Source organism: Mesorhizobium sp. M0898, assembly GCF_040319695.1.
GTDB lineage: Bacteria > Pseudomonadota > Alphaproteobacteria > Rhizobiales > Rhizobiaceae > Mesorhizobium.
In genome coordinates, this window is the sequence record NZ_JAMYOE010000004.1 from 114,303 (window position 1) to 292,593 (window position 178,291).

The 178,291-nt window shown below is 63.2% G+C and carries 147 protein-coding genes, 1 tRNA gene and 3 pseudogenes (1 of these 151 running past the window's edge); 68 read left to right on the forward strand and 83 right to left on the reverse strand.

The features are described from left to right. Positions 1–396 carry the end of a dihydroxyacetone kinase subunit DhaK gene (dhaK, locus tag NKH90_RS07885; RefSeq protein WP_352769094.1) on the forward strand. 591 nt of this gene lie to the left of the window's left edge, so 396 of the gene's 987 nt are visible here — the last part of the coding sequence; its start codon lies beyond the left edge, outside the window; the stop codon is at positions 394–396. 284 nt (positions 397–680) lie between these two features. On the opposite strand, the gene NKH90_RS07890 is transcribed toward dhaK, so the two are convergent. Continuing rightward, positions 681–1,472, reverse strand: coding sequence for a DUF2259 domain-containing protein (locus NKH90_RS07890; RefSeq protein WP_352454688.1), 792 nt, complete (start codon positions 1,470–1,472; stop codon positions 681–683). A gap of 172 nt (positions 1,473–1,644) precedes the next feature. On the opposite strand from NKH90_RS07890, the gene NKH90_RS07895 reads away from it, so the two are divergent. Together NKH90_RS07895 and NKH90_RS07900 are read left to right on the forward strand one after the other, a co-directional pair. Beyond that, positions 1,645–3,552 (forward strand): propionyl-CoA synthetase, encoded by a 1,908-nt coding sequence (locus NKH90_RS07895; protein ID WP_352769091.1) that lies wholly within the window; start codon positions 1,645–1,647, stop codon positions 3,550–3,552. 130 nt (positions 3,553–3,682) lie between these two features. Further along, a complete protein-coding gene (locus NKH90_RS07900) occupies positions 3,683–4,447 on the forward strand; it encodes a metallophosphoesterase family protein (RefSeq protein WP_352818573.1) in 765 nt (254 codons plus the stop codon). Between the two features lie 15 nt (positions 4,448–4,462). Here NKH90_RS07900 and NKH90_RS07905 read toward each other — a convergent pair whose 3' ends face one another. From NKH90_RS07905 to NKH90_RS07930, 6 genes are all read right to left on the reverse strand, one after another. Then, positions 4,463–6,883, reverse strand: coding sequence for a polysaccharide biosynthesis tyrosine autokinase (locus tag NKH90_RS07905; protein ID WP_352818576.1), 2,421 nt, complete (start codon positions 6,881–6,883; stop codon positions 4,463–4,465). Positions 6,884–7,032: 149 nt separating this feature from the next. Beyond that, positions 7,033–7,929: a UTP--glucose-1-phosphate uridylyltransferase gene (locus tag NKH90_RS07910; RefSeq protein ID WP_352540412.1), complete on the reverse strand. Its 897-nt coding sequence runs from the start codon at positions 7,927–7,929 to the stop codon at positions 7,033–7,035. 75 nt (positions 7,930–8,004) lie between these two features. Then, the gene (locus NKH90_RS07915; protein WP_352818579.1) at positions 8,005–8,955 is read right to left on the reverse strand and encodes a glycosyltransferase family 2 protein; all 951 of its coding nucleotides are present in this window, start codon (positions 8,953–8,955) and stop codon (positions 8,005–8,007) included. After that, positions 8,945–9,895: a glycosyltransferase family 2 protein gene (locus NKH90_RS07920; protein ID WP_352540410.1), complete on the reverse strand. Its 951-nt coding sequence runs from the start codon at positions 9,893–9,895 to the stop codon at positions 8,945–8,947. Before NKH90_RS07920 ends, NKH90_RS07915 begins: the two co-directional genes overlap by 11 nt. After that, positions 9,895–10,887: a glycosyltransferase family 2 protein gene (locus NKH90_RS07925; protein WP_352818584.1), complete on the reverse strand. Its 993-nt coding sequence runs from the start codon at positions 10,885–10,887 to the stop codon at positions 9,895–9,897. Before NKH90_RS07925 ends, NKH90_RS07920 begins: the two co-directional genes overlap by 1 nt. Before the next feature lie 11 nt (positions 10,888–10,898). Next, positions 10,899–12,071 carry a glycosyltransferase family protein gene (locus NKH90_RS07930; protein ID WP_352540408.1) on the reverse strand — a complete coding sequence of 391 codons (1,173 nt, stop codon included), beginning with the start codon at positions 12,069–12,071 and terminating at the stop codon, positions 10,899–10,901. Positions 12,072–12,373: 302 nt separating this feature from the next. On the opposite strand from NKH90_RS07930, the pseudogene NKH90_RS07935 reads away from it, so the two are divergent. Further along, positions 12,374–13,426, forward strand: a pseudogene (locus NKH90_RS07935) (polysaccharide pyruvyl transferase family protein); the annotation flags it as partial. 222 nt (positions 13,427–13,648) lie between these two features. Here NKH90_RS07935 and NKH90_RS07940 read toward each other — a convergent pair. The 8 genes from NKH90_RS07940 to NKH90_RS07975 form a co-directional block, all read right to left on the reverse strand. After that, positions 13,649–15,112, reverse strand: a complete 1,464-nt coding sequence (locus tag NKH90_RS07940) for a lipopolysaccharide biosynthesis protein (protein ID WP_352769074.1) — start codon at positions 15,110–15,112, stop codon at positions 13,649–13,651. Further along, positions 15,109–16,395, reverse strand: a complete 1,287-nt coding sequence (locus NKH90_RS07945) for a glycosyltransferase (protein ID WP_352769071.1) — start codon at positions 16,393–16,395, stop codon at positions 15,109–15,111. Before NKH90_RS07945 ends, NKH90_RS07940 begins: the two co-directional genes overlap by 4 nt. Positions 16,396–16,465: 70 nt before the next feature. Then, positions 16,466–17,545: a glycosyltransferase gene (locus NKH90_RS07950; RefSeq protein ID WP_352769069.1), complete on the reverse strand. Its 1,080-nt coding sequence runs from the start codon at positions 17,543–17,545 to the stop codon at positions 16,466–16,468. Positions 17,546–17,576: 31 nt separating this feature from the next. Then, positions 17,577–18,908: a UDP-glucose dehydrogenase family protein gene (locus tag NKH90_RS07955; protein ID WP_352469923.1), complete on the reverse strand. Its 1,332-nt coding sequence runs from the start codon at positions 18,906–18,908 to the stop codon at positions 17,577–17,579. 85 nt (positions 18,909–18,993) lie between these two features. Next, positions 18,994–19,860 (reverse strand): endo-1,3-1,4-beta-glycanase ExoK, encoded by an 867-nt coding sequence (exoK, locus tag NKH90_RS07960; RefSeq protein ID WP_352769067.1) that lies wholly within the window; start codon positions 19,858–19,860, stop codon positions 18,994–18,996. Positions 19,861–19,991: 131 nt separating this feature from the next. Further along, on the reverse strand, positions 19,992–20,393 hold the full coding sequence (locus NKH90_RS07965; RefSeq protein ID WP_352469921.1) for a hypothetical protein: 402 nt from the start codon (positions 20,391–20,393) through the stop codon (positions 19,992–19,994). A 269-nt stretch (positions 20,394–20,662) separates the two neighbouring features. Further along, positions 20,663–21,685: a glycosyltransferase family 2 protein gene (locus NKH90_RS07970; protein WP_352818589.1), complete on the reverse strand. Its 1,023-nt coding sequence runs from the start codon at positions 21,683–21,685 to the stop codon at positions 20,663–20,665. A gap of 455 nt (positions 21,686–22,140) precedes the next feature. Then, positions 22,141–22,461, reverse strand: a complete 321-nt coding sequence (locus NKH90_RS07975) for an exopolysaccharide production repressor protein (RefSeq protein WP_352469919.1) — start codon at positions 22,459–22,461, stop codon at positions 22,141–22,143. A gap of 558 nt (positions 22,462–23,019) precedes the next feature. Between NKH90_RS07975 and NKH90_RS07980 the strand changes: the two genes are divergently transcribed. Together NKH90_RS07980 and NKH90_RS07985 are read left to right on the forward strand one after the other, a co-directional pair. Further along, positions 23,020–23,697: a sugar transferase gene (locus NKH90_RS07980; protein ID WP_352448447.1), complete on the forward strand. Its 678-nt coding sequence runs from the start codon at positions 23,020–23,022 to the stop codon at positions 23,695–23,697. 207 nt (positions 23,698–23,904) lie between these two features. Beyond that, a complete protein-coding gene (locus NKH90_RS07985) occupies positions 23,905–25,116 on the forward strand; it encodes a polysaccharide biosynthesis/export family protein (protein ID WP_352448673.1) in 1,212 nt (403 codons plus the stop codon). A 125-nt stretch (positions 25,117–25,241) separates the two neighbouring features. Here NKH90_RS07985 and NKH90_RS07990 read toward each other — a convergent pair whose 3' ends face one another. Further along, complete coding sequence (locus NKH90_RS07990; RefSeq protein ID WP_352448446.1) at positions 25,242–26,513, reverse strand: O-antigen ligase family protein; 1,272 nt, start codon at positions 26,511–26,513, stop codon at positions 25,242–25,244. A 328-nt stretch (positions 26,514–26,841) separates the two neighbouring features. Between NKH90_RS07990 and NKH90_RS07995 the strand changes: the two genes are divergently transcribed. Next, positions 26,842–27,594, forward strand: a complete 753-nt coding sequence (locus tag NKH90_RS07995) for an SDR family NAD(P)-dependent oxidoreductase (protein ID WP_352448445.1) — start codon at positions 26,842–26,844, stop codon at positions 27,592–27,594. 41 nt (positions 27,595–27,635) lie between these two features. Here NKH90_RS07995 and NKH90_RS08000 read toward each other — a convergent pair whose 3' ends face one another. Continuing rightward, on the reverse strand, positions 27,636–28,217 hold the full coding sequence (locus tag NKH90_RS08000) for a DUF1349 domain-containing protein (RefSeq protein WP_352448444.1): 582 nt from the start codon (positions 28,215–28,217) through the stop codon (positions 27,636–27,638). 37 nt (positions 28,218–28,254) lie between these two features. Beyond that, entirely contained in the window at positions 28,255–29,691 is a 1,437-nt protein-coding gene (locus NKH90_RS08005; RefSeq protein ID WP_352448672.1) for an aldehyde dehydrogenase family protein, read from the reverse strand. 175 nt (positions 29,692–29,866) lie between these two features. Between NKH90_RS08005 and NKH90_RS08010 the strand changes: the two genes are divergently transcribed. Continuing rightward, a complete protein-coding gene (locus tag NKH90_RS08010; protein WP_352448443.1) occupies positions 29,867–30,898 on the forward strand; it encodes a hydroxyacid dehydrogenase in 1,032 nt (343 codons plus the stop codon). Positions 30,899–30,923: 25 nt separating this feature from the next. Here NKH90_RS08010 and NKH90_RS08015 read toward each other — a convergent pair whose 3' ends face one another. The 16 genes from NKH90_RS08015 to NKH90_RS08090 form a co-directional block, all read right to left on the reverse strand. Then, a complete protein-coding gene (locus tag NKH90_RS08015; protein WP_352448442.1) occupies positions 30,924–31,409 on the reverse strand; it encodes a hypothetical protein in 486 nt (161 codons plus the stop codon). 104 nt (positions 31,410–31,513) lie between these two features. Continuing rightward, positions 31,514–34,468, reverse strand: a complete 2,955-nt coding sequence (locus NKH90_RS08020; RefSeq protein ID WP_352818593.1) for a nitrate reductase — start codon at positions 34,466–34,468, stop codon at positions 31,514–31,516. 3 nt (positions 34,469–34,471) lie between these two features. Continuing rightward, a complete protein-coding gene (nirD, locus tag NKH90_RS08025) occupies positions 34,472–34,801 on the reverse strand; it encodes a nitrite reductase small subunit NirD (protein WP_352448440.1) in 330 nt (109 codons plus the stop codon). 66 nt (positions 34,802–34,867) lie between these two features. Beyond that, positions 34,868–37,318 (reverse strand): nitrite reductase large subunit NirB, encoded by a 2,451-nt coding sequence (nirB, locus tag NKH90_RS08030; protein WP_352818596.1) that lies wholly within the window; start codon positions 37,316–37,318, stop codon positions 34,868–34,870. Between the two features lie 19 nt (positions 37,319–37,337). Further along, a complete protein-coding gene (locus NKH90_RS08035) occupies positions 37,338–38,639 on the reverse strand; it encodes an MFS transporter (RefSeq protein WP_352818599.1) in 1,302 nt (433 codons plus the stop codon). Positions 38,640–38,697: 58 nt separating this feature from the next. Next, complete coding sequence (locus NKH90_RS08040) at positions 38,698–38,895, reverse strand: twin-arginine translocation signal domain-containing protein (RefSeq protein ID WP_352469909.1); 198 nt, start codon at positions 38,893–38,895, stop codon at positions 38,698–38,700. 391 nt (positions 38,896–39,286) lie between these two features. Then, on the reverse strand, positions 39,287–40,084 hold the full coding sequence (locus NKH90_RS08045; RefSeq protein WP_352681456.1) for an ABC transporter ATP-binding protein: 798 nt from the start codon (positions 40,082–40,084) through the stop codon (positions 39,287–39,289). 11 nt (positions 40,085–40,095) lie between these two features. Further along, positions 40,096–40,992, reverse strand: a complete 897-nt coding sequence (gene ntrB / locus NKH90_RS08050) for a nitrate ABC transporter permease (RefSeq protein ID WP_352818604.1) — start codon at positions 40,990–40,992, stop codon at positions 40,096–40,098. A 75-nt stretch (positions 40,993–41,067) separates the two neighbouring features. Next, positions 41,068–42,384: a CmpA/NrtA family ABC transporter substrate-binding protein gene (locus tag NKH90_RS08055; RefSeq protein WP_352767269.1), complete on the reverse strand. Its 1,317-nt coding sequence runs from the start codon at positions 42,382–42,384 to the stop codon at positions 41,068–41,070. 359 nt (positions 42,385–42,743) lie between these two features. Then, the gene (locus tag NKH90_RS08060; protein WP_352818607.1) at positions 42,744–43,982 is read right to left on the reverse strand and encodes a CmpA/NrtA family ABC transporter substrate-binding protein; all 1,239 of its coding nucleotides are present in this window, start codon (positions 43,980–43,982) and stop codon (positions 42,744–42,746) included. A gap of 2 nt (positions 43,983–43,984) precedes the next feature. After that, positions 43,985–44,584, reverse strand: a complete 600-nt coding sequence (locus tag NKH90_RS08065; RefSeq protein ID WP_023676288.1) for an ANTAR domain-containing response regulator — start codon at positions 44,582–44,584, stop codon at positions 43,985–43,987. Between the two features lie 443 nt (positions 44,585–45,027). Beyond that, positions 45,028–48,231, reverse strand: coding sequence for an efflux RND transporter permease subunit (locus NKH90_RS08070; RefSeq protein ID WP_352818610.1), 3,204 nt, complete (start codon positions 48,229–48,231; stop codon positions 45,028–45,030). After that, complete coding sequence (locus tag NKH90_RS08075; protein WP_352470181.1) at positions 48,228–49,334, reverse strand: efflux RND transporter periplasmic adaptor subunit; 1,107 nt, start codon at positions 49,332–49,334, stop codon at positions 48,228–48,230. The genes NKH90_RS08070 and NKH90_RS08075 overlap by 4 nt, the downstream gene beginning before the upstream one ends. 412 nt (positions 49,335–49,746) lie before the next feature. Then, positions 49,747–51,246, reverse strand: a complete 1,500-nt coding sequence (locus NKH90_RS08080; protein ID WP_352501119.1) for a helicase HerA domain-containing protein — start codon at positions 51,244–51,246, stop codon at positions 49,747–49,749. Between the two features lie 150 nt (positions 51,247–51,396). Continuing rightward, complete coding sequence (locus NKH90_RS08085; protein WP_352681465.1) at positions 51,397–53,463, reverse strand: PAS domain-containing hybrid sensor histidine kinase/response regulator; 2,067 nt, start codon at positions 53,461–53,463, stop codon at positions 51,397–51,399. Between the two features lie 52 nt (positions 53,464–53,515). Continuing rightward, on the reverse strand, positions 53,516–59,227 hold the full coding sequence (locus NKH90_RS08090) for a HAMP domain-containing protein (RefSeq protein WP_352818793.1): 5,712 nt from the start codon (positions 59,225–59,227) through the stop codon (positions 53,516–53,518). Positions 59,228–59,271: 44 nt separating this feature from the next. Here NKH90_RS08090 and NKH90_RS08095 point away from each other — a divergent pair, with 44 nt between their 5' ends. Further along, entirely contained in the window at positions 59,272–59,820 is a 549-nt protein-coding gene (locus NKH90_RS08095; RefSeq protein ID WP_352469899.1) for a hypothetical protein, read from the forward strand. 228 nt (positions 59,821–60,048) lie between these two features. Here the strand turns inward: NKH90_RS08095 and NKH90_RS08100 are convergent. Further along, a tRNA-Ala gene (locus NKH90_RS08100) sits at positions 60,049–60,124 on the reverse strand. 163 nt (positions 60,125–60,287) lie between these two features. After that, entirely contained in the window at positions 60,288–60,677 is a 390-nt protein-coding gene (locus NKH90_RS08105; protein WP_023676282.1) for a TIGR02300 family protein, read from the reverse strand. 194 nt (positions 60,678–60,871) lie between these two features. Between NKH90_RS08105 and aroA the strand changes: the two genes are divergently transcribed. The 3 genes from aroA to rpsA all read left to right on the forward strand — a co-directional run bounded on the left by aroA (position 60,872) and on the right by rpsA (position 65,056). Next, positions 60,872–62,230: a 3-phosphoshikimate 1-carboxyvinyltransferase gene (aroA, locus tag NKH90_RS08110; protein ID WP_352818616.1), complete on the forward strand. Its 1,359-nt coding sequence runs from the start codon at positions 60,872–60,874 to the stop codon at positions 62,228–62,230. 273 nt (positions 62,231–62,503) lie between these two features. Further along, complete coding sequence (gene cmk, locus NKH90_RS08115) at positions 62,504–63,154, forward strand: (d)CMP kinase (RefSeq protein WP_352818619.1); 651 nt, start codon at positions 62,504–62,506, stop codon at positions 63,152–63,154. 204 nt (positions 63,155–63,358) lie between these two features. Then, entirely contained in the window at positions 63,359–65,056 is a 1,698-nt protein-coding gene (rpsA, locus tag NKH90_RS08120) for a 30S ribosomal protein S1 (protein WP_023676278.1), read from the forward strand. A 107-nt stretch (positions 65,057–65,163) separates the two neighbouring features. On the opposite strand, the gene NKH90_RS08125 is transcribed toward rpsA, so the two are convergent. The 3 genes from NKH90_RS08125 to NKH90_RS08135 are packed head-to-tail and all read right to left on the reverse strand — an operon-like array spanning position 65,164 to position 68,354. Beyond that, positions 65,164–65,871: an SDR family NAD(P)-dependent oxidoreductase gene (locus NKH90_RS08125; protein ID WP_352818622.1), complete on the reverse strand. Its 708-nt coding sequence runs from the start codon at positions 65,869–65,871 to the stop codon at positions 65,164–65,166. A gap of 57 nt (positions 65,872–65,928) precedes the next feature. Continuing rightward, positions 65,929–67,509 carry a 5-guanidino-2-oxopentanoate decarboxylase gene (locus NKH90_RS08130; RefSeq protein ID WP_352818625.1) on the reverse strand — a complete coding sequence of 527 codons (1,581 nt, stop codon included), beginning with the start codon at positions 67,507–67,509 and terminating at the stop codon, positions 65,929–65,931. Continuing rightward, positions 67,506–68,354, reverse strand: coding sequence for a dimethylarginine dimethylaminohydrolase family protein (locus tag NKH90_RS08135; RefSeq protein ID WP_352818796.1), 849 nt, complete (start codon positions 68,352–68,354; stop codon positions 67,506–67,508). The genes NKH90_RS08130 and NKH90_RS08135 overlap by 4 nt, the downstream gene beginning before the upstream one ends. Positions 68,355–68,572: 218 nt before the next feature. Between NKH90_RS08135 and NKH90_RS08140 the strand changes: the two genes are divergently transcribed. The 5 genes from NKH90_RS08140 (at position 68,573) to NKH90_RS08160 (ending at position 73,053) form a co-directional block, all read left to right on the forward strand. Next, positions 68,573–69,382 carry an ABC transporter ATP-binding protein gene (locus NKH90_RS08140; RefSeq protein WP_023676274.1) on the forward strand — a complete coding sequence of 270 codons (810 nt, stop codon included), beginning with the start codon at positions 68,573–68,575 and terminating at the stop codon, positions 69,380–69,382. A 50-nt stretch (positions 69,383–69,432) separates the two neighbouring features. After that, positions 69,433–70,227 carry a transporter substrate-binding domain-containing protein gene (locus NKH90_RS08145; protein ID WP_352540383.1) on the forward strand — a complete coding sequence of 265 codons (795 nt, stop codon included), beginning with the start codon at positions 69,433–69,435 and terminating at the stop codon, positions 70,225–70,227. 212 nt (positions 70,228–70,439) lie between these two features. Then, the gene (locus NKH90_RS08150; RefSeq protein ID WP_352470177.1) at positions 70,440–71,105 is read left to right on the forward strand and encodes an ABC transporter permease; all 666 of its coding nucleotides are present in this window, start codon (positions 70,440–70,442) and stop codon (positions 71,103–71,105) included. A 14-nt stretch (positions 71,106–71,119) separates the two neighbouring features. Continuing rightward, positions 71,120–71,926: an ABC transporter permease gene (locus NKH90_RS08155; RefSeq protein ID WP_352818799.1), complete on the forward strand. Its 807-nt coding sequence runs from the start codon at positions 71,120–71,122 to the stop codon at positions 71,924–71,926. A 125-nt stretch (positions 71,927–72,051) separates the two neighbouring features. Beyond that, positions 72,052–73,053 (forward strand): Ldh family oxidoreductase, encoded by a 1,002-nt coding sequence (locus NKH90_RS08160; RefSeq protein ID WP_352818629.1) that lies wholly within the window; start codon positions 72,052–72,054, stop codon positions 73,051–73,053. Positions 73,054–73,110: 57 nt separating this feature from the next. Here NKH90_RS08160 and NKH90_RS08165 read toward each other — a convergent pair whose 3' ends face one another. Next, entirely contained in the window at positions 73,111–73,383 is a 273-nt protein-coding gene (locus tag NKH90_RS08165; RefSeq protein WP_352454720.1) for a hypothetical protein, read from the reverse strand. 245 nt (positions 73,384–73,628) lie between these two features. On the opposite strand from NKH90_RS08165, the gene NKH90_RS08170 reads away from it, so the two are divergent. Further along, a complete protein-coding gene (locus NKH90_RS08170) occupies positions 73,629–74,603 on the forward strand; it encodes a complex I NDUFA9 subunit family protein (RefSeq protein ID WP_352681475.1) in 975 nt (324 codons plus the stop codon). 6 nt (positions 74,604–74,609) lie between these two features. On the opposite strand, the gene NKH90_RS08175 is transcribed toward NKH90_RS08170, so the two are convergent. Further along, on the reverse strand, positions 74,610–75,983 hold the full coding sequence (locus tag NKH90_RS08175; protein WP_352818634.1) for a cytochrome P450: 1,374 nt from the start codon (positions 75,981–75,983) through the stop codon (positions 74,610–74,612). 183 nt (positions 75,984–76,166) lie between these two features. On the opposite strand from NKH90_RS08175, the gene NKH90_RS08180 reads away from it, so the two are divergent. The 4 genes from NKH90_RS08180 (at position 76,167) to NKH90_RS08195 (ending at position 83,242) form a co-directional block, all read left to right on the forward strand. Continuing rightward, positions 76,167–76,736: an NADPH-dependent FMN reductase gene (locus NKH90_RS08180; protein WP_352681479.1), complete on the forward strand. Its 570-nt coding sequence runs from the start codon at positions 76,167–76,169 to the stop codon at positions 76,734–76,736. Between the two features lie 58 nt (positions 76,737–76,794). Continuing rightward, entirely contained in the window at positions 76,795–79,461 is a 2,667-nt protein-coding gene (locus NKH90_RS08185) for a caspase family protein (protein WP_352818638.1), read from the forward strand. Between the two features lie 146 nt (positions 79,462–79,607). Continuing rightward, the gene (gyrB, locus tag NKH90_RS08190) at positions 79,608–82,079 is read left to right on the forward strand and encodes a DNA topoisomerase (ATP-hydrolyzing) subunit B (protein ID WP_352453677.1); all 2,472 of its coding nucleotides are present in this window, start codon (positions 79,608–79,610) and stop codon (positions 82,077–82,079) included. A gap of 245 nt (positions 82,080–82,324) precedes the next feature. Then, complete coding sequence (locus NKH90_RS08195; RefSeq protein ID WP_352454725.1) at positions 82,325–83,242, forward strand: hypothetical protein; 918 nt, start codon at positions 82,325–82,327, stop codon at positions 83,240–83,242. An 88-nt stretch (positions 83,243–83,330) separates the two neighbouring features. On the opposite strand, the gene NKH90_RS08200 is transcribed toward NKH90_RS08195, so the two are convergent. The 11 genes from NKH90_RS08200 to NKH90_RS08250 all read right to left on the reverse strand — a co-directional run bounded on the left by NKH90_RS08200 (position 83,331) and on the right by NKH90_RS08250 (position 97,038). Continuing rightward, the gene (locus tag NKH90_RS08200) at positions 83,331–84,851 is read right to left on the reverse strand and encodes a hypothetical protein (protein WP_352818641.1); all 1,521 of its coding nucleotides are present in this window, start codon (positions 84,849–84,851) and stop codon (positions 83,331–83,333) included. A 92-nt stretch (positions 84,852–84,943) separates the two neighbouring features. Then, positions 84,944–86,341: an NAD(P)(+) transhydrogenase (Re/Si-specific) subunit beta gene (locus NKH90_RS08205; RefSeq protein WP_352469888.1), complete on the reverse strand. Its 1,398-nt coding sequence runs from the start codon at positions 86,339–86,341 to the stop codon at positions 84,944–84,946. A 6-nt stretch (positions 86,342–86,347) separates the two neighbouring features. Further along, positions 86,348–86,770, reverse strand: coding sequence for an NAD(P) transhydrogenase subunit alpha part 2 (locus tag NKH90_RS08210; protein WP_036238371.1), 423 nt, complete (start codon positions 86,768–86,770; stop codon positions 86,348–86,350). Further along, entirely contained in the window at positions 86,770–88,044 is a 1,275-nt protein-coding gene (locus NKH90_RS08215) for a Re/Si-specific NAD(P)(+) transhydrogenase subunit alpha (RefSeq protein ID WP_352767303.1), read from the reverse strand. Before NKH90_RS08215 ends, NKH90_RS08210 begins: the two co-directional genes overlap by 1 nt. An 81-nt stretch (positions 88,045–88,125) precedes the next feature. Continuing rightward, positions 88,126–88,350 (reverse strand): aa3-type cytochrome c oxidase subunit IV, encoded by a 225-nt coding sequence (locus NKH90_RS08220; protein WP_023676259.1) that lies wholly within the window; start codon positions 88,348–88,350, stop codon positions 88,126–88,128. A gap of 173 nt (positions 88,351–88,523) precedes the next feature. Further along, the gene (locus NKH90_RS08225; RefSeq protein WP_352469885.1) at positions 88,524–88,673 is read right to left on the reverse strand and encodes a DUF3096 domain-containing protein; all 150 of its coding nucleotides are present in this window, start codon (positions 88,671–88,673) and stop codon (positions 88,524–88,526) included. 119 nt (positions 88,674–88,792) lie between these two features. Further along, positions 88,793–89,575 carry an N-acyl amino acid synthase FeeM domain-containing protein gene (locus tag NKH90_RS08230; protein WP_352469883.1) on the reverse strand — a complete coding sequence of 261 codons (783 nt, stop codon included), beginning with the start codon at positions 89,573–89,575 and terminating at the stop codon, positions 88,793–88,795. Between the two features lie 150 nt (positions 89,576–89,725). Continuing rightward, positions 89,726–92,047: a putative bifunctional diguanylate cyclase/phosphodiesterase gene (locus tag NKH90_RS08235; protein WP_352452207.1), complete on the reverse strand. Its 2,322-nt coding sequence runs from the start codon at positions 92,045–92,047 to the stop codon at positions 89,726–89,728. A 152-nt stretch (positions 92,048–92,199) separates the two neighbouring features. Next, on the reverse strand, positions 92,200–95,679 hold the full coding sequence (locus tag NKH90_RS08240) for an indolepyruvate ferredoxin oxidoreductase family protein (protein WP_352818646.1): 3,480 nt from the start codon (positions 95,677–95,679) through the stop codon (positions 92,200–92,202). Between the two features lie 227 nt (positions 95,680–95,906). Continuing rightward, entirely contained in the window at positions 95,907–96,437 is a 531-nt protein-coding gene (locus tag NKH90_RS08245; RefSeq protein ID WP_352452209.1) for a hypothetical protein, read from the reverse strand. Further along, positions 96,430–97,038, reverse strand: coding sequence for a CGNR zinc finger domain-containing protein (locus tag NKH90_RS08250; protein ID WP_352469881.1), 609 nt, complete (start codon positions 97,036–97,038; stop codon positions 96,430–96,432). Before NKH90_RS08250 ends, NKH90_RS08245 begins: the two co-directional genes overlap by 8 nt. A 140-nt stretch (positions 97,039–97,178) precedes the next feature. Between NKH90_RS08250 and NKH90_RS08255 the strand changes: the two genes are divergently transcribed. From NKH90_RS08255 to NKH90_RS08270, 4 genes are all read left to right on the forward strand, one after another. Then, the gene (locus tag NKH90_RS08255; protein ID WP_352469880.1) at positions 97,179–98,084 is read left to right on the forward strand and encodes a branched-chain amino acid ABC transporter permease; all 906 of its coding nucleotides are present in this window, start codon (positions 97,179–97,181) and stop codon (positions 98,082–98,084) included. Positions 98,085–98,289: 205 nt separating this feature from the next. Then, positions 98,290–98,874 (forward strand): TRAP transporter small permease subunit, encoded by a 585-nt coding sequence (locus tag NKH90_RS08260; RefSeq protein ID WP_352452211.1) that lies wholly within the window; start codon positions 98,290–98,292, stop codon positions 98,872–98,874. After that, positions 98,874–100,652, forward strand: coding sequence for a TRAP transporter large permease (locus NKH90_RS08265; RefSeq protein ID WP_352568565.1), 1,779 nt, complete (start codon positions 98,874–98,876; stop codon positions 100,650–100,652). Before NKH90_RS08260 ends, NKH90_RS08265 begins: the two co-directional genes overlap by 1 nt. Before the next feature lie 16 nt (positions 100,653–100,668). Next, positions 100,669–101,691, forward strand: coding sequence for a zinc-dependent alcohol dehydrogenase family protein (locus NKH90_RS08270; protein WP_352818649.1), 1,023 nt, complete (start codon positions 100,669–100,671; stop codon positions 101,689–101,691). Between the two features lie 65 nt (positions 101,692–101,756). Here the strand turns inward: NKH90_RS08270 and NKH90_RS08275 are convergent, their stop codons facing one another. Then, positions 101,757–102,866, reverse strand: a complete 1,110-nt coding sequence (locus tag NKH90_RS08275) for a TRAP transporter substrate-binding protein (protein ID WP_352540376.1) — start codon at positions 102,864–102,866, stop codon at positions 101,757–101,759. A 284-nt stretch (positions 102,867–103,150) separates the two neighbouring features. Between NKH90_RS08275 and NKH90_RS08280 the strand changes: the two genes are divergently transcribed. Then, positions 103,151–103,924 carry a gamma-glutamyl-gamma-aminobutyrate hydrolase family protein gene (locus NKH90_RS08280; RefSeq protein ID WP_352540375.1) on the forward strand — a complete coding sequence of 258 codons (774 nt, stop codon included), beginning with the start codon at positions 103,151–103,153 and terminating at the stop codon, positions 103,922–103,924. A gap of 14 nt (positions 103,925–103,938) precedes the next feature. Here the strand turns inward: NKH90_RS08280 and NKH90_RS08285 are convergent, their stop codons facing one another. The 5 genes from NKH90_RS08285 to NKH90_RS08305 form a co-directional block, all read right to left on the reverse strand. Beyond that, a complete protein-coding gene (locus NKH90_RS08285) occupies positions 103,939–104,334 on the reverse strand; it encodes a hypothetical protein (RefSeq protein ID WP_352469876.1) in 396 nt (131 codons plus the stop codon). 154 nt (positions 104,335–104,488) lie between these two features. After that, positions 104,489–105,469, reverse strand: a complete 981-nt coding sequence (locus tag NKH90_RS08290; RefSeq protein ID WP_352818653.1) for a 2-hydroxyacid dehydrogenase — start codon at positions 105,467–105,469, stop codon at positions 104,489–104,491. Then, positions 105,466–106,488, reverse strand: a complete 1,023-nt coding sequence (locus NKH90_RS08295) for a LacI family DNA-binding transcriptional regulator (RefSeq protein ID WP_352470174.1) — start codon at positions 106,486–106,488, stop codon at positions 105,466–105,468. Before NKH90_RS08295 ends, NKH90_RS08290 begins: the two co-directional genes overlap by 4 nt. 68 nt (positions 106,489–106,556) lie before the next feature. Further along, the gene (locus tag NKH90_RS08300; protein WP_352818656.1) at positions 106,557–107,441 is read right to left on the reverse strand and encodes a DMT family transporter; all 885 of its coding nucleotides are present in this window, start codon (positions 107,439–107,441) and stop codon (positions 106,557–106,559) included. A gap of 197 nt (positions 107,442–107,638) precedes the next feature. Beyond that, positions 107,639–108,046 carry a DUF2000 family protein gene (locus tag NKH90_RS08305; protein ID WP_352818660.1) on the reverse strand — a complete coding sequence of 136 codons (408 nt, stop codon included), beginning with the start codon at positions 108,044–108,046 and terminating at the stop codon, positions 107,639–107,641. Positions 108,047–108,097: 51 nt separating this feature from the next. Here NKH90_RS08305 and NKH90_RS08310 point away from each other — a divergent pair, with 51 nt between their 5' ends. After that, positions 108,098–108,970, forward strand: coding sequence for an AraC family transcriptional regulator (locus tag NKH90_RS08310; RefSeq protein ID WP_352818804.1), 873 nt, complete (start codon positions 108,098–108,100; stop codon positions 108,968–108,970). A gap of 1 nt (position 108,971) precedes the next feature. Here the strand turns inward: NKH90_RS08310 and NKH90_RS08315 are convergent, their stop codons facing one another. Together NKH90_RS08315 and NKH90_RS08320 are read right to left on the reverse strand one after the other, a co-directional pair. Then, the gene (locus NKH90_RS08315; protein ID WP_352818663.1) at positions 108,972–109,454 is read right to left on the reverse strand and encodes a MarR family winged helix-turn-helix transcriptional regulator; all 483 of its coding nucleotides are present in this window, start codon (positions 109,452–109,454) and stop codon (positions 108,972–108,974) included. 202 nt (positions 109,455–109,656) lie between these two features. Beyond that, complete coding sequence (locus NKH90_RS08320; RefSeq protein WP_352818666.1) at positions 109,657–110,379, reverse strand: intradiol ring-cleavage dioxygenase; 723 nt, start codon at positions 110,377–110,379, stop codon at positions 109,657–109,659. A gap of 197 nt (positions 110,380–110,576) precedes the next feature. On the opposite strand from NKH90_RS08320, the gene NKH90_RS08325 reads away from it, so the two are divergent. Together NKH90_RS08325 and NKH90_RS08330 are read left to right on the forward strand one after the other, a co-directional pair. Next, positions 110,577–111,650: a CobW family GTP-binding protein gene (locus NKH90_RS08325; protein ID WP_352818669.1), complete on the forward strand. Its 1,074-nt coding sequence runs from the start codon at positions 110,577–110,579 to the stop codon at positions 111,648–111,650. Positions 111,651–111,794: 144 nt separating this feature from the next. After that, positions 111,795–112,769, forward strand: a complete 975-nt coding sequence (locus NKH90_RS08330; protein WP_352818672.1) for a WD40 repeat domain-containing protein — start codon at positions 111,795–111,797, stop codon at positions 112,767–112,769. 8 nt (positions 112,770–112,777) lie between these two features. Here the strand turns inward: NKH90_RS08330 and NKH90_RS08335 are convergent, their stop codons facing one another. Continuing rightward, on the reverse strand, positions 112,778–113,233 hold the full coding sequence (locus NKH90_RS08335) for a hypothetical protein (protein ID WP_352818675.1): 456 nt from the start codon (positions 113,231–113,233) through the stop codon (positions 112,778–112,780). Between the two features lie 157 nt (positions 113,234–113,390). Here NKH90_RS08335 and NKH90_RS08340 point away from each other — a divergent pair, with 157 nt between their 5' ends. From NKH90_RS08340 to NKH90_RS08350, 3 genes are all read left to right on the forward strand, one after another. Next, positions 113,391–114,773, forward strand: a complete 1,383-nt coding sequence (locus tag NKH90_RS08340; RefSeq protein ID WP_352540366.1) for an aspartate aminotransferase family protein — start codon at positions 113,391–113,393, stop codon at positions 114,771–114,773. A 14-nt stretch (positions 114,774–114,787) separates the two neighbouring features. Next, positions 114,788–116,209 (forward strand): glutamine synthetase family protein, encoded by a 1,422-nt coding sequence (locus NKH90_RS08345; RefSeq protein ID WP_352540365.1) that lies wholly within the window; start codon positions 114,788–114,790, stop codon positions 116,207–116,209. Between the two features lie 86 nt (positions 116,210–116,295). Beyond that, positions 116,296–117,018: a UdgX family uracil-DNA binding protein gene (locus NKH90_RS08350; protein ID WP_352470171.1), complete on the forward strand. Its 723-nt coding sequence runs from the start codon at positions 116,296–116,298 to the stop codon at positions 117,016–117,018. 1 nt (position 117,019) lies between these two features. Here the strand turns inward: NKH90_RS08350 and NKH90_RS08355 are convergent, their stop codons facing one another. From NKH90_RS08355 to NKH90_RS08370, 4 genes are all read right to left on the reverse strand, one after another. Next, positions 117,020–118,285, reverse strand: coding sequence for a glycerate kinase type-2 family protein (locus NKH90_RS08355; RefSeq protein ID WP_352818680.1), 1,266 nt, complete (start codon positions 118,283–118,285; stop codon positions 117,020–117,022). 175 nt (positions 118,286–118,460) lie between these two features. After that, on the reverse strand, positions 118,461–118,967 hold the full coding sequence (locus NKH90_RS08360; RefSeq protein WP_352697149.1) for a heme-degrading domain-containing protein: 507 nt from the start codon (positions 118,965–118,967) through the stop codon (positions 118,461–118,463). Between the two features lie 74 nt (positions 118,968–119,041). Then, positions 119,042–120,355 carry a guanine deaminase gene (gene guaD, locus NKH90_RS08365; RefSeq protein ID WP_352818683.1) on the reverse strand — a complete coding sequence of 438 codons (1,314 nt, stop codon included), beginning with the start codon at positions 120,353–120,355 and terminating at the stop codon, positions 119,042–119,044. A 1-nt stretch (position 120,356) separates the two neighbouring features. Next, the gene (locus NKH90_RS08370) at positions 120,357–121,574 is read right to left on the reverse strand and encodes a urate hydroxylase PuuD (RefSeq protein ID WP_352818686.1); all 1,218 of its coding nucleotides are present in this window, start codon (positions 121,572–121,574) and stop codon (positions 120,357–120,359) included. Between the two features lie 140 nt (positions 121,575–121,714). On the opposite strand from NKH90_RS08370, the gene NKH90_RS08375 reads away from it, so the two are divergent. From NKH90_RS08375 to dps, 4 genes are all read left to right on the forward strand, one after another. Beyond that, positions 121,715–122,635 (forward strand): LysR family transcriptional regulator, encoded by a 921-nt coding sequence (locus NKH90_RS08375; protein ID WP_352452229.1) that lies wholly within the window; start codon positions 121,715–121,717, stop codon positions 122,633–122,635. 75 nt (positions 122,636–122,710) lie between these two features. Then, positions 122,711–123,724, forward strand: coding sequence for an LLM class flavin-dependent oxidoreductase (locus NKH90_RS08380; protein ID WP_352818689.1), 1,014 nt, complete (start codon positions 122,711–122,713; stop codon positions 123,722–123,724). Then, positions 123,721–124,974 (forward strand): LLM class flavin-dependent oxidoreductase, encoded by a 1,254-nt coding sequence (locus NKH90_RS08385; RefSeq protein ID WP_352818692.1) that lies wholly within the window; start codon positions 123,721–123,723, stop codon positions 124,972–124,974. The genes NKH90_RS08380 and NKH90_RS08385 overlap by 4 nt, the downstream gene beginning before the upstream one ends. Before the next feature lie 146 nt (positions 124,975–125,120). Then, positions 125,121–125,609 carry a DNA starvation/stationary phase protection protein Dps gene (gene dps, locus NKH90_RS08390; protein WP_352818695.1) on the forward strand — a complete coding sequence of 163 codons (489 nt, stop codon included), beginning with the start codon at positions 125,121–125,123 and terminating at the stop codon, positions 125,607–125,609. Between the two features lie 8 nt (positions 125,610–125,617). Here the strand turns inward: dps and xdhC are convergent, their stop codons facing one another. The 4 genes from xdhC to uraH all read right to left on the reverse strand — a co-directional run bounded on the left by xdhC (position 125,618) and on the right by uraH (position 130,878). Further along, positions 125,618–126,607 (reverse strand): xanthine dehydrogenase accessory protein XdhC, encoded by a 990-nt coding sequence (gene xdhC / locus NKH90_RS08395; RefSeq protein ID WP_352818806.1) that lies wholly within the window; start codon positions 126,605–126,607, stop codon positions 125,618–125,620. Between the two features lie 62 nt (positions 126,608–126,669). Further along, positions 126,670–129,021, reverse strand: coding sequence for a xanthine dehydrogenase molybdopterin binding subunit (gene xdhB, locus NKH90_RS08400; RefSeq protein WP_352814115.1), 2,352 nt, complete (start codon positions 129,019–129,021; stop codon positions 126,670–126,672). Beyond that, entirely contained in the window at positions 129,021–130,502 is a 1,482-nt protein-coding gene (xdhA, locus tag NKH90_RS08405) for a xanthine dehydrogenase small subunit (RefSeq protein ID WP_352469858.1), read from the reverse strand. The genes xdhB and xdhA overlap by 1 nt, the downstream gene beginning before the upstream one ends. A 1-nt stretch (position 130,503) precedes the next feature. Then, positions 130,504–130,878 (reverse strand): hydroxyisourate hydrolase, encoded by a 375-nt coding sequence (gene uraH, locus NKH90_RS08410; protein ID WP_352469857.1) that lies wholly within the window; start codon positions 130,876–130,878, stop codon positions 130,504–130,506. Positions 130,879–131,051: 173 nt separating this feature from the next. On the opposite strand from uraH, the gene puuE reads away from it, so the two are divergent. The 13 genes from puuE (at position 131,052) to NKH90_RS08475 (ending at position 145,524) form a co-directional block, all read left to right on the forward strand. Then, positions 131,052–132,485, forward strand: a complete 1,434-nt coding sequence (puuE, locus tag NKH90_RS08415; protein ID WP_352818699.1) for an allantoinase PuuE — start codon at positions 131,052–131,054, stop codon at positions 132,483–132,485. Between the two features lie 63 nt (positions 132,486–132,548). After that, positions 132,549–133,397 carry a bifunctional allantoicase/(S)-ureidoglycine aminohydrolase gene (locus NKH90_RS08420; RefSeq protein ID WP_502896444.1) on the forward strand — a complete coding sequence of 283 codons (849 nt, stop codon included), beginning with the start codon at positions 132,549–132,551 and terminating at the stop codon, positions 133,395–133,397. Continuing rightward, a complete protein-coding gene (locus NKH90_RS08425) occupies positions 133,394–133,897 on the forward strand; it encodes an ureidoglycolate lyase (RefSeq protein ID WP_352818701.1) in 504 nt (167 codons plus the stop codon). The genes NKH90_RS08420 and NKH90_RS08425 overlap by 4 nt, the downstream gene beginning before the upstream one ends. After that, a complete protein-coding gene (locus NKH90_RS08430; protein WP_352540356.1) occupies positions 133,897–134,490 on the forward strand; it encodes a nucleoside deaminase in 594 nt (197 codons plus the stop codon). Before NKH90_RS08425 ends, NKH90_RS08430 begins: the two co-directional genes overlap by 1 nt. Before the next feature lie 85 nt (positions 134,491–134,575). Then, the gene (locus tag NKH90_RS08435) at positions 134,576–136,558 is read left to right on the forward strand and encodes a CocE/NonD family hydrolase (RefSeq protein ID WP_352818703.1); all 1,983 of its coding nucleotides are present in this window, start codon (positions 134,576–134,578) and stop codon (positions 136,556–136,558) included. 155 nt (positions 136,559–136,713) lie between these two features. Continuing rightward, a complete protein-coding gene (locus NKH90_RS08440) occupies positions 136,714–138,300 on the forward strand; it encodes an ABC transporter substrate-binding protein (RefSeq protein WP_352818707.1) in 1,587 nt (528 codons plus the stop codon). Between the two features lie 16 nt (positions 138,301–138,316). After that, positions 138,317–139,276 carry an ABC transporter permease gene (locus NKH90_RS08445; RefSeq protein ID WP_352818709.1) on the forward strand — a complete coding sequence of 320 codons (960 nt, stop codon included), beginning with the start codon at positions 138,317–138,319 and terminating at the stop codon, positions 139,274–139,276. An 11-nt stretch (positions 139,277–139,287) separates the two neighbouring features. Next, positions 139,288–140,115 carry an ABC transporter permease gene (locus NKH90_RS08450; protein ID WP_352469848.1) on the forward strand — a complete coding sequence of 276 codons (828 nt, stop codon included), beginning with the start codon at positions 139,288–139,290 and terminating at the stop codon, positions 140,113–140,115. Beyond that, a complete protein-coding gene (locus tag NKH90_RS08455) occupies positions 140,115–141,800 on the forward strand; it encodes an ABC transporter ATP-binding protein (RefSeq protein ID WP_352681493.1) in 1,686 nt (561 codons plus the stop codon). Before NKH90_RS08450 ends, NKH90_RS08455 begins: the two co-directional genes overlap by 1 nt. Before the next feature lie 93 nt (positions 141,801–141,893). After that, positions 141,894–142,733 (forward strand): alkaline phosphatase family protein, encoded by an 840-nt coding sequence (locus tag NKH90_RS08460; protein WP_352818712.1) that lies wholly within the window; start codon positions 141,894–141,896, stop codon positions 142,731–142,733. A gap of 133 nt (positions 142,734–142,866) precedes the next feature. Continuing rightward, on the forward strand, positions 142,867–143,430 hold the full coding sequence (locus tag NKH90_RS08465; protein WP_352818714.1) for a sigma-70 family RNA polymerase sigma factor: 564 nt from the start codon (positions 142,867–142,869) through the stop codon (positions 143,428–143,430). Beyond that, positions 143,427–144,095, forward strand: a complete 669-nt coding sequence (locus NKH90_RS08470) for an anti-sigma factor (protein WP_352469844.1) — start codon at positions 143,427–143,429, stop codon at positions 144,093–144,095. The genes NKH90_RS08465 and NKH90_RS08470 overlap by 4 nt, the downstream gene beginning before the upstream one ends. After that, positions 144,085–145,524, forward strand: coding sequence for a S8 family serine peptidase (locus NKH90_RS08475; protein WP_352818718.1), 1,440 nt, complete (start codon positions 144,085–144,087; stop codon positions 145,522–145,524). The genes NKH90_RS08470 and NKH90_RS08475 overlap by 11 nt, the downstream gene beginning before the upstream one ends. A gap of 5 nt (positions 145,525–145,529) precedes the next feature. On the opposite strand, the gene NKH90_RS08480 is transcribed toward NKH90_RS08475, so the two are convergent. Beyond that, complete coding sequence (locus NKH90_RS08480; RefSeq protein ID WP_352818721.1) at positions 145,530–146,024, reverse strand: DUF8737 domain-containing protein; 495 nt, start codon at positions 146,022–146,024, stop codon at positions 145,530–145,532. An 81-nt stretch (positions 146,025–146,105) separates the two neighbouring features. Between NKH90_RS08480 and NKH90_RS08485 the strand changes: the two genes are divergently transcribed. After that, positions 146,106–147,014, forward strand: coding sequence for a LysR family transcriptional regulator (locus NKH90_RS08485; RefSeq protein WP_352818724.1), 909 nt, complete (start codon positions 146,106–146,108; stop codon positions 147,012–147,014). Between the two features lie 72 nt (positions 147,015–147,086). On the opposite strand, the gene NKH90_RS08490 is transcribed toward NKH90_RS08485, so the two are convergent. Continuing rightward, positions 147,087–148,109, reverse strand: coding sequence for a substrate-binding domain-containing protein (locus NKH90_RS08490; protein WP_352818727.1), 1,023 nt, complete (start codon positions 148,107–148,109; stop codon positions 147,087–147,089). Between the two features lie 361 nt (positions 148,110–148,470). Here NKH90_RS08490 and NKH90_RS08495 point away from each other — a divergent pair, with 361 nt between their 5' ends. From NKH90_RS08495 to NKH90_RS08515, 5 genes and pseudogenes are all read left to right on the forward strand, one after another. Further along, positions 148,471–149,826, forward strand: coding sequence for an ABC transporter substrate-binding protein (locus NKH90_RS08495; protein ID WP_352681550.1), 1,356 nt, complete (start codon positions 148,471–148,473; stop codon positions 149,824–149,826). 227 nt (positions 149,827–150,053) lie between these two features. Continuing rightward, on the forward strand, positions 150,054–151,067 hold the full coding sequence (locus NKH90_RS08500) for a carbohydrate ABC transporter permease (RefSeq protein ID WP_352540346.1): 1,014 nt from the start codon (positions 150,054–150,056) through the stop codon (positions 151,065–151,067). A 1-nt stretch (position 151,068) separates the two neighbouring features. After that, entirely contained in the window at positions 151,069–152,223 is a 1,155-nt protein-coding gene (locus NKH90_RS08505; protein ID WP_352767362.1) for a carbohydrate ABC transporter permease, read from the forward strand. Between the two features lie 4 nt (positions 152,224–152,227). Continuing rightward, on the forward strand, positions 152,228–153,892 hold the full coding sequence (gene bglA, locus NKH90_RS08510; protein WP_352818732.1) for a beta-galactosidase BglA: 1,665 nt from the start codon (positions 152,228–152,230) through the stop codon (positions 153,890–153,892). 25 nt (positions 153,893–153,917) lie between these two features. Next, positions 153,918–155,027 (forward strand): annotated as a pseudogene (locus tag NKH90_RS08515) (ABC transporter ATP-binding protein); the annotation flags it as partial. A 208-nt stretch (positions 155,028–155,235) separates the two neighbouring features. On the opposite strand, the gene NKH90_RS08520 reads toward NKH90_RS08515, so the two are convergent. The 9 genes and pseudogenes from NKH90_RS08520 to NKH90_RS08560 form a co-directional block, all read right to left on the reverse strand. Next, positions 155,236–155,475: a DUF680 domain-containing protein gene (locus tag NKH90_RS08520; protein ID WP_023680225.1), complete on the reverse strand. Its 240-nt coding sequence runs from the start codon at positions 155,473–155,475 to the stop codon at positions 155,236–155,238. Between the two features lie 67 nt (positions 155,476–155,542). Further along, the gene (locus tag NKH90_RS08525) at positions 155,543–155,749 is read right to left on the reverse strand and encodes a DUF680 domain-containing protein (protein ID WP_352743858.1); all 207 of its coding nucleotides are present in this window, start codon (positions 155,747–155,749) and stop codon (positions 155,543–155,545) included. A gap of 71 nt (positions 155,750–155,820) precedes the next feature. Continuing rightward, positions 155,821–156,024: a DUF680 domain-containing protein gene (locus tag NKH90_RS08530; RefSeq protein WP_352472527.1), complete on the reverse strand. Its 204-nt coding sequence runs from the start codon at positions 156,022–156,024 to the stop codon at positions 155,821–155,823. A gap of 443 nt (positions 156,025–156,467) precedes the next feature. Further along, positions 156,468–157,214 (reverse strand): FAD-binding oxidoreductase, encoded by a 747-nt coding sequence (locus tag NKH90_RS08535; protein ID WP_352818738.1) that lies wholly within the window; start codon positions 157,212–157,214, stop codon positions 156,468–156,470. Then, positions 157,211–157,821 (reverse strand): annotated as a pseudogene (locus NKH90_RS08540) (molybdopterin-dependent oxidoreductase). Before NKH90_RS08540 ends, NKH90_RS08535 begins: the two are co-directional and overlap by 4 nt. A gap of 133 nt (positions 157,822–157,954) precedes the next feature. Continuing rightward, a complete protein-coding gene (locus NKH90_RS08545; RefSeq protein ID WP_352818741.1) occupies positions 157,955–159,508 on the reverse strand; it encodes a DegQ family serine endoprotease in 1,554 nt (517 codons plus the stop codon). Between the two features lie 370 nt (positions 159,509–159,878). Beyond that, positions 159,879–160,604, reverse strand: coding sequence for an MBL fold metallo-hydrolase (locus NKH90_RS08550; RefSeq protein ID WP_352818744.1), 726 nt, complete (start codon positions 160,602–160,604; stop codon positions 159,879–159,881). A 16-nt stretch (positions 160,605–160,620) separates the two neighbouring features. Then, a complete protein-coding gene (locus NKH90_RS08555; RefSeq protein ID WP_352818747.1) occupies positions 160,621–161,787 on the reverse strand; it encodes a diphosphate--fructose-6-phosphate 1-phosphotransferase in 1,167 nt (388 codons plus the stop codon). Positions 161,788–161,882: 95 nt separating this feature from the next. After that, entirely contained in the window at positions 161,883–162,647 is a 765-nt protein-coding gene (locus NKH90_RS08560) for a L,D-transpeptidase (RefSeq protein ID WP_352743868.1), read from the reverse strand. Positions 162,648–162,834: 187 nt separating this feature from the next. On the opposite strand from NKH90_RS08560, the gene NKH90_RS08565 reads away from it, so the two are divergent. The 3 genes from NKH90_RS08565 to xylB all read left to right on the forward strand — a co-directional run bounded on the left by NKH90_RS08565 (position 162,835) and on the right by xylB (position 166,439). Then, positions 162,835–163,458, forward strand: a complete 624-nt coding sequence (locus NKH90_RS08565) for a LysE family translocator (protein WP_352818749.1) — start codon at positions 162,835–162,837, stop codon at positions 163,456–163,458. A 9-nt stretch (positions 163,459–163,467) separates the two neighbouring features. Then, a complete protein-coding gene (locus NKH90_RS08570) occupies positions 163,468–164,793 on the forward strand; it encodes a tetratricopeptide repeat protein (RefSeq protein ID WP_352818752.1) in 1,326 nt (441 codons plus the stop codon). A gap of 191 nt (positions 164,794–164,984) precedes the next feature. Next, on the forward strand, positions 164,985–166,439 hold the full coding sequence (gene xylB, locus NKH90_RS08575; protein ID WP_352818809.1) for a xylulokinase: 1,455 nt from the start codon (positions 164,985–164,987) through the stop codon (positions 166,437–166,439). Between the two features lie 38 nt (positions 166,440–166,477). On the opposite strand, the gene NKH90_RS08580 is transcribed toward xylB, so the two are convergent. After that, positions 166,478–166,840 carry a nuclear transport factor 2 family protein gene (locus NKH90_RS08580; RefSeq protein WP_352767383.1) on the reverse strand — a complete coding sequence of 121 codons (363 nt, stop codon included), beginning with the start codon at positions 166,838–166,840 and terminating at the stop codon, positions 166,478–166,480. Between the two features lie 110 nt (positions 166,841–166,950). Between NKH90_RS08580 and xylA the strand changes: the two genes are divergently transcribed. Continuing rightward, positions 166,951–168,276 carry a xylose isomerase gene (gene xylA, locus NKH90_RS08585; protein ID WP_352818754.1) on the forward strand — a complete coding sequence of 442 codons (1,326 nt, stop codon included), beginning with the start codon at positions 166,951–166,953 and terminating at the stop codon, positions 168,274–168,276. A gap of 132 nt (positions 168,277–168,408) precedes the next feature. Here xylA and NKH90_RS08590 read toward each other — a convergent pair whose 3' ends face one another. Further along, positions 168,409–169,041, reverse strand: coding sequence for a TetR/AcrR family transcriptional regulator (locus NKH90_RS08590; RefSeq protein WP_352818757.1), 633 nt, complete (start codon positions 169,039–169,041; stop codon positions 168,409–168,411). Between the two features lie 93 nt (positions 169,042–169,134). Between NKH90_RS08590 and NKH90_RS08595 the strand changes: the two genes are divergently transcribed. Further along, complete coding sequence (locus NKH90_RS08595; protein WP_352818759.1) at positions 169,135–169,791, forward strand: O-methyltransferase; 657 nt, start codon at positions 169,135–169,137, stop codon at positions 169,789–169,791. A gap of 165 nt (positions 169,792–169,956) precedes the next feature. Next, complete coding sequence (locus NKH90_RS08600; RefSeq protein ID WP_352818762.1) at positions 169,957–170,166, forward strand: hypothetical protein; 210 nt, start codon at positions 169,957–169,959, stop codon at positions 170,164–170,166. Positions 170,167–170,251: 85 nt separating this feature from the next. Here the strand turns inward: NKH90_RS08600 and NKH90_RS08605 are convergent, their stop codons facing one another. After that, on the reverse strand, positions 170,252–171,232 hold the full coding sequence (locus tag NKH90_RS08605; RefSeq protein WP_352818764.1) for a GlxA family transcriptional regulator: 981 nt from the start codon (positions 171,230–171,232) through the stop codon (positions 170,252–170,254). Between the two features lie 76 nt (positions 171,233–171,308). On the opposite strand from NKH90_RS08605, the gene bcoG reads away from it, so the two are divergent. The 6 genes from bcoG to NKH90_RS08635 all read left to right on the forward strand — a co-directional run bounded on the left by bcoG (position 171,309) and on the right by NKH90_RS08635 (position 178,174). Then, positions 171,309–172,220 carry a 3-dehydrocarnitine:acetyl-CoA trimethylamine transferase BcoG gene (gene bcoG / locus NKH90_RS08610; RefSeq protein ID WP_352472538.1) on the forward strand — a complete coding sequence of 304 codons (912 nt, stop codon included), beginning with the start codon at positions 171,309–171,311 and terminating at the stop codon, positions 172,218–172,220. 31 nt (positions 172,221–172,251) lie between these two features. Further along, complete coding sequence (locus tag NKH90_RS08615) at positions 172,252–172,881, forward strand: HD domain-containing protein (protein ID WP_352818768.1); 630 nt, start codon at positions 172,252–172,254, stop codon at positions 172,879–172,881. Continuing rightward, positions 172,878–173,951 carry a 3-hydroxyacyl-CoA dehydrogenase NAD-binding domain-containing protein gene (locus NKH90_RS08620; protein WP_352818771.1) on the forward strand — a complete coding sequence of 358 codons (1,074 nt, stop codon included), beginning with the start codon at positions 172,878–172,880 and terminating at the stop codon, positions 173,949–173,951. Before NKH90_RS08615 ends, NKH90_RS08620 begins: the two co-directional genes overlap by 4 nt. Positions 173,952–173,955: 4 nt before the next feature. Then, positions 173,956–175,119, forward strand: a complete 1,164-nt coding sequence (locus NKH90_RS08625; protein WP_352818774.1) for an acyl-CoA dehydrogenase family protein — start codon at positions 173,956–173,958, stop codon at positions 175,117–175,119. Positions 175,120–175,320: 201 nt separating this feature from the next. Beyond that, the gene (locus NKH90_RS08630) at positions 175,321–177,399 is read left to right on the forward strand and encodes an acetate--CoA ligase family protein (protein WP_352818777.1); all 2,079 of its coding nucleotides are present in this window, start codon (positions 175,321–175,323) and stop codon (positions 177,397–177,399) included. Continuing rightward, positions 177,392–178,174: a carnitinyl-CoA dehydratase gene (locus NKH90_RS08635; RefSeq protein ID WP_352818780.1), complete on the forward strand. Its 783-nt coding sequence runs from the start codon at positions 177,392–177,394 to the stop codon at positions 178,172–178,174. Before NKH90_RS08630 ends, NKH90_RS08635 begins: the two co-directional genes overlap by 8 nt. The last annotated feature ends 117 nt before the right edge of the window (positions 178,175–178,291 follow it).

Here is a 178,291-nt window from a genome sequence, read left to right on the forward strand (position 1 = left end):
CCGACCTTCGATATCGGCGACGGCGAGATGGAGTTCGGGGTCGGCATCCACGGCGAGCCTGGGAGGCGGCGCGACACATTGAAAAGCGCCGATGCTATCGCCGAGGAGATCTGTACCGCAATCCTGGGTGACCTGGGCGACGGTGCCAGAGGCCAGGCGCTACTCTTCGTCAACGGCTTTGGCGGCACACCGTTGATGGAGCTTTATCTGATGTACAACAGCGCCCGCAAAATCTTCGAGAAGCACGGCGTGACGGTGATCCGGTCGCTGGTCGGGTCCTATGTGACCTCGATCGATATGGCCGGCTGTTCGATCACGCTGAGCATGCTCGACGACGAGGCGGCTGTTTGGTGGGATGCACCGGTACATACGGCCGCGCTGCGCTGGGGCATGTAGCGGCGGAGAATGCCCCAGAAATAGTCGGTGACAAGACCGGTATCGGCAACGCCGCGCATCGCCAGACAGTTGCCCTCCTCACCCTGCGTAAGATAAAGAATCTGCGGGTTTGGGGAGTTCGAGCATGCGTTACAATTGGGATCGGGCGCCGACGGGTTTCGAGCGCCATGGAAAGGTGCTGGCAGCCGCCTTGCTGATCGTCGGCGGGGTCGGACTTATGCTCGCTGCCCTCCCGCTTTAGGGACAACAAACTCGGGTAGCGGACTACGTCTCAGCGCGTTGCCTCAGTGCGCCTGGCCAGTCACGGCGATGAAACGGCGGTCGCGCCCTTCAAATCCCTGGCTGAAGCGCTGCACGAGCACCGCAAGCACGCCCGGTTTTCCATCCGGGGTGAATGCGTAAGATTCCGACAGGCTGTAGGAAGTCGGGCAATTCCTCGAACCGGGCACCGCCTTGTCCTCATGCAGCAGCTTGATCGGCTTGCCGTCCTGACCCTGCAGCGTCAGGCGAAAGCCGAGCGCCTTGCCGGTCGTTTCGCCTTGCAGCGTCGCGTCGAAACTCGCTGAACAATCCGCCGTGCTGTCGGCACGGATCTGCTCGAGCTGGATGGTGCCAAGCTCGTCATAGGCCGGCGAAAGCCATTTTTGCGAAACCTGCTCGAGGCGCGCAATGTCATTGTAGGCGACCATGTCGTCGGGAAAGGTGAACCTGTCCAAGGCAGTCCGCTCGCCGCGCGGCGCGATGGCATATTTGGCCAGCAAGGGCGCCGCCAGTTCGGCGGCCTGTGCCCTCGCCTGCGCAAGCGTCAATGTCGAATCCTCCGTCTCGTCGGCGATGACGATCGGCTTGCCGCCGACGAACTCATCGGTCCGCGTGTCGATGATGTCGATCTCCGACCAGCCCGAATCCGAAGCACCGGCATCGAGCGTGCCGTACTGTTCGAAGGCGAAGTAGTTGCCGTCTGGCGAAAAGCCGATGACGCGCCGAGCCGCCGCGTCGCCTGCCTGAGCAGCTGAAGCGAGCACCACCGCCAGCGTCGCAACCGCGGCAAACCCAAGCTCATATCGCAATTTCATCGCGCCCTGCCCCCTAATGCCGAAAATTCGAACGACACCGGCCCCCAGACCATTCATGACCCGCACTTGCGGCCAAGTTAGAACGACAGCAAACGAAACGCACAAATACATGGTTACACAAACCAGCATACGCTATTTCAAGGACAGCAAACATTCCTGGGGAGGAAGCTGGATGGCGTCACGCTACCACGAGGTCTACGACGGCTGGAAACGCGACCCGGAAAAATTCTGGGCCGATGCCGCGGGCGCAATCGACTGGTTCTCGCCCTTCGAGACGGTGTTCGACGCCAATGCCGGCGTCTATGGCAGGTGGTTCATTGGCGCCTCGTGCAACACCTGCTTCAATGCCGTCGATCGTCATGTGGCGGGCGGCCGTGCCGACCAGATCGCGTTGATCCATGACAGCGCGATTTCCGGCACAATCAGGAGATTCACGTATGCCGAGTTGAAGCGCGAGGTGGTCGCGCTGACCTCGGTGCTCAAGAATCGTGGCATCCAAAAAGGCGATCGCGTCATCATCTACATGCCGATGGTGCCGGAAGCAGCCTTCGCCATGCTTGCCTGTGCGCGGATCGGCGCCGTGCATTCGGTGGTCTTCGGCGGCTTTGCCTCGCATGAGCTCGCCACCCGTATCGACGACGCCAAGCCGAAGCTGATCATCTCCGCTTCCTGCGGCCTGGAGCCAGGGCGCGTCGTTGCCTATAAGCCGCTGCTCGACAAGGCGATCGAGATGTCGCGGCACAAGCCGGAAAGCTGCCTTATCCTGCAGCGCGACCAACTGCGCTGCGAACTCAGGGAAAACCACGATATCGACTATGCCGACGCCGTGGCGCGGGAGCGGGCCGCGGGTGCCAATGTCGACTGTGTTCCGGTGCTTGCCACCGATCCGCTCTACATCATCTACACGTCGGGCACGACCGGCCAGCCGAAGGGAATCGTGCGTGACAATGGCGGCCATATGGTCGCGCTGAAATGGTCGATGGAAAACGAGTTCGGCGTCAAACCGGGCGAAGTGTTCTGGGCGGCTTCCGATGTCGGCTGGGTGGTCGGCCATTCCTATATCGTCTACGGCCCGCTGCTGCATGGCTGCACAACGATCCTGTTCGAGGGCAAGCCGGTCGGCACGCCCGATGCCGGCACCTATTGGCGTGTGATCGCCGAGCATGGCGTCGTCGCGCTGTTCACCGCGCCAACCGCCTTTCGCGCCATCAAAGGACAGGACCCGAAGGGCGAATTCGTCCCGAAATACGACCTGTCCAAATTCCGGACGCTGTTCCTCGCCGGCGAGCGCGCCGATCCCGAAACCATCAAATGGGCGGAGCAGAAATTGACCTTGCCGGTGATCGACCATTGGTGGCAGACCGAGACCGGCTCGCCGATGACCATCAACCCCGCCGGACTGGGCCTGTTGCCGGTCAAATACGGCTCGCCCGGCGTGCCGATGCCCGGTTATGACATCCGCGTGCTCGACGATGCCGGGCATGAGGTCAAGCGTGGTACGCTTGGCAATGTCGTGGTGAGATTGCCGTTGCCCCCCGGCTGCCTGCCGACGCTGTGGAATGCCGACGAGCGGTTTCGCCAAGCCTATCTCGACGAGTTCCCCGGCTTCTACAAAACCGCGGATGCCGGCATGATGGACGAGGACGGCTATCTCTATGTCATGGCTCGCACCGACGACATCATCAATGTCGCCGGCCACCGGCTATCGACCGGCGCCATGGAGGAGATTCTGGCCGCGCATCCCGACGTCGCCGAATGCGCCGTCGTCGGTATTGCCGATGCTATGAAAGGCCAGGTTCCACTCGGCTTCGTCGTGCTGAATGCCGGCGTCGACCGCGACGCCGGCATCATCGAAAACGAGGTTGTCACCCTAGTGCGCGAACGGATCGGCCCGGTCGCTGCCTTCAAGACGGTGGTGACGATCAAGCGCCTGCCGAAGACGCGCTCCGGCAAGATCCTGCGCGGCACCATGCAGAAGATCGCCGACAAGGAGGAATGGGCCATGCCGGCAACGATCGACGACCCGGCCATCCTCGACGAGATCACCGCCGCGCTGAACCGCCGCGGCATCGGCCTGTAATGGGCGCCGAAGCCGAGTTGCGTCCGAAGCTCCGGTATGGAACGACCGGCGCCGGACGTGGTATCCACGCGCGGTGTCGTCATGTTGTTTCGGAATCGAGACGCACCCACAGCCATGCGAGACGCCATACGTGACCCTGTTCCAGCGATCGAGAAAGCCCCAGGCCGCGGCACGCCAGCGGCTGGAGATCGATATGCGGGGCGCAGTCGTCTATGCGATCGGCGACGTGCATGGCTGCTACAAGGAACTCCGCGCCCTGGAGCAGAAGATCGTGCTCGATTCGGCGCCCTTCGAAGGGCGCAAGCTCATAATCATGCTTGGCGACTATGTCGATCGTGGACCCCAGTCGGCGCGTGTGCTCGATCATCTGCTGGCGCCACCGCTCCGTGATTTCCAGCGCATCTGCCTTGCCGGCAACCACGAAGTCGTGATGCTGAACTACGTCGACGGGGTCATTTCGAGAGAGTCGTGGCTGGCGATAGGCGGCCTGCAAACGCTGTTTTCCTACGGCGTCGACCCGTCGCGCATGGCCGATCTCTATGGGTCAAGCGAGGAGGTCGACAAGCGCATTCGGGAAGTCATTCCAGCCGACCACATTAGCTTCATGCGCGCGCTGCCGGTCATGGTCTGTTCGGCGAAATTCGTGTTCGTCCATGCCGGCATCAGGCCCGGCATCGACCTCGCCGCGCAGGACGAGGACGACCTGCTGAATATCCGTTCGGACTTCTTCGACGCTGCGCATCTTCTCGACCGCTATGTCGTGCACGGACATACGCCGGTCGACACTCCGAAGCTCGAGGGACGCCGGCTTGGCATAGACACCGGCGCCTTCCAAACCGGCCAGCTGACCGCCCTCAGGATCGTCGACAACCGCGCCAGGTTGATATTTTCCTGAGCGCGATGTCGTCGCTCAGGCGGCTGCCTTGGTGCGCGCTTCCGATTTTTCCAGATAGTAGCTCGAATATTTGTCGAAGAATTTTTCCGAGCCGCCGATCGCGCCATATTTGGCCAGCTTCTTCAGTTCGACCTTGTTCAGCACCGCGCCAATGATCTTCTTGGCGATGTAGGGCTCCGAGCTGAGCATGGATTGCACCATCGCACGCGGCGTGCGTCCCCATTCGGTGACCAGCACGAAGCCGTCGACAAGCGGAGCGAAGGCCTTGGCGTCGACGACAGGCCCGAGCGGCGGCAGATCGACGATGATGTATTCGAAGGTTTCCTTGGCGTTATCGATGAAACGCCGCATGCCGGCTGAAGACAGAAGCTCGCTGGTATGCGAAAACTGGCCACGCAGGACGGCCGGGATGATAGCCAGCTTGGTCTGCCGGTCGATCTTGCCGATCGACTGCCATGTCTGCCCGCTCACCACAGCTTCCATCAGGCCCTGCTCGGCCTCCATACCGAGGCTGCGGCTGAGGCCGGGATTGCGCAGGTCGCCGTCGATCAGCAGCGTTTTCGATCCGTTGACGGCAAGCAGCCCGGCAAGATTGGCCGCCACCGTCGACTTGCCCTCGCCGGGAAGCACCGAGACCACGCCGATGACCCGGCTGCCCTGGCCTTCCATGACGACATCGAAGGCGATCTTGGCGTTGCGCAGCGTCTCGGAGAACATCGATGCCGGGGCATCGACGGTTACCCGCATCCGCGCACGTTTTTCGGCTGCCGACAATGTTTTGGAGGGCTGGGACTTGGAGGACTTGGCGGTCTTGGATTCAACGACTTTGACGTCAGGCTGACCGCCATTGCGCTGGTCATCCTTGCCAGCCTTGCCGATGACCGGCAGGTAGCCGAGGAATTTGAGGCCGACCCGGTCGCGCACATCCTCGCCGGTCCTGAAGAAGCGTTCCCTGAATTCATTCAGGCCACCAACCCCTGCCCCCAGCATCATGCCAAGCGCCAGCGAAAGCCCCAGCACGATGGCTGTGCGGGGGGTTGCGGCCGACTGCGGCATCGTCGCGTCCGAGATGACCCGGATCTTGCCGACCGGGAAGGATTGCTGCTGGGCGGCCTCCTCATAGCGGTTCAGGAACGTCTGGTAGAGCGTCGACAGCGCCGTCGCCTTTTGGTCCAGCTCACGCAGCTTGACCTGCGACTGGTTGTCGATGGAGCTCTTGCCAGCCGCCAAGGCGACATTTGCGCGGAGCGCGGTTTCGCGCGCCAGAGCGACCTCGTATTCGTTGCGGTAGCTTTCGGTCAGTTGCTTCAGCTCGCCGAAAATCTGCGCCGATATGTCGGCCTTCTCCTTGGCGAGCGCGACGGCCTGCGGATGTTGCGGGCCGAAATTGGCTTCGACATCCTGCTGTCGCTTGGATACGGTGAGATAGCGGTTCTTCAGCGTCGTGATGACCGAGCTGCTCGGCTGGTCGTTCGATATCGCAGCGTCCTTGAACGCGTTGTCCGAGCCGCTTTCGACGATCGACTTGTACTGCTGATAGCGGGCGCCGGCACGTGCTGTATCGGCCTGCGCGACGATCAACTGGGTGTTGAGATCGGACAATTGCTTGTCGCTGATCAGCTGGCCGTCATTGACGGCCAATCCGTGTTCGGCCCTGAACTTTTCGACCGCCAGTGCAGCCGCCTGGGAGCTCTCACGAAGCTCGGTCAGCCGGCCTTGCAGCCAGACCGCCGCCCGCTCGGTCGCGTCGAAGCTGGCATCGAGTTGATCGGCTAGATAGGCATCGGCATAGGCCTTGGTGATGGCGGTCGCAAGCGCCGGATCCGTCGCCTGGAAGGAGATGCTGATGACAAAGCTCCGGCCGATCCGCTCGGCATCGAGTTGGGTCTGCAGTTTGAAGATTGCGTAGTCACGGGGCGATGAGGATGCGGTGATCGCGTCACGCGTCGCAGCATCAAGCTGAGTGACATCGGTTGTGCTAGCGGCGCGCTTGGGGCGGACAGACTGGACGATACCGCGCACAAAGCCAGCAACCTTCGACAGGGCCGACGTCGGAGGGTTCATGAAAGCGTCGTTCTGATCGAGCTTCAGCTTGTCGACGACCACCCCAGCCAGCCTGGCCGACTGTAGTATTTCGATCTGGCTCAGAACGGCGGAGTCGGTCTGCATGCTGACCGACGCCGCCGAAATGTCGTCGACGACCTTGTTCAATCCTTCGTCGATCAGCACGCTGCTCGTCGCCACATAGGTAGGAGGCGTCGTCTGCAAATAGAGCACGCCGAGAAAGAGACCGATGACGGCGCAGGCGGCAACCACTTTCGCCTGCCGCGCGGCCATGCCAAGCAGGCGCTCGATGTCGATGAAGTCTTCGGCGTTTGCCGCATTAGAAGCCGGCAATGGCGTCCTCTTGTCGACAGGAAAATTGGCATAGTTCATCTTCGGTCCAATTCTAGTTTGCAGGCGCTACCGCCTCGAAGGTCGGGACATAGGGTGCAAACCTTGCGCCGGACAGTGCGCGTTACGCGCGGCGCAACGGCCTGTCCTGCGTCATCAGCCGCACCCACAATGCCTCGAAAAAATGGACATTATGCGGCTTCTTCCCGACGCTGATGCGACCGGACGAATTCCTGCAGCATCTCGAAGATCGGGCCCTTCATGTCCTCCCGCGCCAGCGCGAAAGCGATATTGGCCTGGATGAACCCCTCCTTCGAACCGCAGTCGAACATGCGGCCGTCGAAAGGCTGGGCGAAGAAGGCCTGGGTCTGTGCGAGACGCACCATTGCGTCGGTCAGCTGGATCTCGTTTCCGGCGCCGCGTTGCTGGCTGGCAAGCAACGAGAATATCTCGGGCTGCAGGATGTAGCGGCCGTTGATGTAGAAGTTCGACGGCGCGTTGGCAGGAGCCGGCTTTTCGACCATGGCCGTTACCTCGAAGCCCGTGCCGACATCAGCGCCGCGCCCGACAATGCCGTATTTGCTGGTCTCGGTCGGATCGCAACGCTCGACGGCGATGACGTTTGCGCCAGTCCGTGCGTAAAGATCAGCGACTTCGGCGAGACAGCCACGCCCGCCGAAGGACACCATGTCCGGCAAAAGCAATGCGAAGGGCTCGTCACCGATGACTTCGCGCGCGCACCAGACGGCATGGCCGAGGCCTTGCGGCGACTGCTGGCGGATGAAGCTCGTCGCGCCGGCGACGGGAAGCAGGCTTTCAAGCGATTCGAGTTGCGCCTTCTTGCCGCTCTGCTCCAGGGTTCCGATCAGTTCAGGATGCAGGTCGAAATAGTCCTCGATCACCGCCTTGTTGCGGCCGGTGACGAAGACGATGTGCTCGATGCCGGCCTCGAACGCCTCGTCAACCGCATATTGCACGACAGGCCTGTCGACCACCGGCAGCATTTCCTTCGGCATGGACTTGGTCGCCGGCAGGAACCGCGTTCCGAGCCCCGCCACCGGTATGACTGCCTTCCTGACTTTTTTCATTGCATGTTCCTTCTGAGGAGATCGATTTCAACCCTGTCGCAGGCGGCGAAACTGTCTTCATTCACCTGCAGCCCTTCACCTCCCCGCCACTACGGCAAACTGTGCCGCTACCCTTCGCAGCCGGACGGCGATCGGCATGCTCATATGCCGAACCGCCGCCGGATCGCTGAGCGCCGTCCATATCGCCTTGAGCGGCGACCGCGCCTTGATGTGCTGAACCAGCGACAGGAATGATGCCGCCCGCCGCAGGCTGCGAGCGCGCCTGGCGAACGCCGCCTCGGCCGCAGCATCCATGGAATGGGTCGCGGCGAAGGTGGCATCGGCCCTGCGCATCGCCTCGACGTGATGAAGTTCGAGCACCCGGGAGATGGAACCGGTGCGAATGTGGTAGATATAGCCCGTCGTCGGCTCGACCATGCATTTGCCGCCTTTAGCCAGAGCACTGGCCAGGAGGATATAGTCTTCGCCAATGATCAGGCTTTCATCGTAACGAAGCCCGTTCTCGTTCAGGAACCGGCGCTGGAAGATCGGCTTGAGGTAGCCGAGATTGAACCTCGATTCGAAGAGGACATTACCGCTGATGAAATCTACCAGCGAGATTTCACCGAGGCCTTCCAGATAGTCAGCCGGGAACATCGTCTCTTCGGCAACGCCATCCTCGCGAACGACCTGCAGATTATCGACCGCGATCTCGGCGCCCGCTTTCTCCGCGCGCTCGATCATGGTGCAGAGTCGCCCGGGATAGACCGCGTCGTCGGAATCGAGGACCGCGACCCACCTGCCGCGTGCAAGCTCAAGGCCGGCATTCCTGGCGCCGCCGGGGCCACGGTTTTGCTCAAGCGCGACAACGCGTACGATGTCTTCGGGGTAGGATCTTGCCAGGTCGAGCGTCCGGTCGCCCGACTTGTCGTCGACGACGATGACCTCGACGCTGATATTGCGCTGGGCGACGGCGCTGGCAATCGCCCGATCGATGGTCGCCTCGGCATTGTAGGCGGCAATCACGAAGCTCACGTCAGGCTGCACGCTTGCCCCCTTGCTGCGGCGAAGACAGGCCGTATTGGCGGATTTCACGAACCCCGACGAGGCCGCTGACGACGCCGACATGCATAATGCCGCGAAGCACGCTGCGGTTCCGACGTACGGGGTCGATGGCGACCGGAATTGCCGACAGGAAACTGTAGGCGGCCTTTGCCGCGGCAATGCCGACCTGCTTGAGCCGGGCAAGGCCGTGTGCGTTGCGCCCCAGAAGATGACCATGCGTCTGCCCAACGCGGAACCGGCGGCGGCCGAGCCAGTCGAATGCCGCCCTGGCAGGTGGCACCGCTTCGTCGACCCAAGCCTCCGGCGAAAAGGCGATGCGGCCGCCGGCCTTGACCATCTGGTCGAAGAATTCCGTATCTTCGCCGCCGGTCTGGCCACGCGCCAGGCTGAAGCGCCGGCCGCGCAGGCTCTCAGCGCCAATCCTGAGCAGGACGTTGCAGGTGTAGCCGGTGCGGATTTCGCCGCTCACCCAGACCGGCAAGGTCGAGTGGAAATCGCCTTTGCGCATCCAGGCGGGCGCATCCGGCAGGTAACGGGCTTGCACCGGCCCAAGCACCGTCGCAGCACCTGTTGCTTCCGCCGTCGCCACCAGTTCGGCAAGCCAGCCAGCGGTGGCCGTCTCGTCATCGTCGATAAAGGCGACGAAATCCGCCGCACTGGTATCGAGGCAAGCGTTGCGCGCGATCGAGATGTTTCGGGCCGGGGCGTGCCGGTAGGTCACCGGCAGCTTCAACTCCGCAGCCAGCGTCGTCACCATCTGTTCGGCCGTCGGCGTATCGTCGTTGTCCGCGATGATAACACCGACGTCGAATCCCGCGGGCATATCCATGGCCGCTATGGAGCGAAGCGTGTCGGCAAGCTCCGGCCGGCGAAATGTGCAGACGCAGATATCGATGCTTCGATTTTTCCTGACCGGGTCCATCACGCTACCCCGCGCTGCGGTCGCGGTGCGAGCAGTTGCAGCCAGAAACCGACCGACCAGCCGAAATGCATGACCATTGCCGAGACCCCGGCCAGCGCAATGTCGGCTTTGCGCTGGCTGACGGCGGTCCAAAAGCCGTAGCCGAGGCAGACCGACGCCCATAGCAAAAGCGGTACGGCCGCCAGCCAGTGGACGAAGGAAAAGGCGGCGAGAAGAACCACGGGGAACACCAGAAGCGGCACCATCTGCCGGATCTTCGGGATCATGCGGTGCTTGAGAACGTTCTTCGCCCGGCCACGGCCATAGCCGAGATATTGAAAATAGAGGCCCTTCAGCGAGGAGCGCGGGTAGTAGACCATTTGCGTCTTGCCGGTCATCCAGATGCGGTAGCCGGCCTGGCGGAGCCGATAGTCGAGTTCGGCATCCTCATTGTGGCTGAAGGTTTCGTCATAGCCGCCGACCGCGGTGAACGCCGATATCCGTATCAGTGCGTGGTGGCCATGATCGACCCATTCCCCCGCCGAAAGATGCCGGTGCTTGGAACCGCCGGTGCCGAGCCTGGAGTTCTGCGCCGCTGCCGCTGCTTTCTGAACCATGCCGCTGCCACTGGTCAGCATCGAGACGACGACCGAATCCGCACCGGTGACCTGCGCTTCTTCGACCAGCCGGTCGCAATAATCCGCGGGATAGCCGCCATGCGCGTCGATGCGAATGAGATAGTCGACGCCTTCCCCGAACCTGGCGACGGCGAGATTGATTGCCGCGCTCTGCAAGCGCTTTTCATTGTGCAGCAGGATCACCCGCTGATCTTTTGCGGCGATGTCCGCGACGATCGTCCTGGTGCCGTCCGTGCTGCCGCCATCGGCAACGATGATCACGGCGCCCAGCCTCTCGGCCGCAGGGCGGAGCTCTCGAAGCAACGCGCCGATATGGGCCGCCTCGTTCAGGCACGGAACCACGATCGTGCAGGATGGAATTTCGGTTTGCGTCATCGGCAGTCCTTCTATGCCAATGCTTCGGCAGCATATGGACCGGGAGCCGCAGTCAGCCCGCGGAGCTTTTCGACGAGCGCCCGACAATCGGCGCGGTCGTAGCTCCAGGTGCGCGGATTGCGGGCGAGAACACGCGCCCTCAATGTCCCGAACCGATGCTGCTCCATCGTGCCGACGGCGACTTCGAGCGCCTCGGGCGTGGCTTCTGGCAAAAGAACCCCTATGCCTTGCCGGTCGAGGAACCGGCCGGTTTCGGTGGCTCCCATCGAAATCGGCACGGCTCCGAAGCGGCAGCCCTCATAGAGCCGGTTGGGCAGCAGCCATTCGGAGTTCAGGCCCTGCTCAAAAAAGTCGATGGCCCAAGAAAAGTGGACCTCGCGGTAGATCGCCGCCATATCCTCGGGATTGCGGTAGGGCCCGCCAAACGAGAGCCAGGGTTCCGATTCGACGAAACCGTGGAAATCGGGAAATTCGGACAGCGCCGGGCGGCCCCTGAGGACGATTTCAAAGCGGCCGTCGAGGCGGCGCGAAAATTCGGCCAGAAGCTCCAGGGAACGGCGGCAGCGGAGCGCCCCGAACCAGCCGATCCGCCAAGGCGGCGCTACGGGGTTCTCCGGCGCCGCGCGGTCATCCAGCGAGGCCGCGGCTGGCTCGAAATACTTGTTTTCGAGCAGTTCGACTGGGGCGGCAATCTGCCCGAACGGCTTGAAATAGTTGGCGATGAAGGCCGGAGAGCTGGTCACCAGAAGCTTCACATCCCTAGCCAGGAAGCGTTCTGCGCCGCGCATCGCCCATCCCAGCGGATCGTCGCGAAGCAGCAGGCGATGGATATCCAGGCACTCGTAGACGATCGGCACCGTTGCCTGGAAAGCCGATCTGGCGCGGCGGGCAAGCGCCAGCATTTCCAGATTGCGCGCGACAATGAGGTCGGGCCGTGGCATTGAGCCCAGCTTCGAGCCGGTCGAGACAACTGCCTTCATGATCGCGGCCAGACGTTGGGCGAATCGGCCATCACGAGTCGGGCCGAGATCGATCGGCTGCAAGCCCTCGACATCAGCAACTGCGCTTGCCGTACGACGAAAGCCCGCCAGCGTAACCTGGGCGCCGCCTGCCTTGAGCATTATGATCCGCCGGCGCACTGCCGGGTCGGAGACGTCGTGTACCAAGTACAAGACATGCAGCATGAAAACTCGACCGCTGTTGGCCCGCCCGCGACAATGCTAGTACAGCTCTTGCTGCATCGCAACATTTTTGGTTGCAGCGTAGCAAAGATCCCCGTTTTTTGTTGCACTGCAAAATCGATGGGTTAATCTCGCTCTGCTTGGGCCACATGGACCGCGCGTTGGCCTGCCATCGGGCTGCGCGCCAATAATCACGACGCGAGGACCATCCTTGGCGTGCAGCATTTTCGGCCAACCCGCCTGCAATCCGCCCCTTCGCACCCGTCGATGGAAGCACGGGACTACTCACGAAATGAGGTCATTCCATGAAGATCGCGGTTGAAAACACCGTCTGCCTGAATACCGGGGATGCAGCGATTCTCCTGGCGATCCGCCATGTTTTCAAGACGATCGTGCAAGACGATATCCAGTTCTATGTCTTCGACAGCCAGCCGGAGGTGGCGGCGAGGCTCTACACCAAGAAAGAGTATCCTGATCTCGAATTCCACAAGCTGCTGTCGGAATCGCTGTTCCGCTACAAATACGGCAGCGGGCTGAAGAACCTGTTCAAGCCGATCTACAATCGGCTCATCCTCAATGCCCTGCGGCGGTTCGGCAACCGCGGCGTTCTCGGGCGTTTGTTCAACTCAAGCAATCGCCGTGGTCTCGAGATCTACAAAGACGCCGACCTCGTGGTCACGACAGGCGGAACCTATCTTGTCGAGACTTACAATCTGGAACGGCGACTCAATCAATTCCGGATCGACGCGATTCTGGGGAAGGACCCCGTCTTCTTCACGCAATCGCTCGGCCCGTTCAACAAAAGTTACAATCGCCAGGAGTTGAGCCCAATCTTCGATCGGAGCCCGCTCATCCTGCTGCGCGACGAACGTTCGCGAGGTCACATTGTGGACATGGTGAAAGACCCCGGCAAATGCCACGTCGTGGCCGACGCCGTCTTTGCCTTGGCCGACACCGACAGGATCGGAAAAATTCTGGCCTCCGGCCAGTCGGCGACCGTCACCGGCCGCGTCGCCATTTCCGTCCGTCACTGGAACTATGTCAGCGACGGCGAGGGCGGCATGCGCCGCTACATCGACTCGATCCGCGCGATCGCGACCATCCTGGTCAGGGACCACGCCAAGGAGGTCACCTTCGTCTCCACCTGCCAGGGCGTGCCGGAATACGCCCATGACGATTCCAAGACGGCGCGGGCTATCGTTGCCGAACTCGATCCGGAGATCGCCAAGCATGTCAGCGTGGACGCTTCGTTCCACACGCCGGAGCAACTGATGGCACTGGTGAAAGGCTTCGACTTCGTTGTCGCAACGCGCATGCACATGATGATCATGTCGCTCTGCGTCGGCACGCCGGTGCTGCCGATCGCGTATGAATTCAAGACCAAGGAACTTGCCAAGCGGATCGGCGTCGCCGACCTGCTGCTCGACATCGACACGGTGACGCCCGAGGAAGCGAGCGAGAAGCTCGGCAGACTTACCGCCAATCTCGACCTCTATCGCAGGACGAGCCTTCAGGCAGTGCTTGAGGAGCATGCGTCGGCGATGTCGGCAGGTGAGCTTTTGAGGCCGGTGATTGCCGGCCTAGCGGGCGTTGCGCATGGCGCTGGAAAGCGTGGTGAACAGGGCGCTGCGCGACTGGCGAAGGGCGAGCATGAGGACCAGGCCGATCGAATAATTGAGGGCACCCGCCAGGACCACCGCGAGCAGGTCTGACTGGCTGGTCAGCGATGCCGGCAACTCCCGGTACACGGACCAGGCAAGCAGCGATGACGCGATGAAAAGCCCCTGCATGACCAGGAAGTCGGCTGCGGTCACCGGGCCGACCCGGTGGACAAGAACGGCAAGCACCGGGACGCGCAGCACATAGCCGCTGATCGCGTAGGCCGCCGCGACACCGACGGCGCCCCAGTGCAGGCCGATGATGAAGGCGGCGACCGTCGTCAGCGACGAGTAGATGCCCCAGTGGAACATGGTCTTGGTCTTGCCCTGGCAGATGAAGATCCAGCCGGTGGTGCTCGAGACGGACTGGATCAGGCTGGCGATGCCCAGCCAGGCGAAGATCGGCGCCACCGCTGTCCAGCGCTCGCCGAAGAGAAGCCCGACGACCTGGTCCGACGTCAGCGTCAGCGCCGCGATGCCGGGCATAGTGATGGCCGCCAGCATCCAATTGGTTCGCACATAGATGTCGCGAAACCGCGCCTTGTCCTCATGGATGCGGCTCAGCAGCGGCACCATCACGCGTGTCAGCGGCTGGTTGATGTTCTGCAGCGGAAACAGCAGGAGCTTGTAGGCGCGGTCATAATAGCCGAGCTCGATCGCGCCCGAATATTTTCCGATCAGGATGTTGTCGAGATTGCGCGAGAAGAAGTTGGCCAGATTGAAGCCGGTCAGATTGGCGCCGAAAGACAATATGTCGGTATCGACCTTCAGGTCCGGCCGCGACGGCGTCCAGCGCGCCACCTGCCATGCCGCGGCCAGCGCGACAACAGCCGATACCGCAGGGCCGATGACCAGCGACCAGTAGCCCAGCCCCGCATAGGCGGCGATTGCGGTAGTCGCAAGTCCGGCAGCAGCGGTTATCACGTCGTTCAGCGCGAGTTGGCCAAAGCGCAAGTGACGGTTCATCAGCGCCAGCGGCACCGCGGCGAGGCTGCCAAGCAGCAGCGGCAAGGCAGAGCCGATGGTAATCCCGACCATGCGTTGATCGCCATAGAAGGCAGCGATGGCGGGCGCCAGGCATGCAACCACCACGGCACTGCCCAACCCCACCAGCGCACTGATCCAGAATACCTGGTTGAGCTGCTCGGTGCTTATGTCCTTGCGCTGGACCACGGCCTGCTGGAGGCCAAGGTTTTGAAGCAGTCCGACAAAGGCCACAATCGGCCCGACGGAAGCCACCAGGCCAAAATCCTCGGGGACGAGCAGACGCGCAAGCACGATCACCGAGAGAAACTGGATCGCCATCTTGAAGCCTTGCGCGCCGATCGTTACCATGCCGCCGCGCAGGGCGACGCGACCGAACTGGGGGGGCGGGTTGGCGTTCATGCCGGCTGCCTGGCTTCGGCCAGCTGGGCAACGATCTGCGCAAAACGTTCGTTGAGTACGTCCGCGTTGAAATCCTGCTCGATCTTGCGGCGCGCCGCACGTGCGATGCGCTCGCATTTGTCCGGGTTCTCGGCCACCCAGACAAGCTTGCGGGCCAACGCCGCAACGTCTCGCTCCGGTGCGAGGAAGCCTGTCTCCTGATCCTCGATCAGTTCGGGAATGCCCGAGTGATAGGTGCTGACGACGATCAGCCCGGCGGCCATAGCCTCCATCAGCGCCACCGGAATACCCTCGAGATCGCCGTCTCGCGCGGCAACGCTAGGCAGCAGGAATACGTGGGCATTGCGCAGGCGCTGCTTGACCTCGGCGTGCGGACGCGGCCCGAGGAAAGTCACCCGGTCGGCAATGCCGAGATTTGCGGCGAGCTTCTTCAACTCTTCCAGCAATTCGCCGCCGCCAATCACCGAATAGACCCAGTCGCGCCGCGGCAGGCTGGCGAGCGCCCGAAGGGCGAATTCGATGCCCTTCTTTTCGGTCAGCCGGCAGACCGAGATGAAGGACAGCGTGTCCCGGTCCCAGGAACGCCAATGGTAGCCGATCTCACCGGGCCGCACGCCCATATGGTGAACCATGACTTGCGCCGGGGGTGCGCCGACGCCGATCAGGGCATCGCGGAAAAACGCGTTCACCGGGAGCTGGAGAACGCCCTTGTCGAAGACAACCTTGTAGCGCGTGAGCGTGTTGTCATGCAGCGGTTCGCCGACATCGCGGCCGTGGAATATGGTCACCAAAGGAGCGGAAATCCGGCCTCGTTTCATGGCGCGGGCGACGCGCATGCCGTTATTGCCGAAATGCGCGACGATCACATCGGCGTTCTGCAATTTGCGCGCAAAAGCGATGTCGACAGCGGTCGAGAGCTTATCCCAGAACCTGCCCGACCATTTCCTGAGCGTCGGGCGAAAGCGCCCCAGCCCGCCCCACCAGCAGACGACCTTGCCAGGGAGAGCCTGCCAGCGGCGATCGTCGATGTTGCTGTCCTTGCCGAAGGACGTCTCGTTGCAGACGACGCCGACTTGCATGCCGCGCTCGAGGCACCCTTCTATCTGGTCGAGGACGAAGGTCTCCGACAAAGAGGGGAACTTATCAACTACGAAGCAAATCTTCATTGGATGGACGATCTTTCGAGGCCGGTCGGCGATCTGCTCGCGCGGATGAGGGCTGACGCCCGTCGCCACCGTGCGAGGCGCCTCAAGCGTCTGGTGTTGTGCGTGTCTTTGTCCCAAGGCAGCTCCCACCCCGGTCAGGCGCGAGAGCCGGCTTTTGGGCAACGTGCATGGTTTTGGACGAAATGCATCAGGCGGCACGCTCCAGCGCGCCTTGCCTGGCGTTGTCGAGAACGCGGAGGAAGGTCGCGAACTGGCTGTCGGGGTTCATTTGTGGCCGCTCCGAAAACAGCTGCGCCGCCGCCGACAGACGGTCGTACTCGGCCTTGTCGCTCCATAGTCGCCTGACCGCGGCGACCCAGTCGTCGAGCGGTGCATCATAGTCGAGCACCACGCCGCCGGCGCCAATCGCTTCCGGCAGGCCGCCGCGACGGGACCCGACGACTGGAATGCCGCTGCAATGGGCCTCGGATGCCACCCGCCCCCAAGCTTCTTCCCATTTGCTGGGCGCCAGCAGGATCTTGGTGCGGCCATAGACGGTCTTCATGTCGCTGGTGCGGCTTTCCAGCCTGACGTTGCGCAGCGGCGCGATGATCCGTTCGATCTGCGCCCGATGGTCGTCGTCGAGCTTCCAGCTTTCGACGAACAGGAACGGAATTTCGGGGCATTGGCCGGCGATGCGCACGGCGAGTTCGAACCCTTTTTCGTTGTAAGGATTGATCAGCGTGACGAATTCACCGGTGGTCGGCGTGCTGTAGAGCCCGGGATTGATGGTCGGCGGGATCACGGTCGAGTCGATGCCGAACCTTTCCTTATAGGTGCGCGCAGTGAATTCGGAATTGGCGATATAAAGCGCCGAATGCAATTCGCGCAGGTCGCCGGCCAATTCGTGGAATTCGACGTTCCGCAGATAGACCACCAGCGGTATTCCGAGCGCCTGCAGCGCCTTTCCGATCGGCACCGATTTGTGGCACTGCACGACGGCGACATCGGGATCGAGCCGTTCGACCGCGAAGCGCGCCGCCTCCCAGGGAAACCATGCCCGCACGACCGGATAGCCGGGATAGCTGTCGATGACCGCTCGCTGGCGAAGCAGCTTCATCTTGGCGCGCGCCTTCAAGCCGAACATGCCGTCACCGAACAGCGCCGCCAGAACCGAGGCGTCATGACCGTGCTCGCGCAGCTGCTCGACCAGATGATGCGTGCTCGACTGAACGCCACCGCTGAACTGCGGCGTGTAGCCGTTGCCGCCCGCAAACAGAACTTTCATGGACCTGGCTCCTTGCTGGACCGCCCTTGCGTCACGCCGCCATTCTGCCGATGCTGTGGTATTCGATGCCGTGGCGGGCGATGACCTTGGGGTCGTAGAGATTGCGTCCGTCGAAGATAACGGGCGTGGTCAGCGCGTTCTTCAGCGCATCGAAAGACGGCGCGCTGAAGCTTTTCCACTCGGTCACGATCAAGAGCGCATCGGCGCCTCGCAGCGCGGCCTCCTTGGTGCCGCATAGTTGCAGGTCGTCGCGCAGCCCGTAGATCGCCTGGCATTCCTGCATCGCCTCGGGATCGTAGGCCTGGACATTGGCACCGGCGGCCCAGAGCGCTTCCATCAGCGTGCGGGCCGGGGCCTCGCGCATGTCGTCGGTATTGGGTTTGAAGGCCAAGCCCCACAGCGCAAATGTCTTGCCTTTGAGATTGCCCTTGAAATAGCGGTCCACCTTCTCGAACAGGACCGACTTCTGCTGGTTGTTGCGCTCCTCGACGGCACGCAGCAGCTTGGCGTCGAACTTGACGGCCTCGGCGGTCTTGATCAGGGCACGCACATCCTTCGGGAAACACGAGCCGCCATAGCCGAGGCCCGGATAGATGAAGTGGTAGCCGATCCGCGGGTCGCTGCCGATGCCCTTGCGGACTTCCTCGATGTCGGCGCCCAGTTGCTCGGCCAGGTTGGCCATTTCATTCATGAAGCTGATCTTGGTCGCCAGCATGCAATTGGCCGCGTATTTGGTGAACTCGGCACTGCGCACATCCATGACGATCATCTTTTCGTGGTTGCGGTTGAACGGCGCGTAGAGCTCGCGCATCACCGCCTCGGTGTCCTCGTTGCTGGTGCCGACGATGATGCGGTCGGGCTTCATACAGTCGCTCACAGCGGACCCTTCCTTGAGGAATTCCGGATTGGAGGCGACGTCGAAAGCCAGATCCTCGCGCCCGCGCGCCTTCAGCGTTGCGGCGATCCTGGCCTTTATCCTTTCGCAGGTGCCGACGGGCACGGTCGACTTGCCGACGACGATCTTGGGCTCGTCCATCTCACGACCGATGGCCTCGGCGACGGCCAGCACATATTTGAGGTCGGCCGAACCATCCTCGCCCGGCGGCGTGCCGACGGCGATCATCTGGATCTGGCCATGCTTGATCGCCGCGGCGGCGTCGGTGGTGAACTTGATGCGGCCGGCGGCATGGTTCTCCTTGACGATGTTTTCGAGCCCAGGCTCGAAGATCGGGACATGACCCTGGTTGAGCCGCTCGACCTTTTTTGCATCGATGTCGACGCAGACCACCTGATGGCCGACTTCGGCAAGCACCGCCGCCTGTACAAGACCGACATAGCCGATTCCAAAGACAGTCAAATTCATTCGGTTTCATCCCTGTTCAAGGCTTCGGGCCTGTTCGAGCTTCGGTTTTCCGACCACCTTCGGCCCGGCCGGTTCAGATGCGCTTCTAGTTTGTGTTGCATGCCAGCGATTCGGGGAATTGGCAGGGCTGGCCAAGTGCGGTGAATGCAACACGATCCACCTGCATGGTGAGCTTGCGGCCCGGATCCGAGAACGGCCCCATCCACCCCTTCATCGTATCGCTGCCCCACAGGCTGAAATAGATCCTTTGCGAATGGGTGGGCAGCTTCGCCGGATCGGTGATCTCGTGGACAAGCTTGCCGTTGACGTACCAGCGCAGCCGGTCCTTTTCCCAGACGAAGGCGTAGTCGTTGAAGGCCTTGTCGGTGCCGCCGGCGACGTCGACCAGTTTCTCGTTCTTGCCTTTGCCGGCTATGTAGGCATTGACCTGGACCTTGGACGTGTCCTTGGTCAGCACCTCGAAGTCGATTTCATCATGCGGCTGCTTGTCGGCATCGCCGACGAAGCTGAAGAATGCCGCGTTGACGCCAGAGCCCGTGTCGGTCTTCATCCGCGCCTCGTAGGTGCCGTAGCCGAAGCGCTGCTTGGTCTGGATCTCGGCGCAGGCGAATTCGCGATCCTTCAGCTTGCGCTTCTCGAAACCGAGCGTCAGCATGCCGTCGGAAAGCCCGATCAGGCTTTTGGACCAGGTGCAGTTCTGATGCTTGCCGTTCGTCCAGCCGTCGGAAATGTACCAGCGCGCGCGACTGAGGCTGGTGAAATCATCGACAAAGGACGGCGCGGTTGGGAGATCCTGCGCGCCGGCGGGCACCAGGCCCGCAACCAGACTGCCGAGAACGACCAGCAGAAACGCACCGTCTGAACGGAGCCGCCGCAGCTTGCCTGGGATCGGGCGCGTGAACGGGGTGCCTCCGGTTGCCGGGGCGGGCGTGCTTTTAAGACCTGCGTTCATATCAAACTCACCTTGTGCTGTGCGCCCCCAAAGCGATCGTTCGAACCGTGACGAAACAACCTGATCTTGACCTCTGTCGCTCCCAAGCTCCGTGTTGTGCCTAAAACCATTGCGCCGACCCGGGTGTTCGCTCAGCCTGTGCCGGAATCGGCGGGCTTCACAAAATCGGTCCTTATGTCGGGACCGTTCTGCCGCTTCTCTTCGAAGATTTCATCCAGCGAATGACGGAGATCCTTCATCTTCTGCATCTGGCGCGACAGCGCTGCGATGCGCCGCTCGCAATTCAGGATCGACCTGGTCAGTTCGCCGACTTCGGAAGACCTGCGAGAGGAGACCGTTCCGTTCTCCATCGCCTCAACCAGAAAGGCGGCATTGGTAGCCGTTGTCCTGTAGCGGTTCTCAAGGCCGCTCTTCTCCGCCTCGACTTCGGCCGAGATCTGGTCCAGCAGCTTTGCCAACCGATCAAGGCGCGAGGTGTCGGTCTGCGTGTCGCGCGCCGGATCTCTCGACCGGAAGCGAAAGATCGAGGCCATGCAGTCAGCGCCCCATCATCGTCGAGCTGGTGAACGGCCTTAGTGCCCGTCCACATTCAAAAGACATTTCTTGCATCGTCCAGCTCCTCCGACAGGGTATGTCTCGGGCCAGTTCGGTTGGCCGTCCAAAATTGCTGCACCGCAACATAGATTGCCATTCCCTGCGCGCATAGGCAACCACCTAGATCGTAAACTCATGAATCTCGTTGAAATGGTGCGAGCCGACCGAAGGGTAAGGGAGTGGCTACCGCCATCGCACGTTGACGTGCCTAGCTTTCGTTGGCCGTGCTGGTTCCGGCCATGAGGAAGCGCAGCGGCGGCACATGCTGACGCTTCGCGGCGAGGCCGGCGCGGCGAAACAGCGCATCCAGCTTATCGGAGGCGACGCCGCGGACGACGGCTGTGAGGTTGGACGAGCCGGCCAAGGCGTAGGCCGCGGCCGGTGCCAACCCGCGCTCAGCCTTCACGTCTAAAAACTTCCGCAACCGGTATTTGTCGCGGATGTGCCGCTCGTGCCTTCTCAGCGCAGCCTTCGATGCCTCCGGCAAACTGTCGATCGCAAGCAGTGCCAGGTCGGCATCGGCCAGATGCTTCAGGTCCTGGGTCTTGTGCCGTCCGCTCAGCGAATCGGCGCGCACGATCGCGCCGTAGCCACAGGATTTGATGACCTTGAAGCGCGCGCCAAGGGCAACCGCGCGCGCATAGAGTTCATAGTCTTCACCCAGGCGCAGCTTCTCGTCGTAGCGCAGCCCATGCCGATCGAGGAAGGCGCGGCTGATCACGGGTTTGAGGAACCCCAGTTCCCCTCGTTGCACACGGCGCCTGGAGATGTTGGCGTCGATGAAACCCTCGAAATCGAGGAATTCCGGCTCGGGCGAGAACGGTGGAGCCACGATTTTCGAAACGTCGGTTGCCGCGTCATCCCTGACAAGCATGATGTTGTCTGCGGCGAAATCCCAATCGGTGCTGGCGAACAGTCTGTGAAACCTGCCTTCGAAAAAGAAATCATCAGCGTCCAGAATGCTGATGAACGGCGACCTGGAACCGGCTATCGCGGCGTTGCGTGCAAACGATGGGCCGCGATTGACGTCGAAGCGGATGACGGAAAGGCGGCCCGTGCCGTCGCCGGCCGCGTGGGCGACTTTCGCGGTATCGTCGGTAGACGCGTCGTCGACGACGACAACTTCCGCAACCTCAGGCTCGCGTAATGCCGATGCAATGGCAGCCGGGATTGTCCGCGCCGCATTGCGGGCGGCGATGATCACGCAGACCTGGAATGATGTCATGAACATGCCTCTCGATTGCAGAAGTCGTTGCGGATTTCCTCGCCCCGTCCGCTCAATGCCCCACCGCCCATTCTGAAATGCATCGGCCCAAACGCCTATGCTGCAAGTGCGAAGCAAGCATCGCCAAAATCATCGGCGCCGTCCAGTTTTTCATTTTGCTGGGTGTCATGGCCCGGTTGGGCAGGCGGCGAGCCTCAATCGGGATGGCTCCAGAAATGCGCCGCTTGGCAGAGCCGTTCCTACACGCTCCATCAGAGCGCTCAACTGGCAGAAACCAGTTGCTGATCCTCGCCGACCGGACGGCGGCGGGGCGGAGCGAGCGCGTCGAGGCCCGCAGTGTCAAGGAATTGAAAGAGCAGGAATGCCGACTGCCGGTGTCGTTGAGGCGAGCAATTCGTCAGGGGACCGGCGAGCTTAACCACAGGTCACATGGACATCGCAGACCGCGGCCAGGCCCGAAATCAGTGAAGGCCTCTCCTGGCGCTGAGTTTCTCGGCTTCGGCCGCTTCGTTCGAACTCAGCTTTCGTTCAGCGTCGCGGATTTTGTCGGCCGGGGTCGGGGCATTTCTGGCAACCATGGCAAAGACCAGCAGAAAATAACCCAGTTGGATGACTATAGCGCAGCCGATGACACGAAACAGCGTCGTACCGAGCGAGGCGCCGCCTAAATAGGACCAGACGATCACGATCGCCAGCGCAAAACACATTCCGATAATGAACTTTGGCAGTGACATACCCGATAGCCCATCAACCGGCTCGGGAAAAAATGTCGACAAGCCCACCCCGAGCACCTCCCTTAAACTCTGCGAGCTTATTTAGGTTGCCCGCTTCTGGCCGGTTGCTTCCGGCCTAGCCCAATCTGTCCATAGTCCGACAGAAACAATTTGCAACTCTATTGAGCCGCGCAATAGGCGGCAAGGGCAGCTGCGGAATAAATTTTAAACGAATCCTCGGGATCGACTCCGCCATGGTGCAACGCACACGTCGGCATCACCACTGATTGCCGGATATCGACTCGCTCCAGTATGATTCATAATATTGAATAGTATTTTATCATAACATCAGTCATTATCTTGAAATTCTAAATGACGGCAAAGCTCCACAGGAGGGTATAAAGAGCGATTCGCCTAAAATCAGCCCAAAAATTGGACTAGCTTTTCCAAAATTGCCCATAATCTGTCTCTTTTGCGACATAAATGGGAAATTTTGTGCAGGACGAGTTTATTATTTAGTCAGTTCATGACGCGACTATTACAGCCGTCTGAGAAATTGTGTGTTGCGCTGCAACATTTTTTTGGTATCGTGCGGTAAACCATCCGTTCAACGTATGGAGTTTACGCATGAGGGACGTAGCCAAGCCGGCCGATGCGGATTTTTCGCAGGCCGGCGTCGATTTTCCGCCACCGATTGGCGGCCTGCTCAAACGCAGCTTCGATATTGTCGGTTCGCTGATCGGCCTGGTCGCTCTCAGCCCGCTGTTCGTAATGATAGCGCTGCTTGTCAGGTTTTCCGATGGCGGGCCGATTTTCTATGGTCACAGCCGAATCGGCCGCGGAGGACGGATTTTTCCGTGCCTCAAGTTCCGCACCATGGTTGCAGACGGCGAGCGGGTGCTTGCTGCCTATCTCGCCGCGAATCCGGAGGCCAACGCCGAATGGATAGCGACCCGCAAGTTGAAGAACGACCCGCGGATCACGCGCGTCGGAGCGGTGCTGAGGAAGCTCAGCCTCGATGAGTTGCCGCAGATCATCAACATCCTGCAGGGGGATATGAGCCTGGTCGGGCCTCGTCCCGTGGTGCGCGATGAGCTGGAGATATATGGCAATTCGGCCGTCTATTACCTGAAATCGCGCCCCGGCCTCACCGGGCTCTGGCAGGTCAGCGGACGCAACGATGTTTCGTATGACAGCCGCGTCGCATTCGACAGGCACTATGTCGAGAACTGGTCGATGTTCGAAGACATTCGCATCATCATCAAGACCGTACCTGCGGTCTGGATGTCGCGAGGCTGCTACTGACGGCCGCTTGCTGGCCGTGCATCGAGGAGCGGCTGTCCAGAATTCGGGCCCGGAACTCAGGCCCCTAACTCAGGCATCGGCAGCTCATCGGGCGGGGCAAACCAGATCGGAAACGCTCAGTTGAAAGCAGATATAATCGATATCTTTTGCACCGGCATTCTCTCCAGACGCATGCGGCGAGTACGGCTTTTGACGACTTGCCTTACAATGGCGACCGGCCTGACCCTGTCGCTAGCCTTGCCACAGTTTGCCTTCGCCGACGACTATCGGCTTGGAGCACAGGACAAGCTGACCATCCGCGTGGCGGAATGGCAGACCGTCGAAGGCACGTTTCGTGACTGGTCGGCCATCAATGGAGAATACACGGTCGGCCCCGCTGGAACCTTGTCGGTTCCCTTCGTCGGCGAGATGCCCGCATCCGGCAAGACGACTTCGGAGATCGCCGCATCGCTCGGCGAGGCGCTGCAGCGCAAGCTCGCTCTGGCCGACAAGCCGGAGGCTTCCGTCGAAATGGCGCAGTACCGGCCATTCTACATCTCTGGCGAGGTGCAATCGCCCGGCCAGTATCCTTGTGTGCCTGGGTTGTCCGTGCTGAAAGCGATGAGCATTGCCGGCGGAGCCCGGCGGAACCCGGAGAGCGGACAGCGCTACGACCGCGACCTGATCAATGCCAAGGGCAATTTCGACGTACTACAAGACCAATTGGTCAGGCTGACCGTCAAGCGCGCCCGCATCGAAGCGGAACTGGCGGACAAGCCGACATTCGCGGTGCCGAAAGAGGTGGCCGACGATCCGAAGCTGCCCAGCATCGTTGCCGATGAGACGGCGATCCTGGCGGCCGACCAGAAGAAACTCAAGCTGCGCTTGCAGGCGCTCGACGATTTGAAGGCGCTGCTGCAGAGCGAGATCGATTCGCTGCAGAAAAAGATCGTCAACCAGCAGAAGCAGGTTGATCTGGCGAAGGAGCAGCTCAACGGCATCGGCTCGCTGGCGCAAAAGGGCCTGGTCGTCAACACGCGGGTTTTGAACTCGCAGCAAACCATCGCCGACCTCGAGGGCCAGATCCTGGATTACGAAACGGCGATTCTCACGGCCAAGCAGTCGATCAGCAAGGCCACCCAGGACGCCATCGATCTCGAGAACACCCAGAACTCCAGCCTCGCGACCGACCGGCAACAGACGGAAGCCGATCTCAACGAGGCGACGCTGAAGCTGAATATGGAAAAGGCCTTGATGTCCGAAGCCTTGTCGGGCAGCCCCATGCCGCAATTCTACGGCAACAACGAACCAGCGGCCTTGTCATTTTCCCTGGTGCGGGTGGTCGACGGCAAGACCAGCGAAATCACCGCCGATGAAGACACGCCGGTGCTGCCAGGGGACGTGATCAAGGTCAAACCGGCGCCCATGGCCATCCAGTAGCTTCTTTCCACCGGAGCAAAGCACCAACCCCGCAGGCAGCGGTCTGCGGGGTTTTTGCGTTTGGGATCTTATGGATCAGAAAACAAGGCGGCCTTCGGGCAACGAACCGCCTGGATCCGCCCGCTCTAGCCTCGCACGGCGTCCGGTTCCTCGAGATGGTTCACGGCGCTCCACCGGGAAGGAGCGACGGCCGGCACCCTCACCAGCTTGAAGTAGCTGTAGTACAGCAGGAACGATCCCATGATGTAGGGATTGAGGGTCTCGACCTCGACGAAGGATCGGATGAACAGAAGCACCATGACGCCGGCAAGAATCACGGAGTCGGCTTGCCATGTCCTGAATATCAGCGCCGAGACGTGACCCCAGAGCGTGCGCAGGATGATCAGCGAAAGCAGTGTCGCGCCGACGAAGCCGAGTTCCACCAAGGTCTCGATGTAGGTGTTGTGGAAGTGGAAGCCGCTTCGCGCGGCGATATAGAATTCGTTCCACAGCCGCTCGGCCTCGGAGAAGCCCTGCACCCAATAAGCCGCGTAGCCGACGCCGAGGATGGGCGATTGCTGCGCGGCATTCCAGCCCTGTTGCCAGAGGTAGGTTCGTCCGGTGAGCGTCGAATCCTTGCCGAAAAGGCCAAGGACAAAGTCCATCAGCCCGAGATTCAGCGCAATCACGGTGCAGGCGACCAGCCCGCCCGCACCGATTATGAAAATTACCCGGCGATGGCGGAGCGAAAGCAGCTTGCCGATGGAAAGCAGGGCGACCAGAGCGAGAACCGCGGGGGTAGATGCCATCGAAGTGGCGGAATGCGACACCACCAGCAGATAGCCCGATAGAAGGACAATCGGTACGATCAACAAACAGCTTATCCGGCCGCGCCTGAGAAAGGCCAGGTAGACAACGCAGAAATAGATGCCAAGCGATGCGACAAAGCCGATCTGGTTCTTGGAGCTGAACGCGCCGACGAAATTATACGTCCCATCGAGAACGTCGTAGGAATAGCTCGCGACCTTGAGCGAGTAGAGCAGGACGACGAAAATCCCGATCAGGGCGCCTATGGTCAAGGTCCGGACGCTGACGGTGCGCGCGGCAATGTAGGCGCAGGCGATATGGGAGCAATATTGGACGGCCGTTCTTGCCGTGGTGCCGGGAGCCGCCGACCAGAACACCGAGAAGCAGACATAGGTTGCAAAGGCCAGCGGAAGCCAGGCGCTGGAAGCGTGCCTTAATATCTTGCGGTAGTCGACCAGGATGAGCGGTAGCCAGACTGCATAGTAGGCCAGGATCATGGCCTGGCCGAAAATGGTCGAGTAGGAAAACGCCCAGATCGAGACGGCAACGGCAAAGCTGCCATAGACCGTGTTCTTGTCCGGATCGATCAACAGAGATTTTGGAATCTTCATCTCGATAGCGGTTTTCCGTCCTTGCAGCTCAATGCCGATTTCATGGGCCGCTCGTGGGCCGATTCGTCGGATCGATGGGAGCCTCGCCTGCAGGCGCTCGCATTGTGCAGTGCAATATAACCCATCCGGCGCCGCCTGTCACCCGGATGCCAACCGGGCGCGTCGTTCCAGCCGTTCTCTCCATACCGGGCGAGACGATTTGGCCAGAAGGCAGTGCCGTACAATTGACCGGTGCTGGCCCATCATAAGCTGTTCTGAGGTTGCAAGTCCGCGCTTGAACTTGTCCGCCGTTGACTTCACATTCGCCGCCAATTGGGAGGAAGACCACATGCCGATGAGTTTCGCGGGACGATTTGCCGGACGATCTGCTGTTATCACCGGCGGCGCCTCAGGCATCGGCCTGGCCGTCGCGCAAAGGATCACTGGCGAAGGCGGGCGTGTTTCGGTCTGGGATCGCGATGCCGCCCAGATCGAGCAGGCCAAGGCCATTGTTCCAGGCCTGCACAGCGTCACCTTAGACGTCGCCGACCCCATAGCGGTCGAAGCCGCCGCCGGAGAGACGATCGAAGCGCTTGGCGCGGTCGATGTCCTTGTCACCAGTGCTGCCATCACCGGGCCGAACATGACGACCTGGGAGTATTCGGTGGAGGATTGGCGCCGGGTCACCGACATCAACATCAACGGCGTCTTCTTCTGCAACAAGGCGCTGGTCCCGCATATGCTCGAACGCAATTACGGCAGGATCATCAACATCGCCTCGATTGCCGGCAAGGAAGGTAACCCGAACGCCTCGGCCTACAGCACCTCCAAGGCGGCGGTGATCGGCATGACCAAATCGCTCGGCAAGGAACTGGCCAAGACCAAAGTAACGGTGAACTGCGTCACGCCGGCGGCCGTGCGCACCGCGATCTTCCAGCAGATGAGCCAGCAACACATCGACTTCATGCTGTCCAAAATACCGATGGCGCGGTTCGGCGAGGTCGAGGAGGTGGCGGCGCTGATCTGCTGGATCGCGTCCGAGGAATGCTCGTTCACAACGGCGGCCGTCTTCGACGTCTCCGGCGGCCGGGCGACCTACTGAGGCGGGGCCGGACGCAAACCGCCCGACCGGATCGCGGCGCCTCAGTCGTGAAGCTCCCGCGAGATCGGCGGGCCGATCGAAAAGTCGCTGAATGTCACTTCGAAGCCCTCGCGCTGCGGCGAACAGCACATCATGCCGACATCGACCGTTTTCGACGGGGGGAAATAGGCAAGCCGCACCGGTTTCCAGTGCTTGTCAGATGGGTCGCGATACTGGACGCGGATCGTCTCGGCATGGCGGGTCATGCGGATCCTGACCCCGTCCGGATCGGCCGGAATGCTGGCCAGCGACCAGTCGGAGGCATCGTTGGTGACGACGACGGAAAAATACATCAGCCCGTCGGTGTATTCGATGCCGGCCTTGATCCAGTGCGTCTCGCTCAGGCGGACCATAAGCCCGGCCTGATCGTAAAGCACCTCATAGTGCCCCTTGACGGTGACTTCGGCGCTGAAATCGCCCTCGACCTCACGATAGAGGAAATGGCCATTGTCGCGCCAGAAGCCGTAGAACGTCTCGCGCCAGAAGTCGGTCTCCTCACCGGTCCGTACATGCACCGTATTGTTGCCGAAGGCGTGGTGCGGCGGCGGATTGAGCCAGGTCAGGTCCGTATTCTCAGATGCCATCGACTTGCTCGCTGCCTGGCTGGTCTGCCGCCTTTTCTTAGCCGGCAAACGTGTAAGCGGTCTTCACCGTGGTGTAGAACTCTGCGGCATAGCGGCCCTGCTCGCGCGGGCCGTAGCTCGATCCCTTGCGCCCGCCGAAAGGCACGTGGAAGTCGACGCCGGCCGTCGGCAGATTGACCATGACCATGCCGGCTTCCGAATTGCGCTTGAAGTGCGTGGCATGCTTGAGGCTCGAGGTGCAGATGCCGGACGTCAGCCCGAACGGCGTGTCGTTGGCCACCGCCAGCGCCTCGTCATAATCCTTGACGCGGATGACGTTGGCGACCGGGCCGAAAATCTCCTCGCGCGAGATGCGCATGGCGTTGGTGGTTTCGGTGAACAGCGCAGGCTGCAAATAGAAGCCGCGGGTTTCGCGATCGAGCCGCTCGCCGCCGAAGGCGAGATCGGCACCTTCCTGACGTCCGATGGCGATATAGTCCTCGTCCTGTTTGAGCTGGCTCTGGTCGACAACCGGCCCGATCTGCGTCTTGGCATCGAGAGCGTCGCCGACGACCAACTTGGCCATGCGGTCCTTGAGCGCCTCGACGAAGCGGTCGTGGATGCCGTCCGTCACCACCAGGCGGGACGACGCCGTGCAGCGCTGGCCGGTCGAGAAGTAGGCACCGTTGATGGCGCAGTCGACGGCGACGGCAAGGTCGGCATCGTCGAGCACCACAAGCGGGTTCTTGCCGCCCATTTCGAGCTGGAACTTGCGCATGTGCTCGACGCTGGCGGCGGCGACGCGCTTGCCGGTGCCGACCGAGCCGGTGAAGGTGATGGCGTTGAGGTCAGGACTGTCGAGCATCGCCTGGCCGACCACCGAACCTTTGCCCATCACCAGGTTGAGCACACCCTTGGGCAGCCCGGCGCGGTGCAGGATGTCGACAATGGTCCAGGCGCTCTCCGGAACGAGTTCCGCCGGCTTGAAGACGATGGTGTTGCCGTAGGCCAGCGCCGGAGCGATTTTCCAAGCCGGAATGGCGATCGGGAAATTCCACGGCGTGATGATGCCGACGACGCCGACCGCTTCGCGGGTGATCTCGACGCCGACGCCGGGCCGCACGCTCGGCACCAGCTCGCCCGACAGGCGCAACGCCTCGCCGGCGAAAAAATCGAATATCTGGGCGGCCCGCACAGTCTCGCCGATGCCCTCGACCAGCGTCTTGCCTTCTTCGCGCGCCAACGCCCGGCCTATTTCATCTTTCCGCGCGGTGATCTCGTCCGACGCCTTCCTCAGCACCGCATGGCGTGCCAGCAGGCCCGATCGAGACCATGCCGGAAATGCCGCTTTCGCCGCCGCGATGGCCTGCCGGGCGTGCTCGGCGCCTCCCGATGCATATTCGCCGACCACGTCGTCGAGATTGGACGGGTTGATGTTACGGGAGCCGGCATCGCCTACCCACTCTCCATCGATGAGGTTCTTTCGAAACGGGATCATGTCGCTGTCTTCCTTGTCGTCCTTCGATCGCCGTCTATCTGGACCACCGACCGCCGCACCGCAAGGCCGAAGGCAGGCAAACTTCTCCTCCTCGACAGGCATGTGATAGGTGTCGGGGCGGGGAAGACGATTCTAGTGTGGTGCGACGCGGATCGCACGGGAGGAAATCATCATGTCCGACAGCGCCTTGCCGCTGGTGATCAGCGCACCCGAACCGCGCACGCTCGACCTGATCTTCACGCCGGCTGCGCTGGCGAAATTTCGATCGAAATACCGCATCGTCGAAATATCGCCCGAAGCGGTGGCGGCGCTGCCGGCCGATATCCTTGCCGAGGCGCGCTACATCGTCGGCCAGCCACCTATCGCGCCGGAGACGCTGGAAAGAATGAAGGCGCTGCGCTGCATCTTCAATGTCGAGAGCAACCTCATCAACAACATGCCCTACGAGACGCTGTTTTCGCGCGGCATCCATGTCGTCACCACCGGGCTGGTGTTTGCCGAACCGGTGGCCGAGCTCGGCCTTGCCATGGCGCTCAACCTCGCCCGCGGCATCGTCGACGCCGATCTCGCATTTCGTCATGGCAAGGAGCTGTGGGGCGGCGACGGCAACCGGACGGCACGGCTTCTTTCCGGCGCGGATGTCGGCATTATCGGCTTCGGCGATCTTGGCCGTGCGCTCAACCGGCTGCTGTCAGGCTTTCGCACGCGGACAAAAGTCTTCGACCCGTGGCTGCCGCCGTCGATCCTGATCGAAAACGGCGTCGAGCCGGCCTCTCTCGACGACGTTCTGTCGAACAGCGATTTCATCTTCGTCGTCGCTTCGGTGACCAGCGAAAACCAGGGTTTCCTTGGTGCCGAGGCGTTTGCCAGGATGCGCAAGGGAGCCGCTTTCATCCTGCTCAGCCGAGCCGGCGTGGTCGATTTCCCGGCACTGATGGACGCCGTCCGCAGCGGCCATATCGTCGCCGCCAGCGATGTTTTTCCTGAGGAGCCTCTGGCCCAGGATCACCCGGTCCGTACATTGCCGGGGTTCCTGCGCTCCGCCCACCGGGCCGGCGCGCTTGACATCGCCTTCAAGCGGATGGGCGACATGGTGCTGGAAGACATGGACCTGATCGACCGCGGCCTGCCGCCGATGCGTTCGAAGCGGGCCGAGCGTGAGACCGTTTCGCGAATGCGTTCGAAGCCGGTCGACAAGAATTAAGCCGCCTGCCGACGGTCGCACATGCTCAGACGGTGAAGGACCAAAACAGGCAGGCCAGTGTCGCTGCGGCGAAGACGACGAAGAACAGGCTTCTCAACAAGATGTTGCGGCGCAGCTCGTTGATGAACAGATGACACCCGACGACGGCTGCGACAAACAGGAAGCGCCAGTTCAGCAGTGCGGAGAGCACATCGCGCTGACCGAAAGCAAATCTCGCGGCGAGACATCCAACGATGACCGCAAACAACACGATGACCGTCCAGAAGATCGCATCGGCGGCATGTGTCAGGACGATGCCAGCGAGCCTGATCGGCAGAACCATCATCAGCAGTGCGCTGAAAAAATAGATCGCCGCGAGCGGAATGAACGTCCCCGCATCGGCGACGTCGCTCAAGCGCTTGGCGCCGATCGCGCCATAGGGATAGCCATGCCTGGCCACCGCCAGGCTGAGCGCCATCAGCAAGGCCGTCAGCATGGTGGCAAGCGCGAATGAGGTCAGGGCTTTGCTCATGGGGCTCCCGTTCCGAGCGAATCGAAGTCAGGACGTTGGTAGCCCATGGTTTGTAAATTGCTAGTAAGCATCATGCAGCGGCACGGCAGAGTTTCTCGGTGCATTCACTCCGCAGCTTGCAGACGCCGCCCGTCGATAATGGTCTTGATCTCGGCGCGGCAAGAGCCGCAATTGGTGCCGGCGTGAAGGGCGGCGCCGATTGCCGCGACGCTGGTACAGCCGCCGCGTACCGCTTCCGCGATCTGGTTGGCACCGACCCCGAAACAGGCGCAGACGGTGGCACCGCGGTCGACGCTGTTGCCGCCCGGCCGCCCGGCGACAATCGCCAACCGCGCCTGCCGATCGGCATGGTCAGCACCAAGTTGTTCGACTGCCCACCCGCGCGACACCGCTACCGGGGTAGGCGCAAGATAGAGCGCGCCGACCAGCCGATTGCCTGCGAAACGGGCGAAGCGATGGTGCCCGCCGGCGATGTCGTGATAGGCGAGCGTCTCGCCTTCCATGCCTAACAGGGAGGCGGCAAACCCGGTCCAGTCACGGCTGTCCTGCAGCGCAATTTCAAGCCGCCAGCCGGCGGGGCAGCGGGCGAGGCTCCAGTAATCGGCGTCGATCGAGGCGGGCCGTTCGGCAAACACCGCGAAACCGAAGGCTGCGGCAGCGAAGCGTTCGAGGCGGGCGGCAACGTTCTTCGAGGCCGGCTGACCTGAAATCGCATCGGTCGTCGGCGGGACCAGTGCATCGACACGCGCGCGGGCGGAGATCTGATCGGTCCAGTGCATCGGAACGAATACAGAGCCTTGGCGTTGGCGCACCGTCACCAGGGCGCGGACCAGCACCTCGCCATGGCCAGTCGAGACGCGCACGATGTCGGCATCGCCGATACCGAAGTGCTGCGCATCCGCCGGGTGGATTTCGACGAACGGTTCGGCCATGTGCTGCGACAGGCGCGGGCTCTTGCCGGTCCGCGTCATGGTGTGCCAATGGTCGCGGACGCGCCCGGTGTTGAGGACGAGCGGGTAGTCCAGGCTGGTGCGGGTTTGTGCGGCTGGGCGGATGGCAATGAAGCGTGCCTTGCCGTCGGGTGTGTAGAAATTGCCGTTGGCGAAGAAGCGGGTGCTTTTGTCCTCCGGCTGGCGCCGCGCGCGCCGCTCTGGCCTGCCGGCCACCTCCCCCTCAAGGGGGGAGATTGGCAGTTTTGCCGGCTGCGCCCACTCATCAACCTGGGAGACTGGCGATAGCCGAGCAGCAGGCTGATCTCCCCCCTTGAGGGGGAGATGGCCGGCAGGCCAGAGGGGGTCATCTGCGACGGCCTCCACCTCGGTGGGGCGACCCGGAGAGGTCGAGACTTCACCACCGACCCCACCCCGTCCCGCTTGTTTCGCTTTGCTCAACGCGCGTGCCGACCCTCCCCTCAAGGGGGAGGGTGGGGCCGGCGCTGGCCATTGGAACGGCAGAAGATCCTCATAGGCCTCTGCACCGATATCGCCATACGCGCCTATATCAAAATCGCGCGCGCCGTCATTCTCGAAGCCCGACAGCGCCGCGTGCTCGGCGAAGATGTCGGCCGGCGACACATGCGAAAAAGCCTCGCCGAAGCCCATCCGCTTGGCGACTTCAGTGATGATCCACCAATCTGGCCTTGCCTCGCCGGGCCTGGCCAAAAAAGCCCGCTGGCGCGAGATGCGGCGCTCCGAATTGGTGACGGTGCCATCCTTTTCGCCCCATGCGGTGGCCGGCAGCCGGACATGGGCGTGGCGGACCGTGTCGGTCTCGCCCAGCACGTCCGAGACCACAACAAACGGGCAGGCCCTGATCGCCGCTTCGACGGCATCGGCATCCGGCATCGAATCGACCGGGTTGGTGGCCATGATCCACAGCGCCTTGATGCGTCCGTCGGCCACCGCTCGGAACATCTCGACCGCTTTCAGGCCGGGTTTTTCGGCGACGGTTGGGGCATTCCAGAAGCGCTGCACGCGTTCGCGGTGCTCGGGGTTTTCGATCTCCATGTGGGCGGCCAGCATGTTGGCCATGCCGCCGACCTCACGGCCGCCCATGGCGTTGGGCTGGCCGGTCACCGAGAACGGCCCGGCGCCGGGCTTGCCTATGCGGCCGGTGGCCAGATGGCAGTTGATGATGGCGTTGACCTTGTCGGTGCCCGAAGACGACTGGTTCACGCCTTGGCTGTAGACGGTCACCGTCTTCGCCGTCGCGGCAAACAGGCTGTAGAAGCGGGCCAGTTCGTCCTCACTGAGACCCGTGGCAGCCGCGATGCCGGCAAGATCGAGCGCCGAGGCGGCGAAAAGCGCTTGCCCGAAGCCGGTCGTGTGCGCCGTGATATAGGTGCGGTCCAGCGCGTTGTGCTGGCCGAGATAGGCGAGCAGCCCGGTGAACAAAGCGACGTCGCCATCGGGCGCGATCGCCAGATGCATGTCCGCGATGTCTGAGGTCATGGTGCGGCGAGGGTCGATCAGCACCACCTTCATCTCGGGCCGCTTTTCCCGGGCGGCGGCAATGCGCTGGTAGAGTACCGGATGGCACCAGGCGAGATTGGAGCCGACCAGCACGATCAGGTCGGCAAGTTCCAGGTCCTCGTAATTTCCCGGAACGGTGTCCGAGCCAAAGGCGCGGCGGTGGCCGGCGACCGACGAGGCCATGCACAGGCGCGAATTGGTGTCGATATTGGCCGAGCCGATAAAGCCTTTCATCAGCTTGTTGGCGACGTAATAGTCCTCGGTCAGCAACTGGCCGGAAACATAAAAGGCGACCGAACCGGGGCCGTGTTCGGCAATGGTTTGCGAGAAGGTCGAAGCGACAAGGTCGAGCGCTTCGTCCCAGTCGGTGCGGCGACCGTGGATCTCCGGGTATAGCAACCTGCCGTCGAGGTCGATGGTCTCAGCCAGCGCCGAGCCTTTGGAGCAGAGCCGGCCGAAATTCGCCGGGTGGTCCGGGTCGCCGCGAACGGTTATTTCACCGTCCGCGGCGACCTTCGCCAGCACGCCGCAACCCACCCCGCAATAGGGGCAGGTGGTCCTCACCTCGCGCGCTTCATCAATCTGCATGGTTCACGCCGCGCGGCTGGCCAGCGCTTCCAGCGCAATGAACAGCCGCTCGCCGTCGACCCGCACGGCAATGGTGCGCACCGCGCCCTCGTCCGCGCCGAGCGCCTTGCCTGTCTCCAGCGAGATCACCCAATTGTGCAAGGGACAGGTCACCGCCGTGCCATGGACGATGCCCTGGCTGAGCGGCCCACCTTTGTGCGGGCAATGGTCGTCGATGGCAAAGACCTGATCGTCGGCCGTGCGAAAGACGGCGATCTTTCCTTCCGGCGTGGCGACGCAGCGCGCGCCGCGACGCGGAATGTCCGAGAGCGTGCCGATCGATACCCAGTTCATGTGGCCATTCCTCTTTTGCGCGTGTTCTTGTCCGAAAACCGCATTCCACTTTTCGGGAACACGCGCCTACTCCGCCGCCTGGGCAAAGCCGACCGAAGCCATCGGCCGGAATTCATGCTTGTCCTTGCCGGAAGCACGTTCCGACCATGGGTCGACCTGGGCGAATTTCTGCGAAAAGACGAAGCGGTCGAAATAGGCTTTGCGCTTCTCGCCATCGTCCATGATCTGACGCTTGATCTCAGCTATGCCGACGCGCTTGGCCCATTTGTAGATACGCTCGAGATAGCGACCCTGCTCGCGATACATCTGCGTCAACGCCACGATATGCTCCAGCGCCTCGTCCTCGGTCTTGACCTGGCCGAGCACTTCGGTGCCCTTGATGTCGAGACCGGCGGCGCCGGCGAAATGGATCTCGTAGCCGCTATCGACGCAGATCACGCCGACATCCTTGCAGGTCGCCTCGGCACAGTTTCGCGGACAGCCCGACACCGCCATCTTGACCTTGGCCGGGGTCCACGAGCCCCACATGAATTTTTCGATACGGATGCCCAAGCCGGTCGAATCCTGCGTGCCGAAGCGGCACCAGTCCGAGCCGACACAGGTCTTCACCGTGCGCAGTCCTTTGGCATAGGCGTGGCCGGAGACGAAGCCGGCCTGGCCGAGATCGGCCCATACCGCCGGCAGGTCTTCCTTGCGGATGCCGAGCATGTCAATGCGCTGGCCGCCGGTGACCTTGACCATCGGGATCTCGAACTTGTCGACGACGTCGGCGATGGCGCGCAATTCGGCCGCGTTGGTGACGCCGCCCCACATGCGCGGCACTACCGAATAGGTGCCGTCCTTTTGGATGTTGGCGTGGACGCGCTCGTTGATGAAGCGCGACTGGTAATCGTCGGCGTATTCGTCGGGCCAGTCGCAGACGAGATAATAGTTGAGCGCCGGCCGGCATTTGGCGCAGCCGCAGGAGGTCTTCCACTCCAGTTCCTGCATGACGGCGGGAATGGTCTTCAGGCCCTTGGCCTTGATCAGCCGGCGGACCTCGTCATGGCCAAGCGCGGTGCAGCTGCACATCGGCTGGACCGCCGCGGGGTTGTATTTGTCGCCGATGGTCAGCACCATCAGCTTTTCGACCAGCCCGGTGCAGGAGCCGCAGGAGGCCGACGCCTTGGTGTGGGCGCGCACATCGTCGAGCGAGGTCAAGCCCCTGGCCGTGATCGCGCCGGTGATCTTTCCCTTGCATACGCCGTTGCAACCGCAGATTTCCGCATCATCCGGCAAGGCTGCAACGGCCGCCATAGGGTCCAGGGGGGCACCTCCCTGGTAGGACTGGCCGAAGATGAGCCTATCGCGCATCTCGGATATGTCGGTCTGCTTCTTCTTGAGGTCGTTGAACCAGGCGCCGTCCGCCGTCTCGCCATAGAGCACAGTGCCGATGATGCGGTCGTCCTTGAGTACGAGGCGCTTGTAGACGCCGGCCGCGGCATCGCGCAGCACGATCTCCTGACGGTCATCGCCCTCGGCGAAGTCGCCGAGAGAGAACAGCTCGATGCCGGTGACCTTGAGCTTAGTCGGCGTGTCCATGTGGACGAAAGCCGCCGCCTCATTGCCGGCCAGATGGCTGGCGGCGACGCGCGCCATCTCGTAGAGCGGCGCGACCAGCCCGTAGACCTGGCCGTTGACCTCGGCGCATTCGCCGATTGCGTAGATATCGGGATCGTTGCTGCGCATGCCGGCGTCGACGACGATGCCGCGATTGACCGCAATGCCGGTTTCCTTCGCCAGCGCCGCATTCGGCCTGATGCCCACCGCCATGACGACGAGCGTTGCGGGAATGACTGTGCCGTCGGCAAGCTCCACCCGCTCGACCTTGCCGTTGCCGGTGATCGCCTGGGTGTTGGCTTTGGTGATGACCTTGATGCCGCGCTGCTCGACGGCGCGCTGCAGGAGATATCCGGCGGCCGGATCGAGCTGACGCTCCATCAGCGTCGGCATGACGTGCAGCACGGTGACGTCCATGCCCTGCGCGTTCAGACCCGCAGCCGCTTCCAGGCCGAGCAGGCCGCCGCCGATGACGACAGCCTTGGCCCGCGACTGGGCGGCAAGCATCATCGCCCGGACGTCGTCGAGATCGCGATAGGTGAGCACGCCCGGCAGGTCATGGCCTGGCACCGGAATGATAAACGGCACCGAGCCGGTGGCGATGACGAGCTTGTCGTAGGGCTCGGTCACGCCATGATCGGAGGTGACGGTCTTTGCCTGCCGGTCGATGGCGACGATCTTGTGGCCCTTGTAGAGGGTGATGCCGTGCTTGATGTACCAGCCGTCGCCATGGATGATGATCTCCTCATAGGCCTTTTCGCCCGACAGAACCGGCGACAGCATGATGCGGTCGTAGTTCACGCGCGGCTCGGCGTTGAAGATGGTGACCTGGTAGCGCCCAGGCGCCTTTTCCAGGAGATGCTCCAGCATGCGCCCGGGGGCCATGCCGTTGCCGATGATGACGAGTTTCTCGGTCATGTCCTGATCCACTCCGCTCTCACTCAGCCGCGTAGGAAAGGCCTGAAGCTTCGGCAGGCGCCGTGCGCTCCATCCGCCGGATGGAAAGATGCATCCAGGCAAAGCAGGTGGCGACGATGACGAAGAGCAGCATGAAGCAGCTCGACCAGACGCCGGTGAGGTCGTTGAGCACGCCGAAGGCGATTGGCAGGACAAAGCCGCCGAGCCCGCCAATCATGCCGACAACGCCGCCGACCGCGCCGACACTCTGCGGATAGTAGGCCGGGATGTGCTTGTAGACGGCGGCCTTGCCGAGGCTCATGAAGAAGCCGAGCACACAGGCAACGGCTATGAAGGCGAGCGGGCCGATCTCGAAATGGAAGGCGATCGGCCCGCTGATACCGCGCACGACGTAGTCTGCCGAGGGGAGAGACAGAACGAGAGTCGCGACGGCACTGACAGCGAAGGTGCAGTAGAGCACGGTGCGGGCGCCGATCCGGTCGGAAAGCACGCCGCCATAGGCGCGGAAAATACTTGCCGGTATTGAATAGGCCGCGCCGATCATGCCGGCGGTCGCAAGCCCGAAGCCATAGACGCCGATCAGGTAGCGGGGCAGCCACAGCGAGAGCGCCACGAACGCACCGAAGGCGAAGAAATAATAGAAGGCGAAGCGCCAGACCTGCAGGTTCTTGAGCGGCGCGAATTCCTGCAAGAAGCTTCTCTTGGGCGCTGCCTTGCCGGCGCGGCGCTCGCGGATGACCGGATCGTCGCCAGTCGTGAACCAGAAGACGGCGGCCATGACGACGAGTGCTGCCGCCCAGATCAGCGCGACCGACTGCCAGCCCCAGGAGAGAAGCACGAACGGTGCCAGGAACTTGGTGACGGCGGCGCCGACATTACCGACACCGAAAATGCCAAGCGCCGTACCCTGCTTGCCGGCCGGGAAGAAGCGCGAGACATAGGCGACACCGACGGCGAAGGAACCGCCGGCGAGCCCAACGCCTAGTGCGGCGACCAGCATCTGCCCGTAGGTGTGCGCAAAAGCGAGCAGAAAGGTCGCGACCGCCGCCGCAAGCATGGTCGCGGTGTATACCAGCCGTCCGCCAAAACGGTCGGTCCAGACACCGAGCACCATACGCACGAGCGAGCCGGTGAGGATCGGCGTGCCGACGAGCAGGCCGAACTCCGTCTCGTTCAGCCCCAGCTCTTGCTTTATGCGCACGCCGATGATTGAAAAGATCGTCCACACCGCGAAGCAGACGGTGAAGGCGATGGTGGACATGGCAAGCGCCTGCCGGGGAGCGCTGTCCTGGCTGGGCGCGGGTGGGAGATTTGCGGTCATTTTCTGGCTCCGGTTTGCGGCGTGGGAGGCACCGCCCTTGTCTGTTCGTTCGCGACTGTCAGCGGCGCAGCATCGGCGAACTGGTTGAAACCGACCTTTGCGCGGTCACTTCAAGACCCTTGCCGTCAGTCTTGGCGCCGGCGGGAAAGAGGAGGAGCGCGGCGGTGAACAGCGCCGCCGTCAGCGCGCTGGCGGCCAGAAAATCGCGGCGCGTGAAGTCCGCGAGGGACGCGCCAGTTCCGATCCGTTTCGTCATCGTCGTCTCCTGTTGGCGCCGCTTGGGACCAGCGTGTCGATTGCGTCAAAACAAAAAAGCCGCCGGCCAGGTCTTCGCGTCCGGGATTTCGGGAGCGCGTGTGGACCTGAGCGGCAGCTTTGCCTGTGGCGCCCGCCATTGGACGCCGTGTCACTTGGCCCTTGCGGACCCTACATTTTGGAAAGCAGGAAGCGTGCCAATTCGACAGCGCTCTTAATTATAGAATGAAATCAATATGAACCGCAGCCGCGCGACTTTTGACCAAGCTCGGCAGCGGATCAAAGATTAGTCAAAATGCCTTGCACAGCAGCATAATATTTGTGCAATGCGGTAGATTGCCCATTGCCGATGCAGATTTGCCAATGATGATGACGAGTTTCCAATTATGGCCTTACTCCGCGGCTTCGACGAAGCGGTGGCGTTCGTAGAGGAATTTCAGCACCGCCTCGCGGCAGCGCAGGAAGGTGCGGTCGGAGGAAAGCTCAATGCGCCGACGCGGCCGGGCCAGCGGCACGGGAAGAACCTCGCCGATGGTGGCCGCCGGCCCGTTGGTCATCATGACGATGCGGTCGGACAGCAGCACCGCCTCGTCGACATCGTGAGTGATCATGATCGTCGTCGAGCCGAGCCTCGAATGGATATCCATCACCGCGTCCTGAAGATGCGCGCGGGTCAGCGCGTCGAGCGCGCCGAAGGGCTCGTCGAGCAGCAGGATCTTCGGCTCCATGGCCAGCGCCCGGGCGATGCCGACGCGCTGCTTCATGCCGCCCGAAATCTCGGCCGGACGTTTGTCCTTGGCATGCGCCATCTGCACGAGATCGAGATTGCGCATGATCCATTCATGCCGCTCGGCCCGGCTCTTTTTGCCGCCGAAGACCTTGGATACCGCGAGGTTGATGTTTTCGTAGACGGTGAGCCAAGGCAGCAGGCTGTGGTTCTGGAACACCACGGCGCGTTCCGGGCCGGGGCTGTCGACCTCCTTGTCTTCGAGCAGGACGGCGCCGGCCGAGACCTTGGTCAGGCCGGCGATCAGGTTGAGCAAGGTCGACTTGCCGCAGCCGGAATGGCCGATGATCGAGACGAATTCGCCCTTGTCGATAGTCAGCCGGATGTCCTTCAGCACGTCGCTGACCTGGCTGCCGCGGGCGAAGGATTTGTTGATGTGGTCGAGTTTCAGATAGGCCGTCATCGTCCCTCTCCTCACTTTGCCGTTGTGCCGCGGGTGACGAAGACGCCGACCGCCGCGACCAGGCGGTCGAGGCAAAAGCCGGTGATGCCGATATAGGCGAGCGCGACAATGATGTCGGGCAGGCGCGACGAGTTCCACGCGTCCCAGATGAAGAAGCCGATGCCGACGCCGCCGGTCAGCATTTCGGCGGCGACGATGGCGAGCCAGGACAGGCCGATGCCGATCCGCAAGCCGGTGAAGATGTAGGGCGCGGCCGCCGGCACCATGATCTTCACAAAGAACTCGAACTGGTTGAGCCGGAGGATACGGGCGACGTTGCGGTAGTCCTCGGGGATGTTGCGGACACCGACCGCGGTGTTGATGATGATGGGCCAGATCGAGGTGATGAAGATGACGAAGATCGCCGACGGGCTGGAATCTCGGAACGCCGCCAGCGACAGCGGCAGCCACGCGAGCGGCGGCACCGTGCGCAGGATCTGGAAGACCGGATCGAGACCGCGCATCGCCCAGATCGACTGGCCGACGAGCGCGCCGAGCGCGACGCCGACGATTGCTGCCAGGCCGAAGCCCATGGCGACGCGCTGCAGCGACATCAGCACCCGCCAGGCGAGTCCGATGTCCTGCGGGCCATTGTCGAAGAACGGGTGGGCGATCAGGTCATAGGCCTCGTTCCACACCTGGCTCGGCGGTGGCAGGCTGGCCGTGGGCGACGAACAGGCGACCTGCCAGACGACGAGCATAATGGTGATGACGATGACCGGCGGCACCAGCGTGCTGGCCAGCTTGGCGGCGACCGCGGCCGGGTCGAAGCGGCGCCGCGCCCTGGCGGTCAAGGCGATGACCTCGGGGGGCTTGGCCGGTGCGGGGAACGGCTTCACCTTGCGGTCCTCGATGGCTTGGATAGACATTTCTCGAAAAAACTCCTTGGCGGCAGGTGCAAGGCAGGCGGCGCTGCCACCGCCTGCCGCGCATCCCTGTCAGGCTCAGGCCGACACCTTGATTTTCAGGCTGTCGAGATAGGCCGACGGGTTCTCCGGATCGAATATCTTGCCGTCGAAGAAGGTTTCAGTGCCTCGCGACGTAGACGCCGGAATATCGGCCGCGGCGACACCAAGATCCTTGGCCGCCTCGCGCCACAGATCCTCACGGTTTACTTGGCCGACCAGTGCTTTGATGTCGGTGGTCGGCGCGAACTTGCCCCAGCGGATATTTTCAGCGAGGAACCAGCTGTCGTGGCTCTTGAAGGGATAGGACACGCCGCCCTTCCAGAACTTCATATAGAGGTCGGTGCCGTTGGCGACGCGGCCATTGCCGTAGTTGATGTCGCCCTTGAGGCGGCCGATGATGTCGGCAGTCGGCACGTTCATCCACTGCCGCTTGCCGATGATGGCGGCCATCTCGTCCTTGTTTTCTTTTGCCTCGCACCATTGCTGGGCTTCCATGACGGCCATCAGGATCGCCTTGGTGGCGTTCGGGTACTTGTCGATAAAGGCGGCGCGCAGGCCGAGCGCCTTTTCCGGATGGCCCTTCCACAGTTCGCCGGTGGTGGCGGCGGTGAAGCCGACGCTCTGGTGGACGAGTTGCTCGTTCCACGGCTCGCCGACACAGAACACGTCCATGTTGCCGACCTTCATGTTGGCGACCATCTGCGGCGGCGGCACGACGATGGTCGAGACGTCCTTGTCGGGATCGATGCCGCCGGCAGCCAGCCAGTAGCGCAGCCAAAGATCGTGCGTGCCGCCCGGGAAGGTCATGGCGGCCTTCACCTCCTTGCCTGCGGCCTTTTTCGCAGCGAAGGCGTCCTTCAGCTTGGAGGCGTCGAGGCCGACGCCGGTGCTGGCATATTCCTGGGCGACGGAAATGCCCTGGCAGTCGTAGTTGAGCCGCGCCACGATCGCCATCGGCAGTGGCTGCTTGTTTTGCGTCACCTTGCCGGTGTGCATCAGATAAGGCATCGGCGTCAGGATATGGGCGCCGTCAATGCCGTTGGCTTCGCCGCCGAGCACCAGATTATCGCGCGTCGCCCCCCAGGAGGCCTGCTTGAGCACCTCGACATCGGGGATGCCGAATTTCTCGAACAGGCCTTTCTCCTTGGCGATCATCAACGGTGCTGCATCAGTCAATGCGATGAAGCCGAGCTTGGCGCCGGTGACTTCCGGCGCGGCGGGCGCCGCATAGGCGCCGGAGGGCAGCAGCGCACGCGCCGCGGCCAGCGTTGCCGCGGTGGCCGCGCTGATCCTCAGGAAATCCCGGCGGCTGATCGCCGTTTGGGCGGAATGGCTATTGGTGCTTTTCGTCATCGTCATCTCCGGTTGGGCGCGGCTTGGGATCGGCGCCGTCGATTGCGTGTTCGACCAAAACAAAAAAAGCCGCCGGCCAGGCCGCGCGCGTCCGTCCATCCGGGATCGCGTGTTGACCTGAGCGGCAGCTTTGCCTGTAGCGCCCGCCATTGGACGCCTATTCCGTGACCCGAGAAGAGTCTGCCTATTACAAAGCAGGAACCGTGCCAGTTTCGGAATGGGTGACAAACATCAATGAGATCAACGGCATGCCACAATCTTCGGCGCGCCGGCCCGCTGGGCGAGCAAGCCAAGGATTGTTCATTAGCGCAGTTGCACGCACATTTTTTGTGCAGCGCACAAGAATGCCGGAGAAATGATCAGGCCTCAGCGCGCGCCAATTTCTGGCCGGCAATGTAGGCGTCGATCTCGTCGGGATCGAATATCTGGCCATCGAAGAAGCCATCGGGACCGAGCACCAGGCTTGCCCCCGCCGAACCGACCGGAGTCGCGGCCTTCAGCGCGCCCTCGACCTTGGCATTGGCACCGGGAAGCGCCACGCCAAGCGGCTTCAACGCCGAGCGGTAGAGATCGGGGCGGTAGCAGTCGCGGGCAATAGCGAGGTTTTCCGGCGTGTGCGGGACATGCCCCCAGCGCACCATCTGCGTGTAGAACCACAGCGCATGGCTCTTCCACGGGAAGTTCGCCGCCTTGTTGAAGGGCAGAAAGAAGTCACCGACGGTGAGTTCGGCGCCGCCGCCGAGCGCCAGATGCCCGCTGAGAATCGGCATCTGCAGCGCCGGCGCAAGCCCGAGGAAGGCCGGCTGCGCCATCAGGGCCGCGAGTTCGTCACGGTTTGCCGGATCCTGGCACCAGCGCGCCGCGTGATGAATCGCACGCAGCAGGGCTGAAAGCGCGTCCGGCTCTCTTTCCGCCCATGCCTTGCGCACGCCAACGACTTTCTCCGGGCTGGTCTTCCAGATGGCCGCCTTGACCGTGGCGATGCGGCCGGTGCCGGCGACGACCGCGGCACTGTTCCAGGGTTCGCCGACGCAGTAGCCGTCGATCCTGCCGGCGGCGAGCGCGTCGGCCATGAAGGGGGGCGGCACGATGACGATCTCGATTTCACGCGACGGGTCGATGCCGCAGGCGGCGAGCCAGTAGCGCAATTCGTAATTGTGCCCGGAATGCGGATGGACGACGGCGAAGCGCAGCGGATCGCCGCCGCCATTCGCCTGTTCGCGAATCAGCGCTCGCAATGCCTTGCCGGCCCGCGCCGGATCGAGATCGGGTTGGGCGCCGTGCGCGGCCATGCCGGCCCAGACCGCGTTTGAAACCGTCACGCAATTGCCGCCGAGGCCGAGCGAGAACGGCACGACGGTATCGGAGGCGAGCGGCGTCAGCCCCAGATTGCAGGCGATCGGCATCGGCCCCAGCATGTGCGCCAGATCGAAGTGGCCGATGGCGATGCGGTCGCGGATGTTGGCCCAGGACGTTTCCCGGTTGAGGGTGAGGTCGATGCCTTCGCGCATAGCAAAGCCGATTTCCTTCGCTGCGACAAGGATGGCGCTGTCGAAGAGCGGCATGAAGCCAGCATTGATCCGGTGCTCGGCCGCCATTCTCAACTCTCCTCGGGATCCAGAAGCCCTGCCGCCGTCACCAGGCTCTGCGCGATTTCGGCGATCTTGCGGTTCTGGTTCATGGCTGTCTTGCGCAGCAGCGTGTAGGCCGCGTCCTCCGACAGGCCGCGCGATTTCATCAGGATGCCCTTGGCGCGATCGATCACCTTGCGGCTCTCCAACTCGCTGCGGGCTTCTTCCAGTTCGCGCGCCATGCGCGAGAAGGCGTTGAAGCGGCTGATCGCCATGTCGAGGATCGGCTTGACCCGCTCCTGGCGCAGGCCGTCGACGACATAGGCCGATACCCCCGCTTCCACCGCAGCTTCGATCGAAGCCTGATCCGAGCGGTCGACGAACATGGCGATCGGCCGCTTCACCACGCGCGAAAGCTGGAACATGTTTTCGAGCATGTCGCGGTTGGGATTTTCGAGATCGATGACGATCACGTCGGGTTCGATCTCGGCGATCCGCCGCGCGATGCCGGCGACGTCGTGGATGACCGTGACCTGCTGATGCCCGGCCTCCCGCAATCCCGCTTCGATTATCGAAGCGCGGATGTGGTTTTCATCGATCACCAGAACAGTGAGGGATTTGCGGATCATGCCGCATTTTGCGCAGGCGAGACGATTGTGCAATGCGGCATGGCGAGATTCACGGAAACAAAGCCGGCGTCCAGGCGCCGCCTGAGGAATTGGACGACGGCCGGCGCCACGAAGTTGACGCCGCGGGCGCCGCACCCGCCTGATCGGCTGCCTGCAGGTCTGTCGGCGCACGGTGATCGCGACGGGCGGAAGCAGACATCGCAAGCGAGGACTCCGGAGGTCGCGGTTGCGCCCTCAAGCCCCGCCTGGTCGACCAGATAGAAGATCGCATTGGCCTCTCCGCCCGGCATCGTCTCGCTGAACTGGATGCGGCTGTCAGGCTGGATCAGACCGAGCAGGGTCTCCGCGGCACCTCGACGCCGAGGTTGCGCAGATCGTAGCTGTTGCCGCGCCGCGCCGATTTTCTGGAGTGATAACCGCGCTCGCGCGGCGAATTCGTAACCCTACTCGGCGGCCGTCTCCGATGGCGCCTCTGCCGGCCCCGAAGGTTCGGCCTCGGCACGGGGCTTGCGCCGTGAAAACAGCGACCTGAGCGTGACGTAGAACACCGGCGTCAGGAACAGGCCGACGAAGGTGACGCCGAGCATGCCGGAGAATACCGCGGTGCCGAGCGACTGGCGCATTTCTGCGCCCGGGCCCGTTGCGATCATCAGCGGCACGACGCCGAGGATGAACGAGAAGGCGGTCATCAGGATCGGCCGCAGCCTGAGCCGGCAGGCTTCGACGGCAGCCTCGGCGGCCGACAGGCCGCGTTCCTGCGCCTGCCGCGCGAATTCGACGATCAGGATCGCGTTCTTGGCGGCAAGCCCGATCAGCACGATGAGGCCGATCTGCACGAGGATGTTGTTGTCCAGCCCTCGGAGCGACACGCCGAGCAACGCCGCGAGCACGCCGAGCGGCACCACCAGCACAATGGCGAACGGCAGCACCCAGCTTTCATATTGCGCCGCCAGCGCCAGGAACACGAACAGCACCGACAGTCCGAAGATATAGACAGCGGCATTGCCGGTGTTGCGCTCCTGATAGGCGAGCTCGGTCCATTCATAGGAGGTACCGGCCGGCAGCGTCTTTGCCGTGATCCCTTCCATCAATGCCAGCGCGTCGCCCGTGGAAACGCCGGGCGCGGCGTTGCCCTGCAGCGGCACTGAGACGTACATGTTGTAGCGCTGGACCAGCGCTGGGCCGGTGACGTCGCGGATCTCGATCAACGTGCCGAGCGGAACCAGCGCGCCGGTCGCCGAGCGCACCTTCAGTTTCAAGATGTCGGCGCGATCGAGGCGGAACGCCTGGTCGGCCTGCGCCCGCACCTGGTAGACGCGCCCGAACGCGTTGAAGTCGTTGACGTAGGCGGTGCCCAAATTGATCGACAGCGTCTCGAAGATGTTGGGGATCGGCACGTTCAGGATGCGCGCCTTGTCGCGATCGATCTCCAGGAAGAATTGCGGGCTCGACGCGGAGAAGGTGGTGAACACGCCCGTCAGCCCCGGCGTCTTGTTGGCCTTGCCGGCGATTTCGTAGGCAAGCGCCAGGATCTGCCGCATGTCGGCGCTGTTGCGCTCCTGGATCTGCAGCTTGAAGCCGCCGGCATTGCCGACGCCGCGGATCGGCGGCGGTGGCAGTGCGATAATGAAGGCTTCCTTGATGCTTTGCAGGCTGCCGAACAGATTGCCGATGACCTGGGTCGCCGACTGGCCGGCTTTCAGTCGCTCGTCAAACGGCTTGAACCTGGCGAAGATCACGCCCGCGTTGCTGGCGTTGGTGAAGGTCGCGCCGGAGAAGCCGGCGAAGGCGACAGCGTAATCGACGCCTGGCGTTTTCTGGATGATCTGCGACGCCTGCTGGATGACCGAATCGGTCCTCGACAGCGAAGCGCCGTCCGGCAACTGGACGACGACGATCGCATAGCCCTGGTCAAGCGACGGAATGAAACCGCGCGGCACCGCCTGCACCATGTAGACCGTGGCGTAGATGAGGGCCGCGAAAACGGCCAGCATGGCGGCCATCGTTATCCACGAGCCGACCAGCACGCGGATAATGCTCGAATACCAATGGGCGACCCTGTCGAAGCCGCGATTGAAGCCGTCGGCGAGCGCCCGTCCGAACCGCGCCAGGAAAAAGCGCGGCGGCGCCGCCGCGGCGTGATGCGGCTTGAACAGCAGTGCGGCCAGCGCCGGCGAAAGCGTCAGCGAATTGAATGCCGAGATCGCCGTCGACACCGCGATGGTGATAGCAAACTGCAGATAGAACTGCCCAGAAATGCCGGGGATGAAGGCTGTCGGCACGAACACGGCTATCAGCACCAGCGAGATCGCGATGACGGCCGTTCCGACTTCGTCCATGGTCAGGTGCGACGCCGGACTGGGCGCCAGCCCTCTGGCGATATTGCGCTCGACGTTTTCGACCACGACGATCGCATCGTCGACGACGATGCCGATCGCCAGAACGAGGCCGAACAGCGTCAGCATGTTGAGCGAGAAGCCGGCGGCGTAAAGTACCGCCAGCGTGCCGATCAGCGACACGGGAATCGCCACGATCGGCACGATCGCCATGCGCCACGATTGCAGGAAGACGATGATGACGATGATGACCAGCAGCATCGCCTCGAGGATCGTCTTGTAGACCTCCTGGATCGACTCGGCGACGAACTCGGTCGGATTGTAGACGATGTCGTAGCTCAACCCCTTCGGGAAGTCGCGGGAAAGCTCCTTCATCTTGTCCTGGATCTCCGCGGCTGCGGCGAGCGCATTGGTGCCCGGCCGCTGGAAGATGGCGAGCGCCACCGCCGGTTTGCCGTTGAGATAGGAGTTGGTGACGTAATCCTTGGCGCCGAGCTCGATGCGCGCCACGTCCTGGAGCGAGATCAGGCGGCCGTCGTCGGTCGATTTGACGATCACGTATCGGAAGTCGCGTGCGTCGTTGAAGCGGCCTTGCGTTGTGACCGTGTACTGGAACGCCGTGCCGGTGCTGGTCGGCGGCGCGCCGATCGAGCCGCCCGACACCTGGACATTCTGGTCGCGCAGCGCCTGCACCACATCGCCCGAGGTCATCCCCAGGGCGGACAGTTTTTCCGGATCGAGCCAGATGCGCAGCGAATATTCGCGTTCGCCGAAGATGATGAGGTCGCCGACGCCGTCTAGTCTGAGCAGTATGTCGCGCACCCGCGAGCGGGCGTAGTTCGAGACGTAGAGTTGGTCGTAGGTATTGTCGGGCGACAGCATGTGCACGACCATCATCAGGTCGGGCGAGGTCTTGGTGGTGGTGATGCCGAGGCGGCGGACTTCTTCGGGCAGGCGCGGCTCGGCGACCGACACGCGGTTCTGCACCAGCACCTGCGCCTGGTCGAGATCGGTGCCCAGTTTGAAGGTGATGGTCAGCGCCATCGCCCCGTCGCCCGACGAATAGGACGACATGTAGAGCATGCCCTCGACGCCGTTGATCTCCTGCTCGATCGGCGTTGCCACCGTCGCTGCGACCGTCTCGGCGTCTGCGCCCGGATACTGGGCGCGAACGACGATGGTCGGCGGCGCGATCTCGGGATATTGCGCGACCGGCAGCTGGGTATAAGCAATCCCGCCGAGGATCAGCAGGACGATCGAAACGACCGATGCGAAGATCGGACGGTCGACGAAGAAATGTGCGAACCTCATTGCTGCAACTCGGCGGTCTCGGCCCTGGGCGGCAACGTCACCATCTCGACCTTGACCTTGGTGCCGGGCCTGGCGTGCATCAGCCCGTTGACGATGATCGTCTCATCGCCGGTCAGGCCCTGGCGGATCACCCGGTAGCCGTCGAGAAGCGGGCCGGTGCGCACGGGCTTCGCCGACACCATCCCGGCCTCATCCACCAGGAACACGATGCGGCGATCCTGATCGGCGCCGATCGCCTCGTCGGGCACCAGCACGCCGCTATGCGGCAGCGACCCCGGCACGTTGATGCGCCCGAACATGCCTGGCTGGAGAATGCCGTCGGCGTTGGGAAACCTTGCACGCACCCGCATGGTGCCGGTCGCGTTGTCGATCCGGTTCTCGGCAAAATCGAGCTTGCCTTTGAATACCGCCTCCGCGCGGTCGGCGACGCGAACCACCACCTCAAGCCCGCCGGCGCCTTCCTGCATGCTGCCGCCGCGCTCCTTCGCGTCGCGGGCGTAGCTGAAATACAGGCGCTCATCGACGTCGAAATAGAAGTCGATCGGATCGCGCGTAACGATGGTCGTCAGCAAGGTGGAATCCGGCTGCACGAGGTTGCCGACCGACACCAGCCGGCGGTCGATGCGGCCGGACAAGGGCGCCTTGATCTCGGTGAATTCCATGTTCAGTCTGGCCGTCGTCAGCGCAGCCGTCGCGCCCTGCATCTGCGCCTGCGCCGAAAGGTATTCCCGCCGGCGGTCGTCGACCGTCGCGGTTGAGATATTGCCGGTCTTGGCGAGTTCGTCGGCGCGATCCAGCTGCATCTTGGAGAATTCGAGCAGACTCTTGGCGACGTCCACTTGCGACTTGGCGGCATCATAAGCCGCCTGGTACGGACGCTGATCGATGGTGAAGAGCAGGTCGCCCTTGTTGACCAGTGCGCCGTCCTGGAAGCTGACCTTGTCCAGATAGCCGCTGACGCGCGAACGGATGGCGACCTGGTCGAGGGCTTCGAAGCGCCCGACGAACTCGTCGTCTTCGACGATTTCACGGACCACCGGCTTGGCCGCCGTCACCACGGGTAACTGCTGGTCCTGCGCAAACGCAGTGCTGCTGAAAGCCATGCCGAGCACGAATGCCGCCAACACGGCGGCGCGGGTAAGCCAGCCGGCCGATCGACAGGGTCGCCCGCCCGCGTCGCGATGCAATTGCCCATTCTCTTGGGTGTCCATTTGCGTCCTCGCTCGCTGGACCCGGAGGTCGGTTGATCCGCTTCTACGCTCAGGCTTTTCGTCGAAATCAGAGCACTACAGTGTGTGCATGGCAACATGATCATTTTCGATGTGGGCTGAAATGTCCACCCTGTGGCTGCCCCGCCACCCGCCACTTGCGATGCAGATCCACCGGGCGGTCCGGGGATGCCATTGAGAGGGGCGGCTAGACCTGGGAACAGACCCTGGTCCCGTCGGGCTGAACGTCCGCAATCCTTCTTCAAACGTTAAAGCCGCCATTTCGCTATCGGAACCGCATCAGCCCTTACACCGCCAAACTCCCCTGCTCCGCGTCCTCTGCATTGGGATCGCCCGGCGCGGTCGCCCAGGCGAGCTCCACCAGCGTCACCGTCCGCCTTCCAACCCCGTCGAGCTGGCAGACGATCAGCCCCTGCTCCTCGATATATATCAGCAGGCGCCGGGCGCGGCGTAGCGAGTGCGAGCCGTAGGCGCGGGCGATCGCCGCGTCGCTCGGGCAGGGCCAGCCTTCCTTGGCGGCGCGGGCGATCATCATGAACACGCCTTGCATGTCCTCGGGGAGCAGCGAGGCGCGCGCCGAGACGTCCTGCCAAGCGTCATCGCCTGCCATGTCGGAGCCGAGGCCGGCGCGGGCGCGGGTCAGCATGCGGCGGAACTCCGGCAGGTCCGGCACGACCGAGGCGAGGCCCTCGATGCGGCAGCGGACCACGAACTCCTGATAAAGCACGCCGATGACCCGGAAGCCGGCATCGGGTTGCGCCAGCACGGCGCGCAGCACCCGGTCGACGCGCTCGCGGCGCTCCGCCAAATCCTCGGCGCTGATCGGCGGCTCCACCGCTTGGGGGCGGATTTCCAGCGCCGCCGATTTCGCCGCCATCAGCTGGTCGAGCAGGTCCGGCGACGACCGGCGCTGCGGCCGGACGGTTTCGGGCGGCGGGGCCGCCAGGATGATCGCGCGCGCGTCCTCCAACGCCGATTCCGGCAGCGGCATCAGGCGCGGGGTCGCGTTGCGCGGACTTGTATCGGTCGGGCCGATCCGCAAGCCCAGCGGACGGCGCGACAGCGCCGGGCCGAGCGCCATGAATTGCCCGCGCTCGAGGTCGCGAAAAGCCTCCGCCTGGCGCCGCTCCATGCCGAGCAGGTCGGCGGCGCGCGCCATGTCGATATCGAGAAAGGTCCGGCCCATGAGGAAATTGGAAGCCTCGGCGGCGACGTTCTTGGCAAGCTTGGCCAGCCGCTGGGTGGCGATGATGCCGGCCAGCCCGCGTTTGCGGCCGCGGCACATCAAATTGGTCATGGCGCCGAGCGAGAGCTTGCGCGCCTCGTCGGAAACCTCGCCGGCGACAGCCGGCGCGAACAGCTGCGCTTCGTCAACCACCACCAGCATCGGGTACCAGTGGTCGCGGGCGACCTCGAAAAGCCCGCCGAGAAAGGCGGCGGCGCGCCGCATCTGGTTCTCGGCGTCGAGCCCCTCGAGATTGAGCACCGTGGAGACGCGGTGGATGCGCGCCCGCTCGCCGGCGCTCTGCAGGCCGCGCTCGGTATGCTCCTCGGCGTCGATCACCAGGTGGCCGAAACGGTCGCCCAGCGTCACGAAGTCGCCTTCGGGGTCGATGATGGTCTGCTGCACCCAGGGCGCGCTCTGCTCCAAGAGCCGGCGCAGCAGGTGGGACTTGCCGGAGCCCGAATTGCCCTGCACCAAAAGGCGGGTCGCCAGCAGCTCCTCGAGATCCAGCGCCGCCGGGGCGCCTGCGCTCGTCTGGCCCATCTCGATCGCAACGGTCATGTCTCGACTCTCCTTGCGGAGAGGGCTTATCAATCGCATCACAGCCCGTCGAGCGCGGCATGGCCGGCGCTCCGTGTTGCGCACAGGCTGGATGTCGCGGACGATCGAGGATACGGAACGTACCGTTTCGATTCGATGAGGCTTGTCTCCTCAGGTCGAAAACCGGTACCCGCCTTTCACCGGCTGGGCCTGCCTGGCTTTCTGCGAGCCGGCGCGCGCGGCCGCTGCAAGAATGCTCTCCACAAGATCCTTGTCGCGCAGCGGTTTGCCGAGCAGCGGCACGTCGGGGGGCCGGCCGGCGATCGCGTCGGCATCGGCATATCCGGTTATCATCACCGCCGGCCAATCGGCCCGCAGATTGCGGGCGAACCGAATGACCTCCAGGCCCGAGACGAGCGGCATGGCAAAATCGGTGACGATGACATCGAAATCGTACGGCGCGCGCTCGATCATCGCCAGCGCTTCGGCACCGCCCGCGGCACAGGTAACCGCAAAGCCGTGTTGGCGAAGCGATTGCGCCGTCAGTTCCCGCAGTACGTTGCTGTCGTCGATCAGCAGGACCGATGGATAGTCCTCGCCGGCATTCACGACGCTGTCGTCGGCATCGGATTTCTCGGGGATTTCGACCGGACGCTCGATTGAACGCGGCAGCCAGAGCTGGACGGATGTTCCACTGCCGACGGTGCTTTCCATGCGAAGCGTGCCGCCCGATTGCTTGACGAAACCATGCACCGTGCTCAGACCGAGGCCAGTGCCCTTGCCGACCGGTTTTGTGGTGAAGAACGGTTCGACGACCTTGGCGAGAATGTCAGCCGGTATGCCCGACCCGGTGTCCTTGACGGTGACCACGACATAGTCGCCCGCCGAAATATCCTCGGCTGCACGGCCTAGCGTTCGATTTTGCGCCTCCACGATTATCGTGCCGCCGGACGGCATGGCATCGCGCGCGTTGAAGACCAGGTTCATCAGCGCGAGCTCCAGCTGGCTGGCATCGACATGCGCCGGCCACACAGTGTCGTCGACAAGCCAATCGAAACGGATCAGGCCGCCCAGGACCGGGGCCACCAACCCGTTCATTGTATCGCCGAGCGCGGCGAGGCGCACGGCCTGCGGCCTCAGCGTCTGGCGGCGCGAGAACGCAAGCATGCGGTTGACGAGCTCGGCGCCTTGTTTTGCCGACCGGCGTGTCAGTTCCAGAACCTGCCTGGTCTGTCCATCGAACTCGGCGTGGCGCTCGAGCAATCCCAATCCGCTGAGAATTGCGGCAAGCAGATTGTTGAAATCATGCGCCAGCCCGCCGGTAAGCTTGCCGATCGCGTCGAGGCGCTGCGATTGCAGCAGCTGGTTCTCAAGCTCGCGCCGCTCGGTAACGTCCAGCAACGTGCCGAGGATCTCAGGCTCTTTGCCGTCGGAGCCATTCGACAGGACGCCCTGGTCGAGAAAAATCCGGTAATTGCCGTCGGCGCATTGCCAGCGGAATTCGCAGGTGTAGGAGCCGGCGGCCTTGGCTGCGAGCAGGACCTCCCTCACTCTCGGCAGATCGTCGGGATGAACCCGGCTCAGGCCGAAGCCTGGATCGGATGTCAGGCGTTCGGGAGGAAAGCCGGTCAGGCGTTCGACCCCTTCGGTGACAAAGCTGGCGCCGAACGGCGGCTCCGCCGCCCTTGCGTGGAAGCAGACCGGAAGAGAGCTCAAAATGGCATGCTGCCGCTCCTGGGCGCTGCGCAGGGCTCGCTCGGCCTCGAGCTTTTCCTTCTGCGCCTGCAGTGCCTGGGCCAGCAGCCGTTGCTCGGCAGCCGCCTTTTGCTGGATTTCCAGCGTCTTCTCATGAAGTTCGACGAACACGGCGACCTTGGAACGCAGCATGGCCGGGTCGAAAGGCTTGAACACGTAATCGACCGCGCCGGCGTCGTAGCCGCGCAGCATGTGCGCGTCTTCCTTGTTGATGGCGGTGAGAAAAATTATCGGCGTTCGCCTGGATTGCTCGCGCTGGCGGATCAATCCCGCGGTCTCGTAGCCATCCAGCCGGGGCATCAGCACATCCAGCAGGATGACTGCGAAATCCTCCTTCAGCAGTGCGCGCAACGCCTCTTCGCCCGACTGCACGCAGACGACTTCACCGATAGGGGCCAGAACCTCGCCGATCGCCAGCAGATTGCGCTCGTCGTCATCCACGGCCAGGATGCGCGCCTTTGCCGGCCCTGCTGCCGGCGCCATAACCTCCAGCTTCCTTGCTCCGTTTCTCGACAGTTTCTGCATCGAGCGGCCGTCAGTTCACTGCCATGAGCGTCTTTTCCGGACCATGAACACGGGATCGCGAACGGCCGATCCAGACACGCAGCAATGCCAGCAGCAGATCAAGGTCGACAGGCTTGGCGATGTAGTCGGAGGCGCCGGCGTCGAGGCACTTCTGCCGGTCGCCCTTCATTGCCTTGGCTGTGACCGAGATCAACGGGATATGGGCGATCGCCGGCATGCTGCGGATCTGCCGCATCGTCTCGTAGCCATCCATTTCCGGCATCATGATATCGATCAGTGCCGCATCGATGTCCGGGCTCTGCTCCAGAAGCGCGATACCTTCCCGGCCACGCTCCGCATGCAGCACCTGGATGTCATAGGTCTCGAGAACGCTGGTGAGTGAATAGATGTTGCGGATGTCGTCGTCGACGATGAGGACCTTTGCGCCGGCGAGGTCGAACTTGTCCGGCTGTTCGGCTGCCGCACTATTGTTGTCGTGGCCTCGCCCCGGGAGCGTCGCGGATATCAGGAGAGCCAGCTGCGCGAAATTCTCCGCCCGCGGAACGTCCGCCAATGCCGGATGCAAGGCGAGCGACTGTTGCAGCGCTTCCGGATGAGGCGCAAAGAACAGCAGCCGCGACACCGACTGTCCGAACAGGACGGCAATCTCATCCAGCATCTGGGCGTTGTCCTTGGCCGAGCGGCCAAAGCCGAGCACAACGGCATCATAGTTGGCGATGCCGATATCGTCCGCATTCGCGGCGACGCGGCCGATCGCGGTGACCGAGGTGACGCCGTCGCGGATCGCCTCGATCAGCGAAAGGCGGCGCTCGGGATCGGGATCGGCAATCAGGACGCGGCTCTGGACGCGGAGCTTTCTGGAATGAATATCCTGGAAGACCTTCATCAGTTCGTCCGACGATACGGGCTTGGTTGAAATGCTGGATGCACCCTTGCGGGCAAGCACCTCGATGTCTTCGGCGCCCGAGATGACATGAACGGGAATGTCCTTGGTTTTCGGGTCATGGCGAAGCAGATCGAACAGCACCCAGCCGTCGATATCCGACAGTCCGAGATCGAGCGTAATCGCGTCGGGAACCAGCTTGCGTGCCAAAGCCAGCGTGCCGGAGCCCGCGGTCGACAGGACGCCTTTCAGCCCGGCCGAACGTGCAAGGCCGAGCAGCAAACCGCCGAAGGTCGGGTCGTCCTCGACGATCAGCACGACCCGATCTTCCGACGAGATCGTGTCGCGGTCATCGAGCAATTCGGAGGACGGCGGGCTCGGCTGCACCGTCGTCGCGGCCACCTCCATCGCCGGCAGCAACGCCGCTTGCGGGGCCAAGGCCATCCGGGGTCCGTCGAATGGAATGACCAGAGTGAACGTCGAACCCTTGCCCGGCGTGCTCTCGACCCTCAATTCGCCGCCAAGCAGCCGGGCAATCTCCCGGCTGATCGAAAGCCCAAGCCCAGTGCCGCCATATTTGCGGCTTGTGGTGCCGTCGGCCTGCTGGAAGGCTTCGAAGATCAGCTTCTGCTTGTCCTGCGGAATACCGATGCCGGTATCGCTGACGACGATCGCGAGCGCCTCCATGGGTTGCGCCGAACCGTTGTGACGGCCCGCCTTTTCGGCCCGGAAATTCAAGCGGACCTCGCCTTGCGAGGTGAACTTGAACGCGTTCGACAAAAGGTTGAGCACGATTTGCTGCAATCGCTTCTCGTCGGTGCGGACGGTCTCCGGAAGCTCGGGATCGACGTTGATGGTGAAGCCAAGTCCCTTGTCGGTCGCCAGTTGCCGGAAGGTTCGCTCCATGTGCTGGCGAAGATGCACCACCGGCATGTCGTTGATGTCGATCGAGACGGTGCCCGATTCGATCTTCGACAGGTCGAGGATGTCGTTGATCAGGCTCAAAAGGTCGGTGCCGGCCGAATTGATGGTGCGCGCGAACTCGACCTGCTTGTCGTTGAGATTGCCCTGCTGATTGGTTGCGAGCAGGTTTGAAAGGATGAGCAGCGAGTTCAGCGGCGTGCGCAGTTCGTGGCTCATATTGGCGAGGAATTCCGACTTGTATTTCGAGGTAAGCGCCAGCTGCTCGGCCTTCTCCTCCAGCGCCCGCCGCGCCATCTCGATTTCCAGGTTCTTGTTCTCCACCTGCTTCTTTTCGTTCTCGAGCAGCTGCGCCTTTTCCTGCAGCTCCTCGTTGGTGGCGTGCAGCTCCTCCTGCTTCTTGGTCAGTTCGGTCTGACGCGCCTGCAATTCCGAGGTCAGCAGCTGCGACTGCTTGAGCAGGCCTTCGGTACGCATGGTGGCGGCGATGGTGTTGAGAACGATGCCGACGGATTCCATCAGCTGGTTGAGGAAGGACTGGTGCGTGTCGCGGAATTCGCTGAACGAGGCGAGTTCGATGACGGCCTTCACCTCGTCCTCGAACAGAGCCGGAAGAATGATCACGTTCGCCGGCGCGGCATTGCCAAGGCCGGAGGTAACGCGCAGGAAATTCGGCGGCACATTGTCCAGCATGATGGCGCGCTTGTCGGCGGCACTCTGCCCGACAAGCCCTTCACGCAGATCGAGGCGTTGCTTGATTTCCGCCTTGCTTTCGGCGCCATAGGAGGCGGCGAGCTCCAGATAGAATTCATCCTCGTCGCGGTTGGTCACATAGAACACGCCATATTGCGCATTCACCAGCGGGGCGAGTTCGGACATGATGAGGCGCGAGACCGTGGCCAGGTCACGCTCGCCCTGCAGCATGCGCGAGAAGCGGGCGAGATTGGTCTTCAGCCAGTCCTGCTCGGCATTCTTCAGCGTCTGGTCCTTCAGATTGCGGATCATCTCGTTGATGTTGTCTTTCAGCGCCGCCACCTCGCCGGAGGCCTGGACGCTGATCGAGCGGGTCAGATCGCCCTTGGTCACCGCCGTCGACACCTCGGCGATGGCGCGCACCTGGGTGGTCAGGTTGGCCGCGAGCTGATTGACGTTGTCGGTCAGGTCGCGCCAAAGGCCGGCAGCGCCGGGCACCCGGGCCTGGCCGCCGAGCTTGCCTTCGATGCCCACTTCGCGGGCGACGTTGGTCACCTGGTCGGCGAAGGTCGCCAGCGTCTCGATCATGCCGTTGATGGTGTCGGCGAGCGAGGCGATCTCGCCCTTGGCATCGACCGTCAGCTTGCGCTTGAGATTGCCTTGCGCGACCGCGGTCACGACATCGGCGATGCCGCGCACCTGGTTGGTCAGGTTCGTCGCCATCAGATTGACGTTGTCGGTCAGGTCCTTCCAGGTGCCGGCGACGCCCTCGACCCGCGCCTGGCCGCCGAGCTTGCCCTCGGTGCCGACCTCGCGGGCGACACGCGTCACTTCGCCGGCAAAGGAGTTCAGCTGGTCGACCATGGTGTTGATCGTCGATTTCAGCTCCAGGATCTCGCCCTTGACGTCGACGGTGATCTTCTTCGACAGGTCGCCGCGCGCCACAGCGGTGGTCACCTCGGCGATGTTGCGGACCTGGCCGGTCAGGTTCTCGGCCATCGAATTCACATTGTCGGTCAGATCCTTCCAGGTGCCGGCAACGCCGCGCACCTGCGCCTGGCCGCCGAGCTTGCCTTCGGTGCCGACCTCGCGCGCCACGCGCGTCACCTCCGAGGCAAAGGAATTCAGCTGGTCGACCATCGTATTGATGGTGTCCTTCAGCTCGAGGATCTCGCCGCGCACATCGACGGTGATCTTCTTCGACAGGTCGCCCAGCGCCACTGCCGTCGTCACCTCGGCGATGTTGCGCACCTGGCCGGTCAGATTGGCGGCCATCGCATTGACGTTGTCGGTCAGGTCTTTCCAGGTGCCGGCGACGCCGCGCACCTGCGCCTGGCCGCCGAGCTTGCCGTCCGAACCGACTTCGCGCGCCACGCGCGTCACCTCGGAGGCGAAGGAATTCAGCTGGTCGACCATCGTATTGATGACGTCCTTGATCTGCAGGATCTCGCCCAATGCATCGACGGTGATCTTCTGGGTCAGGTCGCCGGTCGCAATCGCGGTTGCTACCTTGGAGACGTCGCGTAATTGCACGGTCAGATTGCCGGCCATGGCATTGACGTTGTCGGTCAAATCTTTCCAGGTGCCGCCGACGCCCTCGACATGCGCCTGACCGCCGAGCTTGCCCTCCGACCCCACTTCGCGCGCCACACGCGTCACTTCCGAGGCGAAGGAATTGAGCTGATCGACCATCGTGTTGACGGTGTCCTTGAGCTCGAGGATTTCGCCCTTGACGTCGACGGTGATCTTCTTCGACAGGTCGCCGCGGGCAACGGCGGTCGTCACCTCGGCGATGTTGCGGACCTGGCCGGTCAGGTTGGCGGCCATCAGGTTGACGTTATCGGTCAGGTCCTTCCAGGTGCCGCCGACGCCCTTCACCTCGGCCTGGCCGCCGAGCTTGCCTTCGGTTCCGACCTCGCGCGCCACACGCGTCACTTCCGAGGCGAAGGAATTGAGCTGGTCGACCATCGTGTTGATGGTGTCCTTGAGCTCGAGGATTTCGCCCTGCACGGCGACGGTGATCTTCTTCGACAAGTCGCCCGAAGCGACCGCAGTCGTCACCTCGGCGATGTTGCGGACCTGGCCGGTCAGGTTCTCGGCCATCGAATTGACGTTGTCGGTCAAGTCCTTCCAGGTGCCGGCGACGCCGCGCACCTGAGCCTGGCCGCCGAGCTTGCCCTCGGTGCCGACCTCGCGGGCGACACGCGTCACTTCGCCGGCAAATGAGTTCAGCTGGTCGACCATGGTGTTGATGGTCGATTTCAGTTCGAGGATCTCGCCCTTGACGTCGACCGTGATTTTCTTCGACAGGTCGCCAAGCGCCACGGCCGTGGTCACCTCGGCGATATTGCGCACCTGGCCTGTCAGATTTTCGGCCATCAGGTTCACGTTGTCGGTCAGGTCCTTCCAGGTGCCGCCGACACCTTCGACGCGCGCCTGACCGCCGAGCTTGCCTTCTGTACCGACTTCGCGCGCGACGCGCGTCACTTCCGAGGCGAAGGAATTGAGCTGGTCGACCATCGTGTTGATGGTGTTCTTGAGTTCGAGGATTTCGCCTTTCACGTCGACGGTAATCTTCTTCGACAGGTCGCCGGAAGCGACGGCGGTCGTCACCTCGGCGATGTTGCGCACCTGCCCGGTCAGGTTCGTCGCCATGGCGTTGACGTTGTCGGTCAGGTCCTTCCAGGTTCCGGCCACACCTTTCACGCGAGCCTGGCCGCCCAGCTTGCCTTCGGTGCCGACCTCGCGCGCCACGCGCGTCACTTCCGAGGCGAAGGAGGCCAGTTGCCCGACCATGGTGTTGACGATCTTGCCGATGCGCAGAAACTCGCCGCGCAGCTGCCGGCCGTCGATTTCGACCATCATCGTCTGCGACAGGTCACCCTTGGCCACCGCGCCGATGACGCGCGCCACTTCGGCCGTCGGCTGAACCATGTCCTCGATCAGATCGTTGACGGAACGGACGCTCGATTCCCAACTGCCGGTGGCGTTGCGGACACGGCCGCGTTCGCCGATCCGGCCATCCTTGCCGACGACCTTGCTGAGGCGTTCGAACTCGCGCGTGACCTGATCGTTGAGTTCTACGATTTCGTTGAAGGTGTCGGCGATCTCGGAATCAAGGCCGGCGTAGACATTGTCGATACGAACGGAGAAATCACCGCTCCGAAAAACCTTCAGCGCGTTCAGTATTTGACGACGGTCCAATTGCCTTGTGGATGCAAGCACGCTCACAGCGCCCCTCCCAGCTCACGGATTTCTTGAATGTCCTGGTGAAACTGTCCCCTGCGGCCGACACAACTCCCCGCAAGCGCAAGAACGCGGCATGCTCGATTTGGTTCCAGACGAAATTGCCGCTATGCGGCAGGAATTTCGCAGCCGCATTCACGAAACGACGAGCAACAAAGATCCATAATGATTGTATCGATCAATATTTCTGCCCAACGGAACATCTCGAAAAAACTCTCGTTGGTATAGATCGCGATCCAGCGATGCAACTCGATGGAGACACTAAGATGATGAAAATTCTCTCTGCATCCCTACTTGCTATCGGCCTGGCCACATCTGCCATGGCACAATCCATGGGCTCCGGGACCGGTAGCGCCGATGGCAATACCGGCGTCAACACAGGCACTTCCGGCGGCAACACCGGGACCGGCAGCGCAACTACCCCGAACACAATCGATCCGAACGCAACGAACGCTACCACGCCGCAGACAAACGGTATGGAGGATCGCTGCAAGGATACGGCGGGCAGCGATACCGACAACAACACACCCAGCGGCGCTATGACGTCGGATATGCAGAACTGCAACAAGTAACGGAGTTTTGCGCAGCGGTCATTCAGCCCGCGGCCTGGTCCAGACCGGTGCTCGCGGTTCAAACCACAGCCAGAAATATGCAGAGACCGGGCACGGGCTCATTACTTCTGAATGGATCGGCGAGCCCAAGCCGGGCGGCCGATTAACTAGTCTCAGCTAGGTTCTGCGATAGGCGGCGGCCAGCCCGGCGGGCGGGGCGGCCGTTCTGCTGATTTTCGCGGAGAGAACTGGTGGAGCCAATCGGAATCGAACCGACGACCTCTTGAATGCCATTCAAGCGCTCTCCCAACTGAGCTATGGCCCCACTCCGGCAGTTCACCGGCGCCGTTTCCGGCGAAGACATCCGGCGCGGGTTCTAGACCGCGCCGTTAGTGAAGGCGGCTTCTAACCCCGCCTTCAGTCAATATCAAGCCTTCAAGAACCGCTTTTTCTAAGCAGCGCCGCGAAAGCCGGCGAATGCGGTTCGCTCAGACTTCGTCGTCGTCTTCGCCGACGCCGATCATGTCGGCAACGTCGTCGTCTTCTTCCTCCTCGTCGGCGAGGAACGTGTCATCCTCGTCATCGCCAAGGTCAACGTCGTCTTCGTCATCGCCGAGATCGGGAAGCTCGTCGGCCTTCGCGTCCTCGTCCGCCTCTTCGAGCGAGACGACCTCGACGCCCTCTTCCTCCTCGGCGTCCACTTCCTTCTCGGCAACTTCCTCTTCCTCCTCGAGGGCGGCGATCTTGCCTTCTTCGAAATAGGAGCGCGGATAGCTCTTGCCCGTGTAAGGCGAGACGATCGGGTCCTTGTTCAAGTCATAGAATTTTCGACCTGTCTCCGGGTCGATGCGTTTGGTGCCAAGTTCGGGTTTTGCCACAGCAAGCCTCGTCGATGAAAGTTTGGTCCCCTTAACCAGAGTTTACGGCGCTGTCAAAGCGAAAAGCCGGCGTCCCAAAAAGCTTGAATTCGAAGGCCTTCATACCAAGGGGATGACCATTTCGGTACGCCATGATAGGAGACCCCGCAAACCAGCAGAAAATGGCCGGCCGCCGGCGTTTCCAGGAAAGAACCATGTCGCACACTGCCGCCCCGAAGCAGGCCACCGCCCGCAAATCATCTGGCCTTTCAGGCGCGGCACGGGTGCCGGGCGACAAGTCGATCTCGCACCGCTCGTTCATGTTCGGTGGCCTGGCCTCCGGCGAAACCCGCATCACCGGGCTGCTGGAAGGCGAGGATGTGATGCGTACGGGCGCTGCCATGAAGGCCATGGGCGCCCATATCGAGAAGCATGGCGCTGAGTGGGTGATCCGCGGTACCGGCAACGGCGCGCTGCTGCAGCCGGAAGGCCCGCTCGATTTCGGCAATGCCGGCACCGGCTCACGCCTCACCATGGGCCTGGTCGGCACCTATGACATGGAAACCACCTTCATCGGCGACGCCTCGCTGTCCGGCCGGCCGATGGGCCGGGTGCTCGAGCCGCTCCGCCAGATGGGCGTGCAGGTGCTGAAGGCGACGCCCGGCGACCGCATGCCGATCACGCTGCATGGGCCCAAGCACGCCGCGCCGATCACCTACCGCGTGCCGATGGCATCGGCACAGGTCAAGTCGGCGGTGCTGCTGGCTGGGCTGAACACGCCGGGCATCACCACCGTCATCGAGCCGGTTATGACGCGCGACCACACCGAAAAGATGCTCAAGGGGTTCGGCGCCAATCTGTCGGTCGAGACCGACGAGCGCGGCGTGCGCCACATTTTCCTCGAAGGCCAGGGCAAGCTCACGGGGCAGACGATCGCGGTGCCTGGCGACCCCTCCTCGGCCGGCTTTCCGCTGGTGGCGGCGCTGATCGTGCCGGGTTCGGACATTACAATCGAAAGCGTGCTGATGAACCCGACCCGCACAGGCCTTCTGCTGACGCTGCAGGAAATGGGCGCCCGGATCGACATTCTCGAGCGTCGCAATGAAGGCGGCGAAGACGTCGCCGACCTGCGCGTGCGTTACTCCGAGCTGAAAGGCGTCACCGTACCGCCGGAACGGGCCCCGACGATGATCGACGAGTATCCGGTGCTTGCCGTGGCGGCGAGCTTCGCCGAGGGCGAAACGCTGATGCTGGGGCTTGAAGAGCTGCGCGTGAAGGAATCCGACCGGCTGTCGGCGGTCGCCAACGGGCTGAAGCTCAACGGCGTCGATTGCAGCGAAGGCGAGGCCTCGCTTGTCGTGCGCGGAAAACCCGGCGGCAAGGGCCTCGGCCAGCATCCCAACGGACAGGGCACCATCGTCCAGACCCATCTCGACCACCGCATCGCCATGAGCTTTCTGGTGATGGGGCTGGCAACGGAAAAGCCGGTGACCATCGACGATCAGGCGATGATCGCAACGAGCTTTCCGGAATTTATGGGGCTGATGAAGGGGCTTGGGGCGGAGATCGAGTAGCTTGATGGCAATCAATAGCCTTGGGGGTTGGGGCCAAACTGGAACGTCGGCGGGACAGCGCCCCCCTCTGTCCTGCCGGACATCTCCCCCACAAGGAGGGAGATTGGCAGCTTCGGCGCTCCGCTCAATCCTGCGACGTAGACAATTGGCGAAAGCCGCGATGGCCGCCGATCTCCCCCTAAGTGGGGGAGATGTCCGACAGGACAGAGGGGGGCGCGAAGGATCGCCACGCCTATCTGGATCATTGCGCTTTTCGATTCCGGTGGGCGTCCAATGACCCCAACCTTCACCATCGCCATCGACGGCCCTGCCGGCGCCGGCAAAGGCACCCTCGCCCGACGGCTCGCCGACCATTACCGGCTGAACCTGCTCGATACCGGCCTTACCTACCGCGCAGTGGCGCATGCGCTGCTTCGGCTTGGCCTGCCGCTTGACAATGTCTCGGCCGCCGAAACCGCCGCGCGCCAGGTCGACCTGGCAAAGCTCGACCGGGCGGTGCTGTCGGCGCATGCGGTCGGCGAGGCCGCCTCGAAAGTTGCCGTCATCCCGTCGGTGCGGCGCATCCTGGTCGAGAAACAGCGCGAGTTTGCAAAAACACCGCCTGGCGCGGTGCTCGACGGCCGCGACATCGGCACCGTCGTCTGTCCCGATGCCGACGTAAAACTCTATGTCACGGCCAGTGCCGAGGTGCGGGCAAAGCGGCGGCTGGATGAAATCGAGAGCATCGGCGGCACTGCCAATTTCGACGAAATCCTTGCCGATATCGTGCGCCGCGACGAGCGCGACATGGGCCGCATGGACTCGCCCTTGAAGCCGGCCGCAGACGCGCACTTGCTCGACACGTCGGAAATGGCTATAGAAGCCGCGTTTCTGGCAGCTCGGGCGATCATCGACGACGTCCTGGCCAAGAGAAACAAAGCCTGAGCCGGGTTTTCCTGCCGCCGCCGATTGCCGGCGACAAAAAGAATTCCATATCGGGCATGAACCAGCCTGTCAGCATTCTTCATGCGCCGGAATTGCCGCTCAAGGGCGGCCAAGGGCTTTTTGCCCGGAACGCCGGCAGGCCAACGCAACGCTAACCCACGGCGCCCGCCCCGCGACAGATTGCGGGGCATTCCAGGAGAAACTATGTCAGTTGCAAATCCCACTCGCGATGATTTCGCGAGCCTGCTCGAAGAATCATTTTCCGCCGGCCATTCCGGCGAAGGCCAGGTCGTCAAGGGCATCATCACTGCCATTGAAAAGGACATGGCCATCATCGACGTTGGCCTCAAGGTCGAAGGCCGCGTGCCGCTGAAGGAATTCGGCGTCAAGGGCAAGGACACGACGCTCAAGGTCGGCGACACGGTCGAGGTCTATGTCGAGCGTATCGAGAACGCGCTTGGCGAAGCCATGCTGTCGCGCGAAAAGGCCCGCCGCGAAGAGAGCTGGGTCCGTCTCGAAGAGAAGTTCACCAAGGGCGAACGCGTCGAAGGCGTCATCTTCAACCAGGTCAAGGGCGGCTTCACCGTCGACCTCGACGGTGCCGTGGCCTTCCTGCCGCGCAGCCAGGTCGATATCCGCCCGATCCGCGACGTCTCGCCGCTGATGCACAACCCGCAGCCCTTCGAGATCCTCAAGATGGATCGCCGCCGCGGCAACATCGTGGTGTCGCGCCGCACCGTGCTCGAGGAGAGCCGCGCCGAACAGCGTTCGGAAATCGTGCAGAATCTCGAAGAAGGCCAGGTGGTCGAAGGCGTCGTCAAGAACATCACCGACTATGGTGCGTTCGTCGACCTCGGCGGCATCGACGGCCTGCTGCACGTCACCGACATGGCATGGCGCCGCGTCAATCATCCGACCGAAATCCTCAATATCGGCCAGACGGTCAAGGTGCAGATCATCCGCATCAACCAGGAAACCCACCGCATCTCGCTCGGCATGAAGCAGCTCGAGAGCGATCCGTGGTCCGAGATCGGCACCAAGTTCCCGATCGGCAAGAAGATCAAGGGTACCGTCACCAACATCACCGACTACGGCGCGTTCGTCGAGCTGGAGCCGGGCATCGAAGGCCTCATCCACGTTTCGGAAATGTCGTGGACCAAGAAGAACGTGCATCCCGGCAAGATCCTGTCGACGACGCAGGAAGTCGACGTGGTGGTGCTCGAAGTCGATCCGGCCAAGCGCCGCATCTCGCTCGGCCTCAAGCAGACGCTGGAGAACCCGTGGGAGGCCTTCGCGCGCAGCCATCCGGTCGGAAGCCAGGTTGAGGGCGAGGTTAAGAACAAGACCGAGTTCGGCCTGTTCATCGGCCTCGAAGGCGACGTCGACGGCATGGTCCACCTTTCCGACCTCGACTGGACCCGTCCGGGCGAGCAGGTGATCGAGGAGTACAATCGCGGCGACATGGTCAAGGCGCAGGTGCTCGACGTCGACATAGACAAGGAACGCATCTCGCTCGGCATCAAGCAGCTGGCCAAGGATACGGTCGGCGAAGCAGCGACGTCAGGCGAACTGCGCAAGAACGCAGTCGTCACCTGCGAGGTTATCGGCGTGAAGGACGGCGGTCTGGAAGTGCGGCTGGTCGACAGCGGCATCGAGACCTTCATCAAGCGCTCCGATCTCAGCCGTGACCGCGACGAGCAGCGCCCCGAGCGCTTCACCGTCGGCCAGAAAGTCGACGCCCGCGTCATCGCCTTCGACAAGAAGACCCGCAAGCTGCAGGTCTCGATCAAGGCGCTGGAAATCGCCGAAGAGAAGGAAGCGGTCGCTCAGTACGGCTCAACCGATTCCGGCGCTTCGCTGGGCGATATTTTGGGTGCCGCGCTGAAGAAGCAGGGCAGCTAAGCCAACACCGCGCCTCGCGCGGGTTATAAAACAAAACAAAAAGCCCCGCCGGAACGATCCGGCGGGGCTTTTGCTTGTGACCCTTTGCTTGCGAACGGACCGCAGGCTCAGGCCCGGCCGTAGAGTGGCACCAGCGTGCCGCTGATCGCCATGTTGGCCGGCGAGGCAAGGTAGGCAATGGCCTCCGCCGCCGCTTCAAGGCTGACCCATCTGCTGAAATCTGCGTTCGGCATGTCAGCCCGGTTGGCCGGCGTGTCGAGCGTCGAAGGCGCCACGGCATTGACCAGAATGCCGTTGCCCTTCAGCTCTTCGGCCATCGCCACGGTCATCGCGGCGACTGCCGCCTTGGCGGCGGCGTAGGCCACCTTGCCGGAGCCGCGCCGCGGATCGAGCCCGGCTCGCGCGGTGACATTGACGATGCGGCCCGGCACGGAAGATCCCAGCATCGAGCGTATCGCCGCGCGGCAGCACAGGAAGGTGGTGCGGGCATTGGTGTCCATCATCTCGGCGAAGGAGGCGGGTTCGATCTTCTCGACCGGCGCCGCGGTGAAGCCGCCGGCAAGATGCACCGATGCCCATAAATCTGGAACGCTGGCATAGAAGGCGTCGACCTTGGCAGGGTCGGCAAGATCGACATTGTGCGCCAGCCTGACGCGGTCATGCGCCGGAAAGGGAAAATGCGCAGGCGCGGCAGCGTGGGCATTGGGCACATGGCAGACCGCGCCCTGCTCCAGCAGTTTTCCTACGACCGCGCCGCCAAGGGCACCGGTGCCGCCGGTTACCACGATATGTCTGCCGTCCAGTGTTTCCGTCATATTCGACCGCTCCGTCATTGCGCGCCGCCGATGCGGAAGGTCGCGCCTTTCGCGCGATCACTCAACCGAAATCTCGATGACGTAAGGTCGTCCAGTCGCCCGCGCGCGCCCAAGCGCGTCCGCCAAGCCGCCAGTGCCGGAAATCCGCTCGGCGGCAATGCCGTAGGCTTCGGCCAATTTGCAGAAATCCGGCGGTGCCGGGGAGACGCCGACCGGCTCGACGCCGACGTCAAGCATCGAGGTTTCGATCTCGCGGTAGCCACGATTGTTCCAGACGGCGAAGATCACCGGCGCCGCCGCGTCGAGCGCGGCGCCGAGTTCCGGCAGGGTGAACTGGAAGCCGCCGTCGCCGGTGAGGCAAACGACCGGCGCCTCAGGCCTGGCAAGGACGGCACCGATCGCCGCCGGCGGGCCATAGCCGAGCGCGCCGAAGCCGGTGGCCGCGTTGAACCAGCCGCCCGGTCGGTCATGATCGTAATAAAGGTTGGCGGCGTAGACCGGCTGGGTCGAATCGCCGACGATGATCGCGCCAGGCAGCGCATCGCGGATCGTCTCGACGGCGTGCAGTTGCGCCTGCATAGCCGGGCCGATCTCGGCAAAGGCCGCTTGCCGCGTCGCGGCGGCGCGAGCGGCGCCGTCGACCGATTGCGCCTGGCCCGTGCCGAGTTCGGCACGCAGCGCCTTGAGCGCTGCACCGCAATCGGCCTGGATCGAAATCCGGGCCGGCCGGCGGGCAAGCTGGTCGGCGCCGATGTCGATGCGGATCAGATTGGCAGGCAGGACAAAACCGCCGTCGCCATAGCCATCATAGTCGGTCGGACCGAATTCGGTGCCAGCGGCAATGACCAGGTCGGCATCGGCGATCAGCGCACGCAACGCCTTCAGGCTGGGGCTGGCCGGCACGCCAAGTGGATGACGATAGAGCAGGCCGCGCGCATTAGCGGTCTGGACGACCGGCGCTCCCAGCCTCTCGGCCAGGTGCTGCAACGGCGCTTCGGCGGCCTTGGCGCCGCCTCCGGCGAGGATAAGCGGCCGGCGGGCAGACGCGCACAGCCTTGCCGCCTCTGCAATCGCCACTACATCCGGCTCGGGCGGCGCTGAATTCCGCAGCAGCGGCACGATGCCGTTGGCCGGCATGGTCATGACATCGGTCGGGATCTCAATATGCACCGGACCCGGACGCGCGGATGAGAACAGCGCAAAGGCGCGGGCGAGCACGCCGGGCAGTTCGCCGGCCTCGGTGACACGGTGCGAAAACAGCGCCACCTTCTCCATCATGCCGCGCTGGTCCGGCAGTTCATGCAGATGGCCAAGGCCTTTGCCCAGCGTCGGTGTGGCGTTGACGCCCGAGATTACCAGCATCGGCACCGAATCGGCGCGCGCCTGACCCATGGCGGTGATGGTGTTGGTCAGCCCCGGCCCGGTGATGACGAAGACGATACCCGGCCTGCCGCTGGCGCGCGCATAGCCGTCAGCCATGAAGCCGGCGCCCTGCTCGTGGCGCGGCGTGACGTGACGGATCTTCGATCGCGCAAGCCCGCGATAGAGCTCGACCGTGTGTACGCCGGGAATGCCGAAGACGGTGTCGACGCCGTGCGCTTCGAGCAAGGTGATGAGCGCTTCGCCGATGGTCGTCATTGTCTTAGCACCGGGCGTGTGAGGCAGGTCGGGCCGCCCTCGCAGGCAATGCACAGCGCATCGGCCTCGAATGTCGAGACCGTACAGCCAGCGCCCTGCATGGCAGCCCCCGTCTTCGGAAAACCGGCAACGGCGATAACCTGGCGCGGCGCGGTCGGCAGGACATTGAGGCTGAGCCCATTCGAGGCGAAGAATTCGTCGGCATCGCCGTCGACCAGCCGAATGCCACGTTCGCGCAGCATCTGATGGAAGGCGACCGGCAGGAGGGGCGCATAGACCAGCGCCAGATCGTCGGCGAGCGGGCTGATCACCGACATCAGGTGCAGGCAGGCCTCCTCGCCTTGCCAGAGCGGCAGGTCGAAGCCATAGACCTGGATGCCCTTGGGCGAAAGCAGGTTGGAGAGCTGCTGGATGCCGTGCTGATTGGTGCGCACGCCGCGGCCGATGGCCAGCGTGTTTGCATCCACCCACACGCAGTCGCCGCCCTCGACCTGGCCGGGAGCCTCGATACGGCCGAGGATGGGGATGCCCATGCGCCCATAGGCTGCCTCGTGGAGGCTGGGCTCGGGCCGGCGCAGCGCCTTGCCCATGGCAAGGATGACCGCGCCATGATCGGTCATCAGCGAGGGATCGTGGGTAAAAACCGAATCGGCAAGCCCGTCGTCGGCGTCACTCAGCCATTCGATCTCAGCGCCTGAGGCCGAAATCAGCCTGGCCAGCGCATCATGCTGGACCGCCGCTTTTTGCGGATCGAAGCCTGGGCCATAGTGCCACTCCAGCGCTTCGGCCCGACGCATGGCGCCGGCAGCGGAGCGCATCAGCACGCGCTGCAGCGTCCCGGCCATCGACTGCGACCCGTATGCTTTGCCCACTAAATTCTCCTGAAACGCGCCCCTCCTGCCAATAGCCACTCGGCAGGCGGTGATCAATGGTCCAAAAAACTGCGGTTGACGGAGACAAGCGGAACGGTCCATCTTGAGAATCGGAACGCTGTCCAGTGACGGGTAATGGGTAAAAAATTCCAGCAAGGACTGCCTCGGCTGCTCCGCGGGGCACCGCGACGATGACAGCGCCGGCCACCGCCCTGAAGCATACGGCGCAGAACGGCGCCGCCGAAGCCATCCACGTCGAGAACCTGCACAAGAATTTCGGCAAGCTGCATGTATTGAAGGGCGTTTCGCTGTCGGCGCGCGATGGCGAGGTGATCGCCATCATTGGCGGCAGCGGCTCGGGCAAATCGACGCTGCTGCGCTGCATCAACTGCCTGGAGAACCCGACCAGCGGCATTATCCGGGTCAATGGCGAAGAGATAAAGCTGAAGGCCGACAGCTACGGCCACACCGTGCCCGCAGACCGCAAGCAGATCGAACGCATCCGCTCCAAGCTTGGCATGGTCTTCCAGAACTTCAATCTGTGGAGCCACATGACGTTGATCGAGAACGTCATCGAGGTTCCCGTACATGTGCTCGGCGTCAAGCGCGATGTGGCGATCGGCGAGGCGGAAAAATTGCTCGCCCGCGTTGGCCTGGCCGAAAAACGCGACGTCTATCCTGCCTATCTGTCGGGCGGCCAACAGCAGCGCGCCGCGATCGCCAGGGCGCTGGCCATCAATCCGCGCGTCATGCTGTTCGATGAGCCGACTTCGGCGCTCGACCCGGAACTCGTCGGCGAGGTGCTGAAGGTGATCGGCGACCTGGCGCGCGAAGGCCGCACCATGGTGCTGGTCACCCATGAGATGAAGTTTGCCCGCGAGGTCGCGACGCATGTCGTCTACCTCCACAACGGGCTGGTCGAGGAAGAAGGGCCGCCGGAACAGATCTTCGGCGCACCAAAATCCGAAAGGCTGAAGCAGTTCATCCGCAACATCAGTTAAACCGTGGGCGGACGAAAACCGGGAACAACAACAAACTGGGAGTCATGACGATGAAGATTATTCTCAAGACCTTTGCGGCAGCGCTGCTGCTTGGCGTTGCCGCCGTGGGCGTGGCCAAGGCCGATCCGGTCAAGATCGGTGTCGCTGCCGAGCCCTATCCGCCGTTCACCTCGCCGGATGCTTCCGGCAAATGGGTCGGTTGGGAAATCGAATTCATCGACGCTGTCTGCACCGAAGAGAAGCTCGACTGCGTCATCACGCCGGTCGCCTGGGACGGCATCATCCCGGCGTTGACGACCAAGAAGATCGACGTCATCGCCAGCTCGATGTCGATCACCGACGAACGCAAGAAGACGATCGACTTCTCCGACAAATATTACAACACCCCGACTGCGATCATCGGGCCGAAGGACCAGAAGTTCGGCTCGACACCGGAGGACCTCAAGGGCAAGATCATCGGCGTCCAGGTCTCGACCGTACACGCCGACTACGCCAAGAAGCACTTCGCTGACGCGGCGGAAATCAAGGAATACCAGACCCAGGACGAGGCCAACCAGGATCTTGCCGCCGGCCGGGTCGACGCGGTGCAGGCCGATTCCATCGCCCTCGACGCCTTCCTGAAATCGGACCAGGGCAAGCAATGCTGCGATCTGAAAGGCATGGTCGCGCCGGATCTGGCCATTCTCGGACCCGGCGTCGGCGCCGGCGTCCGCAAGGAAGACACCGAGTTGAAGGAAAAGATCAACGCCGGTATCAAGGCCATCCGCGCCAACGGCAAATATGACGAGATTTCGAAGAAGTACTTCGACTTTGATATTTACGGCTCCGACACGCAGTCGAACTGACGGCCTCATCCATGAGCGATTAACCACGCGGCCCCGATAGAGCCGCGTGGTTGGTCGAAATCCATCGACGCGAGCTTCCGCGGGCGGAAATCGCCGGCGGTTTTAGCGCCAGCAATTCGAGGGCGACGCTGATCGACGCATTTGTTCCGGCTTGGGCCGCCTCTGCCATCGCGCTTCTCTCGCCCGTGCCGCCGGGCTGGGGTGGAACGCTCATCGTCGGGCTGCTCCATACGATCGAGATTGCGGTCGGCGCCACCTGTCTCGGCCTTTTGATCGGCATCGGCGGCGCCTCCGGCAAGCTGTATGGTGGTCCGGTGGTGCGCGATCTCCTGGCAGTCTATACGACCGTCGTGCGCGCCGTGCCGGAGCTGGTGCTGATCCTTCTGCTCTATTACGCCGGCACCGACCTGATCAATCAGATGCTGACGGCAACGGGCTATCAGCGTATGGACATTAGCGGGCTGGCGGCCGGCATTGCCGTGCTCGGCTTCGTCCAGGGCGCCTATTCGACCGAGGTGATCCGCGGCGCGATCCTCGCCATTCCGCAGGGCCAGATCGAAGCCGCGCGCGCCTATGGCATGTCTCCCGGCCTGCTGCTGCGGCGCATCACGCTGCCGGCGATGCTGCCGTTCGCCATACCCGGCCTTGCCAATCTCTGGCTGATCGCCACCAAGGACACAGCCCTGCTGGCGGTCGTCGGCTTTTTCGAGCTGACATTGGCGACACGGCAGGCGGCCGGCGTGACCAAAGCCTATCTGACATTCTTTATCGCCGCCGGCGCGATCTACCTTCTGTTGACGCTGGTTTCGAATCTGATCATCGGCCGCATCGAGACATGGGCCCGCCGCGGCATGCCGTCGCTCAAGGAGGCCCGGTGATGGCTGACCCGGCGATGACTGGCGAAGCGGCCGTCGAGATAGCCGCACGCGCTTCGCTGTGGCTGAAGCCGCATCGTACCGCGCTGATCCTGATCGCGCTGGGGCTGGTTTTGGCGGCGGCCGTCTTCATGCGCTGGGACTGGCTGCCGAAATATTACGGGATGGGATTGCTCGGCATCTGGCGCGCGCTGTGGATTCTTGCCGTCACCTGCACGCTGGGCTTCCTGCTCGCCATGCCGCTCGGACTGGCACAAGCCGCAGGCTCTTTCTGGTTCGCGGCGCCCGCCAAGGCCTTCTGCACGGTCATCAGGGGAACGCCGCTGCTGCTGCAGCTCTGGTTGCTCTATTACGGGCTGGGCTCGCTGTTTCCACAATATCCATGGATTCGCGAGTCCTGGATGTGGCCCTATCTGAGGCAGGCATGGCCCTATGGCGTGCTCGGGCTGACGCTGTCCTTCGCCGGCTATGAGGGCGAGGTGATGCGAGGCGCTTTTGCCGGCGTACCGAAAGGCCAATTGGAAGCCGCCCGCGCCTTCGGCATGAGCCGCTGGAGGATTTTCCGGCGAATCTGGCTGCCGCAGGCCTTCTACCGCGCGCTGCCGACACTGACGGGCGAAATCGTGCTGCAGCTGAAATCGACGCCGCTGGTGGCGACCATCAGCGTGATCGACATATTCGCCGTCTCTTCAAAGGTGCGTCAGGATACCTACCTCACCTATGAACCCTTGCTGCTCCTGGCGTTGATCTATATGGCGATCACCGGCATCCTCGTCTTCACCCTGGGCAAGATCGAGGCGCGGATTCCGAACAAGGTTGGTTAGGTGAATAGTGAATAGTGAATGGTGAATAGTCAGTAGTGCGTAGCCCCTATGTTACCGGCTAAGTCCCCACTCACCATTCACTATTCACCATTCACCCATTCCCTCAGATATCCATGGCAATCACAATGCAACTCAGTCTCGACCAGGCGACAGGGCTGTGCCGGATGGCCGCACTTGGCGCTGGCGCCAACGAAGAGGCGGCGCAGTCGCTGGCTGCCTCGATCGTCGCGGCCGAGGCGGAAGGACTGTCGACCGTTGGGCTGTCGCACTTCATCGATTATCTCGAAGCGCTGGAAGCCGGCCGCATCGACGGCAACGCCGATCCGGTGATCACCAGGCCGGCGCTCGCGGTCTATCTCTCCGATGCGCGCGGCGGACTGGCGCATACCGGTTTCGACCGCACGATCGATGAACTCGCCAAGGCGGCGCGGCTGTTCGGCGTCGCGATTTTTTCGCAGAAGAATGCCTATACGTGCGGCGCGCTCGGCTATTTCACCGGAAGGCTGGCCGCGCAGGGATTGGTGTCGTTCGCCGCCACCAACGGCCCGGCCGTGCTTGCCGGCTCGGGCTCGGTCAAGCCGGTCTACTGCACCAACCCGATGTCCTTTGCGGCACCCGCCGCGGACGCGGCGGCGCTGGTCATCGACCAATCGTCGAGCGCCACCGCCTTCGTCAACATCCGCAAGGCGGCCGAGGACGGCAAGAAGATACCCGAAGGCTGGGCACTGGATGCGAGCGGCAATCCGACCACGGACCCGGCAGCTGCAATGAAGGGCGCCATGCTTGCCTTCGGCGGCCAGCGCGGCGCCAACATCGCGCTGATGGTCGAGGTGCTGGCTGCGGGCCTGTCGGGCGCCAACTGGTCGCTCGATGCGCCATGGTTCAGCGGCGGGCCGGACAGTCCGGGGACCGGCCTGTTCGTGCTTGCCGTCGAGCCCAAGCTGCTCGATCCGGACTTCGAAAAGCGGATGAAGGATCAACTCGACCGGCTGCGGCGGCGCTATGGCGTGCATGTGCCGGGGCGTGCCCGGACCGAGGCCGCGGAGAAGGCGGCGGCGCGCGGCATAAGCGCGCCGAAAGCCGTGGTGCAGCGCATTTCCGAATTCGCCGCCCGCTATTCGTCCTGAAGAAATTCGTTTGTCCGATGAGCGGCTGAGAACGCCTGCCGATCCGGCAGCGCGAGCCTACTTCCCGCAATAATGATCGTTGATGACGTTCGCCGCATTCGCGTCCGGCCCTACCCTGTTGTAGGAGCAGGGTTCGGCGGCCGTCGTGAACAGGTGGTTGTCATAGTAGCGCGGGCCACCGAACAGAATGTCGATGATGTTGCCGTTGGCCGGAACGTAGCGTTCGGGTTGAGCTTGGTGGTGATGCCGGTTTGCCGCGAATGCCGAGGCACCAATGCTGCAGCCTGTTGCGAAAGCCAGAGCGAAGATCGCAACGCGTTTTGTCGTCATCGCCAATATCCTCCATTCGGAATCAAACCATACATCCTAAAATCGCCGGCCGGAACAAAGGTTCCTGTCCCGAATGGAGTTACCCTAAAGCCCGGCGTCGGCGGGTTTTCTGCCGTTTCCAACGGATACTGGAAATCATGCTTCAACAATGCCGGCCGACCGATGGTCACCCTTTGCCTTTGGCGCGAAACCGACTATGAAACGGCTTCAAACCAAACCATCTGGATAGCCCGCCGGAGCCAGCCATGACCGAAATCCTGCAGACCCCAAAGCTCGTCGTCGTGTTCGGCGGCTCCGGCTTTGTCGGTCGTCATGTCGTGCGGGCGCTGGCCAAGCGCGGCTACCGCATCCGGGTTGCCTGCCGTCGGCCCGATCTCGCCGGCCACCTGCAGCCGCTCGGCAATGTCGGGCAGATCCAGCCGGTGCAGGCCAATGTCCGGGTGCGCTGGTCGGTCGACCGCGCCGTGCAAGGCGCGGACCATGTCGTCAATCTGGTTGCGATCGCGCATGAGGCCGGCCGGCAGAAATTCACTGCCGTCCACGAATTCGGCGCGCGCGCCGTCGCTGAAGCGGCGCGCGCCGTCGGCGCCGGCCTCACCCACATCTCGGCTCTGGGAGCGGATCTCCACGCGCAATCGGACTACGCGCGTACCAAGGCGCTCGGCGAAAAGGCCGTTCTGGAGACGGTCCAAGACGCCGTGATCTTGCGGCCATCGATCAATTTCGGGCCGGAGGACGGTTTCTTCAACCGCTTTGCCAACATGGCCCGCTTTTCCCCGGTGCTGCCGCTGATCGGCGGCGGGCAGACGAGATTCCAGCCGGTCTATGTCGGCGACGTCGCCGAAGCGGTGGCGCATTCGGTCGACGGCAAGGTCCAGGGCGGCCGGATATATGAACTCGGCGGGCCGCAAGTGCTTACCTTCAAGGAATGCATGCAACAGCTGCTTATCATCATCGAACGCAAGCGGTTTTTGCTGCCCGTGCCATGGTGGCTGGCGAACCTCCAGGCATCAATTCTCGGGCTGTTGCCCAATCCGTTGTTGACCAAGGACCAGGTCCTGCTGTTGCGCCAGCACAATGTCGTGTCGGAAGCCGCCGTCAAGGACAACAGGACGCTCGCCGGCCTCGGGATCCAGCCACGGTCGATCGGAACCATCCTGCCCAGCTATCTCTGGCGCTACCGCGCCGCCGGCCAGTTCCAACGCAAGTCCGCCGCATAATACGCCCTACGAGGCGCGCCGGGTGACCTGCATCGGCAGGCCGCCTTGCGGCTGCGTCGTCAGCTTCTGCACCGGCCAGGGGCGGGTTTCCGCGGTGGCGTCGAAACGGTAGCGCGACAGCATGATCGCCAACGCGATGATTGCCTCCTGCATGGCGAAGCTGGCGCCGATGCAGACGCGGGGGCCGGCGCCGAACGGCAAATACTGGAAACGATCGATCTTTTCGCGGTTTCCCGGATGGAAGCGTTCCGGCATGAAAGCGTCCGGCCGGTCCCACAATTTCCGATGGCGGTGGACGACCCACGGCATCACCAGCACCGCGGCACGTCGCGGTATGTAGAGGCCGTTCCAGGTTTCGGGCTCGATCGGTTCGCGGTTGATCGACGGCGCCGGCGGATAGAGCCTGAGCGCCTCGTCGAAGGCGGCGTGGGTGAGCGGCATGGCGTCGAGCCATTTCGTCGGATCGGGCTCACGCGCCAACACCGCATCGATCTCGTGCTCGATCTTTTCGCGCTCCCACGGCGCTTCGGCAAGGCAGTAGAGCGTCCAGCCGAGCGCCCTGGCCGTAGTCTCGTGGCCGGCACCGATGAAGGTGATGATGTTGTCCTCGACCTCGGCCCGGGTCAGCCCGCCCGGTCCCTCCGCCTTCAACAGCAGCGTGAGAAAATCCTGCGGCACGGTGTCCGGAGCGCGCCTCAGCCGCGCCTCGCGCATCTGCACCGTGTCGGTGACGATCTTGCGGAAGTAGGCCATGGTCTTGCGGCCGCGGATGCGGGTCAGGCGCGGCAGCCAGTCGGGCGCACGCAAAAGGTCGAGCGGATCGACCCGGCCCATCGTCTCGAACAGGCGGTCGATCTCCTTGGCGAAGCTGCCGGGCTCGCCCGATATCTCGCCCGAAAACAGTGTCTCGGCCAGGATGTCGAAGGTGAGCAGCGTCATGTCGTGGGCGATATCCGACGTGCCACCTTGCTCGTAACGGGTGACGAATTCGAGCGTGCGTTTCAGCATCGGCTCGGCGAAGCCGAAGATGTGGCGCGGCGTGAACACCGGCGCCATCGCCTTGCGCGAACGCCGCCACACTTCGCCCTCGGCGGTCAGCAGCCCGTCGCGCAAGATCGGCCGCAGGATCAACTGGCGCACCGTGGCCATCTTGTAGTTCTTGGCGTTGTCGACAAGCACATGGCGGATGAGGCCGGGATCGTTGGCGATGACCAGCGGTCCCCCGACGCCGTTCACCGAAATCCAGGGCTCGTTGTAGGTCGCCTCACCCCACAGTTCGAGCGGATTGCGGTAGACGATGCGGATCATCTCCAGCGTTGAAGGCGGCGCGGTGCGCGGCTTCGGCGCCGGCGGGACGAAGGGGACGGGCTGACTGTCCATGGCTTGCTCCGCTGACACCTCAATGTAGTGGCGGGCAAGGCAGGCGTCCATGTGACCGGACGACAAGGTGATGCATCCGCTCTCTGGAATGTGACCCGGGCACCGGAAAGTGCCTGCTTGCTGTGTCCGGCTGCGTGTCTTAGGTGGCAGCACCACAGATGTCAGAACCGGCGGGAGCCTGCCTTGAAGCACCAGTTGAACGTCATCATCGGCAGCACGCGGCCGGGCCGCGCCGGACCCGCTTTCGCAAAGTGGCTGGAGAGCTTTGCGCGCGAGCATGGCAAATTCGAGCCGGTGCTCACTGACATCGCCGCATTCAACCTGCCGGTGCTGGACGAGCCGCATCATCCGAGACTCGGCAAATACGAAAACAGCCACACGAAAGCCTGGTCGAAAGCAATCGACGCAGCCGACGCATTCGTCTTCGTGGCGCCGGAGTACAATTATTTCACCGCTCCCGCGATCGTCAACGCGGTCGACTACCTGCTCAGGGAATGGCGATACAAGCCGGCCGCCATCCTCAGCTACGGCGGTGTCTCCGGCGGTTTGCGAGCGGCGCAGGCGGTCAAACCGTTGCTGACCGCCGTCGGTGTCATGCCGATTCCGGAAGGCGTGGCGCTGCCGATGTACCAGAAGCTGCTCGACGAGACCGGCGCCTTCCTGCCCAGCGAGCAGGTGCTCGGCGGGGCCAGGACCATGCTGGACGAGCTGTTCCGCTGGAGCGAAGCGCTGAGGCCGATGCGCGCCAGCTAACAACGCGAACGGCCGAACTGGCCGATGCCATAACTTGCTCATGCCATAAAGAGATGGAATGCTCCGGCAAATGACCGGGCCGGGGCGGTTCGATTTGCGTTTTCTGTTTGCCTTGCTGCTGATCCTCTCGACGGCCTCCGCTGCAATGGCGGAGCGGCGCGCTGCGCTGGTCATCGCCGAGAACGACTACCGGCTGATCCGGCCGCTCGCCAATCCCGTCAATGACGGCGAGATCATGGAAACTGTGCTGAGGAAGCTCGGTTTCGAGGTCTTCCTCGAAACCAACCGCGACCTGCGGCGCATGCGCCGGGCGCTTGACGATTTCCGCGAGGATGCCAAAGGCGCCGACGTGGCGCTGGTGTTCTTCTCCGGCCACGGCGTCGAGATAGCCGGCGAGAATCGGCTCCTGCCGGTCGATGCAGACGCGTCGTCGCTCGCTACGCTGGAACGGACCAGCCTGCCGCTGGAGGAGATCCGCGCGACCGTCGCCGCCACCAGCAAGGTCGGACTGATCGTGCTCGATGCCTGCCGCAGCGATCCGTTTGCGGCTACGGGCGGCGAAGGCCGCGGCGCAACGGCGCTGGTAAAAGAGGTCAGCGACAAGGTCCGGCCGGGTCTTGGCCGCATCGGGCGGGCAGAAAACATCCTGTTTGCCTTCTCGGCGGCGCCCGGCGAGACCGCCGCGGATGGGACGGACCAGAATTCGCCGTTTACCGCGGCGCTGACGAAATACCTCGGCACCGAAGGTCTCGAGATCCGCTCCGTGCTGACGCTCGTGCAGCAGGAGGTTTACGACCTCTCGCGCGGCAAGCAATTGCCCTATGTCGAGAGCGGCCTGCCGCAGCTGTTCTTTGCCGCCTCGGCCAAGGAGAAATTGCCGGAACGCGAACGCCTGTTGCTGGCCATGGCCGAGGTGACGCCTCAGATGCGCGGCGAAGTGGAGAAGATCGCCAGCGACGCCGACATGCCGCTGGCACCGCTCTATGGCGCGTTGATCAGTTCCGATGCCGGCCACCTCTCCGCGGACAGTCTGAACGCCAGGCTGCGTGAGGCAGCCGACGCCTTCGTCAAGGTGCGGAGCGAAATGCAGACGCTTGGATCCGACGATCTCAGAGTGTCGGCGTTGCGCCGGCAGGCCGAAGAGCAGCTTTCGCTGGGAGCGTTCGATGCGGCGCGGAAAAAGCTCGCCGAGGCAGCCGAGATCGACAGTGTCTCTCGCAACGCTTTGAAGGCCAATTTCGTCAGCCGCACGCTCTCCGAGGCCGCAACGCGCTATTTGTCCGGCGGGGCGGCGCGCGCCGACCTCGACTACGCCACAGCCATCAAGGACTATGAGTCCGTGCTCGCGCTTTATGACGAAGCCGGACAGGTGGTGCTGTCGCTCGACGACGCCGACCGCTTGATCCGCACGCTGGACGAGCTCGGCAAGCTGTATACCACGGTCGGCAATATCGATGCGGCTGGCCGTGCCTTCGAGGCGCTGCAAGCCGATCTCGAGCGGCGGTCGCATCATGAAACCGATCTCAACGTGAAGCGCGACTTCGCCGTCAGCCACGTCAAGCTCGGCAACGTGCGGATGGCGCAAGGCAATCTGCCGTCAGCGCTGCAGAATTATGAGACCGCCAAGACCATTCTGCAGGGCCTGACCGAGGCAGAACCGGACAATCTGGAGTGGTTCGGCGACCTCGCCATGGCCGACGACAAGATCGGCAACGTATTGGCGACGCAAGGCGATCTGGCCGGCGCCGCAGAGGTCTACCAGGAAAGCCTGTCGATCAAGAAACAGCTCGCCGCCGGAGAGCCGGACCGTGCCGAACTGCAGCGCGACCTGACCATCACCTACGATGAGATCGGTCACCTTGCCCATATCGCAGGCCAACTGGACAACGCACAGGCGGCCTATGAAGAGAGCCTGAAGGTGCGGCTGGCGCTGGCGGCGGACAAACCGGGAGACGCCGACCGGCAGCGTGACGTCTCGGTCAGCCACGATACGATAGGCGACCTGCTGCGCGAACGCGGCGACGCCGCCGGGGCGCTGGCGGCCTACAAGGAAGGTCTGGCGATCGTCAAGCAACTGGCGAAACGCGATCCGGACGACACCGAGTTGAAGCGCGACCTGTCGGTCGGCAACGCCAAGATCGGCAATGCGCTGAGCGACCAGCAGAATTGGCCGGCGGCACTTTCGGCTTATCGTGAGGCACTTTCGCAGGCCAGCGTGCTCGCCGCCGGCGACCCGAACAACACCGAATGGCAGCGCGACCTGTCCGTGTGCATCGAGAAAGTCGCCGGCATCCTGGCGATACAGGGCGACCACAAAGGCGCGCTGAAAGCCTATCTGGACAGCTACGCGATTGCGCAGAGGCTGGCCAAGCTCGATCCCGCCAATTCCGACTGGCAGCGGGACTTGTCGATAACGCTGTCCGAAGTCGCCACGCTGCGCCTCAGGCAGCGCGACGTCAGGGGCGCCCGGCAAGCCCTTCAGGACAGCCTGGCCATTCGCGAGAAACTTGCCCGGTCCGATCCGGACAACGCCACCTGGCAGCGCGACCTGGTGGTCGCCTATATCGACTACGCCCAAGTCGCAAAGGACCCGAAGGCTGTGCTTTCCAAGGCGCTCGACATGACGCTCGAGCTCGACCGGAGCGGGCGGTTGGCACCGCGCCACAAGTTCATGATCAAGTTTTTACGTGAGCGGCTGGCCAGGATCGAAGCCAGGCGCCGATAGCCTGCTCACGCGATGGTCATTCCGTTCCGAAATGCCTGCAAACCTTGGAAAAACCGCCTTTTGCGCCTATATCTACGACATTAGGAATGCGCGATTCGAAGCCGATTTTTCGCGCTCTGCACACGGCATCAATCAGACAGGTTTTCATGAGCGACCAGACCGACATCGCCAACGGCGTTGAAGCCGAATACGGCGCCGATTCCATCAAGGTTTTGAAGGGCTTGGATGCCGTTCGCAAGCGGCCGGGCATGTATATCGGCGATACCGACGACGGCTCGGGCCTGCACCACATGGTCTATGAGGTGGTCGACAACGCCATCGACGAAGCACTGGCCGGCCATGCCGACCTGGTGACAGTGACGCTCAATCCGGACGGATCGGTGACGGTCATCGACAATGGCCGCGGCATTCCGACCGATATCCACACCGGCGAAGGCATTTCAGCGGCCGAAGTGATCATGACGCAGCTGCATGCCGGCGGCAAGTTCGACCAGAACTCCTACAAGGTCTCAGGCGGCCTGCACGGCGTCGGCGTGTCGGTCGTCAACGCCCTGTCGGCCTGGCTGAAACTGAAGATCCGCCGCAACGGCCAGATCTACGAGATGAGTTTCACGCATGGCAATGCCGACGCGCCGCTGCGCATCACCGGCAGTTATGAACAAGACAAGGTCCCCGGCACCTATGAAGGGCGCAGCGGCAGCGAAATCACGTTTTTGCCGTCGTCCGAGACTTTCACCATGGTCGAATTCGACTACGGTACGCTGGAGCATCGGCTGCGCGAGCTCGCCTTCCTGAACTCCGGCGTGCGCATCGTTTTGACCGATGCCCGCCATGCCGACATCGTGCGCCATGAACTGCACTACGATGGCGGGCTGGAAGAGTTCGTCCGATATCTCGACCGGACGAAGAAGCCGTTGCTCGACAAGCCGATCTCGATCCGCGCCGAGCGCGACGGCATCACGGTTGAAGTCGCCATGTGGTGGAATGACAGCTACCACGAGAACGTGCTGGCCTTCACCAACAACATCCCGCAACGCGACGGCGGCACGCATCTGGCAGGCTTCCGCGGTGCGCTGACGCGCCAGATAACCGGCTATGGCGACTCCTCGGGCCTGACCAAGAAGGAAAAAGTGGCGCTGATCGGCGATGATTGCCGCGAAGGGCTGACCGCGGTGCTGTCGGTCAAGGTTCCCGACCCGAAATTCTCCTCGCAGACCAAGGACAAGCTGGTGTCGTCCGAGGTCCGCCCGGTGGTCGAAGGGCTTGTCAACGAAGCGCTCGGCACCTGGCTCGAGGAGCACCCGACCGAGGGCAAGGCGGTCATCGAGAAGGTCATCCAGGCCGCTGCCGCGCGCGAAGCCGCGCGCAAGGCACGCGACATCACCCGCAAGAGTTCGCTCGGCGTCACCTCGCTGCCCGGCAAGCTGGCCGATTGCCAGGAGCGCGATCCGGCGAAATCCGAGATCTTTATCGTCGAGGGCGACAGCGCCGGCGGCTCGGCCAAGGGCGGCCGTTCGCGCCAGAACCAGGCCATTCTTCCGCTGCGCGGCAAGATCCTCAATGTCGAGCGCGCCCGCTTCGACCGCATGCTCGGCTCCGACATGATCGGCACGCTGATCACCGCGCTCGGCACCTCGATCGGCAAGGACGAGTTCAACGCCGACAAGCTGCGCTACCACAAGATCATCCTGATGACCGACGCCGATGTCGACGGCGCCCACATCCGCACCTTGCTGCTGACCTTCTTCTTCCGGCAGATGCCGGAACTGATCGAACGCGGGCATCTCTACATCGCGCAGCCGCCGCTCTACAAGGTGACGCGCGGGAAGAGCTCGCAATACATCAAGGACGAAGCCGCCTTCGAGGAATTCCTGATCGGCTCCGGGCTGGAAGAAGCGTCGCTTGCGCTCAGCACAGGCGAGGTGCGGGCTGGACAGGACCTGCGCAGCGCCATCGACGACGCCTTGGCTGTCCGCCAGCTCATCAACGGATTGCACACGCGCTATAACAGAGGCGTGGTCGAGCAGGCAGCGATTGCCGGCGCGCTCAACCCGGAGATCTTCACCGACCTCCGCCGCGCCAACGAAACGGCCGAGCGTGTTGCCCGTCGTCTCGACATTATCGCCGAGGACACCGAGCGCGGCTGGATCGGCCGCATGTCGACCTCGAACGAGGGCATTGGCGGCTATGTCTTCGAGCGAACGGTGCGCAGCGTCAAGGAGTTCGCGCATCTCGACCTGGCATTGATCAATTCCGCCGACGCACGCCAGCTCGACCGCTATGCGCCGCGCCTGGCGGAAATCTACGGCGAGCCGCCGGTGCTGCGCCGCAAGGATGTCTCGGAAACCATTTCGGGGCCGCTGGCACTGCTCAATGCCGTGTTTGCCACCGGCCGCAAGGGCCTGACCATGCAGCGCTACAAGGGCCTTGGCGAAATGAACGCCGAGCAGCTCTGGGAAACGACGCTCGACCCGAATGTGCGCTCGCTGTTACAGGTCAAGGTCAATGACGCGACTGATGCGGACAGCTTGTTTTCACGGCTGATGGGCGACGAGGTCGAGCCAAGGCGCGAATTCATCCAGGAAAACGCGCTGTCGGTTGCCAATCTGGACATCTGAGCCGCCATCCAGATACCCAGCCAGCAGGCATGAAGTGTATTGGTGCGCCTTGGCGCACCAATACGACTGCTGCAACGCAACAAAGATCACCAGGACCGCCGGAACGGAAAGGCTTTCAAGGCATTGTAGTTGATCACAATCGCCGCAGGAGGCATCCATGGGACGTGGCATTTTGCTCTGGCTTCTCGGAGTCCCAATTCCGATCATTATTCTGATCATGCTGTTCGCACGGTAGGGAGGCTTCGATGCAGTCCACCGTAACAGCTGTCGACGTTTCCGCCCCGACGGAATCCGCTTCCACTGCTGTCAGCTGGGGGCCAATCGTCGCCGGCGCCTTTGCTGCGTCAACGCTTACCTTCATCTTGATGCTGCTCGGCTCCGGGCTTGGGCTGAGCATGGTGTCGCCATGGTCCGGCTCGGGTGCGTCAGTCACCACTTTCGCCGTTTCCACCGCCGTCTGGCTGATCGTCGTGCAGTGGCTGTCGTCGGCCCTGGGTGGCTACCTCGCCGGACGCCTGCGCACCAAATGGGTCGGCATCCACACCGATGAAGTCTTCTTCCGCGATACCGCTCACGGCTTCCTGGCCTGGGCGCTGGCGACGCTGCTCGTCGCCGGCGTGCTCGGCACGGCGCTTTCGGCCGCGATAGGTACCGGTGTCCAGGCTGCTTCGACTGTGGCATCGGGCGCGGCAATGGGCGCTTCGGCAGGTGCTGCTGCAAACGCGGGTAGCGCCTCGACCGACAACGCCACATGGTATTTCGTCGATACGCTGTTCCGCCCGGCCGATCCGGCAAGGCTCGCTGCCGCCAACCCGGAGAGCGACGCCGCGGCAACGGCGCAGGCATCGCGCATTCTAGTCGCGAGTGCCGCAGCAGGCGAAATATCGGCCGACGACAAGACCTATCTGTCGCGGCTGGTGGCCGCCCGCACAGGCCTGTCCGAAGCGGATGCCACCGCTCGCGTCGATACGGTAATCGCCAGAGCGCAGGACGCCAAGGTCAAGGCCCAGCAGGCGGCCGACACCGCCAGAAAGGCAGGCGCCACCTTCTCGCTGATTGGCGCGCTGTCGCTGGTCGTCGGGGCCTTCATTGCCAGCGCGGCTGCAGCACTTGGCGGCAGGCAGCGCGACGACGAGGAAGCGATTTTCCTGACCAATCGTTGATCGGTGACTAAGCGAACTCGGTCCGCTTCGGGAAGATTACGCCCGAAGGGGACCTTGCTTTGAACTGCCGCCGCGCATTGCTTGCCGCCTACAGCTCAGCTTCCAGTTTGCGGCCGAGATCGACCGCATCGCGCAGCACGGCAAGGTGCGAGCGCGGCTGTACGCCGGCCAGCGCGTCGACCTCGACGCCGCTCGCCGTCAGCGACCAGTAGAGCCTGTGCGTGAAGACGCGGCCGCCCGAGCCGCGCAGCTCGACCTGGATGTTTTCCACGCCGGGACCAAAATTTTCCGTCATCCGCCCTGAAATCGGGTCGCCGGTCAGCCAGCCATTGCCCCTGTCGAAAATATTGGTCCAGCGTGTCGCGGCAAACACCGCGCCATGATGCACTGCCCGCTGCGGCTTGCCGGAATGGCTGCGCCCTTCCTGGTAGAGCATGGTCCCGCCCGCCGCTCTGTCGGCGATCGGCGGGCATGCTGAAAACAGGCGCTCGGCGATGCCGCGCCTGAATTCGGCGAGGTTGTAGGTCACCAGAAACTCGCTGTGGGTCAGCGGACTGCCGAGCGTGACGAAATCGCTGATCTTCCACGGCAGCGGATGATCGGCGTCGCCGACGCGAAGCTGCCGGTAGAGCTCCCATTGGCTGCGCCGGAATGCGGGGAGGTCATCGAGGCTGTCGGGCCAAGCGGAGGCATCGGCGGCGAGCGTCGCCTTGTCGACGGCGTGGATCGCCTTCAGCCTCGCTTTGTCGCGAATGGCTTCCAACTTTCTAGGCCTGAAATCGGCCCACAATATCTGCAAGAGATCATAGGCGATGATCGACCCGAGGCTGTGCGAGACCAGCACGATGCGGTCATAGGCATCGTCCATCATGAGACGCTTCAGCAGCTTGAGGCCACGCTCGCGGACCAGCGCCCGCTTCTCGACCGTTGCCGCTTCGGCGCGCACATAGGCGGCGACGTCGCCGAAATAAGGCAAGCCAAACTGGTCCACCGACCAGATGACGAACGACGCCAGAACCGTGACAAGCACACCGGTCGTCCAGGAGATGTAGCCTTGCCAGGTCGACGTTGCGAGCGCCAGCGCCGCGCCGAGGACGACGATGGTGGCCAAAAGCGTGACGACATAGAGTTTGAGCACATCGCGCGGAATATCGGCCGGCTTGCGCCAGAGCAGGGTCGTCACCCAGGCAGCAAGGCGGCTTCGGGTCGTGCCCTGGGTGATGTCGGCCCAGTAAAGCTCGTAGAAATCGGTGCGGCGGCCATCGACATCATAGGGCGTGGTGATCCGGCGGAGTTCGTGCGAATTGGTCCGACTGTCGGGCGTGATCCAGCTCTGGTTGATCTTCGCACCCATCGGGTCGGCCGGATCGGGGATATGGGCATAGAACGGTGCACGGGCCGGATCGTGGCTCCATACGGCCTGGACAAACTCCCTCAACGTGTCCATGGGACGCTGCTCGCCCATGCCGTGCACGACCACTACCGCCTGGCTGCGCTTGCGTGGCGCCTTCTCTGCTGCGGTCAGATCGGCGGCCGGCAATGCAGCAGAACCAGGGTCGGGCACCAGCACCTCCACGATGACGCCGTTAGCAAGACGACGGGTCGGCATCGTAGCTTCAGAACCGGTAGCAGCCAAGAAAAAGCCCGGTGCGGAGCCGGGCTGTATTCGACGATCGGCAGTGAGTTGGCAGCGACGCCGTTTCAGTGATCTATCGCTTTGACGATCTCCTCGGTCATCTTCTTGGCGTCGCCGAGCAGCATCATGGTGCCGTCCTTGTAGAACAGCGTGTTGTCGATGCCGGCATAGCCGGAGCCGAGCGAGCGCTTGACGAACAGGCAGGTGCGGGCCTTGTCGACATCGAGGATCGGCATGCCGTAGATCGGTGACGACTTGTCGTCACGGGCCGAGGGATTGGTGACGTCGTTGGCGCCGATGACATAGGCGACGTCGGCCTGCGCGAACTCAGAGTTGACGTCCTCCAGCTCGAACACTTCGTCATAAGGCACGTTGGCTTCGGCCAAGAGCACGTTCATGTGGCCGGGCATGCGGCCGGCAACCGGGTGGATGGCGTATTTGACGTCGACGCCGTTGGCCTTGAGCTTGTCGGCCATCTCGCGCAGCGCGTGCTGCGCCTGGGCGACGGCCATGCCGTAGCCCGGCACGATGATGACCTTTTGCGCATTCATCATCAGATAGGCGGCGTCCTCGGCCGAGCCCTGCTTGACCGTGCGCTCGATGCCGTCGTTGGCAATGGCTGATGTCTCGCCGCCGAAGCCGCCGAGGATGACCGAGATGAAGCTCCGGTTCATGCCTTTGCACATGATGTAAGACAGGATGGCGCCCGACGAGCCGACCAGCGCGCCGGTGATGATCAGCGCCAGATTGCCGAGCGTGAAGCCCAGGGCGGCCGCGGCCCAGCCCGAATAGGAATTCAGCATCGACACGACCACCGGCATATCGGCGCCACCGATCGGGATGATGAGAAGCACACCCAGCGCCAGCGAGGCGGCAACGATCAGCCAGAACACCACCTTGGACTCGGTGGTGACGAGCAGCACGATCAGCACGATCAGCGCAATGCCCAGGGCCGCGTTGATGAAGTGGCGGCCACCGATCATGATCGGCTTGCCCGACATGCGGCCGTCAAGCTTCAAGAAGGCGATGACCGAGCCGGTGAAGGTGATGGCACCTATGGCAACGCCGAGGCTCATCTCGATCAGTGCCTGGGCATGAATATCGGCGACGGTGCCGATGCCGAAGCTTTCCGGTGCATAGATGGCGGCGGCCGCCACCATGACCGCGGCAAGACCGACCAGCGAGTGGAAGGCGGCGACCAGCTGCGGCATCGAGGTCATGGCAATGCGCCGTGCCGTGACCGCACCGGCCGAGCCGCCTATCAGCAGCCCGAGCACTATGAGGCCGAAGCGCCCGGCCGAAGGGGTCGCCAGCGCCAGCGTCGTGGCGATGGCGATGCCCATGCCGATCATACCGTACATGTTGCCCTGGCGGCTGGTGGTCGGATGCGACAGGCCGCGCAATGCGAGGATGAACAGGATGCCGGAGACCAGATAGAGAAAGGAGGCGAAGTTGGCGTTCATAGCGGCCTACTTTTCCTTCTTCTTGTACATGGCCAGCATGCGCTGGGTGACGAGGAAGCCGCCGAAGATGTTGACCGATACCAGCATCAGAGCAACGAAGCCGAAGCCGGTGGCAAGCCCTGAGGCCGAGATGCCGACGGCCAGCAGCGCGCCGACGACGATGACCGAGGAAATGGCGTTGGTGACCGCCATCAGCGGCGTGTGCAGTGCCGGCGTGACGGACCACACGACGTAGTAGCCGACGAAGATCGCCAGGACAAAGATGGCGAAGCGAAAGACGAAGGGATCGATGGCACCGCCGGACAGCGCGTGAGCGGCGTCACCCGCCGCCTCGGTGCCGGGCGCGGCCGCCAGGTTCTGCACCGCGAGCCGCACGGCAGCTGTCGCCTGGTCGAGCTGGTCGAGGGCTTTCTGCAGGGTCTGGTCCATCACGCGATCCCTCCGGTGGTCTTGGGCTTCCTCGAAGCGGCCGTTTTCTTCGCAGCCGGCTTCGCCGAAGCCTCGGCAACCATCGTCCTGGCCGGAATGGCCGGTGGCTCGACATATTGGCCCTTTGGCGGCTCCTGCTCAGCCTTTGCGAAAGCCGGATGCACGATCTTGCCAGCATCGGTCAGCATCGTCGCCTTGACCAGTTCGTCATCGTGATTGATGGCAAGCGTCTTCGCCGCCTTGTCGACCAGCGTCTCGAGGAAGGCATAGAGGTTCCTGGCATAGAGAAGCGAAGCGGAGGCGGCGACGCGACCGGGAACATTGAGATGGCCGACGATCTTTACCCCGTTGGCGGTGGTCACCACCTTGCCGGCTTCGGCGCCCTCGACATTGCCGCCGCGCTCGACCGCGAGGTCGACGATCACAGAGCCGGGTTTCATCGAGGCGACCATCGCCGCCGAGACCAGCTTCGGCGCCGGACGGCCGGGGATCAGCGCCGTGGTGATGACGATGTCCTGCTTGGCGATGTGCTCGGCGGTCAGCGCCGCCTGCTTGGCCTGGTATTCCTTCGACATTTCCTTGGCGTAGCCGCCGGCCGTCTCGGCCGCCTTGAACTCCTCGTCCTCGACGGCCAGGAATTTTGCGCCGAGCGAGGCGACCTGCTCCTTGGCGGCCGGGCGCACGTCGGTGGCGGTGACCACGGCGCCGAGGCGGCGCGCGGTGGCGATGGCCTGCAGACCGGCGACGCCGACGCCCATGACGAACGCCTTCGCTGCCGGTACGGTGCCGGCCGCCGTCATCATCATCGGTAACGCCCGGTCATATTCGGCAGCCGCGTCGATCACCGCCTGATAGCCGGCGAGGTTGGCCTGGCTGGATAGAACGTCCATCGACTGGGCGCGGGTGATGCGCGGCATGAACTCCATGGAGAAGGCAGTAACACCGGCCCTGGCAAGGGCTGCGACGGCAGCGTCGTTGCCGTAGGGATCCATGATCGCGATGACAGCGGCGCCGGACTTATAGCCCTTCAGCTCGGCGTCCGTGGGGCGGCGCACCTTCAGCACCACATCGGCCCTGGCTGCATCGCCGGCCTTGCCGATCGCGGCGCCCACCCGGGCGAACTCCTCGTCGGGAATGCGCGACGCTGTGCCGGCGCCGGTTTCGACAATCACGTCGAAACCCAGTGCCGCCAGCCGCTTCACCGTGTCGGGGGAGGCCCCGACGCGCGGCTCGTTTGCGTCGAGCTCACGAGGGATGAAAACCGTCTGTCCCACCGCATGATCCTTTCGGCCGGAACCCTGTTACCGCAAGACATCGACCGACCCCGGCGGCGCCTTCGACAAAGGTTGGAGGAGTTATCGGAGAATAAAGGCGCCGATGGCCAGGATCAGCACGAATAGGATAGTCCCCGAGAAGAAGCCGCCCACAAAGAAGCCGAACGCCATGGCAAGAAGCACGGCGGCGCAAAATAGCGACCCATATTTGGCCAGCATCACAAAGCCGGCATAGGTGCGGTCGTGCTCGGCATAGTCCATCTTCGCGCCTAGTTCGACAGGACCGGTCGGCGTGTGTTCAGCCATTGGAATACCCCTTCGAAGACATCTTTCAGGCACATAGCGAAAAGCCGCGTTAAGGGCAATGGCGCTATTGCCGCATCGCCGCAGCCAACAATCTCAAGTAAAACTTGAAATCGCTGCGCGGAGCGCGGCGATACCAATCACAATGGATGGCAGGTCCGCTATTGCCGATGCCGTTAGCCGGCGAGATGCGGGAACAGCCCGAGCAGGCCGACAACGATCAGATAAAGGGCGACGATATAATTGAGCAGCCGCGGCATCACCAGGATCAGCACGCCTGCGATCAGGGCGATGAGCGGGGTGAGGGCGAGCGTGGAAATGGTCATGTCGGTTCCTTTGATCGGATGGCTATCGAAGCGATGCTTGGTGGATGCCGGCCATGCCGACCTACCACCAGCACCCTTGCCCAGAACGCCGAAGCGACCGGAAGGCTCCATGGGCTCGTTCAGGCGGCTTCGCGAAAATACTTGGCGGTGGGCAGGATGGTCAGCGGGGCGAGTTCGCCGGCACCGGGCGTATCGAACAACATGCGCTGCTCCATTGGCGTCGAACGGAAGAACGGAAAGCGAGCGTAGGTTTCATTCTTGATCGCCAGGACATCGGCTTGATAAAGCAGCGCGAAACAGTTGATCACGCCGGCATAGGGCCGCGCATCGCCAATCGGTCGCGCCCGATAGATGCGCTTGTAGAAAGCCGCATGGTCCTCGCGGATCATGGATATGCAATAAGGCGCGCCGAAATGGAAGCAAGCCATGCCCGCAAGGCGCAGCGTCACATACGGGATCTGCGGGTAAAGCCGTGACCATTCGGCGTCCACGGCAAAACGGCTCGGGTCGATAAAGACTTCGCCGGCCGCCAGACGCGGCATCAACAAGTCCTTGTAGACGCTGAGCGCTGGTGATGTGGCGTTATCAGCAGACACGTTATGCAGGCGCATTGTGCTGACCAGCCGCCCCTCGATATAGATTCCGAACGTATGGCAATTGGGCAGTTCGTCAAACTCGTCATGGACCTGACGAGACGCATTCTCGGGCACCAGATCGTTCATCCGATAGGAATTGTAGCGCAGCCTGTAAATGTTTTCGAAGTCCTCGCCGCTTTCACAGCGTCGGTACTCCGTCCGGTCAAGCAGCGCATAAACATGTTGCGCGAAGCTGGACATGGTCTCGGACGCATCTTTCCCACCAGCGCCCGCCGCATGGCCGAGCGAACTCAACTGGGCACACATGAACTCTATTCCCCGCGATTACCGCCACCAGCCGACACTACGGACGGGTCATGAGATGTAAAGATGAAAATAAGTAGGAGCTCGTTTACCGCTCGTTAAGGTTAACAATTAATAAAATTATACTAAAATACGCGGGTTTTCAGCGCGAAGTCAGCGCCGCGGCGCCTTCCTTGCCGTCTGGATGTCCTTGGCAAAGGGCCAGACGGTGCTCGACATCGTCTCGATGCCGGACGCGCTGAGTGCCGACCCGAACAGAAAGCCCTGGACCAGGTCCGGCTTGACCTGCAATGCCAGGATCTTGAGCTGTTCGAAGGTCTCGACACCTTCGACGGTAACCGAAAGTCCCAGCGGCCGTGACAGGTTGACGATGCCCTTGAGCAATTCGAGCGACCGGCTGTTCTGAGTGACATCCATCAGGAACGAGCGGTCGATCTTGATTTTGTCGAGCGGCAGTTTGTGGAGATAGCTGAGGCTCGAATACCCGGTACCGAAATCGTCGAGCGCAATGCGCACGCCGAGCCGCTTCAACTCCTCGATATATTGGCGTGTCAGCGACTTGTCGTCGAGCAGCGCCGTCTCGGTGACCTCAATCTCCAGACGTCCGGCGGAGAGACCGGATTCAGCCAGCGCGTCGCGAACCTTCTGGATGACATCACGGTTGCGGAAATCCTTGGCCGAGAGATTGACCGACACGCTGGTCTGGGCCGGCCATTTGGCGCATTCCGTGCAGGCCGCATGCAGGACGAAGGTGCTGATGTCGGAAATAATCCCCATTTCCTCCGCCAGCGGAATAAAGATACCGGGGGAAATCGGCCCGAGATCGGGATGATCCCAGCGGCACAGCGCTTCGCAACTGGCGATACGCATCGTGCTCATCGCGACGATCGGCTGATAGACCACCCGCAATTCGTTGTTTTCCACGGCGCTGCGCAGGTCCGCCTTCATCAGCTGACGGCTGCGGAAGGCAGCATCCATGGAGGCCTCGAACAGCCGCCAACCGTTCTTGCCAAGCTCCTTGGCCTTGTAGAGTGCAAGGTCGGCTTTGACGATCATGGCGTCAACGTCGGTATCCTTGACCCGCGACAGCACCGCGCCGCCGGAGGCCTGGATGCGTAATCCGTGGCCGGCGACATCGACCTCGCCCTGTAGATTGACAAAGATCTCGTCAACCTGGCCGGTCAGGTGGCTTTCATCCTCGATGCGCTCGAAGAAGATCATGAACTCGTCGCCGCCGAAGCGGCTGACGGTGATGCCTGGCCCAGCGACTGCCGCCAGCCGCTCGGCAACGGCGTAGATCAATCCGTCGCCGACCGGATGGCCGAGCGTGTCGTTGACGCTCTTGAAATCATCGAGATCGAGCACCACCAGCCCGCAGAGACGCTCGGGATCCCCTGAGGCCATGGCTTCCACCACCAACTCGTGGAAGTAGGCGCGGTTGGGCAGGCCGGTGAGACTGTCGTAGCGCGCCATGAAGCGGATCTTGTCTTCCGCCTCGACCCGGGCGGTCACATCCTCGAAAGTGACGACGCCCAGTTCCTGGCTGCCTTCGCGCGCCGAAAATTCATAGTGCTGGCCGTTGGTGAGCGAGACCAGGACCTTGCGGTCGCGGCCCTCGCGCAACGCACGCGTCAGCTGGGCTTCGATGTAACGGCAATCTTTCGGCGCCAGCATGCCGCCTGCAGCGCCGCGCATCAGCAGACCGTGGATCGAGCGGCCTAGCAGCGCATCGGCCGATTTGAGCGACATCAGGTGCGCGGCTTCGGCATTGGCCACCGCCACCCGGCCGTCGGGACCAAGCATGACAAGGCCATGCGACATGGTGTTGAGCGCGCGGTTGAAACGCTGCGCGATGCGGTTCGCCTTCTTTTCCTCCGACAGGGCGGTAAACAGGACTTCGCGGACGATGTCGGCGAACCGTTTGATCGCAAACAGAAAAGGGGCCGACATCAGACCGAGGATGATGTGGTAGATATCGCCGCGCAGGATAAAGCCAAGCGATATGGGCCATGTGGTGGTTATGATAAAAATCATGACCATCCGCGGCGACCCATAATTGCGGCCGGCAATCGACGTGACCGATGCCAGAGTGACGCAGACAGAGGCTATTTCGGCATAGTTGTCGTGGCTGTCATTTGCCAGATAGATACTGACGAAACAGAACGCGCCAAGCATGAAACCATGCATCGAACCGAAAATTATGTAATCGTTTTCGCGATCATGGGCTTCTTCCCACGTCGTCGGGGAAGGAAGTCGCCCGTATTTTCGGATGTTGCGAAGGCGCAGAGTACCGACAATGATGAGCCCAGCGGCAACTAGAAGATACGCCAAGTCCATGGTCTTCCAATAGACCAGAATGACGAGGAGTGTCTGCGCAACAAGGCCGATCGACAGCGTGAACCCGTCGCGAAACAGCGTTTCCACGAACGGAATGTAAACGTCGACCGGAATCTCGTTTTTTCGTCTCAGATTCACGCCTGGATCCCAACCCTGGGGAACCCAGCAGTGTCACATTGGCCTTAAGAAAGGTTTAGAGCGGCGTTTCGAGCCCTGCCAACATCCATTGGTGACGCGGCGGAAGCAGGGAAACTACCGTTCAGGTAAACAAGGCGTATCACAGCGCTGAATTATTCGGCGGCTTGAAGTTGCGGCCGCAGCGGCGCCGTCGAGAGGCGGTCGAGCAGACGCTGGCGTTCGCCGGCGGCTTTTTCGGCACTGGCCTGCTTGACGTGGCCAAAGCCGCGGATGAGCGCCGGTACCGAAACAAGCGCGGCAGCAACCTCGATCTTGCCCGGCGCCAGCGCGCCGGCGACAAGTTCCAGGTCGGCTTCATAGAGGGCAAGAAGCTGCCGCTCCATACGCCTCTCGGCGCTGTAGCCGAACAGGTCGAAAACGGTGCCGCGCAGGCCCTTCATTGCCGCCAGCAGGCGGAACGCGTTCATCATCCACGGGCCAAAGCTCGATTTCTTCGGCTTCCCGTCACTGCCGCGCCTGCCCATGATCGGCGGTGCGAGATGGAATTCAAGCTTGCCGTAGCTCTGGAACTGCTTTGCGAGCTCTGCGGCAAAGGAGCCGTCCGTATAAAGCCGCGCCACCTCGTATTCGTCCTTGATCGCCATCAGCTTGAACAGGTTCTTTGCGGCAGCCTCGGTCACCACGGTCGACCCGGGCACAGCATTGGTTTCGGCCTTGCGCAGCGCCGCCAGTCTGTCGGCATAGCGCTTGCCATAGGCGGCGTTCTGGTAGGCGGTCAGGAAGCCGACGCGGCGAGCAATGATATCGTCCAGCGTCTCGGCAATGGCGGCATGCTGCGTGGCCTTGCCCGGCTGGGCGAGAAGGCTGCGGACGAAATCCGGCTGGTCGGCGGCGCGGCGGCCCCAGCGAAATGCCGCGACATTCATCGCTACCGCCTCGCCGTTGAGCTCGATCGCCTTCTCGACCGCCTCCGTCGACAGCGGCAAGCCGCCATGCTGGAAGGCGAATCCGAGCATGAACATGTTGGCACCAAGCGAGCTGCCGAACAGGGCAGTGGCGGTGCGGGTAGCGTCGAAGAAATGCGTCCTGTCGTCGCCCGCGGCCGTTCTTATCGCCTTCTTCAGCCGCTCGACGGGCAGCGAGAAATCGGCCGAACGGGCGAACTCGCCCGGCATGATCTCGGCAGTGTTGGCGAGGAAGATGGTATGGCCTTCGCGCACCGCGGCCAACACCTTCTTGGCACCTGAAACGACGAGATCGCAGCCGAGCACGAGATCGGCCTTGCCGGCCGATACCCGAATGGCGTGGATGTCGTCCGGCGTGCGGGCGATGCGGACATGGGTGAACACCGAGCCGCCCTTCTGGGCGAGGCCGGCCATGTCGATCATGCCGCAGCCCTTGCCTTCCAGGTGCGCGGCCATACCCAGCACCGCGCCTATGGTGACGACGCCGGTGCCGCCGACACCGTCGATGATCGCCGCCCAGCCTTGTTCACCGAGCGCAAATTGCGCCGGCGCCGGCACCCCCGCGAGCGGGTCGGCCGCGCCGGCTATGCCTTCGGCTTTCCTGATTTTGGCGCCGTGAACGGTGACGAAGGAGGGGCAGAAACCGTTGACGCAAGAGAAGTCCTTGTTGCAGCTCGACTGGTCGATCTTGCGCTTGCGGCCGAATTCGGTCTCGACCGGCTGGATCGAGACGCAATTCGACTGCACGCCGCAATCGCCGCAGCCTTCGCAGACCAGCTCGTTGATGAAGATACGCTTGTCCGGATCGGGGAAGGTGCCGCGCTTGCGGCGGCGACGCTTCTCGGCGGCGCAGGTCTGGTCGTAGAGCAGCACCGAGACGCCTTTGACCGAACGCAACTCGCGCTGGACGAGATCGAGGTCGTCGCGGTGATGGATGGTGGCGCCGGCGGGAAATTCCACCTTGCCGGTATATTTGTCCGGCTCGTCGGTGACGATGGCGATGCGCTCCACGCCCTCGGCGCGCACCTGCCTTGCGATCATGTCTACCGTCAGGCCGCCCTCGTGCGGCTGCCCACCGGTCATCGCGACGGCGTCATTGTAGAGGATCTTGTAGGTGATGTTGGCGTCGGTCGACAGCGCGAAGCGTATCGCCAGCACACCCGAGTGGTTGTAAGTGCCATCGCCCAGATTCTGGAAGATGTGCTCGCGCTTCGAGAACGGCGCCTGGCCGACCCACTGCGCGCCCTCGCCGCCCATGGCGGTGAAGCCGACGGTGTTGCGGTCCATCCACAGCGCCATGAAATGACAGCCGATTCCGGCGGCGGCGAGCGAGCCGTCCGGCACCTTGGTCGAGGAATTGTGTGGGCAGCCGGAGCAGAAGAAGGGCGTGCGCGAGGCGATGTCTGACGTGTCGGCCAGCATCGCCTGGAACTGGCGCAATTTCGCAACCCGCGCGGCGATTTCTTCCGACGGGCCGATCGTTCGCAAAATCCTCTCGCCGAGCGCGATGGCAATATCGTTGGGGTCGAGCGCGCCCTTGGCCGGGAACAGCCAGTCGCCGGTCTCGTCCTTCTTGCCGACGATGACCGGCTGCGTCGCGGTGCCGTAAAGGTTCTCGCGCAGTTGCACCTCGATCAGCGAGCGTTTCTCCTCGACGACGACGATGGTATCGAGGCCGCGAGCAAAGTCGGCGATGTGTTGCAGGTCGAGCGGCCACGGGCAGCCGACCTTGAACAGCCTGATACCGATACGACTGGCGGCCGCTTCGTCGACGCCGATATCCTCCAGCGCCTGGCGAACATCGAGATAACTCTTGCCGATGGTGACGATGCCAAGCTTGGCGCTGGTGCCGCCCGAATAGACGATCCGATTCAGCCCATTGGCGTGGATGAACGCAGAAGCGGCGGCGCGCTTGTATTCATGCAACCGCTCCTCCTGGCCGAGCATGTCGATCTCGTTACGGATGTTGAGGCCGCCGGGCGGCATGTCGAAGTCCGGAATGACGATATCTAGCCGGTCAAGCGCGGCATCGACCGAGGCTGTCGATTCGATGTTGTCCTTGACGCATTTGATCGCCGCCCAGGTGCCGGCAAAACGCGACATGGCAAAGCCGTAAAGGCCGTAGTCGATGATCTCCTGGACGCCGGCCGGATTAAGGATCGGCACCATGGTGTCGACGAACAGGAACTCGGTGGCATGCGCGTTGGTCGAGGATTCGGCCATGTGGTCGTCGCCCATCAGAGCCAGCACGCCGCCATGTTTCGACGACCCGGCGAGATTGGCGTGGCGGAACACGTCGCCGGAGCGGTCGACGCCCGGACCCTTGCCGTACCAGACCGAAAAAACGCCGTCATGGGTACCCTCGCCCAGCAATTCGGCCTGCTGCGAGCCCCAGCAGGCGGTGGCGGCGAGCTCCTCGTTGAGACCGGGCTGGAAGACGATGTCCGACTGCGCGAGCTGGTTCCTGGCCTTCCACAGCTGCATGTCGAGGCCGCCGAGCGGCGAGCCGCGATAGCCGGAGACGAAACCGGCGGTGTTCAGGCCAGCCCGGCGGTCGCGCTCGCGCTGCATCAGAAGCATGCGGATGACTGCCTGGGCACCCGACAGGAAGATGCGCTCCTTTGCCAGGTCGAACTTGTCGTCGAGCGCGACATTGTGCAGCGTCATCAGGCATTTCCTGTGCGGAGGCCGCGCGCCTGGAGGTGCGCGGCCAACGTCGGAGTCGAGTGCCCACAGTCTTTCTTCCCTTGCCGGGGAGGTCAAACAAAATCGAAGGTGCCAGGCGGTCCGCAACAAACGATCCGTGCGCGGCCGTGTGGCGCCACGAAACGCCTGTCGGGGAGGATGGCCGAGCATGAAAAATTCCGGCGGCGGTCAGTGCCGCTGGTGAGGCATCATGCAGCCTTTGGGCAACTGGGCTTCGGTTCACCGGGCAGCTTGCCGTCGACATGGCCGGCCAGGTCCTTGTTGAGCTCGTAGACTGGCCCGACCACCAGAGGCCGGTCGGGCAGGACCGACTGGTCGAGTGAGGACGTCAGAGTGGTCGCGAAACTCTGCAGCAACTTGCCGCTGGAATCCTCGATGCGGATCGACACCGCATAGGGCTTGTCCTTGACAACGCAGGTAAGCGGCGGGCTGGTGAGCGTCACATGCGGCAGCTTCGGCCATATTTTCTGGGTGACGATGATCGGATCACCGCCGGCCGGGTTCTGGAAGGAGACCACAGCGACCTGCCCCTCACCCACCGGCCGCAGCGGATTGAGAGTGATGACATAGGTGGCGATACCCAGCCGGTAGTTGAACTCGAACAGCTTCCCGGAAATGGCGAACAACTGGTCCTTGCCGGAATCACGGCAGGCGCCGAGCGCGGCCGCCGCGAACAACGCCGCGACGACAATCATCGCGCGTGAGAATCTTCTAGACATTGGTGACCTCCCTGGCCGCGGTCCGGCGGCGATAGTGTCGGTTTGCCTTCTGGCGGTTGCCGCACACCGCCATGTCGCACCAGAGGCGGCTGGAATTCCGGCTTTTGTCGACAAACAGCCAGCTGCAGTTCGGACATATCCTCAGCCTGGCAATGGTGTCGCTACGCAGCAGCGACAACGCCGAGACCGCAAGCGCGGCCTCGAAGGCAATCGGCGTCGCCGGATCACCGAACGGTTTTCCAGGCGTGCCGATTTCGGTGCGGCTATGAGCGAGGCCATCGGCGCAGGCTTCCAAGAATTTCGGCATATCGCCGGTCGCGATCGCACCTTTCGATACCGCGCCGCGAAACAGCCGATCGGTCGTCTCCCGGATCGACAGCACCACCGGTGCGATCTTTTCAGGCGCCGGCGCTACGAGCCGCCTGCCACCGAGCTCGGCGGCGCGAAAGGCACTCGCGGCTTCGGCAAAGCGGGCGATCTCGGCCGGATCGTCGAAACGGTCGAAAGTTTTCTCCGGATCGTTCCGCAAAACGACGGTGTTCGCCGTATCGAGCGCCAGCATGCCACCGGTAAAGCGGTGCGGAGTCCAGGATACTGTCATATGGCGAATCTAACTGATAACTTGCGTTTGACAAGTTAGATTCCGGGTGCAACGCTCGTCACTGAGGCGATCGCCGTACTGAGAATATCGTTCGTCCCAAACCTCTGCCCCGATTGCGGGGCATGCATAGAGGGTCTTGCATGCTCTATTTCTTCCAGCAGGTTCTGAACGGGCTGCATTCGGGCGCGCTCTACGCATTGCTTGCATTCGGCTACGTGCTGACCAACGGCATCCTGCACCGTACCAATCTTGCCTATGGCGCGCTGTTCGCCTTTTGCGGGCATACGATGATCCTCACTGCGGCGTTCGGCTATCAGGCCCTGTGGTTAACGCTGTTTGCATCGGTCGCGCTCGGCGTAGCTGCGGCATTCCTTTATGCGGCGCTGCTCAGCCATGTCCTGTCGCGAAGTATCTTCGAACCGCTGGCCGACCGCTCGCCCAACGCCATCGTGGTGACGACGCTCGGCATATTGCTGGTCTTGTCGGAAGCCAGCCGCATCGCCGCCGATACCCATGACCTATGGTTGCCGCCAATGCTGGCCCAGACCATCGTCTTCGCGCAGAATGCCAGCTTCAAGGCGACGTTGACGCTGATCCAATTGCTCGATTGCGCCGCCGTACTGGCGGCCATAGCGCTGGCTGCCTGGGGCTTCGCATATTCGAGCTTCGGCCGGAGCTGGCGCGCCGTATCCGACGATCCCAAGGCGGCTGCGATGTGCGGCGTCGATGTTCGTGCGGTGTTTCGGCACGCGGTGCTTTTCGGCGGCCTTTGCGCGGCACTGGCCGGCGTGCTCGCCGCCTTCTACTACGGTAACATCAGCTTCGGCACAGGGTTGGTCTACGGGTTGAAGATCCTGTTCGTGACCGCAGTGGGCGGCTATCTCTCGCCTTTGCGGGCGGCACTGGGTGCCGCCGCTTTCGGCATGGCCGAATCGCTATGGGCCGGCTATTTCCCGCTCGAATGGCGGGACGGCTGGATGTACCTGTTCCTCGTCGCCATGCTTGTGCTGATCGGCGCCGGCCGCGACCAACAGAAGATCGCCTGAGCCGCACCCGACTTTGCTTGGATGAAAGCGCCGCATGTCCTTGGACATGCAAAGGACGCGGCAGCATTTTGCCGCCCGTCATCTCCACAACTGTGTTTATGCGGGCTATCCCGTGTTGACCCGCCGGACCACGCACTGCATACCGTTGGTCCACAGCGACGCGACGGACAGGGAACCGCCGCGCTCTGACACAAGGGAGGAATGCATGGCAGGGCTTCTCGCTCTTTCCAGAACCATTGACCGTTTGAACGAATTCATCGGCAAATGGGTTTCGTGGCTGATCCTGCTGGCGATCCTGGTAAGCGCCGCAAACGCCGTCATCCGCAAGGTGTTCGACATGTCCTCGAACGCCTGGCTGGAATTGCAATGGTATCTGTTCGGCGCCGCCTTCATGCTGGCCGCCGCCTACACGCTGAAGCAGAACGACCATATCCGCATCGATATCGTCTACGGCATGTTCTCGCGCCGCGTGCAGCACTGGATCGACCTTTTCGGTCACGTCTTCTTCCTGATGCCGTTCGTGACGTTGATGGTGGTCTATTTCGTTCCCTATGTGTCGCTGTCGTATCGCAGCGGGGAGATGTCGAACAATTCCGGCGGGCTGATCATCTGGCCGGCGAAGGCGATCCTGCTGGTCGGCTTTTTTCTGCTCGCACTGCAGGGCATTTCCGAAATCATCAAGAAAATCGCCATCATGCGCGGTCAGATGGACGATCCCACTCCGTTCATATCGGCGCATGAGCAGGCCGAACTCGAAGCCAAGGCGCTCGCCGAAGAGGTGCGCTCGTGATCGAGTTCATCGCCCAGAACATGGCGCCGATCATGTTCGCCTCGCTGGTCGTCTTCCTGCTGATCGGCTATCCCGTCGCCTTCTCGCTCGCCGCCAACGGCCTGATGTTCTTCTTCATCGGCGTGCTTCTGTCGCCCTATTCGGGCGGCTCGATCAATCTCGCCTGGCCGTTGCTGCACGCGTTGCCGGATAATTTCTATGGCAGTCGGGTGATGTCGAACGATACGCTGCTGGCGATCCCGTTCTTCACCTTCATGGGCATCGTGCTCGAACGATCCGGCATGGCCGAAGACCTGCTCGACACGATCGGCCAGTTGTTCGGACCGGTCCGTGGTGGCCTCGCCTATGCCGTGATTTTCGTCGGGGCGCTGCTCGCCGCGACGACCGGCGTGGTGGCGGCCTCCGTCATTGCCATGGGTCTGATTTCGCTGCCGATCATGCTGCGCTACGGCTACGACCGGCGGCTGGCATCCGGCGTCATTGCCGCGTCCGGGACGCTCGCCCAGATCATCCCGCCGTCACTGGTGCTGATCGTCCTGGCCGACCAGCTCGGCCGCTCGGTCGGCGATATGTATAAGGGAGCGCTGATCCCCGGGCTCATTTTGACCGGCATCTACATGCTCTACATCCTGCTCATGTCGATCTTCCGGCCGAAGTCGATGCCGGCCCTGCCGCTGGAGGCCCGCACGCTCGGCCACGGCGTGCTGTCGCTGCTGGCAGCGCTGCTGGCGGCGGTGGTGGTTTCCTATGCGGCGTATCGCTACCTTGCGCCGAACCACGGCGGCAACGCCGATATCCTCGGCGCCACCATCGGCGTCATCTTCATCTATGTCGTCGCGATCGTCGACCAGCGCCTGAAGATCAACCTGATGTCCAGACTGGCACAGCAGGTGATCATCGTGCTGATCCCGCCGCTGGCGCTGATCTTCCTGGTGCTGGGCACCATCTTCCTTGGCATCGCCACGCCGACGGAAGGCGGCGCCATGGGCGCCGTCGGCGCGCTGGCAATGGCGGCGATGAAGGGGCGGCTGTCGCTCGACGTGGTCAAGCAGGCGCTGGCTTCTACGACCAGGCTGTCGTCCTTCGTTCTGTTCATCCTGATCGGCGCGCGGGTGTTCTCGCTGACCTTCTACGGCGTCAATGGCCACATCTGGGTCGAGCACCTGTTGACGTCGCTGCCGGGCGGTGAAGTCGGTTTCCTGATTGGCGTCAACATCCTCGTCTTCGTGCTCGCCTTCTTCCTCGACTTTTTCGAGCTTGCCTTCATCATCGTGCCGCTTTTGGCGCCAGCGGCTGACAAACTCGGCATCGACCTGATCTGGTTTGGCGTGCTTTTGGGCGTCAACATGCAGACCTCCTTCATGCATCCGCCCTTCGGCTTCGCGCTGTTTTATCTGCGCTCGGTCGCCGCGCGCGTGCCCTATCTCGACCGACTCACCGGCAAGCAGATCGCGCCGGTCACCACAGGGCAGATCTATTGGGGCGCAGTGCCCTTCGTCTGCATCCAGGTGATCATGATCGGCCTGACCATCGCCTTCCCGCAGATGGTGATGCACTACAAAGGCACTGTCGTCGATCCTGGCACCATCAACTACCAGGTGCCGGAAACGCCTGGCATCGGCTTGTCGCCGCTTGGCACGCCGCCGGCCAACGGCGGCACTGCCCCGGCCTCACCTTCCACACCCGATTTGTCGCAGCCGCCGAGCTTCGACGAAAAGCCGCCCGCGAAACCGGCGGCGCCGGCAATCGATTTGTCGCAACCACCGAGTTTCAATTGAGGAAGGCCCGGCAGCCATGAAGGCGGTTCGGTTGGAGCGAGTGGGCAGCCTCGCCGCGTGCGAGGTCGAGAAACCGACCGCCGGGCCGAACGATCTGCTGGTGCGCATCGAGGCGTGCGGCGTCTGTGGCACCGACAGGCATCTTTCCCATGGTGAATTCCCGTGCACGCCGCCGGTGACGCTCGGGCATGAATTCTCCGGCATCGTCGAGGCGGTCGGACCTGCCGTATCCGGCTTTTCCGTCGGCGACCGCGTCACCGGCGATCCCAACATTGCCTGTGGCCGATGCGAGCATTGTCAGGCCGGCCGGGTCAATCTCTGCGGCAATCTACGCGCCATCGGCATCCATCGCGATGGCGGCTTTGCCGAATATCTTGTCCTGCCACAGAAACAGGCCTTCGTCTTGCCAGGCGATCTGAAGCCTACGCATGGTGCTTTCTGCGAGCCGCTCGGCTGCTGCCTGCATCGCGTGGACCTTGCCGCGATCAAACCAGGCTCGTCGGTCGCGGTGCTCGGCGGCGGCGTGATCGGCCTGCTCACCGTTCAACTGGCAAAGCTCGCCGGTGCGACGACCATTATCTTGTCGACCCGTCAGGCCTCGCGGCGGGCTCTTGCCGAGCAATTTGGCGCAACGGCGACGCTCGATCCCAGCGCCTTCGATGTCATCGATGCGATCGTCGGCCGGTCGGGTTTGATGCCGGGCGGCGTCGACGTGGTGTTCGAATGCGCCGGCGTGAAAGACACTGTTGAGCAGGCGATGCGGCTGGCCAAAGCGGGCGGCACCGTCGTCGTCGTCGGCGTGATGCCGCAAGGCATGAAAGTGGCGTTCGAACCGTTCGATCTGCTGTTCCGTGAGTTGAAGGTCCTGGGTTCCTTCCTCAACCCCTTTACCCATCGCCGGGCCGCCAATCTTATCGCCTCGGGGACGATCGAAGTAGATCGGCTGATATCACGACAGGTCAGCCTCGACGAGGCGGTGGCGATCATTGCCAACCCGCCGGCGCCAGGCGAGGTCAAGGTCGTGGTGGTGCCCGACTGATCGCAAATGAATGCGCTACGGCGCCAGTGTTCCGAAAGGAACACTGGCGCCGCGAAGCAACAGGATCAGAGCTTGGCATTGCGCTGCTGGACCATCATGAAGGTGTCATAGTTGTACTCGGCCACCTGCGCCCAGAGATAATGCTCCTTGCGGAACGCCTTGATCGAATCCCAGATCTTCTTGAACGGCGCATTCGAGGCTTCCATCTCGGCATAGACTTCGTTGGCCTTTTCGAAACAGGCGGCCATGATCTCCTGGCTGAACGGGCTCAACTTGGCACCGCCGGCAACCAGCCGCTTAACCGCCGCCGGATTGAGATAGTCGTATTTCTGCAGCATGTTGGCGTCGGCCGCTTGAGCGGCAGTATGCACCAGCGACTTGTAAGCCGGCGAAAGTTCGTCGTATTTCGCCTTGTTGAACATCAGATGGACGGTCGGTCCACCTTCCCACCAGCCGGGATAGTAGTAATAGGGCGCAACCTTATAGAAGCCGAGCTTCTCGTCGTCGTAAGGGCCGACCCATTCGGCGGCGTCGATCGTGCCTTTTTCCAACGCCGGATAAATGTCGCCACCGGCGATCTGCTGCGGAACCACCCCGAGCCTTTGCACCACTTTGCCGGCAAAACCACCGATACGCATCTTGAGGCCGGAAAGGTCGGCGACCGTTTTGATCTCCTTGCGGAACCAGCCACCCATCTGCACGCCGGTATTGCCGCCCGGCAGCCCGAACAGACCTTGCGTCGCCAGGAACTCGTTGAACAGATCGATGCCGCCGCCATGATAGTGCCAGGCGTTGATGCCGCGCGCGTTGAGCGAAAACGGAACCGCCGCTCCCAGCGCCCACGTCGGGTCCTTGCCCCAGTAATAGTATGCCACGGTATGGCAGGCCTCGACCGTGCCGGCTGTGGTGGCATCGGCGGCCTGCAGGCCGGGAACGAGTTCGCCGGAGGCGAAGACCTGGACCTGGAAGTTGCCGTCGGTCGCCTCCGACAGCATCTTGGAAAACACTTCGGCGCCGCCATAGATCGTATCGAGCGACTTCGGGAAGGACGACGCCAGTCGCCAGGTCACTTTCGGATTGGACTGGGCGATGGCCGGCGCAGCAAGTGTCGCGGCAGCGGCCGCAGCGCCGAAACCGGTGGTGCCGGCCTTGCGGATGAACGAACGACGATCCATGAAGTTCCTCCCTTTTGGATCCACTGACCGACATTCGGGACACTTCGGCGCCCGGATCGGCTTCGAGCCGACAATACACAGGCAAGGAGTCGAGTCCAGCACGGCAGCCCGGTTTGAGTGGCGCATTTCGGGGAAATTCACGGCGTTGGGGCAGATCTTGCAACTATAGTCTAAGGTCGATTAACTGGCCTACGCGACACGCCGAAACTTGCCATGGAAATGCGCCTTCGGATCGCCTATTTTGCAGGCAGATAATTCGTTGCACCCGATGGGATCCGGACCAAATGCACCAGCCGCTCGTCGCCGTATCGACCGATGTCCGCCAGTTCGACAATTACACCTGGCATGCCGCGCCACAGCAATATCTCGAAGCGGCGCTTTCGGGTGCAGGCGTGTTCCCGCTGCTGGTACCGTCCTTCGGCGACCGGCTCGACTTCGACGAACTGCTTTCCGCCGTCGACGGCGTCATGGTCACCGGCTCCAAATCGAACGTTCATCCCTCGCTCTATGGCGGTGACGCCAGCGAAGCCAATGGTCCTTACGACTCCGCCCGCGACGCGACGACGTTGCCGCTGATCCGCCGGGCGGTGGAGCGCGGGGTGCCATTGCTCGCCATCTGCCGCGGCATCCAGGAGATGAATGTGGCGCTGGGTGGCACGTTGGCCACCGAAATCCAGGAACGCGCCGGTTCGCTCGATCATCGTGCGCCGGCAAGCGACAATCAGGACGAACGCTTCGCCATCCGCCAGAGCGTGGCGATAAAACCCGGCAGCTGCCTGGCCGGGGTCTTCGGCGCCGGCGATATCATGGTCAATTCGGTGCATCGCCAGGCCATCGACCGGCTTGGCCCAAAGCTGCAGGTCGAAGCGGTCGCCGCCGACGGCACTGTCGAGGCGGTTTCGGTGCGCGATGCACGGGCTTTCGCTGTCGGCGTCCAGTGGCATCCCGAATACTGGGTCAAATCGGACAGTATCTCGGTAAAGATATTTCGCGCATTCGGCGATGCGGTGCGCCTGCATCAGGCGGCGAAATCGGGTGTGCGCGCAGCCGCGGAATAGTCCTGCCGCGCTCGCTAGTTGCCGGCTGACGCCAGCGTCAGCAGCGGCAGCGCCGGCGCGTAGGATTCGTAACCATCGCCGTCGGCGACTGAGAACATGACGATCGGATCGGTGCCGTTGGCGCTGAAGGTGACCGTGCCGTCATCCTGCTCTCGCCAGAACTTCGCCTGCTCGACGCCGGGCAACACCCGGCGGCAATTTGCTGCGACCGTCAACAGCGACAGGCCTTGCGAAATCTCGGCGCCGCGGCTGACCGCACAAGACCCCTCGTTGCCATGGGCTACCAGCCTGTAGTTGCCGGATGAAAGCGGTGACTCACTGGCCGCACGGCTTTCACCGCTACCGGCGTAAAACAGCTGGGCGCTGCCGAACAGCACAGCGACTGCCATCAATGCAGGAAGCGTCTTCATCCTGGTTCTCCGCGCATTTCAAGCGCGCCGGTTCGAAGAGATCAGGGAGGCGCGCTTCATCTTGCTGTCATGTCCTGTCAGGCGGACATACACTGCGAGGGGACCAGAATGATTCCGAAGGGTTAAGCTGAAGTTAATAGATATGGCAGCCCGCTTACGGCCTTGCCTTGACATTTGCCGTCTCCGGCACCGGCGTCAGCGCCTTGCGCTGCGAAAACCACGAGACCAGATTGTCGACGCAAAGGTTGGCCATGGCGCGGCGCGTATGCTCGGACGCCGAGCCGACATGCGGCAAAAGCGAGGTGTTGGGCGCGGCAAGCAACGCCGCTGGCACATTCGGCTCGTCGGCAAAGACGTCTAGCCCGGCAGCGGCGATGCTGCCGCTGGCAAGTGCGGCGGCAAGGGCTGGTTCGTCGACCGTGCTGCCCCGGCCGATATTGACGAAGACGCCGTTCGGCCCCAGAGCCGAGAGGATTTCGGCATTGACGGCCTTTTCCGTCGAGGCCCCGCCGGGCGCCACCGAGATCAGTGTGTCGACCGCCTCGGCGAGACCTTTCAGCGTCGGGTGATAGTCATAGGACAGGCCTTCGACGCGGCGCCGGTTGTGATAGGCGATGGGCAGTCCGAAAGCATCGAGCCGCCGGGCAATGGCGAGGCCGATGCGGCCCATGCCGAAGATGCCGACATGGCGACCGCGCAAAGTCAGCCGGCTCAGCGGATAGTTGCCGTTGCGCAGCCAGCTTCCGTCGCGCAGCCAGGCCTCGGCGCGCGGCAGTTCGCGGACGGCATTGATCAACAGGCCGAGCGCCGTATCGGCGACCTCTTCGGTCAGCACATCCGGCGTGTTGGTGACCATGATGCCGCGCCGTGCGGCGTGGCGGATATCGACCGAATCATAGCCGACGCCGAAATTGGCGATAATCTCGAGCTTTGGCAGCGCGTCCATCAACGCGGCGCTTATGCCGCCAAAGGCGGCTATGCCGCGCACCGTATGACGCATCTCGTCGGTGACCAGCGACGGATCGGCGCGTTCGATCCGGACGCGGCTGAACGCCCCGTCGATGCGGCCGACCGCATGGTCGTTGAACTGGCCCGGCACCAGAATGGTAACAGCTTGCTGTTCGGTTTTTGTCATGCACGTTCCACCGGTTTGCCGGTCGACTGGCGCACATGCAGTTCCGGCTTGATCAGTTCCTGCGACGGCCGCACCGTCTGTCCGTTGAGTTTGTCGAGCAGCGCGCTGGCGGCGCGGCGGCCAACCTCGCGCTGGCCGTTCCACACGGTAGTCAGCGCCGGCGTGGCGATCGCCGCTTCCTCGAGGTCGTCATAGCCGGTAACCGAGATGTCGATGCCCGGCACCAGCCCGGCGCGGGCAATGCCATTCATCAGACCGATGGCGACGAGGTCGTTCCAGCAGCAGGCCGCGGTCGGCCTGTCCTTCAGCGCCAGGAACTGCCCGGCAGCCTCGAAGCCGGCCTGCTTCGTGCGCGGGCCGGCAATGCGCCAGGACGGCCTGACCTCAAGCCCTGCCGCCTCCATGGCGTTGACATATCCCTGATAGCGGTCGCGGCCGGTCGACGTCTGGTCGGTACCGCCGATCATGGCGATGCGCTTGTGGCCAAGCGAGATCAGATGGTTGGTGGCAAGCCCGGTGCCATAGGCATCGTCGCCGCGAAACACCGGCACGTCGGCACCTTCGACGGTGCGTGCAATCAGCACTGCCGGGAGACCGTTCTCCTCGGCCAAGATTATGTCTTCGGGCGGCGTGCCGATGGCCGGCGACATGATGACCCCGTCAGCGCCAAGCTGCAGAAGCGTGTCGATGAAAGTGCGTTGTTTCTCGAGCTGGTCGTAGTGGTTCGACAGGATGAAGGTTTGCCGGCTGCGGTCGAGCTCGCTCTCTATCGAACGCAATATCTCGGCAAAGAACGGGTTCATGATGTCGTGGACGACGACGCCGACTATGCCCGAGCGCGAGGTGCGCAGGCTGGCGGCGCGGCGGTTGTAGATATAGCCGATGGCGCGTGCATGTTCCTTGATGCGATCGCGGGTGCCGCCGGCGACCAGCGGGCTGTCGCGCAAGGCCAGCGAGACCGTGGCCGTGGACACGCCGAGCGCATCCGCGATGGTCGAAAGCTTGATCTTCTGTGCCAGCGCCCTGCGCTCCCGAAGCAATTTAAACTGTTTAAAGGCCGGCTCTTATGCCATCGATTCCGAGCAAATCAAAGTTTTTTTGCCAGCGCTTCCGCGTCCGCGCCCAGCGTTGCGCGGTTGCGCAAGCGGAGCCGGTGCTCGCGGTGAACGATGTAGAGGCCGCTGGCGACGATGACTGTGGCACCGACCAGCGTCCAGCGATCGGGAAACTGGTTGAAGACGATCAGGCCGGAGATGATCATCCAGATCATCTGCGAATAGGGATAGGGAGCCAGGGCCGTGGTGGTGGCAAGGCGATAGGCCTGCACAATAAGCCAATGACCGATGGCGCCGAAGACGCCAAGCATCAGCAATATGAACCAGTGCCAGCCATCCTGCGGCAGCGAAGGCGAAAACGGCAGTGTCGGCAGCAGCAGCACGGCCGGCGCCAGCGCCGAAAACAGGATCAGGCTTTCCGAGGTTTCCGTCGCCGACATGCGGCGCGTCATGATGACGTAGAAACTGTTCGATAGCATCGAGCCGAGCGCAAAGAGATGGCCGACGCCAAAAACGCCGACGCCCGGCCGGGTGATGATGAGGACGCCGACAAAGCCGCTCATGATGGCCAGCCAGCGCCGCCAGCCAGCCCATTCGCCGAGCAACGGACCGGCAAGCGCGGTGATCACCATCGGGCCGAAGAAGTAGATCGAGGTGGTTTCCACCAGTTGCAGCGTCCGCAGCGCCAGAATGTTGAACATCGTCGATCCGAACAGGAGCAGACCGCGCGTGATGTGCGCCGGCAGGTTGGCGGGACGAAAGCGCAGCGGCTCGCGCCATCCGCGCAGAAAGACGCCGACGATCAGCACATGGACCGCGAAGCGGGTCCAGGCGACGATCAGCGCCGAGACGCCGGCCAGCACAAGGTACTTGCTGCTGGTGTCGAGGAAGGTGAAAAACACATAGACGGAAAGCATGCACAGGATCGCCGCCGGCGATGTCGCGCTTTCGTCTTGTCTTGGGGGAGCATTCAATTTCAGGCCGGACGGGAAGCAAGGCAGTCCCTCACCAATGCGGCAATTGTCGCCTGCGGGCAAGCCAAAACAGGCTGGCACAACGACAGCCGCCGGCAGGCTCAGTTTGTTTCCCAGTGGCCGACCTAGTGGCCGACGACTCAGGCGTGCATGCGGGCGCCCTTGGTGATCTTGTCGACGAGCTTCTTTTCGGCGCGAAGCGCGATGCCGACCACCTTGGCATGCTCCGGCGCAAATTCGGCAAAGACGGCGCGGTTGGCCAGATCATACCCGGTCGAAAACATTTCCTCGACATAGAGCGAAACCGTCACACCACGCTCCAGCGCCCGCCGCTGGATCGCGCCGAGCGTCTGGCCGTCCGCCGAAAGCACGATGACCGGCTGGATCGACAGCGGGTTGTAGATATTGCCGGCGCGATCACGGTAGGGGTCGCCGATAATGTCGGGAAATTGCGCGACGATGCCGCTGGTCAGAAAGGCGGTGACATTGAGCTTTTGCCAGACGGGAAGATCATCCTTGAGCACGATTGCAAATTTCGTATCGAACATGCGACAGTTTCCATCCGAAAAGGGGGCCAATCCGAGGCTGCGAGTGAAGCGATGGCGCACGATCTGGACCGGGAAGCCTTTCAGGGTCTTGGACGTTTGTGCGTGGATGCAGCCGAGAACTGCATCGTACCGGCACCCGGTGCTGCCGGGATGGAACGCATCGAGGCCCGGTTCCACGGCAATGCCTTCGATCTCCATCGCCACGACACCTATGCGATCGGGGTGACGCTTTATGGCGTGCAGCGCTTCCGCTATCGCGGCCAAACGCATCAGAGCCTGCCTGGCCAGATCATTATCCTTCATCCCGACGAACTGCACGATGGCGGTGCCGGCACCGAAGACGGCTTGCGATACAGAATGCTCTATTTGGAGCCGTCCCTGATGCTCGATTGTCTCGGCGGCGGATCACTGCCATTCGTCGGGAATGCCGTGGTGACAGACCGCGATCTCCGGGCGACGCTGCTTTCCGCGCTCGGGCCGTTGAATCAGGAACTGGACGAGCTGTTTGTCGTCGATTTCATGACGCAGCTTATGCAAAGCCTAGCGCGGCACGCCGGTCAGCGGGCGAAACCGGTAGCGAAAACTGCGTGGCGCGCCGCCAGCCTGGCGCGCGACTATCTGGAGGAAAATGTTGCGCGGATTGTACGTTCGCATGAATTGGAGGCGATAACCGGATTGGACCGTTATGCCCTTTCGCGGCATTTCCGCGCCACCTTCTCCACCAGCCCGCACCGGTTCCTGGTGATGCGCCGGCTTCAGCGGGTCCGTCGGATGATCGAAGCCGACGAGCCGCTGGCGCAAATCGCCATCGCAGCCGGCTTCAGTGATCAAAGCCATTTCAATCGGCATTTCAAGAAGGCGTTCGGTGTCACACCGGGACGTTGGTCGGCACTGACGCGGCGGCCGTCAGCGGCGAACGCGTGAGCTATTCAAGCATCTTGTCTTCGATATCCAGTTCGTCATCCGGGAGCACCATTTCGCCGTTCGACAGGTTCGCCTCGACGCGGGCAAGCAGCTTGAACAGCGCTTTCTGGTCCTTCTTGTCGAGACCCTTCAATGCCTGCTTTTCGGTCTTCTTCACCGACTTCTCGATGGCGTGGATGATTTCGCGGCCGGTGTCGGTGAGGAAAATATGCGCCTGGCGGGCATCGGCGGACGAGGCCCGCTTCTCCAGAAAGCCCTGCGCCTGCAGCCGGTTGATGGTCTTGGTGATGGTTGGCGGCCGCACGCCGAGGCGGCCGGCAAGGTTGCCGGGCGTCTGCCCATCCTCGCGGTCGAGCGCCAGCATGATCTGGTCCTGGCCGGCATAGAAACCATGCGCCAGAAGCCGGGCGGCGAGCGCCGTGCGCGCCAGCCGCGCCGCCGAATGCAGCCGGCTCATTGTTCCAGTCTTGTCCGCCTTGGCCATGCTCATCCCTCCTCGGCCGAACCGGAACGGCCAGCATAGAAGCAGGCCGCCGATTGGCAATGACGATCGAAACATTCCGGCTCGGAAAATAGCTTTGCCGGCAAGCTTCGCGGTGTTCGCCGTGGCTAATGCCAGATGTTTATTTCAGTTAGATGACAAACGACTTTCCGCAATGGCTGGATGGGGACGTGACGAGGTGTTCTCAACCAGGTTTCACCGCGACCACCATCAACGCCTGATAGGCGTCCGCCATTTCCCGCAGCGCTGCCTGCGACAGCGGCCCGGCCTGCCGCGCAATGCCGTCCCGCGCGTTCGATGTATCGCGTTTGCCGGGGCGATCTTTATAGGGCGCGACGGTGGCGAATATCTGCTCGCTGAGGCTGTCGGGGAAGAACATCTGGCCGGTCATCACCGAGCGGTCGTCGGGGAAGATCTTGAAATGGATGTGGGTGGTGCGGCCACGATACCAGCCGGGATAGATGGTGGCGAAAGAAGCGATGCCGCTTTCATCGGTTCTCTGCCAGCCGCGGAGAAAGCTCTGGCCGGACGTGTCGATATCCTGCCCGTCGCCCTGTCCGGGATATCCGGAATAGGCGCCCTGGGCATCGCAATGCCAGATATCGACGCGTGCGCCGGGAAGCGGGCGGCAGGCGGCGTCGACGATTTGCAGCCGCACATTGAGGGCGATGCCCTTCTTGCCCTCGGTGATGTCGGCGCGTTCGAGCTTCGGGTCGAAATAGAACGGCCCTTCGGTGACCTCGGGCGTGATGGCGCAGACGCCGGCACCGGCCTCGAACAAAGCAAGCCCGGCATAGGGCGAAACCTGCCCGGCCCTTGCACCGGCGGGCAGGAATATGCCGCCAGCGGTAACCGCAACGAGACCGAGCGCCTGCCGACGGCTTAGTGGCAAGGACTTGTCGGACATCTGGCGCCTCTTCAACGCGAACAGCTCCGTAAATGACCCCGCCTATCTAGGGCCCGCTGTCAGGCGGCGCCAATGAAAGTTCGGTAATGTGAGGAAAGTTCGGCAATACCAGCCCCTCTTTGGCCCACCGGTTTGCCTCGTGCAAAAGCCGAGCACACATCCTATATGGAGCCGACAATCCCTATTCGAGGCACAATATGAGCGACGCACAGACGCAGATCCCCGTAACCGTCCTCACCGGCTATCTCGGCGCCGGCAAGACGACACTGCTCAACCGCATCCTTTCGGAAAACCATGGCAAGCGCTACGCCGTCATCGTCAATGAATTCGGCGAGATCGGCATCGACAACGAGCTGATCGTGGAATCCGACGAGGAAATCTACGAGATGAACAATGGCTGCGTCTGCTGCACCGTGCGCGGCGACCTGATCCGCGTCGTCGAAGGCCTGATGCGCAGGCCTGGCCGCTTCGACGCCATCCTCGTCGAGACCACAGGCCTCGCCGATCCCGTGCCGGTGGCGCAGACCTTCTTCATGGACGACGACGTGCGTTCGAAGACCAGGCTCGATGCGGTGGTGGCGCTGGTCGACGCCAAGCACTTGCCGCTGCGCCTCAAGGATTCCCGCGAGGCCGAGGACCAGATCGCCTTTGCCGATGTCGTCGTGCTCAACAAGACCGATCTGGTCACCCCCGAAGAGCTGAGCAAGGTGGAGGCGACGATCCGCGCCATCAACCCGGCGGCACGAATCCATCGCACCACGCGCGCCAGCGTGGCGCTGTCCGAGGTGCTCGATCGCGGTGCGTTCGACCTGTCCCGGGCGCTGGAGAACGATCCGCACTTCCTCGAGGCGCATGACGATCACGACCATCATGATCATGATCATGATCATGACCACCATCACCATGATCACGACGGCCATGATCACCACGATCATGACGGGCATCATCATGCGCACCCTTCCGACATCCATGACGTGACTGTGCAGTCGGTGTCGCTGCGCGGCGGCGAGATGGACCCGAAAAAGTTCTTCCCGTGGATCGAGAAGGTCACCCAAATGGAAGGCCCGAACATCCTGCGGCTGAAAGGGATCATTGCGCTGAAAGGCGATGACGAGCGCTATGTCATCCAGGGTGTGCACATGATCATCGAGGGCGACCACCAGCGCGCCTGGAAGGACAACGAGAAGCACGAGAGCCGGCTGGTGTTCATCGGCCGCGAACTCGACGCCGAGCGACTGAAGACAAGCTTCGAGGCCTGCCAGGCCGCTTGATTTAGCTGCCCTTTCTTCCTTCTGGGAGAAGTGCAGCCTAAACGCTGGCGGTCTCTCCTCACCACGATCCGAAGCACGGGTTGAGACCCGCAGCTCAACCCCTTAAGGGTGAGGCAGCAGAAATCTCGAACGGAATGATCTCTCATGCCGACAGTCGCCCCGCTCGATCTCGAAGGCCACTGCCTCGCCGCCGTGTTTCTCGGCGACGTGCCGCATTTTGCGCTGGCCGACGGCACAATCCATCGGCTCGACCACGGCCACAAGACGGTGCAGGCCAATGACGGAATGCTCGCCGCCTTCCATGATGCGGCAAACGACCGACTGATCACCGGTGGTGAGGACGGCAGGATCTTTGCCGTGACCCCAGGCGGCAATACAACGGAATTGGCGACCGCAGGCAAAAAATGGATAACCAGCGTCGCCGCCGGGCCGCAAGGCGCTGTTGCCTATGCTTCGGGCAAGATTGCCTATGTGCGCTTTGCCGACGGTAAAACCAGGGAATTCTCGCATCCGCGCTCAGTCGAGGGGCTTGCCTTCTCGCCCAAGGGCATGCGCTTCGGCGTTGCCCGCTACAATGGCGCGACGCTGCACTTCCCGGCTGCCGACGGCAGGCCGGTCGAGCTCGAATGGGCCGGCGCCCACACCGGCATCACCTTCTCGCCGGACGGCGGCTTCCTCGTCACCACCATGCAGGAAAACGCGCTACATGGCTGGAAGCTCGCCGACGGCAAGCACATGCGCATGTCCGGCTACCCCGGCAAGGTCAAAAGCCTGTCGTGGAGCGCCAAGGGCAAATGGCTGGCGAGTTCCGGCGCGCCGGCGGCGATCGTCTGGCCGTTTTCGGGCAAGGACGGGCCGATGGGCAAGGCGCCGCTGGAACTCGGCACGCGCGGCAATGCGATGGTCACCTCCGTCGCCTGTCACCCGAGCCAGGACGTCGTTGCTATCGGCTATGATGACGGGATGGTGATGGCGGTGCGCTTCGCCGACGCCAAGGAAGTGCTGTTGCGCCGGCCCGGCAAGGGCGCCGTCACTTCGATGATGTGGGACAAGGAAGAGCGCCGCGTCGCCTTTGGCAGCGCTGCTGGCGACTGCGGCGTCATCGATATTTCGGCGTAGCCTGTTACTTACTCGGCTCCGCAAGATACTTTGCCGGTCAATTCAGCCTGCTTGCCGTCCTTTTCGGCCTCGGCCGTTCCATCATAGATTGAGAGCAAATAGCGGCCGTCATAGACGCCTTCGTCGCTGACCTTGGTCAGGATCGCCAGTTCGACGTAGCCGTAGGCGTTTTCGACCTGCCGTTCGTGGTAGACGAGCAGCCGCAATTCCTTGTTGTCGAGCCAATATTGCGTGAGGTTCTGATCCTCGAACACCGTCTTGCGCAGACTGTCGGCAGCCGGCCTGCCCAGAATCTCGAGCTCGCCGCTAAAATTGAAGGTCGGCCCGCCCATGCCTCTGGTGACCCCGGCACCGATCTGAAATTTGACGGCTGCATCCTCGGCGGAACACCAGATGCCGCCGGACGCCAGAGCCGCACCAACCGACGACAGCAGCGTTGTTGCGCAGACGGTCGCCCGCACCATCTTATGCCCTCCAGCCGAAGTACCATTGGCGCCCGAAGGCGGCTCGCGGTCAAGCGCCTGTTTTCATTCAAATGACCGCTGACCCAACACAGGGCAGCCGCCCGGCCAATTGCGGTAGCGGCCGCCGATTGTCTAATGTGCGACTGAGAGGGCCGCCATGAACGTCATGAACCATGCAAAGACTTCCATCGGCGGCATCGGCCCGGCCCGGATCGCCGAGTTGCGCGCGACCGAGGCAGAAGTCTTCTGCCGGGCGCGGCCGAAATCGATGGCGAAAATCGGCAATGGCCTGCCCGGCTTCTTCGGCGGCGTGCCGATGCATTGGATGAACGACTGGCCGACGCCGTTCCCGATCCTTGTCGATAGTGCCAGGGGCGCCATCATCAGAGATATCGACGGCAACCGGCTCGACGATTTCTGCCTTGGCGACACCGGCTCGATGTTCGGTCATTCGCCGCCGCCGGTCGCACGCGCCATCCGCAGGCAGGCCGGACGCGGCCTGACCTACATGCTGCCTGCCGAGAACGCCCTCGCCATCGGGCCGCTGCTGCAGCAGCGTTTCGGCTTGCCATTCTGGCAGATCGCGACGACGGCGACCGATGCCAACCGCTTCGCGCTGCGGGTTGCCCGCGCCGTTACCGGCCGGGAGAAGATACTGGTCTTCAACGGCTGCTATCATGGCTCGGTCGACGAGACGATGGTGCGGCTGGTCGCCGGGAAAGCGGTGAATCGACCGGGACTGGCCGGCGAGTTCCGCGACCTGACGCGGGCGACTGATGTCGTCGAATTCAACGATCTGCCGGCGCTCGACGCGGCACTCCGGGGCAACGATGTCGCCTGCGTCATCGCCGAGCCGGTGCTGACCAATTCCTGCATGGTGCTGCCCGAAGCCGGCTTTCATGATGGCTTGCGGCGTCTCACCCGTGCGACCGGCACGCTGCTTCTAATCGACGAGACGCATACAATCTCGACCGGTCCCGGCGGCTATACAAGCAAATACGGGCTGGAGCCGGACCTGTTCGTGCTAGGCAAGCCGATTGCCGGCGGCGTACCGGCGAGCGTCTGGGGCATGAGCGAAGACGTTGCGGCCCGCTATGCCGCTTATATCAGCCGGAAAGAGCCCGGCTACTCCGGCATGGGGACAACGCTGTCGGCCAATCCGCTGCAATTCGCAGCGATGCGCGCCACGCTCGAATATGTCATGACCGACGAGAACTACAGCCATATGGACAATCTGGCGCGGCGGCTCGACGCCGGGCTGACCGCCGTCATCGATCGCTATCGTCTGCCCTGGCATGTTGCTCGCGTCGGTGCCCGTGTCGAGTTCATCTGCGCGCCGGGCCCGCTGAGGAACGGCGGCGAAGCGGAGGCTGCGCACGTGCCGGAGCTCGAGGCGGCAATCCATGTCGCGCTGGTCAATCGCGGCGTGCTGATCGCACCCTTCCACAACATGATGCTGATCTCTCCTGCGACCAGCGCCGCCCAGGTGAACCGGCTGATCACTGCCTTCGGCGCGGTTGCGGCAAAGCTTACGGCGTGAGACAAGCTTGCGGCATGAAACAAGCGCCCAAGCAAAGTTTGAACCTGGTCACGGCATCCCCTTCGGGCTCGACGCCCGCCGAGGCGCTGGCCTTTCTCGACGCTCATCCCGAGATCGAAGCGTTCGACATCGTGCTGACCGACGCCAATGGCGTCGGGCGCGGCAAGATCGTGCGCCGGCATGAGTTGATGAGCATCTTCGAGGGGGGCCGGCACATGCCGATCTCGATCCTCGGCCTCGACATCACCGGCGAGGATGTTCACGAGACCGGGCTGATCTGGACGACGGGCGACGGCGACCTGCGGGCGTGGCCGATCCCCGGCACACTGGTGCCGCTGTTCGGCACCCAGCCGCCGCGCGGTCAGGTGCTGATGGCGATGTACCATCTCGATGGCCAGCCGATGTCGTCCGACCCGCGGCTGGCACTCGCCCGCCAGGTAGACATCCTCGCGGCCCAGGGCCTGCATCCGGCCGGCGCCTTCGAGCTCGAATTCTTCCTGCTCGCCAACGAGCGCGACGCCGAAGGCAAGGTGCAGCCGGCGCACGCGGTGCTTGACGGACGCCGCTCGGCCAAGACTGAGGTCTATTCCGTCGACCATCTGCACGGCATGGAGCCGCTGTTTTCCGACATCTACGCCGCAGCCAAGGTGCAAGGCATCCCGGCCGAGACGGTCATCTCGGAATATGCGCCCGGCCAGTACGAGCTGACGCTCAACTACCGCAAGGATGTGATGCGGGCGGCCGACGATCTCGTCATGCTCAAGCGACTGGTGCGGGCGCAGGCGCGCCGTCATGGTGTCACCGCTTGCTTCATGGCCAAGCCGATCGAGAAATATGCCGGCTCGGGCATGCATTTTCACGTCTCGCTGCTAGACGATGCCGGCAAGAATGTCTTTGCCGAAACCGGCGGCGAAAGCTGGTCGCTGCCGCTGCTGCGCGGCCTCGGCGGACTGATCCAGACGATGGCGGAATCGATGCTGGTCTTCGCGCCGCACGCCAATTCATGGCGGCGCTTCGTCTCGCAATCCTATGCGCCGGTGGCGCCGACCTGGGGCGTCAACAACCGTTCGGTGGCACTGCGTGTGCCGGCCGGCGATGCCAGGAACCGCCGCATCGAGCACCGGCCATCGGGCGTCGACGCGAATCCTTACCTGGTGGCGGCAACGGTGCTGGCCGGTGTCGTCAAAGGCCTCGACGAAGGCCTCGATCCCGGTCCCGAAACCACCGGCAATGGCTACGAATCAGCCGTCACGCGCACGACGATGCCGGTCGACTGGCGTGCCGCGATCGAGGCGGCAAGGGCGTCGACCTTCCTCAAGGGCGCATTGGGCGAAGACCTGCACCGGACGTTCGTGGCGATCAAGCAGTCGGAATATCTGCGCGTGGCGCGCACGGTCAGCGAACTGGATTATCACCTCTATCTGCACGAGGTGTAGGGCATCACATCGTCGGCCATCCGCCGGTGAAGGCCCATGCGGAATAATTTCAGCGGAACCTTCGGCGGGCTTTGCTCATTGCGTGTCTGATTGCAGGAGCGAGCAAGGCCGCCTTAGTCATGATCGCCAGGATGCAGACAACCCCGACGCCGCACCATGCCAAAGTGCAGGCAAGACGCTTGCCTGCAAGCAAGTCTCCGGAAACGACAGAAATCGACGCCAGGACGATTCCTGAACTGCGCGAAACGGCCAAGATCTGCCGCCGCTGTCCGCTATGGCACGACGCCACGCAGACCGTGTTCGGTGAAGGCCCTGATAAAGCCAAGGTGATCTTCGTCGGCGAACAGCCGGGCGACCAGGAGGACCTGGCGGGCAAGCCCTTCGTCGGTCCGGCGGGCAAGGTGTTCGACGCGATCCTGGACGATGCCGGCGTCGATCGGCTGAAAGTCTACGTCACCAACGCAGTCAAGCATTTCAAGTTCGAGCCGCGCGGCAAGCGGCGCATCCACTCCAAGCCGAACGCCGGCGAGGTGCAGGCTTGTCGCTGGTGGCTCGACAAGGAAATCGATCTGATCAAGCCCAATCTGGCGGTGGCGCTCGGCGCAACGGCGGCGCAGGCGCTGCTCGGCAAGGTGGTGCCGATCATGAAGATGCGCGGGGCCGTCGTGGAGCGTGACGATGGCTTGCGTGTCTTCGTCACCATCCACCCGTCCTTCATCCTGCGCATTCGCGAGCCGGCGGACAGGCAGGCAGAACGCGACCGGTTCCTGCAGGATATGAGAGCGGTGAAAAAGCTGATGGCCGCCTGAGCTATTTGATCAATATCGCCCTGAGATCGTTGACGTTTGTGCCGGTCGGACCGGGTACGAAAAGGTCATCTACGGCATTGAATGCCGTCCAGGCGTTGTTGCCGGCAAGCATGGCCTTGGCATCGATGCCCGCCTTATGCATCCGCGACACTGTCGAGCCGTCGGCGAAGGCGCCGGCATTGTCTTCCGAACCGTCTATGCCGTCGGTGTCGGCGGCCAGTGCGTGGACGCCCGCCAGGCCGCTGATCCCAATGGCGAAGGCGAGCAGGAATTCCGAGTTGCGGCCGCCTTTGCCTTTCGCGCGCAAGGTCACGGTCGTCTCGCCGCCCGACAGGATCAGCACCGGTTTTGCGAATGGCCGGTTGCGCGTCGCCACTTCGCGCGCGATTGCAGCGTGGACGCCGCCGACCTCACGCGCCTCGCCCTCGATGGAATCGGAGAGAATGACCGCTTCGATACCTTGGTACCTGGCTTCGGCCGCAGCCGCTTCCAGCGATACGCCGGCCGAGGCGATCAGATGTACCTCGTTGCGCGAAAAACGCGGATCATCGACGCGCGGTGCATCGGCGGCCGGCGAATTGATGTGCGCCATCACTGAAGCCGGTAGTTTCATGTCATGGGCGGCGATCGACGCTAATGCATCTTCGCGGCTGCCGGAATCGGGAACGGTCGGGCCGGAAGCGACCAGCGCCGGGTTATCGCCCGGAATGTCGGAGACCACCAGCGACACCACCTTGGCTGGATAGGCAGCGGCTGCCAGCCTGCCGCCCTTGATCGTGGAAAGGTGTTTGCGGATGGTGTTCATCGCGGCGATCGGCGCGCTGGAGGCGAGCAGCGCCTGGTTGACGGCGATCTCATCGGCCAGCGTCAGACCTTCGGCAGGTGACGGCAGCAGCGCCGAGCCGCCGCCCGAAATGAGCGCCACGACGAGGTCGTCCGCAGTCAGTCCCTGGACCTTTTCGAGCAGCCGCCGGGAAGCTTCTAGCCCCGCGGCATCCGGCACCGGATGCGCCGCCTCGATGATCTCGATGCGCCGGCAGGCCGCGCCATAGCCGTAGCGGGTGACGACCAGCCCTTCGATCGGCCGGTCCCACACTTTCTCGAAAGCCGCCGCCATCTGCGCCGAGCCTTTTCCTGCACCGATGACGATGGTCCGTCCCTTCGGCCTTGCGGGCAAATGATCCTTGATCGTCCTCTGGGGATCGGCGGCGGCAACGGCGGCGTTGAAGATCGAAATGAGAAAGGACTTGGGATCGAGCGCGGTCATACTGAGCTACCACGGACGCTGTGCGAGCTTCTGCGGCGTTTGCGCTGCCCCTCACCCTTACCCTCTCCCCGTATAGAGACGGGGAGAGGGGATCGCCAGCGTTGGAGCGTTTCCCTTCTCCCCGTCACTACGCGGGGAGAAGGTGCCGGCAGGCGGATGAGGGGCAGCGCCAACGTCACGATGTTGCTTCCGGCGGCAGGACCAACTCCTGGCTATCGACGCCCAAGTAGCTACACAGCGTATCGACGACCACTCCGTGGTCCTCGCGCTCCGGTAGACCGGAGACGGCGATCACGCCGATCACGCCAGCGCCCTTGACAGTGATGGGAAAGCCGCCACCGGCCAGCACATAGTCGGCAACGTCCAGCCCTTCGCCGGGCTTGAAGCTGCGGTCGGGGCGCTGCTGCTCCAGCACAATGCGGTAGGTGCTTTTCAGGAACCGCCGCACGACGTTGATCTTGCGCCGCGCCCAGTCCGGATTGGAGGCGTTCGAGCCGGGCATTGCCGCATAGAACAGCGGCCGGTCGAAAGTTCTGATATCGACGATGATCGGCAGGTTTTCCTTGAGAGCCCGGTCGCGGATCGCCGAGCCGATCTCGAAAGCGACGGCTTCGTCGAAGGCCGAAAAGACAAGCGTGGCTTCCTGTTTCTTGATCAGAGCGATGTCGTCCGCAACGGCCATGTCGTTCCCCTGTCGATCTCGCCTGTTGCTTTGGCGGATGGCTGCCGCCCGGTCAAGCCGGCCGCATACGACGGCTAAACCGCTATATCCGCCTTGGCCGCCCGGCCGGCGACATAGACCTCGCGCACGGCGCGGTCATCGCCGAGCGTCTGCAGCAGAAACAATTCCTCGGCGAGCGTGTCCGCCGTCTCCACCCGCAGCCGCATCGCCGGCGTGGCGCGGGCGTCGAGCACGATGATATCGGCGTCGCTGCCTTCCTCCAGGGTGCCGATCCTTTCCGCAAGCGACAGCGCCTCGGCATTGCCGCGGGTCAGCTGCCAGAAGGACTGGAACGGATTGAGCTTCTCGCCGTTCAGCGCGATCACCTTGTAGCCCTCGTCCATGGTGCGCAGCATCGAATAGTTGGTGCCACCGCCGACATCGGTGGCGGCGGCGATGCGAAGCGGCTTCTCGCGGCGGCTATAGCGCTGATAATCGAACAGGCCCGAGCCGAGAAACAGGTTGGAGGTCGGGCAGAACACCGCCACCGAGCCGCTATCCGAAAGCGCATCCGCCTCGCGCTCCGACAGGTGGATGCAATGGCCGAACAGGCTTCTGCGCCCGAGCAGCCCATAGTGTTCGTAGATGTCGGTGTAGTCCCGCGTCTGCGGGTATAATTGCTGCGTGAAGGCGATCTCGGCGTGGTTTTCCGACAGATGCGTCTGCATGTGCAGATCAGGATATTCGCGGCAGAGCGCGCCCGCCATCTCCAATTGCTCGGGCGACGAGGTGATGGCGAAGCGCGGCGTGATGGCATAGTGCTGGCGCCCCTTGCCGTGCCACTCATCGATCAACGCCTTGCTGTCGTCATAGCCCGATTGCGGCGTGTCGAGCACGCCGTCCGGCGCGTTGCGGTCCATCATCACCTTGCCGGCGATGTTGAGCATGTTGCGGTCGTGCGACTCTGCAAAGAACGCTTCGGCAGATTCCTTGTGTACCGAGCAATAGGCCGCGACTGTCGTGGTGCCGTGGCGCAACACTTCATCCAGGAACAGCCTGGCGATACGGCGGCCATGCTGGGCGTTCTGGAATTTGGTCTCTTCCGGAAAAGTGTAGGTGTTCAGCCAGTCGAGCAGTTCGGCGCCGAAGGAAGCGATGACCTGCATCTGCGGAAAATGTGCATGCGCATCGATGAACCCGGGCAGCAGCAGATGTGGCCTGTGGTCGATCTTTTTTGTTCCCTCGCCCGCCTTTTTCTCGACCTCGGCATAGGCGCCAGCGGCAACGATCCTTCCGTCGCGCATCAGCAGGCCGCCATCTTGCTCGTAGCGCCAGGCGGAATGGTCGTCGATGGTTTCTGGCCAGCGCAAAAACGACAGCGTGCGGCCGCGCAGCAGCGTGCTGGTCATGCTATTTCCCCGCGCCTTCGAACCAGGCTACCAGCAGTGCCCGTTCCTTGTCGGTGATCTGGGTGACGTTGGCGGGCGGCATGGCGTGGCTGCGTCCGGCCTGCAGGTAGATCTCGCCGGCGTGCTCGGCGATGCCGGCATCGGTATCGAGCATCACGCCCTTAGGCGCGTGGTAAATGCCCTCGTAGGACGGCTCCGCCGCATGGCACATCGAACAGCGGCCAAGCACTGTATCACGCACGGCGGGAAAATGCGCCGAGGCGACGTAGACCTGTGCCGCCGAGGACGTTTTGACCTCGCCGGTCAGCAGCTTCGGTGCCGTCGACAGCCAGATGATGACGACGAACAGGACGGCGGCGGCCAGCCAGGTCCAGGTCGGATTGCCTTTGCGCGCGTGCCTGGTATTGAAATAGTGCCGGATCAGCACGCCGATGATGAACACCAGCGAGGCAATGACCCAGTTGAACTCTGTGCCGAACGCCAGCGGATAATGGTTCGACAGCATCAGGAACAAAACCGGCAGCGTCAGGTAATTGTTGTGCAGCGAGCGCTGCTTGGCGATCTTGCCGTATTTCGGATTGGGCTTACGGCCAGCGATCAGGTCGGCGACGACGATCTTCTGGTTGGGGATGATGACCATGAAAACGTTGGCCGACATGATCGTCGCGGTGATGGCGCCGAGATGCAGGAAGGCGGCGCGGCCGGTGAACAGGTGGGTCAGTCCCCAGGCCATGAATACCAGCACCCCATACAGCACCAGCATCAGGCCGGTGTCGCTGTTGCCGAGCGGCGAACGGCACAAGAGATCGTAGACCACCCAGCCGACGCCGATCGTCGCCAGCGACAGCAAGATGCCTGTAGGCACCGACATGGCAAGGACATTCGGATCGATCAGGAACAGGTCCGCCCCGGCATAGTAGACGACGCACAGCATGGCGAAGCCCGACAGCCAGGTGGCGTAGGATTCCCACTTGAACCAGGTCAGATGCTCGGGCATCTCAGCCGGCGCCACCAGATATTTCTGCACATGGTAGAAGCCGCCGCCATGCACCTGCCATTCCTCGCCGAAGGCTCCGGCAGGCATGCCCGGACGCTGGCGCAGCCCGAGATCGAGCGCGACGAAATAAAAGGACGATCCAATCCAGGCGATACCGGTGACGACGTGCAGCCAGCGCACGGCGAAACTCACCCAATCCCAGAATATCGCGAAATCCATCATGAAAAAATCGTCCCTGCCGATCCACTGACTTTACGGACTGGAGCGCAAACGGAAAGGGCCGAGCTGCACGATGACTTTCAAAAAAAATTGGAAAATACTAGGCTGATCATACGCAGCCACACGAGAGCCACGGAAGCCGCATGGCCTATCTCGACAACATCGCCGTTTTCGTCCGCGTCGTCGAGCTCGGCAATTTGTCGGCGGCTGGGCGCGACATGCGCATTTCGCCGGCGGTCGCTTCCAACCGGATCAAGGAGCTCGAGAAGCACCTGGGCGTAAGGCTGTTCAACCGTACGACGCGGCAGTTGATGCCGACCGAGCACGGGACGGTGTTCTACTCCGGCGCCAAGCAGGTGCTGGAGGCGGTCACCGAGGCGGAAGCGGCGGTCAGCGCGTTATCCGGGCAGCCGCGCGGCACCATAAAGGTGACAGCGCCGCTCGGCCTCGGGCGGCGGCTGGTGGCATCCGGCATCCCGGATTTCCACGACAGATACCCCGATATCGAGGTGCGGCTCCGGTTATCCGACCACAATGTCGATATCATGAAGGAAGGCATCGACGTTGCCTTCCGGCTGGGCATCATCGAGGATTCCAGCCTCAGGATGCGCGGCATCATGGACTGCGAACGCGTGCTGGTAGCGGCTCCGCAATATCTGGACGTGCGCGGCGAGCCGACCGAGCCGCAGGAGTTGATCGGCAAGAAACACGATTGCCTGATGCTGCGCTATTCCGGCGCGCGCGAATATGTCTGGACGCTGCAGACGCCGAATGGGCCGCAAAAGTTCGAGGTGCACGGCCCCTACGATACCGATGATGGCGACGTGCTGACCGGCTGGGCGCTGTCCGGCCGCGGCATCATCAACAAGCCGCGCTTCGAGGTCGAGCCGTTTATCCGCGACCAGCGGCTGAAGGTGATCCTGAGCAACACGCCGCCGACGCCGGTGCAGTTCGCCGCCGTCTACCCTCATAAGAAGCTGCAGGATCCGAAGGTGCGGCTGCTGCTCGATTTCATGGCCGAGCGCTGCCAGCGGCTGATCAGGGATATTCTGGCCGGCAAATGATCGCCGGCTGGCCGGTTGCTTTCCGTCCAGCCGGCGAGATAATTCTCAAGGAATCTCGCTCAACAGGGAAAAGCGATGGCCAACGGCGCCACAATGTGTCTCGCCGTTTCACTGTCTCCGGAAGCCGCCCCTTCCCATCCGCCCGACGCCGGCTCGGACTTCAGTCTGCTGACGCGGTTCGTGCAAGAAGCCGAAGCGGCCGGTCTGGATATGGTGTTGCTCGCCGATTCCGCGCCGGTTGCAGGCGGGCCGAACCGGCAAATGCGCTTCGAAGCAACGACCTTGGTGGCAGCGCTGGCTACGGTGACAAGCAGGATCGGCCTTGCCGCCGCGGCGTCGACGGTCGCCCACCAGCCCTACAACCTCGCACGCCGTTTCGCCTCGCTCGATATTATCAGCCATGGCCGCGCCGGCTGGAACGCGAGCATGTTTCCCGATCCGCGCGAGGCGGCCAATTTCAGCCGGCCGGAAGGGTTTTCCGGCGACGATTTCCGCCTGCGCGTCGAGGAATTCATCGGCATCGTGCAAGGCTTGTGGAAAGGCTGGGACGCAGACGCGCTGCTGTTCGACAAAAGTGGCGGCCGCTTCTTCGATCCTGAAAAGATGCATTTGCTCGACCACAAGGGCGAATATTTTTCCGTGCGCGGACCGCTCAACGTGGCGCGGTCGCCGCAGGACACGCCGGTGCTGGTCATGTCCGGCCTGTTCGGGCCCGACACGGATATCGCCGCCCGTACCGCCGATGTCGTCCTGCTGGATGAGGCATCGATCGAGCTGGCGAAGGCTGCCGATCTGAAGCGTCGTGCGCTTGCCTTCGGGCGCAGTCCGGAGGCGCTGAAAGTGCTGATGAACGTTACCGTCAGCGCCGAAATAACCGCCGCGCCGGACCTGTTTGCGGACAGGCTCGAAGAGTGCTTTCGCTCGAAAGCCTGCGACGGTTTCATCATCGCCATGCCGTTCACATCGGCGCTCGACGATTTCGTCGGTCTCGTGCTGCCGGAGCTTCGCCGCCGCGGCCTTGTCCGGTCCGGCTACAGCGCGGCGACACTGCGCGCCCATCTCGGGCTTGCAGGGGAGGATCGGCAATGAGCGCCGGTCGAGGCCAGATGAAGCTCGGCGCCTTCCTGTGGGCGACAGGCCACCACATCGCCGCCTGGCGCCATCGGCAGGCGCATGTCACGGCCGGCATCGACATCGATCACTACATCCAGCTGGCGCGGACGGCGGAAGCGGCGAAGTTCGACATGATCTTCTGCGAGGACGCCGCCGGCGTGCGTGAGGCCAATGTCGATATCGCCAGCCAGACCTCACGCTCGATCGGCTTCGAGCCGATCAGCCTGCTTGCGGCGCTCGCGGTGCAGACGGAGCGCATCGGCCTCGTCTCAACGGCGTCGACGAGCTATAACGAGCCTTACGGGCTGGCGCGAACCTTCCTGTCGCTCGACCACCTGAGCGGCGGCCGTGCCGGCTGGAACCTTGTCACTTCCGCCAGCCAGATCGAGGCCGCCAATTTCGGCTCGACCGGTCTGCGCCCGCATGCCGACCGCTACGAACGGGCGCGCGAATTCGCTGCCGTGGTTGCTGGCCTTTGGCAAGGCCAGGGCGGACACGAAGGCAGAAGCTTTTCGGTGCGCGACCCGCTCGATCTGCCGCGCTCGCCACAAGGTGCGCCGGTCATGGTTCAGGCGGGAGCGTCGGACGAAGGCCGCGATCTCGCCGCCCGGACCGCCGATGTGGTGTTCACTGCGGCGCAGACATTCGAGGAGGGGAAGGCCTTCTACGACGACCTCAGGGGACGGCTGACGGCCTATGGGCGCGAGCCGGACGACCTCAAGATCATGCCTGGCGTCGCGCCGGTCGTCGCGGCAAGCGAAGCGGAAGCCCGGGCAAAACATGATGAACTGCAGGAGCTGATACCGGACGATGTCGGTGTCGCGCTGCTTTCCAGCTATCTCAGCATATCCGATCTCGCGCGCTATCCCATCGACGGACCGCTGCCCGAGCTGCCGGCCAGCGAAGGCATGCAGAGCCGGCAGGCGCTCGTCATCGAGCAATCACGCCGCGATAAGCTGTCCATTCGCCAGCTTGCCCGTCATTTCGCCGGCGCGCGCGGCCATTGGCGCGTCGTCGGAACGCCCGCCCAGATCGCCGACGAGCTCGAGGCACGCTTCGAGGGCGGCGCCGCAGACGGTTTCAACGTCATGCCATCCTATTTTCCCGGCCAACTCGATGCCTTTGCCACACTAGTCGTGCCGGAGCTACAGCGGCGCGGGCTGTTCCGTACGGATTATGAAGGCCGCACGCTGCGCGACCATCTGGGCTTGAAAAGGCCGGCATAAACGACGCGCGGAACGAAAGTCGGAGATCGCCGTTTTGGGATGCTGTGCCGCGCGGCGATGAGGGCGTCTGCGCGCATGTTCGATTGACCTTCCACAAACTTCGCCCTCTTCAAACCAAGCGGACGCAACCGCCACAGGAGCCGATCATGGATGCCATCGCCACCCGCAACGACCTGCAATCCAATGCCAAGAAAGAGTGTATCGATCTTCTCAATGCCCGCCTCGCCGACGCCATCGATCTGGCCTTGATCACCAAGCAGGCGCACTGGAACGTCAAGGGACCGCAATTCATCGCCATCCACGAGATGCTCGACACGTTCCGCGAGGAGCTCGACGGCCATGTCGACACCATTGCCGAGCGCGCCGTACAGCTCGGCGGGACGGCGCTCGGCACATCGCAAGAGGTGTCGAAGGCGACTATGCTCGAGGCCTATCCGACCGACATCCACAAGACCCGGGATCATCTGGCGGCGCTGATCGACCGCTATGCCGCAACCGCCAAGCGGGCACGCGCGGCGATCGACGAGGCGGCCGGCGCGGGCGATGCCGACACCGCCGACATCTTCACAGCCTATTCACGCTCGCTCGACAAATTGCTGTGGTTCCTTGAGGCGCACACGCAGGAGAACGAATAGCCAAAACGTCAGCCGGCCATCGCCTTGCGGTGAGGGGCTTTGGACTGAGCGGACGGTGCCGCCGCATGGCCGGCCAACGCCGTCATAATCTCGGCCGCGGCGAGCGCTGCAATGACTTGCGGGCGCTTGTCTTTCACCGCATCGCCGCCGATCGGCGAGACGAGGCGGGCAAATTCCGCCTCGCTTCCGTCCGCCGATTTCAGGAACCAGTTCCGGAACGTCGCCTTCTTGGTTCTGGAGCCGATCATGCCGACATAGGCGGCATCCCGGCGTTTCAGAGCCTCGGCGACGATCAGGAAGTCCAGCGCGTGGTCATGTGTAAGGACGACGAAGGCGGATCCAGCCGGGGCTTCGCGCACCATCGCCTCAGGCATCGGCGTCAGCTTGGTTTCGACCGCTTCCGGCATGCCTTTGAGCGCCTCGGCTCGCGTCTCGACAACGACGACATGCACCGGCAGCAAGGCCATCGCGGAGGCCAGCGCCTGGCCGACATGGCCGCCGCCGAGGATGTAGACATGCGGTCGCTGCGCTTCCTCGGTTTCCGCCGCCGCAACCAGCTTGGCTTCAAGCGTGGGGTCGACTAGCTGGATCAGCAGCTCGACCCTGCCGCCGCAGCACTGCCCGATGTCCGGGCCGAGCGCGATGTCGAGGGTGGCGCGGATATCCCTCCCCCTTGAGGGGAGGGTGGCGGCGAAGCCGCCGGGTGGGGTCGCCGCGGCAGTGCTCGACGCGCTGGCGGTACCTTCTGAGACGACCCCCTCTGGCCGCTCCGCGGCCATCTCCCCCTCAAGGGGGGAGAAAAGCATCTGTCGCGCTTTGTCGATCGCCATGTATTCGAGCTGGCCGCCGCCGATCGTACCGAAAGTGGCCGATCCTGAGACGAGCATGAAGGCACCCGTCTCGCGCGGCGTCGAACCTTTTGTCCGGGCCACCTCAACGAAGGCGACCCGGCCGGCGCCGGCAAGAAAGGCTTTCAGGCTCTGCACTTTCGCGTTCATCATTTGCGTTCCCTATCGGGAAATATAGAGTTTTTCGGCCTGAATTGCACGTTTTCCGGGATTCAAGTGCCGGTTTTGGCTTCCCGCTTCAGCCGTTCGATCGCCATCAGCACACGCTCCGGCGTGGCCGGCGGGTCGAGGCGCGGGCAGATCTTGTGGCTGGCAACGCTCGCCACTGCGTCCGACAGCGCATGCAGCACCGACATTGCGAGCGGAAAGGGCGGCTCGCCGACCGCCTTGGAGCGGTACACCGTCGGCTCGCCTGCTTGCGCCCAGTCGGCCAAAGTCACATTAAAAATCTTCGGCCGGTCCGACGCGAGCGGGATCTTGTAGGTCGATGGCGCATGGGTGCGCAGCCGCCCCTTGTCGTCCCACCACAGTTCCTCCGTTGTCAGCCAGCCCATGCCCTGGATGAAGCCGCCCTCGATCTGGCCGAGGTCGATGGCGCGGTTCAGCGAGCGGCCGGTTTCGTGCAGGATGTCGGTGCGCTCGACGATATATTCGCCGGTCAGCGTGTCGACAGACACTTCCGAGCACGCGGCGCCGTAAGCGAAATAGTAGAAGGGATGGCCCTCGCCCTTGTCGCGGTCCCAATGGATTTTCGGCGTCTTGTAGAAACCCGCCGCCGAAAGCTGGATGCGCGCCATATAAGCCTGCCTGACGAGATCGGCGAAGGCGATCTCCTGGTTGCCGATGCGCACGCGGTTGGGCAGGAACAGCACCTGGTCGCGCGGCACCTGGTATCTCTCGACGGCAAAATTGGTCAACCGGTCCTTGATCTGGCGGGCGGCATTCTGCGCCGCCATGCCGTTGAGATCGGAGCCGGAAGACGCGGCGGTGGCCGAGGTATTCGGCACCTTGCCGGTCGTCGTCGCGGTGATCTTGACCTGATCGAGGTCGATCTGGAACTCTTCCGCCACAACCTGCGCCACCTTGACATAGAGGCCCTGCCCCATCTCGGTGCCGCCGTGGTTCAGATGCACCGAACCGTCGGTATAGACATGCACCAGCGCGCCGGCCTGGTTGTAGTGGGTGGCGGTGAACGAGATGCCGAACTTGACCGGCGTCAGCGCCAGTCCGCGCTTGATGAAGCGGCTGTTGGCATTGAAAGCATCGATGGTGCGGCGGCGCCTCGCATAGTCGGAACTCGCCTCCAGCTCGGCGACGATGCGGTGGATGATGTTGTCCTCGACTATCTGGTGATAGGGCGTGATGTTGCGGTCGCTGGTGCCGTAGAAATTCTTCTTGCGGATTTCGAGCGGGTCCTTGCCGACGGCAAACGCGACTTCGTCGATGACGCGCTCGGCGCCGACCATGCCTTGCGGGCCGCCGAAGCCGCGAAAGGCAGTGTTCGATACCGTGTTGGTGTAGAGCGGCGCCGATTGCGCGTGCACCGCCGGCCAGAAATAGGTGTTGTCGCAATGGAACAGCGCGCGGTCAGTGACCGGGCCGGAGAGGTCGGCCGAGAAGCCGCAGCGCGCCGCGAACATGAAATCTACGCCCAGAATATTGCCCTGGTCGTCGAAGCCGACCTCGTAGTCGACGAGGAAATCGTGGCGTTTGCCGGTGGCGATCATGTCGTCGTCGCGGTCAGGCCGGATTTTCACGGCCCGATGATGTTTCTTCGCGGCGATAGCGGCCAATGCCGCAAACTGATTGCCTTGCGTTTCCTTACCGCCGAAAGCGCCGCCCATCCGGCGGATTTCCACCGTCACCGCATGGCTCGGAACACCGAGCGCGTGGCTGACCATGTGCTGGATTTCGCTCGGGTGCTGGGTCGAGGAATAGATGGTGACGTCGTGGTCCTCGCCAGGGATGGCCAAGGCGATATGACCTTCGAGATAGAAATGCTCCTGGCCGCCTATGCGCATTTTTCCCTTCAGCCGGCGCGGCGCCGCATTGATCGCAGCCGCTGCATCACCGCGCTTCAGCGTCAGCGGCGGCGTGACCAGCTTATCTTTCCGGGGATCGAGCTCACCGACATCGGCGACGAACGGCAATTCCTTGTATTCGACCTTGGCCAGCCTCGTTGCACGGCGCGCCTGCTCGCGGGTTTCGGCAATGACGCAGAAGATCGGTTGGCCAAAGAATTGCACCTTGCCGTCGGCCAGCACCGGCTCGTCGTGACGGCCGGTCGGCGAAATGTCGTTCTCGCCTGGCACGTCGCTCGCCGTCAGCACGTCGATGACGCCGGGTGCGGCGCGCACCGCCGACAGGTCCATGCTGGTGATGGTGGCATGCGTCGCCGTCGAAAGCCCAAGGCAGCCGTGCAGCGTGCCGGCCGGTTCCGGCATGTCGTCGATATAGACGGCCGTGCCACTGACATGCTTGTGCGCGGAATCATGGCGCTGGTCGGTGGCGACGCCGCCGGCGATTTTTTGCGCCTTCAGGTTTGGCGTGGCGTGCTTGTTCATCATGCCGCCTCGTGCCGTGATACCTGGATCGGCGCCCGGGTGCCGGTGGTTTCGGCAAAGAAGCGCAGCAGCAGGTTGCGCGCCGCCAGCGCCCGGTATTCGGCGCTTGCCCGCATGTCGGTTAGCGGCGTGAAATCGCCGGCATACGCGGCCATCGCCGCCTCGACCGTCGCTTCCGTCCAGGGCTTGCCAAGCAATGCCTTTTCGACGCCAAAGGCTCGCTTCGGCGTTGCCGCCATGCCGCCATAGGCGATGCGCACATCCGCCACCGTGCCATGCTCGGCGAGCTTCAGGAAAAACGCGCCTAGCGCTGCTGTGATATCTTCGTCGCGGCGCTTGGTGATCTTGTAGACGGCAAATTTCGTCTCGCTGCCCGGCACCGGAACATGCACGGCCTCGACGAATTCGCCGGGCTGCCGGTCCTGCTTGCCATAGGCGATGAAAAACTCCTCGAGCGGGATCGTCCGCCGCTTGTCGCCGCGGCGCAGCGTCAGGCGGGCACCGAGTGCGATCAGCGGCGGCGGCGTGTCGCCGATCGGCGAACCGTTGGCGATATTGCCGCCGATGGTGCCCATGTTGCGCACCTGATCGCCGCCGATGCGGTCGAACAGCGGGCCGAGCGCCGGGATGCGTTTCGCCAGCGTCGAGAAGGCTTCGCTATAGGTGACACCGGCGCCGATCGAGATGACGCCCTTGTCCTCGGAAATCCCGCACAGACCATCGAGATTGCCGATGAAAACCGCCGGCGCAATATCGCGCATGTGCTTGGTCACCCAAAGGCCGACATCGGTCGAACCCGCGACGATAGTGGCGCCCGGCTCCTTGACGAGTACGCTGGCCAGATCGTCGGCATTGGCCGGCACGATCAGCCGCTTGTTGCCGGAGCCGATCTCGATGCGCGAACCGTCCTTCATCGCTTCGAGCTTGGCCGTGACTGCCTTGCGCTCCGCCGCCAACGGATCCTTTGCCGCCGTGCCGTAGCTGGAGATGGCACGCGCCGCGCGCATGATCGCCTCGTAGCCGGTGCAGCGGCAGAGATTGCCTTGCAGCGCCTTTTCGATGGCGGCGTCCGACGGCTCCGGCGCCCGCATCCACAGAGCATAAAGCGACATGACGAAACCCGGTGTACAGAAGCCGCATTGCGAGCCGTGGAAATCGACCATGGCCTGCTGCACGGGATGCAGTTTTCCTGCGTCGCCGCGCAGATGCTCGACGGTCACGATATGCGTGCCGTCTAGCGAGCCAAGGAAGCGGATGCAGGCATTGACGCTTTCATAGACCAGTGTTCCACCGGAGAGCCTGCCGACCAGCACCGTGCAGGCGCCACAGTCGCCCTCGGCGCAACCTTCCTTGGTGCCGCGCAGCGAGCGGTCGAGCCGCAGCCAGTCGAGCAGGGTCTGGTCCGGTGCAACCGTGCCGAGCGCGACGTCCTCGCCATTGAGGATGAAGCGGATTTCGTTGCGTGTCTTGATCCCTGCCATCTCAGCTTCCCCGGTAGGTCGAATAGCCGTACGGCGACAGAAGCAGCGGCACATGATAGTGCATCGGCTCGGCCATACCGAAGCGGATCGGCACATGGTCGAGGAAGGCCGGTTCCGCCAGTTTTGTCCCTTGCCCGCGCAGATAATCGCCGGCCGCAAAGACCAGCTCGTATTCGCCGGTGCGGAATTCAGCGCCGGCAAGCAGCGGAGCATCGCAACGGCCGTCGTGATTGGTGACGACCGTTTTCAGATGCGTCCGGGCCTGACCGTCAAGATGATAGAGCTCGATCGACAGACCGGCCGCCGGTTTGCCGGCCGCAGTGTCGAGGACGTGGGTCGTCAGGCGCCCGCCTTCGGCTTTCGACGTTTCCGCCACTGGCTGCTCCATTCCCTGAACGGTCGAACACTATTCATGAATTGTGCGCCAATTAAAGGCGATGCATAAGTCCCGGTCGAGCGGAGCGCGACAAAAACACTTTCAAAAATTTCGGGGGAATGCGCAGGCACTCCTTTCGACTATCCTGATTACAATTTCCGGCAGGAGCGAGAATGCGTTACGAACGAGACATGCGCGGCTACGGAGCCAATCCGCCGGATCCGAAATGGCCCGGCGGGGCGCATGTCGCGGTGCAGTTCGTCGTCAATTACGAAGAGGGCGGCGAGAATTGCGTCCTGCACGGCGACAAGGCTTCGGAGGCTTTCCTGTCGGAGATCGTCGGCGCCGCGCCCTGGCCCGGCCAGCGCCACTGGAACATGGAATCGATCTACGAATACGGCGCCCGAGCCGGCTTCTGGCGATTGCTGCGCCTGTTCAGCGAGGCACAGGTGCCGATCACCTGCTATGGCGTCGCCACGGCCCTGGCGCGTTCGCCCGACCAGGTTGCGGCGATGCAGGAGGCCGGCTGGGAGATCGCTTCGCACGGGCTGAAATGGATCGACTACCGCGACCATCCCCCGGAAGACGAGCGCCACGACATGGAGGCGGCGATCCGGCTGCATTATGAGGTGACAGGAGCGCGGCCGACCGGCTGGTACACCGGCCGCACCTCGATCAACACGGTGCGGCTGGCGGCGGAAGAGGGCGGCTTCGACTATGTGTCGGACACCTATGACGACGAACTGCCCTACTGGTTCAAGCATGCGGCACCGGACGGGTCGGCGAAGCCGCAGCTGGTCATCCCCTACACGCTCGACGCCAACGATATGCGCTTTGCCACGCCGCAGGGCTTCAACTCGGGCGACCAGTTCTTTGCCTATCTCAGGGATAGTTTCGATATGCTCTATGCCGAGGGCAAGGCAGGGCGGCCGCGCATGATGAATATCGGCCTGCACTGCCGCCTGGTTGGGCGGCCGGGCCGGGTCGCGGCACTGAAGCGCTTCATCGACTACGTCAAATCGCATGACAAGGTCTGGCTGGCACGACGCATCGACATTGCAAAACACTGGCAGGAGACGCATCCGTTCCGGTTGCCGGCGCTGCGCCCGTCGAAAATGGAATTCGAGGCCTTCGTCCACACATTCGGCGGCGTCTTCGAGCATTCGCCGTGGGTTGCCGAGCGCGCTTATGAGCTGGAGCTCGGCCCGGCCCATGACAGTGCCGGCGGCCTGCACAACGCGCTCTGCCGCGTGTTTCGCGCGGCCAGCGAGGCCGAGCGGTTTGCCGTGCTCAATGCCCACCCCGATCTTGCCGGAAAACTGGCACAGGCCAAGCGGCTGACGGCGGAATCGTCGAGGGAACAGGCTTCGGCAGGGCTCGACGCGCTGACCGAGAAGGAGCGCGAGCTGTTCGCAAAACTCAATGCCGCCTACGTCACCAGTTTCGGTTTCCCCTTCATTATTGCGGTGAAAGGAAAGACCAAGGCGGAGATCCTGGCCGAGTTCGAGGCGCGTATCGGCAACAGCCACGACGTCGAATTCGAAACCGCCTGCAGACAGGTCGAGCGCATCGCGCTGCTTCGTCTCAAGGACATGCTTCCGCAATAGGCTTTGGCTGCCGCCATGGGCCCTGGCTTCCGCAACAGGCTTGAATTTATGGATATGATGAAAATGGCCGAGCGAACCTATTATGCGCCGCAGGGCGGACATCCCGGCCAGAGTGAATTGCTGACCGGCCGCGCTGTGTTCACACAGGCCTATGCGGTCATCCCCAAGGGTGTGATGCAGGACATCGTCACCAGCGCCTTGCCGTTCTGGGATAGGACACGCGTCTGGGTGCTGTCGCGGCCGCTATCGGGTTTTGCCGAGACGTTTTCGCAATACATTGTCGAGCTCGCGCCCGGCGGCGGCAGCGACCGCCCTGAGCTTGACGCCGCCGCCGAAGGTGCCCTGTTCGTAGTCGAAGGCGAGCTATGCGTTTCGCTTGCCGACAAGAAACATAGCTTAAGGCCGGGCGGCTTTGCCTACCTGCCGCCGGCGAGCGGGTGGACGGTGCGCAATGAAAGCGGTGCCGCCGTCCGCTTTCACTGGATCCGCAAGACTTATGACGCAGTCGACGGCATCGACCAGCCGCAAGCGTTCTTCGCCAACGAACAGGAAATCGCGCCGACGCCAATGCCGGGTACCGAAGGCCGATGGACGACGACGCGCTTCGTCGATCCGGCCGACATGCGCCACGACATGCATGTCACCATCGTCACGCTCGAGCCTGGCGCGGTCATTCCCTTCGCCGAGACGCACGTCATGGAACACGGGCTCTATGTGCTGGAGGGCAAGGCGGTCTACCGTCTCAACCAGGATTGGGTCGAAGTCGAAGCCGGCGACTATATGTGGCTGCGCGCCTTCTGCCCGCAGGCTTGTTATGCCGGCGGGCCGGGCAAATTCCGCTATCTCCTCTATAAGGACGTCAACCGCCACGCCAAGCTTGGCAGCGCCGGCGTCGTGAGACCTACACCATGACCCGCATCGTCGCGCGGCCGCTGACCCGCGAGGATTTCGCCGAATTCGGCGACGTCATCGATATGGGCGGCGACAACCATTATCCGATCAATGGCGGCAAGGCTGAGCGCTACCATGACCTCGCCACGGCGGAAGCACGAGGGCCGAATGCGCGCGTGCTGATCTCGATGGTGCGTGGCACGCCCTATGAGCTGCCGTTGAAGCTTACCATGGTGGAGCGCCATCCGTTTGGCAGCCAGGCCTTCATCCCGCTGTCACCACGGCCGTTCCTGGTCGTCGTCTGCCATGACGGCGAAGAGGGCCCGGGCGAGCCGCATGCCTTCATCACCGCGCCCGGGCAAGGCATCAACTATCCGCGCAATCTGTGGCACGGAGTGCTGACGCCGATCGGCGATGTCCAGGATTTTGTGGTCGTCGACCGCGGCGGCGACGGCTCCAATCTCGAAGAGTGCCATTTCTCGCACGCCTACGAGATCGATCTTCCCGACGGGATTAGATGATGACCGACATTTCGCTGATCGACCGACTGCTCGACGTCATCGAGCACGACATCGTGCCGAAGACCGTCGAAGGCGTCGCGCACGGCAATAAGCTGTTCGGCGCGGCCATTCTGCGCAAGGACGACCGCTCGCTGGTGCTTGCCGAAACCAACAACGAGACCGAAAACCCGCTCTGGCACGGCGAGGTGCATTGCCTGAAGCGCTTCTACGAAATGCCTAAAGCCGAACGCGTCGACACCAAGGACGCGATCTTTCTTGCCACGCACGAACCCTGCTCGCTCTGCCTGTCGGCGATCACCTGGACCGGCTTCGACAATTTCTTCTATCTGTTCAGCCACGAAGACTCGCGCGACAGCTTCGACATCCCGCACGATTTGAAGATCCTGAAAGAGGTCTTCACCCTCGATCCCGGCGGCTACAATGCCGAGAATGCCTATTGGAAGAGCTTTTCGATCCGCAAATTGGTGCGCTCGCTGCCCGATGCCGAGCGCGAGCGGCTGGAAGCGCGTATCGGCGCAATATCAGCGCGCTATGACGAATTGTCCGCCGCCTATCAAGCAAGCAAGGCCGAAAACGACATACCGCTGAATTGACGCGGATTGACCAGCCGAATTCGTTGACTGGCCCATGACGCGCGCTCACGGGCTCCATCATCTGGCGCTCCTGGAGTTCGCCCGCATGAAAATCGTCACTGAATTCCCACGAAAGATCGTCGAATTTCCGGATATGGGGATCATCATGCCGGACGGCTGCCGGCTGTCGGCGCGGGTGTGGATGCCGGCCGATGCTGCCGACGATCCAGTGCCGGCAATCCTCGAACACCTGCCCTATCGCAAGCGCGACGGCACGATCTATCGTGATCAGCTGACGCATCCCTATTTTGCCGGCCACGGCTACGCCTCGATCCGCGTCGACATGCGCGGCAATGGCGATTCCGAAGGGCTGATGGACGACGAATATTCCGAGCAGGAATTGCAGGACGCTTGCGACGTCATCGCCTGGGCGGCGGACCAGCCCTGGTGCAACGGCAATGTCGGCATGATGGGCATTTCGTGGGGCGGCTTCAACTGCCTGCAGGTAGCAGCCAAGCAGCCGCCGGCGCTGAAGGCGGTCATCAGTCTCTGTTCGACGGTCGACCGCTATGCCGACGACATCCACTACAAGGGCGGCTGCCTGCTGATCGAGAATTTCGGCTGGGCCTCGACCATGCTGTCCTATTCGTCAAGGCCGCCGGATCCGTTGCTGGCCGGCGACAACAGATGGCGCGACCTGTGGCTGACCAGGCTGGAGAACCAGCCCTTCCTGGCACCGCTGTGGCTGAAGCACCAGCATCGCGATGCCTATTGGAAGCGCGGCTCGATCTGCGAGGACTATTCCGCCATCCATGCCGCGGTGCTGTCGATCGGCGGCTGGCATGATGGCTATCGCAATACGATTTCCCATCTCGCCGTCAATATCGAGGCGCCGGTCAAGGGCATCGTCGGCCCGTGGATCCACAAATACCCGCATTACGCCGCGCCCGAACCGCGCATCGGCTTCCTGCAGGAGGCCTTGCGCTGGTGGGACCGCTGGCTGAAGGACATCGACACCGGCGTCGAGGCCGACCCCGCCTACCGCGCCTATGTCATGGACAGCGTGCGTCCGGCGCGCTGGCATCCCGAGCGGCCGGGCCGCTGGGTCGCTGAATCGGAATGGCCGTCGCCCAACATCAAGACCCAAGAGGTTGAGCTTATCGCCGAAGGCAACCACGCTATCGTCGCTTCGCCGCAAAGCTGCGGCCTCGCCGGCGGCGAATATTTCCCCTTCACCTTCGGCCCGGAACTGCCGGGTGACCAGCGCCCCGACGATGCGCTGTCGGTGTGCTTCGACCAGCCGGTGCTGACCGAAACGGTCGACATTGTCGGTGCTCCCGAAGTTGTGGTCAGGGTCTCGTCGGACCGGCGCCAGGCGAACATCGCGGTTCGGCTGTGCGACGTCCATCCGGACGGGGCATCGGAGCTGATCTCGTACGGCGTGCTCAACCTGACGCATCGCAACTCGCACGAATTTCCCGAAGCGCTGGTGCCCGGCGAAACCGTCAGCGCCCGGGTGGTGCTCGACCAATGCGCCTATCGCGTGCCGGTCGGCCATCGCCTGCGCGTTGCCGTTTCGAACGCCTACTGGCCGATGATCTGGCCGTCGCCGGAGCCGGTCCGGCTCGAATTGTCGGCCGCGACATTGATGCTGCCGGTACGCCCGCCAGCGACAGGCGACGAGGTCACCTTCCCCGCTCCCGAAGGTGCTGCGCCCTGGGCAACGGAGACGCTTCGGCCCGCCAATTCCGAGCGTCATGTCGATCGCGACGAAAAGACCGGAATGATTACGGTTTCCATCGTCGACGATTTCGGTGAGGTGCGCGACCTGGAGCATGGCCTCGCCCACGGGAGCCTCGCCAGGGAGACATGGGTGATCCATCCTGACAATCCGCTATCAGCCTCGGGCAAGACGCATTGGAGCCAGACGCTGTCGCGAAATGGATGGTCGGTGCGCACCGAAACCTTCGCCGAAATGCGGTCCGACGCGCAAAGCTTCGTGGTTAGCGCCAGAATTGAAGCCTATGAAGGCGAGAAACTCGTCTTCGAGCGCAATTTCGAGGAGAAAATCCCGCGCGTGCTGCTTTGAGCGCTTATAGCGATTGGTCCAATTGCGACGCACGATTTACGCCACGGCATGTCGCATTCGGTCTTGCTTACCGCTTTCCCTTACGGTCATTATTCTCCCGATTGAAATGAGAAAAAACGACCATAAGGTCGGACCAACAGAGTGAGGAACTCAACATGTCGAACGAACTGGAATATCTGAGCCGGCGCGTTGCGTCCGGCAAGCTGAGCCGTCGCGATTTTCTCGGCCGGGCAGCAGCGCTCGGCGTCACCGTAACCTTCGCCAATTCGCTGCTTTCCGGTGCAGCACGCGCGGCGGGTCCGGTCAAGGGCGGGACGCTCAAGGCTGGCCTGGTCGGTGGCGAGTCCACCAACAGTCTCGATCCGGCGCTGTTCATGACGCAGGTGCCGTTCGCCTTCGGCAAGATGTGGGGCGAACTGATCGTCGAACTGTCTCCCGAAGGCAAGCTCGAGAACCGCATTGCCGAGGAGATCGGCTCGTCGGACGACGCCAAGACCTGGACGCTGAAGATCCGCGATGGCGTCGAGTTTCACAACGGCAAGAACGTGACCGCAGAGGACGTGGCCGCCACCCTCGAACGCCATTCGGACGAGAAGTCGAAGTCCGGCGCGCTCGGTTACATGAAAGGCATCGAGAGCATAAAGGCCAGCGGCAAGGAAGTGGTGCTGACGCTGAAGGAGCCGAATGCCGACCTGCCCTACCTGCTTAGCGACTATCACCTGATCATTCAGCCGAACGGCGGCAAGGACAAGGCCGATGCCGGTATCTCGGCGGGTCCTTACAAGGTCACCACCAACGAGCCCGGCGTGCGCCATGGCGGCGAGCGCTTCGCCAATTACTGGCAGGGCGACAAGATGGGCCATGCCGACCAGATAGAGATCATCGTCATCAACGACGCCACGGCCCGCACGGCGGCACTGCAGGGCGGCCAGGTCAACATGATCAACCGGGTCGAGCCGAAGATCGTCGATCTGATCAAGCGCGTGCCCGGCGTCACCATCCGCAACCATTCGGGACCCGGCCACTACGTCTTCATCATGCATTGCGACACGGCGCCGTTCGACAACAACGACTTGCGGATGGCGTTGAAGCTGGCGATCGACCGCGAGGAGATGCTGAACAAGGTGCTGCGTGGCTATGGCTCGCTCGGCAACGACTTCCCGATCAATGCATCGTACCCGCTATTCACCGAGATCGAGCAGCGCAAATACGATCCCGACAAGGCCAAGTTCCACTACAAGAAATCGGGCCATGACGGTGCCGTCCTGCTCCGGACGTCGGACGTCGCCTTCCCCGGTGCCGTCGATGCCGCACAGCTGTTCCAGCAAAGCGCGGCCAAGGCCGGCATCAAGCTGGAGATCAAACGCGAACCGGGCGACGGCTACTGGTCGGAAGTCTGGAACAAGCAGCCCTTCTGCGCCTCCTACTGGGGCGGCCGGTCGACGCAGGACCAGATGTACTCTACCGCCTATCTGTCGACGGCCGACTGGAACGACACACGTTTCAAGCGTCCGGATTTCGACAAGATGGTGCTGGCGGCTCGCGCCGAGCTCGACGAGGCCAAGCGCAAGGCAATGTACCACGACATGGCTGTGATGGTGCGCGACGAGGGCGGCTTGATCCTGCCGATGTTCAATCAGTTCATCGACGCGACGGGCGCCAAGGTCGCCGGCTGGGTGGATGATCCGCATCAGGAGTTGATGAACGGATATGCTCTGGCGAAGTGCTGGCTCGAAGCCTGAGCCCGGCCTTGCGGATATGTCCTCACCCATCGTGAAACTGGTGGCCCAGCGCATTGCGCTGGGCATTCTGCTGCTGTTGGCCGTTTCGGTCCTGATCTTCGCCGGCACCCAGGTCCTGCCCGGCGACGTCGCGCAAGCCATCCTCGGACAGTCGGCGACACCGGAGTCGCTCGCCAATCTGCGCGAGCAGCTCGGCCTCAATGATCCCGCTTACATCCGTTATTTTCGTTGGCTCGGCGGCATCCTGACCGGTGATCTCGGCACGGCTATGTCGAGCGGTCAGGATATCGCAACCTCGATCAAGGGAAGGCTGTGGAACACGCTGTTCCTCGCCTTCTGGGCGGCGATCGTCGCGGTGCCGCTGGCGATCATCCTCGGCCTGATCGCGGTGCGCTACCGCAATGGCTGGGTCGACAAGCTGATCTCCGGGTTAGCGCTCGCCTCGACCTCGTTTCCGGAATTCTTCATCGGCTATGTGCTCGTCTTTTTCTTCGCGGTGCAACATCAATGGTTTCCCGCCATTTCCACGGTCTATGACGGGATGCCTTTCGGCGAACGCATTCAGGCCATAGCACTGCCGGCGGCAGCGCTGACCCTGGTGGTGCTCGCGCATATGATGCGCATGACGCGCGCTGCGATCCTCAATGTGATGCAGTCCGCCTATGTCGAGACCGCCGAACTCAAGGGGCTTTCGGCCTTCGCGGTCATCCGCAGGCATGCCTTCCCCAATGCCATCGCGCCGATCATCAACGTCGTGATGCTCAATCTCGCTTACCTGATCGTCGGCGTCGTCGTGGTCGAAGTTATCTTTGTCTATCCAGGCATGGGCCAATACCTCGTCGACCACGTCACCAAGCGTGACGTGCCGGTGGTGCAGGCGGTCGGGCTGATCTTCGCCGCTGTCTACATCAGCCTGAACATCATCGCGGACATAGCGGCGATCGTCGCCAATCCGCGCCTCAGACATCCGAAATGAGGGGGGCGGGTATGCTCGTCATCAAACGCATCCCCATCCCGGCATTGGTCGGCATCGTGCTGACGGCGCTGTTCGTGCTGGCAGCGATCTTTGCGCCGTGGATCGCGCCGCATGGCAATGCCGAGATCGTCAGCGACGTCCCTTGGGAACCGATGTCGGCGGCGCATTGGCTGGGCACCGACAATCTCGGCCGCGATCTGTTGTCGCGCATGATCTATGGCGCCCGCATCACCCTGTTCATCGCGGTGCTGGCGACCGCGCTGTCGTTCTCGCTCGGCGCCATCCTCGGCTTCTCGGCGGCGGTTTTCGGCGGCTGGTTCGACACGCTTCTGTCGCGTCTCGTCGATCTCCTGATGTCGATCCCGACGCTGATCATGGCGCTTGTGGTGCTGTCGGTGCTGCCATCCAATCTGGTGACGCTGATCCTGGTCATGGGCGTTCTCGACTCGACCCGCGTCTACCGCCTGTCGAGGGCGGTCGCCGTCGATATCAACGTCATGGACTATGTCGAGGCGGCCAAATTGCGCGGCGAAGGCAGCGGCTGGATCATCTTCCGGGAAATCCTGCCCAATGCGCTGTCGCCGCTGGTTTCGGAACTCGGCCTGCGCTTCATCTATGCCGTACTGTTCCTGTCGACGCTGTCCTTCCTCGGGCTTGGCGTGCAGCCGCCGGACGCCGATTGGGGCGGCATGGTCAAGGAAAACAAGGATGGCATCGTCTTCGGCATAGGCGCCGCCCTCATTCCGGCGGCGGCGATCGCAGCGCTGGCGATTTCCGTCAATCTCGTCGCCGACTGGGTGCTCAACCGTACGACAAGCCTGAAGGGAGGACGCGGGTAATGGCTGACAAGCAACCGAAGCCCGGGCAACCGAAGCCCGGGCAACCAAAGTCCGGCGTGCTGCTCGACATCCGCAATCTGCGCATCGAGGCCACGGTATATCCGCCGGGTGAGGCGCCGAAGAACATCGTGCTGGTGCACGATGTCTCGCTGACGCTCGAAAAGGGCAAGGTGCTCGGATTGATCGGCGAGTCCGGCGCCGGCAAATCGACCATCGGCCTGTCGTCGATGGGCTACGGCCGCGGCGGCGTGCGCATCACCGGCGGCGAGGTCATCCTCAATGGCCGCGACATCCTGAAGGGCGGCAACGAAGGGTTTCGCAAATTGCGCGGCCGCGAGGTCTGCTATGTCGCGCAATCGGCGGCAGCCGCCTTCAATCCGGCGCACAGGCTGATGGACCAGGTGGTCGAGGCAGCACTCCTGCACGGCACGGCGACGCGGGCCGAAGCCGAAAAGCGCGCCGTGGCGCTGTTCAAGAAGCTCAGCCTGCCGAACCCCGAAAGCATCGGCGAGCGCTTTCCCCACCAGGTGTCGGGCGGTCAGCTGCAGCGCGTGATGACGGCAATGGCGCTGTGCTCGGAGCCCGACCTGATCGTCTTCGACGAGCCGACCACGGCGCTGGACGTGACGACGCAGATCGACGTCTTGGCGGCGATCAAGGATGCCATCCGCGACACGCATGTCGCGGCACTCTACATCACTCACGACCTTGCCGTCGTCGCCCAGGTCTCGGACGAGATCATGGTGTTGCGCCACGGCCGGCTGGTCGAATGGGGCGGCACCCGCCAGATCATCAAGGAGCCGCGCCAAGAATACACCAACGCGCTGGTTTCGGTGCATGAGATCGAACACCAGGAGCAGAAGCCCGGCACGAGCCCGTTCCTGTCGGTCAAGAACATCACCGCCGCCTATGGCCGCAGTCACATCAAGGTGCTGAAGAACGTCTCGGTCGATATTTTCCCCGGCCAGACGCTGGCGGTGGTCGGCGAGTCCGGCTCCGGCAAATCGACACTGGCGCGCGCCATCACCGGCCTCTTGCCGCCCGAACAAGGCACCGTCACCTTCGACGGACGGCCGCTCGCCAACCGGCTTGCCGACCGGCCGAAAGAGGATCTTCGCCAACTGCAGATGATCTACCAGATGGCCGACGTGGCGATGAACCCGCGCCAGACGGTCGGCACCATCATCGGTCGGCCGCTGGAATTCTATTTCGGTCTGCGCGGAAGGCAACGTGACGCCCGTGTCGCGGAACTGCTCGACAAGATCGAAATGGGCAAAGGCTATGTCGACCGCTATCCGGCCGAGCTTTCGGGCGGCCAGAAGCAGCGCGTCTGCATCGCCCGCTCGCTCGCCGCAAAGCCGAAGCTAATCATCTGCGACGAGGTGACCTCGGCGCTCGATCCGCTGGTCGCCCACGGCATACTGGAGCTGCTCCTCGGGCTGCAGAAAGAGGAAAACGTCGCCTATCTGTTCATCACCCACGACCTGGCCACGGTCAAGTCGATCGCCGATTCAATCGCCGTGATGTATCGCGGCGAAGTGGTGCGCTACGGCGCCAAGAGCACCGTGCTGACGCCACCATTCGATGCCTACACCGATCTTTTGCTATCGTCGGTGCCAGAAATGGAGATCGGCTGGCTAGAGAAGGCGATCAAGGGACGGCGCATGGCCAGCGCGGGGAACTAGCGGGCCGCACTTTGCGCCCGACGATCCTGTCCGGGCGTGGATTGAACGGCAGGCCGGCCCTGACTTTTCCGATTAAGCCGCATGGAGGCGCCCTTGGCGCTCAACACAAAACTATTGCTCATCATCCTCGACGGCGTGCCTTACCGGAACTGGCGTCGGCTGATGGGCAATCTCGAAGGCTGGGTGCAATCAGGCGAAGCCCGCGTATGGAAAATGCGCTCCGTGCTGCCGTCGACCTCGGCATCCTGCTATGCCTCGATCCACACCGGCGTGCCGCCCCAAATGCACGGTATCCTGTCGAACGAGAACCGGTTTCGCGTCGAACAGCCGGACATCTTTTCCGAAGTCAGCAGGGCCGGCGGCAAGACCGGTGCGGTCACCCACTCCTACTGGTCCGAATTCTTCCGGGCCTATCCGTTCGATCTGGTCGAGGACATGGAGTTCGACCAGCCGGGCAGGCCGATCAGCCATGGCCGGTTTCACACCATGACCGGCTACAATGCCAGGAACCAGATGACACCGAGCGACGTCGACCTGTTCGCGACGTTGACCATGCTGACCAGGCGCTACGGCATCGACTACGGCATCCTGCACAGCTGTACTCTGGACTCGATGGGCCACCGCTTCGGCCATGACTGCCACGAGATGGATCATGCCGTCTATGCAATGGACGCCATGCTCGCCGGCTTCCTGCCGCGCTGGCGGGAAGCCGGCTACGAGGTGATCGTCACCGCCGATCATGGCCAGACCGATCGCGGCCATCATGGCGGCCACGACGAGGAGATGCAGAATTTCGCACTTTACTACTTCGGATCCGGCGAGGGTCCGGAAGCCAATACGCTGCTCGATCAGTTGCAGCTCGCGCCGACGGTGCTTGCGCGCCTCGGCGTGCCGGTGCCGGCGACGATGAAGGCAAAACCGTTCCTGAGTTGAGCGCGCGCCCTCTTCTCCCTCTGGCAACGCTCCCGCTCTTCAGTTAGCCTCCGCAGATATACGGGCGGATGCGGTGAACCTTTTTGGGCCGATCAGCGACAGAGCAGGCAGGAGCCAGGCGGCTCGACCGGCGATGACGGCCGCGGAGACCGATCGCGCGCTTGTCGAGCGGGTCGCGAAAGGCGACCGTGCCGCCGTGCGGCTCCTGTTCATGCGCCACCACGCGCGGGTCTACCGCTTCGTGGCACGCCAGACGGGATCGGAACAGATGGCCGACGATATCGCGAACGAGGTGTTCCTCGAACTCTGGCGGCAGGCACCGGCCTTCGAGGGGCGCTCGGAGGTCTCGACATGGCTGCTCGGCATTGCCCGCTTCAAGGCGCTGTCCCTGCTGCGCAAGAGGAAGGAAGACTGGATCGACGACCATGACGCGGCCCAGGTCGCCGACGGCGCCGACACGCCGGAAGTCGTGACGATGAAGGAAGACAAGGCCGCCGCCTTGCGACGCTTTATCGATGCCATGCCGGAAGAGCACCGCACGGTGATCGACCTTGCCTATTATCACGGGCAATCGGTGAGCGAGATCGGCGAGGTACTCGGCATCCCGGTCGCAACGGTCAAGACCAGGATGTTCTACGCCCGCAAGAAACTCGGCGAAGCCCTCAAGGCCGCCGGTTACGACAGGGGGTGGCCATGAGCGCCGCTGAAAAGATGTCACGCCGCGACGAAATGGAAATGCTGCTGCCGTTTTATCTGAACGGCTCGCTGGAGGGCACCGAGCTCGAAGCCATCGAGGAATGGCTGACGAGCGATCCGGCGGCGATGGCCGCACTAGGCGAGGCCGAGGCCGAATTCTCCGGCACCGCTGCCGCAAACGAGGCAATCCGCCCGCCGGCCGATGCGCTCAGCCGCTTTGCCAAGGCGCTCGACGCCGAGGCCGGCCCGTCCCGCGCGCCGGCGGCATCGTCCTGGCTGGCGCAAGCCTGGAGCCGCTTCATGGCGGTGCCCGCCGGCGTCGCCTGGGCCGCGGCCGCGGTGCTGCTGGCCCTGGTCGTCGCGCAATCCTTTGTGCAGACCGGCAACAGAGGTGGCGATTTCGAGATTGCCGGATCGGAGGACGATCTGGCCAAAATGCCGTTTGCACTGGTGAAGTTCAAACCGGATGCGAAGCTGTCCGATATCGTCGCTTTTCTCGACCAGAACCAGTTGAAGATCGCTGGCGGGCCGACCGCCGACGGCGTCTTCCGCGTCGGCGTCCCGGCCGAGACCGCCGCCGACTATCAGAAGCTGCTTGGCCTTATCGCCGCCCAGCCTTTCACCGAAGCTGCCCTGGAGGGAAGGAAACCGGCTGATGGCGGCTGAGGCGGTCATTCGATTGACGGCGGCGATGACAATCTTCGCCGCGTCTGCCGTTGCACAAACCAACGATCCTAACCTCACCCAGGCTGAGATCGACTGCCTGAACCGGGGAAATGCTGCCAACGCCGACTGCGCCAAGGATGGCGGCGGCGTGAAGGATGGCGGCAAAGCGCCGGCTCATGGAACGACGGGCGCGGTGTTTCTTCCGGGCTTGATTGTCGACCTGTTCCCCAATCCTGCCGTAGTCACCGAGGCGCCGATACCTCCTGGCAATACTGCAACCCCACCCGCCGTCGCGCCGGCAATACAGGCTGCGGTGCCGGGCGGTGCGGTGGTTGCGCCGACCGATCTTGTGGCAACCGAGCCGCCGCGCGCCGTGACCGGCGATTTCGTGCCCGACGAGGTGCTGGTCACCGTCAATGGCGATGCCGGCGCGGTCCAGCAGATCGCGGCCTCGTTCGGCCTCGAGATACGCTCGCAGCGGCAGTCGCGGCTGCTCGGCAACACGCTGGTGCGCTTCGGCATTCCCGATGGCCGCCCGGTCGGCGTCGTGCTGGCGCAGCTCGCCGCCGACGGCCGCACTTTGCGGCGTGAGGCCAACCATGTCTACTCGCTGCAGCAGGCGGCCAGCATCGCCAATTATGCGTTCGAGCGCATCGCGCTCGATGCCGACAAAGCCAGCGGCGAGAATGTGCGCGTCGGCGTCATCGACACCGGCATCGACGACGGCAATCCGGCGCTCTCCGGCGTCATCGCCGGGCAGTTCGATGCCATGCCCGACGTGCCGATCGAGGCGCGCGACCACGGCACTTCGGTCGATGGACTGATCGCCGGCACCGGCGCGTTCAAAGGCATGGCGCCGGGCGCCAGGATCTATCATGCCCGCGCCTTCGAGGGCGGCAAGTCGACCATGGACGTCATCCTTTCGGCGCTCGACTGGGCGGCGGAGCAGGATGTCCGCATCATCAATATGAGCTTCGTCGGCCCGAAGAACGACCTGCTCGGCATCGCCTGCCGCAATGCGCGTGCGCTTGGCATCGTGCTGGTTGCGGCCGCCGGCAATAACGGACCGAAGGCGCCCTATGGTTATCCGGCCGCCTTCGACGGCGTGATCGCGGTGACGGCCACCGATGCCAAGGACGGGCTGATGCCGCAGGCCAATCGCGGCGCCTATGTCTTCATCTCCGCTCCCGGCGTTGAGATGGTGGCGCCGAGCGGCGCCGGCTCGGACGTGGTGACCGGGACGTCCTTCGCCGCGGCGATCGTGACCGGCGCCGTCGCCAATCTGTTGCATGCCGCGCCCGACCGCTCCGCCGACTGGGTCGAGAAAGCACTTGCCGCCACGGCAAAGGATCTCGGCGCGAAGGGGCGGGACAATGACTTCGGCTACGGGCTTCTGAACACCAAGGCGGCCGAGGCGGCGAAGGAATAGCCCGCTCAGGTCGCGTTTTGCTGAGGACGTAGGAGAAAATAGAATGCGGCGATATGCGTTATCATCAGCAGCGGTACGTAGATGATCGGGATCGCGTAGGTGGCGCCCAGTTCGCCTGCGCGTGCAGGAAGGCCGATCTGAATGGCGTGGTAATAGTCGACGATGAGGTCAACCGTCCCTGCGACGTTGAAGGCGACGACCAACGGCCAGAAGAGCGGACGTATCCTCACCGTGAGCAGCGCCAGCATGGCCAGCACGCCAGTCGCGAAATCGCCGTAGGCGGCGAACACGGCGAAATCAGCGGGCAGATTGGGGCTTACGACGCCCGGAACCAGGAAGACGAGCCCGAAGAAGCGGAAGCTGTGCAGCATAGCGATAGCGCGTTGCGCTGCGACCCGGTCCATCGACCTGAGCAACGGCAAACCGTACGCGCCGAAGCAAAGCAGCCACGCGACATAGCCGAGAACAAGATGGGTTTGGAACACCATTTCCGTGGACATTTGGCCTACTCTCAATAGTTGGTTCACGCGGCTTTAAGCCCGCTACCGTAATTCGACTATCCGGTGTAATCACAACAACCCATGAAGCAGAACTACACAGTCCGACATGGTGCGCTGGAGGGCGTCGAGGCGTTCCTGGCCGTCGCCAGGCGGCGTAACTTCCGCCGGGCCGCCGCCGATCTCGGGGTGACGCCATCGGCCGTGAGCCAGGCGGTGCGCGCGCTGGAAGCTCGCCTGGGCACGGCGCTGTTCGTCCGCACGACGCGGAGCGTTGGCTTAACCGAACCTGGCCAGCGGTTCCTCGACCGTGCCGGCCCGGCATTCGAGGAGCTCGTTGCGGCCGGCGAGGCTGCTCGCGATATCGGCCAGCGGCCGACCGGTCTGCTACGTCTGTCTGTGCCTCGCGCTATCGTGCCGCTGATGTTGGAGCCGGTGCTCGCGTCGTTCTGCCAAGCCTATCCTGAGATCGAACTGGAGATCGCCGTGAGCGACCAGATGGTCGATCTCGCGACCGGTGGGTTCGATGCCGGCATCCGCCTCGGGCAACTCATCGCCGCCGACATGGTGGCGGTGCGGTTGACCCCGCCGTTCTCGTTCGTAGTCGTCGGCAGCCCTGACTATCTCGAGCGCTACGGCCGTCCCGAGCGTGTCGACGACTTGCGCCACCACGCCTGCTTACGCTTGCGTCGCTCGAATGGCGCCATCGCGCCCTGGTCGTTCATCGACGGCAACGGTGCAATCGAAGCGATCGTCTCAGGCCCGCTGATCGCGCACGACTATTCGACATTGGTCGGGGCCGCGATGCGGGGCGTCGGGCTGGCGCAGACGCCGCGACCACTCGCCGAAGGTCCGATAGCCGAAGGAAAACTCCAGTCGGTGCTGGACAGCGTCGCCACGACGACGCCGGGTGTCTTCCTTTATCATCCCGGCAAGCGCCAAGTCCTGCCGAAGCTGCGCGCCTTCATCGATCACCTCAAATCCGCGACCTGAGGCCAGGACGCACCCGCTGGTGCTGGCCAACAGCCGCCAAGAGTCGACCTCGGCCGTTCAGAGTGATTGCCTCTAGGCCGGCGCGCCGGCGACCGATCCCCTGACCACCAGGTCGACCGGCCAGACTTCGCCGTGAGCGCCCTCCTCCAGGCCGGAAATTCGCGCCGCCAGCCGTTCGGCGATGCGCGCGCCGGCGAGGCGGATCGACGAACGCGTCGTCGACAATGGCACCGAAAAATTTTCCGGCTTCAGCCAGGGAAAGACGTCGTCATGGGCGATCAGCGACAGGTCGCCCGGAATGGTCAGGCCGAGATCGCGCACCGCGCGCACCACGCCGAGCGCCATGATCAGGCTGGAGCAGGCGATTGCCGTCGGCGCGTCGCTTTGTTCCAGCAGACGCCTGGCGGCGCGGTAGCCGTTCTCCTCGGTCATGGTGAGGGAACAGACATGCTGATCTCGAAGCACCAGGCCGTTCGCCGCAAGCGCGCGGCGCACGCCGCGCTCGCGATGGATGGCGAAGGTCTCGCGATCGTCGCCGTTGATCAGCGCCAGACGCCTATGACCGAGCTGAACGAGTAGCCGCGCCGCCTCGTGGAAGGCGCCCTCATTGTCGATGTCGGTGAACGGATAGTCGAAATCGAAGCCTTCGCTGCGGCCATGGACGATGAAGGGAATGCCGAGCGTGTTGACGAGTGCCACCCGCCGGTCGGCCGGCCTCGGCGACGAGATATAGACCGCGTCGACCTGCCGGTTGGCGACAATGCGGCGGTAGGTCGTCTCCTGGTCGTCGGCATCGGCCGGTGACAGCACCAGGTCGAGCTCGTGCGAACGCGCATAGTCGCCGAGGCCGGACAGGAACTCGACGAAATGCGGGTCGATGTCGACGGTCGTTCCCGTCGGCAGCACATAGCCGATCATGCCGGTCTTGCCGGTCGCCAGCCGGCGGGCGCTCGGATTGGGGCGATAGCCGTGACGCTTGGCGGCATCGACCACCCGCCGGCGCGTTTCCTCGTTGACTTCCGGGTAGCCGTTCAATGCGCGGCTCACCGTAGTCTGCGAAAGCGCCAGCATGTGGGAGAGCTGCTTGAGGTTCACCGGAGGCCTCCAACCTCAAAGCGCTTTTAATCTGAATCGAGCTAGCCGATACGAACCGCGTTGCCGAGCGCACTGACCATACGCACGGTTCGGACCGGTTTGAAGCCGAATTTGCTGCTGCACCGCCAGAAAACTGTGCTGCAGCGCACTTTCGCCGGCACCCGGCCGCAGAAATTAAATCGATTAATCTGGCTTTCTCTTGACTCCGGACCAATTCAGTGGCGTGATCAAAATCACCAAAGCGCTTTGGAAGACTCTACGAAAGGTTGCAGTTCCTTTCCGACTGAGTCACAGTCCTGCAGCGCCGGCGGACGGAATGGAGGTTTCGTTCGGTGTTTGTCACCACTGGGAGGGAATACCGATGAAGAAAATGCTTCTGCTGGGCGCTGCGTTTGCCACGCTTGCGCTCGCCATGCCGGCGCAAGCCGAACTGAAGTTCAAGCCGGGCGAAGATCCCCGTTTCAACTGGGCGAACTACGAAGAGCTCAAGAAAGTCGACCTCAAGGGCGAGACGCTGACGATCTTCGGGCCGTGGCGCGGCGAGGACGAAGGGCTTATCCGCACCGTCCTCGATTACTTCTCCGAAGCCACCGGCGCCGAGATCAAGTACTCCTCGTCGGAGAATTACGAGCAGCAGATCGTCATCGACACGCAGGCCGGCAGCCCGCCCAACATTGCCGTGCTGCCGCAGCCGGGCCTGATCCAGGATCTGGCATCGAAGGGCCTTTTGACGCCGCTCGGCGACGATACGGCCAACTGGGTCAAGGACAATTACGGCGCCGGCCAATCCTGGGTCGACCTCGGCACCTTCAAGGACAAGGACGGCAAGCCCGGCTTCTTCGCCTTTCCGTACAAGGCCGACGTGAAGTCGCTGGTCTGGTACTCGCCGGACAATTTCGAGGAAGCCGGCTACAAGGTGCCGAAGACGCAGGAAGAGCTTGCCGAGCTCGAAAAGAAGATCATCGCCGACGGCGGCACGCCATGGTGCATCGGGCTTGGTTCGGGCGGCGCCACCGGCTGGCCGGCGACCGACTGGGTCGAAGACATCATGCTGCGTACCCAGACGCCCGAGACCTACGACAAATGGGTGAAGAACGAAATTCCGTTCAACGATCCGGCAGTGGTCAACGCCATCGACATTTTCGGCAAGATCGCCACCGACGACAAGATGGTCGAGGGCGGCGCCAAGGCGGTTGCGGCGACCGATTTCCGTGACAGCCCGAAGGGCCTCTTCTCGGTGCCGCCGAAATGTTATCTGCACCATCAGGCATCGTTCATCCCGACCTTCTTCCCGCAAGGCACCAAGATGGGCGAGGATGCCGACTTCTTCTACTTCCCGCCTTACGCTTCCAAGCCCGAGCTCGGCACTCCGGTGCTCGGCGCCGGCACGCTCGCCATGATCACCAAAGACAGCAAGAGTGCCCGCGCGTTCATCGAATTCCTGAAGCTGCCGCTCGCTCATGAGATCTGGATGGCGCAGGGCGGCTTCGTGACGCCGTTCAAGTCGGTCAACAAGGACGCCTATGCCAGCGACGCGCTGAAGAAGCAGGGCGAGATCCTGGCCAACGCCTCGACCTTCCGCTTCGACGGGTCCGACCTGATGCCGGGCAAGATCGGCGCCGGTGCGTTCTGGACCGGCATGATCGACCTGGTCGGCGGCAAGTCCGCCCAGGACGTCGCCACCGACATCCAGAAAAGCTGGGACGCGATCAAGTAAGCGGCCGGCTTGAGTTCCAAATGTGATGTGGTCCGGGCCTCAAACGGCCCGGACCTTATCCGGTGCTTGGCGTCGCGTCGATTGTCGTGAGCACAACGCATTCCGGCATGACGCGCGCCCAGTGACCTGCTTTCCGGCTGGTCGCGCTCCAGACAACTGAATCGGCGCATGATCCCGTCGCCAAAGCCATTCTCGACTGGCGGATCCGTGCGCAGGGGGAGGGACCCATGGCGGCTCAGATTTTCTCGGCGATATTCGTCATCATCATCGGCGTGGGCGGCTGCGTCGCCTATTTCTGGGGCGCCAACAAGGCACTCGACACGATCTTTCCGGCACGCGGCGTTTCCGGCAAGGCGGCGATCAACAATCTGCGCCGGCAGGGGGTGATCCGACCCTGGCTGTTCGTCGGCCCGGCGATGATCATCCTCACGATCTACCTGATCTACCCGGTAGTGGAGACGCTGAGGCTGTCGTTCCTCGATCGCGGCGGCGCCCATTTCGTCGGCTTGGCCAACTATCAATGGGCGTTCGGCGACCGCGAGTTCCGCAACTCGATCCTCAACAACATCATCTGGCTGGCGGTGGTGCCGGCCGCCTGCACCTTCCTCGGGCTGATCATCGCCGTGCTCACCGACAAGATCTGGTGGGGCACCATCGCAAAAAGCCTGATCTTCCTGCCGCTCGCCATCTCGTTCGTCGGCGCCAGCGTCATCTGGAAATTCATCTACGAATATCGCGGCGAGGGCCAGACGCAGATCGGCCTGCTCAATGCCATCATCCAGTATTTCGGCGGCCAGCCGCAGGTCTGGATCTCGCTGCCGTTCTGGAACAACTTCTTCCTGATGGTCATCCTGATCTGGATCCAGACCGGCTTTGCCATGGTCATCCTGTCGTCGGCCTTGCGCGGCATTCCGGAAGAGACGCTGGAAGCCGCCGTCATCGACGGCGCCAACCCTTTCCAGATCTTCTGGAAGATCATGGTGCCGCAGATCTGGGGCACCATCGCCGTCGTCTGGACCACCATCACCATCCTGGTGCTGAAGGTTTTCGACATCGTGCTGACCATGACCAACGGCCAGTGGAACAGCCAGGTGCTGGCCAATCTGATGTTCGACTGGATGTTCCGCGGCGGCGGCGATTTTGGCCGCGGCGCCACCATCGCCATCATCATCATGATAGCGGTCATTCCGATCATGGTCTGGAACATCCGCCAGGCAAACAAAGAGACGGAAGGGCATTGAGATGGCCGTGGCGACCGGAAAGTCCTTTGTCAGCCGTTTCGGCGTCCATATCGCCGTCTTCATCTTCGTTGCGATCTGGACGATCCCGACGCTCGGCATTCTGGTCTCGTCGCTGCGCGACAAGGACCAGATCATCGCTTCGGGCTGGTGGAACTCGTTCACCAGTTCCAGCCAGACGGAGGCCGGACGGCTGCCGCCCGCCTCGGCGCAAGTCGAGAAGGACGGCAAGTTCATCCTGCAAGGCAATATTTTCGGCGACGGTCCGGCCCGCAACATCAGCGCCTTCGGCGTCAAGTCGGCAGCGCCGACGCAATATCCCGCCGGCACGACAGCCGATCTCGGCGACGGCGTGACCCTGCAGCTCAATGCCGACGGCAGTTTCGTCATGACCTCGCCGAAGGCTTTCGAAGGCGAGCGCGGCCAGCGCGTCTATTACGCCTCGTCGGCGCCGCCGAAATTCACCACCGACAATTACGACACGGTGCTGTTTTCGGAGGGCATCGGCCGCTCCTTCATGAACTCGCTGACCGTCACCATTCCGGCGACCGTCATCCCGATCCTGATCGCCGCGTTCGCCGCTTACGCGCTGGCCTGGATGCGCTTTCCCGGCCGGGCGCTGCTCATCGCCGTCATCATCGGCCTCCTGGTCGTGCCGCTGCAGATGTCGCTGATCCCGCTATTGAAGCTCTATAACGGCGTCGGCAGCTTCTTCGGCGTGCCGTCGAAGACCTATCTCGGCATCTGGCTGGCGCATACCGGCTTCGGCCTGCCTTTCGCCATCTATCTGTTGAGGAGCTATATCGCCGGCCTGCCACGCGAGATCATGGAGTCGGCACGCATCGACGGGGCCAGCGATTTCGAGATCTTCGTCAAGATCGTGCTGCCATTGTCGTTCCCGGTGCTGGCCTCGTTCGCCATCTTCCAGTTTCTCTGGGTGTGGAACGATCTGCTGGTGGCGATGGTTTTCCTCGGTACCGAGGGCGACCAGATCGTACTGACCGCCAAGCTCAATGCATTGCTCGGCTCGCGCGGCGGTGACTGGGAGATCCTGACGACATCGGCCTTCGTCACCATCATCGTGCCGCTGATCGTGTTCTTCTCGCTGCAGCGCTATTTCGTCCGCGGGCTGCTTGCCGGCTCGGTGAAAGGAGGTTGAGATCATGCAATCCGCTTTGAAGGCGACCCCGAAGCCCGATCTCGCTATCGATCGCGACTGGTGGCGAGGTGCCGTGATCTACCAGATCTACCCGCGCAGCTACCAGGATTCGAACGGCGACGGCATCGGCGACCTCAGGGGCATTATCGGCCGGCTGCCCTATATCGCCTCGCTCGGCGTCGACGCCATCTGGATCTCGCCGTTCTTCAAATCGCCGATGAAGGACTTTGGCTACGACGTGTCGGATTATTGCGAAGTCGATCCGATGTTCGGCACGCTGGCCGACTTCGACGCGCTGACCGCAGAGGTGCACCGGCTTGGCCTCAAGGTGATGATCGACGAGGTGCTCTCGCACACCGCCGACATCCATCCGTGGTTCAAGGAAAGCCGGTCGAGCCGCAGCAATCCAAAAGCCGACTGGTATGTCTGGGCAGATGCCAAGCCGGACGGCACGCCGCCCAACAACTGGCTGTCGATCTTCGGCGGCTCGGCCTGGCAGTGGGACACCAGCCGCCAGCAATATTACCTGCATAATTTCCTGGCCGAGCAGCCCGACCTCAATTTCCACAGCCGCGCGGTCCAGGACGCGCTGCTCGACGTCACCCGCTTCTGGCTGGAGCGCGGCGTCGACGGCTTCCGCCTCGATACCATCAATTTCTATTTCCACAGCCAAGGCCTGGAAGACAATCCGCCGCTGCCGCCCGAGCAGCGCAACGACCAGACGGCGCCGGCCGTCAACCCCTACAACTACCAGGACCATCTCTACGACAAGAGCCGGCCTGAAAACCTCGGCTTCCTCGAACGCTTCCGCGCCTTGCTCGACGAATACCCGGCGACGGCCGCGGTTGGCGAGGTCGGCGATTCGCAGCGTGGGCTGGAAGTGGTGGCGGCCTATACGGCCGGCGGCAAGCGCGTGCATATGTGTTACTCCTTCGACTTCCTGGCGCCGGAGAAGATCAGCGCGGCAAAGGTACGCTCGGTGCTGGAAACCTTCGGCAAGGTGGCCAGCGACGGCTGGTCGTGCTGGGCCTTCTCCAACCATGACGTGATGCGCCCTGCCTCGCGCTGGGCAGCCGGCGAGCCCGACCCGACCGCCTACCTCAAGGTCATCTCGGCGCTGCTGATGTCGTTGCGCGGCTCGGTCTGCATCTATCAGGGCGAGGAGCTCGGGCTCAGCGAGGCCGAGCTCAGCTTCGAGGATCTGCAGGACCCATACGGCATCCGCTTCTGGCCGGAATTCAAGGGCCGCGACGGCTGTCGCACACCGATGGTTTGGGACGGCGCTGCCCGCAATGGCGGCTTCTCGACGGCAAAGCCCTGGCTGCCGGTGCCCAGCAAGCACCTTGCGCAAGCCGTCAATGTGCAGCAAGGCGACGACGGCTCGCTGCTCGAGCACTACCGGCGCTTCCTGGCTTTCCGCCGCGCCCATCCGGCACTGGCCAAGGGTGATATCGAGTTCATCGAAAGCGAGGGCGACACCGTCGCCTTCACCCGCCGTGAAGGCAACGAGCAGATCGTCTGCGCCTTCAATCTCGGAGCAAAGCCGGCCAAAGTCGATCTTGGCGGCCGCTCATTGCAGCCCTTGCCGGGACACGGGTTTTCGGGACAGACTGGCGCCGGCACGATCCGCCTCGGCGGCTACGGCGCCTGGTTCGGGCGTATCGACTGAATTCAAGGAAGAACTGGAGGGTACCATGGCCGATGTCACGCTAAGGCAAGTGAGGAAATCATATGGCAATCTCAACATTCTGCACGGCGTCGACCTCGACATAAAGTCGGGCGAATTCATCGTCTTCGTCGGTCCCTCGGGTTGCGGCAAGTCGACCTTGCTGCGCTGCATCGCCGGGCTGGAGGAGATCACCTCGGGCGAGCTCAAGATCGACGGCGAGATCGTCAACGACGTGCCGCCGTCAAAGCGCGGCATCGCCATGGTGTTCCAGTCCTATGCGCTTTATCCGCACATGACCGTCTACGACAACATGGCGTTCTCGATGAAGATCGGCAAGGAAAGCAAGGCCGAGATCGACAAGCGGGTGCGCCAGGCGGCCGAGATCCTGCAGCTGACCAAATATCTCGACCGCCTGCCCAAGGCGATGTCGGGCGGCCAGCGCCAGCGCGTCGCCATCGGTCGCGCCATCGTGCGCAATCCCAAGGTTTTTCTGTTCGACGAGCCGCTATCCAACCTCGACGCGGCGTTGCGCGTCGCCACCCGCATTGAAATCGCCAAGCTCAAGGAGTCGATGCCGGCCACAACGATGATCTACGTCACCCACGACCAGGTCGAGGCGATGACGCTGGCCGACCGCATCGTGGTGCTGAAGGAAGGCCATATCGAACAGGTCGGCACGCCGATGGAGCTCTACAAGCGGCCCGGCAATCTGTTCGTCGCCCAGTTCATCGGCTCGCCGGCGATGAACATCCTGCCGGCGACGATCGACAAGACCGGCAACCCGACGGTCGTCAGCCATGTCGGCGGCCGCAAGGCGACGGTGCCGATCACAACGCCTGCCTCGGCGAAAGGCGCTGCGGTGAGCTTCGGGGTGCGGCCGGAGGATCTGATGATTGCCACCGGCGCCGACTATTTGTTCGAAGGGACGGTCGACTATGTCGAGCAGCTCGGCGAGGTCCAACTCGTCTATGTCGACATCGGCCGCGCCGACCTGCCGCTGGTGACCAAGCTGCCGGGCAATGTCGAGGTCAAGCGCGGAGCGACGCTGCGGCTGACGGCGGACGCCGGCGACCTGCATATTTTCGACGCGGACGGGCGCTCTTTCGCGCTCCATGACCCACAACCAACGGGGGCTTCACCCCGGCGTCCTGCCCCCATCCATGACACAAGCGCGGGGGGCTTGGCCCGCCGCTCTTGTCTGAAATTCCAGTTCGGCCGTTAGTGCGGTTCATCGTTTCACGGAACGCCGAACCGCTCTATCTCTTTGTTTTGACGCAATTCCCAAGGGAAAGCGCTACGCGCTTTTCCCGGGAAAACCGTTTCACACTTTTCCTGGAATCGCTCTAGTTGTTGCCGAAGAGGTTGCGGTCGGCGCCCTGAGGCGCGGACTTGGGCACATCGCCAGACGAATTCAGCAGCTTGTAGATCGGCGAGTTGCTGTCACGTACCGAATACGTCTGCGTGTTGTCGACGTTGACGGTCGACTGCTTGTTGATGTCGGTCCCGCCAACATTGTCGTTGCGGGCATAAGCGCTGCCGGCGGCAATCAAGAGCGCGGCGGCAGTAAGAACAATCTTTTTCATTTTGGGTCTCCTGGATTTTCGAAATCAAGCGGCGGGCATGCCGCCGCCTTGATGGTGGGATCGGCTGTTAGTTGTTGCCGAAGAGGTTACGGTCGGCGCCCTGGACAACCGGCTGCTTTTCAGCCTGGTCCGACGTCTTGACGGAAGCCGTGTAGGAGCTATCGACCGAGACAGCAGGCGGGTTGGCTCCGTTGGAACCAAAGTTGTCGCTGCCGGCGAAGGCGCTGCCGGTGATGGCCAAAACGGCGGCGGCAGCAAGAACGATCTTTTTCATCTTAATACTCCTGAATTTTTCAGATCCCCGGACGGCGGATATGCCCGCCGCCCTGATGCTGGGATCGGCTGTTAGTTGTTGCCGAAGAGGTTACGGTCGGCGCCCTGGACAGCCTGCTGGTCAGCATGAGCCGGCTTCTGAATGGAAGCCGTATACGAGCTGTCGACCGCAGCGGCAGGCTGGTTCGCACCCTTGGAACCAAAGTTGTCGCTGCCAGCGAAGGCGCTGCCGGTGATGGCCAAAACGGCGACGGCGGCAAGAGCGATCTTTTTCATTTTTTAGTACTCCAGTATCTTAGTTTTCCGTCCGTCTAGCGGCGTGCCTTGGGAGGAATTCGCGTCGTTCGGACAGCCCCGATGTGGGAAAGCCAATGGCCAGTTTCCAATCACGAAGTTTTTTGGTGTGGACCAAGAATCTACACCTTGAAATTGTGCCAGAGATTCCCTTCGCCACATTTTTATCATTTAATGTCAAGCAGATAGCCTATCGCCTCGGTCTGACTGCAAGGCGACTTGGGAGGCAGCGTTCACAGCGTCCTGCACGCATTGTCAACAGAAACGAACCGTTCGGTTCGATTTTTTAAACCGATAAAAGTCGCAGCCGAGGTTCTTTGTCGAATCGTTAACCATTTCGGCCGAATGCGGCGTCGGCGTTGCGGCTGCTTTTGGCCTGCCTTATGCCGCCCAACGAAGGCAGCAACCGGGCAAGCAGAACCGGGTCAGACCCCGTAACGTTCGGTGCGGATGAGTGCCGCAGGCACCCCGGCATCGATCAGTGCCTCGGCGGCGGCCGTCACGAATGCGTTCGAGCCGCAGACAAAGGCGAGCTTCGGCGGCGCCGGCAGCCTGGTCATGGCTTGCACCATCATCGCGGCGTCGACCCGCCGCGCATAATCCGCCGGACGGCGGGCCGGCTCGCGCGTCAGCGTCAGCACCAGGTCGAAGCCATCCCTGCGCTCGGCGAGGTCGATCAGTTCGTCGCGAAAGATCACCTCGTCCCAGACCCGCGCCGAAAACACCAGGGCGGCGGCGACCAGCGATCCCCGCATCGCCCGGTGACGGAGCATCGACATCAGCGGCACCACGCCCGACCCGCCGCCGACGAGCAGGAGCGGGCCGCCATCGCCGTCGGACCAGACGAAATGGCCGCCGAGCGGCCCGCGCAATTCGACCTCGTCGCCCACCGCCGCTATCTCGTGAAAGAACGGCGAGACCTCGCCGTCCTCGAGTTTTTCAATCGCCAGCTCGATGGTCTCGCCGGTCTCCGGCGCCGAGGCGATGGAGTAGGAGCGGCGCGCCTGATAGCCGTCCGGCGCCGTCAGCCTGACATCGACATGCTGTCCGGCACGATAGACGAAGGGCCGCGACGGCTGCAGGAAAAAGCTGGTGACGCGCGGCGTGCGCTTTTGGATGCGGGTGATGGTGACCGTCTGCCAGGGCGACTGCGCCGCCGGTGCGTCGCTCATGGATCGTTCGTGTAGCGCTGCTCGCGCCACGGATCGCCATAGATGTGATAGCCTCGCAACTCCCAGAAACCCGGCTCGTCACGCTCTGTGAACTGCAGCCCGTTCAGCCATTTGGCCGATTTCCAGAAATAGAGATGCGGAACGAGCAGCCGGGCCGGGCCGCCATGGTCGGGAGTGATCGGCTTGCCCTCGTAAAGCAGTGCCACCATCGCCTTGCCGCCGGTGAGATCCTTCGTCGGCACGTTGGTGGAATAGCCGTCGAAACCCAACGCCAGCGTGAAGGCGGTGGGCGGCTCGATGCCGGCGTCGGCAAGGATGTCGTCGACGAGCACGCCCTGCCACGCCGTGTCGAACTTGGTCCATGCGGTGACGCAATGGATGTCGCGCGTCATCTTGGTCAAGGGCAGCGCGTTGAACTCGGCCCAGTTCCACTTCTTGATCGGCCGCGGCCCGTGCTTAAGCGTGAACGACCAATCCTCGGTGCGGACATGCGGCGTCGGGCCGGCCGACAGGACCGGGAAACCTGCTCGAGATATTGCCCCGGCGGGATACGTGCATCCGTATCCGTCGGCGGCTTTCGTCCGGAAGAGAAGCCTCGGGTAACCATCGAGAATATCCGTTTGCGCAAGGTCCAATCGAGCTTTGTCAGTTTTCTCGAAGACGCGAGCGCGGGCAACCGAAATCTTGGCTCCGGCCTGGCGGCAATGCTCTACATTGATCTTGGCAGCGCGGCGCCCGCTTCAGCCGCTGGCGAAGGGGACGGCGACGAACATCTGGGCGTCGCCGCGCTCGACAAGCAGCAGCACCGATTTCTTGCCGGATTTGGCAGCCTGCACAATCGCCTGATTTGCCTGCCTGGCGCTCCTCACCGGAGTCTGGTCGACGCCGACGATGATGTCGCCGGGCTGGATGCCGGAAGCCGACGCCGCCTTGTTCGGGTCGACGCGCTCGACCAGTGCGCCGTGCTGGTTTTCCGGCAGGTTCATTGCCTGGCGCACATCAGGAGTGACGTCCATCAGGCCGAGACCGAGCGCCGGTGCGCGAAGGCCCTGCCCCGTCGACGGCTGACCTGAATCGCCGGTCACCGATCCCGTCGCCGTGTCGTCTTCGTTGCGCCCGATCTCGACGGAGATCTGCAGGCTTTTCCCCTTGCGCCAGACATTGAGGGCTTCCCTCGTGCCAGGCGCAACGTCAGCGACGGCGCGCGACAGATCCCTCGGATCCTTTATGTCCTGGCCGGCGAAGCTGGTAATGACATCGCCGGTCTCGATGCCGGCCTTGGCGGCCGGCGATCCGTCGCTGACCTGCGCGACCAGCACGCCGGTAGGGTGATCGAGGCCGATGGCGCTCGCCACATCAGGCGTCACCGGCTGAATCTGGACGCCGAGATAGCCGTACTGGATGGAGCCGCCCTTCATCAGCTTGGCGACGACCTTTTGCGCCTGGTCCGAGGGGATGGCGAAGCCGACGCCGACGCTGCCGCCATTCGGCGAAAAGATCGCGGTGTTGATGCCGACGACATCGCCGTACACATCCGTCAGCGGGCCGCCGGAATTGCCCCGGTTGATCGGTGCGTCGATCTGGATGAAGTCGTCAAACGGGCCGCTGTGCAGATCGCGGCCGCGCGCCGAGACAATGCCGGCGGTGACCGTGGTGCCAAGGCCGAAAGGATTGCCGAAGGCGAGCACCTGGTCGCCCGGCATGAGCTTGTCCGAATCGCCCCATTTGACGGTCGGCAAGGCCTTGCCGGCGTTGACCTTGAGCACGGCAAGGTCGTTCTTCGTGTCATGGCCGATCAATTTGGCGGGAAGCTCGGTGCCGTCGTCGAGCATCACCTTGACCGACTGGGCGCCGTCGACGACGTGATTGTTGGTGACGATCATGCCGTCGGCACCGACGATGAAGCCTGAGCCGAGGGCCTCGGTGCGCGGCGCCTGTTCCGGCGGTGTCTTGGGGGCGGGCAGTCCCTGGTCACCGAAGAAACGGCGGAAATAGTCGTCGAAAGGCGAGTTGCCACCGAACTCGTTGCCACCGAATGGGGAGGCCTCGCTCGTGGTGTCCGACTGCGCCGATTTCATGAGGGTGGTGATCGTCACCACTGCCGGTTTGTCGGCCGCCACGACCGGAGCGAACGAGCCGCGGGGCGCCGTCATGCCGGTGACAGGTGGGGTCACTGTTGCCGCCAGGACATCATTCAGCCTGGGAGCGAAGGACAGGGCGAAGGGGCTGACGATCAGCGCGGCGCCCAGCAGAGCGGCGACGCGATGTCTGCGAAGGGTCTGGATTGGTGACATGGCCGTTGTCCGGGCGAGAGATTGGTCTTGCGCCGCGACGTTCCGTCACCGGAACAATTCATCGGCGCGTCGGTCGTCGGCCTTGCCTGTCTCGCCTGTCACGGCAGCCGACCGGATCGACAGCCCCGCATCTAGGGCGCCGATTATGGTTTCCAGATAATATTACGAAGATTTAATTTCCAGCCGGCAACCGCCTCGCGGCGTTGCCGCCGAAACCCGAAAATACAAAACCCGCCTCGGGAGGGGCGGGTCGGTTGGGGCGAATCAGCACCATACCGATATTAGTAGCATAGCTGCCGGCACAAAGCAAGAACAAAATAGCTGCCCAAGACAAATCGCCTCAGATTTGCGCCGCCTCAGCCGAGGCCTCCTATTCGCCTTTCCGGTCGGTCCGGCTGAGATAGGTGGTGGCGATCTCGCGCATCCGCCTGCCATCGAAGCTCGGTCCATGGCCGCCATGGCCGATCCGGATCGGCAGCTCGAGCAGGCGCTGCATCGTGCGGCGATAGGCGGCACGATCCGAATCCGGCAGGTCGTCGATCAGCATGGCGTCGTAGATGGCGTCGCCGGCGAAGAACAGGCCGTCAGCCTCGTCGAACAGCGCGATCGAATCCGGAGAGTGGCCGGGCAGATGCAGGACGCGGAATTGGCGGTCGCCGAGGTCGATCCTATCGCCCTCGTCCAGGGTCCGGGCCAGAGGCGCCGGCTGAATCCTGTAATCGGCCGCCTTCCAGCCCTTTGCCGGCAGCCTGGAGACGGCGCCTTCCAGATCATGGAACATGTAGGCGTAGGTCACCGCTTCATCCATGCTGTCGAACTGTGCGGCGCTGTGGCGCGGCCCTGCCCGCAGCGGAAACTCGTGCAGCGAGCCGACATGATCGAGATGGATATGCGTGGCGACGACGAGCAGCGGCTTGCCGGACGGCGTGTCGATCTGCGGCGCCAGCGGGCAGATCCCCATGCCGGTGTCGACCAGCAGGTCGACATCGCGGCCGCGCAGATGCCAGATGTTGGCGCGCACGAATTCGTGCACGAAGGGCTCGGTCAGCACCGTCGTATTGGCGTTGACGATGGTTTTGCTGAACCAGCTGTCCATCAGATCAAGGCCGGCATCAGACGAACGGCTTGCCGACCTTGTACTTTTGCGGGACCAGCCGCTTCAGATAGGCCATCCCCGCATCGGACAGCCGGTTGACATCCGGCAGCATGAAATCATCCGGCATATGGCGCGTCTTGCCGGCGACGTTCTTCAGCGGCACCTTCTTCAGCACGGTTTTCTTGCCGTCATATTGCAGCGCCACCGAACCGCCGCCCTCGTCGGCCACCGTGACCGCGAAGGCACCGGCATCGAAGGCCTCCTGCGCGTCCACCGCGCTGATGGCGCCGACATAGCCGCGCGGCATATAGCCGAGCGCATCGACGCGCGCCCGCTTGCCCGGCAGTCCTTCGGCGAGCGCGCGCTCCAAGGCTGCCGGCAGGTCGCTGCCCGACAGCTTGACGTTGCCGTGCTGGTCGCGCTCCAGCCTTTCCGGCGGCACCAGGCTTTCGACCAGCGCTTTGCCGTCGGCGGTGCTGACGCCTTCGGAGACGGCAACGATGCAGCGCTTGTGGCGATCGAGCGTTGCACGAACGTCGTCGATGAAGCCCGCCGCGGAGAACGGCCGCTCCGGCACGTAGACGAGATGCGGGCCGCTGTCCTGATCGAGCTGCCAGGCCGCGGACGCGGCCGTCAGGAAACCGGCATGCCGCCCCATGACAATGCCGACATAGATGCCCGGCAGAGCGCGGAAATCGAGATCGACCGAAAGGAATGCTCCCGCGACGAACTCGGCCGCCGACATGAAGCCGGGCGTGTGGTCGTTCTCCTCGAGATCGTTGTCGATGGTTTTCGGCGCATGCACGAAGGCGATCTTGCCGCCGGCAGCGTCGGTGAGGATCTGCTGCGTGCCCGAGGTGTCGTTGCCGCCGATATAGATGAAGGCATCGGCGCCGGCTTTCTTCAAGCCGTTGAGGATGAGGTCGCAATAGGCGGCATCCGGCTTGTCGCGCGTCGAACCAAGCGCGGCGCTCGGTGTCGCCGCGATCAATCGCAGGCGGTCCTCGGGGATGGCCGAAAGATCGACGTAATTGCCGTCGCGGATGCCGCGCACGCCGTGGATGGAACCAAGCACCTTGGCGCCGAGATGCCGCTTGCGGATTTCGAGCGCGGCGCCAACCACCGTCTGGTTGATGACGGCGGTAGGGCCGCCGCCTTGCGCGATGACAAAAGTTCCGGCCATTGTTCACGTCTCCCGGGCGATGAAATCGCAGGCACATTCGCCTGTCTTGCGGCATCGCGCAACGGCAGAGTGATCGCTGAAGGCGAAGCCGCCGTTCAGACGACGACGACCGGGTTTTTCTTGGAGACGCGGCTGTAGAGGTCGATGATGTCCTGGTTGATCAGGCGCACGCAGCCCGACGACATCGCCTGGCCGATGCTCCACCATTCGGGCGAGCCGTGGATGCGATAGCCGGTGTCGCTGCCGTTCTGATAGATGTAGAGGGCACGCGCGCCGAGCGGATTGTCGAGGCCGCCCGGCTGTCCGCTTTGCCATTTCACCAGTTCCGGCCTGCGGGCGATCATCTCGGGCGGCGGGGTCCAGACCGGCCATTCCTTGCCGTACTGGATGTTGGCGCGGCCGGACCAGCGGAATCCGTCCTTGCCGATGCCGACGCCGTAACGGATCGCCTCGCCGCCGGGCTGCACCAGATAGAGCAGCCGTTCCTGCGAGTGAACGACGATGGTGCCGGGTTGCTCGCCGGTCGGATCGACGACGATCTGGCGGCGGAACTCCGGCTTGACCTTGAGGTAGGGCACTTCCGGCACATTGAAGCCACCGTCGGTGAGCGAAGCGTACATCACGTCGGGGCTGGTAATGTTCTTGTCGACGCTGATACTCGGACGGATGGGCCGGATCGAGCCGGTGGTGACGTCGTCGAGCTGGAGCGACGGCAGATCCAGCGTCTGGCTGCAGCCGGCGACGCCGAGCAGCGCCAGCGCACCGGCGCCGGACAGCACCGTGCGACGGGAAAGCTGTATTTCGGTTTCGATTGCGTCGCCATTGTGCGGCAGCGACAGACCGTGCGGCAACTCACGCATTTACCCAAACCCTACGCTGTCGGCGGGAAACACGCTCCGGCCGTATAGCAGGCATTTTCGCCAATCATGGTTGAAAAAGCGTGAAGGCCGGCCGCCTGGCATTAACGAGAGGCTTTTTCGACTTTGCCTCTTTACATCTGCGCGAGGCCAAGGATTTATCCTCTTCTTTGAGCTCAAGGAGAAGAAAATGTCCTTCGAAAACTGGGCCGCCTTTGCCGCCGCCTCGGCAGTCCTTCTGGTCATTCCGGGCCCGACCATCATGCTGGTGGTTTCATATGCGCTCGGCCAGGGCTGGCGCACCGCGCTGCCGATGGCAGTCGGCGTGGCGCTCGGCGACTTCACCGCGATGACACTGTCGATGCTGGGTATCGGCGCGCTGCTGGCGGCGTCCGCCACCGTATTCACCGTGCTGAAGGTGATCGGCGCCGGTTATCTGATCTATCTCGGCATCAAGCTGTTTCGCGCCGGCGGTGCGCTCCGGGCCGAACCGCGCACCGATGCAGTGTCATCGGCGAAAATGACGGCGCACGCCTGGCTGGTTACCGCGCTCAATCCGAAAAGCATCACCTTCTTCGTCGCCTTCCTGCCGCAGTTCCTCGACCGGCATGCGGATTTCTGGACACAGATGCTGATCTTCGAGACGACCTTCCTGGCGCTCGCCTTCGCCAATGCCTTCGGTTATGCGCTGATCGCCGCAAGGGCGCGCAACGTGGTGCGCAACCCAAAGGCGATCCGCATCTTCAACCGCACCGGCGGCACGCTGCTGGTCGGCGCCGGCATCGCGACAGTGGCGATGCGCTCGGGCAACTGAGGACGGACCATGGCGGTGAGCGATGCATTCGGCCTGACACTGTCTGGCGCGACGGAGGCCGGGCTCTCGTCCTACAGCCGGGCTGTTCGCGAATTGCAGTGCTTCATCGGCGATCCGGTCGGTTCCGTTGACCGGGCAATCGCCGAAGATCCCGGCTTCGTCATGGCGCATGTGTTCAAGGGTTATCTCTTTGGCCTCGCCACAGAGCGTGAGGCGACGGCGGTGGCCAAGGCATGTCACGAGGCGGCGCTGCCGCTTGCCGCGACAACACGCGAGCAGGCGCATGTCGCCGCCCTTGGCCACCTTGCGGAGGGACGCTGGCACGAGGCCGCCCGCGTGCTGGAGGATATCGCCATCGAGTTTCCGCTCGATGCGCTGGCGCTGCAGACCGGCCACCAGATCGACTTCTTCACCGGCAATGCGCGCATGCTGCGCGACCGCATCGGTCGCGCGCTGCCGTCCTGGCAGAGCGACATGCCGGGCTATCACGCCATACTCGGCATGCAGGCCTTTGGCCTGGAGGAAATGGGCGATTACGCGCGCGCCGAAAAACTTGGCCGCACGGCGGTCGATCTCGAGCCGCGCGACGGCTGGGCCCAGCATGCGGTGGCCCATGTCATGGAGATGCAGAGCCGGCAAAAGGACGGCATTCTGTGGATGCGCGCCAATCCCGAAGCGTGGACGCGGGAAAGTTTTCTGCAGGTGCACAATTGGTGGCACCTGGCGCTGTTCCACTACGATCTCGGCGAAATCGACGAGGTGCTGGCGCTCTATGACGGGCCGATCTATGGCGAGCGCTCGACGCTGGCGCTCAACATGGTCGATGCCTCGGCGATCCTGTGGCGGCTGCATCTCGGTGGCGTCGATGTCGGCGAGCGCTGGGCGACGCTCGCCGCCAACTGGTTGCCCATGGCCAGCGCCGGCCACTATGCCTTCAACGACGCCCACGCGATGATGGCGTTTGTCGGTGCCGGCCTCGAAGCGCCGGCCCGCAACTTGCTCGAGGCGCAGCGCGAGGCGATGCGCGGCAAGGACGACAACGCCGGTTTCACCAGGGATGTCGGCCATCCCCTGACGCTCGCCATCAAGGCATTCGGCGAGGGCAATTATGCCGGGACGATACGCCTGATCCGGCCGATCCGGGCAATCGCCCATCGCTTCGGCGGCAGCCACGCACAACGCGACGTCATCGACCTGACACTGATCGAAGCGGCATTGCGTTCCGGTGATGGCGCGATGGCGAGGGCGCTTGCGGCGGAACGCGCGCTGGCACGGCCGGACAGCCCGTTGTCGGCACTGTTTTCACGGCGTGCAACCGCTCTCGCGGCGAATTGACCACGGCCACATCTTGCCTTAAAAACTGCCCCGACCAGATTTTTTCGAGCGTCGAAAAAATCTTCGCGTGTTGACCGGGGTGCGTTTCCGGCGGCACGATTGCCGGGATATCTTCGCCGCCCGTGTCACAGGACTGGGCAGCGAAGCAAGAAAGACCGTCGCCGCCAGGCATGACGGACATGGGAGGAAACATGTATCTCGGCCTCGATCTCGGCACGTCGGGCGTCAAGGCGCTGCTGATCGATGCAAGGCAGAGCATCGTCGGTTCCGGCCATGCGCCGCTCGACGTGTCGCGCCCGCATCCCGGCTGGTCCGAGCAGAACCCGGCCGACTGGATCCGCGCCTGCGAAGCGGCGGTCGGCGAGCTGCGGTCAATGCATGCGAAGGAACTCGCGGCGGTCAAAGGCATCGGCCTTTCCGGCCATATGCATGGCGCCACTCTGCTCGATGCCGCCGACCAGGTGCTGCGCCCCTGCATTCTATGGAACGACACACGCAGCCACGCCGAGGCGGCCGCGCTCGATACCGACCCGCGCTTTCGCAAGCTGACCGGCAACATCGTCTTTCCCGGTTTCACCGCGCCGAAGCTGGCCTGGGTGAAAAACAACGAACCGGCTGTTTTCGCCAAGGTGGCAAAGGTCCTGCTGCCGAAGGACTTTTTGCGGCTCTGGCTCGCCGGCGAGCATATTTCGGAAATGTCGGATTCGGCTGGCACGTCGTGGCTCGATGTCGGCAAACGCGCCTGGTCCTCCGAACTGCTCGCTGTCACGTCGCTCGACGAAAGCCAGATGCCGTCATTGGTCGAAGGCACGGCCAAGGCCGGTGCCTTGCGCGCCGAACTGGCCGCCAGATGGGGCATGCAGGCGGGCATCCCGATCGCCGGCGGGGCCGGCGACAACGCGGCCTCGGCCTGCGGCATGGGCACGGTCGGCGCCGGGCAGGCGTTCGTCTCGCTCGGCACGTCGGGCGTGCTTTTTGCCGCCAACGCGTCGTATCTGCCCAATCCGGAAAGCGCGGTGCACACATTCTGCCACGCACTGCCCGGCACCTGGCACCAGATGGGCGTCATCCTGTCGGCAACCGATTCGCTCAACTGGCTGTCGGGGATCGCTGGAAAAAGCGCCGGCGAGTTGACCGCCGAACTCGGCGATGCGCTGCAGGCGCCGAGCGGTGTCTCCTTCCTGCCGTACCTGTCAGGCGAGCGGACGCCTCACAATGATTCCGTCATTCGGGGCGCCTTTACCGGGCTTGCCCACGAGTCCGGCCGCGCGGCGCTGACCCAGGCCGTGCTCGAAGGCGTCGCCTTCGCTTTCCGCGACAGCCTCGAAGCCCTGGCCAAAGCCGGTACGACGCTGACCCGGGTGACGGCGATCGGCGGCGGCTCGCGTTCGCGCTACTGGCTGAAGGCCATCGCCACAGCGCTTGGCCTGCCGGTCGATATCCCAGCCGACGGCGATTTCGGCGCCGCCTTCGGAGCGGCCCGGCTTGGCCTGATCGCGGCGACAGGCGCCGATCCGCGCGCCGTCTGCACGGCGCCGTCGACCGACGCCACGGTCGAGCCGGTCGCCGCCCTCGGTGACGCCTATGCGCAAGCCTATCAGCGCTATCGCCAGCTTTATCCGGCGGTCAGAGGCGCCACGGCGTGAACGGTTTCCCGCCCACGCCGTGGCCTGCCGAGAAGGCCTCACTGTGCCGGCACCTTGTCGAGAAAGCCGGTGACGCTTTTCAGCCGGCCATTTTCGATGACGCCGATATCGGTGCCTTCGATGATGGAGCCGACGCCTTCCGGCCCGAGGTTCCAGGAGAAGCGGATGGTATCGGCGAAGCCGTCCGGCTTGCCTTTCAGCGAGAACCTGAAGCCGGCAAAGCGCTGCTGAACGCCTTCGATCAGCGCGGCGATGCCGTCATGGCCGTCGCCCTGCATGATCGGATCGCGATAGCCGACGTCCTCGGTGAAGGTTGCCTCGAGCAAGGCTTTCCTGCGTGCGGCGTCGCTCTCGTTCCAGGCGGCGATGTAGTTTTCGGCAATGGTGTTGAGGTCGGTCATGGTCTGTCTCCTTCGTTGGGTGGCTTTGACATGAGCCTTTTCGACCAGCGCCAGCGCGAAACCAATTACGCCTGAGGTAATCAGGCCGAACCATGCGAGAGGAAAAGAACATGAGCAGCGGTTTTTTCGGCGACATCCAACAGATCAAATACGAGGGACCGGATTCGACCAATCCGCTGGCCTACCGGTTCTACAATCCCAACGAGATCGTCGCCGGCAAGCGGCTGGAAGACCATCTGCGCTTTGCCGTCGCCTATTGGCATTCCTTCGCCTGGCCGGGCGGCGATCCGTTCGGCGGTCAGACGTTCGACCGGCCATGGTTTCCGAAGACCGGCGGTGCCGACACCATGGAGCTGGCCAAGCTCAAGGCCGACGTCGCCTTCGAGATGTTTTCGCTGCTGGGTGCGCCTTATTTCTGCTTCCACGATGCCGACGTGCGGCCGGAGGGCCGGGACTTTTCCGAAAGTGCGGCGCGGCTCGACGAGATCGCCGATTATTTCTCGGGAAAGATGAAGCAGACCGGCGTCAAGCTGCTGTGGGGCACGGCCAACCTGTTCTCCAACCGCCGCTTCATGTCGGGCGCCGCCACCAATCCCGATCCGGACGTCTTTGCCTATTCGGCGGCGACGGTGAAACACTGCATTGACGTCACCAAGCGGCTGAACGGCGAGAACTACGTGCTGTGGGGCGGCCGCGAGGGCTATGAGACGCTGCTCAACACCGACCTTGCCCGCGAGCAGGAACAGGCCGGCCGTTTCCTCAACCTGGTCGTCGATTACAAGCACAGGATCGGCTTCGAAGGCACCATCCTGATCGAGCCGAAGCCTCAGGAGCCGACCAAGCACCAGTATGATTACGACGTCGCCACCGTCTATGGCTTCCTCAAGCGTTTCGGACTGGAGAATGAGGTCAAGCTCAACATCGAGCAGGGCCACGCCATCCTGGCCGGCCATTCGTTCGAGCATGAACTGGCGCTGGCCAATGCGCTCGGCATTTTCGGTTCGATCGACATGAACCGCAACGACTACCAGTCGGGCTGGGACACCGACCAGTTCCCCAACAATGTGCCGGAGATGGCTCTGGCCTACTACCAGGTGCTGCAGGCCGGCGGCTTCAAGACCGGCGGCACCAATTTCGACGCCAAGCTCAGGCGCCAGTCGCTCGACCCGCAGGATCTGCTGATCGGCCATATCGGCGGCATGGACTGCTGCGCTCGCGGCCTCAAGGCGGCAGTGCGCATGGTCGAGGACAAGGCGCTGTCCGCCCCGCTCGCCGAGCGCTATGCCGGCTGGGATTCGGCCGAGGCCAAGGCGATGCTTGCCGGCAAGCGCACGCTGGAGGAAATCGCCGAGCGCGTCGTCAAAGAGAAGATCGAGCCGCAGCCCAGATCCGGCCGCCAGGAATTGCTCGAAAACATCGTCAACCGGTACGTCTGAGGCGTACCGTTTTCACGGCCGCATTGTTCAGCGGCCGCCGGCTAAAGACGGCTTTCCGCGGGGCTGAACCGACGAAGGTTTTGCCCCGTGTGAAACTCGCGTGGCCTGTTCGCTGACCGGGTCTGGCGCGCCTTAGCCGTGATCGAGGCCTCTCAGGTAGGCGCAAAACATGTCGGCCATGGCCTTGGCGTAGACTTCAATCTCCTTGGGCGTTCGAGGCGTCTCCGAGAACTGCTTCCCCACCGTGCTGAGCGTCGTCATGACCAGGTCGCCGGCCAATTCGCGAGTCGCTTGCGCGGCGCTCGGCAACGCCTCCTGCATGAAGAGCTGGATGGTGCGGTCTCCGGACGCCCTTGCAGTCTGCGCCTCGGGCGCGTCGCGGTAAAGCGGTGCGGCGTCGTCGAGCGCCACACGCACCGCGGCCTCGTCACACTCCGAGCGGAGGAAGGCGTGGACCAGGTCGCGCAGCCGGTCGAGCGGCGGTTTCCTGATATCCTCGAGGATATCGCGCAGCAAACTGGTCGTCTGCCGCCATTCGTCGCTCTGGAGCCGGAACAGGATCGCCGCCTTGTTCGGAAAATATTGATACAGCGATCCGACGCTGACGCCGGCCTTCTCGGCCACCCGCGCCGTGGTGAAGCGCTGCGCGCCTTCCCTCGCCAAAACCTGAACAGCAGCCTGCAAAATCGCAGCGACGAGCTCCGCCGAGCGGGCCTGCTTCGGCTGTTTTCGCGAGGAAATCCGCGGACTTCGGTTATCGCTCATTGAGAGCCGCGCCAATGCGATTAGTGAATGCGAATGATTAGTCGTATTTTGAATGTCGCACAAGAACGCGTTCAATTCCGACTGGAGACCGATATGACCACACTGACGACAACGCCGCTCGCGCCCCTGCTGGTCCGCCTGTTCGAGGAAGCCGCTGCGGCAACAAGCCCTGCAGTGGCGGAACTCTCCGCCGAGGAGCGGATGCGGCTGGTTCGAAGCAAGACCGAATACCTCGATTTCTATGGGCGGCTAAGGGATCTCTGGCTTCCCGTTTCGCGAGAGACCGGCACGCTGCTCTACATGCTGGCACGAGGCAGCAGCGCACGGACGATCGTTGAATTTGGAACCTCGTTCGGCATCTCGACCCTGCACCTTGCCGCAGCCTTGCGGGACAATGGCCGTGGCCGCCTGATCACCAGCGAGTTCGAGCCATCCAAGGTCGCGCGCGCGAGGAGTAATCTGACAGCAGGCGGTCTCATTGACATGGTGGAAATCCGCGAAGGAGACGCGCTGCAAACATTAAGCGTCGATCTTCCCGAAAGCGTCGACCTGCTTCTGCTCGACGGCGCCAAAGCGCTCTATCCCGAGATCTTGAGTCTGGTTGAAAGCCGCCTCAGACCGGGCGCCTTCGTCGTTGCCGACAACGCAGATCTTTGCCCCGAATACCTCGAGCGGGTGCGCTCGACCGGGAGTGGCTACATGTCCACGCCGTTCGGCGAGGATGTTGAACTGTCGATGCGGCTTGGCTGAAGCACTGCGTGACCTCCGGAACGATCGTGCCCAAGATGGGCGGCGGCGGACAAAACTTTGCCCGGCATCGCCCATCAATCGCCTCGCTCTTGCCTTCAAACAGCCGTCACGAACCTCCTATAGTGTGGTTCGTGGCGGGATTCAGAAAGAAGGAGGCGAAACGATATGCAGCACGAACGCGAAATCGACGCCCTGCTCTCATCTGGCCAGGCTGGATCGATCATCGACCGGCTGATGGCGCTGCCGCACCCGAAACAAGGTGCGCTGAGTGCAAACGAATGGGATCGCGCGGTCGCCAGCCGCTTCGAGACCCATCTTGCGAGACAGATGCGCTCGCAGATCGACGGCAGCAGCGACCGCCAGGACGCTGCCTGATCTACCTTTGCCTATGCATGTCGTTATCCCAAAACCGCTACGCACGCTCGGGCAAGCCCGTGGCCAGGCTTTTGGGCGACATGCATTATCCCCGACGCAGCCTGACCGGCGCTTCGCCGAACGCTCTTGAAAACGCTCTGGAAAATGCCGCGGCGGACGAAAACCCCGTTCGCCCGGCAATGTCCGCCAAGGCGATGCGCGTGTCGACCACCAGCCGGCGCGCGGCGCCGAGGCGCAGCCTGAGGTAATAAGCGCCGGGCGTTTCGCCGATCGACTTGCGAAAGATGCTTTCCAGCGTCCGTGCCGTCACCCCGGCGCGCTTTGCCACGGCGGCGATAGTCAGCGGCTGGTCGACATGCGCTTCCATCAGCCGAATGGCTTGCGCCAGCCTGGGATCGTAGCCGTCGAGACGGCCGAGCGAGACCAGCGGTTGCGCGTCCGTCGCGGCGCGCGCCTGGTCGTAGATGAAGACGCTCGCGACATCTAGCGCCACGGCCATGCCGAGCCGCGTGCGGATCAGATGCAGCATCAGGTCGAAGGTCGGCGAGGCGCCGCCGGTGGTGAACACCGGGCCATCGATGACGTAGCGGTCGGGGCGCACGTCGACGCCGGGAAAGGCCGACGAGAAATCCTCCATGTCCTCCCAGTGGGTGGTGGCGCTGCGCCCCTCCAGCAGACCGGCGCGGGCAACCAGCCAGGTGCCGGCCTCGACGCCGCCGCAGGCGCGTGCCGCGCGCGCCGCCCGGCGCAGTCCGGACAGCAAGGCCGATGTGGCATGGTTCTGCGTGCCGAAGCCGGCGACGACGACCAGCATATCGGTTGTGTCAGCCGCATCGAAGCGGCCGCTGACCGCCACCGGCAGGCCGCATGTGGTGACCGGCGCCTCGCCTGTCACCGAGACCAGCCTGAAATCGAACAGCGTCTCACCGGCAATGCGGTTGGCGGCGCGCAACGGATCGACGGCCGAGGCGACGCACATGATCGACGAGCCGGAGAATACCAGCAGCGTTACCTTGAGCGGCAAACGCTCGGCCCGAAAGATCGTCGGTTTTTCGTTTTTGGTCACACGATCTTCGTAAAACGCAAAACAGTTTCCGGCAAGTCAGGCATTCTTGCCCTACGTTCTATTGGGAGAGAATCCGATGCCGTTAGCGATGAACCGTGAGGTTTTCATTACCTGTGCCGTGACCGGGTCCGGCAGTTCGCAGGATCGCAGCCCGCATGTGCCGCGCTCGCCCAGAGAGATCGCCGATTCGGCCATCGAGGCGGCAAAGGCGGGTGCGGCGATCGTGCACTGCCACGTGCGCGATTCCGAGACCGGCAAGCCTAGGCGCGACGTGCATCTCTATCGCGAAGTAACCGAGCGCATCCGCGCGGCAGACGTCGACGTGGTGCTGAACCTGACCGCCGGCATGGGGGGTGACATGGTATTCGGCCCGCCGGAGAAACCGCTGCCGCTGAACGAAAAAGGCACGGACATGGGCGGCGCGAGCAACCGCATGGAACATGTGCGCCAGTGCCTGCCGGAAATCTGCACGCTCGATTGCGGCACCATGAATTTCGCCGAGGCCGACTATGTCATGACCAATACGCCCGGCATGCTGCGTGCCATGGGCGGCATGATGACGGCGCTCGGCGTCAAGCCGGAGATCGAGGCCTTCGACACCGGGCATCTGTGGTTCGCCAAGCAATTGGTCGAGGAAGAAGTGCTGAAGCCGGACGCCTTGGTGCAATTGTGCATGGGCGTGCCGTGGGGCGCGCCGGACGACCTCAACACCTTCATGGCTATGGTCAACAATGTACCGTCGACCTGGAACTGGTCGGCCTTTGCCATTGGCCGCAACCAGATGGCCTATGTCGCGGCCGCGGTGCTGGCCGGCGGCAATGTCCGCGTCGGACTGGAGGATAATCTCTGGCTCGACAAGGGTGTGCTGGCGACCAATGCGCAGCTGGTCGAGCGGGCGGTCAGCATCGTGTCGAATATGGGCGCCAGGGTCATCGGCCCGGACGAAGTCCGCAAGAAGCTGAACCTGACGAAGCGCGCACCGCTTTGAAAAGCCGGTAGCCGGTTGGGAGGAGCCGCCGATGAAGACCGTGAAATTCACCGCCATGAAGGACGGCGACCGCGAGGATTACGCCTTCCTCACCGAGCACGAGATCGACTACGCGGCAAAGACCGGCGAGCGGCTGCTCGACGCGCTCGTCCAGCTCGATGCGAGCCTCTCGGGCTACAAGATCACCCGGCTCGGCCATTCGCTGCAAGCGGCAACGCGGGCCTGGCGCGACGGCGCCGACACCGACTGGATTGCCTGCGCCTTGCTGCACGATATCGGCGACATCTACGCGCCCTATAACCACGACGAGTATGCGGCGTCGATCCTGAAGCCTTTTGTGCGCGAGCAATGCACCTGGGTGGTGGAGAAGCACGGCGATTTCCAGCGCCTCTATTACGCCCACCACCTCGGCGGCAATCCACACGCCCGCGACCGTTTCGCCGGGCACATCTACTTCGACGATTGCGATGAGTTTTGCGAACGCTGGGATCAGTCGAGCTTCGACCCGGATTACGAGACATTGCCGATCGATTTCTTCCGGCCCTTCCTGCTCGAAGTGTTCGCGCGCAAGGCCTATGACGCGTCCGTGATCCGTGCCGGCGAGCGCGTCGCCCTCACCGACCCCGCAACAGCCAGGACAAGAACCGGTGCCTCCGCATGAGCATCATCAACAAGGCGGCCGCCATCGGCGGCGGCGTCATCGGCGCCGGCTGGGTGGCGCGGCTGCTGCTCAACGGCATCGACGCGTCGATCTTCGATCCCGACCCCGAGGCGTCACGCAAGGTCGGCGAGGTGATGAAGGGAGCGCGACGCGCCTACAAGCAGATGCTGCCCGGCGGCCTGCCGAAGGAGGGCAAGCTTACCTTCGCCAAGACGATCGCCGAGGCGGTGGCAGACGCCGACTTCATCCAGGAAAGCGTGCCGGAGCGGCTCGACCTGAAGCACCGCGTGCTGGCCGAGATCGACCTTTATGCGCCGGCCAACGCCATTGTCGGATCCTCCACCTCCGGCATCAAGCCGACCGACATGCAGGTGGCGATGAAGAAGCACCCGGAGCGGCTGGTCGTCGGCCATCCGTTCAACCCCGTCTATCTGCTGCCGCTGGTCGAAATCGTCGGCGGCGAACAGACCTTTCCCGAGGCGATCGAAGTCGCCAAGGAGATGTATGCCTCGATCGGCATGAAGCCGGTGGTGATCCGCAAGGAGATCGAAGCCTTCGTCGGCGACCGGCTGCTCGAAGCGGCCTGGCGCGAGGCGCTGTGGCTGGTCAAGGACGGCATCTGCACGGTCGAGGAGCTCGACGACATCATGCGCTACGGCTTCGGCCTGCGCTGGGCGCAGATGGGCATGTTCCAGGTCTATCGCGTCGCCGGCGGCGAGGCCGGCATGCGCCACTTCATGGCGCAGTTTGGCCCGTGCCTGAAATGGCCGTGGACCAAGCTGATGGACGTGCCGGAGTTCAACGATGAACTGGTCGAGCTGATCGCGACCCAGTCGGACGATCAGGCGCACGGTCTGTCGATCCGCGAGCTCGAAAAGATCCGCGACGACAATCTGGTCGCCATCATGGAGGCACTGTCGAAGCAGAACAAAGGCAAAGGCTGGGGTGCCGGCGCCCTGCATAAGGACTACACCAGGCAGCTAGCCAAGCTCGCGGCCAAGAAGCCCACCGCCTCCAAGGCGGCCGAAAAGGCAAAGGCTGAAAAGCCGAAGAAAAGGAAGAAAGGCTGAGACCATGGATTTTGGTCTTTCGGAGGAGCAGAAGCTCATCGTCGAGACGACGCGGGCCTTCGTCGAGAACGAGCTTTACCCGCATGAGCGCGAGGTTGAACGCACCGGCGTGCTGCGCCGCGAGCTGATCGAGGAGATCAAGGCCAAGGCGATCGGAGCCGGCCTCTATGCCGCCAACATGCCGGCCGACGTCGGCGGCGCCGGGCTCGATACGGTGACCTGGCTGCTCTATGAAAAGGAACTCGGCCGCGCCAATTACGCGCTGCATTGGACCTGCGTGGCGCGGCCTTCGAACATCCTTCTCGCCGGCACGCCGGAGCAGCGCGAAAAATATCTGTTTCCCTGCATTCGCGGCGAGAAATGGGATTGCCTGGCAATGACCGAGCCGGGCGCCGGCTCCGATCTGCGCGGCATGAAGGCAACCGCCGTGCAAGACGGCGACGACTGGGTGCTGAACGGCACCAAGCATTTCATCAGCCATGCGGACCTCGCCGATTTCGCCATCGTCTTCATGGCCTCGGGGGAGGAAGAGTCTTCGCGTGGAAAACGCAAGAAGATCACCGCCTTTTTCGTCGACAAGGGCACCAAGGGTTTCACCGTGCGCGACGGCTACCGCAACGTCTCGCATCGCGGCTACACCAATGCCATCCTCGAATTCGACGATTGCCGGTTGCCGGCCAGTCAGGTTCTGGGCGAGGTCCACAAAGGCTTCGACGTCGCCAATTCATGGCTTGGCGCGACGCGCCTGCAGGTCGGCGCCACCTGCCTCGGCCGCGCCGAGCGGGCGCTTGGCCACGCCGTCGAATACGCCGCGCAGCGCCAGCAGTTCGGCCAGCCGATCGGCAAGTTCCAGGGCGTGTCGTTCAAGCTCGCCGACATGGCGACCGAGCTGAAGGCCGCCGACCTGATGGTGTTCGAAGCCGGCTGGAAGTACGATCAGGGTACCGTCACCGACCAGGACATGGCCATGGCCAAACTGAAGGCCACCGAGATGCTCGCCTTTGTCGCCGACGAGGCGATCCAGATCCATGGCGGCATGGGGCTGATGGACGATTTGCCGCTCGAGCGCATCTGGCGCGACGCCCGCGTCGAGCGCATCTGGGAAGGCACCTCGGAAATCCAGCGCCACATCATCTCGCGGGCGCTGCTGCGCCCGTTCGGGGGCTGAACAGCGCAATGTTTGCATTCCTTCGCGCCCCCCTCTGTCCTATCGGACATCTCCCCCTCAAGGGGGGAGATCGGCCGCCATTCCTGATTTCGCCAGTTATTGCCGTTGCATGCCTGGGGCCGGCGGCCCAACTGCCAATCTCCCCCCTTGAGGGGGAGATGCCAAGTTTTGGCAAAGAGGGCAGGGCAGAGGAGGGTGTTCATGCACAAACTTGAGCGCCTTTTGCGCCCGCGGACAATCGCGGTCTTCGGTGGCGCGCAGGCTGCCGCCGTCGTCGCGCAATCGATCAAGATGGGCTTTGCCGGCGAGATCTGGCCGGTGCATCCGAGCAAGGCCGAGGTCGCCGGCCGCAAGGCCTATCGCTCGGTGGCCGAATTGCCCGGTGCGCCGGATGCCGCTTTCGTCGGCGTCAACCGGCACTTGACCATCGAAGTGGTCAAGGCACTGGCCGAGCGCGGCGCCGGCGGTGCGGTCTGCTTCGCCGCCGGCTTCCTCGAAACCGAGGCCTATGACGAGGACGGCGAGCGGCTGCAGGCCGAGCTGGTCGCGGCGGCGGGCCAAATGCCAATCATCGGGCCGAACTGCTACGGGCTCATCAACTATGCCGACGGCGCGCTTTTGTGGCCCGACCAGCATGGCGGCATCAGGCTGCCAGAAGGCGGTCGCGGCGTTGCCATCATCACCCAGTCGTCGAACATCGCCATCAATATGACGATGCAGAAGCGCGGCCTGCCGATCGCCTTTCTGATGACCGCCGGCAACCAGGCGCAGACCGGGCTTTCCGAAATGGCGCTCGGCCTGATCGAGGACGACCGTGTCACCGCGCTCGGCTTGCATATCGAGGCTTTCGATTCGGTAGCCGGCTTCGAAAGGCTGGCGGCACGGGCGCGCGAGCTGAAAAAGCCTGTCATCGCCATGAAGGTCGGCCGCTCCGAGCAGGCGCGGCAGGCGACCGTTTCCCATACCGCGTCGCTGGCCGGCTCGGACGCAGCGTCCGGCGCCTTCCTGAAGCGGCTCGGCATCGCCCGCATCGATTCGATCCCGGCCTTCATCGAGGCGCTCAAGCTGCTGCACGTCACCGGCCCCCTGCCCGGCTACCGGCTGTCGTCGATGAGCTGTTCGGGCGGCGAGGCGTCGGTGATGGCCGACAGCGCCGAAGGCCGCTGGGTGACGTTTCCGCCACTCACCCCCGAGCACCGCGCGCATGTCAAATCGACGCTCGGGCCGCTGGTCGCGGTGGCCAACCCGCTCGACTACCACACCTTCATCTGGAACAACGAGCCGGCGATGACCGCCACCTTCACCGCGATGGTGTCGGGCGGCTTCGACCTCAACATGCTGGTGCTCGATTTCCCGCGCCCCGACCGCTGCTCGGACACCGACTGGTGGGCGACGCTGCGCGCCTTCGAAGTGGCGCTGAAGACCAACAGCGCGCAAGGCGCGATCGTCTCCTCGCTGCCGGAGAACCTGCCCGAGGAATACACTGCCGGCCTGATGGCGCGGGGCATGGTGCCGCTGTTCGGCATCTCCGAAGCCATGGACGCCGCCCAGGCGGCGGCCTTCATCGGCTGGGCCTGGCGCGAGCCGCAGGCGCAGCCGATCGACACTTCGGCGTCCGGCGCGCCGGTCGGCGACCATGTCACGCCGGACGAGGCCGAGGCGAAGGCGCGGCTCATCGAGGCCGGGCTCCCCGTGCCGAAGGGCGAGCGCGCCGGCAACGCGGTCGAAGCTGTCATCTCCTCGATGGCGCTCGGCTTCCCGGTGGCGCTGAAGGCCCTTGGTGTCATCCACAAGTCCGAGCTCGACGCGGTCCGGCTCAATTTGAGGGATGCCGAATCCGTCAGCACCGCCGCCCACGATCTCGGCCCGCTCGGCACGGGCCTTTATGTCGAGCGCATGGTGCGCGACGGCGTCGCCGAGCTGCTCGTCGGCTTCACCCGCGACCCGATGTTCGGCGCCGTGATGACGCTCGGCACCGGCGGCGTGCTGGTCGAGCTGTTGCGCGACAGCGTCACGCTGATGCTGCCGGCGACCCGCGACGATATCGAGGCCGCTTTGCGCGGGCTGAAACTGTTCCCGCTGCTCGACGGCTATCGCGGTCGGCCGAAGGCCGATGTCGCAGCGGCAATCGATGCGATATCGGGCATTGCCGCTTTCGTGCAGCAAAACGCCGGCGAGATCGAGGAACTCGACATCAATCCGCTGATCGTCTGCACCGAAGGCAAGGGCGCCTGGATCGCCGATGCGCTGCTGGTGCTTGGAGAGAACAAAAATGTCTGACGTCATCACCACCCGCCGCGAGGGCACTATCCTCGAAGTCACGCTCGACCGGCCCAAGGCCAATGCCATCGACCTGAAGACGTCGCGGCTGATGGGCGAGACTTTCAAGGCGTTTCGCGACGATCCCGACTTGCGCGTCGCCATCGTCAAGACCGCCGGTGACAAGTTTTTCTGCGCCGGCTGGGACCTGAAGGCCGCGGCCGGCTGGGACGCCGTCGACGGCGACTACGGCGTCGGCGGCTTCGGCGGGCTGCAGGAACTGCGCGACCTCAACAAGCCGGTGATCGCCTGCGTCAACGGCATGGCGGTCGGCGGCGGCTTCGAACTGGCGCTATCCTGCGACCTCATCTATGCGTCGGACCACTCCTCCTTCGCGCTGCCCGAAATCCGTGCCGGCACGCTGGCCGATGCGGCGACGATCAAGCTGCCGAAGCGTATCCCCTACCATGTCGCCATGGACCTTCTGCTCACCGGCCGCTGGATGGATGTCGCCGAGGCGCATCGATGGGGCCTGGTCAACGAGGTGCTGCCCAAGGAAAGACTGGAGGACCGCGTCTGGGAGATCGCGCGGCTGCTCGCCAGCGGCCCGCCGCTGGTCTTCGCCGCGATCAAGGAGACGGCCCGGGTCGCAGAATCGCTGACGTTCCAGGACGCGATGAACCGGGTGACGCGCCGGCAACTGTCGACGGTTGACGCACTCTACGGCTCGGAGGACAATCTCGAGGGCTTTCGCGCCTTTGCCGAGAAGCGCGATCCGGTGTGGAAGGGGAAATGAAGGTATTGCCGAAATGACGGCACTCCGTCACGCCCCCCTCTGGCCTGCCGGCCATCTCCCCCTCAAGGGGGTGTTTGGACCGGAGACATCGCGAACAGGTGTGCGAGGACATCGCGA

Coding starts and splice junctions, on each gene's coding strand:
- NKH90_RS08035 (WP_352818599.1), bottom strand. CDS start 38,639: ATGACCGCAAATCTCCCACCCGCGCCCAGCCAGGACAGCGCTCCCCGG.
- nirB (WP_352818596.1), bottom strand. CDS start 37,318: ATGACCGAGAAACTCGTCATCATCGGCAACGGCATGGCCCCCGGGCGC.
- NKH90_RS08450 (WP_352469848.1), top strand. CDS start 139,288: ATGCTCGTCATCAAACGCATCCCCATCCCGGCATTGGTCGGCATCGTG.
- NKH90_RS08635 (WP_352818780.1), top strand. CDS start 177,392: ATGTCTGACGTCATCACCACCCGCCGCGAGGGCACTATCCTCGAAGTC.
- NKH90_RS08480 (WP_352818721.1), bottom strand. CDS start 146,024: ATGTCCACGGAAATGGTGTTCCAAACCCATCTTGTTCTCGGCTATGTC.
- NKH90_RS07990 (WP_352448446.1), bottom strand. CDS start 26,513: ATGAAGATTCCAAAATCTCTGTTGATCGATCCGGACAAGAACACGGTC.
- NKH90_RS08290 (WP_352818653.1), bottom strand. CDS start 105,469: ATGACAAAAACCGAACAGCAAGCTGTTACCATTCTGGTGCCGGGCCAG.
- xdhB (WP_352814115.1), bottom strand. CDS start 129,021: ATGAACAAGCACGCCACGCCAAACCTGAAGGCGCAAAAAATCGCCGGC.
- exoK (WP_352769067.1), bottom strand. CDS start 19,860: ATGAACGCAGGTCTTAAAAGCACGCCCGCCCCGGCAACCGGAGGCACC.
- NKH90_RS07905 (WP_352818576.1), bottom strand. CDS start 6,883: ATGAACTATGCCAATTTTCCTGTCGACAAGAGGACGCCATTGCCGGCT.
- NKH90_RS08520 (WP_023680225.1), bottom strand. CDS start 155,475: ATGAAAAAGATTGTTCTTACTGCCGCCGCGCTCTTGATTGCCGCCGGC.
- NKH90_RS08125 (WP_352818622.1), bottom strand. CDS start 65,871: ATGACGGAAACACTGGACGGCAGACATATCGTGGTAACCGGCGGCACC.
- NKH90_RS08185 (WP_352818638.1), top strand. CDS start 76,795: ATGCTCCGGCAAATGACCGGGCCGGGGCGGTTCGATTTGCGTTTTCTG.
- NKH90_RS08580 (WP_352767383.1), bottom strand. CDS start 166,840: ATGACCGACCTCAACACCATTGCCGAAAACTACATCGCCGCCTGGAAC.
- NKH90_RS07985 (WP_352448673.1), top strand. CDS start 23,905: ATGGCGACCGGCCTGACCCTGTCGCTAGCCTTGCCACAGTTTGCCTTC.
- NKH90_RS08300 (WP_352818656.1), bottom strand. CDS start 107,441: ATGCTTTCCGTCTATGTGTTTTTCACCTTCCTCGACACCAGCAGCAAG.
- NKH90_RS08475 (WP_352818718.1), top strand. CDS start 144,085: ATGGCGGCTGAGGCGGTCATTCGATTGACGGCGGCGATGACAATCTTC.
- cmk (WP_352818619.1), top strand. CDS start 62,504: ATGACCCCAACCTTCACCATCGCCATCGACGGCCCTGCCGGCGCCGGC.
- NKH90_RS08330 (WP_352818672.1), top strand. CDS start 111,795: ATGCCGACAGTCGCCCCGCTCGATCTCGAAGGCCACTGCCTCGCCGCC.
- NKH90_RS08065 (WP_023676288.1), bottom strand. CDS start 44,584: ATGATCCGCAAATCCCTCACTGTTCTGGTGATCGATGAAAACCACATC.
- NKH90_RS08305 (WP_352818660.1), bottom strand. CDS start 108,046: ATGTTCGATACGAAATTTGCAATCGTGCTCAAGGATGATCTTCCCGTC.
- NKH90_RS08325 (WP_352818669.1), top strand. CDS start 110,577: ATGAGCGACGCACAGACGCAGATCCCCGTAACCGTCCTCACCGGCTAT.
- NKH90_RS08455 (WP_352681493.1), top strand. CDS start 140,115: ATGGCTGACAAGCAACCGAAGCCCGGGCAACCGAAGCCCGGGCAACCA.
- NKH90_RS08040 (WP_352469909.1), bottom strand. CDS start 38,895: ATGACGAAACGGATCGGAACTGGCGCGTCCCTCGCGGACTTCACGCGC.
- NKH90_RS07950 (WP_352769069.1), bottom strand. CDS start 17,545: ATGAAAGTTCTGTTTGCGGGCGGCAACGGCTACACGCCGCAGTTCAGC.
- NKH90_RS08335 (WP_352818675.1), bottom strand. CDS start 113,233: ATGGTGCGGGCGACCGTCTGCGCAACAACGCTGCTGTCGTCGGTTGGT.
- NKH90_RS08505 (WP_352767362.1), top strand. CDS start 151,069: ATGGCCGTGGCGACCGGAAAGTCCTTTGTCAGCCGTTTCGGCGTCCAT.
- NKH90_RS08550 (WP_352818744.1), bottom strand. CDS start 160,604: ATGGACAGCTGGTTCAGCAAAACCATCGTCAACGCCAATACGACGGTG.
- NKH90_RS08240 (WP_352818646.1), bottom strand. CDS start 95,679: ATGACGCTGCACAATGTCGCGCTCGACGACAAGTTCGACCTGGCAAAG.
- guaD (WP_352818683.1), bottom strand. CDS start 120,355: ATGACCAGCACGCTGCTGCGCGGCCGCACGCTGTCGTTTTTGCGCTGG.
- NKH90_RS08525 (WP_352743858.1), bottom strand. CDS start 155,749: ATGAAAAAGATCGTTCTTGCTGCCGCCGCCGTTTTGGCCATCACCGGC.
- dps (WP_352818695.1), top strand. CDS start 125,121: ATGGATGCCATCGCCACCCGCAACGACCTGCAATCCAATGCCAAGAAA.
- NKH90_RS08245 (WP_352452209.1), bottom strand. CDS start 96,437: ATGTCTAGAAGATTCTCACGCGCGATGATTGTCGTCGCGGCGTTGTTC.
- NKH90_RS08430 (WP_352540356.1), top strand. CDS start 133,897: ATGACCGACATTTCGCTGATCGACCGACTGCTCGACGTCATCGAGCAC.
- NKH90_RS07995 (WP_352448445.1), top strand. CDS start 26,842: ATGCCGATGAGTTTCGCGGGACGATTTGCCGGACGATCTGCTGTTATC.
- NKH90_RS08310 (WP_352818804.1), top strand. CDS start 108,098: ATGGCGCACGATCTGGACCGGGAAGCCTTTCAGGGTCTTGGACGTTTG.
- NKH90_RS08500 (WP_352540346.1), top strand. CDS start 150,054: ATGGCGGCTCAGATTTTCTCGGCGATATTCGTCATCATCATCGGCGTG.
- NKH90_RS08545 (WP_352818741.1), bottom strand. CDS start 159,508: ATGTCACCAATCCAGACCCTTCGCAGACATCGCGTCGCCGCTCTGCTG.
- NKH90_RS08045 (WP_352681456.1), bottom strand. CDS start 40,084: ATGACGGCCTATCTGAAACTCGACCACATCAACAAATCCTTCGCCCGC.
- NKH90_RS08000 (WP_352448444.1), bottom strand. CDS start 28,217: ATGGCATCTGAGAATACGGACCTGACCTGGCTCAATCCGCCGCCGCAC.
- NKH90_RS08630 (WP_352818777.1), top strand. CDS start 175,321: ATGCACAAACTTGAGCGCCTTTTGCGCCCGCGGACAATCGCGGTCTTC.
- NKH90_RS08260 (WP_352452211.1), top strand. CDS start 98,290: ATGGCAGGGCTTCTCGCTCTTTCCAGAACCATTGACCGTTTGAACGAA.
- NKH90_RS08595 (WP_352818759.1), top strand. CDS start 169,135: ATGACCACACTGACGACAACGCCGCTCGCGCCCCTGCTGGTCCGCCTG.
- NKH90_RS08225 (WP_352469885.1), bottom strand. CDS start 88,673: ATGACCATTTCCACGCTCGCCCTCACCCCGCTCATCGCCCTGATCGCA.
- NKH90_RS08345 (WP_352540365.1), top strand. CDS start 114,788: ATGAAACAAGCGCCCAAGCAAAGTTTGAACCTGGTCACGGCATCCCCT.
- NKH90_RS07980 (WP_352448447.1), top strand. CDS start 23,020: ATGAGGGACGTAGCCAAGCCGGCCGATGCGGATTTTTCGCAGGCCGGC.
- xdhA (WP_352469858.1), bottom strand. CDS start 130,502: ATGGCAGGGATCAAGACACGCAACGAAATCCGCTTCATCCTCAATGGC.
- NKH90_RS08420 (WP_502896444.1), top strand. CDS start 132,549: ATGGCCGAGCGAACCTATTATGCGCCGCAGGGCGGACATCCCGGCCAG.
- NKH90_RS08320 (WP_352818666.1), bottom strand. CDS start 110,379: ATGTCCGACAAGTCCTTGCCACTAAGCCGTCGGCAGGCGCTCGGTCTC.
- NKH90_RS08160 (WP_352818629.1), top strand. CDS start 72,052: ATGCAACTCAGTCTCGACCAGGCGACAGGGCTGTGCCGGATGGCCGCA.
- NKH90_RS08175 (WP_352818634.1), bottom strand. CDS start 75,983: ATGGACAGTCAGCCCGTCCCCTTCGTCCCGCCGGCGCCGAAGCCGCGC.
- bcoG (WP_352472538.1), top strand. CDS start 171,309: ATGCCGTTAGCGATGAACCGTGAGGTTTTCATTACCTGTGCCGTGACC.
- NKH90_RS08280 (WP_352540375.1), top strand. CDS start 103,151: ATGCACCAGCCGCTCGTCGCCGTATCGACCGATGTCCGCCAGTTCGAC.
- NKH90_RS08070 (WP_352818610.1), bottom strand. CDS start 48,231: ATGAGGTTCGCACATTTCTTCGTCGACCGTCCGATCTTCGCATCGGTC.
- ntrB (WP_352818604.1), bottom strand. CDS start 40,992: ATGTCTATCCAAGCCATCGAGGACCGCAAGGTGAAGCCGTTCCCCGCA.
- NKH90_RS08425 (WP_352818701.1), top strand. CDS start 133,394: ATGACCCGCATCGTCGCGCGGCCGCTGACCCGCGAGGATTTCGCCGAA.
- NKH90_RS08170 (WP_352681475.1), top strand. CDS start 73,629: ATGACCGAAATCCTGCAGACCCCAAAGCTCGTCGTCGTGTTCGGCGGC.
- NKH90_RS08010 (WP_352448443.1), top strand. CDS start 29,867: ATGTCCGACAGCGCCTTGCCGCTGGTGATCAGCGCACCCGAACCGCGC.
- NKH90_RS07920 (WP_352540410.1), bottom strand. CDS start 9,895: ATGGACCCGGTCAGGAAAAATCGAAGCATCGATATCTGCGTCTGCACA.
- NKH90_RS08015 (WP_352448442.1), bottom strand. CDS start 31,409: ATGAGCAAAGCCCTGACCTCATTCGCGCTTGCCACCATGCTGACGGCC.
- NKH90_RS08465 (WP_352818714.1), top strand. CDS start 142,867: ATGACGGCCGCGGAGACCGATCGCGCGCTTGTCGAGCGGGTCGCGAAA.
- NKH90_RS08130 (WP_352818625.1), bottom strand. CDS start 67,509: ATGACGACCATCGGCGAAGCGCTCATCACCTTGCTCGAAGCGCACGGC.
- NKH90_RS08315 (WP_352818663.1), bottom strand. CDS start 109,454: ATGGCCAAGGCGGACAAGACTGGAACAATGAGCCGGCTGCATTCGGCG.
- NKH90_RS08135 (WP_352818796.1), bottom strand. CDS start 68,354: ATGGCCGGGACGCTGCAGCGCGTGCTGATGCGCTCCGCTGCCGGCGCC.
- xdhC (WP_352818806.1), bottom strand. CDS start 126,607: ATGAACGCGAAAGTGCAGAGCCTGAAAGCCTTTCTTGCCGGCGCCGGC.
- NKH90_RS08435 (WP_352818703.1), top strand. CDS start 134,576: ATGAAAATCGTCACTGAATTCCCACGAAAGATCGTCGAATTTCCGGAT.
- NKH90_RS08535 (WP_352818738.1), bottom strand. CDS start 157,214: ATGAGCGACGCACCGGCGGCGCAGTCGCCCTGGCAGACGGTCACCATC.
- NKH90_RS08140 (WP_023676274.1), top strand. CDS start 68,573: ATGACAGCGCCGGCCACCGCCCTGAAGCATACGGCGCAGAACGGCGCC.
- NKH90_RS08445 (WP_352818709.1), top strand. CDS start 138,317: ATGTCCTCACCCATCGTGAAACTGGTGGCCCAGCGCATTGCGCTGGGC.
- NKH90_RS08080 (WP_352501119.1), bottom strand. CDS start 51,246: ATGACCGTTGCGATCGAGATGGGCCAGACGAGCGCAGGCGCCCCGGCG.
- NKH90_RS08470 (WP_352469844.1), top strand. CDS start 143,427: ATGAGCGCCGCTGAAAAGATGTCACGCCGCGACGAAATGGAAATGCTG.
- NKH90_RS07925 (WP_352818584.1), bottom strand. CDS start 10,887: ATGACGCAAACCGAAATTCCATCCTGCACGATCGTGGTTCCGTGCCTG.
- xylB (WP_352818809.1), top strand. CDS start 164,985: ATGTATCTCGGCCTCGATCTCGGCACGTCGGGCGTCAAGGCGCTGCTG.
- NKH90_RS08620 (WP_352818771.1), top strand. CDS start 172,878: ATGAGCATCATCAACAAGGCGGCCGCCATCGGCGGCGGCGTCATCGGC.
- NKH90_RS07970 (WP_352818589.1), bottom strand. CDS start 21,685: ATGTTCATGACATCATTCCAGGTCTGCGTGATCATCGCCGCCCGCAAT.
- NKH90_RS08495 (WP_352681550.1), top strand. CDS start 148,471: ATGAAGAAAATGCTTCTGCTGGGCGCTGCGTTTGCCACGCTTGCGCTC.
- nirD (WP_352448440.1), bottom strand. CDS start 34,801: ATGAACTGGGTATCGATCGGCACGCTCTCGGACATTCCGCGTCGCGGC.
- NKH90_RS08085 (WP_352681465.1), bottom strand. CDS start 53,463: ATGGCGCCGGCAGCAGGGCCGGCAAAGGCGCGCATCCTGGCCGTGGAT.
- NKH90_RS08075 (WP_352470181.1), bottom strand. CDS start 49,334: ATGGCTTTCAGCAGCACTGCGTTTGCGCAGGACCAGCAGTTACCCGTG.
- NKH90_RS08255 (WP_352469880.1), top strand. CDS start 97,179: ATGCTCTATTTCTTCCAGCAGGTTCTGAACGGGCTGCATTCGGGCGCG.
- NKH90_RS08385 (WP_352818692.1), top strand. CDS start 123,721: ATGAGCGCCGGTCGAGGCCAGATGAAGCTCGGCGCCTTCCTGTGGGCG.
- NKH90_RS08145 (WP_352540383.1), top strand. CDS start 69,433: ATGAAGATTATTCTCAAGACCTTTGCGGCAGCGCTGCTGCTTGGCGTT.
- NKH90_RS07955 (WP_352469923.1), bottom strand. CDS start 18,908: ATGAATTTGACTGTCTTTGGAATCGGCTATGTCGGTCTTGTACAGGCG.
- NKH90_RS08440 (WP_352818707.1), top strand. CDS start 136,714: ATGTCGAACGAACTGGAATATCTGAGCCGGCGCGTTGCGTCCGGCAAG.
- NKH90_RS08590 (WP_352818757.1), bottom strand. CDS start 169,041: ATGAGCGATAACCGAAGTCCGCGGATTTCCTCGCGAAAACAGCCGAAG.
- NKH90_RS07895 (WP_352769091.1), top strand. CDS start 1,645: ATGGCGTCACGCTACCACGAGGTCTACGACGGCTGGAAACGCGACCCG.
- NKH90_RS08485 (WP_352818724.1), top strand. CDS start 146,106: ATGAAGCAGAACTACACAGTCCGACATGGTGCGCTGGAGGGCGTCGAG.
- NKH90_RS08055 (WP_352767269.1), bottom strand. CDS start 42,384: ATGACGAAAAGCACCAATAGCCATTCCGCCCAAACGGCGATCAGCCGC.
- NKH90_RS07910 (WP_352540412.1), bottom strand. CDS start 7,929: ATGAAAAAAGTCAGGAAGGCAGTCATACCGGTGGCGGGGCTCGGAACG.
- bglA (WP_352818732.1), top strand. CDS start 152,228: ATGCAATCCGCTTTGAAGGCGACCCCGAAGCCCGATCTCGCTATCGAT.
- NKH90_RS08270 (WP_352818649.1), top strand. CDS start 100,669: ATGAAGGCGGTTCGGTTGGAGCGAGTGGGCAGCCTCGCCGCGTGCGAG.
- puuE (WP_352818699.1), top strand. CDS start 131,052: ATGCGTTACGAACGAGACATGCGCGGCTACGGAGCCAATCCGCCGGAT.
- xylA (WP_352818754.1), top strand. CDS start 166,951: ATGAGCAGCGGTTTTTTCGGCGACATCCAACAGATCAAATACGAGGGA.
- gyrB (WP_352453677.1), top strand. CDS start 79,608: ATGAGCGACCAGACCGACATCGCCAACGGCGTTGAAGCCGAATACGGC.
- NKH90_RS08355 (WP_352818680.1), bottom strand. CDS start 118,285: ATGACCGCGCTCGATCCCAAGTCCTTTCTCATTTCGATCTTCAACGCC.
- NKH90_RS08570 (WP_352818752.1), top strand. CDS start 163,468: ATGGCGGTGAGCGATGCATTCGGCCTGACACTGTCTGGCGCGACGGAG.
- NKH90_RS08565 (WP_352818749.1), top strand. CDS start 162,835: ATGTCCTTCGAAAACTGGGCCGCCTTTGCCGCCGCCTCGGCAGTCCTT.
- aroA (WP_352818616.1), top strand. CDS start 60,872: ATGTCGCACACTGCCGCCCCGAAGCAGGCCACCGCCCGCAAATCATCT.
- NKH90_RS08230 (WP_352469883.1), bottom strand. CDS start 89,575: ATGTGTGCCCAGTTGAGTTCGCTCGGCCATGCGGCGGGCGCTGGTGGG.
- NKH90_RS07930 (WP_352540408.1), bottom strand. CDS start 12,071: ATGCTGCATGTCTTGTACTTGGTACACGACGTCTCCGACCCGGCAGTG.
- NKH90_RS07965 (WP_352469921.1), bottom strand. CDS start 20,393: ATGGCCTCGATCTTTCGCTTCCGGTCGAGAGATCCGGCGCGCGACACG.
- NKH90_RS08200 (WP_352818641.1), bottom strand. CDS start 84,851: ATGCCGACCCGTCGTCTTGCTAACGGCGTCATCGTGGAGGTGCTGGTG.
- NKH90_RS08275 (WP_352540376.1), bottom strand. CDS start 102,866: ATGGATCGTCGTTCGTTCATCCGCAAGGCCGGCACCACCGGTTTCGGC.
- NKH90_RS08060 (WP_352818607.1), bottom strand. CDS start 43,982: ATGGCGGCCGAGCACCGGATCAATGCTGGCTTCATGCCGCTCTTCGAC.
- NKH90_RS08615 (WP_352818768.1), top strand. CDS start 172,252: ATGAAGACCGTGAAATTCACCGCCATGAAGGACGGCGACCGCGAGGAT.
- NKH90_RS08375 (WP_352452229.1), top strand. CDS start 121,715: ATGGCCTATCTCGACAACATCGCCGTTTTCGTCCGCGTCGTCGAGCTC.
- NKH90_RS08370 (WP_352818686.1), bottom strand. CDS start 121,574: ATGATGGATTTCGCGATATTCTGGGATTGGGTGAGTTTCGCCGTGCGC.
- NKH90_RS08205 (WP_352469888.1), bottom strand. CDS start 86,341: ATGAACGCCAACTTCGCCTCCTTTCTCTATCTGGTCTCCGGCATCCTG.
- NKH90_RS08165 (WP_352454720.1), bottom strand. CDS start 73,383: ATGACGACAAAACGCGTTGCGATCTTCGCTCTGGCTTTCGCAACAGGC.
- NKH90_RS08195 (WP_352454725.1), top strand. CDS start 82,325: ATGCAGTCCACCGTAACAGCTGTCGACGTTTCCGCCCCGACGGAATCC.
- NKH90_RS07940 (WP_352769074.1), bottom strand. CDS start 15,112: ATGAACGCCAACCCGCCCCCCCAGTTCGGTCGCGTCGCCCTGCGCGGC.
- NKH90_RS08340 (WP_352540366.1), top strand. CDS start 113,391: ATGAACGTCATGAACCATGCAAAGACTTCCATCGGCGGCATCGGCCCG.
- NKH90_RS08220 (WP_023676259.1), bottom strand. CDS start 88,350: ATGGCTGAACACACGCCGACCGGTCCTGTCGAACTAGGCGCGAAGATG.
- NKH90_RS08155 (WP_352818799.1), top strand. CDS start 71,120: ATGACTGGCGAAGCGGCCGTCGAGATAGCCGCACGCGCTTCGCTGTGG.
- NKH90_RS08555 (WP_352818747.1), bottom strand. CDS start 161,787: ATGGCCGGAACTTTTGTCATCGCGCAAGGCGGCGGCCCTACCGCCGTC.
- NKH90_RS08600 (WP_352818762.1), top strand. CDS start 169,957: ATGCAGCACGAACGCGAAATCGACGCCCTGCTCTCATCTGGCCAGGCT.
- NKH90_RS08210 (WP_036238371.1), bottom strand. CDS start 86,770: ATGGACCAGACCCTGCAGAAAGCCCTCGACCAGCTCGACCAGGCGACA.
- NKH90_RS08530 (WP_352472527.1), bottom strand. CDS start 156,024: ATGAAAAAGATCGCTCTTGCCGCCGTCGCCGTTTTGGCCATCACCGGC.
- NKH90_RS08560 (WP_352743868.1), bottom strand. CDS start 162,647: ATGCGTGAGTTGCCGCACGGTCTGTCGCTGCCGCACAATGGCGACGCA.
- NKH90_RS08250 (WP_352469881.1), bottom strand. CDS start 97,038: ATGACAGTATCCTGGACTCCGCACCGCTTTACCGGTGGCATGCTGGCG.
- NKH90_RS07890 (WP_352454688.1), bottom strand. CDS start 1,472: ATGAAATTGCGATATGAGCTTGGGTTTGCCGCGGTTGCGACGCTGGCG.
- NKH90_RS08020 (WP_352818593.1), bottom strand. CDS start 34,468: ATGCAGATTGATGAAGCGCGCGAGGTGAGGACCACCTGCCCCTATTGC.
- rpsA (WP_023676278.1), top strand. CDS start 63,359: ATGTCAGTTGCAAATCCCACTCGCGATGATTTCGCGAGCCTGCTCGAA.
- NKH90_RS08380 (WP_352818689.1), top strand. CDS start 122,711: ATGGCCAACGGCGCCACAATGTGTCTCGCCGTTTCACTGTCTCCGGAA.
- NKH90_RS08285 (WP_352469876.1), bottom strand. CDS start 104,334: ATGAAGACGCTTCCTGCATTGATGGCAGTCGCTGTGCTGTTCGGCAGC.
- NKH90_RS08360 (WP_352697149.1), bottom strand. CDS start 118,967: ATGGCCGTTGCGGACGACATCGCTCTGATCAAGAAACAGGAAGCCACG.
- NKH90_RS08625 (WP_352818774.1), top strand. CDS start 173,956: ATGGATTTTGGTCTTTCGGAGGAGCAGAAGCTCATCGTCGAGACGACG.